This is a genomic window from Pseudoalteromonas sp. SiA1 (assembly GCF_018732205.1).
GTDB classification, from domain to species: Bacteria; Pseudomonadota; Gammaproteobacteria; order Enterobacterales; family Alteromonadaceae; genus Pseudoalteromonas; species Pseudoalteromonas tetraodonis.
Genome location: NZ_CP076084.1, coordinates 2838920 through 3069605, shown reverse-complemented (window position 1 = coordinate 3069605; position 230686 = coordinate 2838920). Strand labels below are relative to the sequence as shown.

General features: G+C 41.0%; 193 protein-coding genes, 4 tRNA genes, 6 rRNA genes and 1 pseudogene (2 of these 204 cut by a window edge). 122 read left to right on the top strand and 82 right to left on the bottom strand.

The window, feature by feature from the left end; genetic code table 11:
- On the top strand, window positions 1–719 hold the 3' portion of the coding sequence (gene murI / locus KK487_RS14205) for a glutamate racemase (protein ID WP_036957268.1). The gene continues 70 nt to the left of window position 1, outside the view; the window shows 719 of its 789 coding nt (coding positions 71–789); the start codon falls outside the window, past its left edge; it ends in the stop codon at window positions 717–719.
- Here the strand turns inward: murI and KK487_RS14200 are convergent.
- On the bottom strand, window positions 682–1161 hold the full coding sequence (locus tag KK487_RS14200; RefSeq protein WP_013464268.1) for an RNA recognition motif domain-containing protein: 480 nt from the start codon (window positions 1159–1161) through the stop codon (window positions 682–684). The two genes, murI and KK487_RS14200, sit on opposite strands and share 38 nt — an antisense overlap.
- 635 nt (window positions 1162–1796) lie before the next feature.
- Here KK487_RS14200 and KK487_RS14195 point away from each other — a divergent pair.
- The 5 genes from KK487_RS14195 to rrf (KK487_RS14175) all read left to right on the top strand — a co-directional run bounded on the left by KK487_RS14195 (window position 1797) and on the right by rrf (KK487_RS14175) (window position 7114).
- Window positions 1797–3332: ribosomal RNA gene (locus KK487_RS14195) — 16S ribosomal RNA — on the top strand.
- Between the two features lie 76 nt (window positions 3333–3408).
- Window positions 3409–3485: transfer RNA gene (locus tag KK487_RS14190), tRNA-Ile, on the top strand.
- 111 nt (window positions 3486–3596) lie between these two features.
- A tRNA-Ala gene (locus KK487_RS14185) sits at window positions 3597–3672 on the top strand.
- Between the two features lie 305 nt (window positions 3673–3977).
- A 23S ribosomal RNA gene (locus KK487_RS14180) occupies window positions 3978–6863 on the top strand.
- Between the two features lie 136 nt (window positions 6864–6999).
- Window positions 7000–7114, top strand: a 5S ribosomal RNA gene (rrf, locus tag KK487_RS14175).
- The 16S, 23S and 5S rRNA genes sit together here with 2 tRNA genes alongside, the layout of an rRNA operon.
- Before the next feature lie 410 nt (window positions 7115–7524).
- On the opposite strand, the gene recG is transcribed toward rrf (KK487_RS14175), so the two are convergent.
- From recG to asnC, 3 genes are read right to left on the bottom strand one after another with little or no spacing between them, the layout of a single operon-like run.
- Window positions 7525–9606, bottom strand: coding sequence for an ATP-dependent DNA helicase RecG (gene recG, locus KK487_RS14170; protein WP_036957261.1), 2082 nt, complete (start codon window positions 9604–9606; stop codon window positions 7525–7527).
- 57 nt (window positions 9607–9663) lie between these two features.
- The gene (gene trmH, locus KK487_RS14165) at window positions 9664–10350 is read right to left on the bottom strand and encodes a tRNA (guanosine(18)-2'-O)-methyltransferase TrmH (RefSeq protein ID WP_036957258.1); all 687 of its coding nucleotides are present in this window, start codon (window positions 10348–10350) and stop codon (window positions 9664–9666) included.
- Between the two features lie 41 nt (window positions 10351–10391).
- Window positions 10392–10850: a transcriptional regulator AsnC gene (gene asnC, locus KK487_RS14160; protein WP_013466068.1), complete on the bottom strand. Its 459-nt coding sequence runs from the start codon at window positions 10848–10850 to the stop codon at window positions 10392–10394.
- A gap of 185 nt (window positions 10851–11035) precedes the next feature.
- On the opposite strand from asnC, the gene asnA reads away from it, so the two are divergent.
- Entirely contained in the window at window positions 11036–12031 is a 996-nt protein-coding gene (gene asnA, locus KK487_RS14155; RefSeq protein ID WP_013466066.1) for an aspartate--ammonia ligase, read from the top strand.
- A gap of 33 nt (window positions 12032–12064) precedes the next feature.
- Here asnA and KK487_RS14150 read toward each other — a convergent pair whose 3' ends face one another.
- The 6 genes from KK487_RS14150 to KK487_RS14125 form a co-directional block, all read right to left on the bottom strand.
- Window positions 12065–13669, bottom strand: coding sequence for a flagellar assembly protein A (locus tag KK487_RS14150; RefSeq protein WP_036957255.1), 1605 nt, complete (start codon window positions 13667–13669; stop codon window positions 12065–12067).
- A gap of 147 nt (window positions 13670–13816) precedes the next feature.
- Window positions 13817–14209: a deaminase RidA gene (gene ridA, locus KK487_RS14145; RefSeq protein WP_013466064.1), complete on the bottom strand. Its 393-nt coding sequence runs from the start codon at window positions 14207–14209 to the stop codon at window positions 13817–13819.
- A gap of 12 nt (window positions 14210–14221) precedes the next feature.
- Window positions 14222–16327 carry a bifunctional GTP diphosphokinase/guanosine-3',5'-bis pyrophosphate 3'-pyrophosphohydrolase gene (spoT, locus tag KK487_RS14140; protein ID WP_013466063.1) on the bottom strand — a complete coding sequence of 702 codons (2106 nt, stop codon included), beginning with the start codon at window positions 16325–16327 and terminating at the stop codon, window positions 14222–14224.
- A 127-nt stretch (window positions 16328–16454) separates the two neighbouring features.
- Window positions 16455–16730, bottom strand: coding sequence for a DNA-directed RNA polymerase subunit omega (gene rpoZ / locus KK487_RS14135; RefSeq protein ID WP_008108220.1), 276 nt, complete (start codon window positions 16728–16730; stop codon window positions 16455–16457).
- A 125-nt stretch (window positions 16731–16855) separates the two neighbouring features.
- Complete coding sequence (gmk, locus tag KK487_RS14130) at window positions 16856–17476, bottom strand: guanylate kinase (protein WP_036957252.1); 621 nt, start codon at window positions 17474–17476, stop codon at window positions 16856–16858.
- 115 nt (window positions 17477–17591) lie between these two features.
- Entirely contained in the window at window positions 17592–18452 is an 861-nt protein-coding gene (locus tag KK487_RS14125) for a YicC/YloC family endoribonuclease (RefSeq protein ID WP_128583660.1), read from the bottom strand.
- A gap of 179 nt (window positions 18453–18631) precedes the next feature.
- On the opposite strand from KK487_RS14125, the gene rph reads away from it, so the two are divergent.
- The 8 genes from rph to KK487_RS14085 all read left to right on the top strand — a co-directional run bounded on the left by rph (window position 18632) and on the right by KK487_RS14085 (window position 29723).
- Entirely contained in the window at window positions 18632–19345 is a 714-nt protein-coding gene (gene rph / locus KK487_RS14120) for a ribonuclease PH (protein WP_008111261.1), read from the top strand.
- A 14-nt stretch (window positions 19346–19359) separates the two neighbouring features.
- The gene (gene pyrE, locus KK487_RS14115) at window positions 19360–20004 is read left to right on the top strand and encodes an orotate phosphoribosyltransferase (RefSeq protein WP_128583659.1); all 645 of its coding nucleotides are present in this window, start codon (window positions 19360–19362) and stop codon (window positions 20002–20004) included.
- A gap of 106 nt (window positions 20005–20110) precedes the next feature.
- Window positions 20111–20242: a diacylglycerol kinase gene (locus KK487_RS18645; protein WP_128860837.1), complete on the top strand. Its 132-nt coding sequence runs from the start codon at window positions 20111–20113 to the stop codon at window positions 20240–20242.
- 562 nt (window positions 20243–20804) lie between these two features.
- Window positions 20805–22338 (top strand): 16S ribosomal RNA (locus KK487_RS14105).
- 292 nt (window positions 22339–22630) lie between these two features.
- Window positions 22631–25517, top strand: a 23S ribosomal RNA gene (locus tag KK487_RS14100).
- A 136-nt stretch (window positions 25518–25653) separates the two neighbouring features.
- A 5S ribosomal RNA gene (rrf, locus tag KK487_RS14095) occupies window positions 25654–25768 on the top strand.
- A 389-nt stretch (window positions 25769–26157) separates the two neighbouring features.
- Window positions 26158–27660, top strand: coding sequence for an NAD(P)H-hydrate dehydratase (locus tag KK487_RS14090; protein WP_128583727.1), 1503 nt, complete (start codon window positions 26158–26160; stop codon window positions 27658–27660).
- Window positions 27661–27755: 95 nt separating this feature from the next.
- Complete coding sequence (locus KK487_RS14085; RefSeq protein WP_128583726.1) at window positions 27756–29723, top strand: methyl-accepting chemotaxis protein; 1968 nt, start codon at window positions 27756–27758, stop codon at window positions 29721–29723.
- A gap of 81 nt (window positions 29724–29804) precedes the next feature.
- Here the strand turns inward: KK487_RS14085 and rnk are convergent, their stop codons facing one another.
- The 4 genes from rnk to KK487_RS14065 all read right to left on the bottom strand — a co-directional run bounded on the left by rnk (window position 29805) and on the right by KK487_RS14065 (window position 32969).
- A complete protein-coding gene (gene rnk / locus KK487_RS14080; protein WP_024601929.1) occupies window positions 29805–30218 on the bottom strand; it encodes a nucleoside diphosphate kinase regulator in 414 nt (137 codons plus the stop codon).
- Between the two features lie 178 nt (window positions 30219–30396).
- On the bottom strand, window positions 30397–32043 hold the full coding sequence (gene groL, locus KK487_RS14075) for a chaperonin GroEL (protein ID WP_013466037.1): 1647 nt from the start codon (window positions 32041–32043) through the stop codon (window positions 30397–30399).
- A gap of 49 nt (window positions 32044–32092) precedes the next feature.
- Window positions 32093–32380 carry a co-chaperone GroES gene (locus KK487_RS14070; protein ID WP_008113511.1) on the bottom strand — a complete coding sequence of 96 codons (288 nt, stop codon included), beginning with the start codon at window positions 32378–32380 and terminating at the stop codon, window positions 32093–32095.
- A 109-nt stretch (window positions 32381–32489) separates the two neighbouring features.
- Window positions 32490–32969, bottom strand: coding sequence for an FxsA family protein (locus KK487_RS14065; protein ID WP_013466036.1), 480 nt, complete (start codon window positions 32967–32969; stop codon window positions 32490–32492).
- A 240-nt stretch (window positions 32970–33209) separates the two neighbouring features.
- On the opposite strand from KK487_RS14065, the gene cutA reads away from it, so the two are divergent.
- The 15 genes from cutA (at window position 33210) to KK487_RS13990 (ending at window position 48721) form a co-directional block, all read left to right on the top strand.
- Entirely contained in the window at window positions 33210–33530 is a 321-nt protein-coding gene (gene cutA / locus KK487_RS14060; protein ID WP_013466035.1) for a divalent-cation tolerance protein CutA, read from the top strand.
- Window positions 33530–35335, top strand: a complete 1806-nt coding sequence (locus tag KK487_RS14055) for a protein-disulfide reductase DsbD (RefSeq protein ID WP_058155320.1) — start codon at window positions 33530–33532, stop codon at window positions 35333–35335. The genes cutA and KK487_RS14055 overlap by 1 nt, the downstream gene beginning before the upstream one ends.
- A 230-nt stretch (window positions 35336–35565) precedes the next feature.
- Window positions 35566–36018, top strand: a complete 453-nt coding sequence (gene aroQ / locus KK487_RS14050) for a type II 3-dehydroquinate dehydratase (RefSeq protein ID WP_013466033.1) — start codon at window positions 35566–35568, stop codon at window positions 36016–36018.
- Between the two features lie 33 nt (window positions 36019–36051).
- Window positions 36052–36513, top strand: coding sequence for an acetyl-CoA carboxylase biotin carboxyl carrier protein (accB, locus tag KK487_RS14045; protein ID WP_013466032.1), 462 nt, complete (start codon window positions 36052–36054; stop codon window positions 36511–36513).
- 26 nt (window positions 36514–36539) lie between these two features.
- A complete protein-coding gene (gene accC, locus KK487_RS14040; RefSeq protein ID WP_013466031.1) occupies window positions 36540–37880 on the top strand; it encodes an acetyl-CoA carboxylase biotin carboxylase subunit in 1341 nt (446 codons plus the stop codon).
- A 126-nt stretch (window positions 37881–38006) separates the two neighbouring features.
- Window positions 38007–38474, top strand: coding sequence for a tRNA (adenosine(37)-N6)-threonylcarbamoyltransferase complex ATPase subunit type 1 TsaE (gene tsaE / locus KK487_RS14035; RefSeq protein ID WP_013466030.1), 468 nt, complete (start codon window positions 38007–38009; stop codon window positions 38472–38474).
- Window positions 38475–38502: 28 nt separating this feature from the next.
- Window positions 38503–39846, top strand: a complete 1344-nt coding sequence (locus KK487_RS14030; RefSeq protein WP_024601933.1) for an N-acetylmuramoyl-L-alanine amidase — start codon at window positions 38503–38505, stop codon at window positions 39844–39846.
- Between the two features lie 29 nt (window positions 39847–39875).
- Window positions 39876–41702, top strand: coding sequence for a DNA mismatch repair endonuclease MutL (gene mutL / locus KK487_RS14025; protein WP_024601934.1), 1827 nt, complete (start codon window positions 39876–39878; stop codon window positions 41700–41702).
- Between the two features lie 10 nt (window positions 41703–41712).
- Window positions 41713–42630 carry a tRNA (adenosine(37)-N6)-dimethylallyltransferase MiaA gene (miaA, locus tag KK487_RS14020; RefSeq protein ID WP_028835550.1) on the top strand — a complete coding sequence of 306 codons (918 nt, stop codon included), beginning with the start codon at window positions 41713–41715 and terminating at the stop codon, window positions 42628–42630.
- Window positions 42631–42711: 81 nt separating this feature from the next.
- Complete coding sequence (hfq, locus tag KK487_RS14015; protein WP_013466026.1) at window positions 42712–42975, top strand: RNA chaperone Hfq; 264 nt, start codon at window positions 42712–42714, stop codon at window positions 42973–42975.
- Between the two features lie 16 nt (window positions 42976–42991).
- A complete protein-coding gene (gene hflX, locus KK487_RS14010; protein WP_128583723.1) occupies window positions 42992–44281 on the top strand; it encodes a ribosome rescue GTPase HflX in 1290 nt (429 codons plus the stop codon).
- Window positions 44282–44381: 100 nt separating this feature from the next.
- Entirely contained in the window at window positions 44382–45551 is a 1170-nt protein-coding gene (gene hflK / locus KK487_RS14005; protein WP_013466024.1) for an FtsH protease activity modulator HflK, read from the top strand.
- A 5-nt stretch (window positions 45552–45556) separates the two neighbouring features.
- Window positions 45557–46435, top strand: coding sequence for a protease modulator HflC (gene hflC / locus KK487_RS14000; RefSeq protein WP_013466023.1), 879 nt, complete (start codon window positions 45557–45559; stop codon window positions 46433–46435).
- Window positions 46436–46644: 209 nt separating this feature from the next.
- On the top strand, window positions 46645–47958 hold the full coding sequence (locus KK487_RS13995; protein WP_024601937.1) for an adenylosuccinate synthase: 1314 nt from the start codon (window positions 46645–46647) through the stop codon (window positions 47956–47958).
- A 124-nt stretch (window positions 47959–48082) separates the two neighbouring features.
- The gene (locus KK487_RS13990; RefSeq protein ID WP_013466021.1) at window positions 48083–48721 is read left to right on the top strand and encodes a tetratricopeptide repeat protein; all 639 of its coding nucleotides are present in this window, start codon (window positions 48083–48085) and stop codon (window positions 48719–48721) included.
- 132 nt (window positions 48722–48853) lie between these two features.
- Here the strand turns inward: KK487_RS13990 and KK487_RS13985 are convergent, their stop codons facing one another.
- Window positions 48854–50713: a cation:proton antiporter gene (locus tag KK487_RS13985; protein ID WP_013466020.1), complete on the bottom strand. Its 1860-nt coding sequence runs from the start codon at window positions 50711–50713 to the stop codon at window positions 48854–48856.
- A gap of 862 nt (window positions 50714–51575) precedes the next feature.
- Between KK487_RS13985 and proB the strand changes: the two genes are divergently transcribed.
- Together proB and KK487_RS13975 are read left to right on the top strand one after the other, a co-directional pair.
- A complete protein-coding gene (proB, locus tag KK487_RS13980; protein ID WP_013466019.1) occupies window positions 51576–52682 on the top strand; it encodes a glutamate 5-kinase in 1107 nt (368 codons plus the stop codon).
- The gene (locus KK487_RS13975; RefSeq protein ID WP_138562641.1) at window positions 52679–53926 is read left to right on the top strand and encodes a glutamate-5-semialdehyde dehydrogenase; all 1248 of its coding nucleotides are present in this window, start codon (window positions 52679–52681) and stop codon (window positions 53924–53926) included. The genes proB and KK487_RS13975 overlap by 4 nt, the downstream gene beginning before the upstream one ends.
- A 180-nt stretch (window positions 53927–54106) precedes the next feature.
- On the opposite strand, the gene KK487_RS13970 is transcribed toward KK487_RS13975, so the two are convergent.
- A tRNA-Ala gene (locus KK487_RS13970) sits at window positions 54107–54182 on the bottom strand.
- A gap of 165 nt (window positions 54183–54347) precedes the next feature.
- On the opposite strand from KK487_RS13970, the gene KK487_RS13965 reads away from it, so the two are divergent.
- The gene (locus KK487_RS13965; RefSeq protein ID WP_138562643.1) at window positions 54348–54734 is read left to right on the top strand and encodes a hypothetical protein; all 387 of its coding nucleotides are present in this window, start codon (window positions 54348–54350) and stop codon (window positions 54732–54734) included.
- Window position 54735: 1 nt separating this feature from the next.
- Window positions 54736–55236: a prolyl-tRNA synthetase associated domain-containing protein gene (locus tag KK487_RS13960; protein ID WP_138764708.1), complete on the top strand. Its 501-nt coding sequence runs from the start codon at window positions 54736–54738 to the stop codon at window positions 55234–55236.
- On the opposite strand, the gene KK487_RS13955 is transcribed toward KK487_RS13960, so the two are convergent.
- Window positions 55203–56351: an MFS transporter gene (locus KK487_RS13955; protein ID WP_010391697.1), complete on the bottom strand. Its 1149-nt coding sequence runs from the start codon at window positions 56349–56351 to the stop codon at window positions 55203–55205. The two genes, KK487_RS13960 and KK487_RS13955, sit on opposite strands and share 34 nt — an antisense overlap.
- 194 nt (window positions 56352–56545) lie before the next feature.
- On the opposite strand from KK487_RS13955, the gene KK487_RS13950 reads away from it, so the two are divergent.
- The 4 genes from KK487_RS13950 to KK487_RS13935 all read left to right on the top strand — a co-directional run bounded on the left by KK487_RS13950 (window position 56546) and on the right by KK487_RS13935 (window position 59685).
- Window positions 56546–57085 (top strand): DUF2058 domain-containing protein, encoded by a 540-nt coding sequence (locus KK487_RS13950; protein WP_138764709.1) that lies wholly within the window; start codon window positions 56546–56548, stop codon window positions 57083–57085.
- Between the two features lie 171 nt (window positions 57086–57256).
- Complete coding sequence (locus tag KK487_RS13945; protein WP_010391700.1) at window positions 57257–57580, top strand: c-type cytochrome; 324 nt, start codon at window positions 57257–57259, stop codon at window positions 57578–57580.
- 134 nt (window positions 57581–57714) lie between these two features.
- Window positions 57715–58482: a class II aldolase/adducin family protein gene (locus KK487_RS13940; RefSeq protein ID WP_013466014.1), complete on the top strand. Its 768-nt coding sequence runs from the start codon at window positions 57715–57717 to the stop codon at window positions 58480–58482.
- Window positions 58483–58509: 27 nt separating this feature from the next.
- Window positions 58510–59685: a mandelate racemase/muconate lactonizing enzyme family protein gene (locus KK487_RS13935; RefSeq protein WP_010391702.1), complete on the top strand. Its 1176-nt coding sequence runs from the start codon at window positions 58510–58512 to the stop codon at window positions 59683–59685.
- A gap of 51 nt (window positions 59686–59736) precedes the next feature.
- Here the strand turns inward: KK487_RS13935 and KK487_RS13930 are convergent, their stop codons facing one another.
- The 9 genes from KK487_RS13930 to KK487_RS13890 all read right to left on the bottom strand — a co-directional run bounded on the left by KK487_RS13930 (window position 59737) and on the right by KK487_RS13890 (window position 66988).
- The gene (locus KK487_RS13930; protein ID WP_138764710.1) at window positions 59737–60117 is read right to left on the bottom strand and encodes a hypothetical protein; all 381 of its coding nucleotides are present in this window, start codon (window positions 60115–60117) and stop codon (window positions 59737–59739) included.
- 3 nt (window positions 60118–60120) lie between these two features.
- On the bottom strand, window positions 60121–61683 hold the full coding sequence (locus KK487_RS13925; RefSeq protein ID WP_138764711.1) for a S41 family peptidase: 1563 nt from the start codon (window positions 61681–61683) through the stop codon (window positions 60121–60123).
- 48 nt (window positions 61684–61731) lie between these two features.
- A complete protein-coding gene (locus KK487_RS13920) occupies window positions 61732–62571 on the bottom strand; it encodes an amidohydrolase family protein (protein WP_138764712.1) in 840 nt (279 codons plus the stop codon).
- Complete coding sequence (locus tag KK487_RS13915) at window positions 62568–63296, bottom strand: SDR family NAD(P)-dependent oxidoreductase (RefSeq protein WP_013466010.1); 729 nt, start codon at window positions 63294–63296, stop codon at window positions 62568–62570. The genes KK487_RS13920 and KK487_RS13915 overlap by 4 nt, the downstream gene beginning before the upstream one ends.
- 21 nt (window positions 63297–63317) lie before the next feature.
- Window positions 63318–63806 (bottom strand): FKBP-type peptidyl-prolyl cis-trans isomerase, encoded by a 489-nt coding sequence (locus KK487_RS13910; RefSeq protein ID WP_008466307.1) that lies wholly within the window; start codon window positions 63804–63806, stop codon window positions 63318–63320.
- 65 nt (window positions 63807–63871) lie between these two features.
- A complete protein-coding gene (locus KK487_RS13905) occupies window positions 63872–65320 on the bottom strand; it encodes a transglycosylase SLT domain-containing protein (RefSeq protein ID WP_064664038.1) in 1449 nt (482 codons plus the stop codon).
- A 56-nt stretch (window positions 65321–65376) separates the two neighbouring features.
- Complete coding sequence (locus KK487_RS13900) at window positions 65377–66396, bottom strand: MBL fold metallo-hydrolase (protein WP_138764713.1); 1020 nt, start codon at window positions 66394–66396, stop codon at window positions 65377–65379.
- Between the two features lie 56 nt (window positions 66397–66452).
- Window positions 66453–66758: a cell division protein ZapA gene (locus KK487_RS13895; protein ID WP_013466007.1), complete on the bottom strand. Its 306-nt coding sequence runs from the start codon at window positions 66756–66758 to the stop codon at window positions 66453–66455.
- Window positions 66758–66988 carry a hypothetical protein gene (locus KK487_RS13890; RefSeq protein ID WP_008466311.1) on the bottom strand — a complete coding sequence of 77 codons (231 nt, stop codon included), beginning with the start codon at window positions 66986–66988 and terminating at the stop codon, window positions 66758–66760. Before KK487_RS13890 ends, KK487_RS13895 begins: the two co-directional genes overlap by 1 nt.
- 238 nt (window positions 66989–67226) lie before the next feature.
- Here KK487_RS13890 and KK487_RS13885 point away from each other — a divergent pair, with 238 nt between their 5' ends.
- Window positions 67227–68066, top strand: coding sequence for a 23S rRNA (adenine(2030)-N(6))-methyltransferase RlmJ (locus tag KK487_RS13885; RefSeq protein ID WP_013466006.1), 840 nt, complete (start codon window positions 67227–67229; stop codon window positions 68064–68066).
- Between the two features lie 372 nt (window positions 68067–68438).
- On the opposite strand, the gene KK487_RS13880 is transcribed toward KK487_RS13885, so the two are convergent.
- Together KK487_RS13880 and KK487_RS13875 are read right to left on the bottom strand one after the other, a co-directional pair.
- The gene (locus KK487_RS13880) at window positions 68439–69245 is read right to left on the bottom strand and encodes an META domain-containing protein (protein WP_024601948.1); all 807 of its coding nucleotides are present in this window, start codon (window positions 69243–69245) and stop codon (window positions 68439–68441) included.
- 135 nt (window positions 69246–69380) lie between these two features.
- Window positions 69381–69947: a PhnA domain-containing protein gene (locus tag KK487_RS13875; protein WP_024601949.1), complete on the bottom strand. Its 567-nt coding sequence runs from the start codon at window positions 69945–69947 to the stop codon at window positions 69381–69383.
- 267 nt (window positions 69948–70214) lie between these two features.
- Here KK487_RS13875 and KK487_RS13870 point away from each other — a divergent pair, with 267 nt between their 5' ends.
- From KK487_RS13870 to KK487_RS13840, 7 genes are all read left to right on the top strand, one after another.
- Entirely contained in the window at window positions 70215–71489 is a 1275-nt protein-coding gene (locus KK487_RS13870) for an EAL and HDOD domain-containing protein (protein ID WP_024601950.1), read from the top strand.
- Between the two features lie 53 nt (window positions 71490–71542).
- Window positions 71543–72151 carry a paraquat-inducible protein A gene (locus KK487_RS13865; RefSeq protein ID WP_036956722.1) on the top strand — a complete coding sequence of 203 codons (609 nt, stop codon included), beginning with the start codon at window positions 71543–71545 and terminating at the stop codon, window positions 72149–72151.
- 63 nt (window positions 72152–72214) lie between these two features.
- Window positions 72215–72589: a hypothetical protein gene (locus KK487_RS13860; protein ID WP_036956721.1), complete on the top strand. Its 375-nt coding sequence runs from the start codon at window positions 72215–72217 to the stop codon at window positions 72587–72589.
- 103 nt (window positions 72590–72692) lie between these two features.
- A complete protein-coding gene (locus KK487_RS13855; protein WP_036956720.1) occupies window positions 72693–74018 on the top strand; it encodes a TolC family protein in 1326 nt (441 codons plus the stop codon).
- Window positions 74008–75507, top strand: a complete 1500-nt coding sequence (locus tag KK487_RS13850; protein WP_036956719.1) for an efflux RND transporter periplasmic adaptor subunit — start codon at window positions 74008–74010, stop codon at window positions 75505–75507. Before KK487_RS13855 ends, KK487_RS13850 begins: the two co-directional genes overlap by 11 nt.
- A 7-nt stretch (window positions 75508–75514) precedes the next feature.
- Complete coding sequence (locus KK487_RS13845; RefSeq protein ID WP_036956736.1) at window positions 75515–78631, top strand: efflux RND transporter permease subunit; 3117 nt, start codon at window positions 75515–75517, stop codon at window positions 78629–78631.
- Window positions 78632–78775: 144 nt separating this feature from the next.
- Entirely contained in the window at window positions 78776–79231 is a 456-nt protein-coding gene (locus KK487_RS13840; protein WP_036956718.1) for a hypothetical protein, read from the top strand.
- 70 nt (window positions 79232–79301) lie between these two features.
- Here KK487_RS13840 and KK487_RS13835 read toward each other — a convergent pair whose 3' ends face one another.
- Window positions 79302–79808, bottom strand: a complete 507-nt coding sequence (locus KK487_RS13835) for a glycine cleavage system transcriptional repressor (RefSeq protein WP_013465996.1) — start codon at window positions 79806–79808, stop codon at window positions 79302–79304.
- A gap of 356 nt (window positions 79809–80164) precedes the next feature.
- Here KK487_RS13835 and KK487_RS13830 point away from each other — a divergent pair, with 356 nt between their 5' ends.
- The 7 genes from KK487_RS13830 to KK487_RS13800 all read left to right on the top strand — a co-directional run bounded on the left by KK487_RS13830 (window position 80165) and on the right by KK487_RS13800 (window position 88789).
- Window positions 80165–82399 (top strand): ABC transporter permease subunit, encoded by a 2235-nt coding sequence (locus KK487_RS13830; RefSeq protein WP_036956717.1) that lies wholly within the window; start codon window positions 80165–80167, stop codon window positions 82397–82399.
- Between the two features lie 15 nt (window positions 82400–82414).
- Window positions 82415–84064 carry a phosphate ABC transporter permease PstA gene (gene pstA / locus KK487_RS13825; RefSeq protein ID WP_036956716.1) on the top strand — a complete coding sequence of 550 codons (1650 nt, stop codon included), beginning with the start codon at window positions 82415–82417 and terminating at the stop codon, window positions 84062–84064.
- Window positions 84065–84083: 19 nt separating this feature from the next.
- Window positions 84084–84911, top strand: coding sequence for a phosphate ABC transporter ATP-binding protein PstB (gene pstB, locus KK487_RS13820; RefSeq protein WP_008114812.1), 828 nt, complete (start codon window positions 84084–84086; stop codon window positions 84909–84911).
- A 44-nt stretch (window positions 84912–84955) separates the two neighbouring features.
- Window positions 84956–85657, top strand: a complete 702-nt coding sequence (gene phoU, locus KK487_RS13815; protein ID WP_008114815.1) for a phosphate signaling complex protein PhoU — start codon at window positions 84956–84958, stop codon at window positions 85655–85657.
- 150 nt (window positions 85658–85807) lie between these two features.
- Window positions 85808–86482 (top strand): TIGR00153 family protein, encoded by a 675-nt coding sequence (locus KK487_RS13810; RefSeq protein ID WP_008114817.1) that lies wholly within the window; start codon window positions 85808–85810, stop codon window positions 86480–86482.
- A 39-nt stretch (window positions 86483–86521) separates the two neighbouring features.
- Window positions 86522–87790, top strand: a complete 1269-nt coding sequence (locus tag KK487_RS13805) for an inorganic phosphate transporter (RefSeq protein WP_008114819.1) — start codon at window positions 86522–86524, stop codon at window positions 87788–87790.
- 81 nt (window positions 87791–87871) lie between these two features.
- Window positions 87872–88789: a hydrogen peroxide-inducible genes activator gene (locus KK487_RS13800; RefSeq protein WP_008114821.1), complete on the top strand. Its 918-nt coding sequence runs from the start codon at window positions 87872–87874 to the stop codon at window positions 88787–88789.
- 46 nt (window positions 88790–88835) lie between these two features.
- Here KK487_RS13800 and KK487_RS13795 read toward each other — a convergent pair whose 3' ends face one another.
- Both KK487_RS13795 and KK487_RS13790 read right to left on the bottom strand, forming a co-directional pair.
- Window positions 88836–89039 carry a hypothetical protein gene (locus tag KK487_RS13795; RefSeq protein WP_008114823.1) on the bottom strand — a complete coding sequence of 68 codons (204 nt, stop codon included), beginning with the start codon at window positions 89037–89039 and terminating at the stop codon, window positions 88836–88838.
- Between the two features lie 187 nt (window positions 89040–89226).
- Window positions 89227–91758: an EAL domain-containing protein gene (locus tag KK487_RS13790; RefSeq protein ID WP_128583767.1), complete on the bottom strand. Its 2532-nt coding sequence runs from the start codon at window positions 91756–91758 to the stop codon at window positions 89227–89229.
- A 718-nt stretch (window positions 91759–92476) separates the two neighbouring features.
- On the opposite strand from KK487_RS13790, the gene queA reads away from it, so the two are divergent.
- The 6 genes from queA to KK487_RS13760 all read left to right on the top strand — a co-directional run bounded on the left by queA (window position 92477) and on the right by KK487_RS13760 (window position 99892).
- Window positions 92477–93508 (top strand): tRNA preQ1(34) S-adenosylmethionine ribosyltransferase-isomerase QueA, encoded by a 1032-nt coding sequence (gene queA, locus KK487_RS13785; RefSeq protein ID WP_033103725.1) that lies wholly within the window; start codon window positions 92477–92479, stop codon window positions 93506–93508.
- Between the two features lie 138 nt (window positions 93509–93646).
- Window positions 93647–94774: a tRNA guanosine(34) transglycosylase Tgt gene (tgt, locus tag KK487_RS13780; RefSeq protein WP_028835575.1), complete on the top strand. Its 1128-nt coding sequence runs from the start codon at window positions 93647–93649 to the stop codon at window positions 94772–94774.
- Window positions 94775–94800: 26 nt separating this feature from the next.
- On the top strand, window positions 94801–95136 hold the full coding sequence (gene yajC, locus KK487_RS13775) for a preprotein translocase subunit YajC (protein WP_010391747.1): 336 nt from the start codon (window positions 94801–94803) through the stop codon (window positions 95134–95136).
- Window positions 95137–95155: 19 nt separating this feature from the next.
- Window positions 95156–97015, top strand: a complete 1860-nt coding sequence (gene secD / locus KK487_RS13770; protein WP_013465988.1) for a protein translocase subunit SecD — start codon at window positions 95156–95158, stop codon at window positions 97013–97015.
- A gap of 9 nt (window positions 97016–97024) precedes the next feature.
- The gene (gene secF, locus KK487_RS13765; RefSeq protein WP_013465987.1) at window positions 97025–97972 is read left to right on the top strand and encodes a protein translocase subunit SecF; all 948 of its coding nucleotides are present in this window, start codon (window positions 97025–97027) and stop codon (window positions 97970–97972) included.
- A 132-nt stretch (window positions 97973–98104) separates the two neighbouring features.
- Window positions 98105–99892 carry a GGDEF domain-containing protein gene (locus KK487_RS13760; protein WP_033103724.1) on the top strand — a complete coding sequence of 596 codons (1788 nt, stop codon included), beginning with the start codon at window positions 98105–98107 and terminating at the stop codon, window positions 99890–99892.
- Between the two features lie 50 nt (window positions 99893–99942).
- Here KK487_RS13760 and suhB read toward each other — a convergent pair whose 3' ends face one another.
- The gene (suhB, locus tag KK487_RS13755) at window positions 99943–100746 is read right to left on the bottom strand and encodes an inositol-1-monophosphatase (protein ID WP_010391751.1); all 804 of its coding nucleotides are present in this window, start codon (window positions 100744–100746) and stop codon (window positions 99943–99945) included.
- Between the two features lie 236 nt (window positions 100747–100982).
- On the opposite strand from suhB, the gene KK487_RS13750 reads away from it, so the two are divergent.
- Window positions 100983–101399 (top strand): VOC family protein, encoded by a 417-nt coding sequence (locus KK487_RS13750; RefSeq protein WP_024601699.1) that lies wholly within the window; start codon window positions 100983–100985, stop codon window positions 101397–101399.
- Window positions 101400–101445: 46 nt separating this feature from the next.
- Here KK487_RS13750 and KK487_RS13745 read toward each other — a convergent pair whose 3' ends face one another.
- Window positions 101446–102111 (bottom strand): LiaF domain-containing protein, encoded by a 666-nt coding sequence (locus KK487_RS13745; protein ID WP_033103723.1) that lies wholly within the window; start codon window positions 102109–102111, stop codon window positions 101446–101448.
- A 313-nt stretch (window positions 102112–102424) separates the two neighbouring features.
- On the opposite strand from KK487_RS13745, the gene KK487_RS13740 reads away from it, so the two are divergent.
- The 4 genes from KK487_RS13740 to KK487_RS13725 all read left to right on the top strand — a co-directional run bounded on the left by KK487_RS13740 (window position 102425) and on the right by KK487_RS13725 (window position 105709).
- Window positions 102425–102994 (top strand): BON domain-containing protein, encoded by a 570-nt coding sequence (locus tag KK487_RS13740; protein ID WP_033103722.1) that lies wholly within the window; start codon window positions 102425–102427, stop codon window positions 102992–102994.
- 64 nt (window positions 102995–103058) lie between these two features.
- Complete coding sequence (locus tag KK487_RS13735; RefSeq protein WP_008466367.1) at window positions 103059–103217, top strand: YqaE/Pmp3 family membrane protein; 159 nt, start codon at window positions 103059–103061, stop codon at window positions 103215–103217.
- Window positions 103218–103494: 277 nt separating this feature from the next.
- Window positions 103495–103571 (top strand) — tRNA-Ile (locus KK487_RS13730).
- Window positions 103572–103831: 260 nt separating this feature from the next.
- Window positions 103832–105709, top strand: coding sequence for a methyl-accepting chemotaxis protein (locus KK487_RS13725; RefSeq protein ID WP_215521873.1), 1878 nt, complete (start codon window positions 103832–103834; stop codon window positions 105707–105709).
- 86 nt (window positions 105710–105795) lie between these two features.
- Here the strand turns inward: KK487_RS13725 and KK487_RS13720 are convergent, their stop codons facing one another.
- Both KK487_RS13720 and KK487_RS13715 read right to left on the bottom strand, forming a co-directional pair.
- Entirely contained in the window at window positions 105796–106125 is a 330-nt protein-coding gene (locus KK487_RS13720) for a 5-carboxymethyl-2-hydroxymuconate Delta-isomerase (RefSeq protein WP_215521872.1), read from the bottom strand.
- A 162-nt stretch (window positions 106126–106287) separates the two neighbouring features.
- Window positions 106288–108408 (bottom strand): winged helix-turn-helix domain-containing protein, encoded by a 2121-nt coding sequence (locus KK487_RS13715; RefSeq protein WP_215521871.1) that lies wholly within the window; start codon window positions 108406–108408, stop codon window positions 106288–106290.
- A 315-nt stretch (window positions 108409–108723) separates the two neighbouring features.
- On the opposite strand from KK487_RS13715, the gene KK487_RS13710 reads away from it, so the two are divergent.
- The 7 genes from KK487_RS13710 (at window position 108724) to KK487_RS13680 (ending at window position 116918) form a co-directional block, all read left to right on the top strand.
- Window positions 108724–111744, top strand: coding sequence for a TonB-dependent receptor domain-containing protein (locus KK487_RS13710; protein WP_215521870.1), 3021 nt, complete (start codon window positions 108724–108726; stop codon window positions 111742–111744).
- 185 nt (window positions 111745–111929) lie between these two features.
- Window positions 111930–112400: a CreA family protein gene (locus tag KK487_RS13705; protein ID WP_215521869.1), complete on the top strand. Its 471-nt coding sequence runs from the start codon at window positions 111930–111932 to the stop codon at window positions 112398–112400.
- A gap of 3 nt (window positions 112401–112403) precedes the next feature.
- The gene (locus KK487_RS13700) at window positions 112404–113186 is read left to right on the top strand and encodes a hypothetical protein (RefSeq protein WP_013465975.1); all 783 of its coding nucleotides are present in this window, start codon (window positions 112404–112406) and stop codon (window positions 113184–113186) included.
- 2 nt (window positions 113187–113188) lie between these two features.
- Complete coding sequence (locus tag KK487_RS13695) at window positions 113189–113815, top strand: LysE family translocator (RefSeq protein ID WP_215521868.1); 627 nt, start codon at window positions 113189–113191, stop codon at window positions 113813–113815.
- Window positions 113816–113827: 12 nt separating this feature from the next.
- Entirely contained in the window at window positions 113828–114322 is a 495-nt protein-coding gene (locus KK487_RS13690; protein WP_013465973.1) for a gamma-glutamylcyclotransferase family protein, read from the top strand.
- Window positions 114323–114349: 27 nt separating this feature from the next.
- Entirely contained in the window at window positions 114350–115891 is a 1542-nt protein-coding gene (locus tag KK487_RS13685; protein WP_215521867.1) for a serine hydrolase, read from the top strand.
- 103 nt (window positions 115892–115994) lie between these two features.
- A complete protein-coding gene (locus KK487_RS13680) occupies window positions 115995–116918 on the top strand; it encodes a histone deacetylase family protein (protein WP_028835586.1) in 924 nt (307 codons plus the stop codon).
- Here the strand turns inward: KK487_RS13680 and KK487_RS13675 are convergent.
- Window positions 116898–117197, bottom strand: coding sequence for a DUF4144 family protein (locus KK487_RS13675; protein ID WP_024601707.1), 300 nt, complete (start codon window positions 117195–117197; stop codon window positions 116898–116900). The two genes, KK487_RS13680 and KK487_RS13675, sit on opposite strands and share 21 nt — an antisense overlap.
- A gap of 77 nt (window positions 117198–117274) precedes the next feature.
- On the opposite strand from KK487_RS13675, the gene KK487_RS13670 reads away from it, so the two are divergent.
- Window positions 117275–119803, top strand: a complete 2529-nt coding sequence (locus KK487_RS13670) for an EAL domain-containing protein (protein WP_036956731.1) — start codon at window positions 117275–117277, stop codon at window positions 119801–119803.
- Here the strand turns inward: KK487_RS13670 and KK487_RS13665 are convergent.
- The 13 genes from KK487_RS13665 to rsmD form a co-directional block, all read right to left on the bottom strand.
- Window positions 119776–120591 (bottom strand): DUF2797 domain-containing protein, encoded by an 816-nt coding sequence (locus KK487_RS13665; protein ID WP_028835589.1) that lies wholly within the window; start codon window positions 120589–120591, stop codon window positions 119776–119778. The genes KK487_RS13670 and KK487_RS13665 overlap by 28 nt on opposite strands.
- Window positions 120592–120612: 21 nt before the next feature.
- Complete coding sequence (locus tag KK487_RS13660) at window positions 120613–123153, bottom strand: EAL domain-containing protein (protein WP_215521866.1); 2541 nt, start codon at window positions 123151–123153, stop codon at window positions 120613–120615.
- A gap of 95 nt (window positions 123154–123248) precedes the next feature.
- Window positions 123249–124535 carry a phosphoribosylamine--glycine ligase gene (gene purD / locus KK487_RS13655; RefSeq protein WP_058155291.1) on the bottom strand — a complete coding sequence of 429 codons (1287 nt, stop codon included), beginning with the start codon at window positions 124533–124535 and terminating at the stop codon, window positions 123249–123251.
- A 14-nt stretch (window positions 124536–124549) separates the two neighbouring features.
- The gene (locus tag KK487_RS13650) at window positions 124550–125368 is read right to left on the bottom strand and encodes a class I SAM-dependent methyltransferase (protein WP_013465965.1); all 819 of its coding nucleotides are present in this window, start codon (window positions 125366–125368) and stop codon (window positions 124550–124552) included.
- A 109-nt stretch (window positions 125369–125477) separates the two neighbouring features.
- Entirely contained in the window at window positions 125478–127064 is a 1587-nt protein-coding gene (gene purH, locus KK487_RS13645) for a bifunctional phosphoribosylaminoimidazolecarboxamide formyltransferase/IMP cyclohydrolase (protein ID WP_215521865.1), read from the bottom strand.
- 332 nt (window positions 127065–127396) lie between these two features.
- Window positions 127397–127687, bottom strand: coding sequence for a DNA-binding transcriptional regulator Fis (fis, locus tag KK487_RS13640; protein WP_002957804.1), 291 nt, complete (start codon window positions 127685–127687; stop codon window positions 127397–127399).
- Window positions 127688–127706: 19 nt separating this feature from the next.
- Window positions 127707–128678, bottom strand: coding sequence for a tRNA dihydrouridine synthase DusB (gene dusB / locus KK487_RS13635; protein ID WP_024601713.1), 972 nt, complete (start codon window positions 128676–128678; stop codon window positions 127707–127709).
- 282 nt (window positions 128679–128960) lie between these two features.
- On the bottom strand, window positions 128961–129842 hold the full coding sequence (prmA, locus tag KK487_RS13630) for a 50S ribosomal protein L11 methyltransferase (protein WP_008114871.1): 882 nt from the start codon (window positions 129840–129842) through the stop codon (window positions 128961–128963).
- Between the two features lie 71 nt (window positions 129843–129913).
- Complete coding sequence (gene rpoD, locus KK487_RS13625; RefSeq protein ID WP_028835594.1) at window positions 129914–131758, bottom strand: RNA polymerase sigma factor RpoD; 1845 nt, start codon at window positions 131756–131758, stop codon at window positions 129914–129916.
- Between the two features lie 124 nt (window positions 131759–131882).
- Complete coding sequence (gene dnaG, locus KK487_RS13620) at window positions 131883–133634, bottom strand: DNA primase (protein WP_028835595.1); 1752 nt, start codon at window positions 133632–133634, stop codon at window positions 131883–131885.
- Between the two features lie 166 nt (window positions 133635–133800).
- A complete protein-coding gene (locus KK487_RS13615; protein WP_016899740.1) occupies window positions 133801–134247 on the bottom strand; it encodes a GatB/YqeY domain-containing protein in 447 nt (148 codons plus the stop codon).
- 19 nt (window positions 134248–134266) lie between these two features.
- Window positions 134267–134482, bottom strand: a complete 216-nt coding sequence (gene rpsU, locus KK487_RS13610; RefSeq protein WP_002957797.1) for a 30S ribosomal protein S21 — start codon at window positions 134480–134482, stop codon at window positions 134267–134269.
- A 145-nt stretch (window positions 134483–134627) separates the two neighbouring features.
- On the bottom strand, window positions 134628–135233 hold the full coding sequence (rsmD, locus tag KK487_RS13605; RefSeq protein ID WP_215521864.1) for a 16S rRNA (guanine(966)-N(2))-methyltransferase RsmD: 606 nt from the start codon (window positions 135231–135233) through the stop codon (window positions 134628–134630).
- A 204-nt stretch (window positions 135234–135437) separates the two neighbouring features.
- On the opposite strand from rsmD, the gene ftsY reads away from it, so the two are divergent.
- The 5 genes from ftsY to KK487_RS13580 all read left to right on the top strand — a co-directional run bounded on the left by ftsY (window position 135438) and on the right by KK487_RS13580 (window position 142318).
- Window positions 135438–137267: a signal recognition particle-docking protein FtsY gene (ftsY, locus tag KK487_RS13600; protein WP_215521863.1), complete on the top strand. Its 1830-nt coding sequence runs from the start codon at window positions 135438–135440 to the stop codon at window positions 137265–137267.
- Window positions 137268–137352: 85 nt separating this feature from the next.
- Complete coding sequence (gene ftsE / locus KK487_RS13595; RefSeq protein WP_215521862.1) at window positions 137353–138030, top strand: cell division ATP-binding protein FtsE; 678 nt, start codon at window positions 137353–137355, stop codon at window positions 138028–138030.
- Entirely contained in the window at window positions 138027–139013 is a 987-nt protein-coding gene (gene ftsX, locus KK487_RS13590; protein ID WP_215521861.1) for a permease-like cell division protein FtsX, read from the top strand. The genes ftsE and ftsX overlap by 4 nt, the downstream gene beginning before the upstream one ends.
- 242 nt (window positions 139014–139255) lie before the next feature.
- Entirely contained in the window at window positions 139256–140119 is an 864-nt protein-coding gene (rpoH, locus tag KK487_RS13585; protein ID WP_013465954.1) for an RNA polymerase sigma factor RpoH, read from the top strand.
- Window positions 140120–140446: 327 nt separating this feature from the next.
- Window positions 140447–142318 carry a methyl-accepting chemotaxis protein gene (locus KK487_RS13580; protein ID WP_036956699.1) on the top strand — a complete coding sequence of 624 codons (1872 nt, stop codon included), beginning with the start codon at window positions 140447–140449 and terminating at the stop codon, window positions 142316–142318.
- A gap of 58 nt (window positions 142319–142376) precedes the next feature.
- Here the strand turns inward: KK487_RS13580 and KK487_RS13575 are convergent, their stop codons facing one another.
- From KK487_RS13575 to gpmM, 4 genes are all read right to left on the bottom strand, one after another.
- On the bottom strand, window positions 142377–143129 hold the full coding sequence (locus tag KK487_RS13575; RefSeq protein WP_215522132.1) for a divergent polysaccharide deacetylase family protein: 753 nt from the start codon (window positions 143127–143129) through the stop codon (window positions 142377–142379).
- A gap of 67 nt (window positions 143130–143196) precedes the next feature.
- Window positions 143197–144462, bottom strand: coding sequence for a S41 family peptidase (locus tag KK487_RS13570; RefSeq protein ID WP_215521860.1), 1266 nt, complete (start codon window positions 144460–144462; stop codon window positions 143197–143199).
- Window positions 144463–144495: 33 nt separating this feature from the next.
- A complete protein-coding gene (locus KK487_RS13565) occupies window positions 144496–145635 on the bottom strand; it encodes a murein hydrolase activator EnvC family protein (protein ID WP_215521859.1) in 1140 nt (379 codons plus the stop codon).
- 3 nt (window positions 145636–145638) lie between these two features.
- Window positions 145639–147183, bottom strand: a complete 1545-nt coding sequence (gene gpmM, locus KK487_RS13560; RefSeq protein ID WP_215521858.1) for a 2,3-bisphosphoglycerate-independent phosphoglycerate mutase — start codon at window positions 147181–147183, stop codon at window positions 145639–145641.
- A gap of 447 nt (window positions 147184–147630) precedes the next feature.
- Here gpmM and KK487_RS13555 point away from each other — a divergent pair, with 447 nt between their 5' ends.
- Genes KK487_RS13555 through gpsA form a run of 4 tightly spaced genes read left to right on the top strand, consistent with a single transcriptional unit; the run spans window position 147631 to window position 149890 of the window.
- A complete protein-coding gene (locus tag KK487_RS13555) occupies window positions 147631–148062 on the top strand; it encodes a rhodanese-like domain-containing protein (protein WP_013465947.1) in 432 nt (143 codons plus the stop codon).
- 32 nt (window positions 148063–148094) lie between these two features.
- Window positions 148095–148352: a glutaredoxin 3 gene (grxC, locus tag KK487_RS13550; protein ID WP_010391834.1), complete on the top strand. Its 258-nt coding sequence runs from the start codon at window positions 148095–148097 to the stop codon at window positions 148350–148352.
- 38 nt (window positions 148353–148390) lie between these two features.
- Window positions 148391–148879 carry a protein-export chaperone SecB gene (gene secB, locus KK487_RS13545; protein ID WP_013465945.1) on the top strand — a complete coding sequence of 163 codons (489 nt, stop codon included), beginning with the start codon at window positions 148391–148393 and terminating at the stop codon, window positions 148877–148879.
- A 3-nt stretch (window positions 148880–148882) separates the two neighbouring features.
- Complete coding sequence (gpsA, locus tag KK487_RS13540) at window positions 148883–149890, top strand: NAD(P)H-dependent glycerol-3-phosphate dehydrogenase (protein WP_058155280.1); 1008 nt, start codon at window positions 148883–148885, stop codon at window positions 149888–149890.
- Window positions 149891–149955: 65 nt separating this feature from the next.
- On the opposite strand, the gene trmL is transcribed toward gpsA, so the two are convergent.
- Window positions 149956–150420, bottom strand: a complete 465-nt coding sequence (gene trmL, locus KK487_RS13535) for a tRNA (uridine(34)/cytosine(34)/5-carboxymethylaminomethyluridine(34)-2'-O)-methyltransferase TrmL (RefSeq protein WP_013465943.1) — start codon at window positions 150418–150420, stop codon at window positions 149956–149958.
- 106 nt (window positions 150421–150526) lie between these two features.
- Here trmL and KK487_RS13530 point away from each other — a divergent pair, with 106 nt between their 5' ends.
- Window positions 150527–151408: a cation diffusion facilitator family transporter gene (locus tag KK487_RS13530; protein ID WP_462687478.1), complete on the top strand. Its 882-nt coding sequence runs from the start codon at window positions 150527–150529 to the stop codon at window positions 151406–151408.
- Here the strand turns inward: KK487_RS13530 and KK487_RS13525 are convergent.
- From KK487_RS13525 to KK487_RS13515, 3 genes are read right to left on the bottom strand one after another with little or no spacing between them, the layout of a single operon-like run.
- A complete protein-coding gene (locus KK487_RS13525) occupies window positions 151405–152349 on the bottom strand; it encodes an alpha/beta fold hydrolase (protein ID WP_215521857.1) in 945 nt (314 codons plus the stop codon). The genes KK487_RS13530 and KK487_RS13525 overlap by 4 nt on opposite strands.
- Entirely contained in the window at window positions 152339–153766 is a 1428-nt protein-coding gene (locus KK487_RS13520) for an ATP-binding protein (RefSeq protein ID WP_215521856.1), read from the bottom strand. Before KK487_RS13520 ends, KK487_RS13525 begins: the two co-directional genes overlap by 11 nt.
- Window positions 153744–154433: a response regulator transcription factor gene (locus tag KK487_RS13515; RefSeq protein ID WP_016899750.1), complete on the bottom strand. Its 690-nt coding sequence runs from the start codon at window positions 154431–154433 to the stop codon at window positions 153744–153746. The genes KK487_RS13520 and KK487_RS13515 overlap by 23 nt, the downstream gene beginning before the upstream one ends.
- 167 nt (window positions 154434–154600) lie before the next feature.
- Here KK487_RS13515 and KK487_RS13510 point away from each other — a divergent pair, with 167 nt between their 5' ends.
- Complete coding sequence (locus tag KK487_RS13510; RefSeq protein ID WP_036956691.1) at window positions 154601–155089, top strand: Spy/CpxP family protein refolding chaperone; 489 nt, start codon at window positions 154601–154603, stop codon at window positions 155087–155089.
- A 59-nt stretch (window positions 155090–155148) separates the two neighbouring features.
- Here the strand turns inward: KK487_RS13510 and yacG are convergent, their stop codons facing one another.
- The 7 genes from yacG to nadC all read right to left on the bottom strand — a co-directional run bounded on the left by yacG (window position 155149) and on the right by nadC (window position 162114).
- Window positions 155149–155379, bottom strand: coding sequence for a DNA gyrase inhibitor YacG (gene yacG / locus KK487_RS13505; protein WP_215521855.1), 231 nt, complete (start codon window positions 155377–155379; stop codon window positions 155149–155151).
- Window positions 155380–155443: 64 nt separating this feature from the next.
- Window positions 155444–157120: a type IV-A pilus assembly ATPase PilB gene (gene pilB, locus KK487_RS13500; RefSeq protein WP_024601729.1), complete on the bottom strand. Its 1677-nt coding sequence runs from the start codon at window positions 157118–157120 to the stop codon at window positions 155444–155446.
- A 134-nt stretch (window positions 157121–157254) separates the two neighbouring features.
- Entirely contained in the window at window positions 157255–157884 is a 630-nt protein-coding gene (gene coaE, locus KK487_RS13495; protein WP_215521854.1) for a dephospho-CoA kinase, read from the bottom strand.
- A 2-nt stretch (window positions 157885–157886) separates the two neighbouring features.
- Window positions 157887–158798, bottom strand: a complete 912-nt coding sequence (locus KK487_RS13490) for a prepilin peptidase (protein WP_215521853.1) — start codon at window positions 158796–158798, stop codon at window positions 157887–157889.
- A 178-nt stretch (window positions 158799–158976) separates the two neighbouring features.
- Window positions 158977–160206 (bottom strand): type II secretion system F family protein, encoded by a 1230-nt coding sequence (locus tag KK487_RS13485; protein ID WP_215521852.1) that lies wholly within the window; start codon window positions 160204–160206, stop codon window positions 158977–158979.
- Between the two features lie 82 nt (window positions 160207–160288).
- The gene (locus tag KK487_RS13480; protein WP_138623048.1) at window positions 160289–160756 is read right to left on the bottom strand and encodes a pilin; all 468 of its coding nucleotides are present in this window, start codon (window positions 160754–160756) and stop codon (window positions 160289–160291) included.
- A gap of 512 nt (window positions 160757–161268) precedes the next feature.
- Window positions 161269–162114: a carboxylating nicotinate-nucleotide diphosphorylase gene (gene nadC / locus KK487_RS13475; protein ID WP_215521851.1), complete on the bottom strand. Its 846-nt coding sequence runs from the start codon at window positions 162112–162114 to the stop codon at window positions 161269–161271.
- 432 nt (window positions 162115–162546) lie between these two features.
- On the opposite strand from nadC, the gene ampD reads away from it, so the two are divergent.
- The 11 genes from ampD (at window position 162547) to KK487_RS13420 (ending at window position 178661) form a co-directional block, all read left to right on the top strand.
- Complete coding sequence (gene ampD / locus KK487_RS13470) at window positions 162547–163092, top strand: 1,6-anhydro-N-acetylmuramyl-L-alanine amidase AmpD (RefSeq protein WP_215521850.1); 546 nt, start codon at window positions 162547–162549, stop codon at window positions 163090–163092.
- Between the two features lie 288 nt (window positions 163093–163380).
- The gene (gene ampE / locus KK487_RS13465) at window positions 163381–164232 is read left to right on the top strand and encodes a beta-lactamase regulator AmpE (RefSeq protein ID WP_215521849.1); all 852 of its coding nucleotides are present in this window, start codon (window positions 163381–163383) and stop codon (window positions 164230–164232) included.
- 882 nt (window positions 164233–165114) lie between these two features.
- Window positions 165115–165864 carry a pyruvate dehydrogenase complex transcriptional repressor PdhR gene (gene pdhR / locus KK487_RS13460; protein ID WP_008114937.1) on the top strand — a complete coding sequence of 250 codons (750 nt, stop codon included), beginning with the start codon at window positions 165115–165117 and terminating at the stop codon, window positions 165862–165864.
- 84 nt (window positions 165865–165948) lie between these two features.
- A complete protein-coding gene (aceE, locus tag KK487_RS13455) occupies window positions 165949–168615 on the top strand; it encodes a pyruvate dehydrogenase (acetyl-transferring), homodimeric type (protein WP_013465930.1) in 2667 nt (888 codons plus the stop codon).
- 10 nt (window positions 168616–168625) lie between these two features.
- On the top strand, window positions 168626–170551 hold the full coding sequence (gene aceF, locus KK487_RS13450; RefSeq protein ID WP_215521848.1) for a pyruvate dehydrogenase complex dihydrolipoyllysine-residue acetyltransferase: 1926 nt from the start codon (window positions 168626–168628) through the stop codon (window positions 170549–170551).
- Between the two features lie 163 nt (window positions 170552–170714).
- The gene (gene lpdA / locus KK487_RS13445; protein WP_215521847.1) at window positions 170715–172142 is read left to right on the top strand and encodes a dihydrolipoyl dehydrogenase; all 1428 of its coding nucleotides are present in this window, start codon (window positions 170715–170717) and stop codon (window positions 172140–172142) included.
- A 292-nt stretch (window positions 172143–172434) separates the two neighbouring features.
- Entirely contained in the window at window positions 172435–173121 is a 687-nt protein-coding gene (locus KK487_RS13440; protein WP_215521846.1) for a tRNA-uridine aminocarboxypropyltransferase, read from the top strand.
- 912 nt (window positions 173122–174033) lie between these two features.
- Window positions 174034–175038 (top strand): Fe(3+) ABC transporter substrate-binding protein, encoded by a 1005-nt coding sequence (locus KK487_RS13435; protein ID WP_013465926.1) that lies wholly within the window; start codon window positions 174034–174036, stop codon window positions 175036–175038.
- Window positions 175038–176669 (top strand): ABC transporter permease, encoded by a 1632-nt coding sequence (locus tag KK487_RS13430; protein ID WP_028835612.1) that lies wholly within the window; start codon window positions 175038–175040, stop codon window positions 176667–176669. Before KK487_RS13435 ends, KK487_RS13430 begins: the two co-directional genes overlap by 1 nt.
- Window positions 176670–177722, top strand: coding sequence for an ABC transporter ATP-binding protein (locus tag KK487_RS13425; RefSeq protein ID WP_215521845.1), 1053 nt, complete (start codon window positions 176670–176672; stop codon window positions 177720–177722).
- Window positions 177723–177761: 39 nt separating this feature from the next.
- Complete coding sequence (locus KK487_RS13420; protein WP_013465923.1) at window positions 177762–178661, top strand: Dyp-type peroxidase; 900 nt, start codon at window positions 177762–177764, stop codon at window positions 178659–178661.
- 57 nt (window positions 178662–178718) lie between these two features.
- On the opposite strand, the gene argR is transcribed toward KK487_RS13420, so the two are convergent.
- Entirely contained in the window at window positions 178719–179186 is a 468-nt protein-coding gene (argR, locus tag KK487_RS13415; RefSeq protein WP_008114955.1) for a transcriptional regulator ArgR, read from the bottom strand.
- A gap of 215 nt (window positions 179187–179401) precedes the next feature.
- On the opposite strand from argR, the gene mdh reads away from it, so the two are divergent.
- On the top strand, window positions 179402–180334 hold the full coding sequence (mdh, locus tag KK487_RS13410) for a malate dehydrogenase (RefSeq protein ID WP_013465922.1): 933 nt from the start codon (window positions 179402–179404) through the stop codon (window positions 180332–180334).
- Window positions 180335–180409: 75 nt separating this feature from the next.
- Here mdh and ispB read toward each other — a convergent pair whose 3' ends face one another.
- A complete protein-coding gene (ispB, locus tag KK487_RS13405; protein ID WP_033103972.1) occupies window positions 180410–181381 on the bottom strand; it encodes an octaprenyl diphosphate synthase in 972 nt (323 codons plus the stop codon).
- 423 nt (window positions 181382–181804) lie between these two features.
- Here ispB and rplU point away from each other — a divergent pair, with 423 nt between their 5' ends.
- The 7 genes from rplU to KK487_RS13370 all read left to right on the top strand — a co-directional run bounded on the left by rplU (window position 181805) and on the right by KK487_RS13370 (window position 187388).
- Window positions 181805–182116, top strand: a complete 312-nt coding sequence (gene rplU / locus KK487_RS13400; RefSeq protein WP_004587921.1) for a 50S ribosomal protein L21 — start codon at window positions 181805–181807, stop codon at window positions 182114–182116.
- A 16-nt stretch (window positions 182117–182132) separates the two neighbouring features.
- Complete coding sequence (gene rpmA, locus KK487_RS13395; RefSeq protein WP_008114963.1) at window positions 182133–182390, top strand: 50S ribosomal protein L27; 258 nt, start codon at window positions 182133–182135, stop codon at window positions 182388–182390.
- Between the two features lie 154 nt (window positions 182391–182544).
- On the top strand, window positions 182545–183696 hold the full coding sequence (gene cgtA, locus KK487_RS13390) for an Obg family GTPase CgtA (RefSeq protein ID WP_013465920.1): 1152 nt from the start codon (window positions 182545–182547) through the stop codon (window positions 183694–183696).
- A gap of 71 nt (window positions 183697–183767) precedes the next feature.
- Window positions 183768–184259, top strand: a complete 492-nt coding sequence (gene folA / locus KK487_RS13385) for a type 3 dihydrofolate reductase (RefSeq protein ID WP_024601745.1) — start codon at window positions 183768–183770, stop codon at window positions 184257–184259.
- A gap of 82 nt (window positions 184260–184341) precedes the next feature.
- Window positions 184342–184716, top strand: a complete 375-nt coding sequence (locus tag KK487_RS13380; protein ID WP_013465918.1) for a DUF3718 domain-containing protein — start codon at window positions 184342–184344, stop codon at window positions 184714–184716.
- 183 nt (window positions 184717–184899) lie between these two features.
- A complete protein-coding gene (locus tag KK487_RS13375; RefSeq protein ID WP_215521844.1) occupies window positions 184900–186840 on the top strand; it encodes a methyl-accepting chemotaxis protein in 1941 nt (646 codons plus the stop codon).
- Window positions 186841–186914: 74 nt separating this feature from the next.
- Complete coding sequence (locus tag KK487_RS13370) at window positions 186915–187388, top strand: peroxiredoxin (RefSeq protein ID WP_013465916.1); 474 nt, start codon at window positions 186915–186917, stop codon at window positions 187386–187388.
- A 73-nt stretch (window positions 187389–187461) separates the two neighbouring features.
- On the opposite strand, the gene KK487_RS13365 is transcribed toward KK487_RS13370, so the two are convergent.
- Window positions 187462–189591: a S8 family peptidase gene (locus tag KK487_RS13365; RefSeq protein WP_033103974.1), complete on the bottom strand. Its 2130-nt coding sequence runs from the start codon at window positions 189589–189591 to the stop codon at window positions 187462–187464.
- A gap of 407 nt (window positions 189592–189998) precedes the next feature.
- Here KK487_RS13365 and KK487_RS13360 point away from each other — a divergent pair, with 407 nt between their 5' ends.
- Window positions 189999–191183: a BaiN/RdsA family NAD(P)/FAD-dependent oxidoreductase gene (locus KK487_RS13360; protein ID WP_215521843.1), complete on the top strand. Its 1185-nt coding sequence runs from the start codon at window positions 189999–190001 to the stop codon at window positions 191181–191183.
- A gap of 102 nt (window positions 191184–191285) precedes the next feature.
- Here KK487_RS13360 and KK487_RS13355 read toward each other — a convergent pair whose 3' ends face one another.
- The 5 genes from KK487_RS13355 to coaBC form a co-directional block, all read right to left on the bottom strand.
- Window positions 191286–192215, bottom strand: coding sequence for a Fic family protein (locus tag KK487_RS13355; RefSeq protein ID WP_083494665.1), 930 nt, complete (start codon window positions 192213–192215; stop codon window positions 191286–191288).
- A gap of 157 nt (window positions 192216–192372) precedes the next feature.
- Window positions 192373–193461: a GGDEF domain-containing protein gene (locus KK487_RS13350; protein WP_058155263.1), complete on the bottom strand. Its 1089-nt coding sequence runs from the start codon at window positions 193459–193461 to the stop codon at window positions 192373–192375.
- 284 nt (window positions 193462–193745) lie between these two features.
- On the bottom strand, window positions 193746–196493 hold the full coding sequence (locus KK487_RS13345; RefSeq protein ID WP_215521842.1) for a S9 family peptidase: 2748 nt from the start codon (window positions 196491–196493) through the stop codon (window positions 193746–193748).
- A gap of 254 nt (window positions 196494–196747) precedes the next feature.
- On the bottom strand, window positions 196748–197335 hold the full coding sequence (slmA, locus tag KK487_RS13340; RefSeq protein ID WP_008113236.1) for a nucleoid occlusion factor SlmA: 588 nt from the start codon (window positions 197333–197335) through the stop codon (window positions 196748–196750).
- Between the two features lie 223 nt (window positions 197336–197558).
- Window positions 197559–198752: a bifunctional phosphopantothenoylcysteine decarboxylase/phosphopantothenate--cysteine ligase CoaBC gene (gene coaBC, locus KK487_RS13335; RefSeq protein WP_138764313.1), complete on the bottom strand. Its 1194-nt coding sequence runs from the start codon at window positions 198750–198752 to the stop codon at window positions 197559–197561.
- Window positions 198753–198893: 141 nt separating this feature from the next.
- Between coaBC and radC the strand changes: the two genes are divergently transcribed.
- The 3 genes from radC (at window position 198894) to rpmG (ending at window position 200244) form a co-directional block, all read left to right on the top strand.
- Window positions 198894–199568, top strand: a complete 675-nt coding sequence (gene radC / locus KK487_RS13330; RefSeq protein WP_013465906.1) for a RadC family protein — start codon at window positions 198894–198896, stop codon at window positions 199566–199568.
- 272 nt (window positions 199569–199840) lie between these two features.
- Window positions 199841–200077 carry a 50S ribosomal protein L28 gene (rpmB, locus tag KK487_RS13325; RefSeq protein WP_008464111.1) on the top strand — a complete coding sequence of 79 codons (237 nt, stop codon included), beginning with the start codon at window positions 199841–199843 and terminating at the stop codon, window positions 200075–200077.
- 11 nt (window positions 200078–200088) lie between these two features.
- Window positions 200089–200244: a 50S ribosomal protein L33 gene (rpmG, locus tag KK487_RS13320; RefSeq protein ID WP_004587947.1), complete on the top strand. Its 156-nt coding sequence runs from the start codon at window positions 200089–200091 to the stop codon at window positions 200242–200244.
- Between the two features lie 357 nt (window positions 200245–200601).
- Here rpmG and KK487_RS13315 read toward each other — a convergent pair whose 3' ends face one another.
- The 7 genes from KK487_RS13315 to lptD all read right to left on the bottom strand — a co-directional run bounded on the left by KK487_RS13315 (window position 200602) and on the right by lptD (window position 209565).
- On the bottom strand, window positions 200602–202617 hold the full coding sequence (locus KK487_RS13315) for a methyl-accepting chemotaxis protein (protein WP_013465904.1): 2016 nt from the start codon (window positions 202615–202617) through the stop codon (window positions 200602–200604).
- A gap of 304 nt (window positions 202618–202921) precedes the next feature.
- Window positions 202922–203740 carry a symmetrical bis(5'-nucleosyl)-tetraphosphatase gene (locus KK487_RS13310; RefSeq protein ID WP_138764314.1) on the bottom strand — a complete coding sequence of 273 codons (819 nt, stop codon included), beginning with the start codon at window positions 203738–203740 and terminating at the stop codon, window positions 202922–202924.
- Window positions 203741–203755: 15 nt separating this feature from the next.
- Window positions 203756–204145, bottom strand: a complete 390-nt coding sequence (gene apaG / locus KK487_RS13305) for a Co2+/Mg2+ efflux facilitator ApaG/CorD (protein ID WP_008113223.1) — start codon at window positions 204143–204145, stop codon at window positions 203756–203758.
- A complete protein-coding gene (rsmA, locus tag KK487_RS13300; RefSeq protein ID WP_010391631.1) occupies window positions 204129–204935 on the bottom strand; it encodes a 16S rRNA (adenine(1518)-N(6)/adenine(1519)-N(6))-dimethyltransferase RsmA in 807 nt (268 codons plus the stop codon). Before rsmA ends, apaG begins: the two co-directional genes overlap by 17 nt.
- Window positions 204932–205924 (bottom strand): 4-hydroxythreonine-4-phosphate dehydrogenase PdxA, encoded by a 993-nt coding sequence (pdxA, locus tag KK487_RS13295; protein ID WP_008113219.1) that lies wholly within the window; start codon window positions 205922–205924, stop codon window positions 204932–204934. The genes rsmA and pdxA overlap by 4 nt, the downstream gene beginning before the upstream one ends.
- A gap of 2 nt (window positions 205925–205926) precedes the next feature.
- Window positions 205927–207222, bottom strand: coding sequence for a peptidylprolyl isomerase SurA (surA, locus tag KK487_RS13290; RefSeq protein ID WP_215521841.1), 1296 nt, complete (start codon window positions 207220–207222; stop codon window positions 205927–205929).
- 96 nt (window positions 207223–207318) lie between these two features.
- A complete protein-coding gene (lptD, locus tag KK487_RS13285) occupies window positions 207319–209565 on the bottom strand; it encodes an LPS assembly protein LptD (RefSeq protein WP_215521840.1) in 2247 nt (748 codons plus the stop codon).
- Window positions 209566–209659: 94 nt separating this feature from the next.
- Between lptD and KK487_RS13280 the strand changes: the two genes are divergently transcribed.
- Genes KK487_RS13280 through djlA form a run of 3 tightly spaced genes read left to right on the top strand, consistent with a single transcriptional unit; the run spans window position 209660 to window position 212205 of the window.
- Entirely contained in the window at window positions 209660–210661 is a 1002-nt protein-coding gene (locus tag KK487_RS13280) for an aminoglycoside phosphotransferase family protein (protein WP_128583147.1), read from the top strand.
- Window positions 210658–211314, top strand: coding sequence for an N-acetylmuramate alpha-1-phosphate uridylyltransferase MurU (gene murU / locus KK487_RS13275; RefSeq protein WP_128583148.1), 657 nt, complete (start codon window positions 210658–210660; stop codon window positions 211312–211314). Before KK487_RS13280 ends, murU begins: the two co-directional genes overlap by 4 nt.
- 33 nt (window positions 211315–211347) lie before the next feature.
- Window positions 211348–212205, top strand: a complete 858-nt coding sequence (djlA, locus tag KK487_RS13270; RefSeq protein ID WP_008113211.1) for a co-chaperone DjlA — start codon at window positions 211348–211350, stop codon at window positions 212203–212205.
- On the opposite strand, the gene KK487_RS13265 is transcribed toward djlA, so the two are convergent.
- From KK487_RS13265 to rapA, 3 genes are all read right to left on the bottom strand, one after another.
- On the bottom strand, window positions 212188–213117 hold the full coding sequence (locus tag KK487_RS13265) for a DUF3530 family protein (RefSeq protein ID WP_128583149.1): 930 nt from the start codon (window positions 213115–213117) through the stop codon (window positions 212188–212190). The genes djlA and KK487_RS13265 overlap by 18 nt on opposite strands.
- Before the next feature lie 93 nt (window positions 213118–213210).
- Window positions 213211–213864, bottom strand: coding sequence for a bifunctional tRNA pseudouridine(32) synthase/23S rRNA pseudouridine(746) synthase RluA (rluA, locus tag KK487_RS13260; protein ID WP_128583150.1), 654 nt, complete (start codon window positions 213862–213864; stop codon window positions 213211–213213).
- A 142-nt stretch (window positions 213865–214006) separates the two neighbouring features.
- Window positions 214007–216901, bottom strand: a complete 2895-nt coding sequence (gene rapA, locus KK487_RS13255) for an RNA polymerase-associated protein RapA (RefSeq protein WP_128583151.1) — start codon at window positions 216899–216901, stop codon at window positions 214007–214009.
- A gap of 299 nt (window positions 216902–217200) precedes the next feature.
- On the opposite strand from rapA, the pseudogene KK487_RS13250 reads away from it, so the two are divergent.
- From KK487_RS13250 to KK487_RS13190, 13 genes and pseudogenes are all read left to right on the top strand, one after another.
- Window positions 217201–218058 (top strand): annotated as a pseudogene (locus KK487_RS13250) (PIN domain-containing protein); the annotation flags it as partial.
- Window positions 218059–218315: 257 nt separating this feature from the next.
- A complete protein-coding gene (locus KK487_RS13245; protein ID WP_008109623.1) occupies window positions 218316–219698 on the top strand; it encodes a PhoH family protein in 1383 nt (460 codons plus the stop codon).
- Window positions 219699–219890: 192 nt separating this feature from the next.
- Window positions 219891–220253 (top strand): hypothetical protein, encoded by a 363-nt coding sequence (locus KK487_RS13240; protein WP_008109624.1) that lies wholly within the window; start codon window positions 219891–219893, stop codon window positions 220251–220253.
- Window positions 220254–220461: 208 nt separating this feature from the next.
- The gene (locus KK487_RS13235; protein ID WP_008109625.1) at window positions 220462–221499 is read left to right on the top strand and encodes a hypothetical protein; all 1038 of its coding nucleotides are present in this window, start codon (window positions 220462–220464) and stop codon (window positions 221497–221499) included.
- Window positions 221496–221813: a hypothetical protein gene (locus KK487_RS13230; protein ID WP_008109627.1), complete on the top strand. Its 318-nt coding sequence runs from the start codon at window positions 221496–221498 to the stop codon at window positions 221811–221813. Before KK487_RS13235 ends, KK487_RS13230 begins: the two co-directional genes overlap by 4 nt.
- Window positions 221814–221825: 12 nt before the next feature.
- On the top strand, window positions 221826–222173 hold the full coding sequence (locus tag KK487_RS13225; protein WP_016899198.1) for a hypothetical protein: 348 nt from the start codon (window positions 221826–221828) through the stop codon (window positions 222171–222173).
- Window positions 222174–222330: 157 nt separating this feature from the next.
- Window positions 222331–222738 carry a hypothetical protein gene (locus KK487_RS13220; RefSeq protein WP_215521839.1) on the top strand — a complete coding sequence of 136 codons (408 nt, stop codon included), beginning with the start codon at window positions 222331–222333 and terminating at the stop codon, window positions 222736–222738.
- 107 nt (window positions 222739–222845) lie between these two features.
- The gene (locus KK487_RS13215) at window positions 222846–223343 is read left to right on the top strand and encodes a DUF411 domain-containing protein (RefSeq protein WP_036956660.1); all 498 of its coding nucleotides are present in this window, start codon (window positions 222846–222848) and stop codon (window positions 223341–223343) included.
- Window positions 223343–224770 carry a TolC family protein gene (locus KK487_RS13210; protein ID WP_004589253.1) on the top strand — a complete coding sequence of 476 codons (1428 nt, stop codon included), beginning with the start codon at window positions 223343–223345 and terminating at the stop codon, window positions 224768–224770. The genes KK487_RS13215 and KK487_RS13210 overlap by 1 nt, the downstream gene beginning before the upstream one ends.
- Complete coding sequence (locus tag KK487_RS13205; protein WP_004589254.1) at window positions 224770–226512, top strand: efflux RND transporter periplasmic adaptor subunit; 1743 nt, start codon at window positions 224770–224772, stop codon at window positions 226510–226512. Before KK487_RS13210 ends, KK487_RS13205 begins: the two co-directional genes overlap by 1 nt.
- A gap of 14 nt (window positions 226513–226526) precedes the next feature.
- The gene (locus tag KK487_RS13200) at window positions 226527–229691 is read left to right on the top strand and encodes an efflux RND transporter permease subunit (protein ID WP_004589255.1); all 3165 of its coding nucleotides are present in this window, start codon (window positions 226527–226529) and stop codon (window positions 229689–229691) included.
- Window positions 229692–229779: 88 nt separating this feature from the next.
- Window positions 229780–230391 carry a PepSY domain-containing protein gene (locus KK487_RS13195; protein WP_232311327.1) on the top strand — a complete coding sequence of 204 codons (612 nt, stop codon included), beginning with the start codon at window positions 229780–229782 and terminating at the stop codon, window positions 230389–230391.
- Window positions 230391–230686: the 5' end (the start) of a 2Fe-2S iron-sulfur cluster-binding protein gene (locus tag KK487_RS13190; protein ID WP_215521838.1), read on the top strand. It continues 1537 nt past the right edge of the window; 296 of the gene's 1833 nt are visible here — the first part of the coding sequence; it begins with the start codon at window positions 230391–230393; its stop codon lies off the right edge, out of view. The genes KK487_RS13195 and KK487_RS13190 overlap by 1 nt, the downstream gene beginning before the upstream one ends.

The following is a 230686-nucleotide window of genomic DNA, read 5'->3' as shown; positions in this document are numbered from 1 at the left end:
GCATTCCTCATGCTCAATACAGCTATTTTATGGATAATGCATTATTGCCATATGGCGCACAGTCGCAACAAACCATCATTAATCGCCTATGTGGATTGATTCAATTTATTAAAGATGAGTCACTAAATGTCGACTTAATTGTTATAGCCTGCAATACCGCCTCAACATCAGCGTTAAGTTCGGTACGTCAAATTACCGATATTCCTATTGTTGGGGTAGTACCTGCAATTAAACCCGCAGCGCAATTAACGCAATCAAAGCATATAGGTTTATTGGCAACTCCCGCAACGGTATCAAGCCCGTATACTGATGCACTTATAAAAGAACATGCATCATCGATAACCACAAGTTTATATAGTAGTGTTGAACTGGTTACTTTAGCAGAGACTCTCTTTTTTACCCAGCACTTAGATATCGATAAGTTGCACACTGAGTTAGACCGATTAAATATTAATAACGATATAGATGTGCTGGTATTAGGCTGTACTCACTTTCCTATTTTAGCTAAACCAATTAGTGATTACTTTAATACGCAAGTACAGTTATTAGACTCTGGTGCGGCCATTGCTAAGCGAGTTAGTTCTTTACTCAAATTAAGTAATAATCAAGCAGGCATAAAAAAGCCGCTGCACTATTATGCAACGGCTGATGTATGTAGTGATAAACTAGCGGTTAAGCAAGTTACACTGTTTGATCCGACTCTGAACGATAAGAGTTAGAATCATCTTCTTGTTTTTGTTTTGCTTCACGTACTTTCAAAGTACGTTGTTGGAACTCACTATCGTTTAGCTTAGCAATCGCATTATCAGCATCTGCTTGTGCCATTTCAACAAAGCCAAAACCGCGACGCTTGCCAGTATTTTTATCTTTTAACAAACGAACGTTAAATACTTTGCCTTGCTCTTCAAATAAAGTACGAACTACACCTTCATTTGCGCGATAAGGAAGATTGCCAACATAAAGTGTTTTTGTTTTTACTTCGGCTTCTTCTGTACTTACTGATGACATTGCAGCAATAACAAGTCCACCAATTAATAAACCGGCACCGAATAGAAGTGCAGGGTCTAATGCTAGGCTTGCAAGCGCAAACTTAACGATAACAAAACCAACAACAGCAAGAATAACTGCGAAGATAAAAGATTTTTGATCGGGTAATTTCATTTTTGATCTACCAATAAACAGGAAATAAACATTAATTTAACATTGTGAACTTGCTATCTTAACGTCTTAATTGAACATAGCAATGAAATTTATAGCAAATAGTTAATAAGAGTGTAAAAAACAACCGATAGTAAGGCGTTTCTTTACTATTTTAGCCTCGTTTGTTTGAAACTTAAGCAAACGGTAAAAAGATCTAAAAAAAAGGTTGATCTGTTTTCGGATCTCCCTATAATGCGACCCCACTGAGACGGGGAACGGCAACGCATAGCGAGGCATGAGCTACTCAGAGAGTTAAGTAAAACTTAAATTTAAATCATCGAAAGAAAGTTTAAAATTAAGTGTTGACTCGAAAAATAAAGGATGTATTATACGCATCCCTAGCGACAACGTCGCAACGTTCTTTAACAATATAAAGCAATCATCTGTGTGGGCACTCGTACAGATTGAGTTCTAACAGCCAAACTACTTAGGTAGTGAGGCAAACAAATTTAGAGTCTCAATGTGATTTCTCGAAAGAGAAGCTGAGTGACCAACAGAATAGTTACTTAGGTAATTATTCAGCACAGTCAATTCAATATCGAAAGATATTAAATAAATTCAGAATTCATTGAGCTGTCGAAAGACAAAAAACTTTTTAATTGAAGAGTTTGATCATGGCTCAGATTGAACGCTGGCGGCAGGCCTAACACATGCAAGTCGAGCGGTAACAGAAAGTAGCTTGCTACTTTGCTGACGAGCGGCGGACGGGTGAGTAATGCTTGGGAACATGCCTTGAGGTGGGGGACAACAGTTGGAAACGACTGCTAATACCGCATAATGTCTACGGACCAAAGGGGGCTTCGGCTCTCGCCTTTAGATTGGCCCAAGTGGGATTAGCTAGTTGGTGAGGTAATGGCTCACCAAGGCGACGATCCCTAGCTGGTTTGAGAGGATGATCAGCCACACTGGGACTGAGACACGGCCCAGACTCCTACGGGAGGCAGCAGTGGGGAATATTGCACAATGGGCGCAAGCCTGATGCAGCCATGCCGCGTGTGTGAAGAAGGCCTTCGGGTTGTAAAGCACTTTCAGTCAGGAGGAAAGGTTAGTAGTTAATACCTGCTAGCTGTGACGTTACTGACAGAAGAAGCACCGGCTAACTCCGTGCCAGCAGCCGCGGTAATACGGAGGGTGCGAGCGTTAATCGGAATTACTGGGCGTAAAGCGTACGCAGGCGGTTTGTTAAGCGAGATGTGAAAGCCCCGGGCTCAACCTGGGAACTGCATTTCGAACTGGCAAACTAGAGTGTGATAGAGGGTGGTAGAATTTCAGGTGTAGCGGTGAAATGCGTAGAGATCTGAAGGAATACCGATGGCGAAGGCAGCCACCTGGGTCAACACTGACGCTCATGTACGAAAGCGTGGGGAGCAAACAGGATTAGATACCCTGGTAGTCCACGCCGTAAACGATGTCTACTAGAAGCTCGGAACCTCGGTTCTGTTTTTCAAAGCTAACGCATTAAGTAGACCGCCTGGGGAGTACGGCCGCAAGGTTAAAACTCAAATGAATTGACGGGGGCCCGCACAAGCGGTGGAGCATGTGGTTTAATTCGATGCAACGCGAAGAACCTTACCTACACTTGACATACAGAGAACTTACCAGAGATGGTTTGGTGCCTTCGGGAACTCTGATACAGGTGCTGCATGGCTGTCGTCAGCTCGTGTTGTGAGATGTTGGGTTAAGTCCCGCAACGAGCGCAACCCCTATCCTTAGTTGCTAGCAGGTAATGCTGAGAACTCTAAGGAGACTGCCGGTGATAAACCGGAGGAAGGTGGGGACGACGTCAAGTCATCATGGCCCTTACGTGTAGGGCTACACACGTGCTACAATGGCGCATACAGAGTGCTGCGAACTCGCGAGAGTAAGCGAATCACTTAAAGTGCGTCGTAGTCCGGATTGGAGTCTGCAACTCGACTCCATGAAGTCGGAATCGCTAGTAATCGCGTATCAGAATGACGCGGTGAATACGTTCCCGGGCCTTGTACACACCGCCCGTCACACCATGGGAGTGGGTTGCTCCAGAAGTAGATAGTCTAACCCTCGGGAGGACGTTTACCACGGAGTGATTCATGACTGGGGTGAAGTCGTAACAAGGTAGCCCTAGGGGAACCTGGGGCTGGATCACCTCCTTATACGATTTAGAACTTATTTGTTCGTAGTGTCCACACAGATGATTGTTAATTGTAAAGAGAACAACACTTATTGTTTGGGTCTGTAGCTCAGCTGGTTAGAGCGCACCCCTGATAAGGGTGAGGTCGGTAGTTCAAATCTACTCAGACCCACCACTTCTTCTTAATACTTCGTTGTAAGCTTCGTTGTTTAGTAAACTAAACGGCCTAAACTTACGCCTTGTCTTAGAAAGAAGTCGGTATACAAACAGTAAGACCAGCATATGTGGGGCTATAGCTCAGCTGGGAGAGCGCCTGCCTTGCACGCAGGAGGTCAGCAGTTCGATCCTGCTTAGCTCCACCACTTTACTTCTTAAAAATAAATATTCTTTTATCGGGTAGCACAATCACCTGAGAATAGAGTGTGTTTAATTTTGAGAAGTTTTTGATTCTCTGCTCTTTAAAAATTTGGAAAAGCTGATAATAAAATTCGTATGAATAACAGTGTTATTTGTACAGAGTTTTCAAAAGTAAAAAAGAATGATAGCAGTATCATTCAGTGCCATTTAATAAACGTTTACGTTTGTTGATTGGTATCTACTTTAGTATTCAATATTAACTTCTGGCGAAGTTAAACTGTCACACAACAAAGACCCGTTTGGGTTGTATGGTTAAGTGACTAAGCGTACACGGTGGATGCCTTGGCAGTTGGAGGCGATGAAGGACGTATTAACTTGCGATAAGCCTAGTCAAGCTAGTAAAAAGCACTTGAGACTAGGATTTCCGAATGGGGAAACCCACCTGCTTGCAGGTATCGTTAACTGAATACATAGGTTAACGAGGCGAACGCGGAGAACTGAAACATCTAAGTACCCGTAGGAAAAGAAATCAACCGAGATTCCGATAGTAGCGGCGAGCGAAGTCGGAACAGCCCTTAAGCTTATTATGTGTTAATGGAAGGCTCTGGAAAGTGCCACGATACAGGGTGATAGTCCCGTACATGAAAACGCATTTTAAGTGAAATCGAGTAGGTCGGAGCACGTGAAACTTTGACTGAATATAGGTGGACCATCATCTAAGGCTAAATACTCCCAACTGACCGATAGTGAACCAGTACCGTGAGGGAAAGGCGAAAAGAACCCCTGTGAGGGGAGTGAAATAGAACCTGAAACCGTGTACGTACAAGCAGTAGGAGCCCACTTGTTGGGTGACTGCGTACCTTTTGTATAATGGGTCAGCGACTTATATTTTGTAGCGAGGTTAACCGATTAGGGTAGCCGTAGGGAAACCGAGTCTTAACTGGGCGAATAGTTGCAAGGTATAGACCCGAAACCCGGTGATCTAGCCATGGGCAGGTTGAAGGTTGAGTAACATCAACTGGAGGACCGAACCCACTAACGTTGAAAAGTTAGGGGATGACCTGTGGTTAGGAGTGAAAGGCTAATCAAACCGGGAGATAGCTGGTTCTCCCCGAAATCTATTTAGGTAGAGCCTCGGACGAATACTTACGGGGGTAGAGCACTGTTAAGGCTAGGGGGTCATCCCGACTTACCAACCCTTTGCAAACTCCGAATACCGTAAAGTACTATCCGGGAGACACACGGCGGGTGCTAACGTCCGTCGTGAAGAGGGAAACAACCCAGACCGCCAGCTAAGGTCCCAAAGTCATAGTTAAGTGGGAAACGATGTGGAAAGGCCCAGACAGCCAGGAGGTTGGCTTAGAAGCAGCCATCCTTTAAAGAAAGCGTAATAGCTCACTGGTCGAGTCGGTCTGCGCGGAAGATGTAACGGGGCTAAACTATGCACCGAAGCTGCGGATTCAAAATTTATTTTGAGTGGTAGGGGAGCGTTCTGTAAGCGGTTGAAGGTGTACCGGGAGGTATGCTGGACGTATCAGAAGTGCGAATGCTGACATGAGTAACGATAATGCGGGTGAAAAACCCGCACGCCGGAAGACCAAGGGTTCCTATCCCATGTTAATCAGGGTAGGGTAAGTCGACCCCTAAGGCGAGGCCGAAAGGCGTAGTCGATGGGAAACGGATTAATATTTCCGTACTTGGTATAATTGCGATGGGGGACGGAGCAGGCTAAGCAAGCATGGCGATGGTAGTCCATGTGAAAGTGTGTAGGCTAGTGACTTAGGTAAATCCGGGTTGCTGTTAGGCTGAGACACGAGACGAGTCACCACGGTGATGAAGTTGCTGATGCCATACTTCCAGGAAAAGCCTCTAAGCTTCAGATTATACCGAATCGTACCCCAAACCGACACAGGTGGTCAGGTAGAGAATACTAAGGCGCTTGAGAGAACTCGGGTGAAGGAACTAGGCAAAATCGTACCGTAACTTCGGGAGAAGGTACGCTCCGATTGGTGATGAGACTTGCTCTCTAAGCTGATTGGAGCCGCAGTGACCAGGTGGCTGGGACTGTTTATTAAAAACACAGCACTGTGCAAAATCGCAAGATGACGTATACGGTGTGACACCTGCCCGGTGCCGGAAGGTTAATTGATGGGGTTATCTTCGGAGAAGCTCTTGATCGAAGCCCCGGTAAACGGCGGCCGTAACTATAACGGTCCTAAGGTAGCGAAATTCCTTGTCGGGTAAGTTCCGACCTGCACGAATGGTGTAACCATGGCCACGCTGTCTCCACCCGAGACTCAGTGAAATTGAAATCGCAGTGAAGATGCTGTGTACCCGCGGCTAGACGGAAAGACCCCGTGAACCTTTACTACAGCTTGGCACTGAACATTGAACCTACATGTGTAGGATAGGTGGGAGACTTAGAAGCAGAGACGCTAGTTTTTGTGGAGTCGTCCTTGAAATACCACCCTTGTAGTTTTGATGTTCTAACGTTGGCCCCTGAATCGGGGTTACGGACAGTGCCTGGTGGGTAGTTTGACTGGGGCGGTCTCCTCCCAAAGAGTAACGGAGGAGCACGAAGGTTGGCTAAGTACGGTCGGACATCGTACGGTTAGTGTAATGGTAGAAGCCAGCTTAACTGCGAGACAGACACGTCGAGCAGGTACGAAAGTAGGTCATAGTGATCCGGTGGTTCTGAATGGAAGGGCCATCGCTCAACGGATAAAAGGTACTCCGGGGATAACAGGCTGATACCGCCCAAGAGTTCATATCGACGGCGGTGTTTGGCACCTCGATGTCGGCTCATCACATCCTGGGGCTGAAGTCGGTCCCAAGGGTATGGCTGTTCGCCATTTAAAGTGGTACGCGAGCTGGGTTTAGAACGTCGTGAGACAGTTCGGTCCCTATCTGCCGTGGGCGTTTGAGAATTGAGAGGGGTTGCTCCTAGTACGAGAGGACCGGAGTGAACGAACCGCTGGTGTTCGGGTTGTCATGCCAATGGCATTGCCCGGTAGCTACGTTCGGAACTGATAAGCGCTGAAAGCATCTAAGCGCGAAGCAGGCCTCGAGATGAGTTCTCACTAGACTTTTAAAGTCTCTGAAGGGCCGTTGAAGACTACAACGTTGATAGGCAAGATGTGGAAGTGGTGTGAGCCATTAAGCTAACTTGTACTAATTACCCGTGAGGCTTAACCATACAACGCCAAACGCGTTTTATGTGATAGTGAAACAAGCGAAGAAGTTAATATAACTAAAGTAGATACTTGAAGACTTTATTATCAGAAATTCCAAATTTTAGTAAGGTCGATTAAATCGAACTTACACCAAATTTGCTTGGTGAAAATAGCGTTTTGGACCCACCTGACCCCATGCCGAACTCAGCAGTGAAACGAAACAGCGCCGATGATAGTGTAGCATTTGCTATGTGAAAGTAGGACATTACCAGGCTCCAAATACAAGAAAGCCCGACTAGAAATAGTCGGGCTTTTTTACGTCTGCAGAAAAGTAAAAACGTAGGTGAAAGGTAAAAGGCATCAGGTAAAAGTAAAAGAATAAGCGCCTAAAGACTACTCTAACGCTTTGGACGACACCACGACATCTTGCAATAGAAGGCCTGAGAATAAAGGTATTATGAAAATATATCCGTTTGGGGTAATACCAATCCGCAATAATACTCAATCATTTTGCGGGGCTAAACGTGTCGCTATCTGTGTTAAAAAATTCTCATTTAGAACAACTAAATAGCGAATTTTTTGCCTAGCTATCAACCCGTTTTTCCTGCCTCAAAATAGACCGCTTAATTAAGCGAATTGGTATAAGTCTGGATGATGAAGTGAAAAGTAAAGTTTAAAAACCGACTATGCTTGTGCGTAGTTTGATTTATTACCTAACCAGCGGTGAATAAGAGGGTCTATATGCTGAGGGTATTGCTTAAGCATTTGTTGTGCGATGGGCCTTACTTGATTGAGTGTTTGTTTATCGCGTGTTAAATCAGCGATTTTGAATTCGGCTAAACCGGTTTGTTTAGTTCCAAGTACTTCACCTGGGCCGCGTATTTCTAAATCACGCTCTGCTATAACAAAGCCATCGTTACTATCGCGCAGTACTCCTAATCGCTTCTGTGCAGTCTGAGAAAGTGGTGCATGGTATAAAAGAACGCAATGCGATGCGGTTGCCCCACGTCCTACACGGCCTCGTAATTGGTGAAGCTGTGCTAAACCTAAGCGCTCTGGGTTTTCAATAATAATTAGGCTCGCATTGGGGACATCAACACCGACCTCGATTACGGTTGTTGCGACAAGTACATGAATGTTCCCCGTTTTAAACTCACTCATAATGGCTTGCTTTTCAGTGGCTTTCATTCTCCCATGGACTAAACCAATATTAAGTTCAGGTAAGGCTTCTTTTAATTGTAAAGCACTGTCTTCAGCTGCTTGGCATTGTAATACTTCAGACTCGTCTATAAGAGTACATACCCAGTAAACTTGTCGACCTTGTTCATTACAGGCAAGTTTCACTCGACTAATGATGTCATCTCTGCGGGTATCAGGGATGGCAACAGTGGTAATTGGTGTTCTTCCTGGTGGTAATTCGTCGATCACTGAGGTTTCTAAATCGGCATAAGCAGTCATCGCGAGCGTACGTGGTATAGGTGTTGCTGTCATTACTAGTTGATGTGGATAACAATCACCAAAGCGCCCTTTTTCACGCAGTGATAAACGTTGATGAACCCCAAAGCGATGTTGCTCATCAATAATGATAAGTACGAGATTGTTAAATTTTACTTCATCTTGAAATAAAGCATGGGTACCCACAATCATCTGCGCTTCACCAGAGGCGATCATTGCAAGGGTATTAACTCGCTCTTTTCCTTTTGTTTTACCGCCTAGCCAAGCAACCGATATTCCAAGGTTTTCAAACCAGCTGGAAAAGTTTATCCCGTGTTGCTCTGATAATATCTCTGTTGGCGCCATTAATGCGACCTGATAGCCTTGTGCTATCGCAGTTAAAGCGCTCAGGGCTGCGACTAATGTTTTACCAGAGCCTACATCCCCTTGGACAAGTCGCATCATAGGGTAAGCGTGTTGCATGTCTGTTTTAATTTCTGATACTACACGGCTTTGTGCATTGGTTGGCGCAAAGGGTAATTGTGCTAGAAATTGCGCTTCTAATGGATTAGTGGGCTCAAGGGCAATAGCCTTAACTTGTTGTCCTTGCTCTCTTACTTTTAAGAGGCTGAGATTTTGAGCCAACAACTCTTCAAAAACGAGCCGTTGTTGTGCTGGGTGAGTCCCTTGTTCAAGCGCAATTATATCAACATCATTAGGGGGGCGATGCAGTAGTAATAACGCATCACTTAACGGTAGTTGCGATGGTTGCCATTGTTGAGGTAGTAGCTCTTCTACTGCGTATTTTTGAAGCAATTCTATTGCCTGTTCACTCAACGCCCTAATAGAGAGTTGCTTTAAACCTTCGGTTGTTGAATAGACTGGCGTAAGTGTTGATGATGTTGGTTGCTGTTCAAAAGTGTCGCTAATACTGTATTCAGGATGACTCATTTCAAAGCCAACACGTCCGCGACGTATTTCGCCAAAACAGCGAATTATTTTACCCGCGCTAAATGCGTTTTTTTGTGCTGCGGTAAAATTAAAAAATCGTAGAGTTAACCTAGCTGTCCCATCATTTATTTGGCAAACCAGCATACGCTTTTTACCAAAGGTAATTTGGCTTGTTTCAATGGTTGCTTGAACCGTTACATGGCTATGTGCGGTGAGCTCACTAATAGCATAAATACGCGTTCTGTCTTCATACCTTAGCGGTAAATGAAAAAGCATATCTTGTACTGTGGTGATGCCTAGCTTTAAAAGTCGTTCAGCCATTTTAGGGCCTACGCCTTTAAGTTCTGTGATTGGGTATTGGCTTAAGCTAGGTTTAGACAAAGTAGGCTCAATTATTGTTATTTAGTGAGTTAAGTGTACTTATACACTGTATATGCATCAAGTATGTTTTAATGCCTGCCAAAATTGTTCATCCGCAACGATTTCGCCATGCTCATTAAGTGCGGGATAAGGTAAGTTCTTTTGCTTACACTGCCTTGCAATAATTGGGTGGCAGCCTTCAAAATACATTGGATGTTTTATTTCTTCACTCAGCATATTTCTATTATATAACCCAGCTAACTCACGTTGACGTTGTGCTTCGAATAAGATTAATGCTGCTGCAACGGATACATTTAACGATTGCACCATGCCTTGCATTGGAATAATAATGTTTTGATCTGCATATTCGAGCGCTTTTTCTGAGATCCCCGTTTTTTCTTGGCCGACAATAATTGCAGTGGGTTTAGTGTAATCAATTTCTCTAAAATCGACGGCATCTTCACTTAAATGAGTTGCCAAAATTTGTACATCAGGGTTATGAGCACGGATACTGGCTGCGGCATCATCTATATTTCTGTGAAGGTGTGTGTCTAACCAGTTCTTACTGCCACCTGAGGTATTATTGGTTAGCCACTTTTGCTTTTCTGGCCAGACTGCATGCACATGATGGCAACCAACAGCATCGGCCGTTCTGACTATGGCAGATAAGTTATGGTGTTTATGTACGTCTTCTAAACACACGGTAAGATCGGTTTGACGACGTGAAAGTACACTTTCAATTCTTTGATAACGAGTTTGCTGCATGGGAGTCCTCTTTTTCGGCAAATTATACGAGATTTTTCACCTTAAGGCACCACTGTTCGGCTAATCGGGTTTTGTAATGAGATAAGGGTTTCGGTTGACTGAATAGCTTCTATTGCTTGTATTTTATTGATCAACACATCTTGTAGATGATCGATCGATCGAGTCATTACTTTAATAAAAATACTGTAATTACCGGTGGTGTAATATGCTTCAACAACCTCTTCTAATGATTCAAGCTTAATCAGAGTTTGTGGGTAGTCTCTGGCATTATTTAAATTAATGCCGATAAAACAACATACATCGTAGCCAAGCTGTTTGGTATTAATGGTTAATTGGGTACCTGTAATGATCCCCGCTTGTTTCATTTTTTCAATCCGCACATGAATTGTTCCTGCACTGACACCGAAACGCTTTGCTAATTCAGCATAGGGTGTACGTGCATTATCCATTAATGCATGCAGAATCTGTTTGTCTAGATTATCGATTTGATAATTTTCCATAGGTTTAGTTGCTTTGTATTATTGTATTTAATGTTTTTATACCATTTTTTTAATGATTTTAATATCGTAAAGCTATTTTTGTTATGGGTTATTGAATTAAACCGTTTAATTGTTACGATAACCATATTGAAGCGCTACTAAGCGCTGAGTCGCCAATACAATAACTGGGAATGAGGCCAATTATTATGAGTTCACACTATGTGCAGCAGCAGCAGCAAATAAGTAAAGTTAAACAGTTTTTTTCACAGCAATTAGAGCAAAAGTTAGGCTTAATTGAAGTACAGGCACCTATTTTAGCTAAAGTAGGTGACGGTACTCAGGATAACTTAAGTGGACACGAGAACGCTGTTGCGGTGAATGTTAAAGCCATTACAGATAGCCGTTATGAAGTCGTGCATTCGTTAGCAAAGTGGAAACGTAAAACTTTGGGCGAGTATGGTTTCTCTAAAGGTGAAGGAATTTACACGCAAATGAAAGCGTTGCGACCTGATGAAGATTCATTAAGTCCAATCCATTCTGTGTATGTTGATCAGTGGGATTGGGAACAAGTTATTTGTGAAAGTACGCAGCGTTCTTTATCTACTTTGAAGCAAACGGTTGAAACTATTTACCAAGGTATTAAAGCTACTGAGAAATATGTTAGTGACAGCTTTGGTTTAACACCATTTTTACCCACAGAGATTACTTTTGTACATAGTGAAGCATTACGTAAAATGTACCCAGATTTTACAGCCAAGCAGCGTGAAAAGGCGATTACTCAAGAATATGGCGCTGTATTTTTAATTGGTATTGGGGGAGCATTGAGTGATGGCAAAATTCATGATGTGAGAGCGCCAGATTACGACGATTGGTCAACCCCGACATGCGAGCAGTACATGGGATTAAATGGTGATATTTTAGTATGGAACCCAGTGCTTGAAGACGCTTTCGAAATCTCATCGATGGGAATTCGTGTAAGCCCTGAAGTATTGCAAACTCAATTAAGTATTACGGGAGACGAAGACCGTTTAGAGTTTGACTGGCATAAGGCATTGCTAGAAAGTAAGCTTCCACAGACAATTGGCGGTGGTATTGGTCAATCTCGTTTAGCGATGCTGTTATTACAAAAACAACATATAGGGCAAGTGCAGGTAGGTGTATGGCCAGCGCAAACCTATACAAGTGTAGACGGTTTACTATAAAAAGTTGGGGCTGTTACTAACAGCCCCTTATTATTAAGTTTTAAATTCAATTTCTATTTTATTATTTTCTAACTTAACACTACTCGGTGGGAAGTTACGGGTCGTTTTAAGCAGTTTATTGAAGATATGGATCTCTACACCCGAATGTAGAACGCTATTCACAGTCAACATGGCTTCATCGAGTAACGTATTCAGTTTTTGCTCTAAACCTGCTACCTGCTTTTCTAATTGTTCTGCTTGCTGACTATGGTGTAGCTGCGTGGTGCCAATTTTATTTATGAGTTCATTTTTTTTATCTGCATCTTTAATTAAATCTGCTTTTTCTAAAGCCGCTTGTAAACTATCAACTTGTTCATTTGTTGCTGTTAGTTCACTAAAAGATTTATCAATCTCTTTGGTCATTTCAGTGGCTGAAGCCGCTAAATTAATTACCATTTTAGCACCAGATTCATTACCTATCTCGCCGGCAATCAGTTTAGTGGCATCTAGAATTTCACCCCCAAATAGCTTTCCTTTAGGTAACTCTGATTGACCAATTTGTATTGTACTCTTTGCTTTCATTGAGCTGTGGCTAGCTTGACGTTCAAGCAGAATGTTATTAGCTTCAATGTAACAATATTGAGAGTGTGAGGCATGGACATCGCCTGCGCATATTATTCTACAAGACAGTGATTTATCTTCAGGCTTTTGATGGCCAATTACCCCTTGTTTTACAGTTATATCGCCTCCTGCGGTTAATTCGCCAGATTCAACCGTACCAAAAACGGTAATGTCGCCCGTTGCATTAATACGCATTCCTGGCTCTACATTTTTACTCACTATCACACTGCCTTCAAAGTCGATATGCCCTGTTTTTACCGACACATCGTTGACAGTAAAAATATCGTCAACACGCATGCCATTATTTATTTCAACCGGCACGCCAGCAATCGTAGAGAGTAATTCCATCGGATTATTTTTTGAGATTTCAGTGCCCTCACCTGCAATTAGAGTATGAACCTCTCCGGGTTTTGCAGGTAATACATCACCTAACACGGTAAACCCTTCTTGGCCTGGTGTAGCGGGTTGTTGCTGTACTAGTAATTCACCTGGTTTTACACTTGCTAACTTACCAAAGTCACGCATATCTACACTGCCATCTTCTTTTAATTTAGGGGCTTTGAGACGATCTTTAAGTGTTTGAACCATTGCGTTAAATTTAGTTGGTTTACCGTCTATAGGTAAGCGCCCTTTGGCGAGTGGACCACTGACTACGGAGCCAGGTGGGAGTTCAGATTGCTTTTGTAAAAGTTGCTCTAAAAATGCTTGTTTATAACCTCTTGCGACGTGCGTTTTAACTAATTCTTTTTTAGCTTCATCAAAACTCAGTGTTGCTCCCCCTTTAGCAAGAGTGAGCGTGCCCGTGGCTAGCATTTTATCATCACTTATCTCCACGCTTAAGGTGGCATCATGACGTGTTGCAACAACTAATATACGTTCAGGTGTTGCACTGCTGAAATAGTTATTTATGGCGTCATGATTGATTTCACACTCGCTGTAAGGCGATTGTTCAATTGCTTCAATGATAAAAGCAGCACTGGCGGGTGCAGATTTACTCGTATCGAGCAATACATTGCCATTATGAGCAAGCTTAAACACAAGTTATCCTTTTCTACTACTAAAGTAAGGTTTAATAAAATAACGTGATTACAGAGTGCTAGAATTTTAGTTTTGAGTCAAGAATTCATCAAAGTGTAGTTACAGATTGGAATAAAAGCTATGAGCGGCGCTCATAGCTTATAGAGGTTAGTTTGTTGAAGGAAGTTCCATAATGCCGTCTATTTCTACTTGTACACCTTTAGGTAGTGCACGAACGCCAATAGCAGCGCGAGCAGGATAAGGCTGTTTAAAATATTGGCTCATTACTTCGTTAACAATGGCAAAATTTGAAAGATCAGTAAGGTAAATATTTACTTTTACTAAATCTTGAATGGTGCCGCCAGCTTCTTCACAAACCGCACAAATATTTTTAAATACTTGGTGTGTTTGCTCGCTAAAGTCTTCAGATATAACGTCCATAGTTTCAGGGACAAGTGGAATTTGCCCAGATAAATAAACCGCTGTGCCCACTTTTACTGCTTGGCTGTATGTGCCAATCGCTGCAGGTGCTTTATCCGTTGATATAAATGCTTTATTCATGATGTTCCTATTTTATTTTTTACGATAGACTTTTTGTACATCCGGCATCACACGTATACGACGCATGATATTAGCGACGTGGATACGGTTTTTAACTGTGATCCCTAAGTCTATCACGTATAAATTACTTTCTTTTTCATCGGTAGCTATTTCTACAATATTGGCCTGTGTCGTTGCGACCACATTGGTTAATTTAGCTAGCGCACCTTGGTGGTTAATAATTTCTACTCGTAAAGCCGCAATGTATTCTTTTTCTGGATTATCATCCCATTTTACGACTAGGTATTTTGAACGATCATTTTCCCAGCCACGAATGTTCTTACACTCTTGGCGATGAACTGTTAAACCTTTACCCTGGCTTACGTGAGCTGTAATAGCGTCTCCAGGCACTGGACGACAACATTTTGAATAATTAACTAACATACCTTCAGTGCCAATAATGGTCGCTTTTGCACGTTTAGCAATATCGTTTAAATCATCGTTGTCGTTTTGTAATAAGCGTTTGGCAATCAGCATGCTCATTAAATTACCTGAGCCAATTTCTACCAGTAGCTCTAAGGTTGAAGAGAGTTCATGCTCCTCAAGCACTCGCGTAATATTTTCAGCTGGCAGGTTATCAAACTTGTTTTCACCTAGGGCTGAATCAAGTAAGCGACGACCTAATAATAATGCTTCTTCATGCTGTTGGCTTTTAAGGTAGTTACGTACGCCCAGTCGCGCTTTACCAGTAACAATAAAGTTAAGCCATGTTGCGTTAGGATGAGCGCCTGAGCTAGTAATAATTTCTATTGTTTGCCCAGTATCAATGGCTTTACTTAAAGGATAAGGTTTACGATTAACGCGTGCGCCTACACAAGTATTACCAACATCAGTATGAACGGCATAAGCAAAATCGACCGCAGTCGCGCCCATAGGCAGTTCAACGATGCGACCATCTGGGGTAAAGACATAAATTTCTTCAGGGAAGAGTTCGGTTTTAACGTTTTCAACAAACTCAAATGATGATCCCGCACTTTGCTGTAACTCTAGTAAGCTTTGCATCCATTGGCGAGCACGCTGCTGCGCAGTGTGACCCGCATTGTCGCCAGACTTTTTATACATCCAGTGAGCCGCGACTCCTTTGTCTGCCATGTGATCCATATCGTGAGTACGGATTTGAATTTCAACAGGAATACCATGCGGGCCAACCAAAGAAGTATGTAATGATTGGTAACCATTAGTTTTTGGCACGGCAATATAGTCTTTAAAGCGGGTCTCAATTGGCTTATATAAGTTATGAGCAACGCCGAGTACACGATAACAGGTGTCCATAGAATCCACCGCAATACGAAAAGCGTAAATATCCATGACTTCGTTAAACAGTAACTCTTTGTTAAGCATTTTTTTATAAATACTGTATAGATGCTTTTCACGGCCTGATACGGTGGCCTTTATGCCAGACTCTTCAAGGCGTGCTTCAATTTCTGTTTGAATATTTGAAATAACTTCTTTGCGATTTCCACGCGCTTTAGCCACTTCAGATTTAAGTGCACGATGACGCATTGGATACAGCGCTTGAAAACCTAAGTCTTCTAGCTCATTTTTTATATCATGAATACCTAAACGATTAGCAATCGGCGCATAAATTTCTAGAGTTTCGCGAGCAATACGGCGGCGTTTATCAGGGCGAAGTGCGCCTAATGTTCGCATGTTATGCGTTCTATCAGCCAACTTGATTAAAATAACCCGAATATCTTGGGTCATTGCCATAATCATTTTTCGATAGTTTTCAGCTTGAAACTCTTTTTTATCTTTAAAGCTTAACTTATCAAGCTTGCTCACACCTTCAACGAGTTCAGCCACCGTTTCACCAAATATTTCAGCTAAATCTTGTTGGCTAAAATCGGTATCTTCAATCACATCGTGCATCAATGCTGCCATGAGCGTTTCATGGTCAAGGTGCATGCTAGCTAGTATCTGAGTTACTTCAACGGGGTGAGTAATGTAAGGTTCGCCACTTGAGCGAGTTTGACCTTCATGGGCCTCTCGGGCTACCACATAGGCTTTTTGAACTAGCTCAACATCGTCAGCTGGCAAGTATTTTGAGATTTTCTTTTTAAGACCTTCAAAAAGATACATTCACACTCCAATGTTCTCGTGAAGCAAATAAGTTAGGATAAGTTACGAATATACGATGAAAACAAAGGATTGCCAACGGCTATAGTTGAAATACTATGCCGTTAGCTAAATCAAACCGGGCGGTTGATTATTGGTTGCCACCAACAATGGCAGCAACAGCAGCTAGTTCTGCCGCTTCTTGATGTTGTTGTTCTTCACGGTCAATAACATCCATTGAAGAATTATCAACTAAACCAAGTTCGATTTCACGTAAAGCAACAACTGTTGGCTTATCGTTCTCAGGATCTACTAGTGGATCTTTACCACCAACAGCAATTTGGCGGGCACGACGGGCCGCAACTAAAATTAAGTCAAAACGATTACCAATTGCATCTACTGCATCTTCAACTGTTACGCGAGCCATCTTAGCACTCCAAAATAATTTAAAAGCAAAGGCGTAGTTTACTGCACGCAGCAGGTTTCGCCAATAGCCAGTGGTTAATTTTTATCTGTTTTAGGGCATGAACACCTAATTAATCTTAATTTAGATTATTTGAGTAGCTCATTAATTAAAGTTTGATGACGCGTTGTTTGCGCTTTTAGCGTTAATCGCTGTGCAATAGCAATACTTTCTATCTCACTCAAAGCAGTATCAAAATCATCATTCACAACAACAAAGTCATACTCATCGTAATGAGAGGTTTCTGATTGAGCTTGTGTCATACGCCCGGCAATAATTTCAGCTGAGTCTTGGCCACGGTTATTTAAACGTTGCTCTAGCTCTTGCTTTGACGGCGGTAAAATAAAGATAGTTTTTACGTCATCCATTATTTCTCGAACTTGGCGAGCGCCTTGCCAATCAATATCTAAAAACACATCAATGCCAGCGGCGAGTTGCTCTTCAATAGCTTGCTTAGAAGTACCGTAATAATTGTCAAATACTTGTGCCCATTCAAAAAAGTCATCTTTGGCAATTAGTGCCTTAAACTCATCAACCGATACAAAATGATAATGTTCCGCATTGTTTTCACCAGGGCGCGGTGCGCGGGTGGTGTGTGATACCGATACTTTCATATCAGCATGTTTTTTCAGTAATGCATTTATTAAGCTCGATTTACCCGCCCCAGAAGGCGCAGATAAAATAAATAAGTTTCCGCGAGAGTGTGCCATTATTTTCTCTATCTAAAAATAAACAGGCTCGAACTATAAACAGCTCAAGCCTTCAATTATTATATTGTACTTTATTTAGCTAATTATGCTCAAGTGAGTGGTAAAGCCAAAAAAGTTACTCAATATTCTGGATCTGCTCACGCATTTGCTCAATCAGGACTTTTAGCTCTACAGCTGCGTTGGTGATGTCACTATTGATAGATTTAGATGCTAACGTGTTTGCTTCACGGTTAAACTCTTGCATCATAAAATCTAAACGACGACCACAAGCTCCACCTTTATTCAAAATTTTGCGTGTTTCTTTAACGTGTGACTTTAAACGATCAAGTTCTTCTGCTACATCTTGCTTTTGTGCAAGGTAAATCAGTTCTTGTTCAAGGCGTGACTCATCAATATTTGTTGTTAAATCTTCAAGTTTTTGTACTAACTTTTCACGTTGCCATTTAGTAATTTCTGGCATATGTGCTTCAACAATATCAACTTGCTCTAAAATGGCGGTTAATCGTGTAGTTATCATTTCTTCAAGGTTTGCACCTTCATCGCCACGCGCAGATTTAAAGTCTTCAATTACTTGGTCAAGACCACTAATAAGAGCTGTATTTACACTATCCATATCAATTTCTTGTGCTTCCATAACACCAGGCCAACGTAAAATATCCACAGGGTTAATGTCACCACTGCTTTGTTGCTGAACCCACTTAGCACTATTAATTAACTGCTCCGCCAGCGACTGATTAATTGATAATTCACCAACATGTGCAGGGTTTGCGACAAATTTTAAGAAAACTTCTACCTTACCACGCTGTAAGTGCTTACGCAGACGCTCGCGAATAACGGGCTCCATGCCACGAAATTGCTCTGGTGCACGAATAAATGTTTCAAGGTAACGTTGGTTCACTGAACGAACTTCCCACGTGCCAGTGCCCCATTCGCCTTTAATTTCGCGACGCGCATAAGCTGTCATACTGTGGATCATGGATGATTTCCTACATTTTTAAATACAATAGTGTAATGATTATACCGTAACACTGCTTAAGCTCTAAAGAAAATTTAACCTACTGAGTGTTTTTTAAACACACTTTAATCTAAATCAACATGGCATCTGTATTCACATCCACATATAATGTGGCAAATTCAGAATTAAGGGGATCGTCAATGCGTCCAAGCGAAAGAACACCTAATCAAATTAGACCGGTTACGTTTACACGTAACTATACTTTGCATGCTGAAGGCTCAGTATTAGTAGAGTTTGGTAACACTAAGGTACTTTGTACCGCGACTGTTGAAGCTGGCGTGCCACGCTTTATGAAAGGCCAAGGTAAAGGTTGGGTAAACGCAGAATATGGCATGTTACCGCGCGCAACACACACACGTAACAGTCGTGAGGCAACGCGAGGTAAACAAGGCGGTCGTACAATGGAAATACAGCGTCTGATTGCTCGCTCTTTACGTGCAGCAATAGATCTAAAAGCACTCGGTGAAAACACAATTACTATTGATTGTGATGTAATTCAAGCTGATGGTGGTACACGTACAGCATCAATTAGTGGTGCATGTGTCGCACTCGTTGATGCACTTACTTACATGCGTGCAAAAGGGATGATTAACTCAAACCCACTTAAACATATGATCGCGGCTATTTCTGTTGGTATATATAAAGGCCAAGCGATTAGCGATTTAGAATACCTAGAAGATTCTGACGCTGAAACTGACATGAATGTAATTTTAACTGAAACCGGTAAAATTATTGAGGTACAAGGAACCGCTGAGGGTGAACCTTTCTCGTTTGACGAACTTGATGAGCTACTTACACTCGCTAAGCATTCAATTCGTGAAATTATTGATGTACAAAAGCAAGCACTAGCATAAATAGGTAACTGGCAATGAAAGAATATCAAAAAGAGTTTATTGAGTTTGCTTTAGAAAAGCAGGTATTAAAGTTTGGCGAGTTTACTTTAAAGTCTGGCCGTACAAGCCCATACTTTTTTAATGCAGGTTTGTTTAATACCGGTCGTGATCTTGCTCGCTTAGGTCGCTTTTATGCAGCGGCACTTGAAGATGCAGCAATTGAATATGATGTACTATTTGGTCCTGCTTATAAAGGTATTCCAATTGCAACAACAACCGCAGTTGCGTTAGCTGATCATTATAATAAAGATGTACCTTATTGTTTTAACCGTAAAGAGAAAAAAGCACACGGTGAAGGTGGTAGCTTAGTTGGATCTGAGCTTAAAGGTAAGATCATGTTAGTTGATGATGTGATCACCGCCGGTACAGCTATTCGCGAGTCAATGGAAATTATTGCGGATAATGGCGCAGATTTAAGTGGTGTTTTAATTGCACTTGATCGTCAAGAAAAAGGTAAAGCTGAGCTTTCAGCTATACAAGAAGTAGAGCGTGACTTTAATACTCAAGTAACTTCTATTGTTAAATTGGCTGATCTAATCAGTTACCTTGAAAATCAAGGAACCATGGATGAGCATTTAGCGGCAGTAAAAGCATACCGAGATCAATACGGTGTAGCATAAGTAAGAGCCTCGCAAAAGCGGGGCTTTATTTTGTTTAAAATTTAGCAGAACTCGCACGAATAGTTAAAGCGAGTTAATTCTCATAGTCGAGTGATTAAATCCAACTATAGCCATAAAAGCATTAGCAGATCGTATAAGTACAGAGATTAATGTTCCATCGGATCAAGCTAAAGATATAAGATCTGCAGAGGTTACTCTCCTATTGGTGATCATGATGATCATTCTTTCACACATTTAAGGGCTACCTCACAGTTAAACGCTTAAATACCGCGTTTATTGTTAATAAATTGATAGTTATGTTGTGTTTTTAGTATCTATCGTTTAAATATCCAGCGAACAGTCATTTATTTCAAGTTTTCTTCAAAAAAGGGTTGATCTGTTTTCGGATCTCCCTATAATGCGACCCCACTGAGACGGCAGACAGCAACGCTTAGCGAAGCACGAGCTACTCAGTGAGTCGAGTAAAACTTAGTTTCGAAAACTTTCAAGTTTAACAAAATTAAGTGTTGACAAAAAAATAGGAAAGCGTAATATGCGCAGCCCTAGCGAGATAAAGTTTAACGCTTTAATCGCAACGTTCTTTAACAATATAAAGCAATCATCTGTGTGGGCACTCGTGCAGATTGAGTTCTAACAGCCAAGCTACTTAGGTAGTGAGGCAAACAAATTTAGAGTCTCAATTTAAACTGAGTGACCAACAGAATAGTTACTTAGGTAATTATTCAGCACAGTCAATTCAATATCGAAAGATATTAAATAAATTCAGAATTCATTGAGCTGTCGAAAGACATAAAACTTTTTAATTGAAGAGTTTGATCATGGCTCAGATTGAACGCTGGCGGCAGGCCTAACACATGCAAGTCGAGCGGTAACATTTCTAGCTTGCTAGAAGATGACGAGCGGCGGACGGGTGAGTAATGCTTGGGAACATGCCTTGAGGTGGGGGACAACAGTTGGAAACGACTGCTAATACCGCATAATGTCTACGGACCAAAGGGGGCTTCGGCTCTCGCCTTTAGATTGGCCCAAGTGGGATTAGCTAGTTGGTGAGGTAATGGCTCACCAAGGCGACGATCCCTAGCTGGTTTGAGAGGATGATCAGCCACACTGGGACTGAGACACGGCCCAGACTCCTACGGGAGGCAGCAGTGGGGAATATTGCACAATGGGCGCAAGCCTGATGCAGCCATGCCGCGTGTGTGAAGAAGGCCTTCGGGTTGTAAAGCACTTTCAGTCAGGAGGAAAGGTTAGTAGTTAATACCTGCTAGCTGTGACGTTACTGACAGAAGAAGCACCGGCTAACTCCGTGCCAGCAGCCGCGGTAATACGGAGGGTGCGAGCGTTAATCGGAATTACTGGGCGTAAAGCGTACGCAGGCGGTTTGTTAAGCGAGATGTGAAAGCCCCGGGCTCAACCTGGGAACTGCATTTCGAACTGGCAAACTAGAGTGTGATAGAGGGTGGTAGAATTTCAGGTGTAGCGGTGAAATGCGTAGAGATCTGAAGGAATACCGATGGCGAAGGCAGCCACCTGGGTCAACACTGACGCTCATGTACGAAAGCGTGGGGAGCAAACAGGATTAGATACCCTGGTAGTCCACGCCGTAAACGATGTCTACTAGAAGCTCGGAACCTCGGTTCTGTTTTTCAAAGCTAACGCATTAAGTAGACCGCCTGGGGAGTACGGCCGCAAGGTTAAAACTCAAATGAATTGACGGGGGCCCGCACAAGCGGTGGAGCATGTGGTTTAATTCGATGCAACGCGAAGAACCTTACCTACACTTGACATACAGAGAACTTACTAGAGATAGTTTGGTGCCTTCGGGAACTCTGATACAGGTGCTGCATGGCTGTCGTCAGCTCGTGTTGTGAGATGTTGGGTTAAGTCCCGCAACGAGCGCAACCCCTATCCTTAGTTGCTAGCAGGTAATGCTGAGAACTCTAAGGAGACTGCCGGTGATAAACCGGAGGAAGGTGGGGACGACGTCAAGTCATCATGGCCCTTACGTGTAGGGCTACACACGTGCTACAATGGCGCATACAGAGTGCTGCGAACTCGCGAGAGTAAGCGAATCACTTAAAGTGCGTCGTAGTCCGGATTGGAGTCTGCAACTCGACTCCATGAAGTCGGAATCGCTAGTAATCGCGTATCAGAATGACGCGGTGAATACGTTCCCGGGCCTTGTACACACCGCCCGTCACACCATGGGAGTGGGTTGCTCCAGAAGTAGATAGTCTAACCCTCGGGAGGACGTTTACCACGGAGTGATTCATGACTGGGGTGAAGTCGTAACAAGGTAGCCCTAGGGGAACCTGGGGCTGGATCACCTCCTTATACGATTTAGAACTTATTTGTTCGTAGTGTCCACACAGATGATTGTTAGTTAGTTTGCTCTTTGAGTTGACTAATTAATATGCTCTTTAAAAATTTGGAAAAGCTGATAATAAAATTCGTATGAATACATTGTATTTGTACAGAGTTTTCAAAAGTAAAAAAGAATGATAGCAGTATCATTCAGTGCCATTTAATAAACGTTTCGTTTGTTGATTGGTATCTACTTTAGTATTCAATATTAACTTCTGGCGAAGTTAAACTGTCACAAAACAAAGACCCGTTTGGGTTGTATGGTTAAGTGACTAAGCGTACACGGTGGATGCCTTGGCAGTTGGAGGCGATGAAGGACGTATTAACTTGCGATAAGCCTAGTCAAGCTAGTAAAAAGCACTTGAGACTAGGATTTCCGAATGGGGAAACCCACCTGCTTGCAGGTATCGTTAACTGAATACATAGGTTAACGAGGCGAACGCGGAGAACTGAAACATCTAAGTACCCGTAGGAAAAGAAATCAACCGAGATTCCGATAGTAGCGGCGAGCGAAATCGGAACAGCCCTTAAGCTTATTATGTGTTAATGGAAGGCTCTGGAAAGTGCCACGATACAGGGTGATAGTCCCGTACATGAAAACGCATTTTAAGTGAAATCGAGTAGGTCGGAGCACGTGAAACTTTGACTGAATATAGGTGGACCATCATCTAAGGCTAAATACTCCCAACTGACCGATAGTGAACCAGTACCGTGAGGGAAAGGCGAAAAGAACCCCTGTGAGGGGAGTGAAATAGAACCTGAAACCGTGTACGTACAAGCAGTAGGAGCCCACTTGTTGGGTGACTGCGTACCTTTTGTATAATGGGTCAGCGACTTATATTTTGTAGCGAGGTTAACCGATTAGGGTAGCCGTAGGGAAACCGAGTCTTAACTGGGCGAATAGTTGCAAGGTATAGACCCGAAACCCGGTGATCTAGCCATGGGCAGGTTGAAGGTTGAGTAACATCAACTGGAGGACCGAACCCACTAACGTTGAAAAGTTAGGGGATGACCTGTGGTTAGGAGTGAAAGGCTAATCAAACCGGGAGATAGCTGGTTCTCCCCGAAATCTATTTAGGTAGAGCCTCGGACGAATACTTACGGGGGTAGAGCACTGTTAAGGCTAGGGGGTCATCCCGACTTACCAACCCTTTGCAAACTCCGAATACCGTAAAGTACTATCCGGGAGACACACGGCGGGTGCTAACGTCCGTCGTGAAGAGGGAAACAACCCAGACCGCCAGCTAAGGTCCCAAAGTCATAGTTAAGTGGGAAACGATGTGGAAAGGCCCAGACAGCCAGGAGGTTGGCTTAGAAGCAGCCATCCTTTAAAGAAAGCGTAATAGCTCACTGGTCGAGTCGGTCTGCGCGGAAGATGTAACGGGGCTAAACTATGCACCGAAGCTGCGGATTCAGAATTTATTCTGAGTGGTAGGGGAGCGTTCTGTAAGCGGTTGAAGGTGTACCGGGAGGTATGCTGGACGTATCAGAAGTGCGAATGCTGACATGAGTAACGATAATGCGGGTGAAAAACCCGCACGCCGGAAGACCAAGGGTTCCTATCCCATGTTAATCAGGGTAGGGTAAGTCGACCCCTAAGGCGAGGCCGAAAGGCGTAGTCGATGGGAAACGGATTAATATTTCCGTACTTGGTATAATTGCGATGGGGGGACGGAGCAGGCTAAGCAAGCATGGCGATGGTAGTCCATGTGAAAGTGTGTAGGCTAGTGACTTAGGTAAATCCGGGTTACTGTTAGGCTGAGACACGAGACGAGTCACCAAGGTGATGAAGTTGCTGATGCCATACTTCCAGGAAAAGCCTCTAAGCTTCAGATTATACCGAATCGTACCCCAAACCGACACAGGTGGTCAGGTAGAGAATACTAAGGCGCTTGAGAGAACTCGGGTGAAGGAACTAGGCAAAATCGTACCGTAACTTCGGGAGAAGGTACGCTCCGATTGGTGATGAGACTTGCTCTTTAAGCTGATTGGAGCCGCAGTGACCAGGTGGCTGGGACTGTTTATTAAAAACACAGCACTGTGCAAAATCGCAAGATGACGTATACGGTGTGACACCTGCCCGGTGCCGGAAGGTTAATTGATGGGGTTATCTTCGGAGAAGCTCTTGATCGAAGCCCCGGTAAACGGCGGCCGTAACTATAACGGTCCTAAGGTAGCGAAATTCCTTGTCGGGTAAGTTCCGACCTGCACGAATGGTGTAACCATGGCCACGCTGTCTCCACCCGAGACTCAGTGAAATTGAAATCGCAGTGAAGATGCTGTGTACCCGCGGCTAGACGGAAAGACCCCGTGAACCTTTACTACAGCTTGGCACTGAACATTGAACCTACATGTGTAGGATAGGTGGGAGACTTAGAAGCAGAGACGCTAGTTTTTGTGGAGTCGTCCTTGAAATACCACCCTTGTAGTTTTGATGTTCTAACGTTGGCCCCTGAATCGGGGTTACGGACAGTGCCTGGTGGGTAGTTTGACTGGGGCGGTCTCCTCCCAAAGAGTAACGGAGGAGCACGAAGGTTGGCTAAGTACGGTCGGACATCGTACGGTTAGTGTAATGGTAGAAGCCAGCTTAACTGCGAGACAGACACGTCGAGCAGGTACGAAAGTAGGTCATAGTGATCCGGTGGTTCTGAATGGAAGGGCCATCGCTCAACGGATAAAAGGTACTCCGGGGATAACAGGCTGATACCGCCCAAGAGTTCATATCGACGGCGGTGTTTGGCACCTCGATGTCGGCTCATCACATCCTGGGGCTGAAGTCGGTCCCAAGGGTATGGCTGTTCGCCATTTAAAGTGGTACGCGAGCTGGGTTTAGAACGTCGTGAGACAGTTCGGTCCCTATCTGCCGTGGGCGTTTGAGAATTGAGAGGGGTTGCTCCTAGTACGAGAGGACCGGAGTGAACGAACCGCTGGTGTTCGGGTTGTCATGCCAATGGCATTGCCCGGTAGCTACGTTCGGAACTGATAAGCGCTGAAAGCATCTAAGCGCGAAGCAGGCCTCGAGATGAGTTCTCACTAGACTTTTAAAGTCTCTGAAGGGCCGTTGAAGACTACAACGTTGATAGGCAAGATGTGGAAGTGGTGTGAGCCATTAAGCTAACTTGTACTAATTACCCGTGAGGCTTAACCATACAACGCCAAACGCGTTTTATGTGATAGTGAAACAAGCGAAGAAGTTAATATAACTAAAGTAGATACTTGAAGACTTTATTATCAGAAATTCCAAATTTTAGTAAGGTCGATTAAATCGAACTTACACCAAATTTGCTTGGTGAAAATAGCGTTTTGGACCCACCTGACCCCATGCCGAACTCAGCAGTGAAACGAAACAGCGCCGATGATAGTGTAGCATTTGCTATGTGAAAGTAGGACATTACCAGGCTCCAAATACAAGAAAGCCCGACTAGAAATAGTCGGGCTTTTTTACGTCTGCAGGAAAGTAAAAATATTAGCTATAAGCCGTCAGCTGCACAGCGTTAACTTGACCACTGTATCATGGGTTGAGTATCTCGAAACCTATGGGTAAAAGAATGCGACGACCACCTCAGAGCCTAATATATACTCTACCGCTGTAGGGACCGCGACATTCTATTGCGTTGTCGCTAAGAATAACGTATCAGCATCAGGTAGCAAATCCATATAAATTGGTAATAAATACTCAAATAAGGGGGTTGCGCCCTTATTCTGATTGATACATTTCTGATCTTACTTGAAAAAAAACCAATGAGCCCAAAGTCTACTTAATCAACACTTATTTTTATAGAGCCTATCATGTCGTTATTACCTTCATCTTCCAGCGTTAAGCAATTCGTATATTTAGCACAGCAAATAAGAGAGCATGAGGGTAATGCTGCAAAAGCCAGTGGTTGTGATCTGTTTACCCTAATGGAACGAGCGGGGCATGCCGCATTTTTAAATTGGAAATCATTCAATGCACAGCAGACTCTAGTACTCGTAGGGAGTGGCAATAACGCAGGAGATGGCTATATTGCGGCTAGCCTTATTAAACAAGCCGATAGACATGTAGTGGTGTGTGCCGTAGATGAAAATAAAGAATTAACCGGCGATGCTGCAAAAGCACAAAAGCGCTGGATTGATGCCGGTGGTGAAATTTGTAACTTTAGCGCTGATGCACTCGATGAGTGTGATGTAATCATTGATGCATTACTGGGCACTGGTCTTGAAAATACGGTACGCGATAATGTTGCCACTATAATTAAAGCGGCGAATGAAAGCACTAAACCAATACTCAGTATTGATGTGCCATCAGGTATAAATGCTGATACAGGCCAACCTTTAGGTATTGCAATTAAAGCCACTAAAACAATTACTTTTGTAGGGGTAAAACAAGGGTTAACAACGGCTGCGGGTAAACAGTATGTTGGTGAACTTATCTTTGATGACTTGGCTATTGGCGAGTCATTCGTAGAATTAGCAAGCCCTTCGGGTAAGCTTATTAATATCAATATTTTTAAAGGCTTAGGCCCACGTGCTTTGAATAGTCATAAAGGTAGTTATGGAAAATTACTGTGTATTGGTGGGAATCAAGGAACGGCAGGTGCTATCAGCTTAACAAGCGAGGCAGCGCTTAGAGCTGGTGCTGGAATGGTCAGAGTGCATACCCATGAAAGCTCAATTATGCCAGTCAGTTTTGGCCGACCAGAGCTTATGGTAAGTAGTAATAACTTGCAACACGCATTGGAGTGGGCAAGCTGTGCTGTTATTGGCCCAGGCCTTGGACAAGACGAATGGGCAAAAAATAACTTTAATCAAGTCATTGAGTATTGTACACGCAATAATATGCCTTTAGTTATTGATGCTGATGCACTTAATTTACTCGCTAAACAAGCTTCACCGAAAATGCCCACGCGGTGTGTACTTACCCCGCATCCGGGCGAAGCCTCTCGATTATTAAAGGTGACGACTGGGGAGATAGAGTCTGATCGGTTCAGCTATGTTCAACAATGTGCTAAACGTTACTCAGCAGTTTGTGTTTTAAAAGGCGCAGGAACTTTAATAGCCGATGGTAAGCATACTTGGGTTTGTGAAGAAGGAAGCCCTGCGCTTGCTGTTGGCGGTAGCGGTGATGTTCTTACTGGTATTGTAGGGGCATTACTTGCTCAAGGGTTAGATTGTGCTGAGGCGACTTGCTATGGTGTTACACTGCATGCTAAAGCGGGTGATATTGCTGGGCAAAAAAATGGAGAGCGAGGTATGCTACCTAGCGATCTGTTTTGTATAGTGAGGCGGTTAATTAATAATATAAAACCATAAGATAAAAGCATTCATATTAATTTTGTTCTTTTTTTGATAAATCCATTAACCTTCTTATACTTAGTTAACGCTGTTGGTTGTAACTGAGGTTAAAAATGTTAATACAGAAAAAAATGTATGCGGGAAGCTTATTACTTATCGTTTTCTCTTTGCTCGTTTTAACCGTAATTATGCAATGGGTGATAACGCCTATTATAAAAAATGAAGCTATTTCTGCAGCTAAGTTACAGGCTAAAGTAATCGGAGAATCATTTGCTAAGGATTTAGGAAAAAGTGCAGCATTAACTAAAAGCTTATCTGTTGTTGCTCAAACACTTCCCCTTGATAAAGATCAATTTATTAAAAATTTGGCACCGTTAATTGCTAGTGGTACAGGTATTGCCGGTGGTGGAATATGGCCAGAGCCAAATATGTTAGATGCATCAGCACAAAGGGCATCTTTGTTTTGGGCTAAGGGCGATAATGGTCAATACACTTTATTAGATGACTACAACCAAGCTGATAGCAGTCCATATCAACAAGAAAGCTGGTATACAAGTGCTGCTAACGCTCAACCAGGCGTATGTGTTTGGTCTGAGGCTTATGTTGATGCAGTCTCGAATGTGCCTATGGTAACTTGTTCCGTTAAAATTGAGCGTAATAATCAGTTTTGGGGAGTCGCTACTTTAGATATAGAGCTTTCTCATATTGAAAAGTCACTACTTGCTGAAAACCAAGCAACCGGTACCTACAGTTTTATTATTGATAGTGCGCAGCAGTTTGTTTCTATTCCTGCATTTAGAGATACGAATTTAGCCATGCTAAATTTTTCACAAGCTGTAAGTAAAGATAGCTCTTTACAGCCTTTAGTTAACGCCTTGAAAAATGAAGATAGACTCGTAGCTGAGTTTAGTTCAGGTGTCATAAAGGGGGATAGCTCAATTCTAGTGACATTCTCACTGCCGGAGCAAAAGTGGCGCTCTGGCGTGATAATTCCAACAGCGATTGCAAAAAAAGCAGCTAATACGCTGACATATTATTTGTATGGTTCATTCATTGTACTCATTGTTATATTTATATCGGCATTATTAGTATTTGGTAAGCGATTAGTTGAGCAAATAGAGCAGACTTCGGCGCAAGTTAGGTCATTAATGCAAGGGCAAACAGATTCTAAATTACCAATATCAGGGGATGATGAAATGAGTCATCTTTGCGAAGCTATTAATGATTACGGTGATCATCTTATTAAAATTCTTGGGCTGATTAAAGAAGAGGCGGCCTCAGTAAAAAACAATGCTGAATCTATTGATAACTTGAGTAGTAATAGTCAGCAACGCGCACATGAACTAATGCAAGAAAATGAACTGTTAGCCACGGCTATCAATGAAATGTCGATAGCGGCTTCATCGGCATCAAAAGATATTGGTGGCGTTGCAGATATTACCGCTAAGTCATCAGATCTTGTAAACTCTGGATTTAATGTTATTGAACAAAACGCAGAATCTATCCAGCTGTTGTTCAATAAACTAACTGAGTCGTCCAATGCAATATCACAAATCTCTGAAGATTCACAGCAGGTTGGTTCGGTATTAGATGTGATTATGAATATCTCTGAGCAAACTAATTTGCTTGCGCTTAATGCTGCTATTGAGGCTGCTCGTGCTGGTGATTCTGGAAGGGGGTTTGCGGTCGTTGCTGATGAAGTTAGAACACTGGCACAAAGAACGCAACAATCAGCTGGTGAGATTGAAACCATGATAAGTCAGTTACAACAAGCGGCTGCAAAAGGAGTCAGTGTTATTCAAGAATGCCGAGAGTTCTCAGAAGTGGTCAATGATCGTTCAAATACAACACGCACGCAATATGAAAATATAGTTGATGCATTTAACGACATTAAAGGGCGCTCAGCAAGTATTGCCGTAGCCACAGAAGAGCAGGCTCAAGTAACCGTCAATGTTAAAAAACTAGCGGAACGGATCCGAGAAATATCAGGGCAAAATGCTGCCGATGCCGAAGACTTTAGAGAAGTAAGTAAAGCCTCTAATAGTCAAGCACAAAGGCTATACGACATTAGTCAGCAGTAACTCAATATAAAAAATCCAAGCCTTGCTTGGATTTTTTATATAAATTTGTTTATTAATTTAAAATTATGAGGATTTAAAAGTCTATCTATGAAGCTCGCCAGCTCTTTCTGGTTGATAAGTTACCTCTTTAATAGTTACTGTTATTAACCCACCGCCTGGCTTTGGCCATTCAATTTGATCTCCCTGTGAAAGGCCAAGTAATGCACTACCAACAGGGGCTAAGATTGATATTTTGTTGCCACTTGAGTCAATATTCTTCGGGTAAACAAGCGTTAAAGTAAACTCCTCACCTGTAGATTCAACAACAAAGTTCACTGTTGAATTCATGGTTACCACGGTTGAGGGAACTTCGTGTGGCTCAACGATGTTAGCCCTACCAAGTTCTGCTTCAAGTTCTTTTTCACCCGCAAAACTGTTCGCAGGTAACGATTCCATTAGCGCATACAATCGATCTGCATCCAGTGATGAGATGATTATTTCAGGTTTAGTATTCAACTTAATATCCTTAATCATGTTAAATAAAATTTACTCTGGGTATAGCTTGCAGGAACTCAGTTGCATTGGAATACACTGAGATAATTTTATTGTTGTCTTAGTGAATTTATTTTATCTTTATTGCTAAAAACCCAGCCGAAGCTGGGTTTTTATTTGAGCTAGGTGTGTGAGGGGATGATTACATCATGCCGCCCATACCACCCATGCCGCCCATGCCACCCATATCAGGAGCGCCCGCTTCTTCTTTAGGAATTTCAGCGACCATTGCTTCTGTGGTGATCATTAGACCGGCAATCGATCCTGCAAATTGTAATGCAGAACGGGTTACTTTCGTTGGATCTAGGATACCCATTTCAATCATGTCGTTGTATTCGCCAGTGGCTGCGTTGTAACCGTAGTTACCTTCACCGCCTTTCACTGCGTTAATAACAACAGATGCTTCGTCGCCTGCGTTTGTAACGATTTGACGAAGTGGTGCTTCCATTGCACGAAGTGCCACTTTAATACCGTGGTTTTGGTCTTCGTTATCGCCTAGTAAGTCTGCTAATTTGCTAGCAGCACGCACTAAGGCAACACCGCCACCTGGTACTACGCCTTCTTCAACCGCTGCGCGAGTTGCATGTAATGCATCTTCAACACGATCTTTTTTCTCTTTCATTTCAATTTCAGTAGCGGCACCTACTTTGATTACTGCAACACCGCCAGCTAATTTAGCCATGCGCTCCTGTAGCTTTTCTTTATCGTAGTCTGAAGTCGCTTCTTCAATTTGTGCTTTGATTTGTGCAACACGGCCGTTAATGCCGTCTTCTTCACCAGCACCATCAATGATTGTTGTGTCATCTTTAGTGATTACTACACGTTTAGCTGTACCTAAGTCTTCAACCGTTGCTTTTTCAAGCTCAAGGCCGATTTCTTCAGAAATCACAGTACCGCCAGTTAATACCGCGATATCTTGTAGCATTGCTTTACGGCGATCGCCAAAACCAGGTGCTTTAACCGCTGATACTTTTACAATACCACGCATGTTATTCACTACTAGTGTCGCTAACGCTTCACCTTCAAGGTCTTCTGCGATGATGAGCAGAGGTTTACTTGCTTTAGCAACCGCTTCTAATGTTGGTAATAATTCACGGATGTTAGATATTTTTTTATCTACAAGTAAGATAAATGGGTTATCTAGCTCAACCGCGCCTTTTTCAGCGTTGTTGATAAAGTATGGAGATAAGTAACCACGGTCAAACTGCATGCCTTCTACAACATCTAATTCGTTTTCAAGTGATTGCCCTTCTTCAACCGTAATAACACCTGTGTTACGGCCTACTTTTTCCATTGCATCAGCAATGATTTCACCAATTTCTTTATCAGAGTTAGCTGAAATAGTACCTACTTGTGCAATCGCTTTAGTATCAGCACATGGAACAGAAAGCGCTTTAAGTTCTGCAACTGCAGCAATGATTGCTTTATCAATACCGCGCTTAAGATCCATTGGGTTCATACCCGCAGCAACCGCTTTAAGACCTTCGTTTACAATAGACTGAGCAAGCACAGTTGCGGTAGTGGTACCGTCACCAGCAGCATCATTTGCTTTAGACGCTACTTCTTTAACCATTTGTGCGCCCATATTTTCAAACTTGTCTTCAAGTTCGATTTCTTTTGCTACAGATACACCATCTTTGGTGATCACAGGAGAGCCAAATGATTTGTCTAATACAACGTTACGACCTTTAGGGCCTAATGTTACTTTTACTGCATTTGCTAGAATATTTACGCCAGTTAGCATTTTTGCACGTGCGTCGCCTGCAAACAGTACTTCTTTTGCTGCCATGTTTAATTTCCTCTAAATTCTTAAAATGTGTGTTAAACGAAAAGTAGGTTTAGCCTACAATGCCTAAAATATTGTCTTCACGCATGATCAGGTACTCTTGACCTTCGATCTTTTCTGTTTTTTCAACATATGAGCCAAATAACACAGTGTCACCGGCTTTCACTTCTAATGCTCGAACGTCACCGTTTTCTAAAACGCGACCATTACCTACGGCAACAACTTCTCCGCGAGTTGATTTTTCAGCTGCAGAGCCAGTTAATACAATACCGCCAGCAGACTTGGTTTCTTCTTCTAGACGCTTGATGATTACGCGATCTTGTAAAGGACGAATGTTCATGTTTTTAGTTCTCCTAACAGTTTCTGAACAGTACAGAAAAAAGTGTATCTAATTTGCTTTCATTAATGGGGGTGGAGTGAAAAATTCCAAGAGAAAAAATGATAAATTTTTAATCTTTTCGCTCGTATTCACCATCTATGGTCTTAGGGCGGTTTTCATCTTGCTCGTGATGCATTGATTGATGAGTTTGCGAAAACCCTGAAGTGCCAGTTTGATGCATGCTGGCGCTCATTCTTACAGTTGCTTGACTAGCAAGTCCTGCAGCCAATTTGTTTCGAATAGCAGGGGTAAGGAGTAGTAATCCAAATACATCTGTCATAATGCCGGGTGTTAATAAAAGTACCCCTGCAATAATTACGCAAATACCGGTAAACAATTCTTTAGCAGGCATTTGCCCTTGAGCCATTTGCATTTGTACGTTTTGTAGTGCGCCCATTCCTTGCTGTTTCACCATTTTTGCACCCACAATGGCGGTTAGTACCACTAAAGCGATTGTTGCAAAGCCACCTATCACGTCACTAACCTGAATTAGTAAGGCAATTTCAATAATAGGGATGATGATAAACAGCAAAAATAAAATTCTAAACATAAGACTCTCTAAAAAAATGACACTTATTAAGGTGCTAATGAAATATAAGTGAGGGTTGTCGGGTCTATTTTCAAGCTAATAAGAGTAAGTAATAAACTTTAGTGTTAGTTGAGTTAAAGGTAGCGGGTTTAAATCAATTTACTGCAAAGACCCAAAATGCAGACAGAGTTCGTGTCTACACATTATACCCGCTATCAGCTACTATGGGGCTAGACCCCTGTAAACAAGTAAAGGTTCACTATGACAACGCAATTTAAACTTATTTTTACCACTTGCAAAGATAACGATGAAGCCCGTTTATTGGCTATGGCGCTAATTGAAAAGAAATTAGCTGCTTGTGTAAATATTTTACCGGCCATGACTTCTATTTACATATGGGAAGGTGAAGTAGCTGAAGCAACTGAAGTAAAGCTGCTAATTAAAACTAAGGCTGACAAAATGAACGATGTATTTTTAACCTTAAAAGATCTTCACAGCTACGAAGTACCAGAAATACAAGTTGTTGATGTAGCAACGGGTAACTTGGCTTACTTTAATTGGATGGACGAGGTGCTTCATTAATGCGCTTTATTTTATTTTTTTTATTAAGCGTATTAATGGCGCCTGCTTGGGCGGCACAAAATACCCTTGATGATTTTCTAAAACCGACTCAGCACACATTTTTACCGGTAAATGAAGCGTTTGTATTTGATTTTGACCAGCAAGGAAGTACGTTATTTGTTGGTTGGGATATCGCTGATGACTATTACCTATATAAAGATAAAATAGAAATTATTGCCAAAGGTGCCAGCATTGACGTGCCTGAGTTGGGCGCTGGTGAAATAATTGAAGATGAATTTTTTGGCAAAACTGAGGTGTTTTTAAATTCTCTTAGCGTTATCAGCAAACTAAGTAATGTGAGTGAAGATGGCGTTGTTAAGGTGCGTTATCAAGGCTGTGCAAAAGCAGGGCTGTGTTATCCACCTGAAATCATCAGCATTCCATTAAGTGTACTGGCAAGTGAAACTAATACTAATGACAATACCGCAGCAAGCAGTGCATTTGCAGCACTTAGCCAATCTGCAGAAAAACCAGCAACTGGATCAACACCTGATAAAGAGCTCACATTTACAGAGCAGTTAGCCAGCCAAAGCTTAATGGTTAACTTAGCTATTTTCTTTGCCGTGGGTGTGGGTTTGGCATTTACACCGTGTGTATTTCCGATGTTCCCTATTTTATCTAGCTTAATTGCGGGTCAAAAGAACCTATCTACCAAAAAAGCATTTGCCCTATCATTTGTTTATATTCAAGGCATGGCGGTTACCTATGCAGCATTAGGGCTTGTGGTTGCTGCGTTAGGCGGGCAAGTGCAAGGCTATTTACAGCATCCATATGTATTAATTAGTTTTAGCTTATTGTTTGTACTGCTGGCTATGTCGATGTTTGGTTGGTACGAAATAAAGTTACCCAACGGCATGATGAACAAGCTAACCCAAGTGAGCAACAACCAAAAAGGCGGTAACTATATTGGGGTGTTCTTGATGGGGGTTTTATCAGGGCTTATTGCATCACCTTGCACTACAGCGCCTTTATCAGCCGCATTATTATTTGTGGCACAAAGCGGCGATTACCTAGTCGGCGGGCTAACACTTTACGTACTGAGTTTAGGTATGGGGCTACCGCTGTTATTATTAGGTACATCGGGAGGTAAGCTATTACCGAAAGCTGGCGGCTGGATGGAACAAGTCAAAACCTTATTTGGTTTTATTATGTTAGTTGTGCCACTTATTTTGCTAGAGCGCATTATAGATATTGAAATTATTATGCTTATGGCAGGCTTATTAGCTATCGCCACAGCGCTTTATTTCCATTATTGGCAAAGCGCTCAAGCACAAGGTAAATTAAAAACCTTATTGTGGTTTATGGCTGTTTTATTAGTGCTTACCGGCTTTAATTTAACCAAAAACTATTTTTGGCCAACACAAGCCGTGAGTTTACAAACAACCTCGCAAAACAATGAGTTTAAACATGTTGCCAATTTAGCTGAGCTTAAACAAGCCGTATCACAAGCAAATAGCGAAGGGCGCATGGTTATGGTGGACTTATACGCTGACTGGTGTGTAGCGTGTAAAGAGTTTGAGCATTACACCTTTCCCGACCCGCAAGTACAAAGTGAGTTTAGCCATTACCAACTGATTCAAATTGACTTAACCCAAAGCGATAATGAAACAATTGAGCTAATGGAAGCATATTCAGTGTTTGGTTTACCGAGTATTTTATTCTTCAATACTCAAGGTGAAGAGCTAAGTGCACAACGTGTTACTGGCTTTTTAAATGCGGATGATTTCGCTAAGCACCTTGCTGCAGTGCGTGCCAGCGCTGAATAACCATTCTATATGGCACAACATGATTGTTAATGTTGTGCCATTATTCCCCCCTCAAGATTCGTCCCCAAAATAGAGATTAGACCAGTATTTTGCTGCTATTTACTTCGAAATCACTATAATAGTTGGTTAACGTGAGAAATTGTTGCTATCTTACTTTTTTCAGCTTACTTTTTAGTGAAAAATTAGTTGGTAACCGCTTAACTCATTACTTATAGGATATATCGCGTATTATGGCTGCAAAATTAAAGATTTTAGTTATAAATGGCCCAAATTTAAACATGCTAGGAAAGCGTGAGCCCGATAAGTACGGTTCGCACTCTTTAGAGCATATTATGAGCGAGTTAAATAGCGCTGCTAATAGTTTAGATGTGGCGTTAACGCATTTTCAAAGTAATAGTGAGCAAGCGCTCATTGAACGCATTCATGATGCTTGGCAAGCGGTTGATTACATCATTATTAACCCTGCAGCATTTACGCACACAAGCGTCGCATTACGTGATGCATTGCTAAGCGTTGATATTCCGTTTTTTGAAGTGCACTTAAGTAATGTGCATGCACGTGAAACGTTTCGCCATCATTCTTATTTTTCTGATGTGGCGCAAGGCGTTATTTGTGGATTAGGTGCAATGGGCTATCACGCTGCTTTACATGCAGCGGTGAGCCGATTGCAAAACTCAAACTAAATTTAAACTAACAAACTAATAGGCGGGTCGTTTATGGATATTCGCAAGATCAAAAAACTAATTGAATTAGTAGAAGAATCAGGTATTGCAGAACTAGAAATCACTGAAGGTGAAGAATCAGTACGTATTAACCGTAACAACATGAGTGCCGGTCCTGCGTACGCGCAATTTGCTCCACAGCAATATGCTCCAGCACCCGCTCCTGCGGTTGCACCAGCAGCACCTGTAGCAGAGTCTGAAGTACCAGCGGCAGGTCCTACAGGACACCAAGTTAAATCACCTATGGTAGGTTCTTTTTACGCAGCAGCTTCTCCAGAAGCGCCAGCATATGTTGAAGTCGGTTCACAGGTTAAAGTTGGCGACACATTATGTATCGTTGAAGCAATGAAAATGATGAACCAAATTGAGTCAGATAAAGCCGGTACAGTAAAAGCTATTTTAGTAGAAAACGGCGAGCCAGTAGAATTTGATCAACCTTTATTCATCATTGAATAATAGCGCAACGTAAAAGGCCAACTCTCATGTTAGATAAAGTAGTCATTGCAAACCGAGGTGAAATTGCACTTCGTATATTGCGCGCCTGCAAAGAGCTTGGGATCAAAACGGTTGCTGTGCATTCAACGGCGGATCGCGATCTTAAGCACGTATTACTAGCAGATGAAACCATCTGTATTGGTAAACCAGCAGCAACTGAAAGTTACTTAGACATTCCACGCATTATTGCCGCAGCTGAAATAACTGATGCGGTCGCTATTCACCCAGGTTATGGTTTTCTTGCTGAAAATGCCGACTTTGCCGACCAAGTTGAGCAAAGTGGCTTTGTATTTATTGGTCCTCGTGGCGACACTATTCGCCTAATGGGGGACAAAGTATCAGCTATCGAAGCGATGCGTAAAGCCGGTGTTCCATGTGTGCCAGGTTCTGATGGTCCGGTATCGGATGATAAAGAACGCAACATGCAAATTGCGAAGCGTATTGGTTACCCGGTAATTATTAAAGCAGCTGGCGGCGGCGGTGGTCGTGGTATGCGTGTTGTACGCAACGAGGCTGAGTTAATCAACTCGATTGCGCTTACGCAGCAAGAAGCTAAGCAGTTCTTTGGCAACAGCATGGTTTACATGGAAAAATTCCTTGAAAACCCACGCCACATTGAAGTACAAGTATTGGCCGATGGTCAAGGTAACGCGGTTCATCTAGGTGAGCGTGATTGTTCAATGCAACGTCGCCACCAAAAAGTAGTGGAAGAGGCGCCAGCACCAGGGATTACTGCAGAAGTACGTAAGTTCATTGGTGAGCGTTGTACACGTGCATGTATCGAAATTGGTTATCGTGGTGCAGGTACGTTTGAGTTTTTATACGAAAACGGCGAGTTTTACTTCATTGAAATGAATACCCGTATTCAGGTTGAACACCCAGTGACTGAAATGGTTACCGGTGTGGATTTAATCAAAGAGCAGCTAAAAATTGCCGCTGGTCAGCCATTATCATTCACTCAAGACGACGTTGTTATTCGTGGCCACGCTATTGAGTGTCGTATTAATGCTGAAGACCCTGAAACCTTTATTCCATCGCCAGGTAAAATCACCCGCTTTCATCCAGCTGGTGGTTTAGGTATTCGTTGGGACAGCCATATTTATGCTGATTACACGGTACCGCCACATTACGATTCTATGATTGGTAAGCTGATCACTTACGGTGAAAACCGTGATGTTGCTATTGCCCGTGCTCGTAATGCACTCAATGAGCTGGTAATCGACGGTATTAAAACGAATACGCCATTGCATAAACGCATTCTTGCAGATGAAAACTTCAAAAACGGTGGTACAAATATCCACTACCTTGAGAAGAAATTAGGGCTGTAAAGTCTATGCTAATTAAAAACCGGCTCAGGCCGGTTTTTTTATCTTTAAAAAAGAGGCAGTATCACCTTAAATAAATAATCTGGTATGATTAACAAATATGCGCTTTTCGTAAATTTTGAGGTAATCATGTCGTGTAGTTTTGATTTTCATTTAGTCGATGAAAATGCCACTGTTGCTATGGGTAATAAATTAGCTGCCATAATAGAACAGGGCGCAGTTATTTATTTGCATGGTGATTTGGGGGCCGGTAAAACGACATTTACTCGCGGTATAGTGCAAGGTTTTGGTCATACAGGTAAGGTTAAAAGTCCCACTTATACACTTGTTGAACCTTACGAGCTTGTGCGTGGCAATGTCTATCATTTTGACTTATACCGATTAGGTGACCCAGAAGAGCTTGAATTTATGGGAATTCGTGATTATTTTTCAGAAACGGCAACTTGTATTGTTGAGTGGCCGGAAAAAGGCGGAGAATTTATTCCTGTTCCCGATCTAAATGCTACGCTAAGTTATGTAGGTGATGAGCGTAAAATTGTTATTAACAGTGCTAGTGAGCGTGGTGTAGCAATTGTCGAAAAACTAAATAATAGATAATAAAATAGTTAAGGCAGTGATTATCAAAATGAGTCGTGGTTTAGTTAAACTTTTTATTTACCTCATGGTTTTTACAGTGAGCTTGCCATTGTGGGCGCAAAACACTATTAATAGTGTGCGTGTCTGGCCATCCCCTGATAGCACCCGGGTGGTGTTTGATCTCGACGATAAACCCGATTTCAGCTACTTTATGCTAAAAAATCCAAGCCGTTTAGTGGTTGATTTAGAAAACACTGATGAGTTGAAAACATTGCCAGGTGTGCCACCAAAACACCAAATTGTTAGTAAGTTACGTTACTCAAAACCTAAAAATAAACACAGCGTGCGTTTAGTGTTTGAATTAAATGGGCCAGTTAAACCAGTTATATTTGCACTAGCCCCCACAGGCCCTTATAAAAATAGATTGGTGGTCGATTTATACGATAAAAGCCAAGCTAAAGGTGCAATTACCCCTGCGCAAACGGCGGCAAAAAAACGCCAATTAAGCCAAGAGCGCGATATTGTAATTGCTATTGATGCAGGGCATGGCGGTGAAGACCCTGGCTCCATTGGCCCATCAGGCACTTACGAAAAAGACATTACACTGCAAATTGCCAAGCGTTTAGAGCGGATGATTGATGCTGAGCGAGGCATGATTTCGCGTATGGTTCGCAGTGGCGATTACTTTGTAAAACTCAATACACGTACCAACCGCGCACGTCAGAAAAAAGCAGACTTTTTTGTTTCTATTCATGCAGATGCGTTTACCAGCCCTGGGCCAAATGGTGCTTCTGTTTGGGTGTTGTCGCTGCGACGTGCCAATTCAGAAATTGGTAAATGGATTGAGGATAAAGAAAAACACTCTGAGTTACTTGGCGGTGCTGCCGATGTAATTAAAGATGCTGCAAATGAAAAGTACTTAGCGCAAGCCTTGCTTGATATGTCGATGGATCACTCCATGAAAACCGGCTTAAACGTGGCTGAGGAAGTAGTTAAAGAGCTACGAAAGGTGGCTAAACTTCATAAAAAAGAGCCGCAACATGCCAGCCTTGCAGTATTAAAGTCGCCAGATATTCCGTCTATTTTGGTTGAAACTGGGTTTATCTCTAATCCACGTGAAGAGCGACTGCTTAAAAGTGCCAATCATCAAGAGCGCTTAGCTAAAGCCATGTTTACCTCAATTAAAAATTACTATTTACGTAACCCGCCTGACGACTCACTGTTTGCGTCATTAAAGTCTCAGTATCCAACAAAACATAAAGTACGTCCTGGTGAGTCACTGAGCATGTTGGCAGGTCGATATGGCGTGAGTATCAGTAAAATAAAACAAGTTAATAAGCTCAGTTCAAATACGCTATTTATTGGTCAGGAACTTGATATTCCTCAGAGTTAATTTTAAAAGCGCACACATTTAAGGTTGTTATGAGTATTGAAATATTACCTGCGCGCTTAGCAAACCAAATTGCGGCGGGTGAAGTTGTTGAGCGTCCCGCATCGGTGGTTAAAGAGTTAGTAGAAAACAGCCTTGATGCAGGCGCGACACGTATTCAAATAGATATTGAACGCGGGGGCCACAAGTTAATTCGTATTCGCGACAATGGAGCGGGTATTGCAAAGGGTGAGCTCACATTAGCGCTCTCTCGCCATGCAACCAGTAAACTAAAGTCCCTAGACGACCTAGAAAATATTTGTTCTCTTGGTTTTAGGGGGGAAGCCTTAGCATCTATTAGTTCGGTATCTCGCTTAACCTTAAGCTCTAAACCCGAAAATCAAGAAGCTGCGTGGCAAGCCTTTGCACAAGGCCGAGATATGGCCGTAGAGGTAAAGCCGGTTGCTCACCCTAGTGGCACCACAATTGAAGTTAAAGATTTATTTTTTAACACCCCAGCAAGACGTAAGTTTTTACGCACTGAAAAAACCGAATTTAGTCATATTGATGAGCTTATAAAGCGTATTGCGCTGAGCCGTTTTGATGTATCAATTACATTAACCCATAATGAAAAAGTTGTGCGCCAGTATCGCGCTAAAACTGATCCTGCTCAAGCGATTACGCGAGTCGCACAAGTGGCGGGTAAAGCGTTTGCTGAGCAAGGATTGCATATTCAATCGGGTGAGGCTGGGTTGCAACTACACGGTTGGGTATTGCCAGTTGGATCGGCTAATAGTACTCAGTATACCTATGTAAATAATCGTATGATGCGCGACAAACTTATTCTGCATGCTATTCGTCAAGCATTTGAAGAGGTCAGTGGCGAGCAAGAACTTCCCGGATTTGTGATTTACATAGATATAGACCCACGCCAAGTGGATGTTAACGTGCACCCGGCAAAGCATGAGGTACGTTTTCATCAAGGTCGTTTGGTACATGACTTTATTTTACAAGCTATTAAACAAGTTGTGGTGCCACTTCAAGCTGAGTTTGTTAATTCGCCAGCCGCTCACGCTCATCATTCACCAGTTACATCGTTTAACCAAGAACACACTTCCAGTAGTGAACTTTTTGATTATCCTAAGTCGTCATTACAACCAAGTCATTCGCCATCTACAAGTAGTGCCTCTTATGGTGGCGGTCGTCAAGGTGCGGGTAGACAGGTGCGTACTGAAAGCCAAAATTACCATGATGTGAATGCGTTTTATCAGGGCGTGAATGAGCAACAAGCGCAGCACTTTGATACTGCGGCAGCATTTGTACAATCTAATGAGACGCAAGTATCAGATACAGCACTGCGCACTGTCGATATAATAAGCATTGAACAGGGCGTTTGCGTGTTCAATAATGAAAATCAACTTTATTGTTCACACTTTAAATACGCATTAGCGGATGATTGGCATACACAAATAAAAGAGCATGGCAGCCTTGAAGGTAAAGCACTCCTATTGCCTGTGCGTGTCAACGTATCAAAACAAGACACGGCGCTTCTTGCTGCTCAGCAGTCTTGGTTTACCTTACTAGGTTTTGAGTTATTAATAGAAAAGCAGTTTGTTATGGTAAAGAAGCTGCCTACAAGCCTGTACTTATTAGATGTAAGTGCTGCAATAGATGCATTGCTTGAGGGATGTAAGGCTCAGCTAGCAAGTATTGATGAATGGCTACAATGGCAGGTAAATATAATTCCCGCACGGTTCTATGCGAGCAATGCCTTTTTAGAGCAGCAAGCGCGCTTACAAAATAATCCGCAAACAATTGAACGCTTGCGAGAAAAAGCAGTTAAAATAGATCTAAACTCTTATCTAACGCAATTTAATTAAGGTATTCGTGTTGAGTAATTTACCGGTCATATTTTTAATGGGCCCAACCGCTGCTGGTAAAACAGCATTGGCAATTTCACTGTGTGAGTATTTAAATACTGAGATTATTAGCGTTGATTCTGCGCTTGTTTATAAAGGTATGGATATTGGTACGGCTAAGCCTGATGCCGACGAATTAGCTCGTGCCCCACATCATTTAATTGACTTACTTGATCCGAGTGAAACGTATTCGGTTGCTGATTTTAGACGTGATGCTATAGAAAAAATTGATAAATTTCATCAACAAGGTAAAGTGCCTGTATTGGTTGGAGGTACAATGATGTACTTCAAAGCGCTAATTGATGGGTTGTCGCCATTACCTGAAGCCGATGCAAACGTTAGAGCCGAACTAGAAACACAAGCTAAAGAGCATGGCTGGCCTTATTTATACAAAGAGCTGGTTAAAGTTGATCCGCAAGCAGCACAAAAGATGAGTGAAAATGATTCGCAGCGAATTAATCGTGCTTTGGAAGTTTACCGTATAACAGGTAAAACGATGACTGAATTGCAAAAGCAAAAACAGCCAGCATTACCCTATACTTTTCATCAATTTGCAATTGCACCCGATGATCGCAGTGAATTACATCATCGAATTGAAGAAAGGTTTAAAATAATGATTGAACAGGGGTTTGAAAAAGAAGTTTCGACCCTATATCTACGTGAGGATTTACATCCCAATATGCCTTCTATTCGTTGTGTAGGTTATAGACAGATGTGGGATTACCTTGCGGGTGAAATTGATCATGATGAAATGATTTTTCGCGGCATTGCAGCCACACGTCAATTGGCTAAACGTCAATTAACGTGGTTAAGAAGCTGGCCTGATGTTACATGGTTAACAACAGGTGATGAAGAAAACTTGCATCGTGTAGTAAGTTCGCTAAGCTAGTAGTAGTTGGACAAAATTTATCTTTGTTAAATCAGTTCAGCCACTTAATTATAATAACACCTAGAACGAAGGAATAATAACATGGCAAAAGGCCAATCGTTACAAGACCCATTTTTAAATGCACTACGCCGTGAGCGCATTCCAGTATCAATTTTTTTGGTAAATGGCATAAAATTACAAGGTAAAATTCAGTCATTTGACCAATTTGTAATTTTGCTGGAAAACACTGTTAACCAAATGGTGTATAAACATGCAATTTCTACAGTTGTACCTGCACGCGCAGTCAACTTCCAAGGTGTTCAGGGAAATGAAGACACTGAAGAACCTGAAGCTGGAAACTTTTAAATTAGGAGCGTAATGCTTGTTTGACCGCTATGAATCTGGCGAACAGGCAATTTTAGTCCATATCGACTTACCTAAAGAGGGGGATCGTGAAGATCTCCACGAATTAGAAATGTTGGTATCTTCTGCTGGTGTTAGTAGTTTGGCGGTTGTGCAAGGCAGCCGTCAAGCACCACATCCGAAGCTATTTGTCGGTACCGGCAAAGCAGAAGAAATAGCTGAAATTGTCAAAACCCACAATGCCGATGTTGTCATTTTTAACCATCAGTTAAGTCCGTCTCAAGAACGTAATTTAGAGCGTGTTTGCCAATGTCGGGTGCTTGATAGAACCACACTTATCCTTGATATTTTTGCTCAGCGCGCACGTACTCACGAAGGTAAACTTCAAGTTGAGTTAGCGCAGCTTCGTCATATGTCGACTCGTTTAATCCGAGGTTGGACCCACCTTGAACGCCAAAAAGGCGGTATTGGTTTACGTGGTCCTGGTGAAACGCAGTTAGAAACCGATCGACGTTTATTACGTGCACGTATTAAAAATATACGCGCCCGTTTGGCTAAAGTTGGCGTACAACGTGAGCAAGGTAGACGAGCACGTACTCGTAATGAGATCCCAACGGTTTCTTTAGTGGGTTATACTAATGCGGGTAAATCAACCTTATTTAACCGTATTACAAATTCTGATGTGTATGCCGCTGATCAGTTGTTTGCAACACTAGACCCAACCTTACGCAAATTAGATATTGGCGATGTTGGTTCGGTTATTTTAGCCGATACTGTAGGGTTTATTCGCCACTTACCGCATGACTTAGTGGCTGCATTTAAAGCAACGCTGACAGAAACGCGAGAGGCTGATTTACAATTACACGTGATAGATGTAGCTGACCCTCGTCGAAAAGAAAATATTGAACAGGTACAAGAAGTACTCAAAGAAATTGAAGCTGATGATGTACCGCAATTACTTGTATACAACAAAATTGATGCGCTGGATGATGTAACCCCACGTATTGATCGCGATGACGAAGGCCAACCTATAAGGGTATGGTTATCAGCAAAAACAGGTGAAGGTTGCGAGCTGTTAAGTGAGGCTATTAGTGACTTACTAGCTAAAAAGATGTTGAGTGAAACTTTACTACTGGCTCCTCAGTATGGACGTTTAAGAGCATCTTTATTTAACTTAAGTGCAGTACATAACGAACGTTTTGATGAGCAAGGTAATTGGTTGCTAGATGTGCGATTACCTATGATTGAGTGGAATCGTTTGATTAAAGATTTTGGCCCAGAGATTGAAAGTTTTATTAGCTGCGACTAAAAACTGAAAGATTAATGTCGGTTTTAGTATAAGAAATGCATAAGATTTGTTAGATTTAACACAATTTCCGAATTTATTTAGATAACAATGGAGTATAGCTATGGCCTGGAATGAACCGGGTAATAATGGCAATGACAAAGATCCGTGGAATAACAAAGGCGGACGTGATCAAGGCCCACCTGATTTAGACGAGGTGTTCCGTAAATTCAGTAACAAGTTTAACGGCTTATTTGGCGGTAAAAAATCCGGCAATGGTAGCGGCGGTGGACTTGGCGGAGCCGGTATTTCATTTGTACTTATTATCGCTGCCATTGTGTGGGCGTTAAGCGGTATTTATACGGTGAAAGAAGCTGAGCGCGGTGTCGTTCTTCAATTTGGTAAGTTTGACCGAATTGCAGATCCAGGCTTGCGTTGGAAGATGACCTTTGTTGAGACGGTTATTCCAGTCGATATCGAAGCTGTTCGTTCGTTATCAGCATCAGGTTTTATGCTAACTGAAGATGAAAACGTAGTAAGCGTTGAGTTTGAAGTACAGTATCGAGTAATCGACCCATACTTATACAAGTTTAGTGTCACTAACGCTGACAGCAGCCTTGAAGAAGCATTAGATAGTGCGCTGCGTTATGTTGTTGGCCATTCAAAAATGGACCAAGTACTGACTAACGGCCGTGAAGTTGTGCGTCAAAATACCTGGGATGAGCTAAATCAAATCATTGAACCTTATAATTTAGGTTTAATCGTAACTGACGTTAACTTCAAGGATTCACGTCCGCCAATGGAAGTTAAAGATGCGTTTGATGATGCAATTGCAGCCCAAGAGGATGAACAACGCTTTATTCGTGAAGCCGAAGCGTATGCCCGTGAAATTGAACCGCGTGCGCGTGGTCAAGTAACGCGTATGACGCAAGAGGCTGAAGGTTACCAAGAGCGTATTACTTTAGAAGCGCAAGGTGAAGTGGCTCGTTTTGAGAAATTACTTCCAGAATACCAAGCAGCTAAAGAAGTAACACGCGAGCGTTTATACATAGACGCAATGCAAGAAGTATTAGGTAATAGCTCTAAAATATTGGTTGACGTTAAGGGCGGTAACAACATGATGTATTTACCACTTGATAAAATCATGGAAAAACAGGGTTCATCAACACGCGTTGCTTTACCTAGCTCAAGCGATATTAACGATTTACGTAACAAGGTAAATACGTCACGTAACAGCACTGTTAATAGTGGTAATGATCGCTTTAACAATGATCGCTTCAACGACGGGAGATAAGCATAATGAAAAACTTTAGTTTAGTAATCCTATTAGCTGCCATTGTAATGTGTTTCTCGTCAGTATTTGTGGTTTCTGAAGGCCAAAAGGCGATTGTACTTTTATTTAGTAAAGTACAAAAAGACAGCGATGATCAAGCGGTGGTTTATGGTCCAGGTCTACATCTAAAAGTGCCATTTTTTAGCCAAGTGCGCCGCATTGATGCGCGTATTCAAACGCTAGATGGCACACCGGATCGCTTTGTAACTAGCGAGAAAAAAGACTTAATTGTTGATTCGTTTGTAAAATGGCGTGTTAACGACTTTAGCTCTTTTTACCTGCGTGCACGTGGTGATAAGCAATACGCTGAAACACTGCTTAAGCAAAAAGTAAATAATGGCCTACGTACTAACTTTGGTACTCGTACTATTCGTGAAATTGTATCGGGTGAACGTAGCGAGCTGATGGAAGAAGCGTTAGTACAAGCCTCTGAAAGTGCTAGTGAGCTGGGTATTGAAGTACTTGATGTACGTGTTAAGCAAATTAACTTACCTCAAGAGGTGAGTAGCTCTATTTACCAACGTATGCGTGCTGAGCGTACTGCCGTTGCTAAAGAGCACCGCTCTGAAGGTCAGGAAAAAGCAGAAACGATTCGTGCAGGTGTTGACCGCCGTGTAACAGTAATGCTTGCTGATGCAGAACGTAATGCGCGTTCTGTTCGTGGTCAAGGCGATGCTGATGCTGCTGCGATTTACGCTAGTGCTTATAATAAAGACCCTGAGTTCTTTAGCTTTGTTCGCTCTTTAGAAGCTTACAAGCAAACTTTCAAAGGAAAGCAAGACGTGATGGTGTTATCACCGGATAGCGATTTCTTCCAATACATGAAAGGCGCGAAAGCTCAGTAATCACAGCTTTAGTTAAATTTAAAAAGCCCTGCAATTGCAGGGCTTTTTGTTATCTGAATTTTAATCTTATAAATCACTGTTATTTATGTGATTATTAGCTAAACACTGATGTTTACTAAGGGCACGAGGAAAAAATAAGCTAAACGGGGTGAACTTTGCTTTAGTTTTCTGGTAAAATCTCGTCCTAATTTTCTCTAAGTGAATTTGCAATGGGTAAAAACGTTGTTGTACTAGGCACCCAATGGGGTGACGAAGGTAAGGGTAAGGTAGTTGACCTCCTTACAGATAAAGCATCTTTAGTAGTTCGTTATCAAGGTGGCCATAACGCTGGCCATACCTTAGTGATCGACGGTGAAAAGACAGTTCTACACCTTATTCCATCGGGTGTATTACGTGACAATGTTAAATGTGTGATTGGTAATGGTGTTGTTTTATCACCAGAAGCGCTAATGAAAGAAATTGGCATGCTTGAAGAGCGTGGCGTACCAGTACGCGAACGTCTTTTAATCAGTGAAGCATGTCCGCTAATATTGCCTTTCCATGTTGCATTAGATGTAGCTCGCGAAACAGCGCGTGGCGATAAACCAATCGGTACAACGGGTCGTGGTATCGGTCCAGCGTATGAAGATAAAGTAGCACGTCGTGGTTTACGTGTTGGCGATTTATTCAATCCTGAATTATTTGCTACTAAGTTAAAAGAAGTATTGGAATACCACAACTTCACATTAGTGAACTACTACAAAGTAGATGCAGTAGATTTTCAAAAAACGTTTGATGACGCAATGGCTGTTGCTGACATCTTAAAAGCAATGGTAGTTGATGTAACTGAGCTTTTAGATCAAACGCGTAAAGCCGGTGACAACATCTTATTTGAAGGTGCACAAGGTACATTACTTGATATCGATCACGGTACTTACCCTTATGTTACATCTTCAAACACTACTGCTGGTGGCGTTGCTACAGGTGCGGGTTTTGGCCCATTACACCTTGATTATGTACTAGGTATCATTAAAGCGTACACAACACGTGTAGGTTCAGGTCCTTTTCCTACAGAGCTTTACGATGGCCTTGAAAAACAAGACCCAGTAGGTAAGCATTTAGGTGACAAAGGTCATGAGTTTGGTGCTACTACTGGTCGTTTACGTCGTACTGGCTGGTTAGATGCAGTGGCTATGCGCCGTGCAGTTCAAATTAACAGCATTTCAGGTTTTTGTTTAACTAAACTTGACGTTCTAGACGGTTTAGAAACACTTAAAATCTGTACTGGTTATAAGCTTGAAGATGGTACTGTGACTAACGTTACGCCATTAGCGGCTGAAGGTTACGATAAAGTAACACCAGTATACGAAGAAATGCCTGGTTGGTCTGAAAATACCGTGGGTGTAACATCGCTTGAAGGTTTACCTAAAGCAGCAATTGATTACATTAAACGTATTGAAGAAATCACGGGCGTCCCTGTTGATATTATCTCTACAGGTCCAGATCGTGTTGAAACCATGATACTTCGTAGCCCATTTGCATAATTGGGTTTATGTTGAAAAGAAGCTGCCATGTGCAGCTTTTTTTATGCCTATAAAAAAGCACACCTATTAATAGTGGAACGATCTTTGTATATTATTTGGTAAGTTTATTTTTAAAGTGGTTAATATGCGTTTATCTTCTCGTTGCTCAGTGTGGTCATTATCACTACTTACACTTTCTTTATTTAATATAAGCAATAGCTTAGCTGAAGAAAGCCCTGCAGCTGTGCCGCTGTATACCGAATCTGAGTTAATAGCTTTAATTAATGAGAACACTCATCTAGCCCGCGTGAAGGCAGATAATTGCCAGTTAGTGCAAGATATAGAAGCACGAGCCAATAAAATGGCATTGCCGTCGTATCAATTTTTATACGGTGATATGCTTGCCTACAAGGTGTGTGTTGAGCGTGATGTAGCTCTAGGTGTGTATTACATGAAAAAAGCGGCTGAGCAGGGCTTAGCGGCAGCATTAGAGCAACTAGGTCGCTACTACGATGTTGGGCAGTTAGTCCAAAAAGACAAAGCCATGGCAATAACCTACCTCCGTGAGGCCTCAGCGCAAGGTAACTTAAAAGCTCAATTACGATTAGTGGGCTTGTTTAATCAAGGCTATGGTAGTCCAAGAGACTTTGAAGATGCTTATCGTTGGCTGTTTAACACCACGGTAGCCGATAAAGCGACACATAAAAAAATAGAGCGAGCATTAACTAAACTTGCTGAAAAAATGCCAGCTAGTGTCGTTACCCGCGCGCGCTTACCTATGTAACCTAAACTCCAGCTAGAGAAAATAAACCTAATTATGACTATGATTTAATATGTTAGTAAATCTCTTAATCAGAGTTTAGGTTTGTAAATAAAAAAGCGAGAGTGCTTTTTTAGCACTCTCGCTTTTTAGTTATTACTCGTCTTTTTTATTGTCTTTGGCTTTGTTATTGGCCGGATCTTTTAATAGCGATATTTTAGGCGGTTGCAATGCAACTACTCGTTCACCCTCTTGTGGTGGCTTTTCCATATCACTGGTAAAAGGCCTCATTTTCACTGGTGCGTCTTCATCACTGTCTTTATCCCCTTTGAGAATAAACAGTGGGATCGCTTCAGGATTCATTTCTAAATACTGCTGCCAGCTAAACTCTTCAGATATACGTGTTGCACTCACTTTACCGCCTTTGGCAATAACACTGCTTAAGCGTGCATATGCGCCGTTTTCACCAAACAGAATTTGTCGTGATAAAAACGTCGCGCTGTCTTTATTTGCTTTAGCATGTGATGAAGAGGAACGTAGTGAAAATACATTTTTTTCATTTAATAAATGAGAGAAGTACTGCACCCCTAATGCGTTGTGGTGGCGATTAGGTGAAAGCGCTAAAACACTGCGAATCGTGGTTAAAGGTAAATAACGTTCAGCATGCTCCGATTGCGGGTTACCGTAATAACAAGGCAGGCCATCCATGCGCGCCATTCTACAGTTCTCCCAAGCAGGATCTGATAGATGAACAGGAATATTTTGCTCTTTTAAGCCACGTGCAATTGCACGCGATACATGGTTTGCACCAATGATTAAAATAGTATTAGGGGATGGTTGACGCACTCCAAGTAGTTTCGCAACAGGGATAGCCGTTAAGCTTTGCAGTACCACAGTAACAATAATAACAGTAAATATGAGTGGCACCATTTTTTCGGCATCGGCCACTCCCGCTTCCATCATACTCAGCGCAAATACTGAACCAACGGCTGCTGCAACAATACCGCGAGGTGCAATCCAAGCAAGTACTAGGCGCGATTTCATCGGTAAGTCTGTACCAAAGGTTGAAATAGCAATACACAATGGGCGGGCGATAAATAGCACAATAGCTAAAAATATAAATACGTCGCTGTCGAGCATCATTAAATCAGAGAGTTGTAGTCTTGCGGCCAATAAAATAAATAAAGTCGAGATTAAAATCATTGACAAATCTTCTTTAAACTCGAGTACCGAATCTATTTCCAAGTCATCTTGATTAGCTAACCAAATGCCAAACACCGTCACAGCCAGTAAGCCTGACTCATGGCTTATGTGGTTTGAAATAGAAAAGCTAATTAACACTAACGCTAAAATACCAAACTTATGTAGCTCAAATGGCAGCCATTCTCGGCGCATTAGTTGCGTCGTGATCCAACCCGAAACCACACCAATACTTAAACCAACGCCAACGGTTTTAACCAGTGCAACGATAGTGTGGCTAAGTACTTCACCCTGACCAACCAGCATTACGGCTTCAAACACTAACACTGCAAATAAAGCGCCAATGGGGTCTATTACTATGCCTTCCCAGCGTAAAATACGATCGATATCCTGGGTAGGTCGCATCGAGTTAAGTAATGGAGCAATAACGGTTGGCCCCGTAACAACAAGCACAGCGCCAAGTACTGCAGCAACTCGCCAATTTAACTCGAGTAACCAATAGGCGCTAAAACTAATAACAATACAAGTTGTAAGCATACCAATAGAGCAGAGGTTTCTGACGACTTTACTGATCCCTTTAAGTTCTCGAAAATGTAAAGTTAAGGACCCTTCAAATAAAATCACAGCGACACTCAAAGAGACCACAGGAAAAAGTAAATCACCTAATAATGCATCAGGGTCTAATACGCCACTAAATGGCCCTAATAAAAGCCCTGTAAGCAATAAAAACAGAATAGCGGGTACTCTAAACGCCCAAGCGACCCATTGGGCTAACACTGAACACAGTGCAATACCGGCTATATAAATTGCTGACATAGAGTAAAAACTCCTTAATTTTAATAATGTTTAAAAGTATAACGGTTACCAACCAGTAATACAGTGGGTATACACGTGTAAATTAAATTTAGCTAATAAATAATGTTTATTTATTTAGTGTTAACGTCTTTTGTGAGAGTGTTATCAAAGTTATAGTCTCTATAATTACTATTTATAGTAGTCTAACTTTATGATATCTATTGCAAAATGTGCATGCCTTGTCTGTTATGACCTATTTAGCTTTAATTTTAGCCTTGATCTAAGCGGCTATTTTAACGTATTATACTTCGTGTTCGAATAATTAGTTATCTAATAAAGTTTATTGTTTAAGTAAGTAAACGTGTTAGATATAAACATCTTAACTCTCTTAGTGATTGTTTCAGCGATGTTTTATAATGTTCGAACGTAAAATATCATTTACCGAACTCTTTGGTATAGTTTTGCTCAAGGTGTTTATCTGCGTAACGCATATAAATTAAAGTTTGAGTTGAATTATTACCTTTCAATATTTAATCCCCATCGTGGCGGTTAAATCTCGGTCCTTAAGTCATCACCCTATCTGTTGGTGTACCAGACTTAAGAGGCTCTATGTATGTTGTTAATAAAAAAGCCGCACACAGCTTTTTACAGCGATACATAAACAACACTTTATATTTTTTTAGTTAGTACAATCCAATTTTATTGGGTTAATACTATTTATTTTTTGCATCTCAATTTAAAACAATGGTTTTAGAGACGGTGTACGCGTGTGTAAAAAAAGTGTGGGCAATGATAAACAAATTCGACGTTATGTTTTAAACATAGCGACCTGGTTTCATTCATCAGTGTGATGAATACAAATAAAATGGAAAGTTGAGCATTTATGCAAAAGTTAAATTGGCGACGTATCGTACTTAAAGTGGGCAGTGCCTTAATTGCACCCGATCAAGATGGCTGTCGTTCACGCTACTTGTTAACCATCGCACAGTTTATCGTTCACTGTCGCGCACGTGGTATAGAGGTTATTTTAGTGTCATCAGGCTCTGTAGCGGCAGGCTCGCATTTATTTCCATCAGAGAAGCCGCGCTCAGTTGTTATGAAAAAAGCCATGGCAGCAGCAGGGCAAACAGAAATGATGGCCATGTGGGATCGTTTCTTTGATTTTCCTTCGGCGCAGCTACTATTAACTCATGGTGACCTACGTGACCGTGAGCGCTATCAGAGTATCCGTGAAACCGTATTTACCTTGTTAGAACACGGCGTGCTACCTATCATTAATGAAAATGATGCGGTGACAACAGATGATTTAAAAGTGGGTGATAACGATAACTTATCAGCTATGGTGGCAGCTGCCGCTGACGCTGACGCATTAATGATTTTTTCAGATGTAGATGGGCTGTATGACAAAAACCCAAATCTGCATGACGATGCCGTATTATTGCCTGAAATAAAATCAATTGATGATTCTATTTATGCTATGGCAGGATGTGCTACCAGTGCAGTAGGCACCGGTGGTATGAAAACCAAGATTGAAGCGGCAGAAAAAGCCACATCACATGGTATTGCAACGTATATTATTAATGGCTTTAAAGAAGAAACCTTTACTCGTTTATTAGCGGGCGAAAATCCAGGTAGTGTGTTCTTGCCTTATGAAAAACCAATGCAAGACTCTATTCACTGGATGACACATACCGCAAATGAACAAGGTGAAGTGGTTGTCGATGGGTCATTTGATGATTCACTAGAAGGCGAAGACGGCTGTTTACGAGGCGATGAGATCAAGGAAGTACATGGCGAGTTTGCTGTGGGCGATACTATCTTAGTTCGCAGTGAAGATGGTACGCGTTTAGCTAAAGCCACAGCAAATTACAGTAGCTGTTTGTTAAACTTTATTGCAGACAACGAGCAGAGTGAATTCAGCGAAAAAATGCAGGATTCAATTGGACCAATTATTTCAGAAAAAGATATCGCATTATTGGAGAAGTCATGAGTTTAATTACGGATATATCACGCCAAGCAGCAAAAGCTGCACATACACTTGCTTTACTCGATACCGAGGCTAAAAACAACGTGTTAACCGATATGGCAGCGGCATTAAGAGATCAAAAAGAATTTATAATCAAAGAAAACGAAAGTGACCTAAGCGCTGCGCGTGACAATAATTTAGCAGCGTCAATGATAGACCGTTTAACATTAAATGATGAGCGCATTGAAGCGATGGCTGAAGGTATCGAAGTGATTGTTTCACTTGATGATCCGGTTGGCCAGTTACGTGATATCACTGAACGTCCAAATGGCATTAAAATTCGAAAAATGCGTGTACCACTGGGCGTGGTATGTATGATTTACGAAGCACGACCTAATGTAACGGCTGACGCGGGTGCATTGTGCTTTAAGTCGGGTAATGGTGTTATTTTGCGCGGTGGTAAAGAAGCGCTTAAAAGCTCACAAGCCATTGCTAGTGTAATGCACAGCGTGCTTACTAAACATGGTTTGCCAACGGCGCTAATTTCAGTTATTCCAGATCCTGACCGTGCTTTACTAATGGAATTAATGCAGCAACGCGACAGTATTGATTTAATTATCCCACGTGGCGGTGAAGGGCTTATTAACTATGTAACAGAAAACAGTACAATTCCTGTTATTCAGCACTTTAAAGGCGTGTGTCATTTATACGTAGATAAAGATGCAGACTTAGAAGTGGCACTTAATCTACTACTTAACGGTAAAACTCAACGTACTGGCGTATGTAATGCCTTAGAAGGGTTAGTAGTACACCAAGATGTTGCTGATGAGTTTTTAAACCTCTGCGCGGTAGTGCTTCGCCAAGAAGGCGTAAAAATAAATGCTGATGCCAAAGCGGCTGAGTACTTTGATAATGCCACTGTGCTTGCAGATAACGAATTTGGTGAAGAATATTTAGATTTAGAAATTGCTATTCGTATAGTGCCAAGCTTTGATGCAGCCGTTGAGCACATTGCTCAATTTGGCTCAAATCATACCGAAGTTATCTGTACTAAAAACGATGCTGCGGCAGAGTTATTCCAACGTAGTGTGGATGCATCGGTTGTTATGGTTAATGCGTCATCACGTTTCTCTGATGGCTCACAACTAGGTTTAGGCGCCGAGATTGGTATTGCAACGACTAAGTTGCATGCTTATGGTCCAATGGGGCTTGAGTCACTAACGACTGAGAAATATTTAGTTAATGGTGTTGGTCAAGTTCGCGAATAACTTACCCAACCTAATAAACGATAAAAATGCCGGGCTTTTGCTCGGCATTTTTGATCTCGATTTAGCAAAATCAAACAACTAAGCAAACATAAAGATTAAAACAGGGCAAAAAATTATTAACAGAGAAATTTATTTAGAATATAAAAATAAGGATATTACTTAAAGGAGAGAGTAGGAAAGTGGTGGAGCTAAGCAGGATCGAACTGCTGACCTCCTGCGTGCAAGGCAGGCGCTCTCCCAGCTGAGCTATAGCCCCACATTCCTAATTTACATAGACTGTAAATGCTTAAGTGCTGAGTCTCAAGCGGGGTGAACTTTAAATATTTTTACGATTTTGGTCAAGTATTTTTTCACAAATTTTTCCGTTTTAACTAATTTTTGTTAAACTCGAGCTCAATATTTACTAAAACGACAATACATAATGAAAAAATACGCGTTAGTTTTCATGATTTTCCTTTTTGGTTGTGCCAGTTCAGTAGATGAACCGCCCTACGAAATTAATAATAAACAATTTTATGACACCCTTGATGAGCAAGGTAACAAGCTTTTTGCTTATGTGGTTTCTGTAAAGGCTAAAAGTCGTGAGCAAATTAATATCAATAAAAGACTAACCCGCAGTGATGTTCAGCGTTTTGCTGAGCAAGAGCATTTTGAAGAGTCGAGTGTTTTAAAATTACAATTAGAAGATCAAGCGGTAGAGTTTCTTAATAAAGAACTAGCACAGCGTAACTATTGTGCAAATAAGCATGAAATAAACGAAGTACTATGGCGTGATTTAAGTGTGCAATTAAGAGGGCGTTGTTTGTAGTATGTTAGCGGATAAACAAAAACTAGCGGCAGTGTTAGCCCAACTAAATATAGAATATGACGTAATAGAACATCCAGCGCTACATGGCAGTTTAGATGCCGATGAACTGATGGTAAATCGCCCAGGAACACGCTTAAAAAACCTATTTTTGCGAGACAACGAAGGTAAGCGTCATTTTTTAGTGATCACCGCGCATGATAAACAGTTAGATTTAAAGTCACTTGCTAAACAGCAAGGGCTATCGCGCTTAGGCTTTGCCTCTAATGAGCGCTTGGCTAAATACTTAAAGGTTGCACCTGGTTGCGTGTCAATGCTCAGCTTAATGAACGACAAACAACGAGGTGTAACACTTTGGCTTGATCAAGATATTTGGTTTGGCGATTTATTTCATTGCCACCCGTTTGAAAATACCCAAACATGGTTATTAACTAAGCCTGATTTACTGCGTTTTTTTGACTTTACTGAGCATCAGCCGCGGGTGATGTTTTTGCCATCGCGTTGAGCCCACAAAATAAGCCCCAGTCCACACAAACACACAGCGAGTAATGTTGCCATAAACGCCGTTTGTCCATGAGTTTGATAAACCACCCCTGGTAATAACGAGCCCAGTGCGCCGCCGCTGTAATAAAATGATACATAGCACCCGTTGGTAACGCTTGGCGGTGCGTGACTGATTTTATTAACCAGTGGTGCCGCTGTGGAATGAATCACAAACATAGCGCCGCAAAAGAGTGTGAATGCAATTAAAAACAACAACAGTGAATGACTCATTAATAACACAATACTGAGGTTATAAAACACGAATACCGCGGCCAACAATCGCCAGGCTGAAGTCATTTTTTTTAATAGCCAAGGAGTGAAAATAGAAGCCAAAGCACCCACCAAATAGCCACTATAAACAAAGCCAATGTCGCGCGTGTTATTAATTAAAAAGGTATTTTTTAAAATAAAAGGCAAGTAGTTTAATAATGCTGCAAAGCAAAAAAACATACAAAAAATGGCACCATAGAGCTTAAGTGCAGAGCCCTCTTTAAGTTGTTTTATATAATCTAATGGTGATAAAACCTCGGTTGATTTAACGAGATTAAAACGTTTATGGGGAATACTTAACGCTAGAATAATCAGCATGGCTGCTATTAGGTAATAAAAACTCTGCCACGACCAAACATCGCTAAAGAGCGCAGCCAATACACGACCAAAATAACCACCGACAATCGTACTACCTATATATAGCGTCATATTTTTTTGTAATGTATCGGCTTGATAGCTCATACCAATAAAGCTGGTCATGGCAGTCAATGCGGCAGGTAAAGTCAGTCCTTGTAAAAACCTTACCAGTAGAAGTAATTCAAAACTCGGGGCATAAATAAATAAGATACAACCCACACCCAGTAACAACATAGCGAAGCGTAATATCAATAAAGGGTTTCGCTTAGCTAAAAACAGTCCATACACCAAAGGGGCAATAGCTAAAGGCAACATAGTGGCCGTCATTAAGCTGCCTGCAACAGCAGGAGCAACATTAAATTCAGTTGCAAATAAACTTAATAATGGCTGTGGTGCGTATAAAACAAAAAAAATGAAAACTGAACAGATGAGTAGGTGAGGTAAGCGCATTAACTGCCATATACATTGCTTATTAGTTGAGCTGCATTATATACAAAACTGCTAGGGTTTTCATAAATTAACCTTTATTGCGCTAAATCATGCTTTGTTTTCAGTAGTTTGTTAGATTAATACCAATAGCGCTGTTATTTACGCTCGTTGGTGATTAAAATAGCATTAATATTCGTTTTTAGTGGGAACACGCCATGGGGTCACTACAAGAGCAATTGCTCCAAGCTGGTTTAACAACATCACATAAAGCTAAAGTTGCTAAATCAGAAAAGCGCAAGCAACAGAAAAAGCAAAAGAAGGGAGCGACGAGCAACCCGAACGATTTACAAAAGCATATTCAGCAAACTAAGTTGGAGCAGCAGCAAAAAGCTGAAGAGCTCAATAAAGCGCGCCAAGAAGAATTAAAGCAGCGCGAACAAGTCGCGCGTGTGAAGCAAATTTTAGAGCATCATAATCAAGAGTCAATTCGCGGTGAGCGTACCTTTAACTTCACTTATGAAAATAAAGTGAAAGGGCTTGATGTGAATGAGCAAACGCAAAAGGCGCTCTCGGGCGGGCGTTTAGCTATTTGTGTGTTAGAAGGTCAGTTTTACGTATTAGAAGATGAGCCTGCGCGTAAAGTGGCTGAGGTGGATGAAAAGTATATTGTGTTTCATGTTAAGCCTGAAAATAAAGCCAAAGATGAAGACGATCCGTATGCTGATTTTGAAGTGCCAGACGATCTTATTTGGTAAGCCTATTAAGTATCTGCTCAGTTAAAGCAAGCTAGTATGTGTTTTATGAGGGATACACGTATTTGTTCTGATTGATCGTCAAACCTTACCAAGGACGTATGCTTTTTAAAGATTTATTGACTACAATAATCACAACCGTTTTTTTTAACCGTAAAAAGAAGAGTAAATACAATGAGCAAGATAAAAACACTTTTATTAGGCGCGGGTATTGGTTTAGCCGCAAGTTTTTCATTTTCAGCAGCCGCTGCAGATGGCGCTGCACTTTACACAGCTAAAAATTGTCAAACATGTCATGGTGCAGAAGGTAAAGCACCTATTATGGCGATGTACCCTAAACTAAATGGTCAAAACAAAGAATATTTAGTAGCGCAAATGAAAGACATCAAGTCAGGCGCTCGTAACAACGGTATGTCTATGGCGATGAAAGCGATGGTTGCGACTGTGACTGATGAAGAATTTGAAGCGATTGCCGATTACCTATCAAAAGTACAATAACCGTTAACGCTAATTAAAAAGAGCCACACCTATGTGTGGCTTTTTTATTTGGTGATTGCCATCATGCTAATACTCATTTAGACTTCTAAACATCTACAATCACTAGCGCTATGCTGTGTTTTAAAAGGCTTGTTATGTTTGATTTACCCCAGCTCAATTTAAAAAATAAAGTATCAGAACAAGAGTGGCAACTACGTGTTGATTTAGCCGCATGTTATCGATTAGTTGACCATTTTCGTTGGGGGGATTTAATTTATACGCACCTTTCTGCTCGCCTACCGGGCACTGATCATTATTTAGTGAATGCCTTTGGCTTAACGTTTGATGAGATCACTGCATCTAACTTAGTCAAAGTAGATTTAAATGGCCGCATTATTGACGATACACCCTTTAATATTAACCCGGCGGGGTTCACTATTCACAGTGCCATTCACGAAGTACGTGAGGATGCCCATTGCGTTATACACCTGCACACCAAAGAAACGATTGCGGTTGCAACACAAAAAGAAGGGCTGTTACCGCTAAGTCAGTATTCGATGTTTTCATTGCCGTCTCTGTCTTACCATGGCTATGAAGGTTTAGCGGTGAATGACGATGAGCGTAAACGCCTGCAAACAGATTTAGGCACCACCAATCATATGCTATTGGTCAACCACGGCGGTTTAACAGTAGGCCCAACGGTAGGCGATGCGTTTATGCGCTTTTATGACCTTCAGCGTGCCTGTGAAATACAGTTAGCCATTCAATCAAGTGCGCAAGAAGCGGTGGCTGTGCCTCAAGCTATTATTGATAACATTTATAACCAAGCGAACGTCGTTCACAGCGGCAGTACAGGGGGCCAGCTAGCATGGCCTGCCATGTTACGAAAAGCGTATCGTCTTGATCCTAGTTTTGCAAAATAACCCACTGAAGGTTAATAAGGAATTTTTATGAAAGTAAATCGCGTTGAAGTCTTTGATATTCATTGCCCTGATCGTCCTGCATGGACGCCGGTATTTGTTCGAATTCATACCGATGAAGGTATTAGCGGTGTGGGTGAAGCAGGTCTTGCATACGATTTAGGCCACAGTGCCGCTGCTGCGATGATCAAAGAAATGGCCGATGCCTTTTTAATTGGCCATGACCCGTTTCAAACTGAAAAACTATGGTCGCGCATGTTGCGTGAAAGTTTTTGGGGTCTAGGTGGTGGGCCGGTGGTTTACGCAGCAATGAGTGCGATTGATACGGCGCTTTGGGATATAAAAGGTAAAGCATTGGGTTTACCGGTTTATCAGTTGCTTGGCGGTAAAGTTAACGACAAGCTGCGTACTTATGCATCACAGCTGCAGTTTGACTGGGACAGTGAATTTAAAGCGCTGGTACAGCCACAAGAATATGCAGAAGCGGCACTAAAAGCGGTGGCGGAAGGTTACGATGCGGTAAAGGTCGATCCAATTCAATACGATAAAGACGGCAACACCTATTACGACCGCACAAATATTATTTCTCGTCCAGAAATGAAACTATACCGCGCACGTATGCAGGCTATTCGAGAGGCCGTGGGTGACGAAGTAGATATTATTTTTGAATGTCATAGCTTACCAGGGGCGACATCGGCAATTCAAATTGGTGAAATTGCAGAAGAATTTGACTGTATGTATTTTGAAGAGCCGGTGAATTACTTAAACCATTCATTACATGCAAAAGTGGCTGACAAAGTGGCTGTGCCTATTGCAGGCGGCGAGCGCTTGTATAACCGCTGGGGTGTACGTCCTTATTTAGAAGATCAAAGTATTGATGTACTACAGCCAGATATCGGCTTATGTGGTGGCTTTACCGAAACTAAAAAAGTATGTGATTACGCTGATATTTTTGATGTGCGTATTCAGGCACACGTATGTGGAGGGCCGGTTGCAACGGCGGCATCATTGCACTTAGAAACAGCGATCCCTAACTTTTTAATTCACGAGCATCATACTTACGCGATTAAAAAGTGGAATAGAGAGCTATGCTTACAAGATCCACAACCTAAAAATGGTTTTTTTGAAGTATCTGAAGAACCAGGTCTTGGGATTGAGCTTAACGATGAAATTGTAATGCGCTCACAACGCGTAGAAATAAAATAGTTTACTCTGTTGAGAAATAGCCGGTAAGTGAGTTGTCACTTACCGGCTTTTTTATCGCTGTGGGTTTATTTTACAAAGTACTTGTTTTAGTTCAATGGTTGCTTTGCTATCAAGGTGGCGAACAAAACAGTGCTCTCCCTTAGTCACGAGCTCAAATTGATCTGGCATATTAAGTTGCTTGCCCATAATAGGGTTGCCCTGAGGATCTTTATGATTAAGTTGCTCAAGGGTAACCGTGCTTGAGGTGACAAAAACATCGTCTGCTAATTGAACCTGCGAGCTATGCAGCAGCTGCGCAATTGCGTCGGCTACTTTAGCGCTATTAGGCTCAATTAGTAACGCATGTTGCAATTTAGGTGTGGGCTCTGAGCTTTGTGCTAAGCACCCACTTAAAAATAGCGAAATTGCAGTTATTGCTAATAAAATCTTCATTGCTTATCTCATGTTATCGCTAAGAATAATATTCTGTTTAAGTACAGTCTGAATTCGCGCGTCTTTTACTTCAGGCATATCGGTGGCGATAGTGGGCGCAAAACCGAGAACACTATTTATTGAGCTTGGGGCTGGGCAACTGCCGGTTGCTCTATAACTAAGTGCGGTATTAAGTAAGCCTTCACTTGCATCACCTAAGCGTTTGCTAAAGTCATCGGCAACAGCACAGCCTGCAATAAGTACGGGCTGGCGCGCATTATCAATGGTATTTTGCGGTGCAAAGCCATCTGAATATTCACCAAAACCTTTGTTATTTTCGCCAGTAAATTGAATGGTAAAATAAGTAGTGTCGCAGTTATCGGTTGGGTAAAAGCCATACGGTTTACCACAGGTGCCAGCCCCTATCTGAATGATTTCAACATCGGCTCCGCGCAGCCCGTTAATTATAGCCTCACTGGCTGAGCAGGTACTGCTGGTGGTGAGTACAAATACCCGATCTAAATTTAACGTTGGTAATGGGGTGCCTGCAGCTATTGCAGGGTTATTTTCAAACCCGACAAAACGATTTGTAAAGGGCATGGGGGTCAGTGTTTGCCCTGTGATAGGGTTGGTATTGGGGTATTTATCGTTAAAAATAGTGCGTTCAAATATTTTGCCTTGGGTATTGCTACCTGCCACCATATAGCCTACTTGGCTGGCCATTTGTAACAAACCACCGCCGTTATAGCGCACATCAATGACTAAATCTTTAATGCTGCTGGCAGCGAGTTGGTTAAAGGCGTTGTAAAGCTGCGTTTCGGCTATCGCGTTGTGGCTATTAAATTGAAAGTAACCCACATCGCCGTTTGCTAAATCAGTACGTACGTTCATTACTGGTTGCGACTCGATATTTTGAGATGTGAGCGTAACAATGCGATTTTCATTAGTGCTGATATCCCTAAATACAAATTCGGTAACTTTACCTGTTTGTTCTGGGAATAAACCTGCGTTAATAATAGCTACCTCGCTTGATGAGGTCGCGTTAATAAAATCAACACCATCAACTTCTAAAAGCTCAAAGCCCCTAATAATATTTTGATTACTAGCAGGGGTATTTGGCTCGGTATAGCTAACAATTGCTTGGCGCGGCGCACTACCAGCGATTATTTTTATATTAAAGCCATAACCAAAGCTTAGGCCTGATTGATTTTGTCTTTGCCACTCATCGGTTGGCAAACTAAAGTGAAAGTTATCTTTTTTCGCACCCGACTCAGTCAGTTGCTCCGTTTTTAAAGTATTAAAGTAATCAATGACGCCTGACGTTAATGCCGGATTAGTATCAATAATTTCGTCGTACCATAAGTAGGTTTCGTTACTCCAAGAGCGTAGCCAGTTTTTTTCATTAATTGCTTGGCATTGACCTTTAAATTGCCCTGAGCTAGCAAATACACCAGAAGTCCAGCCGCTATTGTCTGTTGTTGGGTTGGTCGCATTGTCGCTACCTCCACCGCCACAACCTGTTAATAAAGCGGCTAGCGAAAAAGGGAGTAATGTGTATTTGAGAGAAGATGAATTAAAAATGGCCATACGTATGCTCGTTTTTTAAACTGTTGAGCTAAATATAGCGGTTTTTATTTAGAGTTGATAGAGGCGCGCTGCATTTTTGTAACTCAAATGTTGCCATGTAAGATCATCCCTACATAGGCTTCGATAATGTTGCCATAACTCATTGTAGTTAATGTTAATTTGGCACACGGGGAAGTTGCTGGCAAACATCACTCTTTGCATACCAAAATGCTTTAAAATATGTGTTAAACACTGCCTTTGCTGCTCGCTATTAAGCATGAGTAATTCAAAGCCTGAAAACTTCATCGCAACATTAGGCTGTTGTGCGAGTAATTCAATGGCGCGTTGCCAGTTAGCAAGGTTGTGTGCAAGCCCTGCGTGATTAATGATGATTTGTAAGTCACTAACTTGGTTGGCATAAGAAATAAGTTGCTCGGTGATATTGAGGTTTTCTATTTCAAATTGCGCTTCAAAATGCAGTTTTAAGTGGCACAAGTGGCGCAGGTTATCGAGACAATGAGGGTTCAATAAGCGCGTGGCATCATGACCTTCAGTGATATCTCTAATGCCGACAAGGGATGAATGTTTTAGATGTTTAAGTGCTAGTTTAAATGCGTTATTTGGCTGGTTAATTGTTGCAAAGCTAATCGCTTTGTAAGGTAGCCTTTTTATATGCTTTGCTAACCAGTTTAATTCATTAATAGGTTGCTCATTATCAAAGCCAGCTTCTATATGCACTAAACCAACGAGTTCAAAGTCCGTACTTTTGATTAGTTTAGCAACGCTAATCGGTTGTTTTATTTTATCTAAGTTAGGCCAAGCGGGTGGGTTAGCACCTTGCAGCCAGGTGTATTGACCCTCCAGCAAATTAAAAAAATGCACATGCGGGTCAATAATTTTAGTACTCATTGCGCTGTGTAACCGCCATCAATGCGTTGCAAACTGCCGGTAATAAAGCTGGCTTCTGGACTTACTAAAAAGTTTACCAGTGCTGCAACTTCATCGGCTTGGCCTAAACGATTAAGAGGTTGTAAAGCAGCTTCTTCGGCAACAATATCTGCCTTATTTGCGCCACTTTTTTTGCAGTATGCATCAATCGCATTATGAAATAACGGTGTTTCTATGGTGCCAGGACACACGGCATTAGTGCGAATATTAAAGCTTGCGTAATCTAAGGCGGTGGTTTTAGCCATCGAAGCCAATGCATGTTTAGTCAGGTTATAAGCAAATGAGTTTTGTTTGCCAATAATGGCCTGATCTGAGGCAATTAACACAATAGCGCCATCTTGTTGTGCTTTCATGGCTGGTAATACGCTTTGTATAGCCGCGTACGCACCTTTAACATTCAGTGCCATTAACGCATCGAATGTCGCTTCATCGGTTTGCTCAATTGTGGCACTTAGGTGCTTGCCAGCATTTGAAACAAGTACATCAATGCGTTGTGTTTTTTCAATAATAGCCTGTATACACTGGCGTACGGCGGTTACATTACTAACATCACATTGATGAAAAACACCACTCTCACTGGGTTCAATATCTAGGTTATGAACCTGATAGCCGCTCGTTAATAATCGCTGAACCACAGCAAAGCCAATGCCTTTAGAGCCACCGGTTACTATTGCAACTTTTGACATACTTGTTCCTTTAATTAGCAATTAATGTGCGTGGCCGCAACCACCTTCAGCATGAACATGTCCGTGAGAAATCTCTTCGTTTGTTGCTTCTCGAACTGAGACAACCTCAACATCAAAAGTCAGCGTTTTACCAGCAAATGGGTGGTTTAAATCACAATCAGCATTAAAGCGGCCTACTTTTACAATGGTTACTTGGTGGCGACCTTGGTTTGATTGCACCATAGCAGTCATGCCTGGTTTCCATACTTTTACATCACCTTGAAGGTGCTTAAGCGGAATGCGCTGAATTAAGTCATCAACACGCTCACCGTATGATTCACTTGGAGATAACGTAACGCTAAATTTATCACCAGCGGCTTTACCTTCAAGTGCGGTTTCTAAACCTGGAAGCATGCCTTCGCTGCCGTGAATATAACTTAATGGCGCGTCGTTTAGGCTGCTTTCGATTTGTTCACCCGCTTCGCTTAGGGTGTAATGAAATTCAACGGCCGAATTTTTACTGATTTGCATGCTTGTCTCTTTGAGTTTTAAATTAATTAAAGGCAATTTTACGCGAAATACTGCGCTTTAGAAACTTAACGTGGATGATTTAATGTATTTTGTAAGTCGAGTAACAGGTCTTTTTTCGCCGGTGTAGTTTTTGGCGTAGCGGCTTGAGGTATAAATAAAACCAACTGAGTCCCAGGTTTTAATACGCTTGAGGCAGATAATTTATTCCAACGCGCTAAATCGCTATGAGCAACGCCGTATAACTGACTTATATTCCAAAGGTTATCACCGGGTTTTACGTGGTAATCTACCTCGATGGTTGGAATGATTTGCTCTTTTTGTTCTAGATAAGGGCTTATTTTATAGTTAATAGTGAGCGACTCAGGCAAAGTTTGCGGCTCCCCTAAAATAAGCTTTTCGCCAACGCCAATAAAGTTATTTTGCTTATTATTGAGCTGTTTTAATACTTCTAAAGGCAAGCCAAAATGCCTAGCAATACCGTACAGCGTGTCATTTTTCTTAACGATGTATTCGCCTGCAAAATTGGCTTTAAAAAAGCGGTTTTTTAATAAAGCTTGTTGCTCTATAGGTAATAACAGAGTGTGCGGTCCATGGGGAGAGCTTTGATTTTTTAAATAACCCCGATTAAGGGCATGCAGTTGTTTGGCGCCCATGCCAGAGAGCTTGGCCATAACTGAAAAATCAAACTGTTTTGCCACATTTAGCGAGGTAGTCAGTGCTTTATAAGGAAGCTTTGGCCGTTTAAAATTTGCCTTAGGGTGTTTCACTAAATAGCTCAGTGCTAATAGTTTTGGTACATAGTCAGCGGTTTCTTTTGGCAGTGTTAGTGCCCAAAAGTCAGTTGATTTACCTCGTTTTTGATTGCGTTTTATAGCGCGCTTAACTCGGCCTTCACCGGTGTTATAGGCCGCAAGTGCATGTAGCCAATTACCATCAAAACGTTTATGTAAATAGCTCAAGTAATCAAGTGCCGCATCGGTTGAGGCTAATACATCCTGGCGTCCGTCGTACCATTGATCTGATTTAACCCCAAAATGATGCGCGGTTGCTGCAACGAGTTGCCACACTCCCACAGCGTGCTCGCTTGAGCGTGCGGTAGGTCTAAAGCCACTTTCTACAAACGGTAACAAGGCGAGCTCCATCGGCAAGCGCTTTTGCTCAACTTTTTTTACAATATGGTATAAAAAAGGCTCTGCACGTCGAGACACTATTTTTAAATAATTAGGCTGTTTTAAATACCAGTTAATGCGTTTTTTTAACGCTTGATTTTGCTCAACCGGTAAATGTAAGTTATCAGCAATATGTGCCCATAACTCTGTGGGTTGAGCTATTTCAGGGGCTTTGGGGGTGGCTTTTTTATTAATGACTTTGTGAGTGTTTTTAGAGGTCGGCGTATTTGATAATGCCGGTTTTGACTCTACAGGTGTGGGAACTGCAGGCGCAATGATCTCTGGCTGAGTGGTTTTACAGCTGCATAGCAATACAATGGCAAAGCATAAGATCAAGTGACGCATTTTGTTCCTTTTTAAAAAATATATTTCCATATTTTAACACAATCCATTGTGTTCAGTTATTGACTGTTTTTAGCGCGAAGTAATCCCGATTGCAAAAATAAGTGACTTGATTTTATATCAAGTGGTTCTTGTTGATAAGGTTTTAGTGCCTCACTAGGGAAGTTTTTTTGTAATTGCTCAATACTGGCTTCAGGGTTATTTTTAGCATGATCCGTAATCGCTTCTAAAAACGTGAGTGACTGTTTTAGTTTAACTTTATCGACTAAATCGCCATGTCCAGGAATAAAAAGTGACAGCGTATTATTATTTATATATTTTTTTAATAAGCGTTGCCATTGCTTAAGCTCGCCATGCCCAGGGTAGGGTAACCAATCGATGATATCACCACCAATTAAGGTTTTACCTTTGTCGGCAAGTAGTGTTAAATCGCCATTAGTATGTGCCTGATGCGGGTTTATAGTGAGTGTATAGCCACCTAAATCTAACGTTTTAGATTCACTAATACTCATTTTTGGTGGTGTTAATTGATAGTCTTGCCAGCGAAATAAGCGCTTTTTAGCGCGGGTAAGCTTTTCTCGCCATTGAACTTGCTCAGCATCGGGTAAGGTGGCTAATCGTTGATAGCTCAGCTCAATGCTTTTCTCGAATCCCTCTAGCTTGTCTGTTAAGGCTTGCTGGTAAAGCGAAAAGTCGTTAGCGACTTGTTGGTGAGTAATAAGTTTTGCGTCTGGGAAGTAATGCTGCATAACCGCCATCCCCAGTAAGTGATCGTCATGAAAGTGGGTTGCAACTAAATAACACAAAGGCGTCTTTAGACGTTGTTTTAGCTCAGTTACCAGTTGTTCTACCGCCGCAAAGTTACCACTGGCATCAACGAGTAATGCACATTCACTGCCTTCAATTAATACTTGGTTAGAGTCGTAAAAACGAAGTCTTTCAGGTTGCTTAAGAAATTGAATATTAGCTGACAACGGTTGCCACTCAATTGCCGCCTCGCTTTTTGTTTGCATAAACAAGCAAATTAAAGGCAGTAAGCACTTACCTATTTTTTGAGCTTTACTTAAAAATGGTTGCATCTTTATCTCTAGCTGTATTTTTGACGGTAAAAACAATAAAAGCGCAAAATGCGCTTTTATTTAGTGTGCTCAGAGTTCGAGCTTAAGTACTGACTCAATTTATCAATGAGTTGATCTTGATATTCAAGCTCAACTGATTTTTGAGTTTTCGCTTCAAGCAATTCGTGGCTTAAATTTAAGGCAGCCATAAGTAATGCTTTTTGATCATTTCTGACTGTTGAACGTTGTTTCATTTGTTCAACTAAATCATTCAGATTTTTGGCGGCCGCTTTTAGTGCCTCTTCTTGCCCCGCAGGACAAGCAAATTGCTGCTCTTTACCAAGCAATTCAACAGTGACTCGCTGGTTTTGCAGCTCAGACATTAGCTTGCCTGTTGCGCGCTTTGTAATTTATCTAACAATGATGACAAGGTAGTACTTGCATCTTTTTGTTTTTCTTCATTTTCAAGGGCTTCTAACTGCAATAACTCATTTTCATCAAGTAGCTTGCTGTTTTGCTCTTTAAGCTCTGAAATATCAGTTTGTAACTGATTATTACGGGTAATTAGTTGGTCGATCAGTTGTTCGAGTTGTTGAAGAGTGTTGTTGTTCATAAATGCGCTCATATAACTGTAATTAATGTCATGCAAATGTAAAGCAAAGTGTGTTTATTTGCCAGCATTTACGCTGGTTTTAGGTGATTTTTATTCTATGTTAAGGGATAATTCACGCTATTGGCTTTTTCATTCAGAAGCGGTTCACGTAAACCCCCGCTTTTGCTGGTATCGATTGTCAAAGTAGTGTGCTTATGGTTCACTGATTTTATTAAATAGCGTATGGTGAAAATAAATAATGCTTAGTTACAGACACTCCTTTCATGCGGGTAACCCTGCCGATGTACTTAAACATTTAGTGTTAGCGCAAGTACTGGGTTATCAAACAATTAAAGATAAGCCGCTTGACTATATTGATACGCATTCGGGGGCTGGTTTTTTTGAGCTTGCTGCACCTGACGCGCAAAAAACCCAAGAGTACCAAGATGGCATTGAAAAACTGTGGCAACATACTAGCCAACACAGTGCCTTAAATGACTACATTGAACTAATAAAATCATTTAATGAGAGCGCATCGCTGGCGTTTTACCCAGGCTCACCAAAAATAGCCGAGCACTTTTTACGCCGTCAAGATAAGGGCTGGTTTTTTGAGCTGCATCCGCGAGATTTAGTCTTACTTGAAGAAAACATGCAAGGTAAGCGTTCTATTCGTGTACGCGGCGAAAATGGGTTTGCAGGCTTAATTGGTTTGTTACCGCCAGCTTCGCGCAGAGCCTGTGTGTTAATAGACCCACCTTATGAAATAAAAGACGATTACAATACGGTAGTACAAACCATTGTTAAAGCACATCAACGCTTTGCAACAGGGACTTACATGATCTGGTATCCGGTTGTGGACAGAGAACGTATTGATAATATGGAGCAGGGTTTAATTGACGCGGGCATTAAAAATATTCAATTATTTGAATTAGGTACTGAAGCAGATACAGAAGTACATGGTATGACCGCCTCTGGAATGATAGTGATAAATCCACCCTGGAAGCTGAAACAAACTATGGATGACGTGTTACCTGAACTAGTAAGCTTGTTGAGTAAGCCAAGTGGCTTTTATCGCAGCGAGCAGTTAGTTGCCGAATAAAAATAAATAAGCCTAGGGTCTGTTGACCTTTGCGGATTAAAATTTGTTCAAACTAGGGGCGGTTTAATCGCGGCGCGAGGTTTGTAACCTAGTGGGCTAAGTAAAAACCGAGCAAAGCTTCCGCGTCCTGCTCACGCCCCTTACCTACATCCATGTAGGCAACAAAGAGTAAATCAGAACCCTTCGGGCAGCGCCTGTTTGGCATTGATGCTGCGTTATCGCCTATTTATGGGGAATAACCACACCACATAGGCTCTGCCTTGCCTAAATACCAAACAGACTGCTGCAAATTTAACCTTGAAAGATCAACAGACCCTAGTTTAACTGGGCTTTATACTGATATGCTTAGATGCGGAGTATTGTTACGCTTAATTAAAAGTAAACAGCGTTAAAGGTTGCAAGTTGCTTGCCTGCCTCATTTTGTAATACTAATTTTTCACCGTTAATTTGCCATTGCGTTGCTGCTTGCAGCACACCCGCCATGGCGCTTTCTTGTTCCATATTTTCATGACACATTTTTTGCGTGGTTGCTAACTGCGTAAAAGTAACCGTTTGCTTCGATACTTCATAACCGCCATTAAAGTTATTGCACCCTAAAAAACCGTGCACAGTGTTGTCACTATTAAATTGAATAAATGGCTCTTTAGTATTCACTTCAACGGGATTGCCATCGATTAAAACGGCTTTGAAGTAGGTATTTACTAAGTCAACGTCTGGCTTTGACGCTACTTTTGAAACAATAATTTCTAAAGGCTTTGATGAGGCCGTATTAGCAAAAGGCGAGTTACTTGTTGTGCTGGTGTATAGTAAGTTTCCTTGATTATTAATGGTTGCGCGCACGCTGTAGCGATGGGCTGGATCAATTTTTTCAAGGTTGTATTCAAGCTCTACTTTATACGGCGGTGCGCCTACTAAATCAATTACCTGCTCAGAAATAACGGTTGCTGCCACATCCATTTTTGACACATCAACCAAGGTAACGGTTAGCTGTGAATTAGGCGCTAATAGGCTGCGATCTAGGTAGCTAACTTGTACTGGTAGAGAGGCTGTTGTTTGTTTCACAGCGCTATTTTGCTGTGCGGTGTCATCGTTACATGCGCTAAGCATAAGTGTGCCACTTGCTAAAAAACATAGGCCTGCAACCGACTTTAAGATTGAGTTTGGCTTTGGTGAGAACATAACAGTTCCTAGATATAATTACGGATATAAACAGTAGTTTACGGCTAAGTTACTTAATCATCGCTTAACTTGTAAATACAGCCAATACAGAAAGTTGAGATATAAAAAAAGACGCTAGGCGCCTTGATTCGTTACTTATTTTTTAACGTATTTAGTTAAAATTACAATACGTTGTCCATCAACACGCCCTTCAATATGTTCTGGGTTGCTGGTTAAGCCAATATTGCGCACAGCAGTACCGCGCTTTGCAGTTAAGCTGCTACCTTTCACATCTAAGTCTTTTATTAAGGTGACGGTATCGCCAGCTTGTAGCACTACGCCATTACTATCAATGTGTTTAATATCATCATCTTCAGCAAGCGCTTGCTGAGCCCATGTTAATGTGTCTTCTTCAAGGTAAATCATATCAAGTGCGTCTTGTGCCCAGCCATTATCGGCTGCTAGTCGTGTCAGCATGCGATAAGCAACAACTTGTACCGCCGGTGTTTGGCTCCACATGCTGTCATTTAAACAATGCCAATGAGTAGGAGTTAAATCGCGGGTGCCCTCAATTTGATCTTTACATGTTTGACAGGTGTAAATGCATTTATCTGAATGAGCTTCGGTAACTGGAGGTACTTCGTATACAGTTAAGTTATCTGTTGCTGCGCAGAGTTCACATTGGTTGTTGCTACGCTCTATTAAGGCTTGTTCAATGCTCATATTAGGGGCTCTTGTGAGTTTATAAAAAATTTATAATCGCATTATACCTTATAACCATAACCTTTGGGTATGCTCAGAGCGGCTGATAGCAGCAAAACCTTATAAAAAATAAGGTTAATAAAGGTTTTTATTTTAAGAATATAAATTTAGGCTTAGTCGCTTGTTTTTTATTCGAATTAAAATTGCAGCAAGTCTTTAAAGTTTCACTATACTGGTTAGGTATAACAATAAAAATAACGCTTACATCACTGCAAAACAGGAAGGGTAATGCCAAATAATCCAGACGTAAAAAATTCATCTATTTTGGTCACTCAATATATTGCTAGGCAACCCATTTTTCATGCTGATAGAAGCATTTTTGCCTTTGAGTTACTTTATCGCGATTCAGTTAATAATGCCTTTCCTGCGGGAACAACCGACGGGCAGGCCACTGGGCGACTTTTTTTTAATGCGTTAATGCTGGTTGGGGTGGAAAAGCTGGCGCTTAATCAGACCGTGTTTATAAACCTATCTAGCGAAGGGCTTTTAGAGGATTTACCTACATTATTGCAGCCTGAAAATACTGTAATTGAAATTGTTGAGCGTACTGAAAATATCGAGCTTGTTACTCAACGAGTAACTGAGCTAAAAAAAGCAGGGTATGTATTTGCGTTAGATGATTATGACGCGCATGAAAAATGGCAACCTTTGCTCAGTTTGGTTGATTATATAAAGCTTGAAGTAGAAGAGCCTATAATAAAAACCACCATGCTACTTAAAAAGCTCAAACGCAATCACCCTGAGGTTAAAATAGTGGTAGAGCGAATTGAAACCTATGACGAATTTAGGCAGCTTAAAGAAGCTGGATGCGATTACTTTCAAGGATTCTTTTTTGCACGGCCAGAAATGCTCAGTTACGGTAATGTTGAGCCGTTAAAAATGGCGGTTTTTGATTTATTGCGCTGCACATCTCGTCCTGACTTGGATTTTAACGAAATTAATCAACGTATTTCTAAAGATGTGGGTTTAACCGCACGTGTTCTCAAACTAGTTAATGCCCGCTCTGCTAATAAAAATTTAGTGATTACGTCAATTCCACAAGCGGTTGTGTATTTAGGGGAAGATTCTATTAGAAAGTTTGTACGAGTACTGGCGCTGAGCGAACTTGGCTCAGACAAACCTAGTGAGCTTACTCGTTTAGGTTTATGTAGAGCGCAGTTTATGCAATTGATTTTAGAGCCCGGCGGAAAGATTATTGCAGAGCAAGGCTATTTAGTCGGCTTGATGTCGGTGCTTGATGCTATTTTAGATATGGAACTGGAAGCTATTGCCAAAGAGTTTAGTTTAGGGGCTGAGTTATCTGGTGCACTTTTAAGTTTTGATGGCATGATGGGGAACTCATTACATTTAATAAAAGCAGTAGAAGAAGATAACTGGCAATTGGCTAAAAAGTTGCTAGAGACTATTCGCCCTGCATCAGATATAGAGCTGGTGTATACAGCCATGTTAGATGCGCGCCAATATGCGGATGAGTTATTAGCCACCATTATTGAACAAGACTAACGCAAAACGTTTGGGTATGATTGGCACATATTGATTTTACTTAGTATTACACCATGCGTTTACTTTTACCTATCACGACTATTTTAATTGCCTTAGCTTTATTGATCCCCGGGGTGACCCAGCCGGTGTTGAGTATGGAAGGCAAAATTGATAAATCTAAACTTGCTCAAGCCGGTATTGAAATGCTGGCAGATGAAGGAAATCAAAACACCCGTAATATGCTAATGATGATCTCGAGTATGTTGGGATTAGACAAACTTGAAGGCGAGATCAGCGCTTATCAAAAAACGCGTAGTATTTGGGGCACCGTTAACGAACTGGCCGATAACAAAAACTACTTAGTGGCGATATTAGTGGCGTTTTTTTCAATAGTGATCCCAACAATTAAGCTGCTGCTTCAATTGTTTTATTGTGCACTGAAGGAGACTTCGTTTAAGTACAAGCTTGGTAAAGTGATAATTGGCTTAAGTAAATGGAGTATGGTGGATGTGTTTGTTATTGCATTAATCGTGGCTTACATGGCTGGTAATGCAAACGCGAACTCAGAAGACTTACTTAATATGCATGCTGAGTTTGGTACTGGTTTTTGGTATTTTACCGGCTATTGCCTGTTCGCCATTGCGGCTAGTAGCTTGATAAAGCCAATGGTAAAAACCAGTTAATGATTGAGTTTTAAAGCCAGTTACCATAAACTTTTAGCGTCTATTTACTTTTAGGTTATTTCATTGCAACGTATTTACTGTATTTTAATCACGCTAACTTTGTTACTCACTTTTGTGGGTCAAGCTGTTGCGTCTGTATCTATGGTATGTGATGTGCCGCATATGAACATGGCAACCCATGCATCGATGCAGCATAGTGAAATGGCAATGAGTGACGACGCTGATACAACAACCATGTCTATGGATTGCTGTAGTGAGCAAAGCACGTTAACCCAAGATTGCAGTTGCCCAATGAGTGCTTGTAATTCGCATTCGGCCTTGCATGTAAACTCGCTATTTATAGCTTCCAAATTACCCTCTGAAAAAGTGCACCTTGCTGTCATGCAGCGCCAACCTAATTTTGCACGATCTCTTTATCGTCCTCCTATGCATGCATAACCGCAGGATAGGTGTGTTTAAAATCTAGTCATTTAGCTTTTTGTCATCTATCTGCTTAAAAAATTAATCGTTTTTTATTTTTTAATTTTAAGTGGAGCAAGTGATGAATCACTTCGCAGTATTAAAAGCTGTTTTTGTGAGCAGCTTATTGAGCATTAGTCTCTCTGTACACAGTGCTAAACTGAGTTTAAATGAGGCAATTAACTATGCCTTAAACCATGAGCCTTGGCTTAAAGCCAGCAAACAAAAACAAACATCAATTGAAGCAAAAAGTATTGCCGCAGGTACCTTACCTGATCCGGTACTCACGCTAGGGTTAATGAACTTACCAACCAATGGTTTTGCTTTTGATCAAGAGAATATGACCCAATTTAAAGTAGGAATTAGCCAATCGTTAAGCCGAGGCGATAGTTTAGCATTGCAGCAAAAAGCACTGTCTCAGTCGGCTGCGGCAGAGCCTTGGCTTCGTAAAGATAGACTCGCGCAGGTAAAAACCACAGTGACCGAGTCATGGCTCAACGCTTACAGAGCGCAGCGAACTATTGCACTTATTGAGCAGGACAAAGCCTTGTTTACTCAGTTAATCGATATTACCGAATCAAGTTATGTAAGCTCGGTGGGTAAAACACGCCAACAAGATATTATTCGTGCGCAATTAGAGCTAACCCGCCTTGAAGATAAACTAATGCAACTTGATCAACAGCTACAAGGTGCTAAAAAGCGGTTAACACAATGGTTGCCCATCGACATGCTAAGCCAGCCTGTTGGTGATGACTTTTCAGCGCTTGCAGCGTTAAAAAACTACACGGAATTAGAGTTTCAGCAATTAATGGCATTGCTATTAAAGCACCCCGCTATTATGGCGATTGATAATGCAATAGAGGCAAAGCAAACTCAAATAAGTGTGGCTGAGCAAGGCTATAAACCGCAAATTGGTGTGAATATGGGATATGGTTATCGCGATGATATGCCAATGGGTGGCTCACGAGCCGACCTTTTCTCTGTAGGAGTGAGTATAGATTTACCGCTATTTACCGACAATCGCCAAGATCAACTCGTTAATGCCGCGATTGCTGATAGCGAAGAGGCAAAAACACAAAAATTAATTGCCCTTAAAAAGCTACAAGGAATGTACTTTAAGGAAGTCAGCCAACTAACACGATTAAGTCAGCGAGCAGCGCTCTATAAAACTAAATTATTGCCGCAAATGGCCGAGCAATCCCAAGCGACCCTTAATGCTTATACTCGCGATGATGGTAATTTTTCGGATGTGATGCAAGCGCGGATCAGCGAATTAAATGCCAAAATAGACGCACTTAATATTCATGTTGATCAAAAAATTATTATTGCACGGTTAAATTATTACGCCAGTGCTGATGACGCCAGCTTAAAAAACTTATCACAGCAGGAGCTAACCTATGAATACTAATTTAAAATTGTCATTGGTGGCTATATGCAGTGCAGCGCTGACGGCCGGGGTGTTATTGAGCTTGCCAGCTGAGCACACTATGCCAAGCAATGACAAAACCAGTAGTAAAAAAGAGCCGCTTTATTGGGTGGCACCAATGGACAGTAATTATCGTCGTGATGAACCGGGTTTATCACCTATGGGTATGGATTTAGTGCCTGTTTATGAAGAGTCAGACAGTGGCGCCAATGAAGGCCCCGGCAGTGTTAAAATTTCACCTACCGTGATCAACAACTTAGGTGTACGCACGGCACCGGTGGAGTTTGCAGCGCTGGAAAATGAAGTCAACACGGTAGGCTATGTACAGTATAACCAAGACCAGCTCATTCATATTCATCCGCGGGTAGAGGGCTGGGTAGAGACATTATATGTGAAGGCCGCAGGCGATCAGGTTAAACAAGATGAGCCACTTTATACCTTGTATTCACCGCAATTAGTCAATGCCCAAGAAGAGTTTGTTTTAGCGTTAAAGCGCAATAATCCGGTGTTAATTCGTGCGGCTAAAGCACGTTTAAAATCGCTTAATGTGTCTGAGGGTTTTATTTCACGCTTACAAAAAAGTCAACAAGTGCTACAAAATATTACTTTTTATTCCCGCCAAGGTGGCGTTGTTGATGAGCTTAATATTCGTGAAGGATTTTATGTTAAACCTGATACCTCAATGATGAGTATTGCTCAGCTTGATGAAGTGTGGGTTGAGGCTGAGGTATTTGAACGCCAAGCTGAGCTGATCCGTGTTGGCTTACCGGTAACCATGACACTCGATTATTTAAGTGGTCAACGTTGGCAAGGGCAAGTGGATTATATTTACCCTACTTTAGATGCTAAAAATCGTACTTTACGAGTGCGTTTGCGCTTTAATAACGAAGGTCATCAGTTAAAACCAAATATGTTTGCGCAAGTGAGTATTCATAGCCAAAAAGCTGAAAAGCAGTTAATTGTGCCTAAAGAGGCGGTTATTCGCACTGGTAGCCAAAACCGCATTGTAATTGCGCTTGGGGAGGGGCGTTTTAAATCGGTTGAAGTAACCTTAGGGCGAAGCGATACGACTCATACTGAGATTTTATCGGGTGTTTTGGCTGAAGATGAAGTGGTTACTTCTGCGCAGTTTTTAATTGATTCAGAGTCGAGTAAAAGCTCTGACTTTAAGCGTATGCAAGCCCCTTCGCACAGCACCATGGCAATGAGTGATAGTGACCCAAGCATGGCTACTGTGAATGGGGTTATCAACAGCATTGACCCTAGCACGCGGGTTATGAATATTAGCCGTGAAGCGATTGAAAAGTGGGGGCGCGGACCTGCAACTATGGACTTTGTGTTAGCAAAAAATGTAACGATTGAGGCGTTTAAGCTAAATGATGAAGTTACATTTACCTTTAGTATTGAGCAAGGTGAGTTTGTGATCCATACAATGACTTCTGTGCATGCTATGCACAGTCAGCACGAGTAGAGTGGTTATGATTACTGCAATTATTCGCTGGTCTGTTGTTAATCGTTTTTTTGTACTGTTACTGACCGCTATATTGATTGGTGGCGGCTTGTATGCTGTAAAAAACACCCCAGTAGATGCCTTACCCGATTTATCTGATGTACAGGTTATTGTTAAAACATCTTACCCTGGGCAAGCGCCGCAAGTAGTGCAAGATCAGGTCACATTTCCTATAACCACGGCGATGTTATCGGTACCAGGGGCGCAAACAGTACGCGGTTTTTCGTTTTTTGGTGACTCCTACGTGTACGTTATTTTTGACGAAGACACCGATTTATACTGGGCACGAAGTCGTGTTCAAGAATATTTAAGTCAAGTATCTGCGCGTTTACCTAATACGGCAATTGCAGAGCTAGGCCCGGATGCCACAGGAGTTGGTTGGGTGTATTTATATGCACTCACTGATACCACAGGTAAGCACGATATTAGCCAGCTACGCAGTTTACAAGATTGGTTTTTAAAGTTTGAACTGCAAACTGTGCCCGGTGTATCCGAAGTAGCATCGGTAGGTGGCATGGTGAAACAATACCAAGTTAACGTACAGCCCGATAAGTTACGTGCCTATGGTATTCCGCTAAGCCTTATTCAAACTGCCATTAAGCAAGGCAACCAAGAAATGGGGGCATCAGTTGTTGAAATGGCAGAAGCCGAATACATGGTTACCAGCACTGGCTATGTAAAAAGTGTGGCTGATTTAGAAGCGATTCCTCTAGGTATAAACGCTAACGGTACTGCACTACAGTTACGTGATGTTGCTAATGTGCGTTTAGGTCCTCAAATGCGCCGTGGTGTTGCCGAGCTTAACGGCGAAGGCGAGGTGGCTGGTGGCGTAGTAGTGATGCGCTTTGGTGAAAACGCGCAAAAAACTATAGAGCTCGTCAAAGCTAAATTGGAGTCACTTAAAAAAGGCCTGCCTGAGGGGGTTGAAATTGTACCTGTGTACGATCGCTCTCATTTAATAAAAGACGCAGTTGATAACCTCACCTCTAAATTGATGGAAGAGCTGATTGTAGTTGCTTTAGTGTGTGTGGTGTTTTTATTCCATGTACGCTCATCGCTGGTGGCTATTATTACCTTGCCCTTAGGCATACTCACCGCTTTTATTATTATGTATTGGCAGGGAATTAACGCCAATATCATGTCATTAGGCGGGATTGCTATTGCGATTGGTGCTATGACTGATGGTGCGATTGTGATGATTGAAAACATGCACAAGCATATGGAGAAAAAACCGCTAACAGATGAAAACCGTTGGCAAGTGGTGATTGACTCTGCCAGTGAAGTTGGGCCTGCGTTATTTTTTAGCTTATTAATCATTACCGTGAGCTTTATGCCGGTATTTATTTTAGAAGCTCAGGAAGGACGAATGTTTGCGCCATTAGCGTACACAAAAACCTATGCAATGGCAGCTTCTGCTGGATTAGCAATTACCTTAGTACCCGTACTGATGGGGTACTTTATTCGCGGTAAAGTGATATCTGAAAATAAAAACCCAGTTAACCGTTTATTGGTAAATAGTTATAAGCCGCTGTTAAATATAGTATTAAAATCCCCCAAAAGCACCTTGTTAGTGGCACTGATTATTACTTTAGTGGGCTTTTATCCGGTTAATAAAATAGGCAGTGAGTTTATTCCACCTCTTGATGAGGGGGATTTAATGTATATGCCAACCACTTACCCAGGGATTTCTATTGGTAAAGCGCGCGAGCTATTACAGCAAACCGATAAGCTGATTGCCACTGTGCCCGAGGTGAAAACCGTATTTGGTAAAATTGGACGAGCGGAAACGGCAACCGATCCGGCACCACTGACCATGATTGAAACCTTTATACAGTTTAAGCCTAAAGATCAGTGGCGCGAGGGCATGACCACCGAAAAGCTCAAACAAGAGCTGGATGCTTTAGTAAAATTTCCAGGACTCACAAACGCTTGGGTAATGCCAATTAAAACGCGAATAGATATGCTGGCTACAGGGATTAAAACCCCAGTGGGTATAAAAGTCGCGGGGCCTAATTTGAATGAAATTCAAAAAATTGGCCAACAAATAGAAGTGCTGCTTAAAGATCTTCCAGGTACCGCATCGGTTTACTCAGAGCGAGTAGCGGGTGGGCGTTATATCAAGGTCGATATTAACCGCGAAAAAGCAGCGCGTTATAGTTTAAATATTGCAGATGTGCAGCAAGTGGTCGCAACCGCTATTGGCGGGATGAACGTGACTGAAACGGTTGAGGGTCAAGAGCGCTACCCGGTTAATATTCGTTATCCGCAAGCGTATCGTGATTCACCAGAGGAGTTAATGCTGCTGCCTATTGTAACCCCTGCTGGGCAACGCATTGCACTTGCCGACGTGGCTGATGTATACATTAGCGATGGCCCTCCTGGCATAAAAAGTGAAAATGCCCGTTTAAATGGTTGGAGCTTTATTGATATTAAAGATACTGACATTGGCAGCTACGTAGAAAGTGCTCAGCAGTTACTAAACGAGCAGCTAATTTTACCCGCAGGGTATTCTATAACTTGGGCAGGGCAATATGAATACATGGAGCGCGCTAAGGCGAAACTGAGTTATGTGTTGCCGTTAACCTTAGCCATTATTGTGGTACTGCTTTACCTGAATTTTAGAAGCTTCACTGAAGTATTTATTATTATGGCGACATTACCACTGGCGATGATAGGGGGTATTTGGCTCATGTATTTAGAAGGCTTTAATTTCTCTGTTGCTGTGGGGGTCGGCTTTATTGCCCTTGCTGGGGTGGCCGTAGAAATAGGCGTTATTATGTTGGTGTATTTAAACCAAGCCTATAAAGCGCAAGTAGAGGCCGCCGCTCAATTAGGAAAAAGCATGAGTATTGAGCAGCTTAAGCACGCCATATTAGAAGGCGCCGGTTTGCGCGTTCGCCCGGTAATGATGACGGTAGCAACCATAGTGATTGGCCTGTTACCTGTTTTATATGGCACAGGCACGGGGAGTGAAGTAATGAGTCGAATAGCCGCCCCCATGGTTGGCGGTATGTTTAGCGCCATTGTTTTAACATTGCTGGTGTTACCCGCGGTGTATTTATTATGGCGAAAGCGAAACCTATAATTTTTACACTGGTTGTGTAACTTGTACTGTAAAAAATCAGTACAAGTTACCCATCCTTACTTTACCTACTGATTTTATTGTGTTTTTTATTGGCATGATTCACGCATCTATTTAATCATTAGGGTTAAATAGTAAGGAACGCACATGCAAGTTAAAACAATCCAAGAAGTGTTCGATTGGACCGTTCAATTTCACACACAAATGGCCGCTAATTTTTTTAGTGTAAAGGACCTACTCGGGGAGCATAACAAACAGCTAATTGATTATTGTGTTGAGTATGAAAAAAAGCTCGCTGAGGATTTAATTGGCTTTAAAGCCATCACGCAAATAAACACATTAGATACGTATTGTTATGAATATTTTTCAGAGCACTCAGAAATTATTAACTTTACTGATTTAGATCGCAGTAACCAGTTAGATGAGCAAGTAATTCAAGAGTATTTATCTCAGCAGCATCAAAAAGTATTGAACGCATATAGTTATTTGGCTGATAAAGCACAATCACCTGAGGCTCAAGAAAAACTAAGTGAGCTGTTGCAACTTGAAGAGCAAGGATTAAAGCAAATGATACAAAGCATTAATCGTTATGCAGATATGTAGCAACAAGTGTTACGCATAAAAAAGGCGCTGTAATAAGCGCCTTTTTCGTATTTAAAATAATAGAGCACATTTAACTTTGCTCTACATCAACCACTAAGTCACTCGTAATCGACTCAAGAGCGTTAATTACTTCGTCTTTGTTAAGCCCATTAGGCAGGCTAACGGTGGCAACGGCACTAAAAATTGGCACCCCCCAGTTTGGCGCACTTTGCTGCCTTGAGTTTAAGTTCGTAATATTAGCGCCTTTATGACGAATAACACTTGCCAACTCCTGGACTATACCGGGGCGATCGTTCCCGGTGATCACAAAATTAAGCTGCTCGAGTTCAACAGGCTCAATTTCGGTGTTGCCTTTTTCAATACGGACATCTAATTTAGGAAGCCCATTAAGCGCATCTTGAAATGCCTGTAAATGCTCTTCAGCCACCTCAACTTGTATAATGCCAGCAAAGTGGCCAAGCAAATGACTTAAATTACTGCTTAACCAATTACCGTGGTTTTCCAATATAACCGATGAAATACTTTCTACTAAACCGGGGCGATCTTCCCCTAAAATGGTTATTACCAACTGCTTCATAATAGTTCTCTTTTTAAGCCCAAATGAAAAAATAAATGCATAGGCATTAAGTGATGCGATCTAATGTATGTGATTCTTAATGTATGTAAAAGCTAACCACAAAAGGATTGTTATATCTTAATAGGTTACTTTATTATTGTTATATTAGATGCCCATTGAGTATTGTCTTGGATAAATAGTTTGTCCAATTAATAATTGATTTAGTTTATTAATAACACATAAATAAATACAATTATTTAATAAAACAATACTTTAATATTATTTTGTGGTTCCAGTAAAGAATTATTACGACTGTAACATTACTGTCACTTTGATGAAATATAATGCGCCCAACGTTAAGATATAAGGGTGTTTTGATGACTTCAAATCCGAATAAACCGACTTTTAATACGGATCGAAGCCGTCTATTTAAAGACCGGTTTGCTAAGTTTGGCATAACCGCAGGCGGTATAATGGTATTAATAGCACTGCTATTGATCTTTTTTTACCTTCTTTATGTAGTGCAGCCTATTTTCGAGTCAGCTAAAGTTGAAAAGCGCGCTAGCTTTAATGTTGCTAATGCTGAGCAAATAGTTGGGCTTGGTGTTGAAGAACAAACTGAGGTTGCTTACTTACTTGATAATCAAGGTCTAGTTAACTTCTATAGTGTTGATAAAGCAAACTTTGGTAAAAAACTAAAAACACTTAATGCCACTTTACCTGCGAAGGTAACCAGCTTTGCAAATAGTGCTCCTTTTCAAGGTCATTATGCGTATGGCTTAGAAAATGGCACCGTGACTATTGTTGCGCCTAAGTTTTTAGTCACCTTCCCTAATAATGAACGTAAATTAAGCCCGCGTTTAGGTTATCCATTGGGTGAGATGGCGTTAGAAGTTGATGAACAAGGTGCTGCTATTAAGCGTTTTGCCTTTAGCCATTATGAGGACAAAACAGCCGTTGTGGCACTTACCGCCGATAAACGTGTGGTATTTAGCAGCTTTGTAGCCGAAGAAAATATGTTTACCGGTGAAGTCGAATGGCAAGTTGAACGTACCGAATTGAACGTTGATGGTCGCGTAGATGAGTTATTAATGTCGCCGGATACCACCCGCACATTTGTTCGCTCTGCTAATCAAATTTACGTATTCGATACTCGCTACCCAAGTGAAGTAGAGCAAATCCAATTATTATCTGCCAACGAAGAAAACGCTAATATTGTGTCATCACAATTATTAGCTGGTGCTAACTCCCTGATGCTGGCCAATGATAATGGTGAAATATCGCAGTGGTTTGAAGTAAACACTGACTCAGGTCGCGAGTTTCAAAAAATTCGTTCGTTTGAAACCACCAAGCAAAGTAAGTTAAATATTTTTACTGAGTTTTACCGTCGCACCTTTTTTACAACCGGTCAAAATGGTGAGCTAGGTGTTTATTACACAACCAGTGAAGCAAAGTTGTGGCAAGGTAAAGTCAGTGAAGGTGCAATTGAACAGTTTGCTATTGCTCCGCGTTCAAATGCCGCGCTGATTTTGGCTGATAACAAGCTAACGGTATTAGAAATTCATAACGAACACCCAGAAGTAACGTGGTCAGCGCTTTGGCAAGAAGTATGGTACGAGGGTTACCCTGAGCCGGGTTATATTTGGCAATCAACGTCTGCAAGTGATGATTTTGAATCTAAGTTCTCACTGGTACCAATTTCATTTGGTACTTTAAAGGCTGCTATGTATGCAATGTTATTTGCTGTGCCTATTGCTATTTCAGCCGCTATTTACACCGCTTACTTTATGTCGAGCGAATTACGTCGAGTGGTTAAGCCGACCGTTGAAATAATGGAAGCTTTGCCAACGGTAATACTCGGCTTTTTAGCTGGCTTGTGGTTAGCGCCTTTAATTGAAGAGCACTTGCCGGCTATTGTTGGTTTACTGGTGTTACTGCCATTGGGTATTTTAGCAACCGCTTTAGGCTGGAATAAATTACCTGCGGTTATTCGCCATAAAATCCCTGAAGGCTCACATTCAATTTTATTAATACCTGTGGTGTTATTTATTGGTTGGTTGTCATTTGCGATGAGCGAAAGTATTGAGTTATGGATGTTTGATGGCAATGTGCGTCAATACCTAACCAATGAATTAGGCATGACCTTCGATCAGCGTAATTCATTAGTAGTGGGTATCGCGATGGGCTTTGCGGTTATTCCAACTATTTTCTCAATTGCCGAAGATGCGGTATTTAGTGTGCCTAAACATTTATCAAATGGCTCGTTAGCATTAGGTGCTACGCAGTGGCAAACGCTAATTCGCGTGGTGTTACTTACGGCTAGCCCAGGTATTTTCTCTGCGGTCATGATGGGGTTAGGTCGCGCCGTAGGCGAAACCATGATTGTACTGATGGCAACCGGTAATACGCCGATTATGGATTGGAGTATTTTCCAAGGTATGCGTACCTTAGCCGCTAATATTGCCGTCGAAATGCCAGAGTCGGAAGTGGGGAGTTCGCATTACCGAATTCTATTCTTAGCCGCCTTTGTATTATTCATATTTACCTTTATTTTCAACACCGTTGCTGAATTTGTTCGTCAGCAGCTGCGTGAAAAATATAGCTCAATGTAAGTGGAGAAACACGACATGGTAAAGCAGTGGTTTAGGTCTGGTTCTCCTTGGATTTGGATGACCGGTGGTGCCGTCAGCATCAGTTTAATTTCAGTAATTGGTTTACTCGCCATGATTGCATGGAAGGGATTAAGCTTTTTTTGGCCATCTCAAGTTATGCAATATGAGCTTGAAGGCTCGATTACTAAACAAACCGTTATTGGTGAAATTTACGACCGTGAATTAGTACCTAAGTCGCGTTTAGCGGCAACCGGTATTGATGTTTCTAAATTTGAAAAAGACGAGGTTGAGCGTTTACTAATTAAAACCGGTAACCGTGAGTATGTAGATTTAGACTTTCGCTGGATACTTGAAACTGATATTACACAAAGCTCAGCACCAAAAGCACTCGCGGTATTTGAGCGTAGCAAAAACGGTAACTTTTACGGTTATGTAGAATCAGTAATTAAAGACGGTGAAACAATAACTACAGATAAAGTTGAAACATTACATGATCTTGTAGAGCGTGCGGTTGATTTAAATGACGAAGCACTGGATTTACAAAATGGTGATATTGGTCATATAAACTACGAGTTAGAGCGTTTACGTTTACAGGAAAAAGCTTATTTGCTTGATAACGAGCTAACTGATGAGCGCGTAGCTGAACTTGCTCAAGCCCGTGCTGATTTACGTGCGCAATATGGTGAGCTTGAAAAAGAGTTATTTGCACTGCGTAACCAAGCTAAGCGTGACCAAGTAACTGTGAAAGATATGCGTGGTAAGATTGTTACTATCCCGCTTTATCAAGTGTTGGATGTATGGTTTCCAAACGATATGGGCTTTTTTGCTAAACTAGGCCATTACTTTGTGCAGTTAGGCAAGTTTGTTTCAGATGACCCACGTGAAGCCAATACCGAAGGCGGTGTATTTCCTGCTATCTTTGGTACGGTATTCATGGTGATGTTAATGGCTGTGATTGTGACGCCATTTGGTGTGGTTGCCGCCATTTATTTGCATGAATATGCAGCTAAAAACGCAATTACTAAAATGATCCGTATTGCGGTTATTAACTTAGCGGGTGTTCCGTCAATTGTATATGGTGTATTCGGTCTAGGTTTCTTTGTGTATATGGTAGGTGGCAGTGTTGACCAACTATTTTACCCAGAGTCATCGCCTACGCCTGTATTTGGTACACCCGGTGTGATGTGGTCGGCACTCACCTTGGCTATATTAACTCTGCCTGTGGTAATTGTGTCAACCGAGGAAGGTTTATCTCGTATTCCAAGCACAGTACGTGATGGTTCATTAGCACTGGGCGCGACTAAGGTAGAAACGTTATGGCGAATCATTATTCCTATGGCCAGCCCTGCTATTATGACGGGGTTAATTTTAGCGGTTGCTCGTGCTGCGGGTGAAGTTGCACCGCTTATGCTGGTGGGTGTGGTAAAAATGGCACCAACGTTGCCGCTTGATGGTAACTTCCCTTACATACACTTAGATAGAAAGTTCATGCACTTAGGTTTTCATATTTACGATGTTGGCTTTCAAAGCCCTAACGTTGAAGCGGCGCGTCCGCTGGTATATGCAACGGCCTTTTTGTTAGTGTCGGTTATTATTACCCTTAACATCACCGCCATTGGTATACGCAACCATTTACGTGAAAAATTCAGATCGCTTGAGCATTAATTTAGTATAGGTAACAAACATGATTACAGTCGCTCCAAAAGTAAACCAAGCAAAGCCAAGCTTGAAGTTAGATTTAAATAATTTAACAGACGAACAAAAAGCGCTAGAAATTAAAGATCTCGACCTTTACTACGGTGATAAACAAGCACTGAGTAAAGTAAATATGAACATTCCGAAAGGCCAAGTAACGGCATTTATCGGTCCGTCGGGTTGTGGTAAGTCAACTTTGCTGCGTTGTATTAACCGTATGAATGACTTGGTTGATATTTGTCGCATAGAAGGCGAAATAATGCTGCACGGGCAAAATATTTACGACAAAAGCGTAGATGTTGCTGCGCTTCGTCGTAATGTTGGCATGGTGTTTCAGCGTCCAAACCCGTTTCCTAAATCAATCTACGAGAATGTGGTTTACGGTCTTCGCCTGCAAGGGATCAAAGAAAAGCGTAAACTTGATGAAGTGGTAGAGCAATCGCTACGTGGTGCGGCATTATGGGATGAAGTAAAAGACAGACTTCACGATAGCGCATTTGGTTTATCGGGTGGTCAGCAGCAGCGTTTAGTTATTGCTCGCTCAATTGCGATAGAGCCAGAGGTATTATTACTTGATGAACCAACATCAGCACTCGACCCGATTTCAACTTTAGTGATTGAAGAACTAATTAATGATTTAAAGAATAAGTTTACTGTGGTTATTGTTACTCATAACATGCAACAAGCAGCGCGGGTATCTGATCAAACCGCGTTTATGTATATGGGTGAGCTCATTGAGTATTCAGATACCAATACCTTATTTACCACACCAACGAAGAAAAAAACTGAAGATTATATTACCGGACGCTACGGCTAGTCGGGTTAAAACGCTAAAACAATGAATTATTAAAGAAGGTCATTATGGAACACAACATTAATAAACATATTTCTGGTCGTTTTAACCAAGAGTTAGAAGATGTGCGAAACCATGTACTGAGTATGGGTGGGTTGGTTGAGCAACAACTTAATAGCGCGCTTGATGCAGTTAGCAAAAACGATGCGGTATTGGCACAAAAAGTACGTGAAAACGACTACAAAGTTAATGCAATGGAAGTCAGTATTGATGAGGATTGCACCCGTATTATTGCTAAGCGCCAACCGGCAGCCAGTGATTTACGTTTAGTAATTGCAATAGCAAAAACCATTGCTGATTTAGAAAGAATTGGTGATGAAGCTAAGCGAATTGCTAAAGTTGCACTAGACTCATTTACTAAGGATCAACAAGATTTATTAGTAAATATTGAAAATATGGGTCGCCAAGTATCTAAAATGCTGCATGACGTTTTAGATGCATTTGCACGTATGGATGTGCAACGTGCATTTGAAGTGCATAAAGAGGATGCTAAAGTAGATAGAGAGTATGAAGCTATCACCCGTCAAATAATGACGTACATGATGGAAGATCCGCGCTCAATTCCAAAAATTATGGATTTAGTATGGTCTGTTCGCTCATTAGAGCGTATCGGTGATCGTTGTCAAAACATCGCGGAATATGTCATTTATTTTGTAAACGGTAAAGATATTCGTCATACATCTCAAGAAGATATTGAAAAATCACTGTAGTGATACGAATAACTAGAAAATAAGAAAGGCAGTAATACACTGCCTTTTTTATTTTTTGTAAATAATTGAATGAGAAAAAGCGTTCACAATCTAGCTTAATGCTGTAAAATTCACGCTGAACAGCATATTGAATTGATTAAAGGGTCAGTTATGCCAACAAATTTTTTAGGTGTTTTTGCAAAATCACCTATAAAACCAATAGAAGAACACATCAGAAAAGCGCATCAAGCAAGCGAAAGTTTGATACCTTTTTTTAATCATGTTTTTAAAGAAGAATGGCAACAAGCTGAAGAGCTACGTTTAACTATTCGTAATTTAGAACGTGAAGCCGATGAAATGAAAAGAACTATACGCTTACAACTACCTGGCGGATTATTCATGCCGGTAGAGCGTACAGACCTTCTCGAATTAGTAACCCAACAAGACAAAATTGCTAATAAGGCAAAAGACATTGCTGGGCGTGTAATTGGTCGTGAGATGATCATACCAAAAGAGATTCAAGAAGACTTTTTGGCGTATGTAACTCGTTGTGTTGATGCAACAAAACAAGCATCTAAAGCGATTAATGAATTAGAAGAATTGTTAGAAACGGGCTTTAAAGGCAGAGAAGTTACTCTGGTTGAAAAAATGCTCGTAGAATTGGATGCCATAGAACAAGACACGGATGAAATGCAAATTAGAATACGCCGCCAACTACGTAAAGTAGAAAGTGAGCTAAATCCAGTAGATGTAATGTTTTTATACAAAATCATTGAATGGGTTGGCGAGCTTGCAGATATTGCAGAGCGCGTAGGATCACGTCTTGAGCTGATGTTAGCTCGTTAATTTAAAATCAGTTCAAACACGAAAGATTAAGGTTACACAATGGATATCATTGCATCTTACGGCACGGTATTAATTTTAATTGCCGCAGCAGTCGGCTTTTTTATGGCTTATGGTATTGGCGCAAATGACGTTGCCAACGCGATGGGTACATCAGTAGGTTCAAAGGCACTTACCATTAAACAAGCGATTTTTATCGCGATGATTTTTGAGTTTGCAGGTGCTTATTTAGCCGGTGGTGAAGTAACATCAACAATTCGTAAAGGGATTATTGATGCGGCCCCATTTGCCGACATTCCTGAATTGATGATTTTAGGTATGATCGCCTCGTTATTTGCCGCGGGCAGTTGGTTATTAATGGCCTCGTTTTTAGGCTGGCCGGTATCGACGACTCATTCAATCATTGGCGCTATCATTGGCTTTGCTCTGGTTGCAGTAGGCACAGAGGCTATTCAATGGGGTAAGGTTGCCGGTATCGTAGGTAGCTGGATTGTAACGCCGGCGATATCAGGTTTTATAGCGTACTTAATATTTATGAGTGCGCAAAAGCTGATATTTGATACAGACGCTCCACTTAAAAATGCAAAGCGCTTTGTACCAATATACATGGGTTTAGCTGGCTTTATTATGGCACTTGTGACCATTAAAAAAGGCTTAAAGCACATTGGTATTAATTTAGGTACCTTTGAAGGTTTTGCTATTTCTATAGGTATAGCGGTACTAGTTGCTGTTATTGGTAAAATTGCGATTTCTCGTTTAAATATCGATCCTAAAGCGGATAGAGAAATGCAGTTTAACAATGTAGAAAAAGTGTTTGCAGTACTTATGGTGCTAACAGCCTGTTGTATGGCATTTGCTCATGGTTCTAATGATGTTGCTAACGCAATTGGACCACTAGCTGCTGTTGTAAACATTGTTGAAAATAATGGTGAAATCGCGAAGAAAGCGGCTATTGCTTGGTGGATATTACCACTGGGTGGTTTAGGTATTGTTGCCGGTCTTGCTATTTTAGGCAAAAAAGTAATTAAAACCATTGGTGAAGGAATTACACATTTAACACCAAGCCGTGGTTTTGCTGCTGAATTAGCCGCTGCATCTACCGTTGTTATTGCATCGGGCACAGGCTTACCTATCTCAACCACACAAACCCTAGTGGGTGCCGTGTTGGGTGTAGGCATGGCACGTGGTATTGCCGCACTTAATATGGGTGTAATAAGAAATATTGTAGTTTCTTGGGTAATTACATTGCCAGTTGGTGCAGCCCTTGCTATTGTTATTTTCTACGTACTAAGAACCGCTTTTGGGGTTTAATAAAAAGTACTTAAAAGACTTTTAGCTTGAAAAGATCTCAACACCCTTGGTGTTGGGGTCTTTTTATTTGTGGAAAGAAAAATGACCAATCTCCCTAGTATAAAGCAGCTACAGTATTTATTAGCTGTGCATCAGCATCAACATTTTGGCCGCGCAGCAAGTGCCTGCTTTATTGGCCAGTCAACGCTGAGCACCGCAATTCAAAATTTAGAAGAGACCTTAGGGTGTCAGCTTATAGAACGAGAAAATCGCAGTCTTATGTTTACCACCATTGGTGAAGAGGTTGTTGAGCGTTCAAGAAAAATCATTAACGACACTATTAGCTTAAAAGAGCTTACCAAAAGCTTTTTAACGCCGCTTAGCGGCACATTAACGGTCGGTGTTATTCCCACGATTGCGAGCTTTATTGCAGCGCCTCTTTATCACTTTTGTCAGCAAACGTTTGCTGACTTAGAGTTAGTTTTAGTGGAGGATACCAGCGACAAGCTACTTGATAAGTTAGAGCATGGGCAAATTGACTTGGCACTATTAGCGCTGCCCTACGAAACCGATAAATTTCATACACAAGTACTTGCACAAGATCATTTTAGCTTAGTGCACCATAAAGACTACACACCAGCTAAAGGCATTAAAGACTTTAATTTACTACCAGAAGCGAGTGTATTTTTACTTGAGCGAGAGCACTGTATGACTGGGCATGCGCTCAGTGCGTGTCATTTAAACCGCTCTAGCTGTATAAATCCCTTTGAGGCAGCTAGCTTACATACTTTATTGAGTATGGTTGAGTACAAACTTGGCGTGACTTTTTTACCGCAAATGGCGATTAACGCGGGTATTTTAGAAAACAAAAACATGCTTGCTACGCCATCACAAGGTGATGCCTATCGTGATATTGGTGTACTGTGGCGCAAAACAACGGGGCGGATTCGTGACTTTAAATTGTTTAGCCAACAGTTAGAGGTCTTTTTGAAAAAGCAGTGCAGTGTTGATTTTAAGTAACGTAAAAAAAGCGTATTAGAGATAATACGCTCAATAACACAGGGAATTAAAGTGGCTGCTTGTGCTGGCCATGGTAGCTCTCTAGAGGCGGTAAAAACAATAAGTAAACCCACACAACAACATTGAAGTAAGGCACCAGTCCAAGCACTGTAAAGGTTTTTACAGGGTAGCCTTTAATCTGAGCATACTTGTAACATTGAAGCGCAATAGCAAAGTGTATAAACAATAATAACGTGATTAGTTGCGTCATAAACATCCTCCTTATGACCAAATGTCCATCTTTAAGAGTATAGACATCTAGATGATAAGAAATAAAGATGTCATGTAAAATCAAGGTAATCACTTAATTTTCATGACATTGTGCTGCCGATAAGCAAAGTATAGGTTAGATGGGCAATTTTGGTAGTAATAAATTGCTTAAATTTGTTTATTAATGTTTATAGTGATGTGAGGGTATCTTGATAAAAAATAGGGTTGTTCTTTATTTTTTCTAATTCAATCAGTACCTTGTCGATAGGGACAGGGCGAGCAATAAAATAGCCTTGCCCGTAGTCTACGCCTATTTCTTTGAGTGCAAAAAATACTTCAGCGGTTTCCACATATTCAGCCACAGAGCGCTTATCTAGTGACCGACTGATGTCGTTTATAGCTTTTACTAGCGCTAAATCAATGGAGTCGTTAAGCATATCGCGGACAAATGAGCCGTCAATTTTCACATGTTGGGCTGGTAATTGTTTAAGATAATTAAAGGTACTAAATCCGGTACCAAAGTCATCAATCGAAAAGTGGCAGCCTAAATTATTTAACCGTTCAATCATTTTACGAGTGGCAGCCAAATTATTAATGCTAGCCGATTCGGTTATTTCAAAAATAATTTTTGACGGAGGCACTTGATATTTTTCGAGGCTCGACTCTATTAACGGCAGTAAACGCTCATCTAAAAATGATTGTGCCGATAAATTTATTGCAACCTGAAGAAGCTCTGGGTGCGCAGCAACACTCGCAATACTGTTACGAATAACACATTGATCCATTAAAAAGGTGTCGTTAAGCATTTCCAATGAGGGAATAAATTGATTTGGGTAAATAAGTTCGTCGTTGAGCTTTAATCTCAGTAGTACTTCAAAGTAAGCAACCTGATTAGTTTTAAAGTCCCAAATGGGTTGATAATGAAGTTCTATACTGTCTTGTTGTAGAGCTTGGCGTACACCATGACCCCATTCTAAGCCCGTTTGCAGCGCATTGTTTTCACCATCTTGTTTTGAATAACAATGTACTAAGTTACGGCCTAAATTTTTAGCAATATATAGCGCAATATCTGATTGCTTTAAACATTCATTTGGGTCGCAGTTATCAGCAGTAATTTGTGTTAAGCCAATAGAGCAGCTAATTGAATACACTTGATCTTCTGACTTAAATTGGTTGCCCTCAATGGCACTACAAATCCCCTCTGCGATTAAATGCGCATCTAATAAATTGGTGTTTTTAAGGATCACCGCAAACTCATCGCCACCCACTCGGCAGATCAGGTGCTCATTACTAATATTGGCAATAAACAATTGTGCCACTTCTTTTAAAACAATATCGCCTTGTTGGTGGCCTTTACTGTCGTTGATTATTTTAAAGTGATCAAGATCGATATAAATCAGCGCATGCTCAATATTTGCATAGGTATTTTCGCTTTGGCAAATATAGTTAAGTTGTTGGTCAAAGTAATAACGATTATGTAGGCCGGTTAACGTGTCATGCAATGCCAAATGGCGTAATTGAAGCTCAGCTTGCTTACGCTCATGAATATTATCGAGTGTGGCGGTAATGGTTGCGTTATTACTGCTATTTTTTATTAGCTGAAGGCGGCATTCAACCCACACCGAATTGCCATTTTTTTGTTGCAGTTTAACTTCTATTTTTTGTTTATTTGCGCCACCTTGTAAAATGTCATCAATAGTGGATTGTAACGACTGTTTATACTCTTTGGTACAAAATGCAGTTAATGGCTGTTTCAAGGTCGATTTAACCCCGAAACCACTCAAAGACTCCCATGCAGGGTTTATAAAGCGAATATTGCCTTGCTGGTCTAGCTCAAGCACCACGGTATTTAGGTGCAATAAAATACGTTGATGTGCTGAAAACAGGTCGCGATACTTTACTTCACTAATACTTAATTGCTGCACTTTATTGGCAAACTCAGCATAGCTGACCATAAAGTCTTCACGACGAGCTGCGTGGTCACAGACTTTATTTAAAAATGAGGGATCGTAAGGGGCGCGAATAAAGTCGGTAACGCCTGAAAGTAATAACTGCTCGGCGTAATCGGCATCGTTTTTGTCAATAATAGTAACAATGGCTTGCTGAGGGTTATGCTGCAGAATTTTTTCGACTAATTGATTTGAGCTTTCTGCTTGTGCCGCTGTGGCATCCAGTAGCACGATAGCAAAAGGCTGCTGATTATAAGCACTTAGCGCCGCTTTCTCAGTTGTAACATGGGTGATAGCAAAGTTAAGTTTTAATTGCTCACTCATGTCGTTTGCTCTGCTGGCAAAGGGTTCTAATAACAACAGGTTTAAGCGACTACTTTTTTCTAAATGACTCGACAGAACATTTGCGAGTATTTGCGGCAGAATATCTTGGCGCTCAAAAGGCAGTACCGCATCTATGCCATAACTTCTTGCAGTAGTCTCGGCGATTCGCTCACAATAAATCGGCGGAATAAGTAAAATAGGCGTATTTTTAGGCGTGTTTAGTAATCCAGAGCGGATCATACGGGAAAACCGCCAACCATCAATTTTACCTACATCTAAGCCAGTTATGATTATATTTACGCTTTGATTTTTTAATATTTTTAGGGCGTCTTGGCTGTCTGATGCTTCAATGAACTCAAACACATTAAGCCTCTCTAACGTGGCACGAATAGTCTGGCGCTCATCATTACTTGCATTCAATATTAGCAATTTAAGCTGTTTTGCCACGTAGGTACCACTCCGAGAGATGCAGATCATAAAACAGTAAGAGTAATGATATTTAGCGATAAGAACAAGCGTATTTAACCGCTATTTTAAATGTAGTTCATTGATGGCTAATTAGGGAGAATATGTGGGATATCTTGAGCTTCATTACTAATAGTTAAATACCCAAACCACCTCAAAATGCAGAATTCAGCGCTTCACAGGGGCTTAATATCAAGGCGATACTTTGCAGTAATGGTAGTCCCTTTCAAGAAGTAGCAACGATGAGAGTATGCCCCTGTGAAACGCCCACGGGTTGGTTTAAAAGCGATTTATACTGCGTTATTGATATTAATAATAGAACCACTATTATTTGCAATCAATGCCTTGCCTAAATCGCTTTTAGTTCCAACTGAAACTCGCATTTTGAGGTGGTTTAAATATACCCAAACCACCTCAAAATGCAGAATTCAGCGCTTCACAGGGGCTTAATATCAAGGCGATACTTTGCAGTCATGGTAGTCCCTTTCAAGAAGTAGCAACGATGAGAGTATGCCCCTGTGAAACGCCCACGGGTTGGTTTAAAAGCGATTTATACTGCGTTATTGATATTAATAATAGAACCACTATTATTTGCAATCAATGCCTTGCCTAAATCGCTTTTAATTCCAACTGAAACTCGCATTTTGAGGTGGTTTGGGTATACACTTGGCGCGATTTTAAATGATGTGGAATTCTAACAATGCGCGTAGCTGATTTTAGCTTTGACTTACCTGATGAATTAATTGCTCGTTTTCCTAAAGCAGATAGAACGAGTAGCCGTTTATTGAGCCTAAACGGGCCAACTGGTGAGATTGAGCATAAAATATTTAGTGACATACTTGAGCTTGTAAACGAAAACGATTTACTGGTTTTTAATAATACCAAGGTTATACCTGCGCGTATGTTTGGTCAAAAAGAGTCTGGTGGTAAAGTTGAGGTACTCGTTGAACGCGTATTAGACGAACACCGCGTACTTGCGCATATTCGTGCGAGTAAATCCCCAAAGCCAGGTAATGTACTCATTTTAGAGGGCAAAGCAAAAGCTATTATGGTGGCACGCCATGATACCTTATTTGAGCTTGAGTTTGACCGCAGTGAAAATGTGCTCGACATTTTAAATGATGTCGGTCACATGCCGCTTCCTCCTTATATTGACCGCCCAGATAACGAAGCCGACCGTGAGCGTTACCAAACGGTATATGGCGAAAAGCCAGGCGCTGTTGCTGCACCTACGGCAGGTCTTCATTTTGACGATGAACTCATGGCTGCGCTCAAAGATAAAGGCGTGCAAATGGCGTTTGTAACCTTGCACGTTGGTGCTGGCACCTTTCAGCCTGTAAGAGTTGAGAGTGTTGATGAGCACATCATGCACTCTGAATATATTGAAGTGCCACAAGATGTGGTGGATGCGGTTGCAAGCACCAAAGCCAAAGGCGGGCGAGTGATTGCTATAGGTACAACTTCAGTACGCTCACTTGAGTCTGCAGCAAAAATACATGGCGGCAAGCTAGATACTTACTTTGGCGATACCGATATCTTTATTTTTCCGGGTTATCAATTTAACGTTGTTGATGCCATGGTAACTAACTTCCATTTACCCGAATCAACTCTGATCATGTTAGTTAGTGCCTTTGCAGGGCAAGACAACATTATGGGCGCTTACAATACGGCGATTGAACAACAGTATCGCTTTTTTAGCTATGGCGATGCGATGTTTTTGACCCGTAAATAATTTACAGCGTCATCGGTTTTTATTTACTCCTAAGCACAGTGAATTTCTCACTGCTAATAGTAATAGGGTGGTAAAAAGGGTAGAATCGAGCGGTTAAATTATAGCTTGTTGGACTGTTTTTCCGACACAGAGGATATTATGAAATTTGAATTAGACTGCACTGATGGTAAAGCGCGCCGCGGCCGCTTGATTTTTGACCGAGGTGTAATAGAAACACCGGCGTTTATGCCTGTAGGTACTTACGGCACGGTTAAGGGTATGACACCTGATGAAGTAAAAGCAACGGGTGCACAAATTTGTTTGGGCAATACATTTCACTTAATGTTGCGCCCTGGTACTGAAATCATTAAACAGCATGGTGATTTACACGACTTTATGAATTGGGACTTCCCAATTTTAACTGACTCAGGCGGTTTCCAAGTATTTAGCCTTGGTGCAATGCGTAAAATCACTGAAGAAGGCGTTATGTTTCAATCGCCTGTAAATGGTGACCAAATTATGATGTCGCCAGAAAAATCAATGGAAGTGCAGCGTGATCTTGGCTCAGATATCGTGATGATATTTGACGAATGTACGCCATATCCTGCCACCGAAAAAGAAGCCAAAGACTCTATGGAGCTTTCTCTTCGTTGGGCTAAGCGTTCTAAAGAAGGGCATGGCGACAACCCATCAGCATTGTTTGGTATTATTCAAGGCGGTATGTATCCTGAGCTTCGTGCACAATCACAAGCGGGCCTTGAAGAGATTGGTTTTGATGGTTATGCACTCGGTGGTTTATCGGTGGGTGAGCCTAAACATGAAATGATTAATATTCTTGATCATTGTGCTTATAAAATGCCAGAAAACAAACCGCGTTACCTAATGGGTGTTGGCAAGCCAGAAGACCTAGTTGAATCGGTTCGCCGTGGTATAGATATGTTTGACTGTGTAATGCCAACGCGCAATGCACGTAACGGTCACTTATTTATTACTACTGGCATCATAAAAATCCGTAACGCAGTGCATAAAACAGATACTGGCCCACTTGATCCAGAGTGTGATTGCCATACCTGTAAGAATTATTCGCGTGCTTATTTGCATCATTTAGACAAATGTAACGAAATTCTTGGCGCACGACTAAACACTATCCATAACTTACGATACTATCAACGTGTTATGGAAGGTTTGCGTAATGCTATTAGCGAAGGTCAACTAGAGACATTTGTACACGATTTTTACGCTCGCCGAGGCCAAGAAGTGCCAGAGCTAGCTGATACAACAAATTAAAATTTAAAAATTAAAGAGGAAGTATTATGAGTTTATTTATTTCAAACGCACATGCAAGCGCTGGCGCACCTGCAGCAGGCGGCGGTATGGAAATGCTAATTATGTTAGCGATTTTTGGTTTGGTTTTTTACTTTTTAATTTACCGCCCGCAAGCAAAGCGCGTAAAAGAGCATAAAAGCTTAATGAGCGCGATGGCAAAAGGCGATGAAGTGCTAACCCAAGGTGGTTTAGTGGGTAAAATCGTAAAAATTGCTGAAGATAAAGACTTCATCGTGATCTCATTAAATGAGCAAGCAGAAGTAACTGTACAAAAATCAGCAGTATCTGCTGTACTGCCTAAAGGCACAATGAAGTCGCTATAAAAATAATAAGGACGGCCCCGTGTTAAACAAGTTTCCAATTTGGAAGTATTTACTTGTTTTAGCTGTGTTAGCCATTGGCCTTTTATATGCTTCACCAAACTTGTATGGCCGCGATCCGGCCATACAAGTTTCTGGCGCTAAAGGCACCGATGTCGACCTCAGTGTTGTAGACAAAGTAAACGCAATCCTCAAAAAAGATAACGTCAGCGCTAAATCGACGAAACTCGAAGACGGGCAAATTCTTGTTCGTTTTAAAAACGTTGAAGACCAACTAAAAGCGCAAGACTTATTGCGTAACTCACTTAGTGACGATTATATCTCAGCTATTAATATGGCTCCTGCACAACCGGCTTGGTTAAAGTCGCTTGGCGGTAACCCAATGAAGTTAGGCCTAGATTTAAGTGGTGGTGTACATTTCACCATGGAAATCGACATGGTCACTGCGGTTGATAATCAGCTTGAGCAAATGGAGCAAGATTTTCGTAGCGACCTGCGCGAAGAAAAACTACGTTATCGTAGTGTGCGCCGTGTAGCAGGCTCAGAGCGTATGCGTGTAGAAATGCGTAACGAAGAAGATAAAGAAGCCGCAGAGCGCTTTTTAGAAAGCCGTTACCCATTAAACGTTTACATTGATGATAGCAGTAACGATAACGCATTCTTTGCCACTATGAGTGAGCTAAAGCTAAAAGAAATTCGTGACTATGCTATCAAACAAAACGAAACGATTATTCGTAATCGTATCAACCAAATTGGGGTTGCAGAGCCAAACGTACAGCGCCAAGGTGCTGAACGTATTATTGTGCAATTACCAGGGATTCAAGATACCGCTCGCGCTAAAGAAATTTTAGGTGCTACGGCCACGCTTGAGTTTCGTGAAGTTGACGAAAATGCTGACATAAGCGCCGCTGCTCAAGGTCGTATCCCACCGGGTACTGAAATGATCATGAGCCGTGATGGTTATCCTGTGGTACTAAAAAAGCGCATTATTCTTGAAGGTAGCCATATTACTGGCGCGCAGTCAGGTGCAGATGAATACCAGCGTCCACAAGTAAGCATTAAACTCGATAGTAAAGGTGGGGCAAAAATGAATGCCTTCACCAAACGTGCTATTGGTAAACGTATGGCTACCGTGTTTATTGAGTACAAGCCATCGGGTAAAAAAGACAGCGAAGGTAAAGCACTTCCACCAATTAAAGTGGAAGAAGTGATTAACGTAGCAACCATTCAAGCGCGTCTTGACCGTTCATTCCGTATTACCGGTATTGATAACCCCGCTGAAGCACATAACTTAAGTTTACTACTTCGCGCGGGTGCACTGGTTGCGCCTATTCAAATAGTAGAAGAACGTACGGTTGGGCCAAGCCTAGGTCAAGAAAACATTGAAGCAGGTATGACCGCTGTAGCCTTAGGTTTTGCATTTGTACTGGCCTTTATGCTTATTTACTACAAAGGTTTTGGTCTTGTTGCGAATATCGCACTGGCTGCCAACTTAGTACTTATTATTGGTGTAATGTCGTTAATTCCAGGTGCAACGCTTACCCTGCCGGGTATCGCAGGTATTGTACTAACCGTTGGTATGGCTGTTGATGCGAACGTACTTATATTTGAGCGTATTCGTGAAGAGCTCGCTGATGGCCGCAGCCCTCAACAAGCGGTTCATTTTGGTTACGATAGCGCCTTTAGTACTATTTTTGATGCCAATATCACCACATTAATTGCGGCGATTATCTTGTTTGCTGTTGGTACCGGTCCTGTTGCAGGCTTTGCGGTAACCCTAGCAATTGGTATTTTAACCTCTATGTTTACAGCAATTGTAGGTACCCGTGCGGTGATCAACCTATTTATTGGTGGTAAACGTGTTGATAAACTTTCAATTTAAGGAGCAGACATGCAAATTTTAAGATTGGGCGGAAAAACCCTTCGTTTCATGTCTCTTCGAAAAGTGGCAATGGGCTTTTCTACGTTATTAATCATAGCGTCGCTGGCGTCACTTTTTGTTAAAGGCTTAAATTTCGGTTTAGATTTTACCGGCGGTACAGCAGTTGAGGTAGGTTTTTCACAACCTGCCGATCTGAAAAAAGTACGTAATGTACTGGCTGAAAACGACTTTGCTGATGCATCTGTGCAGCTTTTTGGCTCAAGCCAAGAAATACTGGTCCGTTTAGCCCCTCGCGGTGATGATGTAAAAGCAGAAGTGATTGGTAACCAAGTAATTGCTGCCCTTAAACAAGCTGATGATAGCGTAGTAATGCGCCGTATTGAGTTTGTAGGCCCAAGCGTAGGTGAAGACTTAAAAGAGCAGGGTGGCCTTGCCATGTTAACTGCGCTTATATGTATCTTAATTTACGTGGCATTTCGCTTTGAATGGCGCTTTGCTGTAGGTGCGGTGGGTGCACTATTACACGATGTAATCATTACGATTGGTTTATTCTCGGTGCTTGGTTTAGAGTTTGACCTAACTATTTTGGCTGCAATACTCGCCGTGATAGGTTACTCACTAAACGATACCATTGTTGTATCAGACCGTATCCGTGAAAACTTCCGTAAAGTACGTATTGACGACACCATTGAAATTATTGACCTGTCACTTACGCAAACACTTAATCGTACTTTAGTTACATCAATTACCACTATTTTAGTATTGATTGCACTCTTTGTATGGGGCGGCCAAACTATTCATGGCTTTGCTACCGCACTATTATTTGGTGTATTTATTGGTACTTATTCTTCAGTTTACGTTGCCAGCTCGGTGGCTATTGCCATGGGCGTAAGTAAAGAAGATTTAATACCAGAGGTGATTGAAAAAGAAGGTGCCGATTTAGACTCAATGCCTTAATTGAGATTAAATTATCCTTTTTAAAAAACCGCTCCTTGTGAGCGGTTTTTTATTGCTTAGCGTGTAAGACATATAATTGTCATACGAGCTTGATATTTTATTACTCTTATTTAATTTTGATCAGAGCTAGTAGTGACTGAGCAACGTAAAGCCTTAGAGTCAATTTTACAACAAGGGGCAATAACAACCTTGTTCCAACCTATTTTTGATATAACTAAGCAATCTATTATTGGGTATGAAGCGCTGAGTCGAGGCCCTAAAAATAGCCCATTAGCGATGCCAAATAAGCTATTCGAAACGGCTCATAAATATCAATTGATCTCAGAGCTTGAGCTTTTATGCCGTTCTCGCGCCATAGAAAACTTTGTAAAACTAAATCTACAAGGGAAGTTATTTTTAAATGTCAGCCCAAAAATTCTACTCGATCCGAGCCACCCTAAAGGCGAAACTTTACATTTAATTGAACAGTTTGGTCTTGCGGCTAATCGTGTGGTGATTGAAGTCACCGAACAAGAAAAAGTAGATGATGGCTTTTTACTGTTAAAAACCATTGCTCATTATCGAGAGCTAGGCTTCACTATTGCTATTGACGATCTTGGTGCAGGTTATTCCGGTCTAAAGCAATGGTCGCAGTTATGCCCAGATATTGTAAAAATTGATCGTTACTTTATTGATCATTGCGATCAAAGCGAAGTTAAAAAAGAATTTCTAAAATCAATTGTGGTGTTAGCGCGGGCAACAAATACAGCGGTGATTGCTGAGGGAATTGAGCGTACTGAAGAACTCGATTTAGTTAAAAGTATAGGCATAAGTCATGTTCAGGGATTTTTGTTAGAAAGACCCAGCCAACAACCAAGCTATGACTATAACTGTAAGCAGTTACAAGCATTTACATCGACTCAAGCAGGTTCAAAGTTTGAACAATCAATGGCTATCGGGGTGCTTGCTGTTGCTCAGCCTGCCATTAGCAGTCATACGCGTTGTAAAGAAGCTCATGCCCTTTTTGAGCAAGACAAACGCATAATTAGCTTACCCGTTTTAAATAGCAATCAGCAGCCAATAGGGCTGTTACACAAAGATCAGCTAACAGAAGTGTTTGCCGCGCCATACGGGCATGCACTTTATGATAAATGTGAAGTCACTGAGTTAATGGATAAACAGCCTTTGGTGGTTGATGAAAATCAAATGCTTGATATTGTCTCTCAGCAAATAACAGAGCAAGACTTTGATATTCGTCGCCATATTGTTATCACAAGTAATAATAAATATTTAGGTTTGGCACCGCTCAGGGACATATTAAAGCACATTACCGCTGAAAAAATCCGCCACGCCCAACATGCTAACCCTCTGACCATGTTACCGGGTAATGTGGCAATTAGTGAAGTAATAGAGCAGCGTCTGCAACATAAACAGCCATTTTCACTAGCTTATATCGATTTAAATCATTTTAAACAATTTAACGATCTGTATGGTTATGCCAGTGGGGACAGCGTGATAAAACTTCTGGCCGATGTGACTGTAAAAGCGTGTGCGCACAGCGCTAACTTTGTCGGGCATATTGGTGGCGATGACTTTATGGTGGTGTTTGAAAAAAAAGATGCGGTGGAGGTTTGTAATACCATTATCACGCAATTTGAATTGCAGTCACGCGTATTTTTTACGCCAGAGCATATTGCTGGAAAAGGGTATTGGGCAACTAATCGAGAGGGCGAAAAGCAGTTTGTACCTTTACTTACATTATCGATAGGTTTAGTTGAGCCGGATCTGCAGCAGTGTAAAAATAGCCATCAAGTAGCGGCATTAGCCACAGATGCTAAAAAAGAAGCAAAACGTTATCGTCACAGCTACTTATTTATTTGTAATCGAAGAAGGCCTGCACCCGCTGTTGTGCGTTTATCCAATAGTAAAAAAAGTGGCTAACAAAAAGCAAAAAAGGAGCCTCGGCTCCTTTTTTTAGTGCGGTATTACGATTAACGTAATAACGACTCAGATAATACTGGGCGCATTTCACGAACAATCGCTTGTGTTAGCTTAGGTGCACCACAAATAACGTTACCGCTCACGTTGTAGTTATTACCGCCAGCAAAATCAACAACCATGCCGCCAGCTTCTTTAACTAATAGCTCGCCTGCTGCTGTATCCCACGGTTTTAAACCAATTTCAAAGAAACCATCAACACGACCCGCTGCAACATACGCCATATCAAGTGCTGCAGAACCTGCACGACGAATATCAGCGGTATGTACGAATAATGCTTTAAACGCTTCAGAATAGGCATCTAAGTGGTGTTTTTGTTTGAAAGGGAAACCTGTTGCAAGAACAGAACCGGCAAGTTCAACCGTTTTAGATACACGTAAACGTTTGCTGTTTAACTGTGCGCCTTGACCACGAGAAGCGGTAAAAAGTTCGCCACGAATTGGATCGTAAATTACGGCTTGGTCTAAACGACCTTTAACTTTAAGTGCAATAGATACTGCGAAATGAGGGATACCCTTGATGAAGTTAGTTGTGCCATCAAGTGGGTCAACAATCCATTGGTAATCAGCATCCTTACCTTTGTGTTCGCCTAACTCTTCACCAACGATGCAGTGATCAGGGTAAGAACGTAAAATAGTGTCACGAATTACGGCTTCGGCTTCTTTATCAATGTTCGTAACTAAATCATTAGTGCCTTTTTGTTGCACTTCAACTTTTGATAAGTCTTCACTTGCACGAAGAATAAGCTTGCCTGCGTTACGCGCAGCGCGAACCGCAATGTTTAACATTGGATGCATGGTATTACCTTTGGGTTGTAAAAGAACGTTTATATATTTAAGCCGGCGTATTTTAGCGGTTTTTGCCATAAAGTAAACCATAAAGCCTAAATACTTGTGAGTGTTTTTTGTACAGCCATGATCTTTCAATATATTTATCGGAATAAAAACAGACAATAAATTTGTAAATTAGCGCTTTACCTAAAGTTAGCTTGAGGTTTTATGATGTTCTATATTCAATTAATAGGAAGAAAGTTATGAAATTAGAACACGTAAATTTAGTTGTTAGTGACATAAACGCCATGCTTAAGTTTTACCAAGCAGCGTTTCCCTATTGGTCAATTAGAAGTGAGGGGGAAGGAACTTGGTATGGTAAAGCAAGGCGCTGGGTACATTTTGGTGATAACGATCAATATATTGCTATAAGCGATCACGGTGAAGGGAAAAACCGCAACCTATCAGGACATCAAATTGGTTTGGCACACTTTGCCTATGTAACCAATAACTTAAATGCAGTAATAGCGCGCCTAAAACATGCGGGCTTTGCAATAAGTAAAGAAGGTGCTGTAAATCCATTTAGAAAAAACATTTATTATATTGACCCTGCAGGGTTTGAAGTTGAGTTTGTAGAGTACATGAGTGATGTACCTAGTGAGCGAAATAACGACTTATAATATGAATGAAGCCAACGATTATGGCTTCATTCAATGTTTAGCATATTTAATAATGTTTACCATTTATGCCAAGTTGAGTTTTTAGATCATTTGCAAAGCTAATAAATTTTTCTTTAATAGTGCGCTTAACTTTAATTTCCACAGAGCCCAAAACAGTTTTTCCTTCAATGTGAATCGTTGGCCCTTGGCGCTTATTAAGTGACACTGTTTTATTTTCAAAACTGCCTAAAATACAAAACATTTTAGAAACTACATTAACGTGCTCTGGTACATATATTTCTTCGCTGCCAAAGTAACAATTAACGTGAATAGTGACATGTTGATGGGTAAAAATAGCATCCGTAAAATCAAGATTGATTGACCCCATGTAGTTTTCTATATAAATGTTTTGAGGAACTACCCATTGGCCGCTTCGTTCACTCGAACCAAGAATGCTTCTTAATGTAAGTGGCTCTTCATCAGTCTCATGCTGCGCGCTATAATTAGGTGCAAACTGAGAGTGCTTTTGCGCCTTATATTGTTGGTCAGTATTTAAGGTTAAATCTTCAACGAGATCCATAAGTGCTTTATTGTCACTCGCTGCCATGGCGTCGTCTAAGCGCCTTTCAAATGCTTCTACAGAAATAACACCATGGCTGTAGTTATAAATGAGCTGATCAATCACTTGCTCACGAACTTGCTCAATAGGGCGGTCTTCAATTTTAACAGACATTTAAATTATCCTTTTATGATTGCTGGTTATTTCAAAGCAAGCCTTATACCAAATATTAAATTGTTTAAATTCAGTGGTTTATGATTTTGGGTTTTTGATTCTTTATTATATTAACGAAAGATTAACCAAATATACAATTATTTAGTAAGTTTCGCTATTCGAGAAACTTTTACGCAATAGTCTGTAAATGTTTACTTAGTAGGTTTAAGCCAATATCTACTATTTTAAATTAACCTATTGAAATTAAAGGTTAAAAAATGTTGGCCCGATGCTCGCATTAGCTTAAGTGTCTTTAATCAAAAGGAGAACGATTATGAAAACATTTAATAAGTCTATGATTGCAGCCCTAGTATTAGGAACAACCGCAATGGGCGCTCAGGCAAGCAGTTGGGAAAACGAAAGCAAAGATGCTTGGATTGATGGGAAAGCAGAAACAGTATTGCTTATGAACACCAATCTAAATAACTTTGATATCAACACGGACGTAAAAAACGGCAAGGTAATGCTAACAGGTAAAGTAAACAGCGAAGTAGATAAAGAGCTTGCTGAAGAACTCGTACTAAGCCTAGATGGTGTAACTGACGTTGAAAACAGTCTAACTGTGGTAAAAAACACCGACATGAAGAAGCATGATTCTAAAATGATGGGTAACGACACTGAAAGTGATTTAACAGATGCTAAAATCACTACAGTGATCACAACACGTTACTTATTTGATTCTGAAGTAGGTGGTACAGACATTGATGTTGATACCGATAATGGTGTGGTAACTCTTAAAGGTACAGTTGAGTCTGATGCTGAAAAGCAATTAGCGATGGAAATTGCTAAAAACGCTGAAGATGTTCGCAAGGTAGTTGATGAATTAACTGTTATTGCAGAATAATACACTATACTAAAGCCCAGCCCTGCTGGGCTTTTTGCTTTGCTAACATTATAAGGATTAAATTATGGATATCATTAGAATTATTTTTTCTATTTTATTACCACCACTGGGTGTGTTTTTACAGGTAGGACTAGGGATGCATTTTTGGTTAAATATTTTGCTAACTTTGCTCGGCTATTTCCCTGGATTAATTCATGCGATTTACATTATTGCCAAAAAATAATGTAGCAGCATAGCAGGACATTTAATACTGAGTTGCTAAGTGCTCCCAAAGGTATGTGTATTAGTTACTCAGGCTGCTATTAATAAATGGATTTGTTTTACAAAACTCATCACTAACAAAACCTCAAAGCTTACTATTTGAGCAGTTAGCCCCTTGATTGTTAAAATAAAGCTTTTTGCTAGTGACAAGCCCCTAAAAACTTTTTATACTGCAACCCGCTTTAGTCGCTCTGTGGCTAAACGCTTCAAAAATTAACTGCTTACAGTTATACAAAGATGGCCCCTTAGCTCAGTTGGTTAGAGCACACGACTCATAATCGTTAGGTCCCCAGTTCGAGTCTGGGAGGGGCCACCACTTTTCAAAGCTTTCCAAGTAAATAGAAACTCACCTTCCTAGTTTATAAAACTTCATTTCTATTACTTCTATTGTATTTTTATCAGCGCACTGATTTTTTTATTAATTTTATTGAATACATTGCAATAAACACAGTTGAATCTACTATTAAAGTGTTATGGGATTTTATTATAAAAATCTTTATTTTGTGACCTTTAATGTCGCTACTATTAATTGTGTGCAGTATATAAAATACCGCTTTGTTACCCCTTAGGTGCTCTATGTTATTAAAACGAAAAGTATACCTCAGCCTTATTTTGGCTGTTGTTGCTCCTTTAGCAATATCTACTCTAATATTTTCAAATAGTATTCGCTCAAATACAGAAGACAAACTAGCCAAAGTAGATTTACCAACAGCGCTCAGTGAAGTGAAAAGCCAAATCGAATTAGAGTTATCGACTCCTATTATTGTTGGCAAAGAAATAGCGCAAAACTTATTTGTGCAACAATGGATGAATAATAATGAAGATGCGCAAAGCCGAGGTAAATTCATTGATTACCTCAAACATATAAAAAATAAAAACCAAGCCAGTAACGCATACATTATTTCTAAAAACTCCCGCAATTATTACACCGATGAAGGTATTTCTAGGCAAATAGACAGTAGTGATACTTGGTTTGATGCTTTTTTAGCATCGGATAGACCATTTGAAGTAGCACTCGACATAGATAAAGGTAGCTCTGAGGTGATGGTATTTATTAATTATGCCATTGAGCTTGATGGGCAACGACAAGGAATTGCCGGAATAGGCCGTTCGCTCGATTCTATGGTGGATCTCATAAGTGAATATAGAATAGGAGAGGGCGGCATTGTTTATTTGGTCTCTGGTAGTGGCGAGATTATGCTGCATGGTAATAAAACTAAAATTGGGCAATCTGTTGACTTGGCGCCGATTAAAAATGGGGCAATTCAAAGTAAAGTAATTGATGGTGATGACTATGTTGTCTCAAGTACGCCAGTAAATTCATTAGGTTGGCATCTAGTCGCTGAAATTCCCCAAGAGCAATTATATGGCGCAATTAATACTGCTATTAATACTAATATCATTTTTGGTGTAATTATTGCGCTTGTAGGTTTAGCGTTAGCACGCGTGTTAGTAGGGCAAATATTTAGGCCAATCGAAAACATTACTGCAGCGGTGAATGCATTAACGGAAAAAGATGGTGATTTAACGGCACGACTCCCTACTGATGATAATAATGAAATTTCAGACTTAGCGGTTAAGTTTAATCTGTTTTTAGAGCAGTTACATTATATGTTCAAACAGGTTTCTGAGTCGGCAATTCATGTTAAAGGTATTTCCCAAGATGTGCTTGAGCAAGTGCAAGGTGCGGCAAATTTAGCTGAAGTGCAATCATCGAGTACGCAAACGGTGGCGGCAGCCGTTAATGAGATGGAGGTTACGGTTCAGGATATTTCTGGTAGTGCCAGTAATGCGGCAGATATTGCTACTAAAACCGAAGAAACGACGCACAAAGGGGTTGAGTTTGTGCAAAGCACGATTAAACAAATGGAACGACTGGAAGCGTCAATGGCCAATTCTGTGGCCTCGGTGTTAGAGCTTTCGACAGAGATTAAATCAATTTCTCATGTATTGGATGTAATTAAAGGGATTTCCGAGCAAACTAACTTATTGGCGTTAAATGCGGCTATTGAGGCTGCTAGAGCGGGTGAGCAGGGCCGTGGCTTTGCGGTAGTTGCTGACGAAGTAAGAACGCTTGCGCAACGTACCGCGGAGTCTACGGAGCAAATTAATGAGATGATTGATTCGTTAAATGCTAAAGCGTCAAGCACGGTAACAGCGATTGAATTGGGCAGCAAAAACACGCTAGAAAATGCCGAGCGCTTAAAAGAAACCGGCCATACATTAAATGGTATTTCACAGGAAATTGTACTACTAAGCGAGTTAAACAACTCAGTGGCTACTGCAACGCGAGAGCAAACATTAGCAACCTCAGAAATTAGCCAAAATATTGTGATGATTTCCGATTCGGCAGAGCAAACCAAAGAAAATATGAAAAAGTCAGAGCAGCTTTGTAACGGTTTAAATAAAGAATCGAATATTTTAAGGGATTTACTGGGTAAGTTTACGCTTTAAACACGATTTAATTAAAAAATCAGTTGAGCGAGGAAACCATCATAGTTATAGAGCTCTCGCCTATAACTATGATGTTTTAATGGCGGTTAGTTTTTACGGTAAATCTCGTGATCCATTTCGTAAATATTTACGCTTAAACTGTCAGAGGCTCTGCAATACGTTTGCAAGCAGGTTAGTAATTGCTCACTTAGTAGTTGCTTTTGCTCAATGGAACGCCCAGCCATAATATGCACCGCAATATGAATAAACCCTTCTTTACCCACACCTAACTGATAATGCTGATAAGCAATAGCGCGAGTCTTTATTGTTTCTAAATCAAATAAGCCACTTTCAAACGTTGTTGTATGGATTTTTTCCACAAGAACTTGAGGTAGTAAAGGCAGATCTTCTGAGTGTTCAATAATAATGTGTGGCATTTAACGTATCCTCTTTAGATTGGTTTATTTAATTATACCAAACGGGTTTGTACACGCTAACCCCATAACGCTTAATTTTTAAAAATGTGGCTTGAACATATTTTTAGCAATAAACTCATTTAAGCAATTACAAGACCTGTAGCGTGTTTAATTTTAGATTTATTATGGCAAATATTTTTGGTTGATACGTTTTATGTCAATTTGTGGTGACTTATACGAAGAGTACACAAGCCAGTTGGTATTTGTAATATAGGTTAAGCCAGAGGTGCGACTAAATGCGCGTTCGGGAAGGCGTATTACGTCATGATGGCTGTTGGTTGAGAAGTCGTAATAACTCAAACGGTAATCACCTTGTTTTACATTAAAATAGTAAATACGCGATTGCGCTAAGGTGTCGCCTTCAAAAAAATACCACGAATTATGATTTGATAAATTAATTTCGCTAACAAGTGGTTGCTCAGTTTGGCTATCTGGGTCTTTTATCCATAACTGATTGGTTGCTTGGTTTGCAAAAATTAAAGCGCCTTGCTTGTTTTCATAAGCGTATAGTGTTGGTGAATCTATGGCCTGTGCGAGTTTATTGCCCTTTAAGTCGAAGCGATAAACGTGTTTATCATTCGCTACCAATAGGCTTTTACTATCTGCAGCCCAACTCGGTTTTCCATGGTAACTAAAGCCTGTGGGTAATGACTGACTTGATTGGGTGTTAAAGTCATAAAGGTATAGCGCATGCTCACCAAGATGAGAAGCAACAAAGGCAATGTAATTACCATCAGGTGACCACACCGGGTTGTAAATATTTGCACTGAGATTAGTAAGCTGTTTTCGTGAGGTGCCGTCTTGATTTGCAGTCCATAATTCCATTGAGCCCGATTCGTTAGATACAAAAACTAATTTTTTTCTGGCTTTACTGTAATCAGGAAAGCGCGTATTAAAGTCGCTTGATAATACCGGAAAAGGCGAACTTGCAACCGCATTACTGGTTTCTACACGCATTAATGTAGAGTCGATATTCCATTGATGAAAATACAAACTGCCATCATGTGCATATTCAGGGTAACTTAAGCCATCGATGTGCGCATTGATCATTTGTTGTGTTTTGAGGTTATAAAAATAACCTTGGCGCTTGCCTTTTTTAACACCCGAAAAGACGAGTTGTGGCTTATTGGGATGCCAATCAACGCCTCTCATATCAACAAAACCTGAAGTTAATTGCTTAGCATGAGCTGTTTTTATGTCGATTAAAAATAATTCTTCAAAACCCGTTGGTAAATTACGCGATACCACCAGCTGTGTCGCATCTGGTGAAAACACGACCGACTCATCGGTATATTGGCATGCCGACGTACAAGGGACTTGAGTAACTGTGTATGGCGATGAGGTTAAATCGACAATGTTAAGCTGGGTAAGATTATTATTTTTTTCATCTTCACTAATATAAACCAGCTTAGTGCCTGTGGCATTAATGTCTATATCGGTACTTGTTTTACTACCGCACAGCCCTAAAACAGTGGTATTGCCCGAGGCAATATTTTGCTGAATGACTTCACAACCTTGAGCAGCTATACGGCGGTAATAATAAATAAACGTTAAATCAGGACTAAATACCGCTCTGCCCTCAATGAATGGGGTGTCGGTAAGTGCTATTGCAGCTTGCTCTGGTAAATGAAGATCACGTAAGTATAAATTAGCTTTGTGTCCTGGGCGACGCCACGAATACGCTAAAAAATGACTGTCATTAGAAATAGCCGGAAACAACTCTCTTCCTGGGCTGGTGGTAATTGTTTCAATGTAATCGTACAAACGTGCTGCATGTTGCGATTGAGCAAGTGGCTGCTTTGCGTTTTCAAAAAGGGCGCTATAACCCCAATAGCTACCTAATAATATAACAATAGCAAGTACGCTAGCGTAAATATACCCAGAGCGAAGCGGCGTATTGTTAATGCTATTAACAGGCTCTGGCGTTGTTGGTTTTTGTACTAAGCGGTAACCCGTTTTACGCAGTGTTTCTATATAGGTATTGTCGGGGTCGAGTTCTTTAAAGCTTTTACGAAGATGCCATATGGCATTTGTCAGTGCTTTTTCGCCCACATATTGATTACCACCCCACACATTCTCTATTAGTTGCTCACGCGTCACTGCGTTTGGATAACACTCTACCAAGTAAACAAGTAGTTCTATAAATTTAGGTTGTAATACACAGGTTTTATCGGCACAAAACAGCTTATTTTCAAACACCGATATTTGGCATTTTCCAATTGAAAATGTCTGTTGAGTATTCATAGTTTGTGTATTTAAACCTCTTGATTAATTACGTTACTAGGCAGTGTTTAATGCAAAATAAAGCGATAGTTGGTTAACATTCGATTTTACATCATTCTAACACGAAAACCTTAAGTGTATGATTATAAATAAATAGATATTAAATAGATATAAAATAGGGATATAAACGAGACACCTCTCATTGTGCTTTTATTCACGATTACTTACAACATGTTATTAGTAAAATAAACCAATTGGTACAAAACAAATTTAATAACTAAAAAGTTAATCAAAAACGATTTGTACTAATGGAATAATAAATAATAAGGGAAGTTTGTGAGTAATATATCAACAAAAAAATGCGCTTTAGCATTGGCTATAACAGCCAGTTTATCTGGGCATGCAATAGCAAATGACGAGGCTATTGCTCGTCAATCAACGGCTAAAGCAAGCGAAGAAGTAGTACAAGAAGCACCAGAAAAAATAACCGTAACGGGTTCGCGTTTAAAGCGTGATAGTTTTTCGGTAACAACCCCGCTGGTAACCATGGATAGAGCGTCGATTCAGGATACAGGCCTAGGCAACCTTTCAGATGTATTAATCGATAACATGCCTGCACTGAGCGAAAGTATTGGTAACACAACCAGCCAATCAAGTATTTCGGGGACCGGTTTATCAACGGTGCAGCTTCGCGACTTAGGCGCTAACAGAACGCTAACGCTTATTGATGGCCGCCGTGTGGTATCAAATAGTTATGGTGGTAACTATGTGAGTTTAAATACTATTCCAAGTGGCATGGTGGAGCGCGTTGAAATTATAAGTGGTGGTGCGTCGGCCACTTATGGAGCTGATGCGGTAGCTGGTGTAGTGAATATTATTACCCAGTCAAAAAAAGAAGGCTTTGAATTTCAAGCCCGTGGCGGTGAAACAACAGATGGTGGCGGTCGTGAGTTTACGCTTGATTTAAACTACGGAACGTCATTTGCTGATGATCGCGGTTATGTATTTGTCAGCTCAAACTGGGATCGTGATTTTGGCATGACCTTTTACGACCGTGACCGCGCCAAAATAGAAGCCGCGCATAGTTACGATGATGAGTTGATGTGTAATCAAATGTACACTGCCGATGGTTATCAGTGTATGAGTGGTATTACACAAGCTGATTGGGCAAGCAAAAGCGATGGTACCTTAGGCGGTGTATTTTTAGAAAGCAACCGAAACGATACCCAGTTTTGGTACGACGGGCAAACGCTGCGTGATGACTGGAAAGGCAATGAAGAAATTTATGGTATAAATTCGTCACAATACGTCATGCTTGATGTACCTAGTGATAACTTTTCGACCGCAATAAAAGTAGATTATGATGTAACAGACGACATTATGAGCTACTTCCAAATTCAATACAGCAAAAGTGGCTCGTTCAACGATAAGTCACCTGAAGATGAATACGAAGGGGCTTACGTACCTCGCTACGACCCAGTGACTGGCGATCCTATCGATGATATTGCCCCTGGTTACATTCCTATTGATAACCCATACGTGCCACAAGAAATTATTGACAGCAACCCATACAAAGACCGCATTTACTGGGATCGCCGCTTTGGTGAAGTAGGTAATATCAGCACCGATAACGACCGTACGACCATCCGAACTTGGGCAGGCCTACAGGGCATGATGTTTGATGATACATGGGATTGGGATATCTCTGCTGGATACGGGCAATTCAAACAACATCAAATCCGTAGTAACGAGTTAAATACGGTACGTGTCAATCAAGCACTGCAAGCTGAAAAGCTAGCCGATGGCACTATTCAATGTAAAGACGCCGAAGCGCGAGCGCAAGGATGTGTCCCGCTTAATCTATTTGGTGAAGGGTCTATTACCCCTGAAATGGCTGACTGGATCCGTACAAACCCGATTATTGATACTGAGATTCAGCAATATACGGTAATGGGTTATATCACTGGTGACCTATACGAATTACCAGCAGGTAATGTGTCTGCAGTATTTGGTGCAGAGTATCGTAAAGATTCACAAAGCCTAGATACCAGTGATGATATGAAAGCGGGCGGTATTACGTTTAACGTTGTGCCTTCTTTTTACGGTGAAGTAGAAGTGTATGAGGCATTTGCTGAACTTGCGGTGCCACTACTTAAAGATGCGCCATTTGCTAAAAGTTTGTTGGCAGAAACGTCGCTGCGTTTAGCAAATTACAGCATTGATAATATCAGCACTGTTGCCAGTTATAAGCTAGGCCTTTTATGGCAACCAATTGATGGATACATGCTACGTGCCAACTATGCACGAGCACAGCGTGCGCCGACTATCACGGAATTATTATCACCCCCTCGCGGCGATTTTGATTCATTTGATGATATTTGTGATGGTCTAACTGCAACATCAACAAACCCAGGACACGATAACTGTCGTTTAGAGCCAACCTTGGCACAAAAGCTAGCTGATGATCCTAACTTTGAATTTGAAAGTGAAGACAATAACTACTCGCCAAATACAGGTAATCCAAACTTAAAAGAAGAAACAGCCGATACCTATACCTTTGGTATTACTGTATCTCCTGAGTTTTTAGATGGCTTTAACTTAGCGGTGGATTACTACGATATTGCCATTGTTGATGCAATTGATGAAATAAGTAACGAAAACATCATGCGCGAATGTTATGACTCAGAGGCTGCGTGGGGCAGTGATAACGAATACTGTAACGATATTACTCGTAACGACGAAGGTAACATTGTAAAAATTCTACAGCGTGAATATAACTTGGATGAGTTAACTGCGCGCGGTTACGATGTCGTTGCAACTTACAAATATGACATAGGCAGCTATGGCAACTTGTCATTTAAGCTTGATTACAATCACATTATTGAAAACTCGCAAACCTATGAAGGCTTAGATGGTAACAGTGTTACTTCACAGTATGCAGGTTATGGGCGCTCAAAAGATAAAGCCGCTATGTCGATTGTATGGAAAATGGATGATTTACGTATCCGCTGGCGTACAAATTACGTAGGCGCGTTTAAAGCAAGCCAAGAAGATGAGAAAGACTACCTTGAGTATGTTGCTGCAAACGATGAGCGCTGTGCTGCGGGCGATGCCGGTTGTATTGCAAACCCAGAGCCACTTGCGTATCAAGATTATGGCTCATTTTTAAAGCATAGTTTATCAGCGTCTTACACTCTGGCACTGACTGATAAAAGTGACTTACGTGTATTTGGCGGTATTAACAATGTATTTGACGACAAAGGGGCATTTTACCCAAGTGGTCGTGGTAACTTTTATAGTGGCTACGGCGGCGGTGCCGGTCGTTATGTTTATCTAGGTGCACAATATAGCTTTTAATAACCTTTAGCTGTATTTGTTTGCAAAGGCACTCCCTCGGGCGTGCCTTTTTTATTGTGTATCTTGCTGCGAAATACCCTTTAAACCATTACAGTATTGAGTTGGTGGATAAAATTTGTTTTATCGCGGTGAAAGCGTTTAGTATAAGGCGTAACTTAATTTTTAATATGAACGAAGGACTTGCTATGAAGTATCTCAAAATGGGTGGTTTAATTCTATGCTTAGCAGGGCTTGCAGGGTGTTCTGATGATGTTGCCTCAGTGAGTCTTGGGCTATTTACCACTAAAGATGTGGTGGTTAATTCACAGCAAGACCCGCTAGTGACCGGTGTAACCTGTCATATTAGCCATATTGAGGCGAATTTAGATTTTTCAGACCCATCAGATATGTCGATTGCCTGTCGTCAAACCGGGCCAATAACACCAGACCAATTACAGTCTATCGACCGCAGTAAATCCGGTGAAGTCGTGTTTAAATCATCTAAGAGTATTTTGTTTAAGTCATTAAAAGTGCGCCGTATTTATGATGCTAAAACCCATACATTATTATATTTATCATACTCAACGAAAGAGTCTACCGGCAGTCATCATCATGCGCTCTCTACGGTGCCTTTATACAATACACAAGCATGGCAATGGGCGAAGGGGCAAGAGTAGTTTATGTTAACTCTATTTAAATCAAAGCCCTTATTGGCAGAACAAGAACAACAATGGCTGGTTGATACCTTTATATGGGCAGCAGAAAACTTTGATTTGGATTTTTTTACCAAACACAGCCAAGTTATTTTGCCAACGGTTGAGTTTTTTCCTGACTCGGTTTCAAGTATTGAGGAAATGGCCAGCAAAGTGTTTGCGCGTGTTAAGCAATACGCTGGTATGAATGAATGGCCAGTAACCTTGGTTGCACCGCAACAATTACAACCACAGGTGTTTCCACACTTTGAATTTAGTCAGCATTTACGTGGCGAAGAGTGTCATTTAATAGTACCAGCCAGTCATACTATTAATGTGTCGTTTAATCCCAATCAAATTAATCAACCGCAAGACTTAGTGGCGAGTTTTGCCGGTACGCTTGCCACCATATTAATTCATCACGTAGGGGTGCTGCCCCCAGGTGGTAAAGAGTATTTACCGCAAGCCACTGATGCCTTGGCATGTTTTTTAGGCTTTGGGGTAATGATGAGCAATACCGTGTACCAGTTTAAAGGTGGCTGTGGCTCATGTTATAACCCGTATGCAAATCGCGAAGCAGCGCTCAGTGAAACGCATACCGTATTTATGCATGCGTTAGTGAGCTACTTTAAGCAAGATAAACACTCTAAAAAACATTTAAAACCGCATTTACGAGGCCAATTTAAAAAAGCGCAAAAAGAAATAAAAGCCTTGGTTAATCAATCGGCTAACCCATTATTATTGGCTTTTTCGCCAGAGCAAGCCAGTTAAGTATGAACTATATCGATGAATTTTTATTAATTGCGGTGGCTCACTTTTTTGCGGTAGCAAGCCCTGGGCCCGACTTTGCGGTAGTCCTTAAACAAAGTGTACAACACGGTAGGCGCAATGCCTTATGGACAAGTGCAGGTGTTGGTGCGGCTATTTTATTACACATAGCCTATTGTGTATTGGGAGTTGCGCTGGTGTTAACTCAATCACCTGCGTTGTTTATGGCGCTTAAATATATAGCGGGCGCGTATTTAGCGTATTTAGGCGTGCAGGCACTGCGCGCTGCTAAACCTACAAATACCTCATCAGAACCGGCTGCAAAACCCAGCCTTGCAGCTGAGTCATCATGGCGTGCGTTTCGACGTGGCTTTTTTACCAATGCACTTAACCCTAAGGCAACTTTATTTTTTATGTCGTTGTTTACCTTGGTGATTAGCCCAACTACACCGGTAATAATACAAATGGGATACGGCGTTTATATGGCGCTTGCTACCTGGGCTTGGTTTTCTATTTTATCGCTATTGTTATCAAAAGCGCGTGTACGTGATTTTTTTCAGCAAAGTGGTTATTGGTTCGACCGCGGCATTGGCATTATTTTAATCGCACTGGCTGTGCGAGTTGTTATTTAAAGAAGGAATAGTATGGCGTTATATAATTTTTCGTTTGGCTCTAATATGTCATCTAATCGTTTATTGGCACGTTTACCTAATGCAAAACGTGTGGGTACGGCACTTTTAAAGGGCTATAAGTTAACCTTTAATATGGCCTTTTCAGATGGTTCAGGTAAATGCACTATTGTGCCGACCAATGAACCCGATGCTGTGGTATATGGGGTGGTGTATCAGCTTAATGAAGCCGAAAAAGAGATCTTAGATAAAATTGAAGGCCCTAATTACGACTGTGTTGATTTAACCGTGAGCCTTCTAGATGACGATGACATTAATGTGCACTGCTACATAGCAAACACACATGACGACACACTGCTACCTTATGATTGGTACGTGCAGCATGTATACCGCGGCGCACTTGAGGCGGGCGTACCCGAACACTACAGTCAACGCATTTTAGCTTACCCGAGTAAGCAAGATACTAATAAAGCGCGCGCCGAAATAGAATTTGCGGTTCATCAAGATTAAACAAAAATAATAACCTAAGGTAACACTATGAAACTAAAAAAATTAGCCACAGCCGCATTATTGGCTGGCTGGGCGTTTACGAGCTCTGCAGCGGTTGATACCGATAAAATTTCAGAGGTGATCAACGCCTCAATGACACGTTTTGATGTACCCGGAATGGCCGTTGCCATTGTTGAAAATGACAAAGTCGTATTCGCTAAAGGCTTTGGTGTTGCCAACCTTGATACGAATAGCAAGGTGAATAAAGACACTTTATTTGGCATTGCTTCAAATACCAAGGCATTTACCAGTGCAGCATTGGCTAAGCTGGTGGATGAAGGCAAGTTAAGCTGGGATGACCGCGTAATTGACCATCTTCCTGAGTTTAGATTGTACGACCCTTACGTTACTCGTGAAATGCGCATACGCGATTTACTTAGTCATCGTAGCGGTTTAGGGCTTGGCCAAGGCGATTTAATGATTTGGCCAAGTACAGATAAATCGGTAGCCGATATTTTATCTGGGCTGAAATATTTAAAACCTGCGAGCAGTTTTCGTAGCCAATATGCTTACAACAACCTAATGTTTGTTACCGCTGGTGAAGTTGTTGCGCGTGTATCGGGGATGAGCTGGAACGACTACATTGAAAAAAACATTCTACAGCCACTTAATATGACTAACTCGCGCGCTGGCTTTTCGCGTATCGCAAAAAATAACAAAAACTGGGCGATTGGACACATCCCAATGGATGGCAAATTGCATCCTTTTTTTGTTAATTACCTTGAAGACTTTCGAGGGGCAGGCGCCATTGCATCAAGCGTAAATGATATGAGCCAATGGCTACGTACTCAACTTGCTGGTGGCAAAATGCCTAATGGCGAGCAGCTATTTAGTGAAAAACAACAAGCACAAATGTGGCATCCACATATTACGTCACTGGCATCTAAAAGTGCCTATGAAGCGTATCATCAACAATTTAGAGGCTACGGTTTAGGTTGGAGTATAGAAGATTACCACGGCGTTAAAAAGCTGGCACATGGTGGCGGCATTTTAGGTATGGTATCGCAGGTGACTTTACTACCAGAAAAAAACGTGGGGATTGTGATATTAAGCAACCAACAAGCATTTTCTGCATTATCGGCAGTGACTCATGAAGTACTTGAAGATGTACTCGAGCTTGAAGATAAAGATTGGGTCGAAGAGTTAGCTAAAAAGCATTTTGCAGGGAAAGAAAAAGCCTATGCTAATGCCGCACCAAAAGCGCCAACAGACACTCAACCGCAATTACCTAATATAAACTACACCGGTACATTACATGATGATTGGTATGGCGATGTAATCGTTGAAGAACTAGATGGTAAATTACGCATTGATTTTACCCATACAAAACGCCTTAAAGGTGAGCTGAAGCATTACACAGGTAATACTTTTATTGTGAAGTGGGATGAAAAGTTATTAGAGGCAGATGCCTTTATTCGCTTTTCTATGAGCGCCGATAACCGCGTGGAATCGGCGAAAATGAATGCAGTTTCAACGCAGGTAACCGACTTTAGCTTTGATTTTAGAAACCTCGACTTAAAAGCTAAATAACCATAACTTTGGTTAAAGAGTCGTTTAGTATCAACCAAAGTCGCAAAGCCACCACAAGGTGGCTTTGTTATACTTGATGGGCAACTTATTTTTGGAGTTAGCTATGCGCACTGCGATTATTTCTCATCCTCACTGTCGTAAACATAAAATGATTGAAGATCATCCAGAATGCCCTGAGCGTTTAGATGCGATTAATGACCGTTTACTTGCTAGTGGACTGGATGTGGCTATAGAGCAAAAACAAGCCCCTAAAGCACTGCGCGAACATTATTTATTGGCGCACAGTGAGCAGCATATTAAGCATGTAGAAGACATGATCCCAAACGAAGGGCTCAGCGATCTTGATGGAGATACGTGGTTATGCCCCGACTCTTTAAAGGCCATTGAGCGTGCAGTCGGAGCAGGCTTACTCGCTGTTGATGAGATTTTAGAGGGTAAGTTAGACGCTGCGTTTTGTTCAGTACGCCCGCCAGGGCATCACGCTAACCGAGATAGCTCTTCTGGTTTTTGTGTGTTTAATAACCTTGCGATTGCAGTTAAATATGCACAAAGCAAAGGGGTAAAACGCATTGCCATTGTTGATTTTGACGTACACCATGGCAATGGTACTCAAGATATTTTTATGGATGATGAAAATGTGTTGCTGTGCTCGTTATTTCAATATCCATTTTATCCTAATACCGCCATTAAAAATAATGCCACACTGGTAAATTCACCTTTACCGATAGCTAGTGATGGTGCTGATTTAAAAGCACTTTATGAGCAACAATGGCTACCAAAATTAACAGAATTTAAGCCTGAGCTACTTTTTATAAGCGCGGGATTTGACGCTCATTTAGAAGATGACATGGCCAGTCTTAAGTTTGTTGAAAGTGATTATATATGGCTTACTGAGCAGTTAGCGCAATTTAGCCAACAGCATCATTGTTTAGGTATTATTTCTTATTTAGAGGGAGGGTACTCACTGTCGGCCCTCGGGCGCAGCGCGATTGCACACGTTAAAGCGTTAGTTGATTTCGGCGAGTAACGCAAACGCTTGGCTTGGTGTGAGCTGCTCTATTTTACTTAAGCAGCATTGCCCTTCTTTTGCTAAATATTCTTTTACTAGCTCTGCTAATTGGCTTGCACTGAGCGCCGTGAGCGAATGGCCGCTTAAGCTTTGATAGCCACTAACCTTATCTAAAATAATGACTTTTTGCTGTTCACTTGCTTCCATAGTGTAAATAAAGTCGTGTAAATCATTGGCGTGCTCTATTAGCTCAATTTCATTATTATAAATAATAATTTGTGGGTAACTGATGCTCATCTATTGTCCTAAATCAAATTGTTTTTTTACTGAATAATTTATAATCATTAATTGGTTTAATTTTGGAAGTAGAAGCAATGCCTCACACTAGCCGCTATCAAAAAGTATGCGATGTTTTTACCAATAAGGTGATCGCCTGCGCTAAGGATACCCCTTTAATTGAAGCGGTGAAACTAATGCGAGCGCACAATGTTAGCGCTATTTTTGTAAAACAACAGCAACAAATAATAGGCGTATGGACTGAAACCGATTGTTTAACACTTAACTTTTCTAATCGCTCACTTAGGCAGTTAGCGATTGAAAGCGTTATGTCGAGCCCTGTACTAAGTGTGCCCAGCCAACAATTATTAACCGAGACGGCCATGGTGTTTAATAAGCAGGGTGTAAGGCATTTGTTAGTCACTGATACAAATGACATTCCCAGCGGCGTGATCAGCATTACAGATATTGTAAACAATCAAGGGCTAGAGCATTACTTACAATTTAGACCTATTAATGATCAATATAATAAAAACATACGGATAGTACCGAGTTCATTGGCAATCAATGACGCGGTGAGCATGATGCGTGAATATGCAGAGAAAGTGATTTTGGTGTTTAATGAGGATGAAAATGCCCATGGCATTATTACCCAGCGCGATTTACTAAAGCTCATCACCGAGCAGCACAATCATCTTGTTTGTTGGGATTTAGCCAGTCGCCCCCTTTATCAGATAAGCCCCCAAGACAGTCTTTTTGATGCTTACAGGTTGATGTCTGAAAGTAACATTCGACATTTGGTGGTTAGCGAAAATAATCAAATTAACGGTGTATTATCGCTTGAAAACTTAATTAATGAAATTGAAACGGCTTATTGTTGTGAGCTTGAAAAAGTACTTCAGCAGCGTGATATTGCATTGCAGCATTCGCAGCGTAACTTATTTTTAGCCAATAAAATTATCGACTCCTCCCTAGATGGCATCATGATCACCGACTCGAATGGAGTGATTATGCAAGTAAACCCTGCATTTACTCATCTAACCGGTTACAAAGAATATGAGGTGATAGGTAAGCGACCCAATATGTTGAGTTCAGGGCGTCATGATAAAAACTTTTATATAAAAATGTGGGATTCGCTTGCCAAAACAGGGGTATGGCAGGGGGAAATTCATAATCGTAAAAAATCTGGCGATATTTATATTGAGTGGCTCAGTATTATAGAAATAAAAGAGCCAAGTCATAGTGAGGTGATTTACGCCGCTATTTTTAGTGACATAACTGAGCGAAAAAGCGCAGAAGAAAAAGTGGTGCAGTTAGCGTATTTTGATGAGCTAACTGGCTTACCTAACCGGCGTTTATTTAACGATAGACTTTCTATGGCACTGGCCTCAGCGCACAGAGATAAACAGATGCTAGCGGTAATGTTTATTGACCTTGACCGTTTTAAAGAGGTGAATGACAGCTTAGGCCATAATGCCGGTGATACCTTATTAAAATTAGTCTCTGAGCGCATTATTAACACCCTCAATGAGGGAGATACGCTGGCGCGATTAGGGGGCGATGAGTTTATTGTATTGTGCGAAATAAACAATGTCGAAGGTGCTATCACCCTTGCTGAGAGTATTTTAAATCACTTAAATACACCGTTTAAGCTTGAAGGCTTTGAGGTTGGTGTTACCGCGTCTATAGGGGCGGCTGTTTACCCTGATGATGGCTTAGACAGTGAAACATTATTAAAGCATGCTGATATTGCCATGTATCGCTCAAAAGATGTCGGTCGCAATTCGTTTCAGTTGTTTCAACCCTCAATGAATGCACGATCTTTAGAGCGTTTAGCGATGATGAGTCGCTTTCAACATGCGCTAGAAAATAATGAGTTTGAGCTTTATTTTCAGCCTAAGCAATGTTTAAAAACAGGGTTGATTATGGGAGCTGAAGCACTACTGCGTTGGCATGACCCTGATTTAGGCACTATTTCACCAGCGCAGTTTATTCCGCTTGCTGAAGAGCTAGGTTTAGTGGTGCGTTTAGATTTATGGGTTATAAACCAAGCAGGTAAAGAGTTAACCCTTTGGCAAGCGCAGGGGATTGATGCCGGACGTTTAGCGATTAATGTCTCTGCGTGTCATTTAAGCCAAGGTAAGTTGGCTGATAATATTAAAGCTATGCTTACTCGTTACCAATTACCTGGCAGCTTACTTGAAATTGAGCTGACCGAAAGCAGCTTTATTAGCTCGTTTTCACAGGCAAAAGAGCAACTACAACAGCTCAAAGCGCTGGGCGTGCATATTGCGCTGGATGATTTTGGTACGGGGTATTCTGCACTTAGTTATTTAACCAAATTACCGTTTAACACATTAAAAATTGATGCGAGCTTTATTGCTAAGATTCCTGATGAGTATGGCAATAGCCAAATTGTGGCGGCCATTATAGCCATGGCGACAAGTTTAGGATTGGATGTGGTTGCTGAGGGCGTTGAGCATGCCTCGCAAGAGGCACACTTAGTCGAAATAGGCTGCAATGTTATTCAGGGCTATTATTATTGCCATCCATTAACGCAGCAGCAGTGGATAGCATTTTATAACCAAGCAGCAAAAGGTTATTCTGAGTCTACACTCACTTCATAAGAGGTGAACTTACGAATATTAATAACGCCGTTATCAAAAATTAAATATTGGCCTTTAATGCCTTGTAAAATACCGCTAACAACGGGGTTTTTATCGAAGTTAAATGAGCTGATTTTGCTTGGGTATTCGCTTACAGGAAAATCAAGATTCACAACGTCTTGATCAAGCTGTTCAATAGCGGTTGCGCCAAATAACTCACTCAGCTCGGTTAGTTTTTCGCTAATTTGTGGAATAAGCTCAGCAGCCGCTGCTTTTAAATCAAGAACGTCGTTTTGTCCTTTGAGCATATTGCGCCAATTGGTTTTATCAGCAATAAACTGCGCGAGCGCCACTTCCACTAAGCCCGACTGTAAACGAGTTTGTACTTTAAAAATAGGTAATGCTTGGGTTGCCCCTTGGTCAATCCAACGGGTAGGTATTTGGGTGTGGCGAGTAATGCCTACTTTTAAACCTGATGTATTAGCTAGATATACATAATGCGGGATCATGCAGTTTTCTTCGCCCCACTGTGGCTCGCGGCAGGTGCCTTGATCGTAATGGCAGGTTTCAGGTTTCATGATACACATGTCGCAACTTGCAAGCTTGCGCATACATACAAAGCAATGCCCTTGAGAATAGCTTTTTTTAGTTTTTTTACCACAGTTAGAACACAAAATTGTGCCACTAAAAGTGAGAGTCAATTGTTTACCTATTAAAGCATTTAAATCAACCAGTTCATCACCTACAGGTAAATGATATTGAACGGGTTCTGTTAAGCTCGACTTTAATTTACGCAGTGTACCTTGCATCTTTACTTGGCCCCAAAGATGTTAAAAAGGGGAGCTTAACATTTTTAGGCGGTATTGGCTGTTCAAGAAGTCTAAATAATTATCATAAGAGAGTGCTTTTGCGTACAAATAGCCTTGGGTACGGTCAGCTTTCATAGTGTTGAGCAGCTGGTGAACTTCTTGAGTTTCTACTCCCTCAATCGTGATAGTAAGGCCCAAGTTATGTGCCATATCTATGGCTGTTTGCACAATGACCTGATGAGCCCGGTTATCGGTTAAATCAAACACAAACGACTTATCTACTTTAAGTTCACTAAAGTGATAGTTAACTAAGTAGCTAAGCGATGAATAACCAGTACCAAAATCGTCTAACACCACCTTAACGCCCAGTGTGGCAAGTTCACCAACTAAGGTGACTAACGCATCTTGATTTTCGACAAACGCTGATTCAGTCAGCTCAAACTTCAATAAATGAGGGGCAACCTGATACTTTATTAAAAGGTTTTCTACTTTTTCGGTTAAATTGGCAATGGCTAGGTTTTTTGCACTTAAATTAACGCTAATACTATGTTCAGTTATGCCCTCATTTGCCAGTTTTGCAATGTCTTTGCAGGCTTGCTCTATCACCCAAAGTGTTAATTCATTAATAATACCGGTGTGTTCGGCAAGTAGAATTAGTTTTTCTATGGAAATGTTTTTAAACTCAGTATTAGGCCAGCGTAGTAGAGCTTCGGCACCATTGACACTGTTATCTTTTAAACTAATTTGTGGTTGATAAAACAGAGCGAGCTGATCCGTTCTTATCGCTTGTTGAAGCTTAGCAGCAAGCGCAACGTCCATAGCTAAACTGCTGTCCGCAGATGATGAGCTTACCTTACTTAGACTATGTTTAGCGTTATGTAATGCCAAGTAGCCTCGTTTCAACCAAAATTCAAAGTCATCACGTTTACCAAAGGCACTAATCCCCACGCTGTAATTGAGTTGTAAGTCTAGCCCTTTGATTTGATAGGTTTTTGGTAACTTATTTACTACCCTTTTTAATAACTCTTCGAGCGTGTGTGGGCTTTGGTTTTTAGTTGAGATACAGGCAAAAACACCGCTACCTAAATCAGCAATTTTAGCGGGTTGATTAATGCCATTACTTAAGTTAAAAAATTCTCTCTCAAAGCTCAATTGGCATTCTAATTCGTGCGCAACATGCTTAATTAATTCATATCCTTGGGAGGGCGTAATAATGGTATTTAGCGAGTTAAAATGACGTATTTTAACCAAACATAAAGTGGTGGAACGTTGCTGGGCTTTGAGTGCCATAAAGGCATACTTTAACTTTGCGCTATTGAGCAGTTTTGTTTGCTGGGTATGCGTGGCATGATATAAAGCGCGCTCACGCTGATAACGAACCCGATCGGCAAGTGCCATGGCCATTAAGACAATTTCACACAAAATGGCCATTAAAAAAGCATGACGTATTGAAAAGCTATAAGTAATAACGCCTGCAAGCTCTAAAGGCTGAATGGCTGCACCAATAATCAATGGCACCCATGAAAATACGTAAAACTTAGCCCATCTAAAGCCACTTTTTAATTTGTTATAAATTAAAATAAAGCAGACGATATAAAGTAATCCCAAAATTACAAAAAATATGGGGGCAGCTATATTTTCGGGAATAAAAAAGCTTAATGTACCGAGCACTAGCATTAGCCAGAGTAAACCAACACTTAATTTATAACGCCAGCAACGGTCTTTATGATATCGCAAAAACATGGTGCAAAAAGCGAGAGTGAAAAACGCAATAGTGTAATTAACGACAATTATTTTTTCGTGAATAAACAACTGCCATTCTAGCGGCCATAAATAAAAACCAAACCCCAGCACGGTGCCCATTAATGCTATAGCACTAATAATGTAGCCAATATAAACTAAGTACACGCGGTCTTTAATGCCAAAATAGAGTAATAGGTTATATAGTGAGGCCATTAATAAGACACCCGCGAAAATTCCCCAAATGCCTGTTTGTGAGCGAACTAAATCAACAAATACATTATGGCGATATAAGTGAATTGGAGTTTTACTGATCCCCACAGTATCTATTTTTATAATTAGTCGTTGTGTAGATTGGCCATCGAGGTTAAAGCGAATGTGGGGCACGCTGTACTTAAATAAAGTAAGACGTGGCTCTTTATCGCCAAGCTTATAAGTGTCGAGTAGTTGGTTGTTACTATTGAGCCGATATATGGTGAGATGATCTACCATCGGGTTATCAAAGTGGGCAACCACATCTTCTTGTTGGCTGCTTTTGTTTTCTAAATCGAGGCGTAACCAATAATTTTGCTGTTCAAAGCTCCAAGGTATATCGTTAAATTCTTGCTGTGTAAATAGCGCCTGCTTGGTCATTACTTCTGCAAAACTTTGTGTTTTGCTTTTGTCTATGTAATACGCATGATCGAGGTAAACAGGGGTTATTTTATCTATGGTATAGCGTGATGGCATCACAAAGTTTGTTGCCAATGTGCTGATAATAAAAAAGATAAAAATAAGTATTACAACTGCTACCGCATGGTAGCGCAAGGTTTTAAATTCCAATATTAATCTATGTCCAGATTACTTTTTTATAGTGTAGCAGTAAAAAGCGCAGATAATCTGCGCTTTTATAAAATTTACTCGTTAGTTATCAATCGTTATGATTGTTCACGAGCAATTGCGCGATAAGCAATGTCAGTACGGTATTCCATGCCATCCCAGTTGATTTCATCAACCAGTTTATAGGCACGCTGCTGCGCTTGTGTAACTGTATTACCCAGTGCAGTAGCACACAGTACACGACCACCGGCAGTCACTACGTTATCGCCGTCTTGCTTAGTCCCTGCATGGAAGACTTTTTCGCCTTCAGGGTAAGTTACTTTCAAGCCACTGATAGCATCGCCTTTCGGGTAACTATCAGGGTAGCCTTTAGCGGCTAAAACAACACCTACTGCAGCGCGTGAATCAAACTCAATGGTGGTTTTATCAAGCTCTACACGGTTAGCAGCTTCAATCAATTCAACTAAGTCTGATTGTAAGCGTAGCATCATAGGTTGTGTTTCAGGGTCGCCAAAACGACAGTTATATTCAATAACCTTTGGTGTGCCTGTCTCATCTATCATCAAGCCTGCATACAAAAAGCCAGTGTACGGATGGCCTTCGCTAGCCATACCTTCTACCGTTGGGTAGATCACTTCGTTCATAATGCGCTGATGAATTTCATCGGTTACTACAGGCGCTGGTGAGTATGCACCCATACCGCCAGTGTTAGGACCTTGATCGCCATTGTAAGCGCGTTTATGGTCTTGGCTGGTTGCAAACGGCAGTACGTTTTTACCATCAACCATGACTATAAACGACGCTTCTTCACCTTCTAAAAACTCTTCAATGACTACACGACTACCGGCGTCACCAAAGGCATTACCCGCAAGCATATCGCGAATAGCCTCTTCAGCATCGCGTTCGTCCATAGCAACAATCACGCCTTTACCAGCCGCTAAACCATCGGCTTTAATAACAATCGGTGCGCCTTTTTCTTTTAAATAAGCAAGCGCAGGGTCGATTTGTTCAAACGTTTGGTAATCAGCGGTTGGAATAGCATGACGTGCTAAAAAGTCTTTAGTGAACGATTTAGACCCTTCAAGCTGGGCAGCACCGGCGGTTGGGCCGAAAATAGCTAAGCCGTGTTCACGGAACTTATCAACAACCCCTAATACTAGCGGTACTTCAGGGCCAACAATGGTTAGCTCAACATTATTTTGTTGTGCAAAGCTTAGCAGTCCATCAAGGTCTTCAACGTTAATTGCTACGTTCTCAAGTTTTGGCTCAAGAGCTGTGCCCGCATTACCTGGAGCAACATAAACAGTGTTAACTTTTGTATTTTGAGCGGCCTTAAACGCAAGTGCGTGTTCGCGGCCGCCGCTGCCAATGACTAATACATTCATGGCGAATATCCTATTTAAAGCGGTTTTTTAAATTTCAGCGTCATACGGTCGCTTTCACCTATGGCTTTATATTTAGCGGCATCTTGCTCGCCAAGTCTAAGGCTCGGTGGAAGGGTCCATACCCCTTTAGGGTGATCGGCTGTATCAAGAGGGTTTGCATTAATATCGCTTTTTGCTTCAAGTTCAAAACCAGCTTGTTCAGCAAGTGCAATAACCACACTTTGCTTCATATAACCTGATGATTTTTGCATCTCATCATCTTGCTCTTCTGGTAGGCGGTGTTCAACCACACCTAAAGTGCCGCCTGGTTTAAGTGCTTTGTAAAAAGACTTAAACGCATTGCTTGCAGCTTCTTTATCTTTGCTCATGTACCAGTTATGGACATTACGAAAAGTCAGTACCATATCGGCGCTAGCCGCAGGAGCAATATCTAAATGTGTAGATGGGGCAAACTCAGTGAGTTTAACGTGACTAAAGCGGGCATCTTCAGCGATTTTAGCCTTAAAGCCAGCAAGAGAACGTTGGTAATAACCAACCGATGAATCAGCAGGGAAGTGCGCAGCATAATAGGTGCCTTGCTCTTTCAGCGCTGGCGCTAAAATTTCACTGTACCAACCACCACCTGGGGCAATTTCTACCACGGTCATAGATGGTTTAAAGCCAAAAAATTCGAGTGTTTCTACAGGGTTGCGGTATTGATCGCGCTCACTGCTACGCTCGCTTGCTTTAACTGCATTTGTTAATGCTGAGTCGTGGCCATGGTTATGTGCCAACGCCATTGTTGAGCTTAATGACAGTGTGGCAACCAGTAGAGATTTTAGTGCAAATTTCATCGTCTAATCCTTCACATTATAATTGTTAGTCATGGTTATAGAATAAGCAGAATACGTGAATTTGGTGCAAACAAAAAGAGCTAACTGAACCCGTTAGCTCTTTATGTGATTAATGACGGAAGTGGCGCATACCGGTAAACACCATTGCCATTCCAGCTTCGTCAGCGGCCGCAATCACTTCTTCATCGCGCATTGAACCACCTGGTTGGATAACAGCAGTAATGCCAGCCTCTGCAGCTGCATCAATACCATCGCGGAATGGGAAGAATGCATCTGATGCCATCACTGAGCCTTTTACTTCAAGGCTTTCATCAGCGGCTTTAATACCGGCAATTTTAGCTGAGTAAACGCGGCTCATTTGGCCCGCACCTACACCTATAGTCATACCGTCGCGGGCATAAACAATGGCGTTTGATTTAACAAATTTAGCCACTTTCCAGCAGAATAATAAATCTTTAAGCTCTTGCTCAGAAGGTTGGCGCTTAGACACAACCGTTAAGTCGCCTTGCGTTACCATGCCTAAATCACGGTCTTGAATAAGTACACCGCCATTTACACGCTTAATGTCGTGACCTGTGCCTTTAGCTGAGAATTCACCACACTCTAATAAACGCACGTTTTGTTTAGCTGATACTATTTGAGCGGCTTCTGCACTTACGCTTGGTGCAATAATAACTTCAACAAATTGACGTTCAACAATCGCTTGTGCAGTTTTAGCATCAAGTTCTTGGTTAAAAGCAATAATGCCGCCAAATGCTGACGTTGGGTCAGTTTTAAAGGCGCGCTCGTACGCTTCTAAGATATTATTACCAATTGAAACACCACATGGGTTAGCGTGTTTTACAATAACACACGCAGGTACATCAAATTCTTTTACACACTCAAGTGCAGCATCGGTGTCGGCAATATTGTTAAACGATAATGCTTTACCTTGCAGTTGAGTCGCTGTTGCCACTGACGCTTCAGTGATGTCGTTCTCAACATAAAACGCGGCATCTTGATGCGAATTTTCACCGTAGCGCATATCTTGCTTTTTAGTGAATTGCATATTGATAGTACGCGGGAACTTAGTATCGATAGCGGCTTCCTCTGTGTAATCAGGAACCATCTTACCGAAGTAGTTAGCAATCATGCCATCGTACTGCGCTGTATGCTCATACGCTGCAATAGCTAAGTCAAAGCGTGTTTTGTAGGTTGTTGAGCCGTTGTTATTTTGCATTTCGTTAATAACACGGTCGTAGTCGCTTGCGTTAACAATGATCGTCACATCTTTGTGATTTTTAGCTGCCGCACGTACCATGGTTGGGCCACCAATATCGATGTTTTCAATAGCATCTTCAAGGCTGCAGTTTTCTTGAGCGACAGTATTCGCAAAGGGGTATAAGTTAACTACAACGATGTCGATAGCAGAGATATTGTTATCTGCCATTACGTCTTCATCTTGGCCACGACGAGCAAGAATGCCGCCATGAATTTTTGGATGTAGGGTTTTTACGCGACCATCCATGATCTCAGGGTGACCGGTGTGATCTGATACTTCAGTTACTTTAATTGCATTGTCAGCAAGTAGTTTACACGTGCCGCCAGTTGAAAGTATTTCAACACCTTGTGCTTCTAGTGCACGGGCAAATTCAACAATACCGGTTTTGTCTGACACACTCAAAAGTGCGCGACGTATAGGACGATGTGTATCCATTGTAGTTTGATTTCCTCAGTTAATGAGCTAGCTTAGAAGCGCGTATTTTAACTGATTACGACTCAAAAAACGACTTATAACGACCCATAAAGCGTGAGCATTTTGCAATTTCGTTAATAAATTTTACAAATAAAAAAAGCACCCTAAGGTGCTTTTTACTCAAAATACTTTATACCAGCTGTATTGGATTAGTAAGCAATTATAACGACAGAGAAATAAGTCAATAACAAGGCAAAAATTTTGCTGTGTAGTTATTCTACATAAAAAATTTTTAACGCAGTTAGGGGCTTATTTAGCTCGTTAGAATGATTACGGTTTCAATATAGCTGGTATTAGTTCATACCGTATTTTTTAAGCTTTTTACGTAAAGTACCACGGTTGATACCTAGTAAAATTGCCGCACGAGTTTGATTGCCACGTGTGTAAGTCATTACTTCTTCAAGCAATGGCGCTTCTAGCTCAGAAAGAACAAGGTCGTAAACGTCTTGCACATCTTGACCGTTAAGCTGCTTTAAGTAGTGGTGAACAGCTTTTTTCACTGCATCACGCAATGGCTGCGGTTTCTCGTGTGACTGAACATGAGGGTTAGTGATAAATGGAGAAGTCACGTTTTGTTCGAACATTATAAAGTCTCTTTCTTTCTTAGTTAGCTGCTAGTGTTTTAAAGTATTGCTCTAATGCGACGACCTGTGCCTCTGAATTGTCGAGCGCATTAAATACTCGCCTAAACTGACCGTCACTGTCATGGGTTTGCAAATACCAAGATACATGTTTGCGAGCGATTCGTGCTCCCATTGGCTCACCGTAAAACACATGGAGGTTAGTTAAATGCTCCATTAAAATACTGCGCACCTCTGCTATAGCAGGTGGCTGCATATGTTCACCAGTTCGCAAATAGTGGTCTATCTCCCTAAATATCCAAGGGCGACCTTGGGCGGCTCGACCAATCATAATGGCATCTGCACCCGTATAGTCCAAAACCTGCTTTGCTTTTTCAGGTGATGTAATATCACCATTAGCAACGACAGGTATCGACACTGAACGCTTTATATCCCTAATTGTGGCGTACTCAGCATCACCTTTATACATACATGCGCGCGTGCGCCCATGTACAGCCAGTGATGCAATGCCATAACGTTCAGCTATTCTTGCAATCTCTACACCATTACGGTTGTCCTGATCCCATCCGGTACGGATTTTAAGTGTCACAGGTATATCAACCGCGTTTACTACGGCATCAATAATCTCTTCCACGAGTTCTGGAAACTGTAATAAGGCTGAGCCTGCAAGTTTCTTGTTCACTTTTTTTGCTGGGCACCCCATATTGATATCTATGATCTGTGCACCGTTTGCAACATTGAATTGTGCGGCCTGTGCCATAAGCTCAGGGTCTGCTCCTGCAATTTGCACCGCACGTATACCCGACTCACCAGAATGATCCATTCGGTTCATCGACTTTTCGGTTTTCCAAACCTTCGGATTAGACGACAGCATTTCAGACACAGCAAGGCCAGCGCCTAAACGACGACATAGCTGTCTAAATGGTCTGTCCGTTATGCCCGCCATAGGCGCGACAATGACATTATTCTCAAGTTGGTATGAACCGATACGCACGATATTCAATAGGCCTCTTTTCAAGGGGCGCTAAGTTTACGGCTTTTTACGCAAAAATCAAAGGCTATAAATTGAACAAAAGTGACTTTTTTTTGCTCTTTTCGTATTGACATTTGATAACCGTATGACGAAGCGGTTTATTTGTGTGAATTTTGAACGGCTGTTACTTTTATAATAAAAAATCTTTATTTTTTATTATGTAAAAAAATAGTAAAGCCTGTTAAATACAGGCTTTAGATACGACTTTTGAGTTAATACTCTAAATTTTTTAATAACGCACTATTACGCTTTTTTAATGCCACTTACTCGGGTCCAATCGCCTTCAATGGCAATTTCATCGAGCTCAATAAAGGGCGCGTATATGTCAGCAACCGATTGTGCTTGTTCTTCTAAAATTCCCGACATCGCAATTTTACCGCCTGGCTTTAATAATCCTAAAATAACACTATGAAGCTCACGCAGTGGTTGCGCTAAAATATTTGCTACTACAATGTCAGCAGTAAACTCAGGTTGGTTTTCTGGCAGGTACACTTCAAGCTTGTCAGCAACACCATTGCGATTAGCATTATCTAGGCTTGCTTCCAGCGCTTGTGGGTCAATGTCTATCCCAATCATGCGCTCAGCACCCAATTTTATTGCTGCAATACCCAATATGCCTGAGCCACAGCCAAAATCGACCACGGTTTTACCAGTTAAGTCTTGGCTTTCTAACCATTTTAAACACAGTGCCGTGGTGGCGTGTGTGCCAGTACCAAAAGCAAGACCTGGATCAAGTAGTACATTGACTGCGTCTGGGTCTGGAATGTCGCGCCAGCTAGGACAAATCCAGAGTTTTTCGCCAAATTGAATAGGGTGAAAATTATCCATCCACTCACGTTCCCAGTCTTTATCTTCGAGTTGCTCAATTTTGTAAACTAAATTGTCTTTTAGCTCATCATGGCGTTTTAATAACGCAACCACTGCGTTCATATCGTGATTAGCTTCGAACAAGCCAATTACTGTGGTGTCAGCCCAAAATACAACAGTGCCAATTTTAGGCTCATAGATAGGCGTATCTTTAGCATCAATAAAAGTAACAGAAGCACTGCCTGCTTCCATTAATAGGTCACTGACTGCATCAGCAGTTGCAGCATTGGCATTGATACGGATTTGGATCCAAGCCATGTTTATTTCCTTGAAATAGAAAAAAGGCCGCTACAGCGGCCTTTTAAGTTAACTCATAATGTAACGCTAGATTATTTAGCGTCTAAAAAGCTTTTCAGTAAATCAGAGCGAGAAGGGTGACGTAATTTACGCAGTGCCTTCGCCTCAATTTGACGAATACGTTCACGTGTTACGTCAAACTGTTTACCTACTTCTTCTAACGTGTGGTCGGTATTCATATCAATACCAAAACGCATACGTAGTACTTTCGCTTCACGGGCTGTTAAGCCAGCAAGCACGTCGTTAGTTGCGCCACGAAGAGACTCCATTGTTGCCGAATCGATTGGCGAATCAATAGTGGTATCTTCGATGAAGTCGCCTAAGTGCGAATCTTCATCATCACCAATAGGTGTTTCCATTGAAATTGGCTCTTTTGCAATCTTAAGTACCTTACGGATTTTATCCTCAGGCATCATCATGCGTTCAGCTAATTCTTCTGGATTTGGCTCACGACCCATTTCTTGTAACATTTGACGTGAAATACGGTTCAATTTATTGATCGTTTCAATCATATGTACTGGAATACGGATGGTTCTTGCTTGGTCAGCAATAGAGCGCGTAATTGCTTGACGGATCCACCACGTAGCATAAGTTGAAAACTTATAACCACGACGGTATTCAAACTTATCAACCGCTTTCATCAGACCAATGTTACCTTCTTGGATTAAATCTAAGAACTGTAAACCACGGTTGGTGTATTTTTTAGCGATTGAAATTACAAGACGTAAGTTTGCTTCTACCATCTCTTTTTTAGCACGGCGCGCTTTCGCTTCACCAATACTCATGCGACGGTTTATATCTTTAATACGTTCAATGCTTAAGCCAGTGCTTTCTTCCATTGAAGTAAGTTTGCTAATACAACGAAGTATTTCAGGCTTCACTTCTTCAAGTTTAGCTGAATGCTTTTCGTTTGCTGCAATTTCAATATCAAGCCATGCTGTGTCAGTTTCGTTGTTTGCAAAATGCTTAACAAAGGTTTTCTTTGGCAGCTTTGAAACTTGAACTGCATGCTTCATGATAAGACGTTCTTGAACGCGAACTCTGTCCATCATTTCACGCATGTTATTAACCATGCGATCAAACTGTTTAGGTACGAGTTTAAAGGTTCTGAACAGCTCACCGATTTCTAAAATAGCGGCTTGAGACTCTGGATGAGAGCGACCTTTCTTATCGAATGTTTCACGTGCTTTGGTGTATAAATCACGTAAATTTTCGAAATGGATGCGCGCTTCTTCAGGATCTGGACCTGTATCTACTTCTTCTTCGTCTTCATCATCGCTGTCATCGTCATCATCGTCGCTATCATCAAGCTGTTTTTCACTTAATTCAGAACCAATGTTGGTGGCAGCAATAGGTGGTGCTTCTTCTGCATCAGGATCGAAAAAGCCAGAGATAATATCGCTAAGACGCATCTCTTCTGCTTCAAACTTATCCCACTGTTCAAGTAGGTAAGTGATCGCTTCAGGGTATTCAGCAACCGAAATTTGAACTTGGTTAATGCCTTCTTCAATACGCTTAGCGATAACAATTTCGCCTTCACGGGTAAGAAGTTCAACAGTACCCATTTCACGCATATACATGCGAACAGGGTCAGTTGTACGGCCAATTTCTTTTTCTACAGTAGCAAGGGCTGCAGCGGCAGCTTCCGCTGCGTCTTCGTCTGTCGTGGTTTCTTGCATCATTAATTCATCGGCATCAGGCGCGTTTTCGCTAACCTTGATACCCATGTCATTAATCATGCTAATGATATCTTCTACTTGATCTGAGTCGATAATATCTTGTGGAAGGTGATCATTAACTTCTGCAAAAGTTAAGTAACCTTGCTCTTTACCTTTTTGAATCAGAAGTTTTAATTGTGACTGAGGAGTTGGATCCATAGAGATTGTTTCTTCCACTCTGATAAGTTGATACAACAGGCGCCATCATGGAGTTTGCTCAAAGGCTAACCAGAATAATGTGACGCAGTGAATAGCACAGTATAACAGCCTAAATCAAATCTGACTAGCTGTTCGTTGCTTTTAACGCTGTCATTAGTAAATGACATTCTAGTCGTTCGTCGCTATTTAGGCCCTGTGTCTTGTCTTTTATTAATAGGGTCTCTAGTCGATAATTTAAACACTGATCTTCAATAAATTTGAAAGTATTTTGGAAAACAGTCTCTAAACGCTCTTCATTTATTTGATGTTGCCATGTCGCTAACTTAGTTAATGGCTCGTAGTCATCGGTGCCCCGAAATGATTCAAGAATTTGTGCGGTGGTAATGCCATCTTTTTGTAATGCTTGATGTTGTAGTCGCAATAATAAGCCAATACCCGCAATATTCATTTGAGCTAAATCGGGTAAATAGGGCACACTTTTAGCCAAGTTAGGGTGCTGAATTAAAATCCCTATTGCTTGGCGCATGGGTGTAATTTTAAATTTTCGTTCAATTGCTTGCTGCTGTTTTGGCGTTTTTAAGTGATTATTGAGTTGCTCACGGGTACGGCCAATCAATCGCCCAAGTTGCTCTAGGATATTTTCTTGGTAAAACTCACTTGGGATCTTTTCAATCAGGGGCAGTGCCGCACTGAGTAACTTAGCCTTACCGGAATCTAGTGTTAAATCAATCTCTTTACTTAGTTTATTAAACAGCACTTTAGTGAAGTCATCTGCGTTTTCAAGGCGTTGCTCAAAAGCTGCTTTACCTTCTTGTTGTACGAGTGAATCAGGGTCTTCACCATCGGGTAAAAATACAAAATGCAGTGCTTTGCCATCGTTTAAGTAAGGCAACGCATTTTCGAGTGCGCGCCACGCAGCATCTTTACCTGCACGGTCACCATCGTAACAACAAATAACTTTATCTGTGGTTCTAAATAAAGTGTGCATGTGCTCGCTGGTTGTCGCTGTACCAAGGGCTGCTACGGCATATTCAATACCTTGTTCTGCCAGCGCTACTACGTCCATGTAACCTTCAACAATCAGTACATGGTCAAGCTTCTTGTGTGCTTGTTTAGCTTCATAAAGGCCATAGAGTTCAAAGCCCTTATGAAATATGCGCGTCTCCGGAGAGTTTAAATATTTAGGCCCTTGATCGGCTTGCATTACTCGCCCACCAAAAGCAATAACGCGGCCGCGTTTATCACGAATTGGAAACATTAAGCGATCACGGAAAAAGTCGAACTGTTTGCCTGGGGTTTTCTCAGATGCGAGTTTAAGCTCAACTAATTGTTCTTTTTGTTCTTGGTTTCGCCCAAGTTGTTGGCAGAGCCCTTCCCATTCGCTGGGCGCATAACCTATCATAAACTTTTTAACGGTTGCACCGCTTAAGCCGCGACCTTTAACGTAATCGATTACCGCTTCAGAGTTACTGTGATGTTTTAACTGATGTTGATAAAAGCGTGCTGCATGCAGCATTAGATCATAGTCTGAACGTTTTTGTGCCGCTGTGCGCTCTGGTCCATTACTGCTCCCTTGTTCGCGAGGAACATCAAGGTTAAGTAAACTGGCTAGTTCTTCAATTGCATCAACAAACTCGAGTTTGTCATACTCCATTACAAAAGAAATAGCATTGCCGTTAGCGCCACAGCCAAAGCAATGATAAAACTGTTTATCTTGCGATACAGTAAATGAAGGCGACTTCTCATTATGAAAAGGACAGCAAGCTTGATAGTCTTTGCCCGCTTTTTTCAACCCTACCTTTGAGTCAATCAGGTCGACAATATCGGTTCGTGCCAATAAATCATCGATAAAGTTGCGTGGGATCTTTCCAGCCATTGTTTAAAGTACAGCCCTAAGATAAATAGAAAAGTGATGAAAACGAATTATAATACGCAAAGATTTGAACACAAATGCATAATTTTTTGAAGTACTAAATATCTAAACGAAGAAACCGAGCTCAAGGCTCGGTTTACTTCAATCATACTAAATGTATGTGGGGGTATTAGGCAGTTAATCGTTGCTTAATTAAACCTGAGATTTTGCCCATATCGGCACGACCTTCGGCTTTGCTTTTGATTATACCCATTACTTTACCCATGTCTTGCATACCTGCTGCGTTAGTATCAGCAATAGCCGCGTCAATGAGAGCAATAATTTCTTCTTCACTCAATTGTTGAGGTAAAAAAGCTTCAAGTGCTGTAATTTCATTGGCTTCAATATCAGCTAAATCATCACGCCCAGCATCTTTGTACTGAGTGTAAGAGTCGCGACGTTGTTTAACAAGCTTCACTATAACGGAGGTAATACCTGCGTCGTCTAGTGTTATTTGCTCGTCAATTTCACGTTGCTTGATTGCAGCAAGTACCATACGAATAGGGTTAAGACGTTGTTTGTCTTTGGCTCTCATCGCATCTTTTTGCGCATCTTTTAGCGTTATTAAAAGGCTCATTTATACAAGACCTAATATATTAGTATAATTTAACGCGACGAGCGTTATCACGAGAAAGTTTTTTCATGTGACGTTTAACAGCAGCTGCTTTTTTACGCTTACGCTCAGCTGTTGGTTTTTCATAGTGCTCGCGACGACGAACTTCTGAAAGGATACCTGCTTTTTCACATGAACGCTTGAAGCGACGAAGTGCTACGTCAAACGGTTCGTTCTCTCTTACTTTAATTACTGGCATTAAAAATTCACCTACCTAAATTATGAGCGTTGCTCAAGTTGATCAAACATTGATCAAGTGGTTCAAAAATGGTGCGGTATTGTAATCCGAAGCAACACCACATGTAAAGGATAATATTAACAGAAACACAGCAGCTAAAACAGTGTTAATTTATATGGCGTTGGTACAGCCTACAAAAAACCTGACCTGACTTTTTCTCTTTAATTAACAACCAGTTATTTGGTGCTTTAAACGAGGTTAGCTCAGTTTCTACTTCAACATATATCAATGCTTCGGGGTCGAGCCATTGATTATTTTCCAATAAATCACAGCATGATTGAGCTAAATTTTTGCGAAATGGCGGGTCAATAAAAACCAAATTAAATGTGTCACTGGTGTTTTTTCTCTCTAAAAACGTCAGTGTATTGGTATTAACGACTTGCGCGTTTTGTGCATCAAGCGTCGCAATGTTTTGCTCTAATTGTTTTGCTGCTTGTGAATCAAGCTCTATGAATGTGGTGTGTTTTGCAAAACGCGACAATGCTTCAAATCCCAATCCACCGGAACCGGCAAAGCAATCGAGAGTGTGCGCATCGCGGGTATCGTGCATCAACCAATTAAACACCGTTTCTTTAATTCGGTCGGTTGTAGGACGCAGACCTTGAACATCTTTTACTGGCAGTTTTCGACCGCGAAATTGGCCGCTAATGATTCTAATAACCCCATCAGCTGATTTATGAGTGGTGTTATTTTGTGTGGTTTTTTTTCTCATTTAACTCACTAAAAATTGGTATCTATGATCTAGCTCAGATAATATTGCAATCATATCACGGCGTGTCATTTTTCAACTGCGCTAAAAGTGTTACTATTATGCACCCTCGAGGATAACGTGTTGCTAAAAGCAATTATTTAGACTTAAAAGCACGCTATCATTATCGTTAGTTTATCAGATTTTTATAAGTGGTTATTAGCAAGTATGGCAAAAAAAAGTAAATTCATGTCGTGGCTCGGTTTTGGCAAGTCAGATAAAAAACAAGCAGAAGCTGATAAACAACAAGCATTCGCAAAAGAGCAGGCAGAAAAAGCCGAACAAGAGCGTTTAGCTGCAGAGCAAGCTGAGTCAGAGCGCTTACAAGCTGAAGCAGAAGCCGAGCGTATAGAACAAGCCCGAATTGCAGCTGAACAAGATCGTTTAGCACAAGAGCAAGCTGAAAAAGCTGAGCAAGAACGTTTAGCTGCAGAGCAAGCTGCGGTAGAGCGTTTACAAGTTGAAGCAGAGGCCGAGCGTTTAGAGCAAGAGAAACAGGCGCAAGCACAGCGCGCAGCGGCAGAAGAAAAACAAGCGATTGAACACGCTAATGCAGAGCTATTAGCTAAACAGCAGGCAGATGCAGAGCAACAAAGACAAGAGCAAGCCAAACGTTTAGCAGAACAAGAAGCGCAAATGCAGTTAGAGCAAGAGCGCATTGCAGCAGAAAAAGCTGAGAACGAGCGTTTAGAACAACAGCGTATTGCAGCAGAACAAGCTGAGAACGAGCGTTTAGAACAACAGCGCATTGCAGCAGAGCAAGCTGAGAACGAGCGTTTAGAACAACAGCGCATTGCAGCAGAGCAAGCTGAAAATGAGCGTTTAGAACAACAGCGCATTGCAGCAGAGCAAGCTGAAAATGAGCGTTTAGAACAACAGCGCATTGCAGCAGAACAAGCTGAGAACGAACGTTTAGAACAACAGCGTATTGCAGCAGAGCAAGCTGAGAACGAGCGTTTAGAACAAGAGCGTCTGGCTGCTGAAGAGGAGTCTGAACGCCTAGAGCAAGAGCGACTGACCGCAGAGCTTGCAAAGGAAGAAGCTATAAAAGCGGAAAAACCTAAAAAAGAAGGTTTTTTCTCTCGCCTCAAAAAAGGCTTACTGAAAACACGCGTTAATATTGGTTCTGGCTTTGCCTCACTTTTCAGCGGTAAAAAAATTGACGATGAGTTATTTGAAGAATTAGAGACTCAGTTACTCACTGCCGATCTTGGTGTTGATACCACAATGAAGCTAATCGATAGCCTGACCGACGCCGCTGATCGCAAGCAGCTTAAAGATGGTGATGCGCTTTATGAATTAATGAAGCAAGAAATGGCAACTATGCTGAAAACAGCAGAGCAGCCTTTAGAAATACCAGCAGACAAAAAACCTTTCGTTATCCTTATGGTAGGTGTAAACGGCGTAGGTAAAACCACCACCATTGGTAAAATGGCGAAACAATTTCAAAACCAAGGTAAATCGGTAATGCTTGCTGCCGGTGATACATTTAGAGCCGCAGCAGTAGAGCAGCTTCAAGTTTGGGGTGAGCGTAATAGTATTCCTGTTATAGCTCAGCACACTGGTGCTGATAGCGCCTCAGTGGTATTTGATGCCTTTCAAGCCGCTAAAGCGCGTAATGTTGATGTGTTAATTGCCGATACAGCAGGGCGCTTGCAAAATAAAGATAACTTAATGCAAGAGCTTGAAAAAATAGCCCGTGTGATGAAAAAAGTAGACCCAGATGCACCGCATGAAGTGATGCTGACAATTGATGCTGGCACAGGCCAAAATGCTATTAGCCAAGTAAACTTATTTAACCAATGTGTAGGTCTAACGGGTATCACACTATCAAAGCTTGATGGCACCGCTAAAGGCGGGGTTATTTTTGCCGTTGCTGATAAGTTTAATATTCCTATTCGTTACATTGGTGTAGGTGAAAGTATTGATGATTTACGCACCTTCAAGAGCGATGACTTTATTGACGCGCTATTTAGCCAAGATGAGGACGACGTTTAATTTACCAAAAGGGAGCCTGCTCCCTTTTTAATTGCAAGGAATACCAATTGCGTTAGGACGTTTAATGAGGTTGGCATAATAAAAAATGATAAATTTTCAGCAAGTAAGTAAAACCTATGCCGGTGGGCATCGCGCGCTTGAAAAAGTGAGTTTTCATATAAAACCAGGCGAACTGGCTTTTTTAACGGGCCACAGTGGTGCCGGTAAAAGTACACTTTTAAAGCTTATTAGCTTGATGGAACGCCCTTCTGCGGGCAATGTGTTTATCAATGGCGTGGATTTAAATAAGTTAAATTCACGACAAATTCCGTATGCACGCCGCGACATTGGTATTATTTTTCAAAATCATCGTCTATTAGAACGATACACGGTGTTCGATAACGTTGCTTTGCCCTTAATTATTGAAGGGACTCACCACAAGCAAATAGCCAAGCGTGTGCATGGCGCGCTCGATAAAGTGGGCTTGTTAGGTAAAGTACGCTGTCATCCCTCCACACTCTCTGGCGGTGAGCAGCAACGTGTGGGGATTGCACGAGCCATTGTTAATTCTCCTCCTATACTATTAGCTGATGAACCTACCGGTAATCTTGATCCTGAGTTATCGATGGAAATATTACGCCTGTTCGAAGATTTTAATAAGCATGGCACCACGGTTTTAATTGCCACCCATGACTTGGGGTTAGTATCACGAATGAAGTATCGTAGCTTAACGCTTCATGATGGGCGGATGAGCCAAGATCCACTGGCTGAGGGTGTATTATGAGTTTACTGTTCAAAAGCCGTCAAAATAGTAATGATAAACAAAAAAAATCCGTATTCTCTGGCGGTTACTTTTTCATTATTAATATTTTTCGCCAAGGTGTGTACAGTCTTGGGGAAATGTGGCGCACGCCATTAGCCTCTATGATGACCATTGCTGTACTGGGTTTGAGTTTAACCTTGCCCGCAACGTTATACTTAGTGGTTAAAAATGTTCAGCAAGTGAGCAGTGGTTTTGAGCAAGCCAGCGAAATATCCTTGTTTGTAAAAGAGGGTATGAGTGAGCAAGAAACGCAAACTTTAGTTAAACGCTTAGCGCTATATCCTGAAATACAAAGTGTGACTTTTATTTCTCGCACTGAGGCTTTGGATGAATTCAAAGAAATGTCTGGGTTTGGTCAAGCTTTAGAATACCTAGATAGTAACCCATTACCGAATGTGGTTTTAGTTACACCAACCCAGCGACATAGCCAACCTAATGCGGCTAAGCTATTGCTTAAAAAACTTGAAGGTGAACGCGAAGTTGATTTTGGTAAGCTTGATATTGCTTGGCTTGAACGTTTAAATGCATTACTCAGTTTGTTAAAAGAAAGTGTAATTACGATTGCGCTATTATTACTGACCTCAGTGACGCTTATTATAGGCAACACAATTCGTTTATCTATTATGGATAAAAAAGAAGAAATACAGGTAATGAAGCTCGTAGGGGCAACTAATACCTTTATTCATGCCCCCTTTTTATGGACTGGCATTTGGTATGGCGTGATTGGCGGATTGTTTGCTTTTATTTGCGTAGCATTAATGATGTGGTGGCTATCTGCTGCGGTAAGCAGTGTTGCAGGGGTATATCAAACCAGCTTTACGCTAATAGGGCTTAGCCTTAATGAATTTGGCGCGTTGGTATTGTTGGCCACTAGCTTAGGCTTTATTGGTTCTTACTTATCGGTTAACCGTTACATCTCAGAAATAGAACCCGATAAGGTTTAGGGCCCTAATATAATTCTTAAAACTGTCATGTTTTAAGTTTAAAATTATAAAAAAGCCAAAGCAAAAAGATTAATCTTTGCTTTGGCTAAATCAATTCATAGGTTATTCAGTCGCCTAGTGTAGACTGACTTAACACTAAAAAAACCACTTGATTTATGATTCAAAAAAGTTTTAAATTCAAGTTAGCACTCTTGCTAAAAGAGTGCTAAGATGGTTTCAAATGTTTATCACCGAGGTGAAAAATGAGTAAAGATTTATACGCAATGGCACTTACAGTTGGGCAACAAAGCGCAAGTATGGATGGCTATCTTCAAGCTGTTAGTACTATTCCTATGCTTAAAGTTGAGCAAGAGCAGGAACTTGCAAAAAAACTTCAGGAAGAAGGCGATCTTAGTGCTGCAAAGCAACTCATTATGTCGCACCTGCGCTTTGTAGCGCACATAGCAAAAAGCTACTCGGGTTACGGGTTACCACAAGCTGATTTAATTCAAGAGGGTAACATTGGACTGATGAAGGCAGTAAAACGTTTTGACCCATCAGTGGGTGTACGTTTGGTTTCATTTGCGGTTCATTGGATCAAAGCCGAAATTCATGAGTTTGTGCTTAAAAACTGGCGTATCGTAAAAGTTGCGACAACCAAAGCGCAACGTAAACTGTTTTTTAATCTTCGTAAAAACAAAAAACGTTTAGGCTGGTTTAATCAAGCTGAAGTTAGCACAGTAGCGAGCGAGCTAGGTGTGAGTGAAAAAGAAGTGCGTGAAATGGAATCGCGTATGAGCGGCCAAGACATGGGCTTTGACTTAACAGGCGACGATAACGACGATGCGCCAACCAGTACTTACTCACCAGTGCAATACTTAACGGATGGTTCTGCTGACTTAGCCGATGATATTGAGCAGCAACAATGGCAAGAGCAGTCGCATACGCGATTATTTAGCGCTTTGAAAACCCTCGATGAGCGTTCTCAAGATATCGTTAGCGCACGCTGGTTGTCAGATGATAAAGCAACACTGCAAGAGTTGGCTGAAAAATACAGCGTATCAGCAGAGCGTGTTCGCCAGCTGGAAAAAACAGCAATGAAAAAATTACAAAGCGCGATGAGTTAATCGTACTTAAAAAGTTATAAAGCCCTGCATGAAAATGCGGGGCTTTTTTTTAGTTAAAAAAAGAGGTTAACAAAAAGTATCGTTTTTCTTATTTTGCTTACCTCTAGTCACATCTGTATATCTTTTAATTAAATATACCCTAGTTAAAGTTAATGAATAAGTTTGGTTTTAATTTAAATACATGATTTTAGTTTGTTTTTAATTTGGGTATATGAAAATATTCGCGCACCTGAGCGACTTGTCGTTCAAACCGTAGCCTAAATTAAATTATTAATTGCTGTGCTTATTGCCTTTCAATTTCATTTAACGCGAGTATTTACACTCAATATGAACTCATATTCACTAAAGAAAAAGATCTTGCTATCGGTGGTTCTTGCCCTAGCCGTTATTATTGTATTGCTATCGTGGAATAGCTACACCTCTCAAAAAGCGTTACTGTTAAAAAGCAGTATTGATAATGTAAGTCAGTCTGGTAAGCAACAAGCTGCGAGTATTGAAGATTGGCTAGCTAGTCGTCAGCAGATCATAGAGTCAGTTGCGAGTAAGGTTGAGGGCAATACGCTCAGTGCATTACAGCAAGCCCAAGTGTCCGGTGGTTTTCAATTAACTTACTTTGGAGATAGTATCGGGAAAATGACTGACTCTGATCCAAGTATTGATCGAACCGGCTACGACCCGCGCACTCGTCCATGGTATAAACAAGCACAGCTGAAAAATGGCACCGTAATTACCAAACCTTATTTAGATACTGCGTTTAATCAGTTGGTTGTTTCTATTGCTAAAACCACACAAAGTGGCGTGGTAGCGGGTGATTTATCGATTGAGTCTTTAGTTAATGATGTTAATACTATGTCTTTACCGGCAAATGGGTATGCCATCATGATGCATCAAGATGGCACTGTGATTGCCTATAAAGACACTAAAAAAGTAATGGCAAATATTACGCATATTGACTCGAAAATAAATCACCAATTCATTTTATCTAATAGTCAAAACGGTGAATTTACTCCCCTTTATTTTAAAGATGAAGGCCGAGAGAAGCTTGTTTGGGGTGAAAATATAAATAATACCGATTGGCAGTTGCTATTTGTATTGGATAAAGAAACCTTAGAGGCACCGTTAATTAGTTTATTAGTAACTCAACTCGTATTAGTCAGTGTGGCACTTTTATTGAGCGTGTTGGCTATTTCATGGTTATTAAGTGTGTTGCTTGCGCCGTTAAGCCGAGTATCTCAAGCGTTATCAACAATTGCTGATGGTAACGGTGATTTGACCCAGCGTATTAGTGTTGATACACAAGATGAAGTTGGGGTACTGGCTGATAGTTTTAATCGCTTTGTAAGTAGCCAGCATGAGCTTATAAGCCATATTCGCCAGTTAGCTACTGATTTAGATTTTGATGCAGAGAAAAGCTTAATCACTAATCAAAACAGTGTCAGTGAGTTGCAGCGTCAGCAACAAGAAGTGGCGATGGTTGCCACTGCGGTCACAGAGATGGCAAGTGCAACCCATGAGATTGCTGCTAATGCCGAAAATACCGCGACGGCATCACAACAGTCAGCGCAAAGTAGTCGTGAAGGTAAACTGTTAGTTGATAAAACCAGAAATACGATTAATTCACTTGCGGGTGAAATAGACCAAACGACCACCGTCATTGGCGAACTAAGCTTACATGCTCAGGCTATATCGAGTATTTTGACCACAATTCAAGAAATTGCTGAGCAAACAAATCTATTAGCACTCAATGCCGCAATAGAGGCTGCCCGTGCTGGTGAACAAGGGCGTGGCTTTGCAGTGGTTGCCGACGAGGTGCGTGTACTATCAAGAAGAACGCAAAACTCCACAGCAGAAATTTACACCACCATAGAAACCTTACAAAATACGACCAAAAAAGCAGTGAGCTTGATGGACAGCAGTAAGGGATATGCTAACAATAGTGTGGATGATGTTAATGCAGCAGCTCATGCACTAGAGGAAATCACCTTAGCAGTGAATGAAATTTCTGATATGGCGGGTCAAATAGCGGTTGCAGCAGAAGAGCAAACGCAAGTGACTAATGAAATTACTAGAAATACGGTCGCCATTAAAGATGTAACCGATGAAATTACTACCTCAGCAACTGCACATTTAAGCCAAGCTGAAGTATTAAAAGACAGAGCTACAGATTTAAATGCTAAAGTAGCAACATTTATTTTATAAATATAATGCGCATAAGTGAGTTAAATTAACTGATGGGTTAGGGGGTTTACTTACCCCATCAGTTTAATGAAATAGCTTCTTGCTGAGCTATTTGTACATATTTACGTTCGACCAGTTGCGATACTGGCACCAGTTCAAATCCTTGCTCACTTAATTGCGGCAAAGCGTGGCGTAAAAAATCGATGGTTTCGGGATAGGGATGCGCTATTGCAATGGCAAATTGATACTTAGTTGCTTTTGATTTTAGCTCTTCTAATCTTAATTGTAGTTGCTCTGTGGTCGTTATATTGTCTAAAAATACATGTCGGCTAATGTTTTCCACTCCCAAAAAGTTGGCTGCATTCTGAGCTTGGCTTAATTCAGTTGTACGGCTATCAAGAAAATACAGCTGGCGTTTTTTGAGTACTTCCATGGTCCATTTCATTGCTTGGCTTTGTTGAGTCAGCGCAGAGCCCATATGGTTATTAACTCCTTTAACTTGCGGTAAACTGGCCAGCGCATTCCCGAGCGTTTGTTGAAGTTGTGCTTTATCCATATTTAAAGTGAGCGCACCAGGCCCGAGTTTTTTACCATTTAAAGCCTGCATAGGAACATGCAACAGGAGCTCTTTATTTGACTGACTAGCAAGGGTTGCAAATATTTGAGAATAGGGGGTGTGGGGCAATATTGAATAGGACAACTGCCCAGGTAAACTCAGGAATTCTAAATCACGTTGATGATAACCTATGTCATCGATCACTATGGCTATTTGCTTGGCTTTAACAGCACTCGATGTTGCAAATAAGGCTAAAAACAGCCCAGTTAACACCATTAAATTTATAGTTTTCACGTTTTATAATTTTTATTATCTTTGTCGTGTTTAAAATAATTTACCGAATTTAGTGCATGTTGAGTAGCTGTTTTGCCTTAGTTAACTGGATATCGGCTAAATCTTCAGTGCTAAAAACGGTGTTTTGTTCTAATTGTTCATTTTTTATTATAACGGCTTTATTTGTTTGTGGAAGCGTTGTTTGATTAATCGCCACATTCGGGGTCACGCCAATACCTTCAATCGATTCACCTGATGGCGTAAAGTAGCGTGCGGTAGTTAGTTTTAAGGCGGTATCACCATCGCCTAATGGAATGAGTGATTGTACCGACCCTTTGCCAAATGACTGACTCCCCACTATTTTTGCACGCATATTTTCTTTTAGTGCTGCAGCCAGTATTTCTGCTGCAGAGGCTGAGTTTTCGTTAATCAGTACGACAATAGGTGCGCCTTTTAAAATATCGCCGCGTTTAGCGTAAAACGACTGATTAGAATCATAAAAACGTCCTTTGGTTGTTACTATTAGACCATCTTGTAAAAAGAGATCTGCCACAGCAACCGCGCTTTTTAAAGTCCCGCCAGGGTTGTCTCGTAAATCAATAATTAAGCCTTTTAATGCGTGGCCGTAATGGTTTTGCATAGCGGCTATTTGTAAGGCAACTTCATGCAAGGTGTGGTTTGAAAAGGTATTTATAGCAATATAACCGCTACCCGCATCAAGTAGTTGCTTAGTTACACTGGCCAGTTTTATTTGTTTTCTGCTGAGGTTAAATATGAGCGGTTTTAGATTGTTATTTCGGATAATACTTAGTTGTACTTTATTGTTGGGGCTGTCTTTAATTTGCTGCGCGACTATATCAATAGGACTATTTTTAATCTGCTGATTATTAACTGCTGTAATAATATCGCCAGCTCGCAGGCCGACTTGTTTAGCAGGCGAATTATTAATTACTTTAACAATCGTGGTGCGCTGCTCAATATTTTTGACCTCAATGCCTAAGCCAGTATAGCGACCATTGGTATTATCAAATAACGCATTTAGCTCATTTTTATCTAAATATTTAGAGTAGGGATCGAGTTTAGAGTATAAGCGTTCAAATTGAGAGGTGTTGTATTCAATGTATTCACTGTTATGCAGTGCTAAATCATCAACGTAGTAGGTATGAATATTAAACAGTATTTCATTTATTTTTTGGCTTTCTAAATCTTTGACCGAACTGGCATGAGCATTATTTATAAAGCCAAAAAGTGCCAATAAAAAAAATACCTGCAAACAAAACCAAAATATTGATTTTTTTTGTGATACTTTTTTTTGGCAAATGTGTGTGTTTATCATAACTGCCTCTACTAGGATGCAGTTATTTTAAGATTAAATACGTCTGCACCATTTTATGGGATTAACAGCACGCCCTTTGTGGCGTATTTCAAAGTATAGACCAGAATCGGCTTGTCCACCGCTTTGCCCAACTAAAGCAACGCTTTCACCCTCTCTGACCATATCACCTACATCTTTGAGTAAGGTTTGTGCATGCCCGTATAAGCTCATAAAGCCTTCACCGTGGTCCACAACAATCACCCAGCCGTAACCTTTTAACCAATCTGCAAATACCACCTGACCGTTATGAATGCTATTTACTGAAGTGCCCTCTGCAGCAGAAATTAACACGCCTTTCCAGTTAATTCCGCCGTGCTTACGTTGGCCAAACTTGTGCGTTAGTTTGCCTTTACTCGGCCAGCTTAATCTTCCTTTATTTTTATTTAGGCCCAATAGCTCAATTTTTGTGGTTTTTTCTTCTTCAAGTTCTTTAATAGTTGCGATAAGCGTTTGTTCGTTCTCTTCTAAGTAACTAATTGAATTTTTTGTTTTATTTAACTGCTGTTTTAGATTTTTTAGGCTGGCTTGGCGCTCATTTTTAGCGTCAAGAAGCGCTGCTTGTCGCCTTTTTTGTTCATCAAATAAAGCAACTAGCTTTTCTTTTGTTTTTTCAAGCTCAGCTTGGTTTTTCGCAATTTCTATTTGCAGCGCTTTAAGTTCATCAAGCTGCTTTATGCGGGCTTTATTTAAGTAGTTGTAATAGCTAAGCGTACGTTCAAATTTAGCGGTATCTTCTTGGTTAAGCAGCATTTTTGAATAGTCATCACTATCTGCCATATAAGCACTTTTTAACTGTGCTGCTAACACACGCTGAAATTGGGCTTGTTGTTTTTCAAGCTTTGCCGCGCGTTGTTGTTGCTCTGCTTGCTGTTGTTGTGTTTTTTTAACAGATTGCTCAGCCATATTGAGTGCTTTAGCGTTTTTCGCTATAGCGAGTTCATGTGCTTTTAGCTTTTGCTGCTGTTTAGCTATTTCTTTTTGCTGTTGTTGATATTCAGCTTGGCTTTGCTCTAAAGCCACTTGAACTTGGGATAGGTCTTTTTTAGTACGATCTTCATTAGCCACGGCAACGCCAGTGACTAATGAATGCAGTACACAGATACACGCAATGACGCGGTATGCGCTTTTTTTCATAGGTTATTTCAACACCATAATTGGCGACCCTGTCATTTCTGCAGGTTGCTCTAACCCCATTAAATGCAGCATGGTTGGGGCAACATCGCTCAAGGCTTTGCCTGAATAAGCTTGCGCATCGCGACCTACATAAATAAACGGCACGGGCTCACTGGTATGTGCTGTGTGCGCTTGGCCTGTTTTAAGGTTTGCCATTTGCTCTGCATTGCCATGATCGGCGGTAATAAGTGCTTCGCCGCCATATTCTTTCAATGCATCCACTACACGGCCAATACAGTTATCTACTGCCTCACAGGCTTTAACTGCAGCCTCAAATACACCTGAGTGACCGACCATGTCGCCATTAGGGTAGTTACAAATAATGGCATCGTATTTTCCACTTTTTATTGCTTCTACTAGCTTATCGGTAAGCATTTTTGAGTTCATTTCTGGCTGCAAATCATATGTTGCAACCTGAGGTGATGGAATAAGTTCACGGGTTTCGCCGTCAAACTCATCTTCTCGTCCACCACTGAAGAAAAAGGTAACATGAGCATATTTTTCAGTTTCAGAAATACGCAGTTGAGTTTTACCTTGTTTTTCAAACCATTCGCCAAGTACGTTATTAAGCGGCGTGGGGCCAAAAGCAACAGGCGCATCTATATCGGCTGCGTATTCAGTCATCATCACAAAGCCGCTAAGCTTAGGCGATTTTTTCTTATTAAAGCCGTCAAAGCCAGGCTCTACAAAGGCGCGGGTTATTTCGCGTGCGCGGTCTGCTCTAAAGTTTGCAAATATAATGGTGTCGCCATCATTTACTTTTACAGATTCGCTGCCTTTAGGAGTGATCGTGCTGGCTGCTACAAATTCGTCATTTTCATCGCGCTCATAAGCGGCATTTAGTGCACTTACGCCTTCTTCATAATCAAAATCGCCTTCACCTAAGGTGATCAAATTATAGGCTTTTTCAACACGGTTCCAGCGGTTGTCTCTGTCCATGGCATAGTAACGGCCAATTAGTGAGGCTAAACGGCCACATTTAAGTTCGCTAAATAAGGCTTCCATACGCTCAATAGACGCTTTAGCACTACGCGGTGGTGTATCGCGTCCATCTAAAAAGGCATGAAAGTACACCTCTTTAGCGCCGCGTTTTGCAGCCAGTTGTATACTGGCAACAATATGATCTTCGTGGCTATGCACGCCACCTGGACTTAACAGTCCCATAATGTGTACAGCTTTGTTGGCATGAACGGCTTTATCAATGTTTTCAACAAGTGCAGGAGTTGTATCAAATTCGCCATCATCAATGGCTTTGGTGATACGGGTAAAATCTTGATACACAATACGGCCTGCGCCTAAATTAACATGGCCCACCTCAGAATTACCCATTTGGCCATCAGGAAGACCGACATCTAAACCCGATGCTGAAATTAATGTATGAGGACGTGTGGCCCAGAGCTCATCTAATACAGGGGTGTTAGCAGCTAAAATAGCATTGCTTTGCTCATCTTCTCTGTATCCCCAGCCATCTAAAATCATTAATACCAGTGGTTTTTTATGCTCTGTCATAGTCACTCCTGAAAAATTAGCGTTGCTAAAATACACGCTAACATTAATGCCAACATGCCAAGCCTTAGCATACCGCGTTTTATAGCTAGGATCAGCAATGAAAAGTAGATATTAAAAATTTTCAATTAGGATTGGCTAAATTGAAAACTTTAAAGGGCTAGGTTATTTTTCAGTTAAAAAGAGCAGGGCATTGTGGCTTTCAAGCGTGCTTAAACTCGCATTTTTAGCTGATTTGGGTATACTTGCGCGGCTAATCTCTATTTTATTCAAGTATTGAATAGGGTTGTGGGGTAAGTTAAGCCTATCTTGTAGGTGAAAATTCAGAGTAGCCTAACAGCGCTCTATTGATTTGCTGATGAGTAACTGCTCATTGTGCAAGTGCAATTGGTAAGAATTTAAAATATCTAAAACATCCGTTTTAGTATGTAACTTTATAGTGGAAGTCGAATGGATCAATATATTGAATTTGTCTCAAACCATCCAATTCTAAGCCTAGCTTGGGTTGCGATTGCGTTTCTTATTATTAGTGGCGCAATAAAAAGTAAATTTTCAGCAATTCGTCAAATCAATCCTCAGCAGTTAACGTTACTTATTAACCGCGAAGACGGCCAGGTTGTTGATATGCGTGGGCAAAAAGAGTTTAAAACCGGCCATATTGCCGGTGCTGTGCACTTAAACCCAGAAAAAGCTAAAGAATCTGATTTCTCAACCCTTGAAAAGTATAAGAGCAAACCCATTATAGTGGTATGTGCTGCAGGCATGACTGCCTCAGGTGTTGCAACCGCAATGCATAAAGCAGGCTATGAACAAGTTTATGTTTTATCTGGCGGTATGGGTGCGTGGCAATCAGCAAGTCTGCCAACAACAAGCGGTCGCTAATATCTCTTAGCTAAACCGATTAAGGATTAATTATGAGTAACGTTGTTTTATACACCAAAGGATATTGTCCTTTTTGTCATCGCGCATTAGCGCTGTTAGACAGCAAAGGTGTAGAATACACAAACATTGATATTGGCGTTCAGCCAGAGCTTCGCGATGAAATGATCGCCAAAGCCGGTGGCGCAAGCACGGTTCCACAAATTTTTATCAACGATGAACACATCGGTGGCTGTGACGACATGATGGCACTAGAAGCACAAGGTCACCTTGACGCTAAGCTGAGTGCTTAATTTAATTAATTATAATAAATAACAGGTTAGGAATAACAATGAACGAACAAAATCAAAACGCAGCAGCAGAAGCTGATGCAGGTGCACAGTTTACTATTCAACGTATTTACACTAAAGATGTATCGTTTGAAACGCCAAATTCGCCAGCTATTTTTCAAAAAGAGTGGGCTCCAGAAGTAAAATTAGATTTAGATACACGCTCTAACAAACTTGATGAAGGTGTTTACGAAGTAGTGCTTGCACTAACTGTAACGGCATCTATCGGTGAAGAAACTGCGTTTTTATGTGAAATTCAACAAGCAGGTATCTTTACGATTGCTGACGTTGAAGAAATGCAATTAGCGCACATGCTAGGTGCATTTTGCCCTAACGTGTTATTCCCATACGCACGTGAAGCGGTATCTAACTTAGTAAATCGTGGTACGTTCCCACAACTTAATCTTGCGCCAGTTAACTTTGACGCATTATTTGCACAGTACATGCAGCAACGCACAGCGCAAGCTGAGCAGGCTACAGCAGACGCTTAATTTATGAATACAGCCACATCAGCTGTTACTGTTTTAGGGGCGGGGTCGTATGGCACCGCCCTTGCTATTTGTTTAGCCCGAAATGGTCACAAAGTGACTTTATGGGGACGCAATAGCCAAGACGTTGCGACGCTTGCAGCTGAGCGAAAAAATCAACGTTACTTACCTGATATTCCTTTTCCTGACACTTTAATCCTTGAAGCAGATTTACAGCGTGCAACGCAAAGTAGCGATATTGTTTTGGTTGTTGTGCCAAGCCACGCATTTGCTGACACATTAAAGCAAATCAAACCTGCTTTGCGCCCAAATGCAAAAATAGCATGGGCCACCAAAGGACTAGAGCCAAATACTGGGCGTTTGTTACAAGAAGTAGCAGTGCAAGAGCTAGGTGAAGAGGTGCCACTAGCGGTGCTTTCGGGGCCAACTTTTGCCAAAGAAATGGCTAAGGGCTCACCAACCGCTATTTCGGTGTCATCAACTTCATCAGCATTTGCGAAACAAATTGCCGATTTATTACATTGCGGTCGATCGTTTAGAGTGTACAACAATGACGACTTTATTGGCATACAGCTTGGTGGTGCGGTTAAAAACGTGATTGCTATTGGTGCAGGGATTTCTGATGGTGTAGGCTTTGGTGCAAATGCACGTACCGCGCTTATTACTCGTGGTTTAGCAGAGTTATCGCGTTTGGGTTGTGCCCTAGGTGCAAAACCAGAGACCTTTATGGGGATGGCTGGTTTAGGCGATTTAATTCTAACCTGTACCGATAATCAGTCACGCAACCGCCGTTTTGGTTTAGCCTTAGGTCAAGGTGAGAGTGTTGATGATGCGATTGCATCAATCGGCCAAGTAGTTGAAGGCTTTAGAAATACCAAAGAAGTGTACTTACTAGCTCAACGCGCTGGTGTTGAAATGCCAATTACCGAGCAAATATACAAAGTACTCTATGAAAATAAAGACATGAAAGCAGCTGCTATGGCGCTATTAGGTCGTGAACAAAAGTCAGAATAAATGCTTCACTATTCTTTAATAATAAAAAACCGACATAATGTCGGTTTTTTATTATTGGTAAATAATTACTGCGCGTTTACAAAGCCAAGCTGGCGCCAAGATTCATACACAAACACAGCTACTGCATTAGACAGATTCATACTGCGACTATCGGCTTGCATAGGTATACGCACGCGTTGCTCGTTTGGCAGTGCTTGAATCATGTCATCAGGTAAGCCTCGGGTTTCTGGTCCGAATACTAAGCAATCACCCGCTTCATACTGTGCTTGATGATGAAATTGGCTACCTTTAGTGGTGCAAGCATACACTTTTTTAGGTTGGCACTTTTCTAAGTAAGCATCAAATGAGGCATGGCGTTGTACATGGCTAAATTCGTGATAGTCAAGTCCAGCGCGTTTTACACGTTTGTCATCCCACTCAAACCCTAACGGTTCAATTAAATGCAATGAATAGCCAGTATTGGCACATAAACGAATGATATTCCCGGTGTTAGGCGGAATTTCAGGTTGGTATAAAACAATATCCAGCACAATAAGCCCTATAAAATCTTTAATTTGACTGGCTCAGTATACACGAACAATGAATAAAAAATGATATACTACAAACATTAAATACATCTTACACTTGGACAGATACGTGCATAATCGCAGTTATGAATTTTGGGTCAAAGCTTCAAGCATAGTGACCATGGTCATGGTGAGCCTAATGATTGCGACCAAAGCATGGGCTTGGCTGGCGTCGGGTTCGGCGTCGATGCTTGGCTCACTCACTGATTCATTAATGGATATTACCGCGACGCTAATGAGCTTTTTAGTTTTATCGTATGCACTGCGTCCTGCGGATGATGACCACCGGTTTGGTCACGGTAAAGCGGAGGCGCTTGCAGGGTTAGGCCAAGCTGCATTTATTGCGGGCTCGGGCTGTTTATTAATGTTTCACGGTATCGAGCGATTAATAAACCCAGTAGAGCTTTCGCACTCATTATTAGGTGTATGGGTGAGTATTTTTGCCATTGCTTGTACCTTGGTAATTGTATTTGTGCAAAATAAAGTCGTGAAGCACACAGAATCAATCGCTATAAAAGCCGACTCCGTTCACTACAAGGGCGATTTAATTTTAAATGCGGCGGTATTGCTTGCTATTTTACTCGCCTATTATGGCGTACTGTATGCCGACCCATTGTTTGCTATCGGTGTGGCAGGTTATTTATTGTATAACAGTTGGGATATAGCAACCGAAAGTGCCTCGCATTTAATGGACAAAGAGCTACCCGATGAAGAAAAGCAAAGTATTTTTGAAATAGCGCGTAACCATAATGATGTTTATGGGGTGCACGGTATTCGCACTCGACAGGGCGGTAAAGTTAAGTTTATTCAACTGCATTTAGAGCTTGATGACAATTTACCGCTTATTCGTGCCCATAAAGTGGCAGATGAAGTGGAGCTGATGATCACTCAGCAATTTGAATCTGAAGTTGATATTTTGATTCACCTAGATCCGCTGTCGCTTAGTAGTTAACCTATTGAATCACAAAATTTATAAAGGCTTGTTAGCAATGGTTGGCGAATTTCGTCCCGCTCAAAAAACAGCTCGTGCTTAGCCCCTTTAAACTGCTTTATTAGGGTGTTTTTATGTCGGCTTGCAAGCTTATGCTGGGCTTGGTTATCAACCACTTCGTCATTTTCTGCGCTGGCTATAAATAACGGGGTTGTTATGGATAGTTTATCGAGCGCTTTAATAAATGAAAAAACAGTATGCAGCCAGCCATAGGTAACACCGCCTAATTGTAATAGTGGCGTTTGCTGATAAGTTGCCCTAAATTGATCATAGCGTATTTGGCTACTGGTTAAAGTGTTAAGCGCAAACTCTTCAGGTGTATAATCGCTTTGTCCTAACGCATAACACCCTGAGAGCCCTAATAATGACGCACTGGCGGCGATAAACTGTGCTACGGGTTTTGGTATTCCTTTAGTATGAATATCAAACATGGGCGCAGATAAAAACGCCCCACTAAAGTCATGTGAGTAACGTGCTAAGTAATCAAACGCAATAGCGCCGCCCATTGAATGGCTAAGCAGTAGTTTTTTACCTTGCCAATGCTGCTTTACCACCTCAAGATTGAATTGATTGAGATCGTGACTGTAATCTTCAAATTGTTTGACATAGCCTTTATGAGGGTTTTTTAATAACCGATAAGAGCGCCCTTGGCCTTGGTGATCAACAATAAAAACAGCAAAATTATTACAATAAAGCTCCCAAAGCAGCTCTTTGTATTTATCGAGTCCTTCAATGCGCCCAGAACTAATAACAATGGCAGTGTGAGCCTGTTTAGGCTTAGCGTAAGCATAAAATAATTTACCGGCAGCCGTGCTTAAATAGGCTTTTTTGAGTGTATTAGTATAAAACTCATTAATGGCAGGTAGGTTATTTTCAAGCTCGCTTTCATTGCTATAAAACATGGTCTCTCTTTTGTATTGGTAAGCTTATCTCAACGCATAACCCGCCAGCGTCCTTATTTGATAAAGCTAAATTTCCGCCGTGGGCAATCACCGCATTTTTTGCAATGGCTAAACCCAGCCCAGTGCCGCCGCTGACTCGATCGCGGGCGTCTGATTGCCTAAAAAATGGCTCACATAGTTTATCAAGTTGCGCTGCGGGAACGCCAGGGCCGTCATCACATATTTGTATAGTAATGATATCACTGTGTTTTAAGGTGATCCTAATAGTATGTTGTGCGTATTTAATTGCATTACGTAAAATATTTTCTAGAGCACTGGCAATCAGCATTTCGTCGCACTCTATATTTACCTCAGCATCACCTTGAATATGCAGCGTTTTATTGTGCTGTTTTGCTTCAAACTGAGCATCGTTAATCACATGGTCAACAATAACTTGTAACGACTGCGCCTGCAGTGATAAAGGTTGGCTATTGGCTTCTAAGCGCGATACCTGCAATACATCGGCTATCATTTTATCAAGTTGATTTGCTTCTTTTTCAATACGCAATAAATACGATTGGCTGGCCTCACTCGCTTGCATTTGCGCCAGCCCTGTGGCCATTTTTAAGCGTGTTAGTGGGGAGCGCAATTCATGGGATATATCGGCAAGTAAACGCTTTTGAGCGCTAAGTAGTTGCTCTAATTGATCAGCCATACGGTTAAAATCGCGTCCTAAAACTCCAAGCTCATCTTTTCGTTGACTATTTATTGCCGCGCGCGCACTTAAATCGCCATTTGAGAGCCTAATTGCGGCTTGTTTTAAACTATTTATAGGGGCAATTAAGTTACGACTAAATAAAAAGCTTAATGTAAGTGAGGCGATAATGGCGATAGAAATTTTTAACCAAACCGGCAACAATCTTAAGCGAATAAAGAGCGGTCGCTGTTGATTTATATCGATTTCATATAACTCAAATTCGCCTTCAGGTACTCGAATGCGCACAGGGCCAAAAGCTTGATAGTATTCAGTAAAAATAACTTGTGGAGACATCCCCTTGCTAAAGTTAAGTAAGCTTAAATCAATATTGTTCTCAACATCTTTACTGATCAAAACCTCATCGCTGTTTTGTGAATTTAAATAAAGTAATTTACGTTTAGTTAAACGCGGATGAGTAATAATGTCATGAATAGATCGCTTGTGTTTATGTGCGCTGCGCTCGATAGCTCGTGCTAGGTATTCTAGGTTTTTCTGCATTGGTCCTTGCAGTGGGTCATGGCTAATAGCATTGATCAGCGAAATATTACTTAAGAAAAATAGCGCAGTAAAAGTGCCAATGATCGTTAGCCAAAACCAAGCAAAGACTTTAAAAAACAAATAATGTCGAGGGTGTCTTAACCAGCTAAAACGCGTTAATTTACTCTCCTTGGATAAAGACATAACCCGTCCCTCGAATAGTTTTAATTTTTTCACCCGCGATATGCTCGGCTATTTTTTTTCGAATATTACTCACATGCATATCAATAGAGCGATCAAATGACGCTAAACGCCGTCCTAGTACCTCTTCGCTTATTTGCTCTTTGCTTATAACATCAGGAGCGTGTTTTACTAATAAAGCCAATATTTCGTATTCGGTACCCGTAAGCGTGAGTGTGGTGTTATTTACACTGGCTTCACGCGTGGCAAAGTTAATAGTAATACCGTTTAAAGAGAGCTTTTTATTATTGTTATTGCTTACACTATTAATGTGTTCAATACGGCGGGTAATGGCTTTAACGCGGGCAAGGAGTTCGCGGTGGTTAAACGGTTTTGGAATATAGTCATCAGCGCCGAGCTCTAAACCAAAAATACGGTCAAAGTCTTCACCTTTAGCGGTCAACATAATCACCGGCGTTAATTTACTTTGCCTCAGTTGTTTGAGTACTTCAAAGCCATCTATAGAGGGCAACATAACATCAAGTAATATAAGCGCGTAATCGTTTTGTAAAGCAAGCTCTAAGCCTTGTTGGCCATCATGTGCGGTTTGTATGCTAAAGCCTTGTGCGCTCAAATACTCGCTTAATAGCTCACATAAACCTGTGTCATCATCAATCATTAATAGTTTCATACATTAAGCCCTACGCGCTGTTTTATGATTTTATTTTACGCGTTTAATGTACTAAAAGTTAGTCTTTACATAACCTTTACACTGCTTTGCGTTACTTTGCATTGAGCCGGTTATAGTGAACACACTGGCTAGCAGCCAACAACCAACTCAATATTAAGGTGATGATTATGACTAAGATAAACACGCTATCAAAATTAGTACTTATATGTGGCTTAACAGTAGCAACGCTCAGTGCGGGCAGCGCACTTGCAAAAGGTGATGGCCATAAACAAGGCCACTCTCAAGCACGCTTTTTACTCTCTGAGCGAGCAGCAGATAAACTGGCGCTTACTGAAGATCAACAAACACAACTAAAAGCGATTTTTGAAACACAAAAAACACAGCTCCAAGCGCTAAGAGGGGCTAATAAAGAAGCCCGTAAAGCAATACGTGAAGCGTACAAAGAAAAAAAAGAGGTGTTATTATCAGCATCAACATTTGATGAAAACGCAGCCAAAGAGCTACTTGGCGAGCGCCAAGTAAAAGCTGAGCAAATGGGGTTAATTAAACTTAAAACGCAACATCAAATTTGGCAGGTCTTAAATGCTGAGCAACGTGAACAGCTTGAAAAAATGCAACAACGTAAAGATAAAAAGCATCGCAAACAAAGAGCATAACCCTTTCAACTAAAGCAAAAAGCCAGCTTTTAGCTGGCTTTTGTTTTTAAGTCGTTTTATTACTTAAAAAAGTCATCTTCGTTTTTTGCCATCATTGCTTCAATATCTTCAATCATGTCTTGGCTGAACTCATCTGCAGATGTAATCGGCGCTGAAATTTTATTATTTTCAAACGACCATTCACCTAAATCAATAAGTTGGCAACGTTTTGAACAAAAAGGGCGATTCGGACTTTGTTCTGACCATTCTACTTTTGCTTTACAGGTTGGGCAGTTAACCACTGTTGACATAATTTACTCTCACATTAATATAGGCTTTGCGACTCAATTTATAATAAACAGCTAAGCTTTCTATTTAAAAACTAGTGACACGATTAATCTCAGCAAGTGAGGTCACACCCTCTGCGGCTTTACGAATACCCGATAAACGCAAATTGTTATATCCTGCTTTAAGTGAGACCTCAGCAATTTCTAATGAGTTACCGCCGCGCATTATAATTTGGGCAATTTCAGGCGTAATTTTCATTACTTCGTAAATACCAACACGGCCTTTGTAGCCATCGGTACAGTTTTCACAGCCTTTAGGTGCGTATAAAACCATGTCTTGAATTTGTTGTTCACTAAAGCCTTGGCGTATAAGCTCTTCGCGAGGTAACTGCTCTGGTGTTTTACATTTAGAGCATAATCTTCGGGCTAAACGCTGAGCTATAATTAAACTAATAGAACTGGCCACATTATACGCGGGTACACCCATATTTAACAAACGAGTAATCGTTTCTGGCGCTGAATTGGTATGCAGTGTTGACAGCACCAAGTGACCTGTTTGCGCCGCTTTAATTGATATTTCTGCAGTTTCTAAATCACGTATTTCACCCACCATCACCACATCGGGATCTTGACGTAAAAACGCCCGCAGTGCATTAGCAAAAGTCATATCTGCTTTAGTATTTATTTGTACTTGGTTAACCCCTTCGAGGTTAATTTCTACCGGATCTTCGGCGGTACTAATATTCCGCTCCGGCTGATTGAGTATATTTAAGCCCGTATACAAAGAAACCGTTTTACCTGAACCGGTTGGGCCGGTAACCAAAATCATTCCTTGCGGTTGCTCAAGTGCATCGAGATATAGTTTTTTCTGCTCGGGTTCATAGCCTAATACATCAATACCTAGCATGGCACTGGATGAATCAAGAATACGCATTACAATTTTTTCGCCCCACAAAGTTGGCATGGTACTAACACGAAAATCAATGCTTTTACGCTCAGTGATTTTTAGCTTTATACGGCCATCTTGTGGTTTACGCTTTTCTGCAATATCCAGTCGCGACATTACTTTTATTCGCGCCGATAGCTTACTGGCCAATGTATTTGGCGGGCTGGCTACTTCGTGCAAAATACCATCAATGCGAAAGCGAATACGGTATTTGTGTTCATAAGGTTCAAAATGTAAATCTGAGGCGCCTTTTTTTATTGCATCCATTAAAATTTTATTAATGTAGACAATTATTGGGGCGTCGTCTTTGTCATCGTCTTTAGGAGTGTGTTCTTTGTGCTGCTCAGAATCGAGTTCAGCGAACTCTTTAAATTCGTCTTCACTTAAATTTAAACTGCCAGTGGCATCGAGTAATTGCTCAATTTTGTTATCGAGCTGGACGTAGTCAACCACAACCACTTCGCACGATAAACCCGTGCTAAATTCAAAGTTTTCGAAGGCACCATAATCGGTAGGATCTGAGGCGGCAATATACACTTTTCTGCCTTTTTGTACCAAAGGCAAAATGTGGTGTTTGCGGATCAGTTTTTCTTTAACTAGCTCAGCTGATATTTGTGCAACATTAAAATCTTTTAAATCAAAAAAAGGCACTCTAAATAAATCAATGCATTGCTCAGCTAAATCTTTACTGTCTATTTTTCCACATTTAGAGATAAGCTCTGCAGTTGACGCAAAATCTTGCTGCCGTGTTTTTACGGTATCAGTATCAACCCGGCCGAGGGTAATAAATTTTCTTAATAACGGTGAGTTAATATTCATTGCGCACCTGATTTAATCCTTCTTTAGTCAGCAATTTATCAGAAAAAAGAAAGGAATACATTAATCGTACCAATGCAGCAGATAATTTACTGATAAAAATATCAGTTTATTGCGCTGCCATTGGGCTAATTTATTTATATTGTAGACTTAGCTTGCTGTAAATAATAATTATGCAGTTTAAGTAAGTCTTGTTTTACATCGCTTAGGTCGCGGTTATTATTTAAAATATCATCCGCTTTTTGTTGTTTATGCTCTCGAGACATTTGCGCGTCAATAATTTGCTCTGCTTGTTCAATGCTTATTTTGTCGCGCTGTGTAGTACGTGCAATTTGCACCTCTTTGGGAACATCTATTAGCAAAGTACGATTACAGTAGCCATCAAGCCCATTTTCAAATAATAACGGGGCAACTAACACCACGTAGTCGCTTTGCGCGTTTTTTAAATCAATAATAAGCTGAGTGCGTATTAATGGATGCAGCAGGGCATTGAGCCATGTTTTTTGCTCAGGATTACTAAAAATGCGCGATCGTAGTTCGCCACGGTTTAATGCGCCATGTTCATCGAGTATATCGCTGCCAAAATGCGCAATAATCGCTTTTAGGCCATCAGTGCCGGGTTCAACCACTTGGCGAGCCACAATATCTGCATCCACAATAGTAATGCCTTGTGCTGCCAACATATCGCTAACTGCGGTTTTACCACAGCCAATCCCGCCGGTTAGCCCCAAGACCCAGTTATTTATATGATGTTGTGTATTGCTCATCGTTAGTAGCCAATAAAGTTAAAATAGCTGTTTTGCAGTTGTGTGCCCCATAGCATAGTGATCCAACCAGCTATTGCTAAGTAAGGGCCAAAAGGAATGGGCGTTGCTTTGTCTTTACCTTGAATACTCAGAAGGGCAATACCAATTACTGCGCCAACTACGCTTGAGAGTAAAATAATGGTCAATAACGATTGCCAACCCAGCAGTGCGCCAAATACAGCCAGTAATTTAAAGTCGCCATAGCCCATGCCTTCTTTGCCGGTTATTAACTTAAACAGCCAAAACACGCTCCACAAGCTTAAATAACCACATGCTGCACCAATAATGGCATCGCTAGGGGCTATGGTATAACCCACAACTGAGGCGATTAACGCCAGCCATAAAAGCGGCAAAGTAAGCTGATCCGGCAGTAGCATGTGGTCAATATCAATAAAAGTCAGTGCTACCAATGCCCAAGTCACTACAATGTACAATAAAGCCTGCTCAGTTGCGCCAAAAGTGTAAGCAACAACTAGGCTTAAAATAGCGGTAATGGCTTCAACGGTTGGGTAACGTACTGATATTGGGTTATCACAGGTTGCGCATTTACCTTTTAAAAATAACCAACTAAATATAGGAATGTTTTGCCATGGTTTAATGGCTGCTTTGCACTTAGGACAAGATGAGTTGGGCTTAACTAAATTAAACGTGTCAGTATTTTGTGAAGTGGTCTGTTCAGTCTTTGGGCTGGTTAGTTCATCGGCTAATAATAAGCGGCATTCAGTTTGCCATTCTTTTTGCATCATTACTGGCAAGCGATATATCACCACATTTAAAAAGCTACCAATACATAAACTCACTAGGCCAACTGTGGTCAAATAAAACCATAAGTTAGCCTGCATCGCGTTGCTGATATCAATAAAAAGACTTTGCATTTATTTTACCTAAAACTAAATTCTGTGTTGATAATACAGTGGTTTTATATAAGTGCAAAGTTAGGGTTTAGGATGTTAGGTTCGAGGTGTTAGGTTTGAGGTTCGGGCAACGGGCGACGAGTTGCGGGCAACGGGCTTCGGGTAACGGGCCTAGAAACTCGAAGCTCGAAGCTCGAAGCTAAATAACTGAACCTAGTTGGAATATAGGTAAGTACATGGCAATAATTAAGCCACCGACTAATACACCGAGTACTGCCATTATTAACGGCTCAAGTAAGCTCGATAGGCCATCTACCGCGTCATCTACTTCTTGCTCATAAATTGTGGCAACTTTAGCCAGCATGCCATCAAGCGATCCTGACTCTTCACCAATGGCGACCATTTGCACTACCATATCGGGGAATATTTTTGAATTACGCATCGCCCAATTCATTTGATTACCTGAGCTTACCTCGGCTTTTATTTCTAAAATAGCATAACGGTAAACCGCGTTTCCTGAGGCACCGGCTGCAGAATCCAAAGCATCCACCAATGGTACACCGGCAGCAAAGGTGGTCGATAAAGTACGTGCATAACGCGCTACGGCTGCTTTATTTAAAATCATACCAACAACAGGGAGTTTAAGTATGGCGCGGTCAGTGGCATCACGCAGTTTTAAACTTCTTAAATGTGCTTCTTTAAATATATAACCAAATGCCACAACGCCAATTAGGGCTATCCACCAGTTGGCTTGCATAAATTCAGAAATGGCGATGACGAATAACGTAAAAGCGGGCAGTTCGGCACCAAAGCCAGCAAAAATATCTTGAAATTGCGGTACTACAAATATCAGCAAGATAGAGGTAACAATGAATGCGACAACTAAAACTGCCGCTGGATAAAACATGGCTTTTTTAATTTTTGATTTCAGCGCTTCTGATTTTTCTTTATAAAGGGCGACGCGGTCAAATATTTTATCCAAAGAGCCTGACTGCTCACCTGAGGCCACTAAATCGCAATATAAATCATCAAAATAACGAGGATGCTTTCTAAGTGCCATTGATAATGGTTGCCCCGCTTTAACCTCATCACCAATGGTTTCCATGAGTTTGCTCACGCTTTTATTAGTGGAGCCAGAGCCTATCATCTCAATTGATTGTATCAGCGGCACACCTGCCATCAGCATAGTGGCTATCTGCCTTGTCACTAAAGCAATATCCTTTGGGGTGATTTTTTGTATTCTTTGAATACCAAACAAAGGCTTGGCTCTTCGTTTGACTTTTGAGGGAGTAATGCCTTGCTTACGAAGCTGTGCCTTAACTAAGGCAATGCTGGAGCCTGTCAGCTCACCTTCGAGTTTTTTTCCTCGAGCGCTTACACCTGTCCATTGGAAGATGTCGAAACTTTTATCTTCTTGTTTTTTTACCATTAACTCACGCCCTTGAGCACATTAAAAAGGTAGCAAAAAGCTACCTCATTAATTTTAAATGTAAAAGCTTATTTTTAATGAATTATGGAGTTACTGCAGCTCTACAGTTTTGCGGAACGTATTTGTTCAGAGCCGCACTACTTACAGAACATGTCCATGATACACTACCATCTGTCTGAACTGGTGTGAATGCTATCGATCCAGCATCCAAGTCTGTTACACCAGTACCTTGAATCGCTGCAGTAACTAAACCGTTTGCACCAACTGTAACAGACTCCACGTAGGTAGATTTTATATTAGTAGCTGTTGAATCTAAGCCAACCGCAGCGTTAGAGCTACAGGTACTGATATCTCCAGTAGTGATTGCGCACTCACTAACCGCGGTCTTTGCTGAACCCGCAAAAGTAATAACCTCACTCATTTTCGCTCGCGTTGTATAATCCTGATAAGCAGGCAGTGCTACTGCTGCTAAAATACCGATGATTGCTACTACAATCATTAATTCAATTAGGGTGAAACCCTTTTGGTTCTGTTGTGTCATTGTTTGCATGTTTCCTCTCCTAAAGGATAATGTTGTGGTAAGCCAAACGGGTATAAGTTTTAAAACTATAACTTATGTGTTTACTTAACCTGTTACTACAAAAATAAAATCATTTTGCCAAATTTAGTGCTGCGCTTGAGTGGTAAAATATTTGCCGCAAATACAGCACGCTATATGGCGATTACGTACTAACTTGACCCTTATTTGAGTATAAGCCTAACTATTAAAAGTTAGTTATAACCCGTGTAAGTTACAAGTTAATTATAAAAATAAACCCTGTCGCTTATTTTTACTCTGTCCCTTATAAAGGCTTTTTCACTCTTTTTAACTAATTAAAGATTTAAAACTAGTCAATATGGATGAGTCTAACACTGTTTATTGCGCTTTTGTATGTAAAAACTTTATAAAAAACGCATTAATTTAATAACTTGTTACAAATAATCCTTTTGAATTATTTAATGCCCTTTTTTAAAAGCTGTCAATCAATTAGCGCAAGAAACTATAAATAAATTTTACATTGTTTACTCAAATCGCATCGATAAATCGATTGATTGTAAATTTTTTGTAAGCGCACCACTTGAGATAAAGTCCACACCAGCTTGCGAGTAGGCTTTTAGTGTTTCTAGGGTCATATTGCCTGATACTTCTAATTTAGCGCGCTTATTTGTAATGTTAACTGCTTGTCGTATTTGCTCTGGGTTAAAATTATCTAACATTATAATGTCGGCGCCAGCGTTAATGGCTTGCTCTAGCTCATCAAACGATTCAACCTCAACCTCTATAGGTTTATCGGCATGATTTAGCTTAGCTTGAGCTACTGCGTTATTAATTCCTCCACAAGCAGCTATGTGGTTTTCTTTAATTAAAAACGCATCAAACAATCCAATTCGGTGGTTTGCACCGCCACCACACTTAACTGCATATTTTTGCAATGCTCTTAACCCTGGAATGGTTTTACGAGTATCGAGTAGTTGCGTGCTAGTACCACTTAGCTCTTTTACATAACGCGCTGTGGTGGTAGCTGTGCCAGAAAGCGTTTGTACAAAATTAAGTGCGGTGCGCTCGGCCGTTAAAATAGCGCGAGCAGAACCGGATGCGGTAAATAGGGTGCTATTGGCACTAACAAAGTCGCCATCGTTAACGCATATGTTTACAACCACACTTGGGTCGACTTGTTTGAACACTTCTATGATTAGATCTTTACCACAAAAAATGCAGTCTTCACGAGTGATCACTTTCGCATTAGCTTGCTCTGCTTGAGGAATAAGCTGTGCGGTAATATCGCCTTGTTCTGCGCTTTGGTTATTTAGGTCTTCATCCAGTGCTAAGGTAACAAGTTGGCTAATTAGGGTATGCGAAATAGACATGAAAAAGCTCATAGTAGATAATAAATTAACTAAATTTTACTCTGTTTAATTACTAATTAGAAGCAGCTAACAACTAAACTAAAAAGCCAGCGCTTAAATAACGCGTTAATCATATTTTATCGTTTAGTATTACGCTATCTTTATGGGATTAAATCTATTAGCATCTTGATATACATCAATTTTGGTTGATTAACCTGAGCTCTAGATAATAAATCTATCTCAAGCTGCTATTTTGAGCAAATACTGTGTTGAATATATTTACAATAGTGTTTTAAATTTTTCGGCAACGGGCAACGGGCAACGGGCAACGGGCAACGGGCAACGGGCAACGGGCAACGGGCAACGGGCAACGGGCAACGGACTTGACACCAATCCCTACCATTTTACTCAAAGAGCATTTGACATCGGGCATATAAATTTAAATCAAATAGTATGAAAATAGATTCTTTAGGCGTTATAAATAATATTACCCAGCGTGCGTGTAGCCACTTTGATGAGCGACCTGCTCACTGCGATATTTCGCTGTTGGTTATTCATAATATTTCATTACCCGCTGGGCAATTTAACACTTCTTACGTTGATGACTTATTTATGGGGTGTATTGATTGTAATGCGCACCCTAGCTTTAGTGACCTAGAAGGGCTTAGAGTATCAGCGCATTGTTTTATTAAGCGCTGCGGCGAGATTATACAGTACGTGCCTTTTGAAAAACGTGCATGGCATGCGGGGCGTTCCTGCTTTGCTGGACAACAAAATTGTAATGATTTTAGTATAGGTATAGAGCTTGAGGGCACAGATACAACTAATTATACCGATGGTCAATATCAAAGTTTAGCTGTATTGGCGCAAGCTATTATGCAGCATTACCCAAAAATAACAGCCAGTAATATAGTAGGGCACTGCGATATTGCCCCTGGGCGAAAAACCGACCCTGGGGCGAGTTTTAACTGGCGTAAATTTTTTAACCTAATTAAATAACTAGGGTCTGTTGACCTTTCAAGGTTGAATTTGCAGCAGTCTGTTTGGTATTTAGGCAAGGCAGCGCCTATGTGGTGTGGTTATTCCCCATAAATAGGCGATAACGTAGCATCAATGCCAAACAGGCGCTGCCCTTCGGGTTCTGCCTAGGGACGATTTACTCTTTAGTTGCTCGGTTTTGACTTAGCCCACTAGGTTACAAACCTCGCGCCGCGATTAAATCGCCCCTAGTTTGAACAAATTATAATCCGCAAAGGTCAACAGACCCTAAATTAAGCGAGTAACAACATGATTTTGGTTTCAATAATAATAGCACTGATACTTGAGCGTTTAGGTGCTCGCTCTGCGCATTGGCAAATGAGTTATTACGCTAATGGCTACTTAACTCGCTCTGTTAATTTATTGACCAATAAAGGTTTATTTGGCACAGCAACAGGTTTTTTAATTTGGCTATTACTGCCTGTGATTGCTGTTGGGTGTGTGTATTTTTTATCTGACTTTGCACTTTGGCAGCTTGTTTTTAATGTGGCGGTGTTACTCGTTTGTTTTGGTTGTGCTAAGCAACGCGCTTTATATAAATCGTATTTAAATGCACTGACCCGAGGGGATCAAACCGCTGCGTCTTTGTATGCTTTGCAATTAGGGCAAAAACGCACCCAAGAGGAACAAGGCGGCGAAACCTTAGGGCAAACGCTGGCTTGGGTTAACTTTCGATTTTATTGTGCGGTTATATTTTGGTTTGTGATATTGGGCGTTGCTGGAGCTGTTTTTTATGCACTAGTGCGCACCTTTGCCGACTTAGTGAGTGACAACCGTGATGAAGTCATTGCTAAGCATTTTAAACTCCTCCACCGTTTATTGTTTTGGCTTGATTGGCTCCCTGCGCGTATTACCAGTTTTGGCTATTTAGTGATTGGTAACTTTAATAAAGGGACTAGCTGTTGGTTACATTACGTGTTTGACTTTTCAAGTCCTAATCGCAAGGTGGTTACTTATACGGCGCTAGCGGCTGAACAAGTTGAAGAGCGCTACTATGGTTGCACCTTTGAAGCCACCTGTATGATCAAACTGGTTAAGCGAAATGTACTTTTTTACTTAGTGTTAATTGCCTTGATGACTTTATTTGGTGGTTTAAGTTAAAGAGCAGGGATTAGGCTTTAGATTCTAGGCACTAGGGTTTACTTTTGCTTCTCATTTACTCTCATTGTCTTCTCTTTGTGTAATAGTTTTTAAGTAATTTATTTACCACAGAGAATGCAGAGTACACAGAGTAAGTGACAATGAATGGTTTTTCCCTCTGTGGAACGCGAAGCGTCTCTGTGCCCTCTGCGGTTCAAAAAATAAATATATTTGGTGCCTGGTTTTAGGTTCTAGGCAGAGATTAAACTAAGCATAGTGTTGGGTTAATCGTAGGCGGGGCTTTATGCTGCGCACTTTACGCTTTTTCTTGCGGGCTAAGAGCTGCGGGCTTAAACCTTTAACCTAGAGTCTAAACATGCGCGAGGTAAACTCTCGCCTGCAATGTAAAAACATGTTTGCAAAAGTCTCCACGTTTTATCCTATTGCCGAACCCCGAACCCCGAACCCCGAACCCCGAACCCCGAACCCCGAACCCCGAACCCCGAACCCCGAACCCCGAACCCCGAACCCCGAACCCCGAACCCCGAACCCCGAACCCCGAACCCCGAACCCCGAACCCCGAAAACCGAACCCCGAACCCCGAAAACCGAACCCCGAAAACCGAAAACCGAACCCCGAAAACCCAAATTAGCTGGTCTGACCATTTGTTTTTCATCTTATTAACCTTTCTTTATCCTCTGCATTCTGTGTATTATTTGAACTTTGTTTAAATTACGTTACGCTGGCCTTAGGGCTTTAAAACTGCTGTAAATTGACAGTAATTACGGTTTTTGATAACGTATGGCAAAATTTGGTATGACCAATTTACCTTTTGGTCAGGTCATTCAGTTAAAAGCCTTATTTAATGGGCTGCTAGCACTTATACAACGCGGACGTTGATTGATGTCTTTAAAAATTAAAGCGGCAAAATTATCTGATGTTATTTTACAACAACTTGAGAACATGATTCTTGAGGGGTCGTTAGCACCAGGAGAAAAGTTACCACCGGAGCGTGAACTCGCTAAGCAATTTGAAGTGTCGCGTCCGTCGTTGCGTGAAGCCATTCAAAAGCTTGAGGCAAAAGGGCTCGTAACCCGTCGTCAAGGTGGTGGAACGTATGTAAAAAATCAATTGGAGGAGGGGCTGACTGATCCGTTGTTTGATTTGATCAGTAAACACCCCGAATCGCAATTTGATTTATTAGAATTTCGTCATGCGCTAGAGGGAATTGCGGCTTATTACGCAGCACTTCGCGGAACAAGTAACGATTTTGCAAAAGTAAAACAGAGCTTTGATCAGATTGCATTAGCTAAAGATGAATTAAAGCAAAAAGCCAAAGCGATTAATGACTTTCATTTTTGCATCGCTGAGGCGTCTCATAACGTAGTGTTACTGCATTTAGTAAGAGGGATGCAAAGCTTACTTGAGCAGAATGTTTTACAAAATTTAACGGTGTTACTTAAAAAGTCAGATATAAGCAGCCAATTAGCTGAGCATAGACGCTTATTAATGGATGCAGTGATTGACGGTAATCCTGAACAAGCTCGCTTAGCGAGTAATGCGCATTTAGCCTATATTGAAGAAGCATTGCTTGAAGCGGGTAAAGAGCATTCGCGAATTGAACGTAGTTTAAGACGCACCAAACAAAATTAAGCAAGTACATTCACTGTTAACTTGATTTAACAGCGAAGTATTCAATACATAAAATTAGTATTTTAAACATAAGGAAACCTCCATATGTCTGAAGTCAATAAAATTGACGTAGACGCGCTAGAAACACAAGAGTGGTTACAAGCTCTTGAATCAGTTGTGCGCGAAGAAGGTGTTGAACGAGCTCAGTTTTTACTTGAGCAAGTGTTAGAGCAAGCCCGTTTAGACGGTGTTGATATGCCAACAGGCATTAACACAAACTACGTTAATACGATCCCGGTTGATCAAGAACCTGCCTACCCTGGTGATGTAAATCTTGAGCGCCGTATTCGTTCAATTATTCGTTGGAACGCGATTATGATTGTATTGCGTGCATCGAAAAAAGATCTCGACTTAGGCGGCCATATGGCGTCTTACCAATCGTCTGCTGCATTTTATGAAGTATGTTTTAACCATTTCTTTAAAGCGCCAAATGATGTTGATGGTGGTGATTTAGTTTATTACCAAGGTCATATTTCTCCGGGTATTTATGCGCGCGCATTTGTTGAAGGGCGTTTAAGCGCTGAGCAGCTTGATAATTTCCGTCAGGAAGTAGATGGTAAAGGCTTACCTTCTTACCCTCACCCTAAATTAATGCCGGAGTTTTGGCAGTTCCCAACGGTATCTATGGGTTTAGGTCCAATTTCTTCAATTTACCAAGCACGATTCTTAAAATACTTAGATGGTCGTGGCTTAAAAGACACTAAAAACCAACGTGTATATGCGTTTTTAGGTGACGGTGAAATGGATGAGCCAGAATCACGTGGTGCTATCTCTTTCGCTGCACGTGAAAAGCTAGACAACTTATGTTACTTAGTTAACTGTAACCTACAGCGCTTAGATGGCCCTGTAATGGGTAACGGTAAAATCATTCAAGAGCTAGAAGGGCTATTTAAAGGCGCTGGCTGGAATGTTATTAAACTTGTTTGGGGCAGCGGTTGGGATATTCTCCTTGCTAAAGACACCACAGGTAAATTACTGCAACTAATGAACGAAACTGTTGATGGCGATTACCAAACATATAAAGCAAAAGATGGTGCGTACGTACGTGAGCACTTCTTTGGTCGTTACCCTGAAACTGCAGCATTAGTTGCTGATATGACGGATGACGAAATTTTTGCGCTTAAGCGTGGTGGTCACGAATCTTCAAAACTTTATGCCGCATTTAAAAAGGCAGAAGAGACGAAAGGTCGTCCAACAGTGATCCTAGCTAAAACTGTAAAAGGTTACGGCATGGGTGAAGCAGCTGAAGGTAAAAACATTGCGCACCAAGTTAAGAAAATGGATATGTCGCATGTGGCTCACTTACGCTCACGCTTGGGCTTAGATGATTTAGTATCAGAAGAGCAATTAAAAGAGCTACCTTACTTAGAGCTTGAAAAAGATTCACCTGAGTACAAGTATCTACATGCTCGTCGTGATGCATTACAAGGTTACACACCAACACGTATTGCTAAGTTCTCTGAAAAGTTACAGTTGCCAGAAGTTGACGCATTCAAGCCATTACTTGAAGAACAAAAGCGTGATATTTCAACGACTATGGGCTTTGTTCGTGCTCTTAATATTTTATTAAAAGATAAAGGCATTGGTAAAAACATCGTGCCTATTATTGCCGATGAAGCACGTACCTTTGGTATGGAAGGTTTATTCCGTCAAATCGGTATTTACAACCCACACGGCCAAAACTACACGCCTCAAGACCGTGACATCGTTTCTTACTACAAAGAAGCAACGTCAGGACAAGTACTACAAGAAGGTATTAATGAGCTAGGTGCAATGTCGTCATGGGTTGCTGCTGCAACATCTTACAGCACCAACGACTTACCGATGATTCCATTCTACATTTACTACTCTATGTTTGGTTTCCAACGTGTTGGTGACATGGCGTGGATGGCAGGGGATCAACAAGCACGTGGCTTCTTATTAGGTGCTACGGCGGGTCGTACAACGCTAAATGGCGAAGGCTTACAGCACGAAGATGGCCACAGCCACATTCTTGCAAACACGGTACCTAACTGTATTTCTTACGATCCTACTTATGCATTTGAAGTAGCGGTTATTGTGCAAGACGGTATTCGTCGTATGTACGGTGAAGATCAAGAAAACATTTACTACTACCTAACGTTAATGAACGAGAACTACCATCAGCCAGCAATGCCAGAAGGCGCTGAGGAAGGTATTCGTAAAGGTATCTATAAGCTAGAAAGCTACGAAGGTAAAAAAGCCAACGTACAGCTATTAAGCTCAGGTACTATCATGACTGAAGTGCGTAAAGCGGCGGCAATTTTAAGCGAAGATTATGGTATTGCATCTGATGTTTACTCTGTAACTTCATTTAATGAACTTACGCGTGATGGACAAGATGTTGAGCGTTTCAACATGCTTAATCCAGAAAGCGAGCAAAAAACAGCTTACATTACAAGCGTATTAAACGATTCAGTCACTGTTGCTGCAACGGATTACATGAAAAACTACGCAGAGCAAGCACGTTCATTTATCCCAAGCAGTAACTACAAAGTATTGGGTACAGATGGTTACGGTCGTTCAGACAGCCGTGAAAACCTACGTCGTCACTTTGAAGTTAACGCAAGCTACGTGGTAGTTGCGACATTATCTGAACTTGCTAAACGTGGTGAAGTTGAAAAGTCAGTGGTTGTTGAAGCAATTAAAAAGTTCAACATCGACACTAACAAACTTAATCCACTGTACGCATAAGAGGTTTGCAATGAGTATTGAAATTAAAGTACCTGATATCGGTGGCGATGAAGTAGAAGTAACCGAAATACTAGTGAGCGTTGGCGATAAAGTTGAAGTTGACCAATCACTATTAAGTGTTGAAGGCGATAAAGCTGCGATGGAAGTACCTGCTGAACAAGCGGGTACGGTAAAAGAAATTAAAGTAAATGTGGGCGATACAGTAACCACAGGCAGTTTAGTGTTCATCTTTGAAGGTGAAGCGCAAAACCCTGCTGCTGACTCTAAAGAAGCTGAAAAAACCGAGGAAGCAGCACCGGCTGCGTCATCGGGCTCGTCAACCAAAGAAGTGACTGTGCCAGATATTGGCGATGATGAAGTTGAAGTGACTGAAGTGATGGTTGCGGTTGGCGATAGCGTAGAAGAAGAGCAATCTATCTTAAACGTTGAAGGCGATAAAGCCGCCATGGAAGTACCTGCACCCTTTGCTGGCACTGTAAAAGAAATTAAAGTAAATACTGGTGACAAAGTGAAAACGGGCTCATTAGTGTTTGTTTTTGAAGTCGCTGGTGGTGATAACGACACTGCACCTGCAATTGATTCAAAAACGCAAGAGAAGCCTACTGAAAAAGCTGCTTCATCTAAAGCGTCAGAATCAAGCACTAAAGAAGTTAGCGTACCGGATATTGGTGATGACGAAGTTGAAGTAACAGAAGTCATGGTTGCGGTTGGCGATAGCGTAGAAGAAGAGCAATCTATCTTAAACGTTGAGGGCGATAAAGCTGCTATGGAAGTACCGGCGCCGTTTGCTGGTACTGTAAAAGAAATTAAAGTAGCGACTGGCGATAAAGTTAAAACGGGTTCCCTGATTTTTGTATTTGAAATGGCGGGTAGCGCACCAAGTGACGCGCGTGCAAAACAAGACGAGCCAAAGGCTGAATCTAAGCCAGCGGCTCAAGCAGAGTCAAAACCAACTGCTGCGCCTGAAAAAGCAAGTGCTGAGAGCTTTGAAAACAACAGCGCTTATGCTCATGCATCGCCAGTGGTTCGTCGTTTAGCACGTGAGTTTGGTATTAACCTTGCGAACGTAAAAGGCACAGGTCGTAAAAACCGTGTTGTTAAAGAAGACGTGCAAAACTATGTTAAGCAACTGGTTAAGCAAGTTGAATCTGGTCAAGTACCTGCAGCTAAAGGCAATGCCGGTGGCGGTGAGCTTGGATTAATTCCGTGGCCAAAAGTTGATTTTGCTAAGTTTGGTGAAATTGAAGAGAAAAAACTCTCTCGTATTCAAAAGCTATCAGGTAAAAACTTACACCGTAACTGGGTACAAATTCCACATGTTACCCAGTTTGATGAAGCGGATATCACTAGCCTTGAGCAGTTCCGTAAAGAGCAAAACGCGCTTAACGAGAAGAAAAAGCTGGGTGTTAAAATTACGCCACTCGTGTTTGTAATGAAAGCAGCAGCTAAAGCATTAGCTGAGTTCCCAACATTTAACTCATCACTTTCTGAGGATGGCGAAAGCTTAATCCTTAAAAAGTACATCAATATTGGTGTAGCGGTTGATACGCCTAATGGCTTGGTTGTGCCAGTATTTAAAGATGTTGATAAAAAAGGCATTATTGAACTCTCTCGTGAACTAATGGAAGTATCTGTTAAAGCACGTGATGGCAAGTTAAGTTCATCAGATATGCAAGGTGGTTGTTTTACTATTTCAAGCCTAGGTGGTATTGGTGGTACGGCATTTACGCCGATTGTGAATGCACCTGAGGTGGCAATTTTAGGTGTGTCTAAATCTGAAATGAAGCCTAAGTGGAATGGTAAAGAGTTTGAGCCTAAGCTAATGGTTCCACTTTCAATGTCTTACGACCATAGAGTGATTGACGGTGCACTTGCTGCACGCTTTACTGTTACTCTTGCAAGTTACATGAGTGATATACGCCAGTTAGTGATGTGATCACTACAGAGTGAGTAAAATCAAATCCCAGCCAGTTGTTTTTAGCTGGGATTTTTATCATTTGCAATGATACAATATTTGCACAAATGTCCTTTTCTGCCTTGCAGAAACATGGCAGTTAAATTTTGGGGCTGTGTCCCGTTCAAACAATAAAGGTAATAGCATGAGCAACGAATTAAAAACTCAAGTTGTTGTACTAGGCGGTGGTCCTGGTGGTTACTCTGCGGCTTTTCGCGCTGCTGACTTGGGCTTAGAAGTTACATTAGTAGAATCTCGCGAGACATTAGGCGGTGTATGTCTTAATGTTGGTTGTATTCCTTCTAAAGCACTTTTACACGTAGCTAAAGTGATTGATGATGCTGCAGAAATGTCATCTCACGGCGTTACTTTTGGCGCACCAAAAATTGACTTAGATGAAGTTCGTTCTTGGAAAGAGTCTGTTGTTGGCCAGCTTACAGGTGGCTTAGACGGCATGGCTAAAATGCGTAAAGTAAAAGTTGTATCTGGTTACGGTAAATTTACTGGTAGCAATACTTTAGACGTTGAAGGCGCTGACGGTAAAACAACCATTACCTTTGATAACGCAATTATTGCTGCGGGTTCTAAACCTGTAAACTTACCTTTCATCCCAGAAGATGATCGCGTTATTGATTCAACGGGTGCGCTAGAGCTTAAAGATGTTCCTGAAAAACTACTTGTTTTAGGTGGTGGTATTATCGGTCTAGAAATGGGTACGGTTTACCGTGCACTAGGTTCTGCAATTGATGTTGTAGAATTTGCAGACCAACTTGTTCCTGCTGCTGATAAAGACATCATTAAAATTTACCAAAAGCATGTTAAAGACAAGTTTAACGTGATGCTTTCAACTAAAGTAACTGGCGTTGAAGCAAAAGACGACGGTTTATATGTTACTTTTGAAGGCAAAAATGCACCAGCAGAGCCAGTACGTTACGACAAAGTACTTGTTGCTGTAGGTCGTATACCAAATGGTAACATGTTAGACGCTGATAAAGCGGGTGTGAATGTTGATGAGCGTGGTTTTATTAACGTTGATAAGCAATTACGTACTAACGTAGAACATATTTTTGCAATTGGTGACTTAGTGGGGCAGCCTATGCTTGCGCATAAAGCGGTTCATGAAGGTCATGTTGCTGCTGAAGTTATCTCTGGTCAAAAACATTACTTTGATCCTAAGTGTATTCCTTCAATTGCTTACACTGACCCTGAAATTGCATGGGCGGGTGTAACTGAAAAAGAAGCCAAAGAGCAAGGTTTAAGCATTGAAACAGCAGTATTCCCTTGGGCTGCATCGGGTCGTGCAATTGCCTCTTCACGTACTGAAGGTTCTACTAAGCTTATTTTTGATAAAGAGAGCGGCCGTATTATCGGTGGTGCTATGATTGGTATTAACGCAGGCGAAATGCTGGGCGAAATCGGTCTAGGTATTGAAATGGGTGCAGATGGTGAAGACCTAGCGCTAACAATTCATGCTCACCCAACATTGAACGAATCAATCGGCCTTGCAGCTGAAATTTTTGAAGGTTCAATCACTGATTTACCAAACAAAAAAGCAGTTAAAAAGAAGAAGTAATTTAACTTTTTAATTTAGTTTTTAAAAACCCAGCTTTTGCTGGGTTTTTGTTTTTATAGCCGCCAATTCAAAAATAGATAAAACAAAACTAGCTTTTGTTGGTATCGTTTTTTATTTTGAGCTGATAGCTGATAGCTGATAGCTGATAGCTGATAGCTGATAGCTGATAGCTGATAGCTGATAGCTGATAGCTGATAGCTGATAGCTGATAGCTGATAGCTGATAGCTGATATCTATTCCCTTTTATTTTAGCTACAATGCGCAGCCATCAATTTATAGGTAATAAACCACAGTGACTCAAGATTTCAAAAATTCAGTTTTAGCGTTACGTGCCCAGCAAATAAGTGAATCTCGACGCGAGTTTAATGCCCGGGGCGGTAAGATGGACCGCTGTGAGCAATGCTTAATTGCCAAGCATTACTGTATTTGTGAGGGCGCTGAGTACGCAAGTTGCGACGCTGCGGTTTGTTTACTGATGTATCATAATGAAAGTTTTAAACCGTCTAATACAGGGCGTTTAATTGCTGAAATAGTCCCTGACAATTATGCGTTTCGCTGGGATAGAACCTCCCCAGATCCTGCTTTATTAGCATTATTGAATAATGATAAATATCAGCCTTTTGTGATTTTTCCTGCAGAAGATGTTGAAACAGATAGAGTAGTAACGCAAGTAGAGCCTGTTGCAGGTAAAACGCCTTTATTTATATTTTTAGATGGTACATGGCGTGAAGCCAAAAAAATGATCCGCAAAAGTCCTTATCTAGATAATTTGCCCGTGCTTTCTATTACCGCACAAAAGCTCTCAGATTACCGATTACGTGTAGCACCCCATGCTCACCAGTTAGGTACGGCAGAAGTGGCTATTATGGTATTGGCATTAGCGAATGAGGTTGATGCGAGTACTAAATTAGAACAGCATTTTATCAAATTTCGCGACGCCTATTTACTCGGTAAGCGTAACAAAGGCAGGCCGGAATAAACTGCAAGATGTTGATACGAAAAGGCTGGATTTAATGTTTGTTCATAGTTTGAATGTATATAATCTTGGCTGACCGCTGACCGCTGACCGCTGACCGCTGACCGCTGACCGCTGACCGCTGACCGCTGACCGCTGACCGCTGACCGCTGATTTTCAGGCAAAAGAAAAGCGCGAACCATCTCTAGTCGCGCTTGCGGAATCTTCTAACTTTGTTGCATCCTGCAATTGAACCTAATCAACTCCAATTTTTACGATCCGTGTTATTACAATATTACTTTCTAGTTCTATGTAATATAGGCTATCCGGGCCTGTCTCCATAAATCCCTAAAACATCCTGTAAGGTAAAATCTATTACCTATCCTTATTGCACATCCGAGTGCATTCCTTTTGCTACCATTCCGTTGTGTTGCCCTAAGGCCTGTCCGTTTTATTCCCTATCCTTTAGCAACAACTTTTCCGTGTTGTTATCCATTACGCATCATCCTGATGCTATCCCTTATGCAACATTCCATTGCGATACTCATCCTGAGCCTGTCCTTAAATCCCTGTTATCCTAAAAACCAAACCTTGGTATTCGAGTAGTTAGTCCGTTTCCATTTACTCGGTAAGCGTCGTTGCTTATTTATGGGTTAATTATAGAGAGTGATTTGCAGTAAATGTAGGATAAAACCGCTTATGGTTTTGGTTCTTACAAATGAAATATTTTTAAATTATATAAAATACAATAACTTGCTATGTTTTTGTGGTGTTATACAGAGTGTTTTTACTCATTAGCTGTCATAAGCGTAAGAGATGTCTTACAAGGGTTTTCTTTTTTGGGCGTATTTATCACGAAGTGATTATATAAAGTGTGCACTTTTTAGTTCATCGCGGTAAAATTAATGATAATAATTATTAGTTAGGTAAGACAATATGAAAAAAACACTCGCGCTTGTTGTTGGGTTAATTGCCTCAGCACCGGCTGTTGCAACCGATGTTGTGAATATTTACTCATTTCGACAACCTTTTTTAATTAAACCTATTTTAGACGATTTTACACAGCAAACGGGCATTAAAACCAATGTGGTGTTTGCTAAAAAAGGCTTAATAGAACGTGTAAAGCGTGAAGGTAAACACAGCAAAGCCGATTTAGTTTTAACCTCAAACTTTAGTGCTTTAATTCAATTAGAAGAGCTAAATCTTACGCAAACCATAGAAAGCGAGCTGGTTAATAATAATGTCCCGGCGGCATTTCGTGATGGCGATGGTCAGTGGGTAGCGCTCACTAAGCGCGTGCGTAATGTTTACTCTTCAAAAGAGCGTTTAGGCGCATTGCCTAACCTTACCTACGAAGCGCTTGCTGAGCCGCAATACAAAGGACAAATTTGTACTCGCTCTGGCAAACACCCATATAACTTAGGCCTTGTAGCTTCTATGATTGCTCATCATGGTGAAGCACAGACGAAAACATGGCTTGAGGGTGTAAAAGCTAATTTAGCGCGTAAACCTCAAGGTAACGATCGAGCGCAAGTTAAAGCGGTTAAAGAAGGTTTATGTAATTTAGCCTTAGGTAATAGTTATTACTTGGGAAAAATGCTGCAAGATGAAGCACAAAAACCATGGGCTGAAGCCGTTCATATTAACTTTCCAAATCAAACTGACCGAGGATCACATATAAATGTATCGGGTGCGGTTATTACTAAGTATGCTAAAAACCCTGAAAATGCCTTGAAACTCATAGAGTATATGACAGACAATAAGGCGCAAAATATGTATGCCTCGCTCAATATGGAGTATCCGGTTAAGCCAGGTGTGAAACTTTCTAGTTTGGTTGCATCATGGGGAAGCTTTAAGGAAGACAGCTTACCGCTTGATGAAATTAGCAAATATCGTCCGTTAGCCCTTAAGCTAATTGATGAGGTGAAGTTCGATCTTTAATGACTTATAAATTTCAGCTGTCAAAATGGCAGCTTATTGCATGGTCGACGGGGTTATTGCTGTCGACCCCGTTGTTTTTCCTACTATTAGAATCTTTACAAGGCGACTCAGAGGTATTTACCCACCTGTGGAATACCGTACTGTGGGACTATATAAGCAATACCGTATTACTGGTTTTAGGTGTAGGGTTACTTAGCTGCTTTATTGCGTTACCACTGGGTTGGCTCACCGCTTATTGTCGCTTTCCAGGTAAAAAACAATTTGAATGGGCACTGATGCTGCCTCTTGCCATGCCTACTTATATTATTGCTTATGTGTACACCGATTTACTCGATTATGCGGGGCCGGTACAAATAACTCTAAGAGAGTGGTTTGGTTGGCAGTCGCCAAGTGATTACTGGTTTTTTGATATACGCACCTTACCAGGGGCTATTGTTATGATTGCGCTGGTACTCTACCCGTATTTATATTTAATTTTTAAAACTGCACTGCGAGAACAATCTTTTAAGTTAGTCCAAGCCAGTCAGTTAATGGGGCTAAATGCATGGAAAAGCTTTTTTAAAGTCAGCCTTGTATTATCCCGTGGTGCCATTGTAGCGGCACTTGCTTTGATCAGCATGGAAACCATGGCTGATTTTGCCACCGTAAGCTATTTTGCTGTCAGTACATTAACCACTGCCGTATACGATACCTGGTTTGGCTATTATTCATTAACTGCAGCAGCAAAAATTTCAGGGGTGATGTTGTTATTGCTGTTCTTAGCATTGATCACCGAGCGTTTTAGCCGTCGTAACCAAGCGGTATTTGAGCGTCAATCGAGCGTGAACAGCGAGGCGCTTTATATCCTCAAAGGCAAGTCTGCGTGGCTAGCAACGGGGTTTTGTAGCTTTATTTTAATTATTTCGTTTATTATTCCGATGGTTGTATTGCTCAAATATGCAGTTATGTATTTTGATCAAGCGTGGAATAGTGAGTTTTTTAGCTATGCATGGCAAAGTTTAAAAGTGGCGGCTGTAGTCAGTGTGGTGACTATTATACTGAGTGTTTTAGTGGTGTTTTATCAGCGCATTGCTAAACAAACAAATCCATTAATACCCGGGCGCTTGGCCAGTACGGGCTATGCGTTACCCGGCACAGTATTAGCGATAGCGGTATTGTTGCCACTCACCCTATTAGAAAATACTATCAACCGCACTTTAGCTCCTTATGATTTAGATATTGGTTTATTACTTACTGGCAGCTTACTCACTATTATTTTTGCTTATATAGTGCGGTTTTACGCCGTTGCACACGGAGCTATTGAGTCGAGCTTTTCACGCATTAGTCCCTCCCTTGATATGGCAAGCCAGTCAATGGGAAAAAGCCAAGGGCGCACATTACGCTTAGTGCACTTACCTTTATTACGCCGAGGCTTATTAACCGCCGGTTTATTGGTTTTTATCGAGTGTATGAAAGAGCTACCCGCAGCTTTGTTGTTAAGGCCTTTTGATTTTGAAAGCTTAGCAACTCATGTGTTTCAGTATGTAAGCGATGAACAATTAGAGCTGGCCTCTATATCGGCTTTGTTTATTGTGGTGGTGGGGTTTATTCCGTTATATTTTATTAACCGTTCAATGGAGCAACGTAGCTAAATGAGTAGTTTGATTTTACAAGGCGTGAGCTATGCATATAACGGGACTAAGGTGATAGATAATTTAGATTTAACCTTAGGTAAAGACGAAATAGTGTGTTTACTCGGTGCCAGTGGCTGCGGTAAAACGACCACATTAAAAGCGATTGCAGGTTTAATTGAGGCCAAACAAGGGCAGGTATTTATTGATGGTAAGCTAGTCAGTGATGCTAATACGTTTGTTTCACCAGAGCATCGTAATATTGGCATGATGTTTCAAGACTATGCGTTATTTCCGCATTTAACGGTGGCTAATAATATTGCGTTTGGGCTAAGCGGCATGAGCAAAGCAGATAAACACGCACGCGTTAGTGAAATGCTAAAGCTGGTGCATTTGGTGGGCTGCGCCGATAGGTACCCTCATCAACTCTCTGGTGGGCAACAACAACGAGTAGCGATTGCACGCGCATTAGCTTATAAACCTAGCTTACTGTTACTTGACGAGCCATTTTCTAATATTGATACCCAAGTACGATTTGAGTTAATTGCCGACATTAGGCGCATTATTAAGGCGCAGCAAGTATCGGCTGTGTTTGTTACTCACTCAAAAGAAGAGGCGTTTGCTTTTTCAGATACGCTTGCGGTTATGCACCAAGGTAAAATTGCGCAGCAAGGTACGCCAGAACAGCTTTTTGCTAAACCACGTTCAAAGGAGGTTGCAGAGTTTCTGGGTCAGGGCATATACTTAAGCGCAACCGTATTAACCGCCACTGAATATCAAACGCAGTTTGGGGTGGTTGAATCAATACAGCCACAGCAGCATGGCGTGGCCGATAAGGGCGTTATTTATGTGCGTCCGCATCAACTTGAACTTGTTAGTAATAACGATACGCAACAGCAATCTGAGCGGGTTAGTATATTAAGTAGTCGCTTTATTGGCTCCGCTTATGTATACACTGTGGTTATTGATGAGCAAGAAATAGAAGTTGCAGCCCAGTATGGCCAGTCATTTGAAATTAATGAACAGGTTATAATAAAAATAAAACCGCACACGGTGAATTTTTTTGAATCGTAATTAATCGCTGTGTTTTGCTCTAAAAAGTAAGGAATGACAATGGCGCAAGCGCAATCAGGGATTTGTGCTGAAGCAAACTTACACGGTTTGCACTTATTTTTTAATGTACTTGATGGTCACGACGAATCACTTCGCGCTAAGCTTAAAAAAGTGAGCGATATTGAAGATGAGTTTAGTGATCAATTCTCTGAATCTATGCTTTCTTGTATGGTCGCCATTGGCGCGCAATATTGGCCACACATTCTGCCCGATTATATGCCAAGCGAGCTGCAAAGCTTTCCTAATATCACCCATAGCGATTTTGTGATGAGTGCAAGGCCATGCGATTTATTTGTACAAATCCGCTCAGACAGAGAAGATGTGAACCACCTGTTTGCATTGCAAATATTAAAACTTTTCAACCCTGATGTTGAGCTGGTGGAGCAAATTCGTAATTTTCGTTTTCTAGATGGCCGTGATTTTAATGGTTTTATTTATGCCGGTGATACACCGCATGGTCGTCAAAAACGGGTTACGGCCCTCGTTAATAAGCCTGATAGCTTTGAAGATCAAGGCAGCTATATTCATGTTCAGCGCTATAAGCATGACTTAACGTTATGGCAGCACTTGTCGTTGCAAGAACAAGAACAAATAATGGGGCGTACTCGTCTCGACAATACCCTAATAAGCCCCGCACTTGAAAGCAGCCATGCAACCCGAAGTGAATTAAAAGATGAACAGGGGCAAGCATTATTACTAAATCAAAGTATGCCTTATGGCGACGTGTATGAGCAGGGGATGTTAATGATTACGTGCTCGGCTAAAGGGGATGCGTTCGAGAAAGTACTCAATAGCCGATTAGGGCAGGGGGAGTATTACGACCATTGGCTTGATTTTACTCAAGCAGATATGGGCTCTGCGTTTTTTGCACCCTCAGTGCGATTTCTAAAGCAGCTATAAAACAAGCCAGTAACGGCTACGTATCAGTATAGCCGTAACAGTGATAACCAAACGAGTTTAAACCGTATCAAACAAAATACGCACACGCTCTAATGTGAGGTCTATTTCTGATACTTTCGCTGGCGCAATAAAAATAGTGTCATCGCCGGCAATTGTTCCTAATACGCCATCTGCTTTACCTAATGAGTCAAGTAAACGGGCAATTAGCTGAGCAGCGCCTGGGCTGGTGCGAATAATAATCATCATTTCGTTATGCATAATGTCAATAACTAACTGGCGTAACGGGCTTTTAGCGGTTGGTACACCCATTTCGGCAGGTAAACAGTACACCATTTCTTGTTTTGCATTGCGGGTACGTACCGCGCCAAACTTACTTAACATCCGCGACACTTTACTTTGGCTAATATTATCAAAGCCTTGTTCTTTTAATGCGTCAACTATTTCGCCTTGTGAGCCAAAATTCTCTTCTTTTAAAAGTGCTTTAAAGGCTTTTACCAATGCTTCTTGTTTGTCTTGTGGTTGCATAGTGTCTAATTAGTTATGTTGTCGATACTGCAAATTCTACACAAAAATGCATATTTATGCAGCAGTTGTTTAGGTTTTGCTGCGTTTAAACAGCAAACTTTACAACTATGGTCGAAAATATAGCTAAAATAGGCAGGATAAATTTGTTTTTAGTCGCTAATTTCTTTATCTTATAAACCACAAATATTTCCTTCCTCAAATCACGGAGAATTCCAATGAAAGTTGCTGTATTAGGTGCTGCAGGTGGTATCGGTCAAGCGTTGTCTTTATTATTAAAAACAGGCTTACCAGCTGGTTCAGAATTATCACTATATGATGTTGCGCCAGTAGTTCCTGGTGTTGCTGTTGACCTTTCTCATATCCCAACAGATGTAAAAGTTGAAGGTTTTGGTGCAGATGCACTAGATAAAGCATTAACAGGTTGTGATATTGTTTTAATCCCAGCGGGTATGCCACGTAAGCCAGGTATGGATCGTGCTGATTTATTTAATGTTAACGCTGGTATCATTAAAACATTAGCAGAAGGCATTGTTGCTAACTGTCCTAAAGCGCTTGTAGGTATTATCACTAATCCAGTTAATGGAACTGTACCTATTGTTGCTGAAGTATTCAAAAAAGCAGGTACTTACGATGCTAAGCGTGTATTTGGTATTACAACTTTAGATGTGATCCGTTCTGAAGCGTTTATTGCTGAACTTAAAGGCGTAGACGTAGCAAGTGTTAAAGTACCAGTGATTGGTGGCCACTCAGGCACAACCATTCTACCGTTACTTTCTCAAGTTGAAGGTGTTACTTTCACTGATGAAGAAGTGGCTACACTAACTCCTCGTATCCAAAATGCAGGTACTGAAGTAGTTAATGCTAAAGCGGGCGGTGGTTCTGCAACATTATCTATGGGTGCTGCAGCAGCACGTTTTTGTATGTCTTTAGTTAAAGGCTTACAAGGTGAAGACGTTGTAGATTATGCATACGTTGCTGTTGAAAATGGCGATGCAGAGTACTTTGCACACCCAGTACGTTTAGGCAAAAATGGCGTAGAAGAAATTCTTTCTTACGGCACTTTAAGCGCATTTGAAGAGCAAGCTAAAAATGACATGCTTGAAACGCTGAAAAAAGATATCAAAGAAGGTGTTGATTTTATGGCGTAATAGCCAAAATTAACCCATAAAAAAGCCTGCATTTGCAGGCTTTTTTATTGCTCGGAATTATCTACACAGTATTACTTAGTGGTCGCGGTCAACCGCTATTCTAGCTAAGCTAATTAGTGCTTGCTTGTAACTCGACTCAGCTAAGCAATCTAAACAGGCAATTGCTTTATTAGCTTCTTGCTCGGCTTTTTCCATTGTGAACTCAAGGGCATTGGTATGTTTGAGCGCAGCCAGTATCTCGTTAAGGTGCTCCATACCATTACAGTGCTCAATAGCGTCTCTTATTAACTGTGTTTGATGCTCACTACCGTGTTGCATTGCATATATAAGAGGTAACGTCGGCTTACCTTCAGCTAAATCGTCGCCAATGTTTTTACCAAGTTGGTCGGCATCAGCGTTGTAATCTAAAACATCATCCACTAACTGAAAAGCAGTACCTAAATGCATGCCATACAAATTAAGTGCCTCTAGTACAGTATCGTCTTGCTCAGTAATAATGGCCGCAAGACCCGTCGCTGCTTCAAATAGCTTGGCGGTTTTAGAATAAATAACCTGCATATAACTGGCTTCAGTGGTATCAGGGTCGTTGCAGTTCATTAATTGCAGCACTTCACCTTCAGCAATAATGTTGGTTGCATCAGCCAGTACTTGCATTATTTGCATTTTACCAAGACCCACCATTAGCTGAAACGAGCGGGTGTAAATAAAATCACCCACCAGTACGCTAGCAGCATTACCAAACTCAGCATTTGCTGTAGGTGTGCCACGGCGCAAATTAGATTCATCTACAACATCATCATGTAAAAGCGTTGCGGTATGAATAAATTCAATGATAGTTGCTAGCGTAATGTGATCTTTGCCTTGGTAACCTAGCGCTTTAGCCGCCAAAATAGCCAACATAGGGCGAACGCGTTTGCCACCGCTGTTAACAATATACAAACCAAGTTGATTAACTAACGCCACATCTGAGCGCATTTGCGCATGTATTAGTTGATTGACGTCATTCATATCGCTTTCGATTAACGCCTGGATAGCTTTTATATCCATTGATCTCCGAGCCAATTTTAATGTGTGAACGGCGCAGATTGTACAACAAAAAATGCATTAGCTCGATATTTTGTGATGATTCCTTAAAAAAACACCCTTAAGTAGGTTAAATGATCTATTAACCTTGTGAATAATTGATTAAACATCCTGGTTTAATTTTGAATCACCCCTGGCGGTTAATTGAACTACATAGGCTCGCTTTGCTATTGCTAATTTATTTTCTGTAACCGTTAAAAAGCGCTTGGCAAAGGGGGATTTTAATATAAAATAGGGGAAATATTGAATTGCTCTCAATGCAGCTACTTTTTATTCATTTAATTACAAAAAGAGGCTTGCTAGTTTTTACGCATTAGCGTAAACTTCGCGCCCTATTGAAGAATATTTTAGTTGCGTCGATTTGAGGGCGCACAGACGGAGTTAATTATGTACGCGGTTTTCCAAAGTGGTGGTAAACAGCACCGTGTGACTGAAGGTCAAACAATTCGTCTTGAGAAATTAGACGTTGAAACTGGTGCAGCAGTTGAATTTGATTCAGTACTTTTAGTTGCTGATGGTGAGAAGATCGAGATTGGTGTACCGTTCGTAAACGGTGGTAAAGTAACAGCTGAGGTTGTTTCACACGGTCGCGGTGAGAAGATTAAGGTTGTTAAATTTAGACGACGTAAGCATTCTCGTAAGCAAATGGGCCATCGTCAATGGTTCACAGAAGTTAAAATCACTGGCATTAGCGCTTAATTAGAGGTACTTAGAAATGGCACATAAAAAAGCAGCTGGTAGTACTCGTAACGGTCGCGATTCAGAAAGCAAACGCCTAGGTGTTAAGCGTTTTGGTGGCGAATCAGTTCTAGCGGGTAGCATCATTGTTCGTCAGCGTGGAACTCGTTTCCACCCAGGCGCAAACGTAGGTATCGGTAAAGACCACACTATCTTCGCAAAAGCAGATGGTAAAGTTCAGTTTGAACAAAAAGGTCCTTTAAACCGTAAATACGTAACTATCGTAGCTGAGTAATCAGTAAGGTAGTTAAAAAACCCCGCCTTTGCGGGGTTTTTTGTTTTAAGCATGTTTAAATATATACCCAAGTGTTTTTATGCTCAGTGTGCTCTATAGGCCACTTAGGTATATAATAGAGTTATTAACAAGCCAATCCCTAAAGTGAGTAATCATGAAGTTTGTAGATGAAGTAGAAATTCGCGCAGAAGCTGGTGACGGTGGCAGCGGCATCGTGTCTTTTCGTCGTGAGAAATATGTTCCAGATGGTGGACCTGATGGCGGTGACGGTGGAGACGGTGGTAGTGTTTATCTACAAGCTGATGAAAACTTAAATACCCTTATTGACTATCAATTTGAGCGTTTTCACAGAGCAGAACGCGGTACAAACGGTCAAAGCCGTAATTGTACGGGTAAAAAAGGTGAAGACCTGATCGTTAAAGTGCCTGTTGGTACACGTATTATTGATGTTGATACACAGGAATCATTAGGGGATTTAACCCAAGATGGTCAACGAATTGTGGTTGCAAAAGGCGGTTTCCATGGCTTGGGGAATGCGCGTTTTAAATCAAGTACTAATCGTGCTCCACGTCAAAAAACACTTGGCACACCGGGTGAAGTACGTAACCTTAAGTTAGAGCTAATGCTACTGGCTGATGTCGGCTTACTAGGCTTACCAAATGCAGGTAAATCAACCTTTATCCGCAGTGTGTCAGCTGCAAAACCTAAAGTAGCTGATTATCCATTTACTACGCTGATTCCTAACTTAGGGGTTGTTCGTCCTGAAGCAAACAAATCATTTGTAATTGCTGATATTCCAGGTTTGATTGAAGGCGCGTCAGAGGGTGCGGGATTAGGTATTCGCTTCTTAAAGCATTTAGAGCGTTGTCGTGTGCTTTTACATATTATAGATGTAATGCCAGTTGATGGCTCTAACCCTGTTGATAATGCATTTGCAATCATCAACGAGCTACACCAGTACAGCCCTAAGCTTGCTGAAAAGCCACGCTGGTTAGTATTTAATAAAATTGATTTATTGCCTGAAGATGAAGCCAAAGCCTTATGTGAGCAAATTGCAGAAGAGTTGGGTGAGTCTGAAAATATTTACAGTATTGCTGCAATTAATAAATTAAATACGCAGCCATTAATTCACGACATCATGACGCTACTTGATAACATGCCTAAAGAGAAGTTTGTTGAAGTGGCAGACGAAGAGGTTGAATTTAAGTGGGATACCTACCATCAAAAAGCCACTAAAGGCGATGATGATGACTGGGATGATTGGGATGAAGATGATTACGACGTAGAAGTTGTCTACGAGCGTTAATAATTGTTTATATTTAAAAGGAGCTAACGCTCCTTTTTCTTTGATTAATAATAAAGTATTGGGTATTTAGTGTGATAATTTCAATGATTGCAGCAATGGCAAATAACCGTGTCATTGGCTTAGATAATAAAATGCCATGGCATTTACCTGGTGACCTTCAGCACTTTAAAAAAGTAACCTCTGGTAAACCCGTTATTATGGGGCGCAAAACATTTGAATCAATAGGCCGACCGTTACCTGGGCGACGTAATATTATTATTACTCGTAATAAAGACTATCACGCATCAGGAATTGAAACAGTAACCACACCAGAAGCTGCACTTGAGCTTGTTAATGATGTTGCAGAGGTGATGATAATTGGTGGCGGAAACATCTACCAGCAGTTTTTAGCGCAGGCGCAGCGCTTGTATTTAACCTTTATAGACTTAGATGTTGAAGGGGATACACAATTTCCTGATTATAAAAGTGTTGCAAACTGGCAAATTGAAGATGAAATGTTGATGACGCCCGATGATAAAAATAAATATAGTTATAAGTTCGTAACTTTGAATAAAGTTTCTTAACATTATTGCGAAAATCTGAGCGTGTTGGTACAATATTAAACAGTCGAGTACGAAAAAAGTATTAATATAGGGTGTCCAATCAATGATTAAATTACCAAAGCTAGTTGTAATTGCTGCTATTGCAGCGGGTTCGTTCGCTTATACTGCGCCTGTAAGCGCTGATGATCAGTTAGCTGTTTCAGTCTGTGAATACATTGCCGCTGATGATAAAAATCGTCTGCGTAGCAAACTAAAAAGTTCACGTGTGAAAGTACGTAATATCTATGATGCAGTTTTCTGTAATGGTAACAACTTATTGCGTCACGCTGTTGCAAGTAATGCGGTTGATACGGGTGAGTACATTGTTAAAAACTTATCAAAAAGCTCACTTGAAGATGGCGCAGATATCGCTTGGGCTGAGGCAAATCATGCTGGTTCAGCTTTAATCCCTATTATTAAAGACCGCGCAGGCCTTTAATTAAAAGCTTAATTTAAAAAAACCGCGTTTATACGCGGTTTTTTATTAGTTACTTAAAACATCCTTCTATTGAGTCTTTATCTACCTCTCAATACACCTGACTATTACCCTAATTAAGTCTTTTACATAAAAATGTCATAAAAATTCAATACTCTGTATGAATGTCACTTTTGAGATATGTTTATGCGTGTATCATTTTTTACCCGTCTTTTAGCTATTTTATTAACGTTAGCCAGTGTGTTGCTCGCTGCTACCTTGTTATGGGCAAGTCATACATTACTAAAAATTCAACAACAAGATATTGCTTATAGCCAATTAAAAAATACCATAATGGTCGATCTTGCTGGCCTTTTAGAAGACTACTTGGCACGAGGCAATAGCCAATACCTGACGCAATCTTCAGCTTTAATTGAACAACTTAAAGCGCAGCAGCTAACGGTACTTCCCTCTGAGTTAGAAGTGCGCCTTTCAACACAGCTATTTTTATTAAATAAAGACATTAACGGTAAATACAGAGCACTAGGAAAGCTCTCAGGTAACGAAACTGCGCTTTTAGACAATGCTCTGAGACAAATGGCGGGCTCAGCGTCATCGCTTATTAATTATGTACAAAAAGCATCAACTCAAAGTAGTCATGCTCTAAGCTACAACAAGTTGGCGAGTGATTATTATAGTGAAGTGGTTAATTTATCTTTATCGACCTATCAACTGCTAAATGATTACCAGCCTGAAATTGAAAAAAGCCTGCAACAAAGCGTAAAAAATTTAAATTTACTCGCTGCAAAAATTGTACAGTTGCCTAATTTAGGTGTGATGACTGAGGTTGATGAATTTGCTTTATTTGTAGATGAGGAGCCAGAGGATTTGGCTGCTGATATAAAAGCGGAGTTGGTTAGTTGGCCTAAACGCTATTTACGTGATTTAAGCAGTACTTTATCGCAAGCAAAGCAGCGTAATTCTGGAACGAATGAGTTACGTGAACAAATTAGCGTGTTGTCAAAAACAGTGATTGAGGCAGAGCAAACATTAAAAGCGCAGCAAGATACCGTTAAACAACAAGTATTTTGGGTGTTTGGAATTGCAATAGGTGGTTTAGTAATATTAGCTTTTGGTGTTTATTGGGTGCAACGTAAACAGGTTTTACAGCCTTTGCGGCAACTGCGAGATGGGTTTGCATTTTTAATCGAAAGTAATGAGTTAAAAAATATTACAGTGAATAATCCTAAAACAGAGGTTGGTGAAATAGCGCAGTATTTTAACCTGTTAATTGAGCGCCAGCGTCTGGAGGCGCAAGAAAGAGCGAGTATGCTTGGTGTCGTTAGTGACTTCATGGAGCAAATGAGTGAGCATTTAGAAAAAATAGGGTCAAAAAGCGCGACTAGCTACGAACAAGTTGTTAAAAATGAAAGTTTACTAGTAAATATTCAACATATAGGTGAGCAGGTTAATCATATTAACGCTCAAGCTGCTGAAAATGCTCAAAGTACTTATGAGGCAATGCAGCAAAGTGTTGGTTTTGCTAAAAATATGCTTAATGCGAGTTCTGATACACAGCAACGTATTGAACAAGGTATGCACAGTGTGCAAGAGTTACTGAGCGGCGTACAAGGAGTGAGTAATATAATAACGGTTATTCGCACCATAGCTGAACAAACCAATTTATTAGCACTGAACGCTGCAATAGAATCAGCAAGGGCCGGTGAGCAAGGCCGAGGTTTTGCGGTGGTTGCTGATGAAGTAAGGCAATTAGCCATGCAAACCCAAGGTTCGTTAAAAGAGATTAACGATCAGCTGGCGTTATTAAGTGAGAACTCTCAAATGGTCTATTCACAAATTAATGCGTTAACTGAGGATGCACAGCTACAAACCGAAAATGCCCAAGAGCTTCAAGCAAACTCTGAAGGGGTCGCAAATAATGCTCAGCAGGCAAACACAGTTGCAGTTGAAGCAATGGAGCTTGCAAAACAGCAAAGCAATTTCCTTAGTGACTTTACCCAATCAATGCATAATATGAAAAGCCAAGTAAATGAGTCGAGTGAGTTGGTGTCTGATATTCGCTCGCAGCTAGAGCTGCAAATGGCAACAATTAGAAAGGGATTGGGTTTAGACAGTGATGCAGTTTAATCGCGGTATAAACTCGAAACCGTAAATATTAACCTGTATGCTAAAAGTCTACGTAATTACCCAAAGGATTTAACATGATTGAACAAGGTCAAACAATACCCGCAGTTAGTCTATCTAAGCTAACCGATGACGGTATGCAAACACTGACAAGCAATGAATTATTTGCAGATAAAAAAGTCGTGTTATTTGCAGTGCCAGGCGCTTTTACACCAACGTGTTCGAATGCTCATTTACCTGGATATATCGCGCTAGCCGATAAAATTAAGGCTAAAGGTATTAACGCTATCTATTGTGTATCGGTAAATGATGCATTTGTGATGAAAGCGTGGGGTGAGTCACAAAATGCAGAGCATATAGATATGCTTGCAGACGGTGATGCTAGTTTTACCCGTGCTTTAGGGCTTGAAAAAGATACCGCAGGCTTTGGTGGAATACGCTCAAAACGATACGCGATGGTTGTTGATAATGGTGTTGTTACTGGTCTATTTGTAGAACAAGACAAAGAGTTTGTAATAAGCAGTGCTGAAGCTGTTTTAGCAACGCTTTAACACTGACGACTTTAATCAGAGAATAAAAAGCCGATACAGTGTATCGGCTTTTTTTATCTAAAGAGAGGATGTTTTATGGCTGGTATTGACCGCTTAGCGTTAAACCAGAGAATGTTTGATACGCATTAACACTTAAGTGCCATGTTCCCGCTTGAGGATTACTAAAAGTACAAGTTTCGGCGTTACCATTTTTATATGGACGACAATCATAGCTTGAGCTTGTTGGCTGGCTACCAAATTTTACAAATAAGTCTGCATCACCGGTGCCGCCTGACGTTGTAACAGTAAAGTTTGCCATACCCGCCGGTACATCTAGCGTGTAATGTTTCCACTGACCTGCATTTGCTGTGATATCAGACACTGTGCCGCCACCTGCTTGAGGTGTACCTGAACCACCACCTGTTGAACCACCCGTAATGTTACCGACTAAACTCACGCCACTGTAGGCTGAATAACCACGCAGCATTACATGGTAAGTGCCGGCTGTTGGACTATCAATAGAACATTCTTCACTGTTTCCACCTTTATATGGACGACAATCATAAGTGGTTGAGGTTGGTTTACTACCTGCACGTACATACAAGTCAGCATCCCCTGTGCCACCACTCATAGTGAAAGTAACATTGGTTGCACCACTTGGTACTGTCATAGTGTAAAAGTCTTGTGCACTTGCCGCACCGCTTAAACCGGTTTTGACTTCTCCATCAACAAGTTCGTTATCACCCGTTGTTGGCGGTGTACCACCAGATGCTGCAGCAACCGCAGCGGCCGCATCAACAATACCTGTACCACAGCTGGTACACGTGGCAGAGAATGGACGAGTGGTTGTTTTTAAAATACTTTCTATTTCATCAGGAGTCGCGTTTGGTTTTGCTTGTTTGATCAGTGCAGCAACACCCGCAACATGAGGAGCCGCCATTGAGGTGCCTTGCGAAAAGCCATAACTGTCGCTTGATGGTGTTGTTGAACCCGAATTGTAAGTTGATAACACACCTTCAGAATCATTGGCAAAGCTTTGCGCGCCACCCGGTGCTGCCACATCAATATTACTTCCATAATTTGAGTAATAAGCGCGGCCACCATTACGGCCAACTGATGCAACATTAACAACACCATTACAGTTACCTGGGTTGTAGTTTGCAGAATTATCGTTATCGTTACCTGCAGCAATAACAACAACTGTGCCGTTGTTACGAGCGGTATTAATGGCATTTTGCGTGGTTGAACTACATGCACCCGCACCACCTAAACTCATGTTAATTACATCGGCTGGATTAGCATTTGCTGATGTACCCGATACATTACCACCTGAGGCCCAAATGATACCGTCAGCAATATCTGAGGTTAAACCGCCACATTTACCCAACACACGCACTGGTACTACTTTGGCGTCATAAGCAACACCAGCAACGCCTTCACCGTTATTCGTTACTGCAGCGACAGTGCCTGCAACGTGAGTACCATGCCAACTAGAGCCTTGTGCACCGTTATTACCACATTCACCAGCTGCAACCGCATCCCCTGGATCGCGAGCATCGTTGTCACGGCCATTGCCATCATTGGCGACTGATAGATTAGAGATCATATCGTAGCCTGGTAAAATATTAGCGTTTAAATCAGCGTGAGGGCGGTAGCCCGTATCAAGCACAGCGACAACCACACCACTGCCTGTTGCCGTATCCCAAGCTGTTGGTAAGTTAAGTCCACCGGCTTGCTCATAGTAATGCCATTGATCGCCATAACGCGGGTCATTTGGTGTCGCAAATGGTTTTAGCATTTGATCGACTTCAATATATTCAACATTACCCGAATTAACCATTTCCTGCATGAACTGCTGGGCCTCTTCAGCGTTTAGTTTTTTATCGGCACGCATTACGTGATGGTTATTGAGTGCCATTGCGCGAACATACTTGGCTTTAACTTTGCCTTTTTTTGAGGTGAAGTTTTTTACAAAGCTTTGCGCTTTTTTATTCATCATTGCTGGTGATACATCAGCGGTTGAGGTACTCATCATATCGTTGTTATTCTTATATTTAATGATGAATTGAGTCTCAAAACCACCTTGATTTTGTAACTTAGCTGAGGTTTCTGCCATTGAAGGTGCGATTGCTTGCGCTGGGTTTGCCATGCTTGAGCTGGCAGCAAAGAGTGTACTTATTGTTAGCGCAACAGCGCATTTTTTGAATGAATTATTAGAAGTCATAATTACCCTTAGTTTTATTATTATTTGTGAAAATCCACAAAGCGGGTACAAAGGTAAATGATCTGTTAACTATTTTGAAATATTAAATACGTATGTACCTATTTCATTTAGTTATAACCGCGTATTTAGTGCGCTTTCAGTTGTTTTGTATTTGTTTTATTGCTATTGACGATCCTAATGTATTAGATTTTTTTGGTGTTTTTTATCATTAATTAACTTTTATTGATAAATTAAAAACAATACAAAAGGGGGGTTGACCTTTGCGGGTTAAAACAAGCCTTGTAGGCTAAGTAACAAATCGAGCAAAGCTACCGCGCCCTGTTTACGCTCAAGATAAACACGTTCTGGCTATCTGGTTATTATTGAAACTTTGTTATAATTCACAAAAGTTTTTAAGAGATAACTAAATGACTCACGTTGATGTGATAGTGATTGGTGCCGGAGCCGCTGGTTTAATGTGTGCTGCACAAGCAGGGTATCGCGGCCGAAGCGTCACAGTACTTGATATGGGTAAAAAGCCAGGACGTAAAATTTTAATTAGTGGCGGTGGGCGTTGTAATTTTACCAATGAAAATGCAAGCCCTAGCAACTATTTATGCGCAAACCCCCATTTTGTAAAATCGTGCTTAAGTCGTTATACGCAACACGACTTTGTAGAGCTTGTAGACCGACATGGTTTGGCATATCACCATAAGACACTCGGGCAATTATTTTGTGACAATAGCGCACAAGACATTGTTGATATTTTACTAACCGAGTGTGAGTGGGCGGGCGTTACTATTAAACTGCGCAGCGAAGTGTTAAATGTCGCTAAAACAGCTACCGGCTATAGTGTGACCACTGAACAAGAAACACTTACTTGTGAGTCGCTTGTGGTTGCATCGGGTGGGTTAACCATGCCTAAACTGGGTGCTACGCCAATCGGCTATAAAATTGCAGAGCAATTTGGCTTAAAGATATTGCCGACTATGGCTGCTTTAGTTCCCTTTACCTTACATCAGCACGATAAAGACCGTTTTGAAGGGCTTTCGGGTATTAGTATTCCTTGTGAAGTTGCAAGCGAAGATGGCACCGTATTTAAAGAGAATATTTTATTTACTCATCGTGGTCTATCTGGGCCTGCTATATTGCAAATAAGCTCATTTTGGCGAGCAGGTCAGGCGGTAACGATCAATTTACTGCCTGAAATAGATTTAAAGCAACAGCTTGCTGATTGGCGAGAAACACAAGCGCAAAAATCGTTGAAAAATAGCCTTGCGATTATCCTACCTAAGCGCTTTGTAGAAATACTCCACGACAGTAACGCCATTCCCGATTGTAATATTAATCAACTGACGCATGGCCAAATAGACGCGCTTGCTGATTATATTCATGCGTGGCAAATTAAACCAAATGGTACCGAGGGTTACAGAACCGCAGAGGTTACTTTAGGCGGCGTAGATACCGACGAGTTGAGCTCAAAGACATTTGAGGCTAAAAAAGCCAAAGGCTTATACTTTATTGGCGAAGTAACCGATGTAACGGGTTGGCTAGGAGGCTATAATTTCCAATATGCGTGGAGCTGTGGATTTGCCGCCGGGCAGTACGCGTAATTGTTTTTAAACAATTATAAAATTTAGCTGCAAACTGCGTATTGACACGCCACTTCATCTTTGAGGTGGCGTTTATTCCTGCTCTGTTTATAACTTAAGTTTTTAACTCGTCTGGGTAAGTTTATACTGCTGCATTTTGCTATTTGGTTTTTCGGGAATAGTCATTTCTATAATTCCAGCATCAATGGCTGGCTTTAAGTAGCGCTCTCTAAAATGTTTACGGTCTTTTAATCCAAGCTTATTTTGTAGCTCTTGTCGGTTTAATGGCTTTTCGCTTTGGGTAAATACATTAATTAAAGCGATGGCTTGGGGGGCTTGTAAGTCTACATTTATAGCCTGTTTAACTTGAGGGGGTTGTTGGGGGTTTTTGGTTTTTGTTATTGATTTTAAATCACTTTCTAATGAATTTAGTGCCGCTAGTAATGCTTCCAATATATACTCAATAAACACGGATGAGTCACCGGACTTGGTACTCAGGTTAATGCTTTCAAAATAATGTCGGCGAGTTGTCGCTATAACATTGTTAATATTTATTAGTGAAAATAGCGAATGCCACTGCGATAATTGCAGGGTTTGCCACGTACACGCTATTTCAGTATTACCCTGTGCAAAAGGTTGAATAAACTGTAATTCATAATGGCATACTGCACTACTGATTAAAGGATGATGCGCGGTTGTTTTAAACCAAGCAAATAACTCCTCTACCATTTGTGGTACTCGCATTGCTTGTGGTGCCATTTGCAAACCACTTTTTAACGCTAAACTTTGCTGCCTATAACTGCCCGATTTTTCACTCAGATCTTTGATTAAGCTTCGATGCAAGGCTAATAAGCTATCTGGGGTTGATAGGTCAGATGATATTGATTGAAACTCAGAGTTTTTCATTTGTATAGAGGTGAGTTTTTGTTGCTTATAGTGCTCAAGCATTGCAGGAGAATAAAAGGCACTGATCTTACCTAACGCTTCACTAATATTTACCATACTGTGAGTCATGCTAGCTGAAATAGAGAAGGGGGGAGTGGCGTTGCTCATTTTGCTACAAGGGTTATTCAAATCAGGGAATTAAGAATACGCGAACTGAGTTTAAAAGTCAGTTTTAATGGGTTTTTAGTCTGGTTTTTTGTGCTGTTATTGGTTCTTTATAATTAGTTTGGTGTGTGTTGATACATTAATTGGCTATCTTACTTAGTTATAAGAGGCTAGCTGAAGCGACTATCGTTAGTTTATTGTCGCTAAAATAAACTGAATTACGACCATTATTTTTAGCTTCGTATAGTGCGCTATCGGCACGTTCTAACACGCTAATAACTGAATCATCAGAACTGATGGTAGCTACCCCTATGCTTATGGTTAGCTGAATGTTGGCAATAGGGTGTGTTGAAATATAGTCTTTTAACGCGTTTGCTTGTGCTAATGCATTGGTCAGTGAGGTGTTTGGTAAAATAATAGTAAACTCTTCTCCCCCCCAACGCGCAATTAATGAATGGTTGGGCATGTTACTTTTAATCAGTTTAGCAAACTCAGCTAACACTTTATCACCGACTAAATGACCATAGGCGTCGTTTATTTTCTTAAAGTGATCAATATCACAAATAAATAAGCAGTTTGTGGTTTTTGTTTCTTTGCTGCTGGTAATGACTTGCGACAATGCATAATCAAATTTTTGCCTATTATAAAGCCCTGTGAGTTTATCTGTTTCAGCGAGATGTTGAATCTCTATATTACGGGTTGTTAAATGCGCATATGCAGAAAAACGTGTTTTTTCATAAAATCTGAAAATTAAGATATGGGCAATGCTGACCTCAATGATATTAAATAAAGAGCCCAGCCCTATAGTGACGGTTAGCTGTTGTTGCTTATAAGTTAGGTAAGCACAAATACAAAAAGCAATGGCGCTAAAAATGCTTCCCCAATTTCTACCCACTAAAAAAAACGCAAAAGGGGGAATAAGTGTTGCCCAAAATAAAGAGTGAGCAAGGCCACCGACAGAGATAACAAATGTCATTATTAAACTAACGACCATAAATGTAACTGCCCATGCCGCAGCACTTACATTTGCAGTTTTACTAAACCAGCCATAAATAGCTAATGATATAACTAAGCCTAATGCATCAATGGCGGCAATATCGTAACTGTGAAAGTAGAACAGGTTGAGTAGGGTTAAAACTAAAAAGTAGCAGGTTGCCGTTAATAATGAATGAGCAATTAAGCGTGTGCGCCAAAAGTCTTTATGATCTTTTGGATACTGTGGTAGCCCTTTGTACCAAAAATCTAGCATGCTCTACTTCTCTTAGACTGTGTCTTTTTTATTGACTGATTATTACTCATAACCCGCTCATATAAAAGTACCGAGTAAATAACTATAAAATAAAGGGTTATCTAGCTTGCGCTATTTTTGTATGCAAAATACAGTTCTGCATTGCAGTGATAGCGAGTAGATCTTCAGCTAAAGATCTGACGGGCACATTATTACTTTGGACACTCTCTTTAAAGTGGTGATAGTTACATAGTTAAAAACCCCGATATCATGCAGTGCTATCGGGGTTTTTTTACTTCTAGTGGTTACTCTTCGATAAACGCTTCACCTTCTTTCATCCACTTAGCGGCCGGTTTGCCTTTAAGATAATGATCAAAGTACTGCATCATACGCACTGAAAAATCGACCTGATTAGGAAATTTTTTCAAGTGGTGTGGTTCACCTTCGTATTGTAAAAAGGTTGCATCTTTACCTGCGCGGCGAAGCGCTAAGTAATATTGCACGCCTTCATGCCATGGCACCGCATCATCTTTGTCGCCAAACATAATTAAGATAGGAGTGTTTACTTTATCGGCAAAAAATACCGGTGAGTTTTCAATATAAAGCTCAGGTGCTTCAAATAAATTTTTACCAATACGGCTTTGCCCTGTTTCGTATTGAAATTGGCGTGCAAGTCCAGATTTTAAGCGAATGCCACTGTAAGCACTGGTCATGTTAGACACTGGCGCGCCCGATACCACTGCTTTAAACATATCAGTTTGGGTGATCATAAATGCACTTTGATAACCCGCCCAAGAGTGGCCTTGTAAACCTATTTTATCTGGGTCGGCAATGCCTAAATCAATCAGCTTTTGGGTGGCGTTGATCATGGTTTGCGTTGAGGATTTACCAGGGTGACCTATTTCAAAGCGAATGTCAGGTAAAAAGACGGCGTAGCCATTTGATGTAAACATCGGGAAATTAGGGCGATGATTTAATTCCATTTTTGGAAAGTCATACATGCGCTGGCTCATGTAGCGGTAAAAGTACACCACAACAGGCACTTTATCGCCTTTTTTGTAGCCGGCAGGCTTGATTAATACCCCTTGTAAATCTTCACCATCAAAGCCTTTATAGCTAATGAGTTCAGGTGCTTGTCCCCAAGCAAAGTTGCTTATCTGAGGGTTAAGGTTAGTTACGCGTTGTGGTTGTTTAAAGTTAGAGTCTGTTTGATAAATGTCTGGAAATTGCTGATAGGTTTGCTCAGTAAATAAGTATTTATCGGCATGTTTGGCCTTTTTAATTACATCAAAGCGCTTATTACCTGTAAGTAATTTAGTGACTTCAAGAGTTGCTAAATTAAGTTTTGCCACTTCACTTTGCTTGCTTTGTAAATTAATTGCAGAAAGCAGGAGCGTATCATTGTTGTTAAAGGCTACTTGGTTTTTATCAAGTTTGATCACTCTGTATTGCGTGTTACTTTTTTTACCATTAGTTAAGCGTTTAGCTTGCTTGGTATTGACGTTAAATGACCAAATATCGTATTTGCTGTAAACCAGTATTTCGCTGCTATCGTTCAGCCAGCCTGCAAAACCATAACCAGGCTGCTTGGATGGATAGTCGTGTTTGTCATCGGCAAACGTGGCGTTAATCGCCTTGCTGAGTACGCTCACTTTATTATTACCTAAGTTTTTAAGCTGTACTTGGTTATTATCAAAGTAAGCAGCAAACTGCCCATTGGGCGCAAGGCTCGGTCTAAATGGATAGTCGTTAATGATAGGAGTCTGTTTACCCGTGTTTATATCAACAGCAAAGTAGTCAGCAAAAAAACCGCCATACATTACTTTTTCAAGATGCGCTAAATTTGAGTAGCCTAACAATGACGTGGCACGCTCAGTATTAAGCGCCAGCTCAGGCATATTTGGCGTGCTTAACTGAACGACTTGCTGTGAGTTTACATGGTATACCGCAGTGTAATGACGGTTTTTATTATTTTCATTCCATTGCTGCTCTTCGCGAGGTTTAATTTGCGCGTCATTGTTGTGCCATACATTTAACCCTTTATGGTCGCGAATTACTTCAAAGTCATACAGTGATGACTCATCTGTGTATTCTTTTTGTTTAACTTTTGCAGCGAGTTTTGGGCGGTTTTCAAAGTATAAACGTGTACCATCTTCGGCCCAAGTTAATGTCGCGGTTTTGCCCATTAACCATTCTGGGTTAGGTGACTGCACAGTTGTAAGCGTCTCGTTTTGCCACAGCGTTAATTCGTACTGACGACGACGCTTATCATCGTTTACATAGTTGCCTAAGGTAAACGCAACGGTTTTTTCGATTGGGTGCCACGCTATTTTGCTAGCAACCACACCAGGCTCATCAATTAATACGGTGCTGGTAAAATTATCGAGTGAAAATAAGGTAATTTGATTATTGCCGCCATCAACATAGCTTTGACTCACCAATAGTTGATCGCTGGTGGCACTAATGCCATAGGTAAAGGCACTTTCAAGAGTATGAGTGCGTTTGTCACTTAAGTTGATGATAACCAGCGGATAGCTTTTATCTTTTTTGTCGGCAGTGATAGCGCTGTCGCTGTCGAGCTTTTTATCGTCTTCTTCAGCGTTTTCATTTTTGCGATAGGCCAGCCACTGGCCGTTATTAGCTAGCACGTAATCTTTTACATTATTAAAGCTTTGCTGCTCACCGGTTTGGGTGTTCACTAATACTAAGTTATTTTTTAAGTCACTTTTTTTCTTAGTGGTTTCTTTTTCAAGCAGAGTAGGCACCTGCGTAAATGCGACCCAGTTTGCCATTTTGCTAATGGTAGGACGGGTTCCTCGTTCCACTTCAGCAATAAGCTTATTGCTATTGAGTGAGTAGACTTTCCCTGTAGCATTCCCGCGATAAGGGGTTGCACTTAAAGAAAGGATTTGACCATTTTCAGAAAGCTGCGTGCCTTTTGCAGATTTAAAATCAAATACATCTTTAAATTCTAGTGGCTTATTAGCTAAAGCACTGGCGCTTGTTAAGCTGGTAATAAGTGCACAGCCTATAAGAGTGAGTTGTGTTTTCATTATAGATTCTCGTTTTTTAACATTATTTTATTGTAACGAGTTTTAATAACAATTCGAGTAGATACGACAAGTGGTAGCAGGGCAGAGATGAGAGGTTAAAAATGAATGGTAAAAGGTAAAAGGTAAAAGGTAAAAGGTAAAAGGTTAGATTTTCGGTCCACCGGATGCGAGGTGTTTGGCATCTTTAAAAATAAGAGTGGAAGTGGTTAATTTAATACCTTGTTAGCATCACTAACAAGGTATTACTTCGAACCTTATAACCAAATTTTTTGTAATTCTGGCCATTGTTTTTCAAATTGCTCGCTAGGTCGTGCACTAAAATTACTGCGCACAAATTGGTTCATTTTACCCTCAACGTAGGCAAGCAAAAAGTTAGCTAGCGTCAGTTCATCACTTTGAAAGTTTTTACCTTCACGTAATTTACGCTCTCTAAGAATCTGTTTGAATTGGGTTTCTAGCTTTTCAAACAAGCCTTGTACACGCTCACGAAGTCGCTCTTGTTCACCCTGTAGAGCATCGCCTGTTAATATACGGGTTATGCCTGGGTTTTTTTCAGCAAACGTTAGCAGCAGTAATAGGGTGTTGTATACACGTGCTTTACTTTCTTTCTCGTTATCTAAAATAAGATTAATACGTGATAGCAGCGTGTCTTCAATAAATTCAATTAACCCTTCAAACATGCGTGCTTTACTAGGAAAGTGGCGATAAAGAGCGGCTTCAGATACGCCAACTTCTGCGGCAAGTTTGGCTGTTGTAATACGCTGGCCTGGGCTGGTTTCTAACATTTGTGCGAGTGCTTGCAGTATTTGCTCTTTGCGATTACTTTTTTTTGTCGCAGGCATGAACATTCCTTTTTAATAGTTATTTTTTTCAACATAAATGTGCGATAACATAGCTTTGTGCCAAGTGTTACAGCGCGCAATACTCAATGGGGTGTTTTTGCACGTATTACAGCGATACATTAGTAATGCGCAAGCGTTAAGCTATTTTAGCGCAGTAAAATTACACTAAAAGGTCACAAGGCGTCATCATGTTAATGTTTTATTCAGTTTGTTTCCAGCCTTTTTATAATCGTTTGGCGAGCTGCTCGATCACTTTAACCGCTATTTCTATTTTACTGGTTTCAGGTAAGTCGAGTTGTTCATTTTGCCAATACAGGGTGAGTGCGTTGCGCTCAGAATTAAAGCCTACATCACTGTGCGATACATCGTTGGCACAAATCATATCGAGGTTTTTATTGGTTAGTTTCCCCTTTGCGTAATTAGCAACGTTCTGCGTTTCTGCGGCGAAGCCGACGGTGTAAGGGCGTTTTTGTGTGAGGTTTGCAACCGCGGCTATTACATCTGGGTTTTTAACTAAGCTAAGAGTGAGTTCATCGCCTTGTTTTTTCATTTTTTGCGTAGCGATACTTGCTGCACGATAATCGGCCACAGCGGCACAACCAATAAAGGCATCTGAGTGAGGCGCATATTTGAGTGACTCATGCAGTAACTGTTCAGCACTTTCTATATTAATTAAATTAACGCCTTGCGGTGCTGTAATAGTTACTGGGCCTGAAATTAAGTTCACGTGTGCGCCAAATAATAACGCAGCTTGCGCCAGTGCATAGCCCATTTTTCCAGAGCTGTGATTTGATATAAAACGAACAGGATCGAGAGGTTCACGGGTTGGGCCTGCGGTAATAGTAATGGTTTTACCTGCTAAGAGTTGTGGTTGCGCAGGTTCAGTGCATAAGCTCACTAATTCATGCGGTTCAAGCATTCGCCCAGCACCTACATCGCCACAGGCTTGCTCGCCTTTGCCTGGCCCCCATATAGCAACGTTACGTGCTTTTAAAGTGGCTAAATTAGCTTGCGTTGCAGGGTGAGCATACATTTGCTGATTCATAGCTGGTGCTATGGCAACTTTTGCGGGGGTTGCAAGTAATAAAGTCGTGAGCAAGTCGTCAGCAATCCCTGCGGCCATTTTAGCAATAATATTGCTAGTGGCAGGGGCAACTAAAATTAAATCAGCCCATTTTGCAAATTCAATGTGCCCCATAGCGGCTTCGGCTGATGGGTCTAGTAATGAGTCAGACACCATTTCACCACTCACAGCTTGCATGGTTAGCGGGGTGATAAAATGTTTTGCTGATTCGGTCATTACTACTTTAACGTCACAACCATGGTCTTTTAAGCGTCTTACGAGTTCAGCACATTTATACGCTGCAATTCCACCGCTAATACCCAGCACTATTTTTTTATTTGTTAAATTAATCATGGTTGTTCATCAATTTTATAAAATATGGTGGCTAAAATAACAAATCTTGAGCGTGACAGCTAAGATAAAATGCGTTTTATCGCGCTAATTTTTGATTTTGCATTACAGTTATACAGTACAGTAATCTTTCAAGGATGAATCATGCAATTAACGTCACTGCCTAATTCGCTCCGCCCGCGAGAAAAACTGCTAGAAAAGGGCGCAAAGGCACTCTCTGATGCTGAACTATTAGCCATATTTTTGCGCACGGGCCTACCCGGCATGAATGCCATAGAGTTGGCGCAGCATCTGATCAACGAAAATAAAACCCTGCATAATTTGTTTAATGCCAGTATGGATGAATTTTGTGCGCAAAAAGGCTTGGGAATGGCTAAATATGTTCAGCTACAAGCAGTACTTGAACTAAGCCAGCGATACATGCAAGAGGGCTTTGTGCGCGACGCCGTTTTTAACTCCCCACAAGCCGTTTATGACTATTTAACGCTGCAAATGCGTGGATTGCAGCAAGAGGTATTTATGGTGTTGTACCTTGATAGTCAAAATCGTTTATTAAAAGATGAAATATTATTTTACGGCACAATTAATGCGGCCAGTGTATATCCGCGTGAAGTGGTAAAGGCGGCACTGAAAAATAATGCGGCGGCGGTTATTTTTTCACATAATCACCCCAGTGGTATTGCAGAACCGAGTCAGGCCGATAAGCTCATTACCAATAAGTTGTGCCAAGCACTGCAATTAGTCGACATAAATGTGTTGGATCATATTATTATTGGTGGTGAAAGCAGTGTTTCGTTTGCCGAACGGGGACTGATTTGAGTTTATCGCTTCAGATATGTGCTAAAAATGAGCGGTTTAGTGCGTTTTGGCAAATTAGTTTAATTTAAATGCAGTTTTTACTTTCCCTAAGGGCATTCGATCTTTATAATTAGCCGCTATCAAATTTACACATGAGCTGGTTGGATAAGATCAGTATTTGATCTTTGCCTGTAAAAGCTGTATAAAGAGCGCCCTTCGATTTATCTCTAGGGCACAAATACATGGCCTTAGGGAAAATTAAGCTCGAGCGAAGTTATTGGAGATATATAGACATGTCTAAAGTATGTCAAGTTACAGGTAAGCGTCCAGCGGTTGGTAACCACCGTTCACACGCGAGAAACGCGACTAAACGTCGTTTCCTACCTAACCTACAAACACACCGTTTTTGGGTTGAAAGTGAAAAACGTTTTGTAACATTACGCACTACTACTAAAGGTATGCGTATTATCGATAAAAAAGGCATTGACACGGTTCTTACTGAAATCCGTGCTCGTGGCGAAAAAGTTTAAGGAACTGAATTATGCGCGATAAGATCCGTTTAGTTTCAACTGCTGGTACTGGTTTTTTCTACACTACCGACAAGAACAAGCGTAACATGCCTGAAAAAATGGAAATCAAAAAATTCGATCCTAAGGCTCGTAAACATGTGATTTTCAAAGAAGCTAAAATCAAGTAATTTAGTTTTCTTTCAGAAATGTAAAAACCCAGCTTATGCTGGGTTTTTTGTTTTTAAAATCTGCTCTATCATCCACCGAAACCATATCACCGTAATGATACCCATTGAATTAAATCGCTAATTGGCTTTTGTTAAGCACCACGAATTATTCCGTAGATAATTGCATCAGTTGTTTATAACTAAAAAAACATAAAGAGTATGAGCATTAAATGACTTTACGGGCTAAGTCGTTTGGTGTTGTTGATTTAGAGTGCGGATGAGCTGTTTAAGTATGCCTGAAGAGGAATAAGGGGGCTTTACGCTGACTTACTAGGGTATGAGCTGTAAGTAGCTCTAAGGCTACTTACAGCGCGATATTTATACTTTAAAGTTCTCTACTGATATTCTTAGTTCTTCGGCTAATTTAGCCACTTCTGAACTTGAAATATTCGTTTGTACAGCGCCTTCTGCTGTTTGCTCGGCAATAGCAACAATAGACTCTAAGCGCTCACTGATCTCTTGTGATACTTGTTGTTGCTCTTGTGCTGCTGTTGATATCTCTTCACTGACATTATGCGCTTGTGATACTGCAAGGGTAATTGAGTCCAGTGCACTGTTGGCTAAGTCACTTTGCTCAACACACGAAACCGCGCGTTCTTTACCTTTTTCCATAGCTTTAACCGCTTCTTCAGCGCCCGACTGTAGTGATTCAATCATAGATTGAATTTCTTGGGTCGACTCTTGTGTTTTACTCGCAAGCGATCTTACTTCATCAGCTACCACAGCAAAGCCTCTGCCGTACTCTCCGGCACGAGCGGCTTCAATCGCTGCATTAAGTGCGAGTAAGTTAGTTTGCTCGGCAATACCGCGAATAACATCTAAAATACTACCAATTGATGCGCTATCTTTGTGTAGTTTATTGATAACACTTGATGCTTCGTCTACTTCGTAGGCGAGTTGCTCAATGGTTGCTTTATTTTGATTTGAAATACCTTTAACGCGCTCCGCTTCTTTATCGGCATTTTTAATTTCGCTCAGTGCTTGTTGCGCACTATTACTCACTGTTTGTGATGTGCTGCTCATTTCAGTGGTTGCGGTTGCTGCTTGCTCTACTTGCGCTTGCTGATTACTGATTGCTTTGCTTGATTCACCGGTAATTGTTGAGGTTTGCTCAGAAGCGGCTGCAAGTTGTGTTGAACGTGAAATAATACCGGTGATTAAGCTACGTAAGCTATCAATTAAGGTATTACAACTTTTCGATAACTCACCAAATTCATCTTTTGCGCTGTCATCTAAGCGTTGAGTCATATCACCACTGGCAACAATATCTAGAATACGATTTACTTCCGCTAATGGCTTAGTAATACGGTTAACCGTAATGATGGCTACAAGCACAGCGATAATAGTCGCAATGATCATACCTATCCATGTCCATAAATTAGCTGAGTTTACGTCACTACGTACGCCTTCTTGTAATGTAAATGCAACGCCACTGGCTTGTAATACTAATTCGTCAATTTGGCTAAGCGCTGTTTTAGTCGCTTTTTCAGACTCTGCTAATTCACGCTCGGTTGTGCTTATTGCGTCAATAAGGCGTTTTTTATTAGCTGAAAGGCTATCGTTACCTAAAATATTGCTCTCTAGGGTATCTACATAACCCTTTAAGTCATTAAACAAGCTGCTGTGACTTTGCTCTATCGCCGGCTTTATTAATGAAACGGTACGAACGACTTCTTCAAAGTAATACACTTGCTCATTTTTGATAATATCGAGCGTGTTAAGCGTTTTAACGGTTAGCATGTCGGTGCTGCTGGTAACCACGGACATAAAGTTATTTTCTAGATTATTAGCTGCTTGATAAGCGCGTGGATGATTATCCTCTAAACCATCAATATCAATAATATCAAGCACCATAGAGTTTGCATCTTCTGCCGCAAGCTCAACGGTTTCTAATTGAGCTTTGAGCTTTTTGTTAAGCACTAGCTGGGTGTTTTTATCTTTAAGCAGGCTGTTTATGATATTTGAAAAGCTCTGGTAGGTTTTTTCAACTTCAAGGCTGCTTTTGTTTAACTGTGGATCGTCTTTAACAACTTGTTGTAGTTCGCGGTGCAATTTATTAAATATTTGTTTTTGCTCTTCTATTTGCGCTTTTAACGTGGCGAGTTCTTGAGCCGATGTTATATGGAAACTAGCTTGAGCGGCTTTACTCATCAAAATAAATTCTGCTTGTAACTGAGCGCTCTTGTTTAATGCAGGAAGCGATAGCTGATTAACTTTTTGAGTTGAACGATCTATATTTGCTATTTTTATTAAAGAGTTACCGCCAATAATTAAAAGTAATAAAGTGATAAATATAAAACCACCCCAAATACGTTGACTCACTGTTAGATTCATATGGTTTTCCATTCAAAAATACGTCTATTAAAACTTATCGGCGCTTTCAACAATAAGTTAAGTAATTAAAAATAATTAATTTTTACTGTTAATAGTTAGTTGCTAAATTTACCGCAAAACTTAATTACAAACTAAGTCTTTTATTAAAGATAAAAAATAATGTAGGCAATAACACTCGTTTACTGTCTATGTTTAACTCAATTATAAGAGCATTGCTATTTTTTACACATTATTGTGAATGTTTTGTAATTATACAATTTAACATCCACTCTTAAACTTAACAGATGTATTAACTTTTTTCAGTTTATTTAGACAAAAGTTGTGATTTTTCTGAAAATTTTTGCTTACTTTGCAGTTCTATTAGTGTCATTGAGCCACCCCATACGCAACCCGTGTCTAGAGCATAGAGGTGGTTGTAGGGCGTTTTGCCTTCAAGTGCTGCCCAGTGTCCAAAAATTAGGTCATGTTGAGCGTTCATAATGGCAGGATGAGAAAACCAAGGAATTAGTGATGATGAATTTGTTGTTGCTTCTTTTGCATTAAAATCGAGCAAATTATCAGGCGTAATAAAGCGCATGCGAGTGAAATAATTAACGATGTAACGAAATTTAGCAGCATCATCAAGTTGCTCCGTCCATTTTAGCGGGTGAGGCTGATACATGTTTTTAAAATAGAACTCGGCATTGTTTTGACTGTAACATTGCTGCGAAAATTGAGCGTGCTTAATGGCTTGCTCGCACGACCAATCAGGGTTAAGGCCTGCATGAGAGATAAAACAATTATATTGTTCTAAATAAAGCGCTAAAGGCTGAGTTTGTAAAAACGCGATGTAGTGGGGCAGTTTACTACTGTTAAGCAGTGCAGTGAGTTTGTCTTTGGGGTTAGGTGTAACGTTATTTAAATAACAGGCAATCATGTGTAAGTCATGATTGCCTAATGTGACGCTAACGCTGTCTTGATGTTGATAAATATAATCAAGGCACGCTTTAGAGTCTGGGCCGCGAGCGACAATATCACCCACTAAATATAAGTGATCTTTGCTAGGGTTAAAGTCGACTTGCTTTAACAATAAACTAAATTCGTCAAAGCAGCCTTGTAAATCACCTATCGCGTAGTCGGCCATTGTTACCTGTTTTTGTCAGTGTAAGATATTAGGACAGGCTAAGCGGAATACGTTTATGGGTGCTTTAAATTCAGCACCAAACTCGTTACGTAAAGTGTAATGTCCCTGCATGGTGCCTACTGGTGTATCTATTATTGCACCACTGGTATATTTGTAGCTTTCACCTGGGGCTATATCTGGGGTTTCACCGACCACACCTTCGCCTTGCACTTCTACTTCTTTGCCATTGGCATCAGTAATTAGCCAATAACGGCTAAGTAACTTTGCACTGCATAAACTGTGGTTTTTTATAGTAACGGAGTAGGCGAACACAAACTTATCAAGTTCAGGTTGCGATTGCTCTTCTACATAAAATGTTTCTACAGATACCTTTACAGGTGATCCTATATTACTGCTTGTTGTCATAAATCCAGTTAGCTATATCAATAAATTGTTGTAACGACAGGCTCTCAGCACGCAAGGTGATATCAATGCCAATGCTGGTTAACTCTTCAGCGGTTAAAAGGTTGCCTAGGCTGTTGCGTAGTGTTTTACGACGTTGATTAAACGCTTCTAAACAGACTGTATTTAATATTTTAACGCTCTTAGCTGTGCGCTGCTCTGCCTTTTTGGGGATTAAGCGAATAACCGCAGAATCTACTTTAGGTGCAGGTTTAAAGCACTCTGGTGGTACTTCTACTACAGGCATCGCATTACAGTAGTATTGAGTCATTACACTCAAGCGGCCAAAGGTTTTGCTGCCTGGGCCTGCAACCATGCGTTTTACCACTTCTTTTTGCAGCATAAAGTGCATGTGCTCAATATGATCGGCAAATTCAAAAAGATGAAACAACAAAGGAGTAGAAATGTTGTACGGTAGGTTACCAAATACTTTTAGCTTTTTGTCGTCTTTAACTAGGCTAGCAAAATCAAACTTCATTGCATCGCCTTGGTTTACGGTTAATTTAGGCCCTAAAAAAGGGTGTTCAATTAAACGTTGGGCTAAATCTTTATCTAGCTCAACAACCGTTAAATGGCCACTTAAATCGGCTACAGGCTCAGTAATAGCGCCAAGGCCAGGGCCAATTTCGACTAAATTATCTTGCGGCTTGGGATCAATAGCGGTGACGATTTTATCGATGATTGACTCATCGAATAAAAAGTTTTGGCCAAAACGTTTACGGGCGCGGTGTCCTAAATGTACTTTATCGGTCATTGATTCTGTGCTTTTTCATGGGCGAGCTTAATTGCTTCGCGGATCGCTAATTCAAAACTGCCAACATCAGCATCGCCTGTACCGGCTAAATCAAGCGCAGTACCGTGGTCGACTGAAGTGCGGATAAATGGAAGGCCAAGAGTTATATTCACTGACTTACCAAATCCTTTGTATTTTAGCACAGGTAATCCCTGATCGTGATACATAGCCAGTACTGCATCGGCTTCATTTAGGTATTTATCTTGAAATAATGTATCTGCTGGTAAAGGACCGATTAAGTTCATCCCTTCAGCTCTTAGTATGTCAAGTGTAGGCGTTATCGTGTCGATTTCTTCGCGGCCTAAATGGCCATCTTCACCAGCGTGCGGGTTTAAGCCACAGACTAAAATACGCGGTTGCTCAATACCAAATTTCGTTTTCAAGTCATGATTAAGAATATTAGCCACTTTAACTAGTCGCTCTTGCGTAATGGCACGAGAAACATAAGCAAGCGGAATATGTGTTGTTACTAGGGCAACACGCAGACCTTCGGTGGCTAATAACATAACCACATCAGCAGTACCTGATTGCTGAGCAAAGTACTCAGTATGGCCACTAAAAGAAATGCCGGCTTGGTTAATAATACCCTTGTGAACAGGCCCCGTAACAACGGCATCAAATGTGCCATCCATATTCTTCTCGCTGGCAATACGTAATGTATCTAAAACGTATTGCCCATTAGCGTCATTAAGCACGCCAAGCTCAACGGGCTCTGCTAAATCAATCTGCTTAATATATAAGCTGCCTGCTGCTGTTGGCATTGCTTTGGCTTGTTCATCAAATTCAATTAATTTAATGTTTAAACCTAAATGCTTAGCGCGCTGTTTTAGTAGCGATGCATCTGCAATCGCTACTAGTTGCGCATCCCAGCTATGCTGTGCCAGTTTTAATAGCAAGTCTGGGCCAATGCCTGCAGGCTCTCCGGGGGTTACCGCAATTCTTAAAGTCATAATTATTCGTCTATTGGGAAAATTTCAACATGGGCTTGTTCGCGCATTTCTTGCTGCCAGTTAAAGCTTTCCTCTTTAAATTTACGATTAAACAACATGCCATGTGCACGATTACGTTTTGCTTGCTCGGTCTTATCTGCAACACGTTTATCTAGTAACTGCACAATGTGCCAGCCAAACTGACTTCTAAATGGTTCGCTGATTTCGTTTTTATCAAGTGATAGTAACGTATCTCTAAACGCAGGCACGTAGGTGGTTGGATCAGTCCAATCGTATTGACCACCTTTAAGTGCTGAACCGGGGTCTTGTGAGTACTCTTTAGCAAGTTCTGCAAAGTCAGCATTGCCGGCGCGTAAATCTTTAACAAAGCCTGCTAGCATTGTGCGTGCTTTTTCTTCACTTAAAATGATTGAAGGCTTTATAAGAATATGACGAGATTTGACTTCGGTGGTTTCAACTACTTGGCGGCCACGTACGTCTTGTACTTTAATGATGTGGAAACCCGCACCGGAACGAAGTGGACCAATAATCGCATCTTTCTTTTTACCTTTTACAGCTTCTGCAAATAACGATGGCATTTCGTTAATACCCATCCAGCCTAATTGGCCGCCCTCAAGGGCCTTTGAGCCACTTGATGATGAAATGGCAATACGCTTAAATTCTTGGCCATCTTGCAGCAGTTCAATAACTTTGTCTGCGCGTGTTTTTGCTGAGCTTACGTCGTCTGCACTTGCACCACTTGGAATATCGATAAGGATATGACCAATATCATATTCTTCGGCATTTTGGCCTTGGCTATCCATAATTTTTAGTAAGTTATCAATTTCTTGGTCGCTTACATATATACGGCGGTCTACGTTTGCACGCGTAACTTGTTGCGTGGTTATCTCTTTACGAATTTCTTCGCGGTAAGCTTGAAAGCTCTCACCCGACGCTTCAATAGTACGACGCAAATCAGCAATTGTACCGCCTTGCTCTTTGGCCATGTTGGCAAGGGTTTGGTCAAGCTGGCTATCTGAAATTTCTAAGCCCATGCGCTCAGCCATCTGCATCATCAAGGTTTGATTTACTAAACGCTCAATCGCCTGAACACGCAGTGTTTCGTCTTTTGGCAGCTGTTGGTTTTGTTCTTCTGCTTGTTTTTTTACGCGATCAACAATGGTGTCTACTTCACTTTTTAAAATAACGCCTTGGTTTACAATACCAATTACTTTATCTATTTCGACAGGGGCGGCAAATGCACTTTGGCATAAGCTGAACGTTAAAACTGCTGATTTTAATAATTTTTTTAAATTCATATTCTTTTTACTACTCTTACTAATAGTACTGTTGTAATGCTAAATACGGCTAAATTGATATAGTTATTTGTAAATTTTTACTATAAATAAAGCAGTTTAGTCATTAAGAAAATACGGCCTACGATAACCAAAAATACCTTGTTGTAATAATTTTTGAGCATCGTAACGGCTTTTACTACCAAGCCCTTTTAATACAAAATTCAAACGAATACTCGAATCAAAAGTGGCTTGGGGTTGCCCAATTGACTGATTTAAATCAGTTTCAATTTGGCGATGGCCAGTAATTTGGAACGCCCAACAGCACGATTCATACTGTAATCCACTAAATACTTCAATACTGCGGTTATTATCAAGATCGCGATGGTAACTTGCAATAAATTGCCACTCGTCACTGATAGGGATGCTTGTAAATAAGCCCGCTTGCTCGATTGTATTTCCTGAGACATCATTTGCATAGCGATGGTTCAATTGAACCAGCTGATTATCGTCACCTTTGTAGTCTAAGGTTAAATTTGACTGGATAATTTGCTTGCCATCCGTGTCGTACTGAATACCACCCGATAAATACCAGCGGCGGTGCCAATGTAACATGGTTTGCGCTGCAAACAAGGCATTGTAGTTACTATCGCTATTAAGCCCTTGCTCTGTAGGCTTGGCTGAATCACTTAAATAAAATATTTGGCCTGCGCTGAAGTTAAATACTTCTTCATTTTTCTTATCAAATAAACGCGTTGTAGCCCCGAGCGTAAATTGATTAGCTGCGGCAATTCGGTCAACACTTGAAAAACGCGCATCCCTGAATAAACCAAAAAAGTCATCTTGTAACTTGGTGGTATCGTATAAGCCAATGTCAGACTGATCTTTATTAGGCGTATATAAATACTGAATTTGTGGCTCTAGAGTTTGAATACCATCGTCAATAAAAATTGAGGTGTCGCGCTCAAAGTTAAGCTGAGAATATAAGCGCACTTTAGGCAAAGTACGCGAAACATTATCGCTATACTGTGTACCCTGTAAATCACCGTCTTGTTTATAGTTAGTTTGAAGCAAGCTTACTTCAGATAAAAATGACCAGGCATATTCTTTGTAATCAAAGCGTGCTTTAGGTTCTATGTGCACGCGAGTGGCTTGGTCAATTACCGCTGAGCTGTTAGTAAAATGGCTCAGCTCGCCTGAAACACTAAAGTCGAAATAATCAACTTTCCACGGGGTGGTTTGGGTAAAGCTAATCTGTGGTAAGGCTGTATATGACTCTAAGTGGTCACCGAGTACTTCAAAGTTTTGCACTTTTATATCAGTACGCCACATTTCGCCCATATGGGTTAGCGAGCCGGTACGATAAAGCTGCGTATCGGTTTTACTGGCATAAGCGGAGTTTAAATCAGTTAGGTAGTTGTCATCACTAACATTGGTAATATCAATACTGGCTCGCCAGTCTTCACCAATATAACTTTTTTGTTGCCAATGAAACAAAAAGCGCTCGTTAAGTTCAGGCTCTGAGTCATCTTTATTTAAATATTCTACAGCCACTAAACCTTGGTGCTCTGGGGTTAAATATCTAAATTCAGTTTGTAACTGTAGCCCTTTACGTGACATATAACGCGGGGTAATAGTGGCATCATAATTAGGGGCAATGTTCCAATAATAAGGCGTAATCGTTTCTAACCCATAGCGATCTGAACTTGAAAAGCTGGGCGTTAATAAGCCTGACTTACGGCGCTCATCGAGTGGGAAAGTAAAATAAGGTAAATAGAGTACCGGCGTATCTAAAATACGTAGCACGGCATTGTAGGTTTCACCCCAGCCTTCTTCACGTGATAAGTTTATTTCATCGGCTTCAATAGCCCACACAGGCGTATTACCTGGGCACGCAGTAAAGCTTGCATTCATCAGCATTAAGCCAGACTTATCGATGGTGAGCTTTTCCGCGCTGCCTTTACCTTGTTGTTGTGTTAGGCTGTATTGTGCGCCTAATAAACTAAATGCTGAGTTATTTAAATCGGCATTTAAGCCCGAACTTTGTACGTGGCTTACATAATCGCGATAGGTAATTGGGCCAGTGGCATTAAGCAGGCCACGTTGTTTATCAATCAGTGCTGATTGTGCGGACAAACTCATATTAACGGTGTTAATATCAACATTGCCAGTAAATTCAGCGCTTTGTGTGCCTAAAAGCTCAACGTCATCAGCGCTGATATCAACCGTTCCAAGCTCAAGGCCAGCAAGCGGTTGCCAAGCTCTGGTTTGCATTGAAGTGCCACAAAAATTGTGTGTCAGTTCAGTTTCGGCAAGCGATGGTGCGCTCAGTACGCTTAGCATCAAAATGCCCCAGGTTTTGCTCATTTATCGACCTTTATGCTCTGTGATTAGTTACAAGCTATACATAATAAAGGAAAACAATGGCAAAGTAATTAGTGAAAAATAGATAGCTTATAAAATGACACGCTTTGAGAGTTTACAACAGTTTATTAATACTCACTTTAGTGAGCGATCCTATGCGCTTAATGCAATAACCGCAGATGCCAGTTTTCGCCGTTATTATAGGTTAAACGCTGAAAATAAAAACTTTATTGTGATGGACTCCGATCCAAAAAAAGTTAACAACGTCCCTTATATTGCATTAAACAAGGTGTTTTCTGAGCAGGGGTTTTTATTACCATCCATTATTCATAGTGACGAGCAGCAAGGTTTTTTTATTCTAAGTGATTTAGGTAGCACCCATTTAGCTGACTTGCTTGATGATGCCAATCGCAGCGAGTATTACCAGCAACTGATCAGTTTAAGTGCCAAGTGGGCAAAAACTCCAGCCGCGCCGTCAATGAATCCGTATGACCGTGACTTTATTGCACTTGAACTGGATATTTTTAAAAATTGGCTGGTTAATGATTTTATTAGCGCAGAGCTCAGCGCTGAGCAGCAACAGACTTGGCAAACAAGCACAGCGCTGCTAATAAATACACTGCTTGAGCAACCCACAGTCACAATGCACCGGGATTATCACAGTCGTAATATTATGCGCTGCGAGCAGCAATGGGCGATTATTGATTATCAAGACGCGGTACAAGGCCCATTATGTTACGACTTAGTCTCACTTTTAAGAGACTGCTACTTTAAATTGCCTAAAGACGAGCTGAATCATTTACTTGAGTTTGGTTACGACGAATTTAAACGCCAAGGTTTAATAACTAACGAGTCATTTGCAGAATTTAAATATTGGTTTGATTTAACGGGTTTACAACGCCATTTAAAAGCGGCGGGTATTTTTTGTCGTTTATATTTGCGTGATGGTAAACAAGGTTACTTAGCAAACATACTCCCTACACTTGAATACGTAATAGAGGTGGCGGCACAATACCCTGAGCTTAGCGACTTATCGGCTTTGATAAAAACTAGCGTGGTGCAAAAGGTGCAACAGCGGTTAAAAGAGGAACAACCATGAAGGCGATGATATTAGCCGCTGGGCGCGGTAAACGTATGATGCCGCTCACCGCAGAGTTACCTAAGCCTATGTTATGTGTAGCGGGAAAACCACTGATTGAGCATCATATTATGCGCCTAAAGGCTGCAGGTATTACTCAAATAATAATTAACCTTGCGTGGCAAGGAGATAAAATAAAAACCTATTTTGCTGATGGGCGCGCGTGGGGCGTGACTATAACCTATAGCCAAGAAGTGACGGGCGGGCTTGAAACCGCAGGCGGTATTATTCAAGTACTTCCCTTATTAGGGGAGTCATTTATTGTGATCAATGGCGATGTTTACAGCGACTATGATGTCAGTGCATTAATGCAGCTACATTTACAGCCTAAAGAGGCGCACATTGTATTGGTTGAAAACCCTGCGCATAATCCTGATGGCGATTTTACACTGAGCCACTTACCGACAAGTAGCCAGCGGTATACCTTTTCAGGGATAGGGCGCTATCAAGCTGACTTTTTTGAGGGGCTAGCCCCAGGCATTCGGCCATTAGGCCCTTTGCTACGTGAAAAATTAAATGAACATTTAGTCTCCACTGAACTCTATATTGGCCAATGGGACGATATAGGCACACCAGAGCGTTTATCGGCTCTTAACCAACAACTAGCGCCATAAGCTAAATATAAAACATTAGAGGTAAGTTTTAAAATGTGGGGAAAAATTCTCGGTTTCTGTTTTGGTTTTATGTTTGGCAAAATATTTGGTGCCATTTTAGGCTTATACCTAGGCCATATGTTTGATAAAAGCTTAAAAAAAGACTTTGATAAAGCTGGCGGCTTTTCTAACCTCTTTAAAGGCGATGATGTTAACGAACGCCAAGCGTTGTTTTTTTCGAGTTGCTTTGCGGTAATGGGGCATATTGCCAAGTCGAATGGCCGTGTTAGCGAAACCCACATTAAAGCAGCGACGCTGTTTATGGATGAAATGGGCTTAAAAGGCGAAGAGCGCCGTGAAGCGCAGCAGGCATTTCAATCAGGTAAAGATAGCGACTTTTCACTCAAAGATACGGTTTATGATTTTAAAGAACGTTTTGCTAAACGTTATGATTTACTGCAGTTATTTTTAGAAATTCAAATTCAAATGGCGTTTTCTGACGGGGTACTTGCTGCACAAGAAAAGCAATTACTGCAAGAAGTTAGTAAGCAGCTAGGTGTGTCTAAAGCACACTTTGCCTTTGTATTAAAACGTTATCAAGCAGAGTTTAACTTTAGGCAGCAACAACAGCGTTTTAAACAGCAGCAAAGTCAAAGTAGCAGCTACCGCGAAGGTTCAGGACATCATGTACCACCAAGTAATGATATGAACCGTTCGCAGGCATTGGCCTTATTAGGTTTAAATAAAGACGCGTCGCAACGTGATATTAAAGTAGCCTACCGTAAGCTCATGGCTCAGCACCACCCTGATAAACTGGTATCGCAAGGTTTACCTAAGCATATGATGGAAGTGGCAGTTAAAAAAAGCCAAGATATTCAAGCGGCATACGAGTATTTAAAAAAGGCGGCGTAAAAACCCGTCTATTTCTTTGCTTAGCCGCGCATGTTGCTGCGGCGCATCGCGTAATCCAAACAGCTGGCGCTGGCGATAATCAAACTTTGCATTTCGATTAACCCAACGCTGGCGGTTTTTAAGATTCATTAAAATATCATTACTGTCTGTAGCAAAATAAATATCTAACAAAGCAGGGGTGACCAAAGATGTTATTTGGCTTAACTTTGCATTGCGTTTTGTATTAGGAAGGTAACTGCTCAAACTAATGAAGGCGTTTATTTTTGAGTCTGAAAACTCAGCGTAATGCTCCAATAACACCCCAGCACTGGTGCCTTGTGCAATAACAACAATATTCTCAGACTCAATCGCAGCCTGCTGATATAAAGCGTCGTAGCGAGCGAGTAGTTTTAACTTGTAATTGTCTACCACCTCAGTATTTACTTGCTCAACATAGTCAGCATGATGGGGCTGTTTTTGTGTACTGGTGTTTGGCTTAGTATTTGCGTTGGCTGTTTTATTATTTGTGCCCACGGAATCATTTGTCGTTTTTGCTGCATCATCTTGAGCTGCTTGCCAATCAATATCAGGCACTGTCATCGCATAAGAGGTATACCCGTGGTTATTCAGTTCTTTACGTAAAAAGTTCATGCCTGCATTGTTTGTTGGCGTTGATTGCCAGTCAGGAATAAGTATGACTACCCCTCTAAAGTCCGCACTCATATACTCACTGTATAAAGTTAAAAACTCAGTATCACCAGCTAAAATAGGCTTTACTTCATCACTTTTGGCTAGGCGAGAGATATCCGCATCAATATTTTTTGAAAAGGGAGGAGGAGCGATATACTCAGCACTCAGCGCTTGAAAACCGATTAACGTACAGCCAAGCACAAGAGTAGTAATAATGGCTTTAAACATCTGCGTAATAAACATAAATAAGCTTTTAATTTAAATCTTATTTATGTATCGGCGAAGCACTCTTAAAGTTTAGCTATTTACAGTAAATAGCTAAAAGATTAATCCGTGTTAAAACTCGCTCTCAGCTTCAAAAGTAAGTACTTGCTCCGTTACAGGGTGTTTGAGTTGTAGCATTTGTGCATGTAGCTGTAACCGAGGTGCCGCAGCAAGTGCGTCTTTATGGGCGTAGAGGCGATCGCCTAAAATAGGATGGCCTAAGCTTAACATATGCACGCGCAGCTGATGTGAGCGCCCTGTAATAGGAGTAAGCTCTACACGGGTTGCCTGTGCTTCGCGCTCAAGCACTTTAAAATGAGTAAGCGAGGGCTTGCCATTGTCGTGATCAACCATTTGCTTAGGACGGTTCGGCCAATCACAAATAAGCGGTAAGTCAACTGAGCCGGTTTCACTTTCAAGTTGCCCATAAACTCGCGCAATGTAACGCTTTGCCGTTTCACGCTCTTGAAATTGCATACTTAAATGCCGATGAGCGGCTTTGTTCATTGCTAAGCAAAGTATGCCTGAGGTAGCCATATCTAAACGGTGAACAATTTTAGCACTAGGAAAAACACGATTGACGCGATTGATTAAACTATCGGCATGTTTTGGGTCTTTACCTGGGACGGTGAGTAACTCGCTAGGCTTATTTACAATAAGTAAATCATCGTCTTGAAACAGTATAGTTAAATACGGGCTCATAGGGGGATTGTAGTTAACTAACACAGCAGACCTCAGTGATTTTGAAGTGCGCTATTTTAGTGGAGTGAGGTCTTAGGCTCAAGTAAAAAGCGCGATATAAATATCGCGCTTTCTTTTTATACACACACGTTAGTAATCTTTAACTAACAACTGACAGCTAGATTCTCTAGTGCGAAACCACAATCAAACGAATCGCATCGAGTTTTAACTGCGCTTTTTCAATATGTGCGGTTAGCTCATTGCGTTGTTTATCGTAAAAGGTAATTTCCTCTTGGCGAATGTTTGGATTAATTTGTTTCAGTGCAACTAATCGCTGTTGCTCTTCGCTCAACGATGTTTGCATTTTTGCTAATGACTCGGCACGAATAACATCCAACTTTTGTTGCGCCATGTCTTTTGCAGTATTGATCATCGGATGAACCGCACTTTGCAATGCACCGGCTAATTTACTTGCTGTTTGACGACCTACCGCAGATAGTTGCTGATTAAAGCCATCAAAACCAACATTTTCACCTAAGTTATTACTGCTCTTATCGAGTAAAATACGAATTGGCGTAGGCGGTAAAAAGCGGCCCACTTGCAGTACTTTTGGTGCCATCGCCTCGGCAACAAAGATTAGCTCAACAAAGAATGTTCCTGGTGGTAACTTTTTGTTTTTAAGTAACGCCACTGACGCACTACCAAAGTCATCATCGCAAATCATGTCCATAGTGCCTTGCACCATAGGGTGATCCCAACTGATAAAGTGCACATCTTCTTGCGAAAGAGCGGTATCACGGTCAAATGTTACCGTCATGCCATCTTCTTTTAAAGCAGGGAATGACGCGTTAAGCATATGCTCAGTGGGTTTTAAAATAATAGTGTTTTCACCTTTATCTTCTTGGCTTACGCCAAAGGTGTCGAACACATTGATCATGTAACTTGGTAGCTCAAACTGATTATCGAGTTTTTCAATGTCAGCTACGAGTGAATCAGCAGCGCCTTGCCCTGATGAATGCAGTTCTAGTAGGCGATCTCGGCCACTTTCCATTTGCTTACGTAATACTGCATTCTTTTGTGCTACTTGCTCAAGCAATGGGTCTAGCTCATCTTCGTCACAATTATGAGCTGCAATATATTCAAGTAAGTCTTCGCTAAATTCTTTATATAATAACTGTCCTGTGGTTGAAGTGCTTTCAAATGCATCTAGGCCTTCGTTGTACCAACGTAATAACACTTCCTGTGCCGTATTTTCAAAGTAAGGCACATGAATGTTCACATCTTGTGTTTGTCCTATGCGGTCTAAGCGACCAATTCGTTGCTCAAGTAAATCTGGGTTGAGCGGTAAATCAAACAACACTAAATGATGTGAGAATTGGAAGTTACGGCCTTCTGAACCAATTTCAGAACACAATAATATTTGAGCATTATCGTATTCATCGGCAAAGAACGCCGCGGCGCGGTCTCGTTCAATTATCGACATGCCCTCGTGGAAAACCGAGGCTTTAATTGCTTCGCGTTCACGTAATATTTGCTCAAGGCTGATTGCGGTTTCGGCTTTAGCACAAATGAGTAATACTTTTTCACGTTTGAGAGTTTTTAGCGTTTCGATTAGCCAATCTACGCGAGGGTCAAATAAACCCCAGCTGGCGCTTTCACCTTCAAACTCTTGAAATATTTTTTCAGGGAAAAGTGCACGTTGTGCACTGAGTTCAGCATTTTGAATGCCGCTCATATTACCTAGTACAGTCATTGCTGTTTTGTATTGCTTAGGTAAAGCCATAGGGTAGGCGTGTAATTTACGACTTGGGTAACCATCAATACCACTGCGACTATTTCTAAATAAGATGCGCCCAGTACCGTGACGGTCTAAAAGCATATTTAAAATTTCTTTACGTGCTTCAAGGTCGCCTTGTTGTGCTGTTTCAAGAATATCGGTGATATCCGTTTCTTTTAATAGCTCAATCAAGGTTGCTTTAGCGTTATCATCTAATGATTGCTCTTGCAGTAGTTGGTTAGCAGCTTTGGCTACATCTTTGTAGTTTGCTTCTTCTTCTTTAAATACGTCGTAGTCGTAAAAGCGATCTGGGTCGAGCAGTTGTAAGCGTGCAAAGTGGCTACGATGACCCAGTTGGTCTGGCGTTGCTGTTAATAAAATTAGCCCCGGAATGTCTTGACTCAGCTCAGCCATACGTTGGTATTCGGCACTAGGTTTATTGTTGTTAATGCTTAAATGATGGGCTTCATCAATGACTAATAAGTCCCAGTCGGCCAACGTAGCTTGTTCAAACCAACGTTTTTTCTTAGTTAAAAACTCAAGGCTGGTAAGCACCAGTTGCTCGGTATCAAACACGTTAGGTGAATCAGCAAACGCTTCGTCGCAACGCTCTTCATCAAAAATAGAAAAACGTAAATTAAAACGGCGTAGCATTTCTACTAACCATTGGTGCTGCAAGTTCTCAGGTACCACAATGAGCACACGGCTGGCGCGACCAGTAATAATTTGTTGGTGTAAAATCATGCCAGCTTCGATGGTTTTACCCAAACCTACTTCATCAGAAAGTAGTACACGTGGCGCAAAACGTTTACCTACTTCTTGGGCAATATAAAGCTGATGCGGAATAAGGTTGGCACGTTGGCCAATTAAACCTTTAATAGGTGACTGTTGGCGTTCAAATTGGTGTAACCAAGTTTGGTAGCGCAAAGTGTATCGATCAAAGCGGTCTACTTGGCCTGCAAATAAACGGTCTTGTGGTTTATTAAATTTAATAAAATGGTCTAAAAAGGTCTCTTTTAATTGTACTTTTTCACCGTTATCAATACGTTCACCGTGATAGCACAGTAATTCGCCTTGTACTTCAATTGACTCAACTTGTAATTCCCACTCCTCAACGCTTCGGATCACATCACCAGGATTAAATGCTACGCGGGTTACCGGAGCTTCTGCAGAAGAATAAACACGGTTTTCACCACTGGCAGGAAATAAAATGCTGACCTGGCGGCCATCAATGGCAACAACGGTGCCCAATCCTAAATCTGACTCTGTATCACTTATCCAACGCTGACCTAAGTAAAAATTCATGTATGTCTCGTCTATGAAGAAAAAGGCGGCTATGTTACCTGTTACATAACACCACTGCAAGGCGCTATTTGCCTGACTTTTAATTAATTTTATAAGTATGAATTATTACCAACCCTAAGCGCGCATTAGTGCGTCGATTTTGTGGAAAATTCAAACTAAATGATATTTGTCATAAAACAGACTTTTATGACAAATAGACTAAACTCAAATTATACCTAAGTAATTAATCAAGTTTATTAGTAACCACTGATTAGTTTATTGGGTATAGCATAAAAATCATAAAACGTAAGGAAAGTACTATGGGAAAAGCTTCAAATTTTGATAGTAAAATGTATGTGCTAGATACCAATGTATTACTTCACGAACCCCTCGCGTATTTGTCATTCCAAGAGCACCAAGTTGTTATCCCAATGACCGTATTGGAAGAACTTGATCATATAAAAGATAGAAAACACGATGTGAGCCGCGATGCGCGAGTGGCTATTCGTGGCCTTGATGGGGTGTTGAGTCAGGCAACTCCCGAACAAATGTTACAAGGTGTGGCGCTGCCAAGGAATAAAAAAGGCGGATCGACAGGCAGCTTAATTATTGTAAACGACCATTTATTTGCCGATTCTATTTCTGGTTTGCCGGGCAATGAAAACGACCACCGTATTATTAATTGTGCGGTGCATTTACAAAACCAGCACAGCGATAAAAAAGTCATATTAGTAACTAAAGATATTAACATGCGCTTAAAAGCCAAAGGGGCGGGGCTTAAATATGTTGAAGACTATCGTACTGATCAGTTAATTGACGATATTGATTTACTCACCAGTGGTTATAAAAAAATTGAGGGCGATTTTTGGCAGCATGTCGGTCAGTGTAGCACTGAGCAACACGGACGTGAAACAGTTCATCATATCCCTAAAGATTTAATTCCTGATGTGTTTTGTAATGAATATTTACTTGATGATGGCGATCAGTTTGCCGCTAGAGTTAAATCGTATGATGGTGAGCATATTACCATTAAAGATATTGGTGCAGAGCGATTGATGCATCAAAGTGCATGGGGAATAAAGCCAAAAAATATTTACCAAGCAATGGCTCTTGATGCCTTGCTCGACACGTCTATTGAGCTTGTTATTTTAACCGGCCCAGCGGGATGTGGTAAAACAGGTATTACTGCAAGCTTTTTTTCAATATTTGTGCAGACCTATCTACAGACCTTATTCTTACTGAATAAATTGAGTATTTATAACAGGCTAAGATCTAATCTCTCTAACATGTCATTAAGTGTGACTTAAAGAATAGAACCATTCATCAATAAATATAAATAATGGATTTAACCTGCAAGAGGCACAAACAAAAATAATAAAGCTAAGGTAAATCTAAAATGCTAATTAATGAAAATCGTTCTCAAAGGAGAACTAAAATGAATAATCCAAGTGAAAACAAAAACCCAAGAGTATTGGATACATCGGCACTAGTTCATGATCCAAAGTCACTTCTTGCGTACAGTGAAGACGTATACATCTGTCTAACAGTTCTAGAAGAATTAGATAACTTAAAAGAAAGAACTAACAAATCGGTTAGTGCTGATGCTCGTGTATGTATTCGTATGCTTGAAGATATAATAAATGGGCACAGTGCAGAAGAGATGGAAGCTGGTATTCCACTACCTTCTACTGAAACAGCTAAACGAGGAAAACTGTTTATTGGAATTGATACCCAGCTCGATATGGCTAAAGAGTTAAAGCACGGTATTGGAAGTGACGCTGACAATAGAATAATTAACTATGCACTGTATCTTCAGAAGGACTTAGATAAAGACGTAGTAATTGTTAGCCGTGACATTAATATGCGCTTGAAAGCTCGAACCGTAGGGGTCATGGCAGAAGACGTTGCCGTAGATAATCAAATATCAGATATTGATCTTTTATACACAGGGGTACAAGCCTTTAAAGGAGATCTTTTTGATCGAATTAAATCAGACAAAGACTTCAAGGTTTCAGGAGAAGTTTATACTTTCCCAATAAGTCTATTTAATGATGAAGTTCAGCCAAACATGTATTGGTACGATGAAGCTGGACACATTGGGCGAATTTCAGAAGTAACAGATACTGAGGTATTCACAAAGTTATTGCCTCGTAAACAAGAAAAAGTATGGGGCATTTTGCCTAAAAATCAGCGTCAGGCAGTAGCTTTAAGCCAATTAACAGATCCATATTATGACTTAAATATCATCCTTGGCCCTGCTGGCTCCGGAAAAACTTTTTTAGCAGTTGCTTCGGCGCTGCATCAAGTATTGGAGTTAAAAAAGTACAAAAAAATCGTTGTGGTGCGCTCCAGAGACTTTATGGACGATGATCCGGGGTTTTTACCCGGTGACCTGACAGAGAAATCAATGCCGTTATTAGCAGGTATAACAGATGCGCTTATATCAATGCATTCAGGTGATAACAATGAAGGTAATATTAGTGCAACTGTTGAGCATGTGATCGAAAAAGCCAATATAGAATTTACTAGTATGGCTTACTTCCGAGGTCGTTCAATAGACGATGCTGTTTTAATCATTGATGAAGCTCAAAACATGACTAGAGCGCAAATTAAGGGCATGTTAAGCCGTGGTGGCAAAAATTGTCGCACAATCGTGTTGGGCAACTTAGCCCAGATTGATGATAAGTTTGTCACACCCGCATCTTCAGGTGCTAGCGCGGCTGTTAACGTGTATAGAAACTATGAAAAAGGCTCAGTATTGATATTTGATGAAGTAGAGCGTAGTAGCTTGGCTGAATTCACTGAAAAGAACATGTAGGCATCAAACTACAATTCACATTTCCTTATAATATTGCGACAATAGCCACTGCTTTTTGCAGTGGCTTTTCAGAGAAGCCCGTTCCCACGAAAACAGGACGAAATGGATTTACTCTGAACTAAAAGATTAAATATTCACAAAAACTGAGTGACATAGGTGCGTGGCCTAGCGTTGCCGTTTTTTGGTGTATTGATGTCTTTTAATAAAGAAGACCTGCTAGTAAATATAAAAAGGCAGGCAAAACGATTATCTAAATTATTAACTATTCCCCTTGGACAAGCCCAAGAAGCCCTAGCTATTTGTCTTTACGGCTGTGACAGTTACAGCGATTTACTAGTAAAAATAAAAGCTGAATCCTTTGACAACCCATTGATAGCACTGTCTGCACTCTCACCAAACTCGGAAATATTTTTAGTAAAAATATTAGCTAGCCACCTAGATAGCATTATTGGAAATTTTGAAAAAAAATTTCCCGGCTCCAATATAAATGAAGAGATGGTCGTATCCCTGTTTGGGCTTAGCTTTTCAGAGTTCAAACTCAAAATATCTACCTAAAGTTGTACAAATACGTAAGTTGTCATTTTGTTTTTTGGCGATATTATAATATGAAGGCTGAACGGACAGCCTACGCCTACACATGTTTTTCGCCTTGAAAAACGTGAACAGTGAAGCGGAGCATCCGTAAAAATTTGGTTATTTGAACAATAAATAAAGCAATGTGTTGGTAGGCCATTGTTTATTGGAAAGTTGTTTGGAGAACTAAATGATCTCACTTTATCAATTAAAGAATAAGCTCAATAAACAAGCAAAAGAGTTTGCTGAGTTATTAGAGTTTCCTGATCTTTACGCCCAAGGCCTGTGGGCTAGAGGTGTTTATAACTGCCCTTATTTTTCTGATACCCATAAATATCTCTCTGAAGTATTTGAAAAGAAAAAGCTGGACTCAATTCTAAAGCACGATTCCCTGAAATATTTAATGATCAACGAATACGATGATCAAGAAATTATTGAATCGCTTCATAAAGAAATTGAGTCAATGGCAAACCGTATTGAAAGCCTGATGCTGGTAGATATCGAAACATTAGAGTTAGTTTCAGTGATATACCAAGTTTTAGGGTTGCCTGAAAATGCCAAGTTTATTGTAAATACAGGTGCAGACTTCCGCTTAGAGTGGCGACCATACTTTGATGCCTTTGATGATCCGTTGATAGTTCAATATGCAGATTTAAAAGTTCATGGTTGTTATTTCAGGCTAATCGCTTGCAAGTTTCCGTTTGAAAAGCTTTCCTTGGATGACATTAGAAAATACATGTACATCAATCATGTAAACCATAATGGTGAGTTTGAAGGCTGTATTTCTGAAGGAAATACATTTTCTAAGCATGTGCACTGGCTGGTGTTGACACTTGAATTATTCAGTAGCGGCAAAGTAAATAAGGCTCAGTTCAATCCAACAACCTTCAAAATCGAAGGTATGCGCTATTTGGTATATGGCTTCCCATTGATTCCTTCCTTTGTATCTGATTGGCACAAACCTGATTTATGTCTACGAGTCAAAAATCTAGATGGCGATCAGAAGTTCATTGTTCGTATCGAACAGCAAGATCTTGTTTTTTATGCGAGGCGCGTTGATACCAACTTTTTTAACACAATCGATTATGAAAAATACATTTCGTTGTATCAATCTAGTGTTCTGTCACATTTTGATGCTGACAACAATTTGCTTAAAGTTGATGGGGTTAAATATCTAAGTTTTTTTCGTCCTTTTTCTGTAGAAGATATGAAAGGAGTTCAAGCATGAGACCTAGAGTAAAACTAACCAACGCAAAACTTATCTCAATTCAATCTGATACAGAGGAAAAAGTTGAACGGGTGCTTTACGGCACATTTGCTGACGAAAATGAAAATGGTAAAGAAGGAGATGCTTTATTCACGATAAAGGTTTTGGAAATCAATGGTCTAGAAAGTAAGTGCTTTGGTGTTGACTTTTATATCTTAGATGCTGAATCTAAAGAGTTTGATGTAAATGCATTTGAGTTTAATTTAATGCATGAGTGTATGTATTCTCCTAATGAGTTATTAGAGCTGCGAGATATGCTCCCGGCTAGTTATTAGTAAGGGAATACGTTGGATAGAATATATTTAAAGGATGCCTACATAGTATCTGTTTACGACTATAAAGAATTTGAAAAAATATTTCTTGGCGAGTTTTTATCAGGGGGGGTTATTGAAGATGAAACATTCAGGTTTCGGCCATTTCAGCAAATCGTGACTTCAAAGATTGTTAGCAAATCTGCTGATGAAGATAAGTTAGAAATATACACACATAGTGGGAGTTGTTATGTGATTGATGCTGACCATAAGTTAATTGATATTTCATTTGTTGAACTGGTTGTTATGAGAGCAGGAGCTTATTCGGCAGATCGAGTTTTAGAAATGAGAGAGCAACTTAAGTCTCAAAATAAAAGCCATTGAATAGCGAAGATAAGAAGTCTGATGAGATTATTATTTGTCACTTACCTCTTTGAAAAATTTGACGATAATCAAATATTCATAAATGTTTATACAGCATCAATTGACTTAGTCAAAAATTTGCATTAGTATTAGAAATGTATATTTGTAAGAGAATTTTATGTCTAAAGCATTTTCAAAAGTCTTAGTAATGACGCTTATGCTGGTTGCCTTTGTAGGGCAAGCATTTGCGTATTCTGCTATGCCTTGCGAAATGTCATCAGGTTCTCACGAATCACACATGAACATGAACATGAACATGAACATGAACATGAACATGAACATGAACATGAACATGAACATGAACATGGATCATGGTGATATGAATAAAAGCAGTAATGGTCAATCAGAAGATTGTTGTGACGTTGAATGTATTTGTCCTGCAAATGCTTGCTCATCTACGACAGTCCTAAATTCCAGTATTGATTCGACAGATATTCAAATATTCAGTGAATCTGTAGCTGCTCTGCAATCTAAACAACCTCATTCAATTTCCACTTCCCTTTATCGTCCACCAATTTTTGCCTAATACAGGATTAGTGCGTCCAAATTTCTCGCACATGTAATTAATTTTTCTGTTAGTCAATATAGCGTCGTAGCGCTATAGATATTTTCCAGCGATGTCTGGGGGCAAAAATGATCAATAAGTATTTAAAAATAGCAGTAGTAATGCTGCTTTCACCTGCGTTTGCAAACGCCAACGAACATAACCATGCAGACAATCACGACGTAACACCTTTGGAGTTAATCGTTTATAAAACCCCTACTTGTGGGTGTTGTAAAAAATGGATAACTCATATTGAAGACAAAGGGATCGTTGCGCATTCCAAAGATTTCCGAAACATCGGCAACATCAAAACTAAGTATGGTATCAAACCTAATTACCGTTCATGCCACACGGCAGTGAGTAGAAATGGATTTGCCTTTGAAGGTCATATACCTGCTAAATTTATTCAGCAGTTCTTATCAGAAGAACATCCCAATGCGATTGGGCTTTCAGTTCCAGCAATGCCAGTTGGCTCTCCCGGTATGGAAGTCGATGACCGCTTTATGCCATACAACGTGTTAATTCTATTTAAAGATGGAACGAGCAAAGTCTATGCAAAAGTTAAGACATACGAGGAGCAATTCTAATGAAATTGAACTCTTCAAACCTTACTTCACTTTCAACTGCATTAATACTCGGCTTATCTGTATTCTCAGCTCAAGCTGAGAAAGTAGTGTCGCTTGAACAAGCTATCACCTTAGCTCAGCAAAATGATCCTTGGCTTCATGGTAGCCGATTGAAACAAAGTGCAGTTGAAAATAGAAGTATTGCTTCAGGTACTTTGCCTGATCCGAAAGTATCGCTAGGGATAATGAATTTACCAACAGATACTTGGGATTTAGATCAGGAAGGAATGACTCAGCTAAAGGTTGGCGTCTCTCAAATGTTTCCGAGAGGCGACAGTCTAGAGATCAAGAAAGACCAGTTACAAATTGAGTCCACGAAATTTCCACTGTTACGAGAGGATCGTAAAGCTAAGTTGAAAAGCCAAGTGTCACAACTTTGGTTAGATGCTTACTTAGCCCAACAAACTATTAAATTGATTGAAGATGATTGGTCTCTCTTTGAGCAGATGGCAGAAGTGGCTAAAGCTAGCTATTCAAACGTTGTTGGTAAAACTAGACAGCAAGATGTTATTCGTGCTCAGTTGGAAATCGTGCAGTTAGATGACAGATTAACTTCGCAAAAGCAGAAACTAGAAACGACAATCGCTCGTCTCAATGAGTGGCTTCATATTTACGATGCGGATCGTTTGAATGAATCATTCAACTTTGACGCGCAACCATTAGAGTTTAGCGTCTCAAAAGAATTGCCTTCGATTCAATTGAATAATCCAACAGTCCTAAAAGCATCTAATTACTCAAGAAATCTATTGGCTCAGGAGCTTTCGAATCACCCAGCCATACTTGCGATTGATATAAAACGCAAAGCTTCAGAAAAAGGAATTGAGTTAGCCAAACAGCAATATGAGCCGCAATGGGGTGTTAATGCTAGTTATGCCTATCGCGACAATATGCCCTCTGGTGATAGCCGAGCTGATTTATTTTCTGTTGGGGTAACGTTTGATTTACCCTTGTTTACCGAGAACAGACAAGATAAGCAAGTTGCAGCTTCTATTGCAGATTCAGAGACTATTAAAACCGAGAAACTATTACTGACAAAGCAAATGATCAGTGTTTTAGAAAAAGAACTAAGACAGCTTAAACGCTTATCAGATAGACAATCTATCTATCAAGAACAACTCCTTAAACAAACTCATGACCAAGCAGAAGCGTCATTGACAGCCTACACAAATGATGATGGCGATTTTGCCGAAGTTGTTCGAGCAAGAATTGCCGAATTAAATACCAGAATATCAGCTTTAAGAATTGATGTTGACGCACTTAAAACAGTTGCTCGTATCAACTATTTCTTTGCGCATTCTCAATCTAACTCAAATGCTGAACATAAGTCGATGCAAACTTCACACAAAACTAATCAGCACTTATCCAGTCAGCAATTTGGAGAAAAATAATGTCAACGAATACAAAAACAATTATTGCCATCATCATTGGGGCAGCACTTGGTGCTGGAGCATTGAGTTTATATCAAGGTACTGGCTCAAACAGTAATAGTAATGAAGCAACATCAGGAGAAAAAAAGCCTCTGTATTGGGTTGCACCGATGGATTCTAATTACCGCCGGGACAAGCCCGGTAAGTCGCCTATGGGGATGGACCTAATTCCAGTGTATGAGGAAGGATCATCTGGTGATGACTTTGGCCCCGGAGCAGTAAAAATTGCGCCTCATGTAGTGAATAACCTTGGGGTTCGCACTGCACCTGTTGAACTGAAAAATATGCATACTGAAATCTCAACGGTAGGTTATGTTCAATATGATGAAGATAAGCTAATTCATATCCACCCACGGGTTGATGGCTGGATTGATAAACTTTACATCAAAGCAGCAGGTAACCCTGTAGAGAAAGGGCAGCCTCTTTATACACTATATTCTCCTCAGTTAGTTAATGCTCAGGAAGAGCTGTTAATAGCGTTAAAGCGCAACAATAGTTCTTTAATTTCAGCAGCCAAAGATCGCCTAAAAGCGTTACAGCTTTCAGCAGACTTTGTTCAAAAGCTAGAAAAGACACGAAAGGTTCAGCAAACAATTACCTTTTATTCACCACAAGCAGGTGTTGTCGATGGTTTGAAGGTTAGAGAAGGTTTTTATGTAAAGCCGGGAAACACCTTATTAAGCATTGGCCAGCTAGATCAAGTTTGGGTTGAAGCAGAAGTGTTTGAACGTGACGCAGCCTTAATTAAAAAAGGACTTCCTGTATCAATGACACTGGATTATTTACCCGGTGAGGACTGGGCTGGTGTCGTTGATTATGTTTATCCAACATTGAACAGTAAAACACGCACACTCCGAGTGAGATTGAAATTTGATAACACAGACTATCAATTAAAACCAAATATGTTTGCACAAGTCTCTATTCACGCTAATCAAGCTGATAGCACCATCCTCGTGCCTAAAGAAGCCGTTATTAGAACAGGTAAACAGGACAGAGTAGTACTTGCGTTAGGTGATGGGCAATTTAAATCTATTGAAGTGACTATTGGCCGGGTTGATATCGACAGCATCGAAATATTAGACGGCTTAAATGAAGATGACGTTGTGGTGACATCTGCCCAATTCTTGATTGATTCTGAATCAAGTAAAAGCTCTGACTTTAAACGAATGACTCATGATGAAGTGCCTAACTCTGTTTGGATGCAAGGGGATGTTAATAGTGTTATGGCAGGGCACCGCATGGTTAATATTTCACATGGCCCTGCTGAAGCTTGGGATTGGCCTGAAATGGTTATGGATTTTACTGTGGCTGAAAAAGTCGATATTGACTCATTAAAGTCAGGTCAATCTTTGCACTTTGAAGTGAGCAAAACCGAAGACGGTGGATATGAAATTACTGGAATTCATATCATGAGTGAGCCTGAAGTATCATCAGCAACAGTATCTGGTTTGATTAATGCGATTGATATTGATACACGGATTCTAAATATTAGCAGAGGCCCAATAGAGAAATGGGATAGACCTGCTGCGACGATGGATTTTATCGTCGCGGACAATATAGAAATGGTTGATTTCAATGTCGGTGATAATGTCACTTTCACTTTTGAGGTTAGAGATGACTTAGTTATCACTGACATTTCTCTTGAATCAGATGAACAACACGGCAAGGAAAATAAAGCTGCTGTTGATCATTCTAATCATTAAGTGGGAGAAAAATAATGATTGAATCAATTATTAGATGGTCTATCGGCAATCGTTTCTTTGTTTTGTTGATTACCTTAATTATCGCGTTTGGTGGTTTGTATTCATTACAAAAAACACCAGTAGATGCACTCCCCGATCTTTCTGATGTGCAGGTTATAATTAAGACGAGCTATCCGGGACAGGCACCACAAGTAGTGCAGGATCAAGTGACATTTCCTCTTACTACAGCGATGTTATCAGTGCCGGGGGCGCAAACTGTTCGTGGTTACTCATTTTTTGGTGATTCCTACGTCTACATTATTTTTGATGACGATACTGATTTGTATTGGGCTAGAAGCAGAGTACTTGAATACTTAAGCCAAGTAGCATCAAGCCTGCCTGATTCGGCAAAACCTCAATTAGGACCTGATGCAACAGGTGTGGGTTGGGTATACATTTACGCTTTAACAGATAAGTCTGGAAACCATGATCTAAGCCAATTAAGAAGCATTCAAGACTGGTTCTTAAAGTATGAACTACAAACTGTTCCGGGCGTGTCCGAAGTTGCCGCCGTTGGTGGTATGGTTAAGCAGTATCAAGTGCAAGTAGATCCTGATAAATTGAGAGCTTACGATATTCCTCTAAGTTTAATACAAATAGCCTTACAAAAAGGGAACAAAGAAACTGGCGCATCCGTTGTGGAAATGGCTGAAGCTGAATATATGGTTACCGCAACGGGGTATATTCAATCAGTTAGTGATATAGAGAAAATCCCACTTGGTATTAACGAACAAGGCACGCCATTGCGTATTGGTGATGTTGCTACCGTTAATTTAGGGCCTCAAATGCGCCGTGGTATCGCAGAGCTTAATGGTGAAGGCGAAGTTGTTGGTGGTGTTGTCGTTATGCGCTTTGGTGAAAACGCTCAACAAACCATAAACGGGGTAAAAGAAAAACTTGAATCGCTTAAATCTTCTCTACCAGAGGGGGTGGAGATTGTCCCTGTTTATGACAGATCGAAGTTAATAGATCGTGCTGTTGATAATCTTTGGAGCAAGTTGCTAGAGGAGCTTGCAGTCGTTGCTATTGTCTGTGTGGCTTTCCTATTTCATCTTCGCTCATCTATTGTGGCAGTTGTTACTCTGCCATTAGGTATCTTGGTGTCGTTCATTATCATGTATATGCAAGGCATCAATGCCAACATTATGTCTTTAGGCGGTATCGCTATTGCGATTGGTGCGATGACTGATGGTGCAATAGTGATGATTGAAAATATGCACAAGCATATGGAGAAAACACCACTAACAGATGAAAATCGCTGGCAAATTGTTGCTAAGGCTGCGAGTGAAGTAGGCCCTGCACTATTTTTTAGCTTACTGATCATTACAGTCTCATTCTTACCTGTATTTATCTTGGAAGCGCAAGAAGGAAGAATGTTCTCTCCGCTCGCCTATACAAAAACCTATGCAATGGCGGCATCAGCAGGTTTGGCGATCACATTGGTGCCTGTTTTGATGGGCTACTTTATTCGAGGCAAAGTTGTTTCTGAAAAGAAAAACCCGTTAAACCGATTATTGATTGCTATCTACATGCCTGTTTTAAAGCAAGTCATGAAGTTTCCAAAATCGACAATAGTAGCAGCAATATTAGTGACTATCGTTGGCTTTTGGCCTGTCGATAAAATTGGTAGTGAATTCATTCCGCCATTGGATGAAGGCGATCTCATGTATATGCCTACTACCTATCCCGGTATTTCAATTGGTAAAGCAAGGGAGTTATTGCAGCAAACAGACAAGCTTATTCGCACTGTGCCAGAAGTTGAAACTGTATTTGGTAAAGTAGGAAGAGCTGAAACTGCAACCGATCCTGCACCTTTAACCATGATTGAAACCTTTATTCAATTGAAGCCACGAGAGCAGTGGCGAGAGGGTGTGACTACTGAATCGTTAAAAGCTGAGTTTGATAAATTGGTTAAGTTTCCGGGCTTAACGAATGCTTGGGTTATGCCAATCAAGACCCGAATCGACATGTTAGCAACAGGCATAAAAACGCCTGTGGGTATTAAAGTCGCCGGACCAGAGCTTGATGTGATTCAGGAAATCGGCCAACAAATAGAGCAAATTTTACCCGAAGTTACAGGCACAGCATCAGTTTACTCAGAGCGAGTTGCAGGTGGACGATATATCAAGGTTGATATTTCACGCGATAAGGCAAGTCGCTTTGGGTTAAACATCGAAGATGTTCAACAAGTGGTTTCTACAGCTATTGGTGGTATGAACGTTACCCAAACGGTAGAAGGTCAAGAGCGTTACCCTGTTAACTTACGCTATCCGCAAGACTATCGAGACTCTCCTGAGCAGCTATCACGATTACCTGTTGTAACACCAAGTGGTCAACGCATTGCACTAGGTGATGTCGCAGATATTCGAGTTGAGAACGGTCCGCCGGGAATTAAGAGTGAAAATGCTCGTTTAAATGGCTGGACGTTTATCGATATAGACGGTGTTGACGTAGGTACTTATGTTGAAAGTGCAAAAATACACTTGGCTAATAATCTAAAACTACCAGCAGGTTATTCAATTACTTGGGCTGGGCAATACGAATATATGGAAAGAGCGAAAGAAAAGCTCACCTATGTATTGCCTTTAACACTCGCCATTATTGTTATTCTACTTTACTTAAACTTCAGAGCGTTTAGTGAGGTGGCTATCATTATCGTTACCTTGCCGATGGCGATGATTGGTGGCTTATGGTTGATGTATCTGGAAGGGTTTAACTTCTCTGTGGCTGTTGGCGTGGGCTTTATTGCTCTAGCTGGGGTAGCGGTTGAGATTGGTGTGATAATGTTGGTCTATCTCAATCAGGCACTTGCTGAGCTTAAGGAAAAAGCTGAAGAGCGAGCTGAACCTATCTCTGATGATGCATATCAAGATGCATTATTGCACGGTGCAGGCTTACGAGTTCGTCCAGTAATGATGACAGTTGCAACAATCATTATCGGCTTGATGCCCATTTTATATGGTACAGGAACAGGTTCGGAGATTATGAGTCGTATTGCTGCACCTATGGTAGGCGGAATGACAAGTGCTGTGCTACTCACTCTTATTGTGCTCCCAGTAATTTACTCAATCGTTAAAAAGCCAGAATTAAACGCCTTTAACAAGGAGCTTTCTAAGGCGGAGCTAAAAAGTAATGCTTAGCACGGCTAGAAAATATCACAAATGGCTAATGGCATTTGTCGGAATACAATTCCTCTTCTGGTCTATTACAGGCGTGTATATGGTGACTATGGATATTCACTATATACACGGCGAAACCTTGGCTAAGAGTGAGGAAGCCAAAATAGATTTAGCAAGTATGGATTACTCCATTGTAAAGCTAGCTGCGGATTATCCTAAAGCTAGCCAAGTTACACTTACTCAAAGTATGGGCCGTCCTTTGTATTCTTTTATTAATGGAGAAAATGGAAAAGTAGCAATAGATGCTAAAACTGGAGCTGTTCAGGCACTTGTAGATGAAATCAAGGCTAAAGAAATCGCACAATACCATTATGCGCTGAATCATCAAATCGACAGCGTAAGGTTGATTAAGTCAGCGACAAACTTGCCTGCTGAGTTGTCCCCAAGGCATTTACCTGTTTGGAGAGTGACGTTTGAGCAATTCTCCACACCGACATTTTATATAAGTCAACAAACAGGATCACTTGTTGCCAAGCGTCATGATTACTGGCGATTGTTTGATTGGATGTGGCGGTTCCACATTATGGATTACTATGATGGAGAAAACGTATCTAACTGGTTTTTGTTCTTGGTCGCAACTCTAGGTCTAATGGGAGCAATTACTGGCGCAGTATTGACTTATTACCGAGTGCTTTCCCCAAATAAAAAGGGAGTCATTTGATGCGACTATTTAAGTTAAATACAACGATACACAAGTGGCTTTCTTTATTTGTTGGTTTACAACTGCTTATTTGGTTGGGAACGGGCCTTTACTTCAATTTGATGGATCACAGTAAAGCCAGTGGTAATGAACTTAGAGTTCATTCTCATCATGAAGGTAGCATTACAGGCTTTGACCTATTCCCTATTAAAGACATTACTAGTAATGCTCCGCAGGAAGTAAACCTTATATGGGTTTTACATCAGCCTTACTATCATTTTGTGTTCGATAAGGGGCAGCATAGCTATCAAGAACG

Excerpts from the sequence above, each read along its gene's own strand:
- KK487_RS13215 (WP_036956660.1), top strand. The coding sequence starts at position 222,846 with ATGATCAATAAGTATTTAAAAATAGCAGTAGTAATGCTGCTTTCACCT.
- lpdA (WP_215521847.1), top strand. The coding sequence starts at position 170,715 with ATGAGCAACGAATTAAAAACTCAAGTTGTTGTACTAGGCGGTGGTCCT.
- KK487_RS13960 (WP_138764708.1), top strand. The coding sequence starts at position 54,736 with ATGTTAGCGGATAAACAAAAACTAGCGGCAGTGTTAGCCCAACTAAAT.
- dnaG (WP_028835595.1), bottom strand. The coding sequence starts at position 133,634 with ATGGCTGGAAAGATCCCACGCAACTTTATCGATGATTTATTGGCACGA.
- KK487_RS13985 (WP_013466020.1), bottom strand. The coding sequence starts at position 50,713 with ATGTCAGCAATTTATATAGCCGGTATTGCACTGTGTTCAGTGTTAGCC.
- KK487_RS14090 (WP_128583727.1), top strand. The coding sequence starts at position 26,158 with ATGTCGTTATTACCTTCATCTTCCAGCGTTAAGCAATTCGTATATTTA.
- gmk (WP_036957252.1), bottom strand. The coding sequence starts at position 17,476 with ATGGCACACTCTCGCGGAAACTTATTTATTTTATCTGCGCCTTCTGGG.
- aroQ (WP_013466033.1), top strand. The coding sequence starts at position 35,566 with ATGGCTGCAAAATTAAAGATTTTAGTTATAAATGGCCCAAATTTAAAC.
- KK487_RS13680 (WP_028835586.1), top strand. The coding sequence starts at position 115,995 with ATGCGCACTGCGATTATTTCTCATCCTCACTGTCGTAAACATAAAATG.
- rplU (WP_004587921.1), top strand. The coding sequence starts at position 181,805 with ATGTACGCGGTTTTCCAAAGTGGTGGTAAACAGCACCGTGTGACTGAA.
- nadC (WP_215521851.1), bottom strand. The coding sequence starts at position 162,114 with ATGTCTATTTCGCATACCCTAATTAGCCAACTTGTTACCTTAGCACTG.
- KK487_RS14085 (WP_128583726.1), top strand. The coding sequence starts at position 27,756 with ATGTTAATACAGAAAAAAATGTATGCGGGAAGCTTATTACTTATCGTT.
- pstB (WP_008114812.1), top strand. The coding sequence starts at position 84,084 with ATGATTACAGTCGCTCCAAAAGTAAACCAAGCAAAGCCAAGCTTGAAG.
- KK487_RS13235 (WP_008109625.1), top strand. The coding sequence starts at position 220,462 with ATGATCTCACTTTATCAATTAAAGAATAAGCTCAATAAACAAGCAAAA.
- KK487_RS13945 (WP_010391700.1), top strand. The coding sequence starts at position 57,257 with ATGAGCAAGATAAAAACACTTTTATTAGGCGCGGGTATTGGTTTAGCC.
- KK487_RS13350 (WP_058155263.1), bottom strand. The coding sequence starts at position 193,461 with ATGCTAGATTTTTGGTACAAAGGGCTACCACAGTATCCAAAAGATCAT.
- suhB (WP_010391751.1), bottom strand. The coding sequence starts at position 100,746 with ATGCATCCAATGTTAAACATTGCGGTTCGCGCTGCGCGTAACGCAGGC.
- KK487_RS13355 (WP_083494665.1), bottom strand. The coding sequence starts at position 192,215 with ATGAGCAACGCCACTCCCCCCTTCTCTATTTCAGCTAGCATGACTCAC.
- coaBC (WP_138764313.1), bottom strand. The coding sequence starts at position 198,752 with ATGATTAATTTAACAAATAAAAAAATAGTGCTGGGTATTAGCGGTGGA.
- KK487_RS13480 (WP_138623048.1), bottom strand. The coding sequence starts at position 160,756 with ATGCAAACAATGACACAACAGAACCAAAAGGGTTTCACCCTAATTGAA.
- KK487_RS13425 (WP_215521845.1), top strand. The coding sequence starts at position 176,670 with ATGAGTAGTTTGATTTTACAAGGCGTGAGCTATGCATATAACGGGACT.
- KK487_RS13840 (WP_036956718.1), top strand. The coding sequence starts at position 78,776 with ATGCAAGTTAAAACAATCCAAGAAGTGTTCGATTGGACCGTTCAATTT.
- KK487_RS13230 (WP_008109627.1), top strand. The coding sequence starts at position 221,496 with ATGAGACCTAGAGTAAAACTAACCAACGCAAAACTTATCTCAATTCAA.
- KK487_RS13685 (WP_215521867.1), top strand. The coding sequence starts at position 114,350 with ATGAAACTAAAAAAATTAGCCACAGCCGCATTATTGGCTGGCTGGGCG.
- KK487_RS13990 (WP_013466021.1), top strand. The coding sequence starts at position 48,083 with ATGCGTTTATCTTCTCGTTGCTCAGTGTGGTCATTATCACTACTTACA.
- slmA (WP_008113236.1), bottom strand. The coding sequence starts at position 197,335 with ATGCCTGCGACAAAAAAAAGTAATCGCAAAGAGCAAATACTGCAAGCA.
- KK487_RS13690 (WP_013465973.1), top strand. The coding sequence starts at position 113,828 with ATGGCGTTATATAATTTTTCGTTTGGCTCTAATATGTCATCTAATCGT.
- ftsY (WP_215521863.1), top strand. The coding sequence starts at position 135,438 with ATGGCAAAAAAAAGTAAATTCATGTCGTGGCTCGGTTTTGGCAAGTCA.
- KK487_RS13745 (WP_033103723.1), bottom strand. The coding sequence starts at position 102,111 with ATGTCTGTTAAAATTGAAGACCGCCCTATTGAGCAAGTTCGTGAGCAA.
- KK487_RS13870 (WP_024601950.1), top strand. The coding sequence starts at position 70,215 with ATGCCAAATAATCCAGACGTAAAAAATTCATCTATTTTGGTCACTCAA.
- KK487_RS13195 (WP_232311327.1), top strand. The coding sequence starts at position 229,780 with ATGGATATTCACTATATACACGGCGAAACCTTGGCTAAGAGTGAGGAA.
- KK487_RS13565 (WP_215521859.1), bottom strand. The coding sequence starts at position 145,635 with ATGAAAAAAAGCGCATACCGCGTCATTGCGTGTATCTGTGTACTGCAT.
- KK487_RS13900 (WP_138764713.1), bottom strand. The coding sequence starts at position 66,396 with ATGCAACCATTTTTAAGTAAAGCTCAAAAAATAGGTAAGTGCTTACTG.
- KK487_RS13750 (WP_024601699.1), top strand. The coding sequence starts at position 100,983 with ATGAAATTAGAACACGTAAATTTAGTTGTTAGTGACATAAACGCCATG.
- KK487_RS13510 (WP_036956691.1), top strand. The coding sequence starts at position 154,601 with ATGACTAAGATAAACACGCTATCAAAATTAGTACTTATATGTGGCTTA.
- rpoZ (WP_008108220.1), bottom strand. The coding sequence starts at position 16,730 with ATGGCTCGCGTAACAGTTGAAGATGCAGTAGATGCAATTGGTAATCGT.
- rpmG (WP_004587947.1), top strand. The coding sequence starts at position 200,089 with ATGCGCGATAAGATCCGTTTAGTTTCAACTGCTGGTACTGGTTTTTTC.
- KK487_RS13965 (WP_138562643.1), top strand. The coding sequence starts at position 54,348 with ATGAAAAAATACGCGTTAGTTTTCATGATTTTCCTTTTTGGTTGTGCC.
- KK487_RS13705 (WP_215521869.1), top strand. The coding sequence starts at position 111,930 with ATGAAGTATCTCAAAATGGGTGGTTTAATTCTATGCTTAGCAGGGCTT.
- KK487_RS13915 (WP_013466010.1), bottom strand. The coding sequence starts at position 63,296 with ATGTCAAAAGTTGCAATAGTAACCGGTGGCTCTAAAGGCATTGGCTTT.
- KK487_RS13430 (WP_028835612.1), top strand. The coding sequence starts at position 175,038 with ATGACTTATAAATTTCAGCTGTCAAAATGGCAGCTTATTGCATGGTCG.
- rph (WP_008111261.1), top strand. The coding sequence starts at position 18,632 with ATGCGTCCAAGCGAAAGAACACCTAATCAAATTAGACCGGTTACGTTT.
- secF (WP_013465987.1), top strand. The coding sequence starts at position 97,025 with ATGCAAATTTTAAGATTGGGCGGAAAAACCCTTCGTTTCATGTCTCTT.
- lptD (WP_215521840.1), bottom strand. The coding sequence starts at position 209,565 with ATGAGCAAAACCTGGGGCATTTTGATGCTAAGCGTACTGAGCGCACCA.
- mutL (WP_024601934.1), top strand. The coding sequence starts at position 39,876 with ATGAGTATTGAAATATTACCTGCGCGCTTAGCAAACCAAATTGCGGCG.
- KK487_RS13865 (WP_036956722.1), top strand. The coding sequence starts at position 71,543 with ATGCGTTTACTTTTACCTATCACGACTATTTTAATTGCCTTAGCTTTA.
- groL (WP_013466037.1), bottom strand. The coding sequence starts at position 32,043 with ATGGCAGCAAAAGAAGTACTGTTTGCAGGCGACGCACGTGCAAAAATG.
- tsaE (WP_013466030.1), top strand. The coding sequence starts at position 38,007 with ATGTCGTGTAGTTTTGATTTTCATTTAGTCGATGAAAATGCCACTGTT.
- KK487_RS13665 (WP_028835589.1), bottom strand. The coding sequence starts at position 120,591 with ATGCAAGGTACACTGCGTAAATTAAAGTCGAGCTTAACAGAACCCGTT.
- aceE (WP_013465930.1), top strand. The coding sequence starts at position 165,949 with ATGTCTGAAGTCAATAAAATTGACGTAGACGCGCTAGAAACACAAGAG.
- accB (WP_013466032.1), top strand. The coding sequence starts at position 36,052 with ATGGATATTCGCAAGATCAAAAAACTAATTGAATTAGTAGAAGAATCA.
- radC (WP_013465906.1), top strand. The coding sequence starts at position 198,894 with ATGCAATTAACGTCACTGCCTAATTCGCTCCGCCCGCGAGAAAAACTG.
- KK487_RS13920 (WP_138764712.1), bottom strand. The coding sequence starts at position 62,571 with ATGAGTACTAAAATTATTGACCCGCATGTGCATTTTTTTAATTTGCTG.
- hfq (WP_013466026.1), top strand. The coding sequence starts at position 42,712 with ATGGCAAAAGGCCAATCGTTACAAGACCCATTTTTAAATGCACTACGC.
- KK487_RS13890 (WP_008466311.1), bottom strand. The coding sequence starts at position 66,988 with ATGAACAACAACACTCTTCAACAACTCGAACAACTGATCGACCAACTA.
- KK487_RS13675 (WP_024601707.1), bottom strand. The coding sequence starts at position 117,197 with ATGAGCATCAGTTACCCACAAATTATTATTTATAATAATGAAATTGAG.
- KK487_RS13370 (WP_013465916.1), top strand. The coding sequence starts at position 186,915 with ATGATTGAACAAGGTCAAACAATACCCGCAGTTAGTCTATCTAAGCTA.
- KK487_RS13830 (WP_036956717.1), top strand. The coding sequence starts at position 80,165 with ATGACTTCAAATCCGAATAAACCGACTTTTAATACGGATCGAAGCCGT.
- argR (WP_008114955.1), bottom strand. The coding sequence starts at position 179,186 with ATGCAACCACAAGACAAACAAGAAGCATTGGTAAAAGCCTTTAAAGCA.
- KK487_RS13935 (WP_010391702.1), top strand. The coding sequence starts at position 58,510 with ATGAAAGTAAATCGCGTTGAAGTCTTTGATATTCATTGCCCTGATCGT.
- KK487_RS13200 (WP_004589255.1), top strand. The coding sequence starts at position 226,527 with ATGATTGAATCAATTATTAGATGGTCTATCGGCAATCGTTTCTTTGTT.
- KK487_RS13205 (WP_004589254.1), top strand. The coding sequence starts at position 224,770 with ATGTCAACGAATACAAAAACAATTATTGCCATCATCATTGGGGCAGCA.
- KK487_RS13850 (WP_036956719.1), top strand. The coding sequence starts at position 74,008 with ATGAATACTAATTTAAAATTGTCATTGGTGGCTATATGCAGTGCAGCG.
- rsmD (WP_215521864.1), bottom strand. The coding sequence starts at position 135,233 with ATGAGAAAAAAAACCACACAAAATAACACCACTCATAAATCAGCTGAT.
- KK487_RS13365 (WP_033103974.1), bottom strand. The coding sequence starts at position 189,591 with ATGACTTCTAATAATTCATTCAAAAAATGCGCTGTTGCGCTAACAATA.
- KK487_RS13485 (WP_215521852.1), bottom strand. The coding sequence starts at position 160,206 with ATGGTAAAAAAACAAGAAGATAAAAGTTTCGACATCTTCCAATGGACA.
- KK487_RS13880 (WP_024601948.1), bottom strand. The coding sequence starts at position 69,245 with ATGTTCTCACCAAAGCCAAACTCAATCTTAAAGTCGGTTGCAGGCCTA.
- ampE (WP_215521849.1), top strand. The coding sequence starts at position 163,381 with ATGATTTTGGTTTCAATAATAATAGCACTGATACTTGAGCGTTTAGGT.
- tgt (WP_028835575.1), top strand. The coding sequence starts at position 93,647 with ATGAAATTTGAATTAGACTGCACTGATGGTAAAGCGCGCCGCGGCCGC.
- rpmB (WP_008464111.1), top strand. The coding sequence starts at position 199,841 with ATGTCTAAAGTATGTCAAGTTACAGGTAAGCGTCCAGCGGTTGGTAAC.
- ispB (WP_033103972.1), bottom strand. The coding sequence starts at position 181,381 with ATGGATATAAAAGCTATCCAGGCGTTAATCGAAAGCGATATGAATGAC.
- KK487_RS13925 (WP_138764711.1), bottom strand. The coding sequence starts at position 61,683 with ATGGCCATTTTTAATTCATCTTCTCTCAAATACACATTACTCCCTTTT.
- yacG (WP_215521855.1), bottom strand. The coding sequence starts at position 155,379 with ATGTCAACAGTGGTTAACTGCCCAACCTGTAAAGCAAAAGTAGAATGG.
- surA (WP_215521841.1), bottom strand. The coding sequence starts at position 207,222 with ATGAATTTAAAAAAATTATTAAAATCAGCAGTTTTAACGTTCAGCTTA.
- rpoD (WP_028835594.1), bottom strand. The coding sequence starts at position 131,758 with ATGGATCCAACTCCTCAGTCACAATTAAAACTTCTGATTCAAAAAGGT.
- pilB (WP_024601729.1), bottom strand. The coding sequence starts at position 157,120 with ATGAATATTAACTCACCGTTATTAAGAAAATTTATTACCCTCGGCCGG.
- KK487_RS13525 (WP_215521857.1), bottom strand. The coding sequence starts at position 152,349 with ATGTTTTATAGCAATGAAAGCGAGCTTGAAAATAACCTACCTGCCATT.
- KK487_RS13345 (WP_215521842.1), bottom strand. The coding sequence starts at position 196,493 with ATGAAAACACAACTCACTCTTATAGGCTGTGCACTTATTACCAGCTTA.
- KK487_RS13700 (WP_013465975.1), top strand. The coding sequence starts at position 112,404 with ATGTTAACTCTATTTAAATCAAAGCCCTTATTGGCAGAACAAGAACAA.
- KK487_RS13220 (WP_215521839.1), top strand. The coding sequence starts at position 222,331 with ATGTCTAAAGCATTTTCAAAAGTCTTAGTAATGACGCTTATGCTGGTT.
- aceF (WP_215521848.1), top strand. The coding sequence starts at position 168,626 with ATGAGTATTGAAATTAAAGTACCTGATATCGGTGGCGATGAAGTAGAA.
- gpmM (WP_215521858.1), bottom strand. The coding sequence starts at position 147,183 with ATGACAGAGCATAAAAAACCACTGGTATTAATGATTTTAGATGGCTGG.
- ampD (WP_215521850.1), top strand. The coding sequence starts at position 162,547 with ATGAAAATAGATTCTTTAGGCGTTATAAATAATATTACCCAGCGTGCG.
- KK487_RS13435 (WP_013465926.1), top strand. The coding sequence starts at position 174,034 with ATGAAAAAAACACTCGCGCTTGTTGTTGGGTTAATTGCCTCAGCACCG.
- KK487_RS13895 (WP_013466007.1), bottom strand. The coding sequence starts at position 66,758 with ATGTCTGAGCTGCAAAACCAGCGAGTCACTGTTGAATTGCTTGGTAAA.
- gpsA (WP_058155280.1), top strand. The coding sequence starts at position 148,883 with ATGAATACAGCCACATCAGCTGTTACTGTTTTAGGGGCGGGGTCGTAT.
- pdhR (WP_008114937.1), top strand. The coding sequence starts at position 165,115 with ATGTCTTTAAAAATTAAAGCGGCAAAATTATCTGATGTTATTTTACAA.
- rpsU (WP_002957797.1), bottom strand. The coding sequence starts at position 134,482 with ATGCCAGTAATTAAAGTAAGAGAGAACGAACCGTTTGACGTAGCACTT.
- mdh (WP_013465922.1), top strand. The coding sequence starts at position 179,402 with ATGAAAGTTGCTGTATTAGGTGCTGCAGGTGGTATCGGTCAAGCGTTG.
- KK487_RS13210 (WP_004589253.1), top strand. The coding sequence starts at position 223,343 with ATGAAATTGAACTCTTCAAACCTTACTTCACTTTCAACTGCATTAATA.
- KK487_RS13735 (WP_008466367.1), top strand. The coding sequence starts at position 103,059 with ATGGATATCATTAGAATTATTTTTTCTATTTTATTACCACCACTGGGT.
- rpmA (WP_008114963.1), top strand. The coding sequence starts at position 182,133 with ATGGCACATAAAAAAGCAGCTGGTAGTACTCGTAACGGTCGCGATTCA.
- KK487_RS14070 (WP_008113511.1), bottom strand. The coding sequence starts at position 32,380 with ATGAACATTCGTCCTTTACAAGATCGCGTAATCATCAAGCGTCTAGAA.
- KK487_RS13875 (WP_024601949.1), bottom strand. The coding sequence starts at position 69,947 with ATGAGCATTGAACAAGCCTTAATAGAGCGTAGCAACAACCAATGTGAA.
- accC (WP_013466031.1), top strand. The coding sequence starts at position 36,540 with ATGTTAGATAAAGTAGTCATTGCAAACCGAGGTGAAATTGCACTTCGT.
- apaG (WP_008113223.1), bottom strand. The coding sequence starts at position 204,145 with ATGACAACAAGCAGTAATATAGGATCACCTGTAAAGGTATCTGTAGAA.
- ftsE (WP_215521862.1), top strand. The coding sequence starts at position 137,353 with ATGATAAATTTTCAGCAAGTAAGTAAAACCTATGCCGGTGGGCATCGC.
- KK487_RS14200 (WP_013464268.1), bottom strand. The coding sequence starts at position 1,161 with ATGAAATTACCCGATCAAAAATCTTTTATCTTCGCAGTTATTCTTGCT.
- KK487_RS13520 (WP_215521856.1), bottom strand. The coding sequence starts at position 153,766 with ATGTCTTTATCCAAGGAGAGTAAATTAACGCGTTTTAGCTGGTTAAGA.
- phoU (WP_008114815.1), top strand. The coding sequence starts at position 84,956 with ATGGAACACAACATTAATAAACATATTTCTGGTCGTTTTAACCAAGAG.
- rapA (WP_128583151.1), bottom strand. The coding sequence starts at position 216,901 with ATGAATTTTTACTTAGGTCAGCGTTGGATAAGTGATACAGAGTCAGAT.
- fis (WP_002957804.1), bottom strand. The coding sequence starts at position 127,687 with ATGTTCGAACAAAACGTGACTTCTCCATTTATCACTAACCCTCATGTT.
- trmH (WP_036957258.1), bottom strand. The coding sequence starts at position 10,350 with ATGCAGCAAACTCGTTATCAAAGAATTGAAAGTGTACTTTCACGTCGT.
- KK487_RS13650 (WP_013465965.1), bottom strand. The coding sequence starts at position 125,368 with ATGAAATTTGCACTAAAATCTCTACTGGTTGCCACACTGTCATTAAGC.
- rpoH (WP_013465954.1), top strand. The coding sequence starts at position 139,256 with ATGAGTAAAGATTTATACGCAATGGCACTTACAGTTGGGCAACAAAGC.
- KK487_RS13615 (WP_016899740.1), bottom strand. The coding sequence starts at position 134,247 with ATGAGCCTTTTAATAACGCTAAAAGATGCGCAAAAAGATGCGATGAGA.
- queA (WP_033103725.1), top strand. The coding sequence starts at position 92,477 with ATGCGCGTAGCTGATTTTAGCTTTGACTTACCTGATGAATTAATTGCT.
- KK487_RS13580 (WP_036956699.1), top strand. The coding sequence starts at position 140,447 with ATGAACTCATATTCACTAAAGAAAAAGATCTTGCTATCGGTGGTTCTT.
- KK487_RS13955 (WP_010391697.1), bottom strand. The coding sequence starts at position 56,351 with ATGCGCTTACCTCACCTACTCATCTGTTCAGTTTTCATTTTTTTTGTT.
- KK487_RS13940 (WP_013466014.1), top strand. The coding sequence starts at position 57,715 with ATGTTTGATTTACCCCAGCTCAATTTAAAAAATAAAGTATCAGAACAA.
- KK487_RS13910 (WP_008466307.1), bottom strand. The coding sequence starts at position 63,806 with ATGCAAATCAGTAAAAATTCGGCCGTTGAATTTCATTACACCCTAAGC.
- hflC (WP_013466023.1), top strand. The coding sequence starts at position 45,557 with ATGAAAAACTTTAGTTTAGTAATCCTATTAGCTGCCATTGTAATGTGT.
- KK487_RS13845 (WP_036956736.1), top strand. The coding sequence starts at position 75,515 with ATGATTACTGCAATTATTCGCTGGTCTGTTGTTAATCGTTTTTTTGTA.
- KK487_RS13995 (WP_024601937.1), top strand. The coding sequence starts at position 46,645 with ATGGGTAAAAACGTTGTTGTACTAGGCACCCAATGGGGTGACGAAGGT.
- prmA (WP_008114871.1), bottom strand. The coding sequence starts at position 129,842 with ATGGCTTGGATCCAAATCCGTATCAATGCCAATGCTGCAACTGCTGAT.
- KK487_RS13885 (WP_013466006.1), top strand. The coding sequence starts at position 67,227 with ATGCTTAGTTACAGACACTCCTTTCATGCGGGTAACCCTGCCGATGTA.
- KK487_RS13420 (WP_013465923.1), top strand. The coding sequence starts at position 177,762 with ATGGCGCAAGCGCAATCAGGGATTTGTGCTGAAGCAAACTTACACGGT.
- KK487_RS13575 (WP_215522132.1), bottom strand. The coding sequence starts at position 143,129 with ATGGTGTTAACTGGGCTGTTTTTAGCCTTATTTGCAACATCGAGTGCT.
- KK487_RS14065 (WP_013466036.1), bottom strand. The coding sequence starts at position 32,969 with ATGTTTAGAATTTTATTTTTGCTGTTTATCATCATCCCTATTATTGAA.
- KK487_RS13855 (WP_036956720.1), top strand. The coding sequence starts at position 72,693 with ATGAATCACTTCGCAGTATTAAAAGCTGTTTTTGTGAGCAGCTTATTG.
- KK487_RS13695 (WP_215521868.1), top strand. The coding sequence starts at position 113,189 with ATGAACTATATCGATGAATTTTTATTAATTGCGGTGGCTCACTTTTTT.
- KK487_RS13240 (WP_008109624.1), top strand. The coding sequence starts at position 219,891 with ATGTCTTTTAATAAAGAAGACCTGCTAGTAAATATAAAAAGGCAGGCA.
- KK487_RS13740 (WP_033103722.1), top strand. The coding sequence starts at position 102,425 with ATGAAAACATTTAATAAGTCTATGATTGCAGCCCTAGTATTAGGAACA.
- spoT (WP_013466063.1), bottom strand. The coding sequence starts at position 16,327 with ATGTATCTTTTTGAAGGTCTTAAAAAGAAAATCTCAAAATACTTGCCA.
- KK487_RS13810 (WP_008114817.1), top strand. The coding sequence starts at position 85,808 with ATGCCAACAAATTTTTTAGGTGTTTTTGCAAAATCACCTATAAAACCA.
- ftsX (WP_215521861.1), top strand. The coding sequence starts at position 138,027 with ATGAGTTTACTGTTCAAAAGCCGTCAAAATAGTAATGATAAACAAAAA.
- secB (WP_013465945.1), top strand. The coding sequence starts at position 148,391 with ATGAACGAACAAAATCAAAACGCAGCAGCAGAAGCTGATGCAGGTGCA.
- KK487_RS13360 (WP_215521843.1), top strand. The coding sequence starts at position 189,999 with ATGACTCACGTTGATGTGATAGTGATTGGTGCCGGAGCCGCTGGTTTA.
- KK487_RS13805 (WP_008114819.1), top strand. The coding sequence starts at position 86,522 with ATGGATATCATTGCATCTTACGGCACGGTATTAATTTTAATTGCCGCA.
- KK487_RS14125 (WP_128583660.1), bottom strand. The coding sequence starts at position 18,452 with ATGATCCACAGTATGACAGCTTATGCGCGTCGCGAAATTAAAGGCGAA.
- KK487_RS13490 (WP_215521853.1), bottom strand. The coding sequence starts at position 158,798 with ATGCAAAGTCTTTTTATTGATATCAGCAACGCGATGCAGGCTAACTTA.
- grxC (WP_010391834.1), top strand. The coding sequence starts at position 148,095 with ATGAGTAACGTTGTTTTATACACCAAAGGATATTGTCCTTTTTGTCAT.
- purD (WP_058155291.1), bottom strand. The coding sequence starts at position 124,535 with ATGAATGTATTAGTCATTGGCAGCGGCGGCCGCGAACACGCACTTGCG.
- rsmA (WP_010391631.1), bottom strand. The coding sequence starts at position 204,935 with ATGACCGATAAAGTACATTTAGGACACCGCGCCCGTAAACGTTTTGGC.
- KK487_RS13245 (WP_008109623.1), top strand. The coding sequence starts at position 218,316 with ATGAATAATCCAAGTGAAAACAAAAACCCAAGAGTATTGGATACATCG.
- KK487_RS13725 (WP_215521873.1), top strand. The coding sequence starts at position 103,832 with ATGTTATTAAAACGAAAAGTATACCTCAGCCTTATTTTGGCTGTTGTT.
- KK487_RS13265 (WP_128583149.1), bottom strand. The coding sequence starts at position 213,117 with ATGTTTATTACGCAGATGTTTAAAGCCATTATTACTACTCTTGTGCTT.
- KK487_RS14030 (WP_024601933.1), top strand. The coding sequence starts at position 38,503 with ATGAGTCGTGGTTTAGTTAAACTTTTTATTTACCTCATGGTTTTTACA.
- pdxA (WP_008113219.1), bottom strand. The coding sequence starts at position 205,924 with ATGACTTTAAGAATTGCGGTAACCCCCGGAGAGCCTGCAGGCATTGGC.
- KK487_RS13835 (WP_013465996.1), bottom strand. The coding sequence starts at position 79,808 with ATGAAGCAGTTGGTAATAACCATTTTAGGGGAAGATCGCCCCGGTTTA.
- KK487_RS13795 (WP_008114823.1), bottom strand. The coding sequence starts at position 89,039 with ATGACGCAACTAATCACGTTATTATTGTTTATACACTTTGCTATTGCG.
- KK487_RS13310 (WP_138764314.1), bottom strand. The coding sequence starts at position 203,740 with ATGGCCGACTACGCGATAGGTGATTTACAAGGCTGCTTTGACGAATTT.
- KK487_RS13905 (WP_064664038.1), bottom strand. The coding sequence starts at position 65,320 with ATGCGTCACTTGATCTTATGCTTTGCCATTGTATTGCTATGCAGCTGT.
- murU (WP_128583148.1), top strand. The coding sequence starts at position 210,658 with ATGAAGGCGATGATATTAGCCGCTGGGCGCGGTAAACGTATGATGCCG.
- yajC (WP_010391747.1), top strand. The coding sequence starts at position 94,801 with ATGAGTTTATTTATTTCAAACGCACATGCAAGCGCTGGCGCACCTGCA.
- KK487_RS13380 (WP_013465918.1), top strand. The coding sequence starts at position 184,342 with ATGATTAAATTACCAAAGCTAGTTGTAATTGCTGCTATTGCAGCGGGT.
- KK487_RS13670 (WP_036956731.1), top strand. The coding sequence starts at position 117,275 with ATGCCTCACACTAGCCGCTATCAAAAAGTATGCGATGTTTTTACCAAT.
- KK487_RS13315 (WP_013465904.1), bottom strand. The coding sequence starts at position 202,617 with ATGAATCTAACAGTGAGTCAACGTATTTGGGGTGGTTTTATATTTATC.
- KK487_RS14055 (WP_058155320.1), top strand. The coding sequence starts at position 33,530 with ATGCGCTTTATTTTATTTTTTTTATTAAGCGTATTAATGGCGCCTGCT.
- hflK (WP_013466024.1), top strand. The coding sequence starts at position 44,382 with ATGGCCTGGAATGAACCGGGTAATAATGGCAATGACAAAGATCCGTGG.
- coaE (WP_215521854.1), bottom strand. The coding sequence starts at position 157,884 with ATGAGCAATACACAACATCATATAAATAACTGGGTCTTGGGGCTAACC.
- KK487_RS13715 (WP_215521871.1), bottom strand. The coding sequence starts at position 108,408 with ATGAATACTCAACAGACATTTTCAATTGGAAAATGCCAAATATCGGTG.
- KK487_RS13555 (WP_013465947.1), top strand. The coding sequence starts at position 147,631 with ATGGATCAATATATTGAATTTGTCTCAAACCATCCAATTCTAAGCCTA.
- purH (WP_215521865.1), bottom strand. The coding sequence starts at position 127,064 with ATGGATACACATCGTCCTATACGTCGCGCACTTTTGAGTGTGTCAGAC.
- ridA (WP_013466064.1), bottom strand. The coding sequence starts at position 14,209 with ATGAATAAAGCATTTATATCAACGGATAAAGCACCTGCAGCGATTGGC.
- cutA (WP_013466035.1), top strand. The coding sequence starts at position 33,210 with ATGACAACGCAATTTAAACTTATTTTTACCACTTGCAAAGATAACGAT.
- cgtA (WP_013465920.1), top strand. The coding sequence starts at position 182,545 with ATGAAGTTTGTAGATGAAGTAGAAATTCGCGCAGAAGCTGGTGACGGT.
- djlA (WP_008113211.1), top strand. The coding sequence starts at position 211,348 with ATGTGGGGAAAAATTCTCGGTTTCTGTTTTGGTTTTATGTTTGGCAAA.
- pyrE (WP_128583659.1), top strand. The coding sequence starts at position 19,360 with ATGAAAGAATATCAAAAAGAGTTTATTGAGTTTGCTTTAGAAAAGCAG.
- KK487_RS13570 (WP_215521860.1), bottom strand. The coding sequence starts at position 144,462 with ATGATAAACACACACATTTGCCAAAAAAAAGTATCACAAAAAAAATCA.
- asnA (WP_013466066.1), top strand. The coding sequence starts at position 11,036 with ATGAGTTCACACTATGTGCAGCAGCAGCAGCAAATAAGTAAAGTTAAA.
- pstA (WP_036956716.1), top strand. The coding sequence starts at position 82,415 with ATGGTAAAGCAGTGGTTTAGGTCTGGTTCTCCTTGGATTTGGATGACC.
- KK487_RS13515 (WP_016899750.1), bottom strand. The coding sequence starts at position 154,433 with ATGAAACTATTAATGATTGATGATGACACAGGTTTATGTGAGCTATTA.
- KK487_RS13930 (WP_138764710.1), bottom strand. The coding sequence starts at position 60,117 with ATGAAGATTTTATTAGCAATAACTGCAATTTCGCTATTTTTAAGTGGG.
- KK487_RS13950 (WP_138764709.1), top strand. The coding sequence starts at position 56,546 with ATGGGGTCACTACAAGAGCAATTGCTCCAAGCTGGTTTAACAACATCA.
- KK487_RS13280 (WP_128583147.1), top strand. The coding sequence starts at position 209,660 with ATGACACGCTTTGAGAGTTTACAACAGTTTATTAATACTCACTTTAGT.
- proB (WP_013466019.1), top strand. The coding sequence starts at position 51,576 with ATGCAAAAGTTAAATTGGCGACGTATCGTACTTAAAGTGGGCAGTGCC.
- asnC (WP_013466068.1), bottom strand. The coding sequence starts at position 10,850 with ATGGAAAATTATCAAATCGATAATCTAGACAAACAGATTCTGCATGCA.
- KK487_RS13975 (WP_138562641.1), top strand. The coding sequence starts at position 52,679 with ATGAGTTTAATTACGGATATATCACGCCAAGCAGCAAAAGCTGCACAT.
- KK487_RS13375 (WP_215521844.1), top strand. The coding sequence starts at position 184,900 with ATGCGTGTATCATTTTTTACCCGTCTTTTAGCTATTTTATTAACGTTA.
- KK487_RS13800 (WP_008114821.1), top strand. The coding sequence starts at position 87,872 with ATGACCAATCTCCCTAGTATAAAGCAGCTACAGTATTTATTAGCTGTG.
- KK487_RS13720 (WP_215521872.1), bottom strand. The coding sequence starts at position 106,125 with ATGCCACACATTATTATTGAACACTCAGAAGATCTGCCTTTACTACCT.